Consider the following 226,180-nt stretch of genomic DNA (forward strand, 5'->3'; position numbering starts at 1 on the left):
CTCAAGAGCGCCGGACTGCCGCGCATCTTCGCCGGGAACATGAAGCGCGGCGCGCAGGAGTCCGCGGGCCGGGCCGGCCAGATGCACGCCTCCCGGGTCGGCGAGGCCAAGGCCCGCCTGGACGAGGCGGGGCGCGCGCTGCGCGAGGAGCAGCACATCACCCTGGAACTGCCCGACACCCAGGTGCCCGCGGGCCGTGACCTGTTCCTCGGCGAGGGGATGCAGATCCGGCACGACGGCCGGTACGTCTTCGCGGAGGGCGGCATCGACCTCTCCGTACGCGGACCCGAGCGCATCGCCCTGACCGGCCCCAACGGTGCGGGCAAAACCACCCTCATGCGCCTGATCACCGGCGAACTCGCCCCGGACGGCGGCCGGATCAGGCGCGGCGACGGCCGCATCGCCTATCTCTCGCAGCGGCTGGACCTGCTGGACCCGGACCGTACCGTGGCGGAGAACTTCGCCGCGTTCGCGCCGGAGCGGCCCGAGGCGGAGCGGATGAACCTGCTCGCGCGCTTCCTGTTCCGCGGTCCCCGGGCCCACCTGCCCGTCGGCGTGCTCTCCGGCGGCGAACGGCTGCGCGCCACGCTGGCCTGCGTCCTGTGCGCCGAACCGGCCCCGCAGCTGCTGCTGCTCGACGAGCCGACCAACAACCTCGACCTGGTCAGCGTGGGTCAGCTGGAGAGCGCGCTCGACTCCTACCGGGGCGCGTTCCTGGTGGTCAGCCACGACGAGCGGTTCCTCGCCGAGATCGGGGTGGACCGCTGGCTGCGACTGGCCGACGGAACGCTCGGGACGACGGGAGCCCCGGCGGTGTGAGGCGCCGGGGCGCCGCAGTGGGTTCCGGTGGAGCGCCGGAACCCGGGCGAGCCTTGCACCCCGCGTCGGTCACCTGTCAAGATGGTGATGTGAATCTTGACCATGTCTTCGTGTGCGGACACCCGGTGCTGGACTTCGCGGCCACGCTGCGCGCCCGGCGTTCGACCCGTTTCGAGATGTTCGTGACGCCGGACCGGCTCAACGCCTGGTACCTGGAGTCCGGGCTCGTGGACACGATCACGCCCGGCGGAGAGGACGACGTCCGTGCGGCGGTCACGCTGCGCGAGGCCGTCTACCAGCTCGTGACCAACCGCCGGCTCGGCGAGGACTTCGACCGGCAGGCGCTCGCGGTGCTCAACGCCGCCGCCCGCCAGGTCCCGGCGACCCCCCAGCTCACGATGGCGGGCAGGCACACCGACGCGACGCCCGCGCAGGCCCTGGCCACCGTCGCCCGGCAGACCGTCGAGCTGCTCAGTGGCCCGGACGTCCCTCTCCTCAAGGAGTGCGGCAACCCCGAGTGCACGCGCGTCTACGTCGACCGCTCCCGCGGGATGCGGCGGCAGTGGTGCGGCATGGAGTCCTGCGGCAACAAGATCAAGGCCGCGGCCTACCGCGCCCGCAAGAAGACGGCGCCGGCCGCGACCGGGAACTGATCCGGCCGACGGAACCGACGCCGTGGGACGGGACCGGAGGCGGGCCGACGGCCGCCCCTACAGTCCCAGGTCGAGGGCGAGGCAGGAGAAGAACTTCCAGGAGCCCTCGGGGTCGTACGGGGCGGCGGACCCGCCCGGCGAGCCCTGCACCCCTTCGGTCGTGTCCTCGGCGCGGATGCGCTCGGGGAGCTTGCCGTACCGTGCGTGCCGTGCCGCGGCCGCGGCGGTGTCCGCGGCGAGTTCCCTGTCCATGCCCGTACTCCCCTTCATCGGTGTTCCTCTGCCGGGTTCATCGGTGTCCCTCTGCCGGGCGGTCTCGCCACCTGTCAGGGCGGTGACGAGCGGACCACGAGCCGTCAGACGGTGACGGTCCTGCCTTCGGCGTGGGCGGAGAGGCCCGTCGCACCGCAAGGGGTTCCTCTCCTTCGGTTCGCGGACGCCCCGTCACAAGCGGTCGGCGTCGGCGACGGCCTGCGCGAAGACGGCCGGCGCCTCCTGCGGCAAGTTGTGACCGATGCCGGCGACGGTGCGGTGTTCGTAGGGGCCGGTGAAGTGGTGGCGGTAGCCCGCGCCGTCACCGGGCGGGGTGAACGGGTCGAGGGCCGGGTCGAGGGTGATGGTGGGCACCCCCACGAGCGGCTGGGCGGCGAGCCGCTCCTCGTAACGGCCGTATCGGCGGTCGCCCTCGATCAGGCCGATGCGCCAGCGGTAGTTGTAGAGGACGACGGCCGCGTAGTCGGGGTTCCTGAACGCCTCGGCGGTGCGCTGGAAGGTGGCGTCGTCGAAGTCCCAGCCGGGTGAGACGAGGGTCCACACGTAGCGGCACAGGGCGATGCGCTCGTCGACGTCCTCCATCGCCCGCTTGCCGCGCTCGGTGGCGAAGTACCACTGGTACCACCAGGTGCGCTCGACGGCCGGGGCGGCGGGCAGCTGCTGCGCCTTGCGGTCGGTGATGAGGTAACCGCCGGTCGAGACGAGCGCCTTGACCCGCTCGGGCCACAGGGCCGCGATGATGTCGGCGGTCCGCGAGCCCCAGTCGAACCCGGCGAGCACCGCCTTGTCGATCTCGAGGGCGTCCATCAGGGCGATGACGTCGAGCGCGACGGCGGACTGCTCGGCCGTGCGGGGCGTATGGCGGGACAGGAACCGCGTGCTGCCGTGGCCGCGCAGATACGGCACGATCACGCGGTACCCGAGGTCGGCGAGCAGCGGGGCGACGTCGACGTAACTGTGGATGTCGTACGGCCAGCCGTGCAGGCACAGGACGGCCGGACCGTGGGCGGGCCCGGCCTCGGCGTAACCGACGTCGAGGACGCCCGCCCTGACCTGCTTCAGCACGGGGAAGGCGGTGTGGGGGCCGGACGTGCCGCCCGCAACGGACGGTCGTTCCGCGCCGGACGCGCCACCCGTGGCCGGTGCGCCGTCCGCGGCGGACGCCGTCGGCCGCAGGCCGGCCAGCGAGACCGCGGCCGCGCCGGTGCCCAGGCCAACGGCCCTGCCGAACGTACGCCTGTTGATCATGACAAACCCCTCCGTCGCGCGCTTCCGGTGACCGGCCGGGAGCCGGCTGGTGGCACTGCGACCTTCACACGGCACGCGTCACCTGTCAAACCGGTGACACAGATTCATCACCGTCTTGACTGGTGACGAAACGGTGTGTCACTTTACGACCCGTCAGGAACGGAAACACCAGGAAGGGCTTGTCATGGCGAACAGCAACGGTGGGCGCAAGCGGCGCACGACGGGCACGGTCGCGACGGTCGCGGCGGGGCTCGCGCTCGCCGCCTTCGCACTCGCCGGCACCGCCGACGGAGCGCCTCGGCACACGGGTGGGGAGCCCCGGCACGCCGGCGGACCCGGCAAGCCGACCATCGTCCTGGAGCACGGCGCCTTCGCCGACGGCTCCAGCTGGAACGGCGTCATTGCCGAACTGCGCACCGACGGCTACCCCGTCGTCGCCGCCGCCAACCCGCTGCGCGGCCCCGCCTCCGACGCCGCCGCCCTGCGCACCGTCCTCGACCACGTCGAGGGGCCCAAGATCCTCGTCGGCCACTCCTACGGCGGCAACGTCATCAGCCAGGCCGCCACCGACGACCCGCAGGTCAAGGGCCTCGTGTACGTGGCCGCGTTCCTCCCCGCCCCTGGCGAGACCGCCCTGGAGCTCACCGGCAGGTACCCCGGCTCCACCCTGCCCGACGCCCTCGACCCGGTCACCTACCAGCAGGCGGACGGGACGACGGCCATCGACCTCTACATCCGACAGGACAGGTTCCGGCAGCAGTTCGCCGCCGACGTCCCCGCCGAGCAGGCCGCCCTGATGGCCGCGGCGCAGCGCCCGATCGCCCAGGCGGCGCTGGAGGAGCAGGCCACCGGCGCCGCCTGGAAGACCAAGCCCTCCTGGGCCGTCGTCACCACCCAGGACCGCAACATCCCGGCCGCCGTCCAGCGCTTCATGGCCAGGCGCGCCCATGCCCGCACCACCGAAGTGGCGGCCTCCCACTCCGTCGCCGTCTCCCACCCCCGCCTCGTCGCCGACGTCATCGAGCGGGCCGCCCGCGCCACCGCCGGCTGACCGGGGCCCGACCCGCACGACTTCCGCCACCGGAAGGGGGCGACGGTCGAATGACGTGACCGCGGTGACTCTCTCTCCCCCCACGGCGGCAGCCGGAAGGGGGCGGTCCGGATCACCCGGAGGTCCGGAAGGGGCGCTGATAGCCTGCGCGCATGATCGCCCAAGGCTCCGGACACCGGATATCCAACTGGCTGGCGCCTGAAGGTCCGCAGCGCGCGCTCATCCTCGCGAGCTTCGTCAGCCGGGTGGGCAACGGGCTGTTCAACACCGCCGCGGTGCTCTACTTCACGCTGGTCGTGCACCTTCCCGCCGCACAGGTCGGTGTCGGTCTGACGATCGCGGGGCTGACCGGTCTGCTGGCGGGGATTCCGGCGGGGAATCTCGCCGACCGGTACGGGCCCCGCACGGTCTGGCTGACGTCCCTGGCGATGCAGGCCGTGACGATGGCCGCTTTCGTGTTCATCCAGAGCTGGGCCACGTTCACGCTCATCGCCACCCTGGACCGGCTGGCGGCAGCGGCGAGCGGCGCCGCGGGCGGTGCGCTCGTCGCCCGCGCCGGCGGCGAACGCCCGGCCGCGTTCAGGGCGAAGCTCCGCACCTTCGTCAACCTCGGGGTGGTCCTGGGCACCGTCGGCGCCGGCTTCGCCCTCGCCGTCAACTCCCGCTCGGCGTACACCGCACTCATCCTCGCCAACGCCGCCAGCTTCGCCTGCGCCGGCCTGATCGCCCTGGTCGGCGTCCCGGACTACCGGCCCCTCCCCCGGCCCGAGGAGCACCGCGGCTGGTCCGTCCTGGCCGACCGGCCCTACGTGTCCTTCGTCGCGCTCTACGGCGCCATGGGCCTGCAGTACCAGACGGTGTCCCTGCTGCTGCCGATCTGGCTCTCCGCTCACACCGACGCGCCCCGCTGGACCGTGGCGGTGGTCTACGCGGTCAACAGCGGAGTGTGCGTGCTGCTCCAGAGCAGGATCGGCTCCCGGATCGAGACGCCGCGCCAGGGCGGACGGGCGTTCCGCATCGCCGGGCTGCTGTTCCTGGTCAGCTGCCCGTTGATGGCCCTGACCGCGGACGTTCCGGCCTGGGTCGCGCCCGGGCTCGCCATCCTCGCCGTCTGCGTGCACAGCCTCGGGGAGGTGTGGGAGTCCTCGGCCGGCTTCGCGCTCGGCTTCGGTCTCGCCCCCGACCACGCGCAGGGCCAGTACCAGGGTTTCCTCGGCATCGGCTTCGACGCCGGGCAGGCCTTGGCCCCGGTGATCCTCACCACGGCGGTCCTCGGACTCGGGCACGCCGGCTGGCTGCTGCTCGGCGTGTTCTTCGCGGCGCTGGGGGCCGCAGGACCTGTGGTGGCCGCCTGGGGCGAGCGAACCCGTCGTACGGGCCAGGACCCGTCCGGCACGTCACCTGGCCGCTCGGGTGACGCCGCGCTGCTGGACGCCGAGTAGACCGTTTCCTCCGGATCGGGCCCGGTGGAGAGACGTCCGAGGGGAGCCACGCCTCGGGCTTCCAGGCGCTGCCGCGCGGGACCGCGCCCGGCCCCGTGGGGCGCTCGGCGCGGTCGGCGGTGATCAGTGGACGGCGAGGGCGACGATCTGGGTGGCCTCCTCGTCCGAGAAGTTGTCGTCGCTGACCAGGATCAGCGACCGCTCACCGGACGGGAGTTCCGGGCCCCACGTCATGCCTTCGGTGTTCTGGATGCTGGAGAGGCCCAGGGTGTCCAGGTCCACCACGAGCTTCTTCCTCATGGGGACGACGGGCTGTCCGGCGAGGGAGTCCATCGCCCGCACGTCGGTCGCGCCGCGCGTGGTGGCGTCGTAGACGCGGATCTTGTAGCCCGCGCCGGCGACCCAGGTGCGTTCCAGGACGAGGTAGCGGTCGGGGTCGTCGGGGAACGCGAGCAGGGACGGGACTCCGGTGTCCGGGCCCCAGGGGCTGGTCGGGTCGGACTCGGCGAAGATCTTCTCGAGCGGGTACGCGAACTGTCCGAGCACCTCGCCGCCGCGGGTCTGCTTCGTGACGCGGACGAGCGCGCCGTGCTCCAGGTCGGGCACCGGCCCGTCCTGCAGCAGTGGGCCCTCGACCGCGCTGGTCAGGACCTTGCCGCGGGCGCCGAAGGTGATCGCCTCGACCGCCTGGTTCCGGCGCGGCCCGCGCTGTTCCAGGGTGACCTCGTAGTTCGACGGCAGCTTCAGCTGCCCGAGGTGGGCACCGGTGGCGGAGGCGAACTGGATGGACGGCTGGATGACCGGTGCGTTCGCCGCCGTGGGACGGTCGCCCTCCTGCGCCCACCAGTAGTGGCAGCTGCGCGGATCGACCCGGATCTCCTCCGGATCGACGGCCTTGCCGTCGCCGAGGGACGGGGACGGGTACACCGCGCCGTCCGCCTGGCGGAACGGGTGGGTGCCGGTGAAGTCGACGGAGTGCACGCCGTCGGCGTCCACGTCCAGCGCGGCGGTGTAGAAGCGGGCGGGCTGCAGGTAGGAACGGTCGTCGCTGATGAACACGTACTCGCCGGTGCACCGGTTGCGGTCGACACCGGAGAGGCCGCCGACCGTCGTTCCCTGGAAGTCGAGCTTGTGCGGAACGATCCTTTCGCCGAGCAGGCGCGCAGTCGCGGCGCGCTCCGACTGTCCGTCGGCGCCGCCTGGTGGGGCGGCCGCGGCCGCTGCGGGGGCCAGCGTCGAGGTCAGGAGCAGGGCTGCGGCGCACACGCGGCGCGTCAGAGAAGATCTCATGTAGTTGATCTTGGCCCAGCCCGGCCCGGCGCCGCAGTCGCCCATCCGGGTGTTGCTGCCGGGGGTCCGCCGACGACCGGGGCCAGGCGCGAGCGCGCCGCCATGCCCGCACCGCTTGCTCGTCCTCGCCGCACGTGACCGACGCGGCGTCACCACCGCCCCTGGGGTGGTGACGCCGTACGGTGCGCGGTGTGGCCGGATCCCCCCGGACTGCTCAGCGCAGGTCGAAGCGGTCGAGGTTCATCACCTTGTTCCACGCCGCCACGAAGTCGCGGACGAACTTCTCGTCGGCGTCGCTGGCGGCGTAGACCTCGGCGATGGCGCGCAGTTGGGAGTGCGAGCCGAAGACGAGGTCGACGGCGGTCGCCGTCCACTTCGTCTCGCCCGTCGCGCGGTCCCGTCCCTCGAAGACGTTCTCGTCCGACTCCGAGGCCTTCCACTCCGTGCCCATGTCGAGCAGGTTGACGAAGAAGTCCGTGGTCAGCGCCTCCGGACGCGGTGTGAGGACGCCGTGCGGGGAGCCCCGGAAACCGGCGTTCAGCGCCCGCATGCCGCCGACCAGGACGGTCATCTCGGGCGCGGTCAGGGTCAGCAGGTTCGCGCGGTCGAGCAGCAGTGTCTCCGGCGACAGCTTCTCGCCGGCCCGCAGGTAGTTGCGGAACCCGTCCGCCCGCGGTTCGAGCACGGCGAACGACTCCACGTCCGTCTGCTCCTGCGAGGCGTCGGTGCGCCCCGGCGCGAACGGGACCGTGACGGCGTGGCCGGCGTTCCGCGCGGCCCGCTCGACCGCGGCACAGCCTCCCAGGACGATCAGGTCGGCGAGCGAGATCTTCCTGCCGCCGTTCCCGGCGGCGTCGAAGTCGCGCCGGATCTCGTCCAGCCGCCGCACCGTCCCGGCCACCTCGGGCAGGTCGTTGACCTCCCAGTCCTTCTGCGGCGCCAGCCGGATCCGCGCCCCGTTGGCGCCACCGCGCTTGTCGGTGCCGCGGAAGGTCGCCGCCGCGGCCCAGGCCGTGGTGACCAGCTGCGGGATGGTCAGGCCGGAGTCGAGGATCCGGTCCTTGAGGGCGGCGATGTCCTCGTCCGCGACCAGTTCGTGCTCGACCGCGGGGACCGGGTCCTGCCACAGCTGCGCCTCGGGAACCCACGGTCCGAGGTAGCGCGACACCGGACCCATGTCGCGGTGGAGCAGCTTGTACCAGGCCTTGGCGAAGGCCTCGGCGAGCTGGTCCGGGTTCTCGTGGAAGCGCCGGCAGATCGGCTCGTAGACGGGGTCCTGCCGCAGTGCGAGGTCGGTCGTCAGCATCATCGGGGCGTGCCGCCTGGACGGGTCGTGCGCGTCCGGCACGGTGTCCTGCGCCGCGGGGTCGGTGGGCTTCCACTGCTGGGCCCCGGCGGGGCTGCGGGTGAGCTCCCACTCGTACCGGAACAGGTTGTCCAGGTAGCCGTTGTCCCACTTCGTCGGCTCGTTGGTCCACGCGCCTTCGAGTCCGCTGGTGAGGGTGTCGGCGCCGCTGCCGCTGCCGTGGGTGTTGCGCCAGCCCAGGCCCTGCTCCTCGAGCGGGGCGGCCTCCGGCTCCGGGCCGAGGTACGACGGGTCGACGGCGCCGTGGCACTTGCCGAAGGTGTGGCCGCCGACGATGAGGGCGACGGTCTCCTCGTCGTTCATGGCCATGCGCCCGAAGGTCTCCCGGATGTCGCGGGCCGCGGCCACCGGGTCCGGATTGCCGTTGGGGCCCTCCGGGTTCACGTAGATCAGGCCCATCTGCACGGCGCCGAACGGCTTGGCTAGTTCACGGTCGCCGCTGTAGCGCTCGTCGCCGAGCCAGGTGTCCTCGGGGCCCCAGAAGATCTCCTCGGGCTCCCAGATGTCCTCGCGTCCGAAGCCGAAGCCGAAGGTCCTGAACCCCATGGATTCCATGGCGCAGTTGCCGGCGAACACGAGCAGGTCGGCCCAGGAGATCTTGCGGCCGTACTTCTGCTTGACCGGCCACAGCAGCCGCCGCGCCTTGTCCAGACTGGCGTTGTCCGGCCAGCTGTTGAGCGGCGCGAAGCGCTGCGCCCCGCTGCCGCCGCCGCCCCGGCCGTCCTCGATCCGGTACGTGCCGGCGGCGTGCCAGCTCATCCGGATGAACAGCGGTCCGTAGTGACCGTAGTCGGCGGGCCACCAGTCCTGCGACTTCGTCATCAGCTCGATGACGTCCTGCTTCAGGGCGTCGACGTCGAGGGTGGCGAACTCCGCCGCGTAGTCGAAGTCCTCGTCCATCGGGTCGGGCCCGGCCGCGTGCTGTTCCAGCACCTGGAGGTCCAGCTGGCCGGGCCACCAGTCCCGGTTCGTTCTGGGGCGGGTCGACGTGGGGGTGGGTGAGGGAACTGCTGGGTTTTCGCTCTCGCTGCCGGACACGTCCGCCCCTTCTTCCTTGCCTGGTTCTTTTCTGGCTTTTCGCCCGTATCGTTCCGCACCGTGGACCGCACGGCGAGAAGAACACGCCGTCGGGCGAGGGGTACGGATCCACCGTTCGTGACGCGGCGGGCGGTCAGAACCGGTCGGACGCGAGGTCTCCGGCCCGGCCCAGCCGGCCCGCCCGGTCGCGGGCGGAGGCGGCCCGGGCGGCGTCGCCCAGTGCCTCCGCCAGCCGGGCCGTGCTCAGCCAGTTGTACGGGCTGTGCGGCCGCAGCGCGGTCCGCTCGCTGATCAGGACGCGCGCCACGTCGTGCCGGCCCGACCTCAGGGCCGCGTCGAGGAGGGTCTTCTGCAGTGCGTCCCGCTGGGCGTGGCTGCCTCCGAACTCGTGGAGCCGCCGACGCAGCGGCCACAGCCGTTCCACGACGGTGTCGTGGTCCGCCGCCGCGTGCGCGACCAGTGCCTCGCACACCGGCAGGCCGATCTCCGCGGTCATCGCGTGGTTGGTGACCACGTCCGCTCCGGGCTCGGCGAGCCAGCGCCGGCGGTCGGCGATCAGCCGCCGTGCCTCCGCGACCCGGCCGGCGCCCACGTAGGACATGACCGCGTGCACGTCGTTGAAGGCGTAGAAGGGAGGGTCGGCCCGGGCGGACCAGGCGTCCGCGAGCGCCTCCCAACGGCGGGTCTGGTCGGAACCCGCGAGATGGAACCTCCACAGCATGGCCGCCGCGTCGAGGAGTTCCATGGCGAGGCCCCGGGACCCATCGTTGTGCAGTGCCGCGTCGTAGACGCCGAGCGCCGTGTCGGTGCGGCCGGCCTCCAGGGCGTAGAGCGCGTAGTGCCACCAGTTGTGGACCGTGAGGAAGTTGCCCTCCGACCAGTCACCGGTACGGGCGTCGAGATAGGCGATGCCCTCGGCGAAGCGGCCCTGCATCTCGTAGGTGTGCACGACGGCGTGGATGGCCCACACGTCATGGCGGTTCCGCTCGACCGCGGCGGATCCCGTCTCCCGGGCCTGGGTGTAGTGCCCGGCCTCCTCCAGGCCGAAGGCGTACATGCCCAGGAGCGGGCCGCGATGGGGGTCGTCCTCCTCCCAGGCGGACAGTGCGCCGCCGATCCTGTCCCGCAGGCGAAGGGCGTCACCGGTGAGGAAGTCGAGCTGGTGTCCGACGAAGAGCGCGAGCGCGTCCCGCGGCCAGGCCACGGTCAGCTCCTCCAGGAGCGCGCTGCCCCGCCGCAGGTCTCCCGCGAGCAGGCTTGCGGCGGCGGCCGTGTGCAGTCGCTCCCGAGGGCCGAGCCTGCTCCTGTCGAGGCCGGAGGCGAATCCTTCGAATCGCCGCCGCGCCGCTGCGGCGTCGGCCGGTTCCGTACCCAGCACGCCCAGGTAGGCCGCGAACGCCTGCGCCACCGGTGCGGCGGGGGCGGTCTCGAGGAGGTCGTCGACCGCACCGGTGACCTCGGGGCGGAAGAACAGCAGGGCTTCCACGGCACGGTCCAGATGCGCGGCCGCCTCCGATGTGCCGTTGTACAAGTCGTGACCGTACCGGTCGGTCGCCAACGCTGATCACCTCGTCACGAGAGCCAAGCCTTCGGATGGGCGCGCCGCGATCGCGGACCCCCCTCCCATGGAGCCAGCAGCGGGCGCCGGGGCACAGTCCCTGAACAGGTGATCTCGGCGGAGGGACGGACGGTCGCCGAACCGTCACCCGGTTGACAGGCGGACGACCTGAGCCAAAGGCCTGTCCGGAAAGTATGATCAGGCGATGTCTGACATGACCGAGACCACGCCTGGCTGGCTGAGCGCCGATGAGCTGAACACCGCCAGGGGGCAGATGCCGATCCTGTACGTCGAAGCCGTGCCCGTACGGGTCGACGACAGCGGCGAAGTCACCAGCATCGGACTGCTCTTGCGGATCGGTGCTGACGGAACGATCAGCCGGACGCTGGTGTCCGGTCGCGTCATGCACCACGAGCGGGTGCGGGACGCGCTCCTGCGCCATCTGGAGAAGGACCTCGGTCCGGTCGCCCTGCCCCGCATCCCCGCCTCGCTCCAGCCCTTCACGGTCGCGGAGTACTTCCCGACGGCGGGCATCACACCTTTCCACGACCCGCGCCAGCACGCGGTGTCCCTCGCGTACATCGTGCCGGTCACGGGCGACTGCCGTCCGCGGCAGGACGCGCTGGACCTCGTGTGGGTCAGCCCTCAGGAGGCGGCTTCAGCCGCCCTGCAGAACGAGATGCCCGGCGGTCACGGCGTCCTCCTGAAGCAGGCGCTCGCGCACGTCGGTCACGTCTACTGAGGGCGTCGCCCCTCGCTGCCGTCGTGTCGATCGGGGCCGTACCGGCCACCCCGGCCTCCTGTTCCCCGCGCGTGCGGGATCCGGGCGTGAGCCGGTTCGGAGGTGGCCGGTCGTGGCCGGCGGTCAGGAGACCATACGGGCCTCCTCCACTTCGGTGAGCCTGACCGTGCACAGGCCGCCGCGCTCGGTCTTCACGTCCGTCACCTTCAGCTGGGTGCCCGGCGCGAGGATGTACTCCTCCTCCCCGGTGAAGGCGGAGAAGCTGCGGATGCCCACGGCACGTGCCGGTGTCACCTCGAAGAGGGTTCGCTTGCCGCGGCTGCCGAGGAAGGCCCGGGCCACCTCCGGCTCGGAGGTGCAGGAGGAGACGCCCCACCAGGTGACCGTGCCGCCGACCGGGTACTGGCTGCGCAGGTCCAGCGAGACGCCGCGCCACAGTGGCCGGGTGTGGGCGGGAAGGTTCGAGACCGCCGAGAAGAGCAGACGCAGGTACGGGAGGTAGGGCAACACCTTGGTCCGGTCCGGCGCGCGCAGGACGGCGTTGATGTCGCGGTAGAAGCCGGACTCGCAGGTGTAGAGGTAGAGCGCGGCGATCGCGTCCGCGGACAGACCACCCGCGGGCGTGCCGGCCGGCTCGTCGGCACGTCGCTTGGCGAACTCGCGGGACCGGTCGATGTGGCGGCCGAGGCCGGACAGCACCTTGGTGACCGGGGCGACGGCCTCCTCGAAGGGCATCAGCGGGGTGTCGAGGACCCCGGTGATGGCGGGCAGGACGAGTCCCTCGTCCTTGACGCTGGTGAGCCGCTCCAGATAGAGCTGGTGCAGTTCCATGGTGGACGTGATGAACGCGCCCATGCGGGTCGCGACCTCGCGGTCCGCGCCGCCGTCGGGCTGCTCGTTCCACCCCTTGCTCGGGAGCCAGTCGATCTCGTCGGCGCCCAGCGAGGCGAGGGCCTCGTTGACCGTGGCGAAGTGGTCTCCTTCGCAGAAGATGTCGCCCTGGGCCGCCGGGTTGGCGTGGTCGATGTGCCTGACCTCGACGTCCGGGTACTTCTGCTGGAGGCGTAGGACGATCTTCTTCAGGTTGCGCGCGTGCGCTCCCCACCAGGCGAAGACGACGCCGCGGTCCTCCTCGTCGGCGTGCTGCTTGGCCTTGAGGATCTCCTCGACGATCCGCTCGGCCACGGGCCGCCAGAACACGGTGTGCCGGTCGGTGCCCATCGCGCCGTCGGCGCTGGCGGTGAGCGAGGCGTTCAGGAGCAGGACGCCCTGCGTGAGCATCGCCTGGAACCACTCGGGCGGCTGGACCGTGTCGCGCTCCTTCAGCAGGGCGCGGACCTCGGCGACCGGCGTCTTCTTGGCTATGCCGTACTTCCACATCGCCGCCGCCTTGATGATGCAGCGGATGCTGACCACCCTGCCGAACTGGCTGTCCTTCCAGTCGCTGAAGGTGTTGTCGAACATGGCGATGCCGGTGGCGCTCTCCGGCCGCGGGTAGGGGTTCTGGCCGAAGACGACGACCTTCCACTTGTGCGGCGGGTTGGGCTTGAGCGCCTGGAAGGTCAGCTCGCGGACGGGGACGACCTGCGGGCTGCGGCTCTGGCCGATGACCTCGGCGGCGCCGGGCTGGGCCTCGATGACCGGCTTCAGGAGCGGGAGCCAGGCCTCGCCGCCGCCGGTGAAGAGCTCGCCGAGGCCCAGCGGGTCGTTCGGGTCGTTCGGTCCGGGCTGGGCCGGCGTGGTGGTGGCGTCGGTCATGGAGGAAGGGCTCCCGGTGGTCGTACCTGCGTGAGGGGGATGACCGGCGGGCAAGCCGGCCGCGTGGGCGGGGTCAGCGACGAAAGGAATGCCCTTTCGGCGGCACGATGCGCACCCGCTGCGTGGGCGGCGCGCTCTCGATGCCCGCGAGCTGCGCGGTGATCGTGGCGCGCAGCTCGTCGTCGTCCTCGAACCAGTGGTCGTGGAAGAGCGTGTAGCCGGTCCACATCAGGTTGGCGCAGACCCGCGCCGGGACCCGGCCGGTCCGGGCGCCCATGCCGACCAGCGCCACCGAGCGGATGCTGCCCGGCGCCTTGCGGTTCTGCCGGTGGACGGCCTGGAAGGCCGCGGCGCACGCCAGGGCGACGTTCAGCGTGTCGCGCACGTTCTGGGAGGACTGCTCCATCGTCGGCGTCGATATCAGGTACCGCGGAGTGGTCGCCCCGGACGGGACGCAGACCGCGCTGCCGACCGGGAGCCTCCCGGCGAACCGGTCGCGGATCGCCCGCTGCACGCGCAGCTGGATGCCCGCCCCGAGGTGCCGCTTGATGACGGCGTCGACCCCGCCGTCCATCCGGCCCAGGGAGTTGGTCGGGGTGACCCACGCGTCGACGTCCTCGTCGAGGATCGAGCCACGGCGGATCTCCATCCCCGGGGTGTCGGCGAACGCCGCCCGCCAGGCCTCCACCACGTCCTCGTTGACGTCGGTCAGCACGACCCTGAGCGTGGTCCCCATACGGCTGTCAGTCATCGTCCACCCCTCCCGGGAAACGGTCTCTCCAACACCTCCGACGCTAGTGGTGACCACTGACAACGCCGGTCGGGGAAGGGTGCGGTGAGCTGCCGTCAGGCGGGTCCGGTCCACCGGGTTCCGGCTCGACGCGGGGGTGGTGGGGCAGGAGGCGGCCCCGGGCGCGCATCGTGGATACCGAAGCGCCCGGGGCCTCCTCTCGGCCGGACGGCGCAAGGGGGAATTGCGCCGCCGGTCGTACCCACGGCTCGGGCCGGAGCGCGACATCGTGGCGATCGTCGGCACCGGCTGCAGCCCGCGGGTTCCCAGCGCGCCGCCGTTTCCCGCCCGTCGCCCCCCCGGCCGACAGGCATCGGGCCCCAGCCCTCCGGTCGGGCGCTCCATGTCCGGCAGCGTCCTCCGCCTGCGGCGGAGGTCGGACACTGAGCACCACTCTCCAGGGGTGACGGGAGGCGCGTGGTTCCTGCGCTCCGATTCTCACCGGTGTCGGGCCCGGATTCCACGTAGAGGAACTGCAGACAATTGCACGCCCCCTCCCGCGTGGGGGCCGGTCGCCCGTACCGTAGGAGCCGTACGAGTCGAGGAGGCACAGCATGAGCACGTCGCCGCCGCACGAGCCGGGCTCCGCCGGCGTCAGTCCGTACCGCGTCACGGCCGGTCAGGGCCCGCAGACGCTTGCCGAGCTGCGGGCCGAGCTCGCCGGCATCGATCCCGTCGAGCTGGCCGCCTTCGACGCCCGGCTGGGTGCCGCGCGGTTCGGGCGCGAACAGCAGGCCGTCATCACCGAGGCGCGGCACCTGGTCGCCCTGCGCACCCGGCCCGAAGTGCGGCAGGCGATCCGTGCGTCGCTCGCCGGCAAGACCGAGCTGATGACCGTCGAGGACCTCTTCGCCGAGCTCGACAAGGGCACCACCACGTGACCCGCTGGGCCGTCGAGATCCCCCGGAGGCTCTACCACGAGATCGCGCGTCTCTCCCCCGGCGGCCGTCGCGCGCTCCACGACGCCCTCGCCGCCCTCGCCGAGGACCCGCGCCCCGCCGAGTCACGGACCGAGCCGGTACGGACGGCAGAGCTCCGCCGGGTCTCGACCGCGCCGGCCTCCGACAACGGCGTCACCATCACGCTGCTGTACCGCATCCACGAACCCGCCCCGGGCAGGCCGGGGCGCGTCGAGATCATCTTCCTCGTCGCAGGGCCCTGAACGGACCCGCGACCGCCGGCCCCCGAGATTGACGGTCCGAGATCTGCGGTCTCCCGAGGAGCCGGGGACGGCGGCGAACAGCTGCGGCGACGAGCGACTTTGTCGAAGCACCTCCTGAAGGAGGAACGCGCGGTGGGGCCCCCGGAGTTCCCCGCGGTGCTGTGACATTCCTCTGTGCCTCCGCGCCTTCCCGTCACGCCCGCCATCCGCGCATACTCCAGGCCCCAACGAATGGAGCTGGTGACACAGATGACGGCGCGTACGGTCTCCGCGGCAGCCTCGGGCACCTGGCGGCTCGGTGATCTCACGGTGAACCGGATCGGGTTCGGCGCCATGCGCCTCACCGGCAGTGCCGCCTTTCACCAAGGCGTCCCCCGTGACCGCGGCCAGGCGATCGCCGTCCTGCGCCGCGCGGTCGAGCTCGGGGTGAACCATGTGGACACCGCCGCTTTCTACTTCTCTCGGCTGCGCTCCGCGAACGAGCTGATCAACGCGGCTCTGGCGCCGTACGCGGACGACCTCGTCGTCGCCACCAAGGTCGGCCCGGCCCGCGACGCCTCCGGCGAGTGGGTCCAAGGGGCGCGGCCCGACCAGTTGCGAGGCCAGGTCGAGGAGAACCTGCGCCAGCTCGGCCGTGACCACCTCGACGTGGTGAACCTGCGCATCATGGGCCAGGATTCCGTCAGCGAGCACTTCGGGGCCCTCTCCGAGCTGCGCGACGCCGGGCTGGTCCGGCACCTCGGCATCTCCAACGCCCGGCCCGAGCACCTGGCGCAGGCGCGGGCGATCGCGCCCGTGGTGTGCGTCCAGAACGCCTTCGGGATCGGCTCGCGGGGAGGGAGGGAGATGCTCGATGCCTGTGCGGAGCACGGGATCGCGTTCGTGCCCTTCTTCTCCATCGCCGGGCAGGGACGTGAGGCCGGTGCCGTCCGGGCGGAGCACGACGAGGTCCTCGCCGTCGCCCGCGCGCACGGCGCCTCGCCGGCGCAGGTACGGCTCGCGTGGTGCCTGCGGCAGGGCGCCCATGTGCTGGTCATCCCCGGCACGGGCGACCCGGACCACCTCGTCGACAACGTGGCGGCGGGCGCCATCCGGCTGACGGAGGAGGAGGTCCGGCTCCTCGATTCGACCGGCCGCACCGCTTCCTGACGCGGCGGCACGTGCGGCGCGGCTGCCGGTGCGATGTGGCGGTCAGCCCGTGTGCCAGGCGTGGGAGCGGGCGCGGGAGAGGGCCCGGCCGCCGAGGGCCGTGGCGATCAGGCCCAGGATCAGCGAGACGTAGGCGCCGCCCAGGCCGTTGCCGGTGCCGAGGCCGCCGTCGGCGGTGGCCGCGACCAGTCCGCCGAGGACGAGGCCGACGGCACCCGCCACGATGGCCGGGACCGGACCGGGGCGGCTGGACGGGCGTGCCAGGGCACGCCAGGCGATGATCACGCCGACGAGGGCGATGATCGCGCCCACGGAGGAGCCGAGGCGTCCGAGGCTGAAGGTGTAGACGCTCGCGGCGAGCAACTGGTCGGTGGCCATGGGGCGCTCCTTGTCGTACGGCTGCTGGGCGCCGGTCGCGCTCAGGTGGTGCCGATCGTGCCCGCCGGCCCCGTCGCCGGTCGTCCGGCAGCCGCAGACACTTCGCGCTGCCACGGCTGCGGCAGGTGTGGCGCGGATACCGCGGTCGCGGTAGGCCGCCGCTGCTCCGCGAGGTGGATTCGCCTCGGGCGCCGCCCGGCTATGGTGCGCGCATGAAGACGGCAGAGGTCGGTGTGCGGGCCCGGTACCGGGACGGGGTCAGGCGGGGGTTCGGCTTCGCCGACGGGGCCGGCGGCGGGGTCGGGGTCGGTGACTGGGTCATCGCGATCGGTGTGACGGCGGCGCTCCTGGTCACCGGGCTGTCCGAGCTGCGTTCCGCGGCGGGCGACGCGGTGACCTCCGGCCGTGATCTGCTCGGTCTCGGCCTGCTCGCGGCGGGCGGGCTCGCCCTGGCCGCCCGGCGGCGGGCCCCGGTGGTGGTGCTGGCCGTGACCGGTGCGTGCGCGGTGGCGTATCAGGCGGCCGGGTGGGACGTACCGGTCGTCGCGTACCTGTTCGCGGTGTACGCGGCCGTACGGGCGGGCCACCGCACGGTCACGGTGGCGGCGAGCGTGGTCATGCTCGCCGCGCTGCCGTTCGCGGCCCTGGTCTCGGGCCTGGACGACACGGGCGAGGCGTTCACCCGGGCCCGGGGCGCGCTCGAGATCGCCTGGCTGATCGCGGCCAGCGCCGCGGGAGAGGCGCTGCGGCAGGCCGAGCGGCGGGCGGAGGAGGCCGAGCGCACCCGGGAGGAGACCGCGCGGCGCCGCGCGGACGAGGAGCGGCTCCGCATCGCCAGGGAACTGCACGACTCGCTCACCCACCAGATCTCGGTGGTCAAGGTCCAGGCGGAGGTCGCCGTGCACGTGGCGCGCCGTCGGGGCGAGGAGGTGCCGGCTTCCCTGCTGGCGATCCAGGAGGCGGGGCGCGAGGCGAGCCGTGAGCTGCGCGCGACGCTGGAGGCGCTGCGCGACGACGACACGGCGCCGCCGCGCGGGCTCGACGACGTACCGGAGCTGGTCGAGCGCGCCCGGGCGTTCGGCGTGGACGCGACGCTGACGATCGAGGGCGAGCGGCATCCTGTGCCGGCCGCGGTGGACCGGACCGTGTACCGGATCGTCCAGGAGTCGCTCACCAACGTCGCCCGGCACGCGGACGCCGCCACGGCTTCGGTGCGGATCGACTGCCGGCCGGACGCCGTCGCGGTCCGTGTCGACGACGACGGCCGGGCGGTCGGGGCCGGTCAGGTGGGCGGGACCGGTCAGGCGGGCGGGGCGGCGGTCTTCACGAGCACCGGGAGCCCCGGGACCGCCGGGAGCCCCCGGACCGCCGGGACCGCGCGCGTGTCCGGCGTCCGGCCCGAAGCAGCGGCCGGCGGCGCACCCGGCTCCGGACTCGGTCGGTCCGGGCCCGGCTCCGGACTCGGACTGCTCGGCATGCGCGAGCGCGTGACCGCGCTCGGCGGCCGGCTGCGCGCCGAACCGCGCCCCGAGGGCGGCTTCACGGTCCAGGCCGAACTGCCGGTGGAGCGGGCGTCGTGATCCGGGTGCTCCTGGTCGACGACCAGCCGCTGATCCGCAGCGGGTTCCGCGCGCTGCTCGATCTCGAGGACGACATCGAGGTGGTGGCCGAGGCCGCCGACGGTGCCGAAGGGCTCGCGCTGGCGCGGGAGCACGTGCCGGACGTCGCGCTCGTCGACATTCGGATGCCGGTCGTCGACGGCATCGAGGCGACGCGGCGCATCGCCGCCGACCCGTCGCTCGCCGATGTCCACGTCGTCATCCTCACCAATTACGGCATGGACGAGTACGTCCTCGACGCGCTCCGCGCGGGTGCCGCCGGCTTCCTGGTGAAGGACGTCCTGCCGGAGGACTTCCTGCACGCCGTACGGGTCGCCGCCCGGGGCGACGCCCTGCTCGCCCCGTCGATCACCCGCAAGCTGATCAACCGTTACATCACCGTGTCCACGGGGCCCTCCGGACCGCTCCCCGCCGACGCCGTCGGGGCGGGGGCGGCGTTGGCGGCGCTCACCGGGCGGGAGCGCGAGGCGGTCGTCCTGGTCGCGCACGGCCTGTCGAACGACGAGATCGCCGAGCGCATGGTCATCACCACGCTGACGGCCAAGACCCACGTGAACCGGGCCATGACGAAGGCCGGTGCCCGCGACAGGGCCCAGCTCGTCGTCCTCGCCTACGAGTCCGGCCTCGTCCAGGCAGGCGTCTCCCGGCCGCAGGCACCGGACGGGCGCGGCTGACGAAGCCCGTGGCGGCGCAGCCGCGGGGTGGGGCGGCACGTGGCGGCGCAAACCGTGGTGGTCCCCGAGGTGCGCCGAACCCGCCGCGGGCCCGGCGCGCTACTCACCCCGTACTCGCTCCGCACTCATCCCGCACTCATCCCGCGTCTGAGTATCCGCGCCGACGCGGGCCGCGGCTCTCCGCTCGTACCGTCCTGATCATGATCTCCGTTCGGGGCGACCGCCCAACCTCCGCCCGCCTGACCCTGTGGTTCCTCTGCGGCCTGCTCGTCGTGGGCGCGGGCATCGCCGGCGAGTGGCTGTGGAACGGCACGCCGTACCCCGCGGCCGATCCCGACCGGGTCGCCGCACGGCTCAAGGCGCAGGCGCAGCGGGCGTACGCCGAGGCGGCGCTGCCCGGGGATCCCAAACCGTACTCCCGCGTGGAGACGGGCACCTGCTATTACCGCGGCCTGCGGTCCTTCGCCCACATCGACCAGGGGCGCCGCGGCGTGCGCAGCTTCCGGCTGTCCTGGCGGGTCACCGGCGTGGCGGAGGACACCGCCCGTACCGCCCAGGAGCGGACCCGGCTCCGCCTGGAGCGCGACGGCTGGAAGCTCACGAGCGAGAACGTCTCCGACCGGGGGTTCCGGTTCGAGCACCCGGAGACCGGCGACAAGGTGGACGTGGACTGGTACGAGCCCACGGGGACCTACGTCATGAGCACGTACGCCCCGTGCGGCGAACTGCCGGAGGGCTTCGACGAGTACGACTGGCCCGCGGCGGACTGGGCGCCCGGTAAGGAGCGGCGCACCGGCACCCGCCCGGGACCCGTCGGGAGCGACCCCGTCAGCTCCGGCGGCGGGCGTTGAGCCGGGCCGCCTGTCGGGTGAGGTGGTCGCGTTCGGCGAGGTTGGTGGCCTTGCCGGCGGCGTCGGCGTAGAGCCGGGCCGCCGTCGCCAGGTCGCCGTCGCGCTCGTGGAGGTACGCCGCGACCGCCGCGTACCGGGGCAGCGAGCCGTCCAGTTCCGCGAGCGCCGCGAGGCCGGCGCGCGGTCCGTCCGCTTCGCCGACGGCCACCGCACGGTTGAGGCGGACGACCGGGCTGTCGGTGAGGCGGAGGAGTTCGTCGTACCACTCGACGATCTGCACCCAGTCGGTCTCCCGGGCGGTGGGGGCGTCGGCGTGGAGTGCGGCGACGGCTGCCTGGGCCTGGAACTCGCCGAGCCGGTCACGGGCGAGGGCCGCCTGCAGGATCCCGACGCCCTCGGCGATCGACGCGTGGTCCCACCGGCTGCGGTCCTGCTCGGCGAGCGGCACGAGGCTGCCGTCGGGCGCGGTCCGGGAGGCCCGCCGGGCGTGGTGGAGCAGCATGAGGGCGAGCAGTCCGGACACTTCGGGGTGGTCGATCACGGCGGCGAGCTGCCGGGTGAGCCGGATGGCCTCGGCGGCGAGGTCGACGTCGCCGGAGTAGCCCTCGTTGAAGACCAGGTAGAGGACGCGCAGCACGGTGGCGACGTCCCCGGGCCTGTCCAGTCGTACGCCGGAGACGGTGCGCTTGGCGCGGCTGATGCGCTGGGCCATGGTCGCCTCGGGCACCAGATAGGCCTGCGCGATCTGGCGGGTGGTCAGTCCGCCGACGGCGCGCAGCGTGAGGGCGACGGCGGACGAGGGCGTCAGGGACGGGTGGGCGCAGAGGAAGTAGAGCTGGAGGGTGTCGTCGACGGCGGGCGCGGGTCCCGGTGCCGGTTCCCCGGTGAGGAGGTCCTCGCGACGGCGTCGGGCGTTCTCGGCGCGGGTCGCGTCCAGGAACCTGCGCCACGCCACGGTGACGAGCCAGCCCCTGGGGTCCCGGGGCGGCTCGGCCGGCCAGACGCGGAGGGCCTCGACGAGCGCGTCCTGGACGGCGTCCTCGGCCGCCGCGAAGTCTGCTCCGCGGCGGACGAGGATCCCGAGCACGCTCGGCGTGAGGCTCCTGAGCTGTGCCTCGTTCATCGGGGAGGTCACTCCGTGATGGTGGGCGGTGCGGAGAGGAAGGGCCGGAGCTCGAGCCACTCGTGGATCGGCCTGCCACCGGCTCCGGGTGCGGCCGACAGCTCACCGGCCAGCTCGACGGCGCGCTCGTAGCTGTCGACGTCGATCACCATCCAGCCGGCGATGAGGTCCTTGGTCTCGGCGAACGGGCCGTCGGTGACCGGCGGGCGCCCTTCGCCGTCGTAGCGCACGAAGGTGCCCTCGGGTGCGAGCGCCTGGCCGTCGACGTACTCGCCGGTCTTCTCGAGCCGGGCGGCGAAGTCGTGCATGTACTGCATGTGCGCCGAGATCTCCTCGGGCGTCCACTGGTCCATGGGCACGTCGTTGACCGGGGCCGGGGCGCCGCGGTAGTGCTTCAGGAGCAGGTACTTGGCCATGGTGTTCTCCTCGGTGCCGATGCGACCCATTGTGGTCGCGTTCACCCCGGGGACGGAGCCGGACCCGCGTTCTCGACATCGGCGCAGGATTTTCTTTCGACGATTTCCTTCGACATTGGTCGAGTGGGGCCGTCGGGCGTGACCGGATCTGCGTTTCGTCGTGCTGGAGTCGCCGCCGGACCTGCCGTACGCGTCGGGGAGGAGGTGGTGCCGTGTGTCGGTGCGGGCCCGTAGGCTTCGGCCACGAAGTCGCAGACGGGCACGGGCACGGCGCGCGGGGGGCATGGTGGTTGGGGCGGAGCAGAGGTGGGAGTCGGTTCTCGACGGGGTCGTGGTGTACGCGCAGGGCGCGTTGTGCACGCGGCTGGCGCGGGGCACCGTCCCGTCGGACGGGCGGGTGCGGGTCACGGGTCTGCCGCGGACGGTGGACGCCGGCTCCCTGCGGGCCCGGGTCCTCGGCGGTTCGGACCTGCGCGTCACCGAGGCGCGGATCGAGACGGAGGCCGAGCCGGTCGCCGAGGGTGACCGGGACGCGCTGCTGCGTGAGGTCGAGCGGCTGCGCGGCGAGTGCGCCGCGGCCCGGGGCCGCAGGCAGCGGCAGCTGGCGCTGATCGACGAGGTCGCGGCCCTGCGTCCGGTGCCGCCGCCGCGCAGGCGTGACGACCCGCCGCACCGGACCACTCCGGTCGAGGCGTGGCTGGAGCTGACCGAGTTCGTCGACGAGCGGCTCACCGGGCTGCACGCGCGGCTCGCCGAGCTCGACCGGGCGCTGCAGCAGGTCGAGCACGAGCTCTCCGTCGCCGAGGACGGATTCGGCCGGGCCTCCACCGCCCGGCCGTCCGCGCGCGTGGCCACCACCGTGTGCGCGGTCGTCACGCTCGACGGCGCGCCCGGCGAGGACGGCGGAGCCGTGGAGCTGGAGCTGGAGTACGGCGTGGCCGGAGCGGTCTGGGTGCCCACGTACCGCCTGTCGTGTCGTCAGGAGGACGGCGACGGCCGGCTGGTGCTGCGCGCCTCGGTCGCCCAGCGCACCGGTGAGGACTGGACCGGGGTGCGGGTCGCGCTGGCCACCGCCGACCTGCGCCGCCGTACCGATCTGCCGCGCCTCGGCTCGCTCCGGATCGGACGGAGCCAGCCCGCGCCCGCGCCCGCGGGCTGGCGGGAGCCCCCGTCGGGGCTCGCGGATCTCTTCACGGCGTACGACGCGCAGGCCGGGCGGCTGCGCCGGCCGCGCACGGCCGGTGGGCCCGCCGCCGCAGCGGCAGCACCGCCGGGTGCCGGGGTTTCCCCCGCTCCCGTGTCACCTCCACCTCTCCCGCCGCCACCGTCGCTGCCGGCGCCTGCGCCGGTGCCGCAGGCTCCCGGGGGTGCGTACGGCGGGTCTCCGGAGGTCGTGCGCGGCGCGCCGCGCGCCCGTGCGGCCGCTCCCGCGCCCGCGCCGATGATGCCCGCGGCGCCCGGCATGGCCGGCCCACCGCCGCCGCCTCCGCCGGGCGGGGCGGTCCCGACAGGTGCGGCGGGCGCGCCGCCCCTGCCCTCGGAGCCGGTGTCCGGTCCGCCGCGGCCGAGCGGCGACGAACTCGACTACGCCGCCCTCGTGCTGTGCGGTCCGGACGAGAAGGGCGAGCGCCGCGGCCGGCTGTTCCCGGGCGGCCCCTCCGACGGGGCGGCGGCCCAGCACCGGCGCCTGGCCGAGACGGTGGCCGCGCTGCGGCTGCCCCGGCACGCCGTACGGCCGCGGGAGTCGGCCGGTTCCTTCGACCACCGCTTCGACGCGGCCGCCCGCGCCGACATCCCGTCGGACGGCACGTGGCACACCGTCACCGTCGGCGAGGTAGCGGTCGGTCTGCGCACCGAGTACCTCACCGTGCCGTCCGTGGAGCAGACCGTCTACGCGACGCTGGTGCTGTCCAACGCGTCCGACCAGGCGCTGCTCGCGGGTCCCGTGGAAGTCACGGTCGACGACGAGTTCCTGCTGACCACCGGGCTGCCGACGCTCGCCCCCGGCGCGGTACGGCGCGTGGGCCTCGGGCCGGCCGAGGGGATCCGGGTCACCCGGCGCACGAACCTGCACGAGTCGACGGCGGGTCTGCGGGGTGGCACCACGGTGCTCGACCACCGCGTCCACGTCGAGCTGGCGAACACGCTGGCCCGGCCCGTCACCGTCGAGGTGCGCGAGCGGGTGCCAGTCACCTCCGAGGCGGACGTCAGGATCGAGGAACGGGCCGACTGGACGGCGCCCGAGGACGGTGCCGGGAGGAAGAACGGCTCCGGACCGCAGGGGTCGCGAGGTACCGGGGGACCGGAGGGGGCGGAGCACCACGCCGCCGGCACCCGCGTCTGGCGGGTCACGCTGCCCGCCGGCGGCACCGCCGCCCTCGACGGCGGCTACGAGATCCGCATCCCGGCCGGCAAGGCCCTGGTCGACGGCAACCGCAGGAGCTGACACACCCATGACCACGGCCCCGAAGAACACCGGAAACCCGGACACGGCAGCCTCCGGACCGCCGGCTGCCCCAGCGATCCCGCTGCCCGTCACCGCCGTCACCTGCCTTGAGGACCGGGCCCACGTCGAGCGCACCGCCGTGCTCGACCTGGAGGCCGGCGTGCGGCGGCTGCGGCTCGGGCCGGTCAGCGCGCTGGCCGTCGACCGCACCCTGCACGCCGAGCTGACGGCAGATCATGCCGCGAGCGTGCTCGACGTGCGGATCGTCCGCGGCTGGCAGCCGTCCGCGCCCGGTCCCTCCGCCGACGACTCCGCGCTGCGAGCGCGCCTCCACGCCCTGGAGGAGGAGCGCTCCGACGCGGAGCGGCGCCGCGACCGGCTGAAGGCCCGGCTCGATCTGCTGGGCCGGCTCGCCGCCGACCTGCTGCGGGAGATCGGCGAGGGCGCCGGGACCGGCGAGACCGATACGCGGCGCTGGACCCGCGAACTCGACCGGGTGGACGCCGAACGCGACACGTACGGCGAGGAACTCCGGGCCGTGGAGGCCCGGCTGGCGGCGCTCGCCACGGAACTCACCGAGACCGAGCAGGCCTTGCACGGGTCGGAGGAGGAGCCCGCCGAGCTGGTCGGCCACGTCGAGCTGACGGTCGAGTCCGCCGTCGCCGGGCCGGCGCGGCTGCGTCTCGGACACCTCACCCCGTGCGCGCTGTGGCGGCCCGCCTACCGTGCCGTGCTCGACGGGGACTCGCTGACGCTGGAGACCGAGGCGGTGGTGTGGCAGCGCACCGGCGAGGACTGGTCGGACGTACGGCTGACGCTGTCGACCGCCAGGTCGTCGCTGGCCACCGATCCGCCGCGGCTGGCCGAGGACCGGCTGACGCTCAAGGACCGCTCGGCGGAGGAGCGCCGGACGATCGCCGTCGAACTGCGCGAGGAGGAGACCTCCGCGCTGGGTCCGCTGCCCGTGCTCGGGCTGCCGGGCGTGGACGACGGCGGCGAGGCACGGGTGCTGACCGCCCCGGTGCCGGTGCGCGTCCCGGGCGACGGCCGCGCGCACCGGGTGCCGCTGTCGGCGTTCACCACTTCGGTGCGCAGCGAATACGCGTGCTCGCCGGAGCTGTCGCCGCTGGTCACGCAGGTGGTGCGGTTCGACAACCGGTCCGGGCACGCGCTGCTCGCCGGGCCGGTGGACCTGATCCGCGGCAGCGGGTTCAGCGGGCGGGGCACGCTGGACTTCGCGGCTCCGGGCGCTCCCGTCGAGCTCGCCTTCGGCAGCCGGGACGACCTCCGGGTGGTCCGCAGGACGGAGGAGACCCGCGACACCACCGGGCTCGCCCAGCGGACCGTGGTCACCCGCACCGTCCGGCTCCACCTGTCGCGCTTCTCCCCTCCCGGCGAACAGGGCGAACGCATGGTCGTCGTCAGGGAGCGGATACCCGTCTCGGAGGTGTCGGCGGTCCAGGTACGGCTCCACGAGGAGGCCTCCTCCCCCGCTCCCGAAAGCCTCGACGCGGACGGGATCGTCCGCTGGGACGTCGTGCTTCCTCCGGGCGGCCGGCGCACGGTCACGCTGGTCTACGAGGTCTCCGCGAAGGGTTCGGTGGTCGGCATCTGAACGCGGCGGGCGCACGCCGGCGAGCGGTCGCGCCGGCTCGCGGCCCCGTCCGCCCGGCCCGCGGAGCGTGCCGAGTACGGCGGCCGGCGGCTGAGTACGCGAACGGGGTGACCGGCACCGCCCGTCGGGTGGATCATTGCCGGGTCGGTCGACGCGGATCGGGGGGACATCGTGGCGCGTGCCGTGGTCGTGCACGGGGTGGGGCAGGAGTATCTGGGGCGGCGAAGCCTGCACGGTCCGGTCGCCGCCGCGCTCGCCGACGGGGTCGAGCTCGCCGCGGAGGCCGGCGACGTGCCCGCGAGCGCGGTGCCGGCGGTCGAGGACGTCGAGGTCGCCTTCTACGGCGACGCGTTCCGCACCGCGGGTGCCAAGAGCGGCCGGCCGGCGGTGCGTACGGTCGGCGACCTGACCGATCCGTACGAGCAGGAGCTGCTCCTGGCGATGGCGGAGTCCGCGGGCGGCGCCGGGGAGCGGCGGGGGCCGACGAAGGCGCCGACGCCGCGCGTCCTCCAGCAGGCGATGAACGCGCTGCTGCGCTCGCCGTTCCTGCCCGGGCCGGTGGCCGAGCGCTTCCTGCTGGGCGTGCTGCGGCAGGTGCGCCGGTACTTCGGCGAGGAGAAGGTGCGCGCCCGGGCCCTGGACGCGGTCGCCTCCCGGGTCGGGCCGGACACGACGGTGCTGGTCGGTCACTCGCTCGGTTCCGTCGTCGCGTACGAGGCGCTGTGCGCCCATCCGGAGTGGCCCGTGCGGCACCTGGTGACGCTGGGTTCCCCGCTCGGCATGCCCTCGCTGGTCTTCGACCGGCTGCGGCCCGCGCCCGGCGACGGGCCGGGCCGCTGGCCGGAGGGCCTCACGGACTGGACCAACCTCGCCGACCGGCACGACGTGGTGGCGTCGGTGAAGGAACTCGCCCCTCTTTTCGGCACCGTGGGCCAGGGCGTGCCGCCGCGGGTGCCGCGCGACGTCCCGGTGGACAACGGGTGGAAGGTGCACGACCTGCTGCGTCACCTGACGGCGCGGGAGACGGGTGCGGCGATCGGCGAGGGGCTGCGGGCGGGCTGATGGGCGAAGTGGAGCCGAAGCGGTACGTGCTGGCTTTCGGCGCCGCGCGGTACACGCACGAGGAACTTCCGGCGCTGCCCGGTGTCGCCGACGACCTGCCGAGCGTCCTGGGCTCGCTGGGCCGGGTCGGGTACGAGCCGGTGCCGGTCTTTCCCGACGGCAGTCTGGATCCGCCCCGCCCGGACGACGTGCTGCTGCCGCTGCTGCGGTGGCTGTCCGAGGGCTTCGAGGACGGCGACACGCTGCTCGTGTACTACAGCGGTCACGGCCAAACGGAGGGGCCCGAGCACTTCCTGATGTGCTCGGAGTCCGATCCGGGGGTGGCGGAGGTGCAGCGCACCGCCGTGAACGCCCGGGAGCTGGTGAAGCTCCCGGCGCTCAAGGGCGTCCAGCGGATCCTGCTCGTCTTCGACGCCTGTTACGCGGGCCGGGGCGCGGTCGACGCCGTCGGCTGGGCCGCCCAGGCCAAGCTCGCGGTGGCCCACGCCCCGGGCGCCGACCACCGCTTCCTGAAGTCGTTCGGTGTCCTCAGCGCCGCGCGTACGTCCGAGGAGGCGGAGGACGGCGCGTTCAGCGCGGCGCTCGCCCATGTGCTGGGGGACGAGGAGTGGCTGGGCCACCGTGCCAGTCACATCGCGCTGCCCGATCTCGTGCAGGCGCTGAACGCGGAGTTCCGGCGGCGCGGGGTGGCCCATCACGCGGACTGGGCGCAGCTGTGCGACGACACGGAACGCGGCAATCCGGCCACGGGGTTCTTCCCGAATCCGTTCCACGTGCCGGAGCTGCGGCTGGTGGACCGGGACCTGGACGTGGCCGAGCAGCGGCACTTCGTGCGGCGGCTCAGTGCGGTGTCCGGCTATGACGCCGCGGAGCGGCAGCGCCGCTACCTGGACCTGGTGGAGCACTTCTCGCTGCGGGGCACGGGCCGGCAGACGTTGCGGGAGATCGGCCACTACTTCACCGGCCGGGAGCGCGTACTGGGCCGGCTGGCGGGCTGGCTGCGCGGCGAGAACGACCGGTCCGCGCGTGTGTTCGTGGTGACGGGCCCGCCGGGCGTGGGCAAGTCGGCGGTGCTCGGCCGTCTGGTCGCGCTGTCCGACGCCGACGCGCGTGACCTGATCCCCGCGGACACCGTCGCCCCGGGGACGCAGCCGCCGGGCGGTTCCGTCACGGTCGCGGTGCACGCCAGGGCGTTGTCCCTGCCGCAGGTCGTGTCGGCGCTCGCCGCCGCCTTCCACTGTCCCGAGCCGACCGAGGCGGCCTTGCGGACGCGCCTCGGCTCTCTCGACGGCGTCGCCACCGTCGTCGTGGACGCGCTGGACGAGTCGGGCGTCGCCCACGACGAGGAGCGTCGCATCGCCGGCTTCCTCGCCGATCTGGCGGCGACGTCGCCCCGGCTGCGACTGCTCGTCGGCACGCGCCCGCACCTGGCCGATGCGGTCGCGGACCGGGCGCCGTACTGCCGGGTGGTCGATCTCTCGGCTCCGGAGTGGACCGAGGACGAGGATCTCGTGCGCTACTCCGAGCGCATCCTCAGGTCGCCGCTCGGGCCGCACAGCGGCACCGGGATGCCCGACGACCTCGTCTCCTCGGTGGCACGCGAGATCGCCGAAGCCGCCCGCCCCATCTATCTGGCGGCCCGGCTGATGGCGCGCTCCGTGGCCGGCTCGGACTTCCCGCGGGCGGGCACGGACGAACCGCTGGCGCTGCCCGCGCGCGATCCGGAGGCGGGACCGACCGCGCAGATCGGGCGGGCGTTCCGGTGGGCGCTGGCACGACGGCTGTCCCCCGCCGAGGTCGCGGAGGTCACGGCGCTGCTGCTGCCCCTCGCGTACGCCGAGGGGCACGGCATGCCGCTGTTCCCGACCTGGGCGGCGCTGGCCGCCGACCGGCCGGAGCGGATCGCGCAGACCGCCGAGCGCCTGCACCGTCTGCTGCGGGACGACGCCGTCGGGCCGTATCTCGTGGAGGCGGTCGACGAGGACGGCCGTTCCGTCTACCGGCTCTACCACCAGGCGCTCGCGGACGAGCTGCGGCGGCGCGACGCCCCGCCGCACGCGGAGACGCGGTGGTACGAGCGGCTCCGGCGTACGGTCCCCGGCGCGGGTGACGGCGCACCGCTGTGGCACGAGGCGGACCCGTACCTCCTGCGCCGTCTGCCGGCGATGGCGGCGGCGGCCGGCCGGCTCGACGAGCTCGTCACCGACGCGGAGTTCCTGGTCCACGCGCACCCGTCGGGCCTCGCCCCGTGGCTGCACGGCCTGCGCACCGAGGAGGCGCGATCGACGGCCGCCGTCTACCGCGAGCATCTGGAGCTGCACCAGGAGCTCGCGTGGGACGAGCGCCGCCACGTGCTCGCCTGTGACGCCGCCCGGCACCGGCACGCGGTGCTCCTCCGGAACCTCAACGCCGACGGCCGGGAGGGCCGTTGGCGGCCCTTGTGGTCCGCGGCGGGCAGCACCGCGGCGACGCTCTCGGTCCAGCGCCTCGCCCACAGCGTCGGGCCGGTCGACGCGACGGCCAGGGTCGTCCTCGCGGGGCGGGACGTCGTCGTCACCGTCGGCGCCGACGGCGGCCCCCCGCGGGCCTGGGAGGTGACGACGGGCCGTCCGGTGGAACTGCCGGCCGCCGTCTCCCGGGCGGACGTCACCGCCCTGGCCGCGGCCTCGCCGGCCGGCCGGGACGTCCTCGTCGCCGGCACGGCCACCGGCGGGCTCCGGATCCACGACCTCGGCAACGGCAGGACCCACGTGGGTGCTCCTGGCGACGTCCCGTCCTCGCGGCTGACCGAGATCGTCACCGTGGACCTGCCCGACGGGAGGGCTGCGGTGAGTGTCTCCGACGACGGAGAGCTGCGCGCCTGGGAACTCGGCGACGCCAAGGCGCTGCCCTGGACGGCCCGGCTGCCGGACGGCCGTCCCGGCGGTCTGGCGACGGTCACCGTGGACGCGGATCCCTACGGCCGCACCGAGGGTGCGCGGCGGGGCCGTCCCCTGGTCGTCGCCGGGGGCCGGCACGGTGTCCTGCACGTCTGGGATCCGCTGCACGACCCGGCCGGGCCGCACGGCTTGCTCACGTCGACCACGGCGGACCAGCGCCGCCCGTCCCTCGACTCGGTGGGCTGCGCCCTCGTCCACGCGGTCCCCGTCGCGGTGACGACCGATCAGCGGGCGGTACGGATCTGGTCGCTGCGCCGGCCGCGCGCGCCGCGAGAGGTGCACACGCTCACGCTGCGGTCGCCCGCCGTGGCGGTGTCGTGCACGACGCTCAGCGGCCGGCCCACGGCGGTCCTCGCCTGCGCGGACGGCACCGTGTCCCTGCTCGACCTGGAGACCCGCCGTTTCCTCGCCTCGTCGAGGGCACGGCGGGCGTCCTCGCCTCCTGGAACCGCCGACCGGCCGCCGCCGCTGCCCTTCACCACCCTTCACACCTCGGTCTCCGCCGACGGCATGGCCACCGCCGTCCTCGGCACGCCCGACGGCACGGTGTACGTGTGCGACCTGGCCGCACAGCCGGTGGCACCGACCGGCGGGCACACCGGGCCGGTCAGGGGCGTCGCGTGCCTGAACGACGGACATCGGCCGCTGCTGCTCCTGACCGCGAGCGCCGACACGACGGTGCGCGGCTGGCGGATGTCCACGGGAGCGTCGGCCACGCGCCCGCTGACCGACGGCGTCTCGGCGTTCACGGGGGTCGTCGCGGCCCGGGTGGACGGCCGGCTGCTCGCCCTCACCCGGGCCGCCAACCGGCCCGCGGAGGTCTGGGACCTGGACAGCGGCACGACCATGGAGCGGGAGCGGCCGCGCTGGCCGGTGGCGGCGGCGATCGGCGACGACGCGGGCCGTCCGGTCGCCGTCACGGCCGATCACAACCATGCCGTCGAGGTGTGGGACCTGATCAGCGGTGCCACTCTGCACCGCCTGGCGAAGTGCGCGGGTCCGGTGACCGCGCTCTCCTGCGCGCCCCCGGGCGGCGGCCTGTCCGTCGTCGCCGCCCAGGCGAACGGCGCGGTGACGCTGTGGAGCGGCGTTGCCGGCGGCAGCGAGCGGCACGAGCTCCGCGCGGCGTGGCGGGTGACCGCGGTCGTGTGCGTGCGCACGGCCGTGGGCCGTCCCGTCGCTGTCGCCGCCTGCGTCGACGGCGCGGTGCGGGCGTGGGACGGGACCGACACCGTCACGCTGGCGCGCTACCGTCCGAAGACGGACCGGGAGGACGACGCGAGCGCGTGGGAGCGCAGGGCCACCGCCGTCGCCGCGCGGATCGTGCGCGGCTCGCTGCTGCTCGCCACGGGTGACACGGCAGGACGGGTCACGATCTGGCGGGCACCCGTCGGGGCCCGCGCGCTCCCTCACTGCGGCAGCCCCGCCGACACGTTCTCCCTCGCCGGTGACGATCCGGTCAGGTCCCTGGAGTTCGCGCCGGACGGCCGCCTCGTCGTCGGCTCGGACGACGACGTGTTCGTCTTCGCCCCTAACGGCCCTGGAGCGACTTGACGTTGTCGCCGAAGGTCCAGTTCTTCGAGCCGTCCCAGTTGGCTGACCAGGTCATCAGGCCCTTGAGGGCGCCGGCGTAGTGGGTCCAGGCCTGGGCGACGGAGGACGGAGCCATGTAGCCGCCGCCCGCGCCGGGTTGCGCGGGAAGTCCGGGGACCTGCTTGTCGTAGGGGACGCGGATCGTGGTGCCCTGGACGACCAGGCCGCGGTTGAGGCAGTCGGTCTGGGCGACGAAGCCGGTGACGGTGCCGGCGGAGTAGGAGTCGCCGGAGCAGCCGTACATGCTGCCGTTGTAGTACTGCATGTTGAGCCACCACAGGCGGCCGTTGTCCGCGTACTTCTTGACGATCGGGAGGTAGGCGCCCCAGATCGATCCGTAGGCGACGCTGCCGCCGGTGACGTACGCCGTCTCCGGAGCCATCGTCAGGCCGAAGCCGGCGGGCATGCGGGCCAGGACGCCGTCGATGATGCGGACGAGGTTGGCCTGCGAGGCGGACAGGGTGCCGATGCTGCCGCTGCCGACGAGGCCGGTCTCGATGTCGATGTCGATGCCGTCGAAGTTGTACGTCTTCAGGATCGGCACGATCGTCTCGACGAAGCGGTCGGCGACGGCCCGGGAGCTGAGGTCGATCCCGGCGGCGGCGCCGCCGATGGACATGAGGACCGTGGCTCCGGCCGCCTTGGCCCGGCACATCTCGGCGGGGGTGGGGACGCGGACGGTGCTGTCCATGCCGTCCTCCCAGAGCACTGTGCCGTCGGAGCGGATCACGGGGAAGGCGGCGTTGACGACGTTGTAGCCGTGGGCGGCGAAGCGCGGGTCGTCGATGGGCGCCCAGCCGAAGGGCGGGTGGACGCCGTTGGCGGCGCCGTCCCAGTTCTCCCAGTATCCCTGGAGCACCTTTCCGGCGGGCCTGGGCTTGAGGGCGCAGGTCTCGGCCGTGGTCGCGGCGGCCCGGACCACCGTGGTCGCGGGCTTGCCGTCGGTGTCGGCCGCCGCGGCGGGGGCCGTGAGGCATGAGACGGCGGCGAGCAGGGTGGCGAGCCCCGCTCCGAGGACGTGGGCGATCCGGTGGCCTGGCATGCGTGCTCCTTGGGACGTGGGGGGAGGGTCCTGAGCATGGCGAGCGAGGGGTGCCACGTGCGGTCCCCACGACCGTAGATTGGTCCAGACCAAGCGTCAACACCCATGGACGGGCGGGCCGTTGACGACGGGAACGTAACCCCGCTCAGGAAGTCCGCCGTGTCAGTCCGTGGGGGCGAGCCGGTCGAGTTCGCGGGCGATCGCCTCGCGGAGGCCGTCGTGCAGTGGTCCGAGGCGGTAGGACCCGGCGCTCCAGTGGGCGCGGGGGTAGAGCCACACGGGCATGTTCACGATCTCGGGCGGCTCCCACGCGTAGCGCGGCCAGACGTGGGCGTGCAGGAACGGCTCCTCGTTGCCGAGGATCTCGATGTTGACGCGACGGAAGGCCGGGTCCTGCCTGGCGCACGCACGTTCGACGGCCTCGGCCATGCGGTCCAGGTCGTCGAGGTACGCGCGGCGCTTAGGCCTCGGCAGGTCCGAGAGACGCTCTACGTAGGGCTCGTCCGCGAGGAGGACGGAATAGCCGGGCAGGAACTGGACGTCGCCGATCACGGCGAAGCTCGCGTCGAGCCGTCGCATCACGGTCGGGTTCTCGCCACGGAGCGCGGCTCCGATGCGATCCGTACGCCAGTCGGCGTGTGCTGCGTCTGTCATGCCGCGAACCTATCCGTGCGGCCCACTATCGTGAGGCGTGGGGCGACGGCAGAGGAGGGCGGCGCCATGACCGGACCGAGCAAACCGGTCGGGCCGACCGGACCGGGCGGACCGAGTGGCGGGCCCGGCGGGTCCCGGTCCCATCCGGTCTTCGCGCGGTTCTACGCCAAGGTCGCCGGTCCGGCCCTCGACAGGGCCGGGGCGGCCCGGCACCGTCGACGGCTGCTGGCCGGGCTCACGGGTGACGTCGTCGAGATCGGTGCCGGGAACGGGCTGAATTTCGTCCACTACCCGCCGGACGTACGGCGAGTGGTCGCCGTCGAGCCGGAACCCCGGCTCCGCGCGCTGGCCCGCGAGGCCGCACGTACGGCACCGGTGCCGGTGGAGGTCACCGCGGGGGTCGCCGAGGACCTGGCCGCGCCGGACGCCTCGTACGACGCGGCCGTCGTCTGCCTCACGCTCTGCTCGGTGACCGATCCGGATGCCGCGCTCTCCGAGCTCCATCGCGTCCTGCGGCCGGGCGGCGAGCTCCGCTTCTTCGAGCACGTGCGCGCCGAGTCGCCCGGCATGCGCCGGGTCCAGCGCGTCCTCGACGCCACGATCTGGCCCCTGCTGGTGGGCGGCTGCCACACCGGACGCGACACGCGCGCGGCGATCACGGCCGCGGGCTTCTCCCTCACCTCGATCGACACCTTCCCGTTCCCCGAGGCCCGTGTCCCCTCGCCGGCCGCCACCCACATCCTCGGCACGGCCGTACGCCTGCCCGGCTGACCCCTGCCCCCGGATCCCGATCCGCGGTCCGATCCCGGTCCAGGATCCCGTGATCCCGAAATCCCGAAATCCTGCATCCGATCAGTTTCGGAGAAGCCTCCTCACGCGCGTACTCCCTAGGATGGAGATCAGTCAGCAGGACCCCGAACACCCCATGCACAAGGAGTAGTTCAGCCATGACGGACGCGAAGAAGACCTCCCGCAGCACCAAGCCGACCGACGCCGCGGCCGAAGGGTTCACCGACGAGGAGCGCAGCGCGATGAAGGCGCGCGCCAAGGAGGTGCGGGCGGCCTCGCGCGGCGGTTCGGCCGCGGACAAGGCGGCCGCGGCGGAGGCCGAGGTCGTCGCCAAGATCGCGGAGATGCCGGAGGAGGACCGCGCCCTGGCCGAGAAGGTGCACTCGCTGGTGAAGACCGTCACGCCGGAGCTCGCGCCGAGACTCTGGTACGGCATGCCCGCCTACGCCAAGGACGGCAAGGTGCTGTGCTTCTTCAAGCCGGCGTCGAAGTTCAAGGCCCGGTACGCCACCCTGGGGTTCAGCGACGTGGCGGGCCTGGACGACGGCGTCATGTGGCCGACCGAGTTCGCCCTCACCGGCCTCGGCCCGGCCGTCGAGGAGCGGATCGCCACGCTCCTCAAGACCGCGGCGCACTGATCACGCGACCGGCGCCGCGAAGCCCGTACCGGGGTCGTCGCCCGGCCCCGGACCGGGATCGGGGCCGGCGCCCAGCAGGGCAGCGAACAGGCCGGCCGCGTCGGTGCCCCGCGGCAGGTCGCTGACCTGGCCGTCGCCGACCTCCACCACCTGCCAGGCGCCGGTGTCGGCGAGGCGGGCCAGGTCCGTGGCGACGAAGCGGCAGCCGAGCGCCCGGACCAGCGGGCGCACGGCCGTGAGGTCGGGCGCCGGACGGACCAGCGGCGTGTCCGGATGCGGGCCGACGAGGACCGGCCGCCCGTCGAGCCACCAGACGCGGGCCTCCTCGGCGCGCCCGTGCGCGTCGCGCACGTACCGCTCGAAGCGGCGCAGCACCACTCCGCCGGCCAGGAAGTCGCCCTGCAGCTCGACGAATCGCCCGACCACCCGTCGCAGGCCGGCGGCGTCGGCGAGATCCGGCACGAAACAGGCCTGCGCCCATTCGTGCTTGCGTGACTTCACGTAGTCCTTGACCACGGCCGGGCCGTGCCCGCCGAGTCCGGCGGCCGCCGCCGCGAGCGCCGCGTCCCGCGGCATCCCCGTTCCCGGGATCCAGGTGCTCGGCGGGGTGACGCCGGAGAAGGTCGCGTACCAGCCGGGCAGCTCGTGGGCGCGGGCGTAGGCGCGCGACGAGGTGAGCAGCGTGCGGCCGCGGTCGGCGAGTGCCGCCTCCATAGCCGCGTACGCCGTCGGGGGCAGCATCCAGCCGCGGTACCAGAGCGTCCCAGGCCCGGCCGGGACCCGCCGTACCGCCTCCGGCGCGTGTCCGGCGAGCAGCGCGTCGTGGTCGACGACCGCATGGCCGGTGCCGAGTTCCCCGGCATGCCGCGCCTCCGCGGCGAAGTGCGGATCGGGGCGGTGTGGACGGAGCGGATCGGACGGCAGGACGAGCATCGTCCGCCCGTCCGGGACGGGCTGAGAGCCGGACTGTGCGAGGGGTTGCGGGCCGGGCCGGGAGCCGGGCCGTGCGAGAGGCGCTGCCATGGCCGCAGCGTAGGGCGGCGGCGTCCTGGCCGAAACGGATTTCCGCCCCACCGGACGGACTTACCCGTTCCGGTGGTTTGGCCGAACTACGCGTAGACCGGATAGATGCCTGAGGCATGTAGTGGATGCGGCAGCCGTCTCCGGAAGCCGGCGACGACCCATCGACCCATGACCGACGATCGACCACCGCCGTCTGCGAGGTCCCCCCATGACCGAAGTCGTGGCCTTCCCCCAGAACCGTACGTGCCCCTATCACCCGCCCACCGCCTACGACCCGCTCCGCGACGAACGCCCGTTGTCCCGTGTGACCCTGTGGGACGGACGGCAGGTGTGGTTCGTCTCCGGCCACCAGGCCGCCCGAGCGCTCCTCGCGGACCAGCGGCTGTCCACCGACTCGACGCACCCCGACTTCCCGATCCCGACGGAACGCGCCGCCGCCGTACGCAGGCGGCGCCGCGCCGCGCTGCTGGGCTGGGACGACCCCGAGCACAACGTCCAGCGACGGATGCTGATCCCGAGCTTCACCGTCAAGCGCATCGAGGGGCTGCGGCCCCGCATCCAGGCGACCGTGGACCGGCTGATCGACGACATGGAGGCGGCGGGGCCGACGGCCGAGCTGGTGAGCGCGTTCGCGCTGCCCGTGCCCTCGATCGTCATCTGCGACCTGCTCGGCGTGCCGTACGAGGACCACGACTTCTTCGAGGAGCAGTCCCGGCGGCTGCTGCGCGGGCCGACGGGCGAGGACACCGAGGACGCGCTGGCCCGGCTCGAGGGCTATCTCGGCGACCTGATCGACGGCAAGCGCGACGAGCGGGGCGAGGGCGTGCTCGACGACCTCGTCGCCCGGCAGCTCAGGGACGGGAAGCCCGGCCGGGAGGAGCTGGTGCAGCTGGCGAGCATCCTGCTGATCGCGGGGCACGAGACCACGGCGAACATGATCTCCCTCGGCACCTACACGCTGCTCCGTCACCCCGATCGCCTCGCGGAGCTGCGCGCCGATCCCGCGATCCTGCCGGAGGCGGTCGAGGAGCTGCTGCGTTTCCTGTCCATCGCGGACGGGATGCTGCGGGTCGCGCGGGAGGACGTCGAGGTCGGCGGGGTGGTGATCCGCGCGGGCGAGGGCGTGGTGTTCTCGACCTCGCTGATCAACCGTGACGCCGGGACCTACGCCGATCCGGACAGCCTGGACTGGGTGCGTTCGGCGCGGCACCACCTCGCCTTCGGCTACGGGATCCACCAGTGCCTGGGTCAGAACCTGGCCCGCGCGGAGCTGGAGATCGCGCTCGGCACGCTGCTGCGCAGGCTGCCGGGGCTGCGGCTGGCGGCACCGGCCGAGGAGATCCCGTTCAAGCCCGGGGACACGATCCAGGGGATGCTCGAACTCCCCGTGACATGGTGAAGGACCGCTGATGCGCATCTCCGTCGACAGGGACGTCTGCATCGGCGCCGGCCAGTGCGCCCTGGTCTCCCCCGACGTCTTCACCCAGGACGACGACGGCTTCGGCACGGTCGTGCCGGGGCGGGAGACGGGCGCGGGCGGCCCGCTGGTCCGCGAGGCCGCCCGCGCCTGTCCCGTAGGGGCCGTCACCGTGGAGGAGGTGACCGGGTAGCCGGTGCGTGATCAGGCGGCGCCGTCGCGCAGGAGCAGCCGCGCCACGGTCAGGCCGGGCTTCGCCAGCTCGGCCTCCACGGCGGCCGCCCGCTCGCGGCCGAACTCGAGACCCGGCTGCGGCCGCCCGGTCCGGGCGACGTGACGGATCCGCAGGTGCGTGGGCGGATGGGTGGCGTCGACGCAGTGACCCCGAAGCTCGCCGGCGCGCCGCAGACGCTCGTACTCGTGCGCCGGAACGCGACGGACCTCGGTCGCGACGCGCTCCCACAGACCGTCGGCCGCCTCGTCACGCCGGCCCGCCGGGGCACCGCGGCGGGCCGGGCCGGCGGTGCGCGTGCGGGCGGCGACGACCTCGCGGCCCAGCGCCGTCTCGGCGCTGCTCGCCGCGAGGAGCCGCTCCATCATCCCGACTGCGGCGTCCCGCCCCGCGATGCGGGCGGCAGTGCCGTCGGCGAGGTACTCGGAGCGCTGCGAGGCCCGCAGGGTCGCCTGGTCCAGGAGCAGGACCAGGCCGTACACGCCCCAGCGCGGGAGCGCGGTGAGCAGGTTCGAGAACCCGTCCAGCAGGGAGCGGCCCGGGCTCGGCTCGAGCATGTACAGCCAGGTGGTGAGGGAGTTCAACGCGCTGCCGACCAGAAGGGAGTGCCGCGTGTCGCCGTGCGCGTAGTGGCCGAACTCGTGCCCGAGGAGCGCGACCCGCTCCTGAGGTGTGAGGACGGCCCACAGGCCCATGCCGAGGACCAGCACACGGCGTCGGCGGAGGCCGTACGTGACGACGCCGGCGTTCACCTCGGCGTCGAGCACCACGGCGTCCACGCCCCGGGTGCCCACCGCCGCGGCGATCTCGTCGAGCAGGCCGAAGAGCCGGGGGGCGTCGGCCCGTTCGAGCAGGGGCAGCTCCGCCCGTTCGTCCAGGCGACCGAACCGCGGCCGCAGGAGGACGGCGAGGCCGAGCAGCAGCACACCGATGACCGGCTGGGCGCCTTCGCCCCAGCCCGCGATCAGGAACCACAGGCCCAGGAACGCGACGACGAGGGTGAGCCCGTGGACGGCGAGGGCCAGGACGGTCGCCAGCACGCCGGCGGCGCCCGGCCGGGGCGGCGCGCCGGAACCGGAGTCCGGCTCCCGGGCGAGGTCGGCGAAGAGCTGCTCGCCGTACCGGTGCGCCATGGCCCGCCGCAGCCGCTCGACGCGGTCGGGTTCCGGGTCGGGCCCGGTGTCGCCGTCGGCCGGGTCGACGTTCCAGTCACAGGCGGCACACCAGGTGACGAAGCGCGGATCGACGGGGACGGACTCCCCGCAGGTGGGGCAGGCCTCGGTCCCCCGCCCTCGCCCGGGTTCCGGCGCGGCCGTGTCGAGGTCGGCCGGTTCGACGTCGGACGGTTCGACGTCGGACGTGTCGACCCCGGCCGTGTCGACCCCGGCCGTGTCGACCCCGGCCGTGTCGCCGGCGACCGTGTCGACCGCCTCCGTGGCCCCCTCCGGGATCCCGCTTCTCATCCCCATCCCTCGTTTCCCGCCCCTTGTTGCTCTGCACGTGAGAGCGCGCACCCTACCGGTCCGGTCCTGCCGCGCCCCACCGGGTTTCTCCTTGTCGTGGGGTCCACGGCGAGCTATCTTGCATTACATGGTTCCTGGTGAAGCAATGAACGAGGTGGGGGGCAAGGTCCCCAGCCAGCTCCGCAAGGGCGTACTGGAGCACTGCGTTCTTGCGCTGCTCAGGAACGGGCCGAGGTACGGGGTGGAGCTGCTCGGCGAGCTGTCGGCGGTCAGCGTGATGACCACCAGCCAGGGCACGATCTATCCGCTGCTCTCGCGGCTGCGCCGCGAGGGGCTGGTCGACACCGAGCTGCGCGAGTCGCCGAGCGGTCCGCCCCGCCGCTACTACACGCTCACCGCCGTCGGGCGTGCGGCACTCGCCGAGTTCACGCGGGCCTGGCCGCTGTTCCGGGACGCCGTCGACCACTTCCTGGACGACTCCCCGAAGCCCGCCGCCCCACCGGCCACCACGGCCCCACGGACCACTACCGCTTCTCAGAACGACTCTCAGGGGGAACCCGCATGAACACGACCGACCACCCGAGCGTCGTCGCCTACCTCGACGCCGTGGCCCGCGAGACGGCCGGACTGCCCGCCGAGCGCCGCGCCGAACTACTGGCGGACCTGCGCGAGCACATCGAGGTCAGCGGCGCCGGCACCGAGGAACGGCTCCGCGAGGTCCTCGCCGAACTCGGCGAGCCGCGTACCGTCGCGGCCTCCGCGCTCGCCGAGGAGCCCTACCCGGCCATGACCGCCGCATCCGCCGCATCCGTCACCTCCGCCATGTCGGTCACGTCCGCCGAGCCCGCGCGCCCCGCCCGCTCCCGGCTGACCATCGCCCTGCTCGCCTCGGCCGGCCTGGTCTTCCTCCTCAGTCCTCTGGTGGGCGGCGTGGTCCTGATCGCCGGTCTGGTGCTGCTCTGGGGATCGCGTTCCTGGTCGGCCCGTCACAAGCTGGTGGGCACGGCCACTTCGGCGGCCGTGCCCCTCGCGGTCCTCGCCGGCTCCGTGCTGCTCGCCGGCGGCAGGCTGGGCCCGATGGAGCTCCTGCTCCTCGTGTGCGTCTCCGTGGCCCTGCCCGCCGTCGGCGCCCTGACCCTGCTGCGGGCGCTGCGCGCCTGAGGCCCTCGCGGCTCGTCACCGACCGCGTTCCGGCACGAACGAGCCCCCGGGAGGTCGCTCCCGGGGGCTCATCGGTGCTGTGGGCGAGCGGATCAGAAGGTGAGGTTCCAGGCGTCGATGCGGCCCGTGTCCTGGCTCGCGATGTCCTGGACGCGCAGCTTCCACGTCCCGTTCGCCGCCTCGGCGGAGGCGTTGACCGTGTAGGTCTTCAGCACGTCGTCCGCGCTGTCGCTGTTGCCGAAGTCCTCCAGCGGGTACACGGTGCCGTCCGGCGCGACGAGCGAGAGCACGAGGTCGCCGCGGTAGGTGTGCTTGATGTCGACGCCGACCTTGAGGGTCGCCGGGGCGTTGCCGGTGACACCGGTGACGCCGATCGCGCTCTCGACGGTCGCGTTGTCCGTGATGGCGACGTCGGCGAGGTTCTCGAAGTACCGACCGGTGGGCGGCTGGGTCGTCCCGCTGACCGCCTTCAGGGCGTCGACCTGACCCTCGCCGAAGAAGCCGTTCTTCGTCGTGGTGCCGGTGCAACGGCTGTCGGACGGGCACGCCTTGTCGGTGGCCTGGGTGGCCAGGGCGTTGCGGATGTCCGCCGGGGTGAACGTCGGGTTGGTGCTCGCGATGAGCGCGGCGACACCGGCGACGTGCGGCGAGGCCATCGACGTACCGCTCATGGAGCCGTACTTGCCGCCGGGCAGCGTCGAGTAGACACCGGTGGAACCGTCACCGCCGGGAGCGGTGACGTCGATGATGCCGTTGCCGAAGTTGGAGTACGAGGCCTTCGCCCCGCCGCTGGCCTGCGCGGAGACCGTCACGACGCCCGGGAGCTCGGTCGGGATGTCGATGCAGGCGTTGGTGATGGTGCGGGTGACCGGCGTGGAGTCGTTCGGGCTCTCGCTGTCGGTCGTCTTGTTGGCCAGGTCGTAGTTGGAGTTGCCGGCCGCGGCGACCTGGAGCGAGCCCTTGGACTCGGCGTAGGCCTGCGCACGGCGGACGCCCTCGATGATGGCGGCCTGGTCGACGTTGTCCGGGCAGTTGAACTGCCACGGGTCGGTGTAGTAGCTGTTGTTGGTGACCTTGAAGCCGTGGTCACCCGCCCACATGAAGCCGCAGATGGTGTTCTCCGCGAAGAACAGGCTGCTGGTGGGCTCGGCGACGCGCACGGAGGAGATCTTCACTCCGGGGGCCACGCCGATCACGCCCTTGCCGTTCTTGGCCGCGGCGACGGTGCCGGCGACGTGCGTGCCGTGCGTGCCGACGTCACGCCAGGCGCCGGCGCGGGTGTCCGCCTTGCCGTAGGCGCAGGAGACGGAGTCGGCGGCGTTGAAGTTGGGCGCGATGTCCTGGTGCTGGTCGTCGACGCCGGTGTCCAGGACGCCGACCTTGACGGTGGCGGAACCGGTGGTGACGGCCCAGGCCTGGTCGGCCTTGATCTGGGTCATGTCCCAGCGGTTGGACTCGGTCAGCGTCGTCGCCGACTGCGAGGGGTTGGCGGGCAGCGCCGGGTTGTACGCGTCGGCGGGCACGTCGGAGGTACGGGTCGCGCCGACCTGCTGCACGCCGGTCACGCCGCGCATCGTGGCGGCGAAGGAGGCGGAGGTGGAGTGCGCGACGACGACGCCGATGGCGTCGTAGGAGGCGAAGACGGACCCGCCGTTGGCGGCGACGGCCGAGCGTACGGCGGTGGTGTCACCGGGCGTCGTGATGACGAGGTACGCGCGGGTGCCGGCGGCCCAGGCGGCCGTGCCGGTCGCCGAGGCGGCGGAGGCGGAAGTCCCGGAGGCCTTGGCGGCCTTGGCGGCCTTCGCGCCGGTGGTGGCCCGGCCCTCGGCCTGGGCGGTGCCCTGCGGCTCGATGCCGTTCGCGGCCCGGCCGTCGGCCTGGGCGGGGGCGGCGATGGCCACGGTGGCGCCGACGACGACGGCGATCGCGACCGGGAGTCTCAGCCGACTCGATATGTGGGAAAACAATGCGTCCTCCGATGACCCGGAGGCGCGGGTGGCGCCGACCGGGTCCTGTGTTGTGTGGGGTGGACGCAAGATCCCAGGAGGCCGGGAGCGGAAGAAAGGATTCTGCCCGGCATATCCCTTTCCGTTACCCATTGTTGATCTGACGGCACGCCATGTCCGGGACCAACGAGAACGGTCGGGACATTCCGACCAGCGGGTCCGGGGAGCTGGGGAAACCCGCTCGGCCGGCGGGTCATGGCGCAGAATCGCCACCATGAGGCTGCCCACTCCCGTGCGCGTACTGAACGAGACACTCGCGTTCCTGCTGGAACTCGCGGCCCTCGCCGTGCTCGCGTGGTGGGGCTGGGAGAGCTCCGACGCCGTCGCGGTACGGCTGGTGGCCGCCGTCGCGGCCCCGACCGCGGCCGCGGTGCTGTGGGGCCTCTTCGCCGCCCCCAAGGCGCGCTTCGCGGTCGCCCTTCCCTGGGTCCTCCTGGTGAAGGCCCTGGTCTTCGGTGCGTCCGCGGCCGCCCTGTACGCCGTGGACCGGCACACGGCGGCACTCGCCTTCGCCGTGGTGGCGGTGACCAACACGGCTCTGGCGACGGCGGACCGGCGGGCGGAGACGGGGGCGGGGGCGGGGGCGGGACGGATACGGCCCTGAGGACCTGCGGCCCTGGGGCTCTGAGTCCTGCGGCTCTGGGTCCTGCGGCTCCGAGTCCTGCGGCTCTGAGGCCCTGAGGCCCCGAGGCTCAGAGCGCGCGAAGTGCCGCGCTCAGGCGGTCAGTCGGGCGGTCACGCGGCGGTCCGCCGCGCGTACACCTCGATCTCGATCTTCATGCGGAGGTCGGAGAGGCCGCACACGAGCATCGTGGCGGCCGGTCGTACGTCGCCGAAGCAGCGGCGCAGGACCGGCCAGCAGGGCTCGAAGTCCGCCCGGTCGGGAAGGAGGTAGCGCACCCGCACCACGTCGGCGAAGGTGCACTCCGCCTCGGCGAGGGCGGCCCCGATGTTGCGCAGGCACTGCTCGGCCTGCTCCACCACGTCGTCGGAGATCGTCATGGTGGTGTAGTCGAAACCGGTCGTCCCGGACACATGGACCCAGTCGCCGTCCACCACGGCACGGGCGTAGCCGATCTGTTCCTCGAAGGTCGAGCCGCTGAGGATCGCACGTCTTTCTGTCATGCGCCGAACGCTAGGTTGCCTGTGTCGATACGTCTAATACATCGAAGGGGATGACCTGATATCTCTGAGCGTATGGAGCGCCCCGACATCCCCCTGGCTCAGCTGCACGCCTTCGTCGTGCTCGCCGACGAACTGCACTTCGGCCACGCGGCCGCCCGCCTGGGCATCGCACAGCCACCGCTGAGCCAGCAGATCCGCCGCCTGGAGGACAAGGTCGGCCACCCGCTGTTCCACCGCGAACCGGGACGCGTCACGCTCACCCCGGCCGGCCGCGAACTGCTGCCGGTCGCGCGGCGGGTGCTCGGCGAGCTCTCGGACGGCCTGGCCGCGGCCCGGGCCGTGGGCAGCGGCCGGGCCGGGCGGCTGCGGATCGGCTTCTCCGCGTCCCTCGCCCTGACCGTGCTGCCCGGCCTGCTCCGCACCTTCCGGGAGCGGTTCCCCGACGCCGACCTCGACATCCGCGAGATGACCAGCGCGCCACAGATCGCCGCGCTGCACGACAGGACCATCGACATCGGTCTGCTGCGCGAACCTCCCTCCGGCGAGCAGGAGCTCGGCTTCAGGACCGTCCTCACCGAGCCCTTCGTCGCGGTGCTGCCGGCCTCCCATCCCCTGGCCTCCCAACGCACGGTTCGCGTCGCCCAGTTGGCGGACGCGCCCTTCGTGCTGCCGCCTCGCGACGTCGGACCGCAGCTGCACGACCGGATCACCGGCCTGTGCACCGCGGCGGGCTTCACGCCGCGGATCGCCCAGCGGGCGGTGGAATGGCAGACCGTGTGCGCACTCGTGGAGACCGGCCTCGGCGTCTCCCTGGCCCCGGCGAGCATCCGCCGGATCCGCCTCGGAAACGTCGCCTTCCGCCGCGTCGCCCCCGGCACCACCCGCACACGGGTCGCCGTAGCCTGGCGCAGGAACGACCCCAACCCCCTGGTCGACCATCTCCTGACGACCGTCGGCAACGCCGCACCGGACGGGTCCTAGGCCGTGTCTCATAATCGATCTTGTGGTGGGGCAAGGAGAGATCACGGATGCGGCGTGGTCGGTCGGCCGCCGGCGTTCGACAAGGTCGCCTACCGGGGGCGGAACGTCGTGGAGCGGTGCCTCGCCCGGTTGAAGCAGTTCCGCGCGGTGGCAACCCGTTTCGACGAGCTGGCAGTCCGCTACCGGGCGGGAGTGGTCATCGCGGCGCTGAGCCTCGGGCTCAGGGCTGACGGTTGATCATCGTGTTCAGTGCCTGTCTCTGATCCCTGTCGGCTGGCAACGTGCGCAGGCCACTGGAAGCAACCCGCAGACACAGGCTCCAATGCCTGCAAAGGGTGTCAAAGTGGTCTACAACTGGGGCATCGACGCGGCTGTACAGGAGACCCGGTCGATGCCAACCGGTCACTGCAGTGCCCGGTCGCTCCCGGGCGGCCGAGCATCGGAAAGGATTCACCTCATGGCCGACATCAACGTCGCGCTGCACGTACAGGTCAAGGCCCTGCCCGGCAAGGAGGAAGAGGTCGCCGCCCTTCTCCGCGAGGGCCTTGCCATCGTGCAGGAGGAGCCCGACACCGTGGCCTGGTTCGCCGTACGCCTGAGCCCGTCCACCTTCGCCATCTTCGACGCCTTCCCCGACGACGACGCACGCCAGGCCCACCTCGCCGGCCGCCTGGGCAGCGCCCTGACGGAGCGAGCCGGAGAACTGTTCGCCCAGCCCCCTTCCGTCGAGCGACTCGACGTCCTCGCCCACAAACTCCCCTGAAGAACAGGCGGCGCCCTTGACCCGCCGCCACGGCCCACGCACTCCGCAAGCGGCCGGCCCCGGCCGACAGCCTGCGAGGCGCTCGGTGAACCTCCCCACTCGCTTGAGCGACGAAGCAAGTGAGGCGACGAGCGGCCCTGGCCGGCCTCAGAGATCCCCATCAGGGCGGCGGATCTCAGAGCTGGAGCGGCTGCGTCGGCCGCCCACACACACGACCGACACGAGCAAGGCCAAGGCGCTGGAGCGGGTGGAGGAGGTCTCCGCTCACCCACGCGTTCGCCCCAGACATGCCAGGTGCCGTTCGTATCACCGTCATGGTGATACGAACGGCACCTGGCTGCGTCCTCGGCTGCACCCGTCCTGACCAGCTCCGGCAGTCCAGACACAGCCACTCAGTCCGAGTTGAACCACACCCGCACTCCGGGGCCGTCCGGCGTGATCACCGATATCCACGCCTCCGTCTCCCTGATGGTGATCCACCCGTGGCACTCGAACGGGCCACGATCCCACGGATCCAGCCCCCGCCGGTCTCCGGGATCCGTCAGGCCCTGGCCGCGCAGATCACGTCGTACGGCCTGCCGATGGCCAGGGTCAGCCGCATCGGCTCGGTGGTGCCGGAGGGGCACTGCTTCGCGTCCTTCACGAGGTCGAGCACCTTGAAGCCGCTGCCCGCCGCAGACGCGCACGCGACCTCCTGCGCCGTGTCCGTGACGCAGTCGCCCTTGACCAGCTGGCCGCCGCCCGCGCCCGCGTCACCGGGGTGGTCGCCGGAGAGGTTGCGCCCGCAGACGGTCTTGCTGGGGATGCCGCCGCCCTTGTCGCCGCCGGAACCGAAGGAGATCTTGACCTGGATGATCAGGTCGGTGCCCGCCGGGCACTGGATGGCGTCGGGCAGGATGCTCGCCTCCATCACCGCCAGCGCCTTGAAAGTGGCGCCGGAGTCGTCGCAGTCCAGGGCCCGGTAGCCGTCGGGCGCGTCCTCGGGGTCGGGGCCGCCGCAGTCCCCGACGTTCCAGGAGGAGGCCTTGTCGCCGCCGGAGCCGCCGGACGACGAAGAGGAGGACGACGACGAGGAGGAGGTCGAGCCGCTGTCGTCGAAGACCTTGGAGGCGCCGTAGGCCAGACCGAGGATCACCGCGAGGATCACCAGGGTCGGGAGGCAGCCTCCCTGGCGGCGGCCGGGTGGCGGGGTCGTGCCGTGCGTGGCCATGACGCTCCTTCCGGCCCGGGCGCCGTGCCGGGCCGAGAGATGGGTACGGGGAGCGACGGGGTCGCTCGGACACGGGGACGCGCCGTGTACATGCCATGGTTCCGCTCGGGCTCCGCCCCGGTTCCGGCGCCGGCTACGGCCCTGGCTACGGCTACAGCTACAGCTACGACCCTGGCCCTGGCCCTGGCATCGCCGTCCGCGACCTTCCCCGTCCGCCGCGTGGCGGCCTTCCCCTTCGCTTGGCCTGCCCGCCTGCCTGCCCCCGCACCGTCAGCCGACCGCGTCCGCCGCGGTCACGGCGTCGAGTTCCTTCAGGGCCGCCGTCACCGACTCCTCGGAGGCCGGGAGCAGCGGCAGCCGCACGTCAGGGGTCGGGATGCGTCCCTGGGCATGGAGGACGCCCTTGACGACGGCCGGGTTGGGCTCGGCGAAGAGCAGGGCGGACAGGCGGGCCAGCCGGTGGCCGAGGGCGCGGGCGCGGGCGATGTCGCCGTCCTGCCAGGCGTCGAAGAGCGCCGTGAAGCGGTCGGTGGCCAGGTGCGCGGAGGCGAGGATGCCGCCCGCGGCACCGAGGGCGAGGAGCGGCGAGGTGAAGACGTCGTCTCCGGCGAGGACGGCGAAGCCGTCGGGCAGGTCACCGAGGAGGGCGACGGTGTCCTGGTCCACGCCGCCGACGGCGTACTTGACTCCGACGACTCCGGGAACGGCTGCGAGCGCCCGCAGGGTGTCGGCGTCGAGCGGGCGACCGGTGCGGTACGGGATGTGATAGACGATCAGCGGTACGGCGCTCTCGGCGGCGAGGGCCGTGAAGTGGGCGACGACGCCCGCCGGCGAGGGCCGTACGAAGGCCGGGACGATCACCAGGGCGGCGCGCACCTCGGGCCATCGGGCCAGGCCCGCGAGTTCCCGGGCGGCCTGCGCGGTGGCGCCGCTGCCCGCGCCGACGACGAGCGGCGCCCCGCGCAGGCGGCAGACCCGCGCGCAGGTGTCGACCACGGCCGCGCGCTCCTCCGGATCGAGGGCGCCGACCTCTCCGGTGGTGCCGAGCGCGACGAGCCCGGCGGCGCCGCCGTCGAGCGCGGAGTGCGCGAGGGCCTCCAGGGCGTCGAGGTCGGGGCGGCCGTCGGGGCCGAACGGGGTGACGAGGGGGACGTGGATGCCGTGCGGAGTGAAGTCCTGTGCCATGCCTTCGAGACTGGCGGCAGCGAACCCACAGGTCCAGTTCGCGTTTCCGATGCGAACCGTAAGCTGTGCTGATGCTCGACGTACGACGACTGCGCCTGCTGCGCGAACTGGCCCTGCGCGGCACCATCGCCGCCGTCGCCGAGGCCCTGTCCTTCACTCCCTCGGCGGTGTCCCAGCAGCTCGCGACCCTGGAGCGGGAGGCCGGCGTGGCCCTCCTCGAACGGTCGGGGCGCGGTGTACGGCTGACTCCCGCCGGCGAGAACCTGGTGCGGCACGCGGAGGCGGTCCTCGAACGCCTGGAGCAGGCGGCGGCCGAGCTCGCCGAGGCGCGGCACGGTCCGGCGGGCCCGCTGCGCATCGGCGCCTTCCCCACGGCGAGCCGCGCGATCGTGCCGGAGGCGCTCGTACGCCTCGCGGTCCGGCATCCGGCGCTCGAGCCGATGGTGTCCGAGACCGATCCGGCCGCGGTGGCGCACGCCCTGCGCGCGGGCGACCTGGACGTGGCACTGATCCACGACTACGACCTGGTGCCCTCGCCGCTGGAGCCGGGGCTGGCTGCCGAGGAGTTGTGCGAGGAGGAGATGTATCTGGCGTCGGCCGCCCCCAGGCCCGACGGGCAGGAGCGGCAAGGCGTGCGCCCGGGCGGCCTCGACCGGCAGGGCGAGCGGCTCGACGGGAACGACCGGCAGGGCCCGCGGCTTGACGGGCTCGAGGTGCTCGCCCGCTGGCGGGACGCGCCCTGGATCATGCCGGGTCCCGACACCCTCTGCCGGGCGGTGACCGAACAGGTCTGCAGGGCCGCCGGGTTCGTGCCCCGTGTCCGGCACCAGGTGGACGAGTTCGCGACCGTCCTGGCCTTCGTCTCGGCCGGTCAAGGGGTCGCGGTGGTCCCCCAGTTGGGCGCGGCGGACCCGCCGCCCGGGGTGCGCCTCACCGCACTTCCGGTGATCCGCCGGACCCGGATCGCCTTCCGCAGCGGCGCGGGACCGCACCCGGCGGTCGCGGCCCTGACCCGCGCGTTGCGGGAGTCCGTACCGGAAGGGCTGGGCGGACGGTCCGGCTCCGGTGGAGCATGATCCCCATGCGCCTGAACCGACGCCGCCCCCAGGACACGTACCGTTGGATCAAAGGCGCCTTGGAGGGCGTCCCCGACGGCGACCGGCGGGCCTGCGCCGACTGCGGGACGTCCATCCGCGCGTACCAGTACCGGCAGCACCCGCCCGATTCCGACGCGTACGAGCGGTGCATCGGCTTCGCCTGGTGCTCCGCCTGCCGCGTCTTCGACGCGAACGTGGTGTTCGTCCCGCGCAGGCGGGTGCTCGTCGACCGCCTCGCAGGCCTCCCCGCCGAGCGGCGGGAGGCGCTGCTGCGCAAGGAGGCCGACCTGGTCGCTCATCTCGACCGGAACTGGCACCGGTAGGCCGGCGGGCCCGGCAGGTCGGCAGGTCCGTAGAGCGCGGAGGCGTAGAACCGTGGAGCGTAGAGCCGCGGACCGGCGGGTCAGGGCCCGGGGGTCACTGGCCCACGCGGCCGTCGATCCGCTCCCTCAGCAGGTCCGCGTGACCGCAGTGCCGCGCGTACTCCGCGATCTGGGCCACGACGATGTCGCGGAGCTGCACGTCCCCGGCGGGGCGGGCACCGAGATCGGCGGAACCGGCGAGGAACCGGTCGGTCACCTCGCACTCGGCGCGCCAGCGGCACCAGGCCTCCGCCACGACCTCCGGGTCGGCGACCGCGCCGTTCCAGTCGGCGTCCCGGTCCTCGGCCGTGCGGTAGATCCGGGGCAGGTCCTCGCCGGCCATACGGCGGAGGTGCCGCTCGTCCTCGGCCAGGTGCCGCAGCAGACCGAGCAGGGACATCGTGGAGGGCGGCACCGAGCGCCGGGCCATCTGCTCCGCGTCCAGGCCGGCGCACTTCATCTCGAAGGTGAGCCGGAAGTAGCGCAGACCGTCGGCCAGCGTGCCCCGTTCGCCGACGATCTCCCCGTCGGTCTCGCGCGGGTCGTCGTCCGGGTCGACCCACATGTCGGGTTCGACGGTCGACGGCGTCCAGCGGGTCACCGCTGCGTCGTCAGTGCGCTCTGCTGCGTCCGGTTCCATGCGCGCATCCTCACGGGCCCCGGCCTCGTCCGCCATCGAATATCGAAGGTCGGAGCAGGTCAGGGCACTGGCGCAAGTCGGGGCGCGTCGGAGCAGGTCAGAGCAGGTCCGGTGCGGCGAACAGCTCCTCGACCCAGTAGGCGCTCGCCTCGTGGCAGTCCGCGGCCGGAGTGCCGGGGAAGAGGCGGAACCACGAGACGGCGCGCGAGAGCGCGGCGAGCCTGACGGCGAGCGTCGCCGCGCGCCGCAGTCGCGCGAGCGGCACGCCCAGGTCCGTCCACGGCTCCAGGTACGCGTCGCGGACGGCGGTCACGGCGTCGAGGCCGTAGCGTTCGCGGACGTCCCGGGCGGGCACGAGGAGGCTGGCGAAGGGATGCGCGACGGCGGCGTCGCCCCAGTCGAAGAAGGTGAAGCGGCCGTCGCCGGGGGCGAGGACCTGTCCGTCGTGCAGGTCGCAGTGGTCGAGCGAGTCGGGGACGCCGATCGAGTCGAGTTCCGCGCACCAGTCGAGCAGGAGCGGACGCCGGCCGCGCAAGGAGTCCCGTGCCTCGGGCGCGAGGGTCGGGTTGGTCCCGACGAGGCCGTCGAAGATCTCCGGCAGGTGCCGGGTGCGGGCGCTGGGCACGCCGAGTTCCGTCATGCGGTCGGCGTACGGGGTGAGGGCGCGCTGCATCCGCGCGTACTGCCCGACCGCCGCCAGCCAGTCCCCCAGGCCCGCGTCGCCGCGGTCGAGCACGCCGCGGAAGAGCGGGCCGCCGTCGGGCAGGAGGCACCAACCGCGCTCCGGGTCGACCGCGAGCGGCGCCATGACGTGTTCGGGAACCCAGTCGGCGAGGGCGCCGCCCAGGGCGGCCTCGAAGCCGGCGGCCGGGGCGCTCGCCTTGAACCAGACGGCGTCCCTGTCAGCCGTGCCGGTGCGGAAGCGGACGAGGACCGACCAGGGCCGGACCCGCGCCTCGCGGGGCCCGGTCTCCCGCAGCCCGTGCCGGGCGAGCCCTCGCTCCGCCCAGCCCAGCGCGGCCTCGCGCCAGTCGGGACGCTCCCAGGGCGTGACCGCGTCGCCGAAACGGCCGCGGTCGACCGTCATCCCCGGCGCGGACTGGCCGCCGACCGCAGGGCCGGAATCGGTGCCGGTCCCGGTTCCGGTCCCGGTCTCAGTGCCGGTCCCGGTCCCGGTCTCAGTGCCGGTCCCGGTCCCGGAATCGGTGCCGGTCCCGTTCTCGGTGCCGATCCCGGTGTCGATTTCGGTGTCGGTGTCGGTCTCGCTCCGCATCCGGCGATTGCACCACCGGTGGCGGCGCGGGCGCACCCGAAATTCGCGCGGAGCCGGTCAGCGCCGGGAGCCGGGGCCCGTCGGCGCGGGCCCCGGTCCAGGAAGGTCCGTACCGCGTCGGATCAGTCGCGCTCGGCCGCGCGGGCCGCCTTCTCGGCGCGCATCTCCTTGATGCGGACGTTCTCCTTGCGGACGTCCGCCTGGGTGGCGCGCTCCTTCTGGAGCCACTCCGGGTTCTCGGCCTTCAGGGCCTCGATCTGCTCGGTGGTGAGGGCGTCGGTGACGCCGCCGCGGGCGAGGCCGGAGATGGAGATGCCCAGCTTGGCCGCCACGACGGGGCGCGGGTGCGGGCCGTTGGCGCGAAGCTCGCGCAGCCACTCCGGCGGGTCGGTCTGGAGGGCGTTCAGCTCGGCGCGGGAGACGGAACCCTCACGGAAGTCGGCGGGGGTGGCGTCGAGGTAGACGCCCAGCTTCTTCGCCGCGGTGGCGGGCTTCATGGTCTGGGCGTTCTGGTGCTGCGTCATGGTGACAAGAATATCGGGCAGGTACGCGGTCGCCGACCACGGCCGGTAATCTGGCCTGGTGACAGGCTCGGACGCATCCCTCTCCCCCGCTCCCGCCCCAGACCCCACCCCCGATCCCGCTCCCGACCTCGGCGTCTCGTCCGCTGCAGCGGCAGCGGCGTCGCCGTCGTTCCGGCTGGCGTACGTGCCCGGCGTGACGCCCGGCAAGTGGGTGCGGATCTGGAACGAGCGGCAGCCCGACGTGCCGCTCGTACTGACCCAGGTGTCGGCGGCGGACGCGGAGGCGGCCCTGCGGGAGCACGGCGCCGACGCCGCTCTGCTGCGCCTCCCCGTGGACCGTACGGTGTTCAGCGCCATCCCCCTGTACACCGAGACCACCGTGGTGGTGTGCCCCAAGGACCACATGGTGGCGGCCGCGGACGAGGTGACCGTCGGCGACATCGCGGACGAGGTCGTGCTGCACCCGCTCGACGACACCCTGGACTGGGAGCGTCCGCCGGGGCAGCCCGCGTTCGAGCGACCGGCGACGACGGCCGACGCGATCGAGCTGGTGGCGGCGGGGATCGGGCTGCTGATCGTGCCGCAGTCGCTCGCCCGCCTGCACCACCGCAAGGACCTGACCTACCGGACGATCACGGACACACCGCAGTCACAGGTCGCGCTGTCCTGGCCGGAGGAGGCCACCACCGACCTGGTGGAGGACTTCATCGGGATCGTGCGCGGGCGGACGGTGAACAGTTCGCGCGGGCGGAGGCCCGACGAGAAGCCGTCGAAGGACGCGAAGGCCGAGCGGGCGGCGAAGCCGAAGGGCCAGCAGCAGAAGCAGCAGCCCCGTCAGGGCCAGAAGCAGGGCCAGAAGGCCGGGCAGAAGCGGCAGGCCGCCGGCGGCGGCTCGCGCAGGGCCGGCGGCGCGCCCAAGGGCTCGCGCTCCGGTGGTACGGGAAAGCCGCGCCGCCGCGGCTGAGGGGCCTGGGACCTCCGGACGATCGCGGCGGCCTGGGTACTCGCCTCGGCGGGGCGGCCGACGGAGGGCGTCTCGTGCCGGGGCGCAAGCGCCCGTGATGAGCGCGGGCGTCGCTCCGTAGGCGAGGCCGACGCGGGTGTTGCAGACGAGGGTGGCCACGAGCGGTCCCCAGGTGCTGCCACCACCGGGACGTCGAACGGCTCGACGGGCGTCCCTGTCGCGCCCCTGAAGCCGGCCCGTCAGGCGGAGTCGCGGCGGACCAGTTCGGTCGGCAGGATCACCGTCGCCGGCTCCTCCCCCGCTATCCGGGCGAGAAGGGTGCGGACCATCTCGGCGCTGATGCGGTCCCAGGGCTGGCGGATGGTGGTGAGCGCGGGACGCGAGGAGAGGGCTGCCGGGGAGTCGTCGAAGCCGCCCACGGCGACGTCCTCGGGGACGCGGCGGCCGGCCCGGTCCAGGGTGTCGAGGACGGCCAGGGCCATCAGGTCGGAGGCGACGAAGACGGCGTCGAGGTCCGGGGCCCGGTCGAGGAGCTGCCTGGCGGCCGCCTCCCCGCCCACGCGGCTGTAGTCGCCGGTGGCGACGAGGGCCTCGTCGTAGGGAAGTCCGCACTCGGCGAGGGTCTCGCGGTAGCCGGCGAGTCGCTCGACACCGCCGGGGGTGTCGAGGGGGCCGGTGACGGTGGCGATCCTGCGCCGCCCGGTGCCGTAGAGGTGGCGCACCATGTCGCGGGCGCCGTCGCGGTCGTCGGCGGCGACGTAACCGATCTTCGCGGTCTGGCCGAGCGGTTTGCCGCAGGCGACGACGGGGACGCCGGCGGTGTTGAGGTGGTCGACGAGCGGGTCGCCGGAGTGGCTGGAGACCAGCAGGACGCCGTCGACGTGACCGGCCTCGATGTAGCGGAGGTTGCGGCGGCGTTCGTCCTCGGTGCCCGCGATCATCAGCAGCAGGGGGATGTCGCGGTCGGCGAGCGCCTGGGTGCAACCGCGCAGCAGGACGTTGAAGTTGGGGTCCTCGAAGAACCGTTCCTGGGGCTCGGTGAGCAGGAAGGCCACCGAGTCCGACTTGCCGGTGATCAGCGAGCGGGCGTGCCTGTTGACGACGTATCCGGTCTTGCGGATGGCCGCGTCGACGGCCGCCTTGGCCGCGGGGCTGACGTAGTGGCCTCCGTTGAGGACGCGGGAGACCGTGCCGCGCGAGACGCCGGCCTCGCGCGCCACGTCGTGGATGGTCGCGGGGCGCCGCCTGCTCGCTGCTGTGCTCATGGTGTGCGTTTCTCCTCGTTCCCCTGTGCTTCAGGACTTTACGGCGCCGGAGAGCAGGTCGAGGCTCCAGAAGCGCTGGATCACCAGGAAGAGCGCAATGAGCGGGAGGACCGCGAGGAGCGCTCCGGTGATCACCAGGGTGTAGAGGGCGGGTTGGCTCGCGCCCTGCATGAGCAGGGTGAACAGGCCCACGGTCATGGGGAACTTCTCGTCGTCGCCGAGCATGATGTACGGCAGCAGGAAGTTGTTCCAGACGGCCACGAACTGGAACAGGAAGATCGTGACGAGTCCCGGGGACATCATCGGTACGGCGATGCGCAGGAAGATGCGCAGTTCGCCCGCGCCGTCCATGCGGCCGGCCTCGACGAGTTCCATGGGGATGGCGGCCTCGGCGTAGATCCGGCCGAGGTAGACGCCGTACGGGGAGAGGATCAGCGGCATCAGGACGGAGAGGTACGTGTCCGTGAGGTCGGCCTCGGCCATCAGGAGGTACTGCGGGATGGCGAGGATGACGGGCGGCATCAGGACGCCCGTGAGGATCACGTTGAAGAACAGTTCGCGGCCGCGGAAGCGGTAGACGGCCAGGGCGTAGCCGGCGAGCGCCGACACGACGGTCGACAGGAGGGCGCCGAGGCCCGCGTAGAACACGGAGTTGGCCATCCAGCGCCAGTAGATGCCGTCGCGGTACGCGCCGAGTTCGCCGAGGTTGTCGGCGAGGCCGTCGCCGGGCAGGAAGGTGAAGGTGGAGAAGAGGTCGGAGCCCGACTTGGTGGCGGCGACCAGGACCCAGGCGACGGGCAGCAGGCAGTAGAGCGCGCCGAGGACGAGCGCGGCGGTCGGCAGCAGCGCGGTGCGGCGGGTGGCGGGGGTCCCGCTGCCGGAGGCGGCCGGCGGGCACTGGGAGGTGCCGGGGGTGGTGCCGGCGGCCGGGGCCTCCTTGCGCGACTGCGTGGGGGCGGCGGGCCCGCTCATCGGGGTGCTCCTTGGGTGGTGCGGCGGTTGGAGGCCCGCAGGAGGGCGAAGGACAGCAGGAACGTGGCGATGGCCAGGATCACGGCGGTGGCCGAGGCCGCGTGGATGTTCCCGCCGACGAAGGCGTCGTTGAAGACCTTCATCAGGGGGCTCCAGGTCGTGGTGATGCCGTTGGTGAGCGGCTTGAGCGTGGTGGGCTCGTTGTAGACCTGGAGGGTGGCGATCACCGAGAAGAAGAAGGTGAGGACGAGGGAGGGCGCCACCATGGGGATCTTGATGCGCAGGGCGATCTGCAGTTCGGAGCAGCCGTCCAGCTTGGCTGCCTCGAAGACCTCCGCGGGCAGGGAGCGCAGCGCCGTGTAGATGACGATCATGTTGAAGCCGGTGCCGCCCCAGACGGCGATGTTCGCCATCGACCCGTAGAGCAGGCCGCCGTCCATCAGGTCGGGCTCCGGGAGCCCGGCGGCGCGCAGGAGGTAGTGGAAGGGGCTGACGTCGGGGAGGTAGAGGAAGCCCCACAGCAGGGCCGCGATCACTCCGGGAACGGCGTACGGGAGGAAGATCGCGAGCCGGGCGAAGGAACGGGCGCGGACGCGCTCGGAGTCGAGCAGGAGCGCGAAGAACAGGGCGAGGCCGAGCATGACGGGCACGACGATGACGCCGTAGCCGAGGACGCGCAGGGCGCTGTGCAGGAGTTCGGGGTCGGTGAGGGCCGCGGTGTAGTTGTCGAGGCCGGCCCAGACCTCGTTCTTGGCGCCCTTGCCGAGACCGAGGCCCTTGACCTCGATCTTGTGGAAGCTGAGCCGGACCGCGTAGCCGATGGGCAGCGCGAAGAAGAGGAGGAAGAGGGCGGCGGCCGGGAAGAGGAAGCCGTACGGGGCCGTCCTGACCCCGTACGACCGGCGTGCGCCCTGGTGGGGCTTGCTCACCGGGCGACCTCGAAGCCCTGCTTCTTCAGGTCGGCGACCGTCAGGTCCTGCATGGCGGTGAGGGCCTCGCCGAAGCCCGACCTGGCCTTGGCCGCCTTCCCGAACTCGTCCTTGAAGGCGCTGTAGGCGACGTTGACGTTCGGTCCCCAGGCGGCGGGGGCGGTGGTCTTCGCGATCTCGGCGGCGCGGGCGAAGAAGTCGGGCTGGTTCGCGAAGAACTCCGGCGGGTTGGCGAGCGCGGGGCCGCTCTGGGCGGCGGAGGCGGCGGGGTAGATGCCGGCCTCCTTGACCAGGGCGGTCAGCGCCTCGGGGTCGGTGTTGAGCCAGGTGGCGAACCGGGCCGCGGCCGCCTTGTGCTTCGAGTCGGTGGTGACGGCGGTGGTGGAGCCGCCCCAGCTGCCGGTGCTGGGCTTGGCGGTGTCCCACTGGGGCAGCGGGGCCATGGCCCACTTGCCCTTGGTGTCGGGGGCGGCGGTGGTGAGGGTGCCGGGGGCCCAGACGGCGCTGACCCAGGCGATCTGCTCGCCGGTGTTGAGGGCCTTGTTCCAGGCGGGCGTGTACATGGGCTGGTTGTCGATGGCGCCGTCCTTGACGAGTCCGCCCCAGAATTCGGCGACCTTCTTGCCGGTGGCGTCGTCGATGCCGACCTTCCACTTCTGGCCCTCGGTGGTCCACCAGGTGGCGCCGGCCTGCTGCGCGAGGCCGGCGAAGAGACCGGCGTCGTTGGCGGAGAAGGTGGTGAGGGACTTCTCGGGGGCCTTGGCCTTGAGCGCCTTGGCGGTGGCGGCGAACTCGTCCCAGGTGGTGGGGACCTCGAGGCCGTACTTCTCGAAGAGGTCCGTCCGGTAGAAGAACATGAGCGGGCCGGAGTCCTGCGGGACCGCGTAGACGGCGTCGGAACCGAGGGTGGTCTGCTGCCAGAGGCCGGGGGCGAACTTGTCCTTGGCGCCGGAGACCTCCTTCGATATGTCGGCCAGGGCGTCGTTGCTGACGAGGGTCGGCAGGGCCTGGAACTCGGCCTGGACGAGGTCGGGGGCCTGGTGGGCCTTGGCAGCCGTGATGATCTTGGTCACCAGGTCGTCACCGGAGGCCTGCTTCTGCACCGTGACCTGGATCTCCGGGTGCTTGGCGTTCCAGATCGCGGCCACCTTCTCCATGTTGGGCGCCCAGGACCAGTAGGTGAGCGAGACGGGGCCGGACTCCGCCTCGCCCTCCCCGCCGGAGCCGGAGCCGCAGGCGGTGAGGGTGGTGGCGCCGAGGACGACGGCGGTCGTGACGGCGGTGGCGACGAGAACGCGACGGCGCAGCGCGTGGGGCATGGGGTGCTTCTCCCTGACCGAAAGGGGCCTTCCGCGGAGAGCGGGAAGGCCTGCCATGCATCTGTGAGCGTTCACAGTAGAGAAACGTTCCGGACACTTGTCAATGGTTGATCGTGTGCGCTTATGTTGCGTTGTGGCATCGAGACCTGCTGTGTGCACGTTCACAGATTGGCCCCGATCCAGCCCACTCACGCGAGGTAGATTCAGATCCCGACGTTCCAGGAGACACGCATGCCGCCGACCGCCCCCAAGGGCCTGCACCGGCTCGCTTTCGGCGGGGACTACAACCCCGAACAGTGGCCGGAAAGCGTCTGGCACGAGGACGTACGGCTGATGCGCGAGGCCGGCGTGACCATGGTCAGCGTCGGCATCTTCTCCTGGGCACTCCTCGAACCCGAGCCGGGCCGCTACGACTTCGCGTGGCTGGACCGCATCCTCGGTCTGTTGCACGACAACGGGGTCCGGGTCGACCTCGGCACGCCGACCGTGGCGCCGCCCGCATGGTTCTACCGGGCCCACCCGGAGGCCCTGCCGGTCACCCGGGAGGGCGTGCGCCACTCCTACGGATCGCGCGGGGCGATCTGCCACAGCTCCCCGGCGTACCGGGAGGCGGCCGCCCGCATCACCACCGCGCTCGCCGCCCGCTACGCCGACCACCCGGCGCTCGCCCTCTGGCACGTCCACAACGAGTACGGCGTGCCCGTCAGCGCCTGCTACTGCGAGATCTGCGCGGCCGGCTTCCGGCGCTGGCTCGCGCAGACGTACGGACCGGTCGATGCCGTCAACGAGGCGTGGGGCACCGCGTTCTGGGGCCAGGCCTACACCTCGTACGAGCAGATCGACCCGCCCCGGCTCACCCCGACCGTCGGCAACCCGGCGCAGCAGCTGGACTACCGGCGCTTCGCCGACGCCACGATCCGGGAGAACTTCCGCTCCGAGCGGAACATTCTCCACCGGCTCTCCCCCGGCGTCCCCGTCACCACCAACTTCATGACGGCGCTCAGCCAGTGCGACAGCCTCGACTACTGGGCCTGGGGCCGCGAGGTCGATCTGGTCACCAACGACCACTACCTCATCACCGACGGCCGCCGCACCCACGTCAACCTCGCCATGGCGGCCGACCTCACGCGGTCGGTCGCGGGCGGCGCGCCCTGGCTGCTGCTGGAGCACTCCACCAGTGGCGTCAACTGGCAGCCCCGCAACCCCGCCAAGCGCCCCGGCGAGATGGCCCGCAACTCCCTGGGGCACGTCGCCCGCGGCTCCGAGGGCGCGATGTTCTTCCAGTGGCGGCAGTCGCGGCGCGGCGCCGAGAAGTTCCACTCCGCGATGGTCCCGCACGGCGGAACCGACACCCGCGTCTGGCGCGAGGTGGTCCGGCTCGGCGCCGACCTGGAGTCCCTGGAGGCCGTACGCGGCACCCGCACCGTGCCGGACGTGGCCATGCTGTGGGACTGGCAGTCCTGGTGGGCGCAGTCCCTCGAGTGGCGGCCCAGCGAGGACCTCGACGCCCGGGAGCGGGCCGACAGCTACTACGAGGCGCTCTACGACCGCCACCTCACGGTCGACTTCGCCCACCCCGAGTCCGATCTGTCCGCCTACCCGCTGGTCGTCGTCCCCGCGCTCTACCTCGCGACCGAGGCCGCCGGGCAGAACCTGCGCGAGTACGTCGAGAACGGCGGCACCCTCGTCGTCTCCTGCTTCTCGGGCATCGTCGACGAGCACGACGCCGTCCACGGGGGCGGGTATCCGGGCGTCCTGCGGGACGTGCTCGGCGTGACCGTCGAGGAGTGGTCGCCGCTGCTCGCGGGCGAGCGCGTGGGGATCGCCGGGCCGGGCGGGGCGTCGCTGACGGGCGACGTGTGGACCGAGTTCGTCGAGCCGCGCGGCGCCGAGACGGTGTGGACCTACGCCGACGGCCCCGCCGCGGGCGGGCCCGCGGTGACCCGGCACCGGCTGGGCCGCGGCACCGCCTGGTACGTCTCCACCCGACTGGACGCGGCGGCGCTCGACCACATCCTGGGCGCGGCCTGCGAGGACGCGGGTGTCGCGACGCGGTCCCTGCCGCGGGACGTGGAGGTCGTCCGCCGCGCCGGCGAGGAGGGCCGCTTCCTCTTCGCGCTCAACCACTCCGCCGAGGACGCGAAGGTGCCGCTGGAAGGTCCCGGCACCGAGCTCCTGGCCGGCACGCAGGTCGCCGGTCACGTCGCCGTCCCGGCCGGCGCGGTCCGGGTCGTCCGTCTGGACGGCTAGGTCCTGTCGGGCCCTGATCCGCCAGGCGGGCCTTCATCCGCCCTGCCCTCCTCATCAGCCGGACAGGCCGGACCGCGCCCTGCTCCCGGTCCTTCGGACAGGGTCTGGCCGACCCCCCTTCCCCAGCCCTCCCGACAGGGCCTGACCGCACCCCCTTCCCCAGCCCTCCCGACAGTGTCCGACCGCACCCCCCTTCCCCAGCCCTCCCGACAGTGTCCGACCGCACCCCCTTCCCCAACCCTCCCGACAGGGCCTGACCGCGCCCTCCTCCCCGGCCCTCCGGACGGGTCGCCTGACCGCGCCCCTCCCTCCTGATCTCCCCGGCCGGCGGCCGCGCACCGCGCCGCCCCGGGGTGAGCCGTACCACCGCACGTCTTCCCCCATCCTTCAACGTCGAAGGGACTCGACGATGCACGCCGTACCACGCACGACCCTGCGGGCCGCCGCCGTGACCGCCGCGCTCGGCGCTCTGCTGCTCGCCCCGCTGCCCGCCCAGGAGGCGCGGGCCGCGAGCACGCTCACCAACGCCGGCTTCGAGGCCGACGGGACCGGCACCGCGACGCCCGCCGGCTGGTCCACGTACTCGGCCGCCGGGCAGAACTCCGCCTCGTACACCGAGGCCGGCGGCCACGGCGGGAGCCACCGGCTCGCGCACTGGTCGTCTTCCGGGTACAAGGTGGAGACCTACCAGTACCTGACCGGGCTCACCGACGGCAGCTACACGCTCAGCGCGTGGGTGCGCTCCAGCGGCGGACAGAACGCGGCGTACCTCGCGCTGCGGAACTGCGGATCCGCCGAGCAGCGGACCGAGCTGCCGCCCACGCCGAACGGGGCGTGGATACGGATCGTCACCCCGGTGGTGGTGAGCGGCGGCGCCTGCACGGTGAGCGTGAACTCCGACGCCCACGCGGGCAACTGGATCAACGTGGACGACCTGGCCCTGACCCGGGGCACGGCCGGGCTGCCGGTCAGGGGCGTCGACGTGTCCTCGCTGAAGAAGAGCGAGGACCTCGGCGGGACCTACCGCACGAGCGGCGGCACCAACGGGGACGCGCTCGCGATCCTGAAGGCCTCGGGTGCCAACTACGCGCGCCTGAAGGTGTGGGTGGACCCGGCCGACGGCTACAACGACAAGGCCCGGGTCCTCACCATGGCCAAGCGGATCAAGGCCCAGGGCATGAGGCTGCTCGTCGACTTCCACTACTCCGACATCTGGGCCGACCCGGGCGCCCAGACCAAGCCCGCCGCCTGGTCGGGGCACTCGTACGCGCAGCTCAAGACGGACGTGTACGGCCACACGTACGACGTGCTCAACGCGCTCAAGGCGCAGGGCACCACGGCCGACATGGTGCAGATCGGCAACGAGATCGACACCGGGATGCTGTGGCCCGAGGGGTCCACGTCCGACTGGTCACAGCTCGCCGGACTGCTGAAGGCCGGGGCGTCGGCCGCGAAGGCGGTGTCCTCGACGACGCAGGTGGCTCTGCACCTGGCGCACGGCGGTGACAACGCGCTCTACCGGACGTGGTTCGACAACGCCACGGCCCAGGGCGTGTCCTTCGACGTGATCGCGCTGTCGTTCTACGGCTACTGGCACGGGCCGCTGTCGGCGCTCCAGACCAATCTGGACGATGTTTCCGCTCGGTACGGAAAGAAGGTGCTCGTCGTGGAGACGGCGTACCCGTTCCGCCTGGACAGCAAGGACCCGCACGAGAACATCATCGACACCACCGGCGAGCTCGTCTCCGGCTACGCGGCGAGCAGCGCCGGGCAGTCGGCGTGGCTGCGCGACGTCATGAGCGTGGTCGAGGCCGTGCCGGCCGGGCGGGGGCTCGGGGTCGTGTACTGGGAGCCGGCGTGGACGGCCGTCTCCGGGAACGGCTGGGACCCGGCCGATCCCGCCTCGGGCAACGGCTGGGAGAACCAGGCGCTGTTCGACTACGACAACAGGCTCGTACCGGCGGCCGGTCTGCTCGGGCACCGCTGACGCTCCGGTGGCGGGGCCGTGAGCCCGGCGCTGGGATGGGGGCATGGACGATCGAGCCGCCCCCTGGTGGGCCGTGCTGCCGCCGGCCGCGGGCGCGGCGGTCATGGCGACGGGCATCCTCTCCGTCGGCCTGCATCTCGTCGGGCTCGAGGTCGTGTCGCTGGTGGCGTTCGGTCTCTCCTGGGTCCTGTGGCTGGTGCTCGCCGGTGATTTCGCTGCCCTGTTCCTGAGCGACCGGCGCAGCTGGGAGGCGCGGGCGGACACTCCGCCCGCGCTGACCGCCGTCGCGGCGACGAGCGTGCTCGGGGTGCGGTGCTCGCTCCTGGGGTGGGGGCCGGCAGGGCTCGTGCTGCTGGCGCTCTCCGCCGTCGCGTGGGTGGTGCTGCTCCCGGTGGTGCTCCGCCATCTGGGGCGTCGGATGCCGGGAGGGGCGTTCCTGATCTGTGTGGCGACCGAGGCGCTGGTGGTGCTGGCGGGCACGCTCGCGCCGCGCTACGGCCGCGGGCTCGCGTGGGCGGGTCTGCTGCTCTTCGCGCTGGGGCTGGTGCTCTACGCGGACGCGCTCGTCCGTTTCGACTTCGGGCAGGTCGTGACGGGCGCCGGTGACCAGTGGGTGGCGGGCGGGGCGCTGTCCATCTCGGCGCTCGGCGGGGCGAAACTGCTGGCGGCCGGGGTGTGGACGGACGAGCCGCTGCGGACGGTCACCGTGGTCCTGCTGGTGCTGTCGCTGCTCTGGTACGGGGTGCTGCTCGGGGCCGAGGTGGCTCGGCCCCGTCCGGGGTACGACGTGCGCCGCTGGGCGACGGTCTTCCCGATGGGGATGACGGCCGTCGCGTGCCTGTCCGTGGCGACCGCGGCGGCGACCAGGTGGCCGGCCCCGCTGGGGCGGGTGCTGCTGGGGATCGCCGCCGCGGCCTGGCTGCTCACCGCGTACGGGCTGGCGCGTCGGGCGTCGGAGGCGAGACCGGCGCGTCAGGAGTCGAGCGGGAGGCCGGTGTAGTTCTCGGCGAGTTCGGCGGCGGCGTGCGGGGAGCCGGCGATCCGGTCGAGCTGGGACTGCTGCAGTCTGGTGTCGAAGGGGGACTGGGCGGGGTCGGCGTGGAGGGTGGTGGTCATGAAGTACGAGAAGTGCTCGGCCCGCCAGACCCGGCGCAGACAGGTGTCGGAGTAGGCGTCGAGGAGCTCGGTCGAGCCGGTCTTCGCGTGGTGGGCGAAGGCCCGGGCGAGGACGATGACGTCTGCGGCGGCCAGGTTGAGGCCCTTCGCCCCGGTCGGCGGGACGATGTGCGCCGCGTCCCCGGCGAGGAAGACCCGGCCGTGGCGCATGGGCTCGGTGACGGAGCTGCGCATGGGCAGGACCGCCTTCTGGGTGACGGTGCCGCGGGTGAGGCGCCAGCCGGGGTCGCCGGTCAGCGAGAGGCGGGCGTCGAGTTCGTCCCAGACGCGCTCGTCGGGCCAGTCGGCCGGGTCGGTGCCGTTCGGGACCTGGAGGTAGAGGCGGCTGACGGACGGTGAGCGCATGCTGGCGAGGGCGAAGCCGCGCTCCGAGTGGGCGTAGATCAGCTCGTCGTACACCGGCGGGGCCTCGGCCAGGATCCCGAGCCAGGAGTAGGGGTAGGTGCGCTCGAAGGTGCGGCGCTCGGTCTCGGGGACGGCGTTGCGGGTGACGCCGTGGTAGCCGTCGCAGCCGACGACGTAGTCGCAGGTGAGTATCCGCTCGCGGCCCTCGTGGGTGTAGCGGACGAGGGGACGGTCGGTGTCGGCGCCCTCCACGGCGGTGACCTCGGCCTCGAAGTGCAGCGGGCCGCCCTCGGCGAGCTGGAGGGCGACGAGGTCCTTGACGACCTCCGTCTGGGCGTAGACCCACACGCGCCGGCCGCCGGTGAGGGCGGGGAAGTCGATGCGGGTGGCGCGTCCGTCGTGGCGCAGCTCGATGCCGTCGTGCGGGAGTCCCTCGGCGTCGAGGCGGGCGCCCGCGCCGGCGGCGCGCAGGGCGTCGACGGTGGCCTGTTCGAGGATGCCGGCCCGCTGGCGCCGTTCGACGTAGGCGCGGTCGCGGCTCTCCAGGACGACGCTGTCGATGCCCGCCTGGTGCAGGAGGCGGGCCAGGAGCAGGCCGGAGGGGCCTCCGCCGATGATGCCGACGGTGGTGTGCATGGGGTCTCCTCGTCGCGTCGAACGTCAGGAACTGCGTGCGGGTCTGCTCGCACCAGGGTGTTCGCATAGTGAAGACATCTTCACTATGCTGGGAGTCTGGTCGCGGGCGGGTTGCCCTGTCAACGGGGTGCCGCACCCTGCCCGCGCCGTGTTCACTACGGTGGACCGAAGATCCACGACGGAGAGCCGATGCCACCCACCGAAGACCTGACCGCCGAAGCGCCGCCCGAGGCGGTGACACCCCTGCTCCGCGGGGTCGGCGTGCTGCGCCGGCTCACCGACGCGGGCGGCCGGATGTCGGTCGGCGAGCTCGAGCGCGCCACCGGGCTCGCCCGTTCCACGGTGGACCGGGTCACCGGGACGCTGGCGCGGATGGGGTACGTGCGGATCGAGGGGCGCGAGGTGCTCCTCGCACCACGGCTCCTCGAGCTCGGCAACGCCTATCTGGCCTCCGTACGGCTGCCCGACCTGCTGGGCGCCCGCGCTGACGCGCTCGCCGACGAGCTGGACGAGTCCGTCTCGCTCGCCGTCCCGGACGGGGACGGGATCCGCTTCGTGCACCAGGCGACCCGGCGCCGCGCGATGTCGGTGAGCTTCCGCATCGGCGACCTGCTGCCCGCCGAACGCACCGCGCCGGGTGCTCTCTTCGCCTCCGAGTGGGACGCGGCCGCGTGGGCGGCGTGGCGCGAGCGGCGGACCGCCGATCCGCAGGGCCGGGGCTTTCCCGCCGCGCCGTCGCGCACGGCGGGCGCCGTCGACTTCGAGGAGCGGGCCGCCGGGGCGGGGGCGAGCGGGTGGGCCACGGACGACCAGCTGGTCGAGGCCGGGCTCGTGGCGCTCGCCGTGCCGGTGCGCGGCGGCGACGGTCGGATCGCGTGCGCGCTGAGCACCGTGAGCCACACCAGCCGGCACGACGCCGCCTCGCTGCGCGAGGCGCTGCTGCCCCGGCTGCGGACGGCGGCGGCCGGGATGGAACGCGCGCTGCGGGAGGCACCGGCGGCGGTTCCGGCCGCGCCCAGCGGGCTCGCCGCCTGGACCGGAGCGTCGAAGCAGGAACTCGGCCGGGAGTTCGTGGAGTCGCTGGCACGCGGGCTCACGGTGCTCACGGCGTTCGGCGAGGGCCGCGCGGCGCTGTCACTGACGGGGGTCGCCGAGGCCACGGGCCTCGCCCGGGCCACCGCGCGGCGGGCCCTGATCACCCTCGAACACCTCGGCTGTGTGTCGGTGGACGGCCGGGAGTTCCGGCTCACGCCCCGGGTCCTCTCCCTGGGCTTCGCACCGCTGTCCCGGACCACGCTCACCCGGATCGCCCAGCCGCACCTCGCGGACCTGGCCGAGCGGGTGCGCGAGTCCACCTCGCTGGCCGTGCTGGTCGGCGGCGAGGTGCAGTACACCGGCCGCGTCGAGACCAGCCGCATCATGAACGTCCACATCACCATCGGCACCCGGTTCCCCGCGTACGCGACCTCCATGGGCCGCGTCCTCCTCGCCGGTCTGCCGGCCGAGGAGCGCGCGGCCCGTCTCGACGCCTCCGCGCCACGCGCCCTCACCCCGCACACGGTGACGGACCGCGCCGAGCTCGACGCGCTCGTCGAGCAGGTGGGGCACGACGGGTACGCGCTGGTCGACGAGGAGCTGGAGGAGGGACTGCGGTCGATCGCGATGCCGGTCCGCGACCGTACGGGCCGCGTCGTCGCCGCCGTCAACGTGGCCCTCCACGCCAGCCGCCGATCCGCCGAGGAGTGCGTGCGCGAGGTCCTCCCGGAACTGGCCGCCGCGATCACCGGCATCGAGGCGGACCTGCACGTCACGGAGCGCTTCGCGCGGGTCCCGGCGCACTAGGCCCTGTCGTCAGACTCCCGCCTGCCCCGCGACGCCATGCACGCAGGGCCGCGCTCCGGGCGACGACGGGAGTTCGACGACAGGACATAGCGCCCGCCCGGCGCCTCAGGCCCGGCCGGACCCCGGGAGCTCTCCGGCCGGGCCGGCCGTCAGGCCGTCCCACCCGGACGCAAGGTCAGGGGCCCGCCCCTCCGTAAGGCGTCATGGGCCGCGAGCGCGGCGTGCAGCGTGAGCAGGTCCGCGCCCCGGGCCGCGTCCAGTCCGGTGAGGTCCGCCGCCTTGCGCAGGCGGTAGTCCACGGTGTTCCGGTGGACCTGGAGCCGGGCGGCCGCCCGCCGCCGGTCGAGGCCGCAGGCGAGGAAGGTGCGCACGGTGCCGAGCAGTTCCGGGCGGGCGCCCAGCGGGCCGAGCAGCGCGGCGAGCCTGTCCCTGGCCGGGCTCGGACGGCTCAGCTGGTATTCGAGCAGCACGTCGTCGAGCAGGTAGAGGCCGGGCGGGCGGCCCGACGCCTCGGCCACCTCCCGTATCTCACCGGCGAGTCGGGCCGCCTCCGCGACGCCCTCCGGCGTGGCGACGGCCGCCGCCACCAACAGGTCGGCGCCGCACATCCGGGCGAACTGCGAGACCAGCCAGGAGAGCCGGTCGCGGTCCGCCTCCCCGAAGTCGGCGACCGGCGTCCCGTACGGGATCAGCACCAGTCCGCCGTCGCCGGAGAGCACGGACAACGGCACGCCGCAGGTGTGGCGTTGCAGCTCGTTGCGCAGCCGCCGGAGTTTGCGGCGCACCACGACCGGCCCGTTCACGCCGGGCAGCAGCTCGTCCGGGTGGGGTCCCATGGCGAGGCTCAGCACGAGGTAGCAGGGCGGCAGTTGGATGCCGGCACGGTCGGCGGCGGCCTGCGGGCTGCCGCCTTCCAGCAGCCGGGACAGCAGGGACTGCAGGGCGACCTGCTCGTCGCCGAGGGCCGACTGCCGCTCCTGTACGTACCCCGCGGCGACCGCGCTGCTCACCTGGCGCAGGAAGTCGAGCAGGCGGCGCTGGACGAGCAGCACGTCGCCGTGGTCCACCGGCTCGGCGGTCGCGAGGACCTGGGCGGCGCACTCCTCGGCGCCGACGTGGTAGGCGCCGACGACGGACTCGATCGGCACGCCTTCGTCGGCGCGACGGGCGGCCGACTCCCGGATCGCGGCCTGCTCGTCCTCGCCCAACGGCGCGCCGGTGCGCAGCATTTCGGCGAAGGCGACGATGCCGCGCGCCACCTGCTTGACTATCTCGCCGCGCAACTGCTCCGAGGGCAGCGTCCCGTAGGCCGGCACCTGCTCGACCAGGCGGAGCAGCACCGCCGACTCCAGGGTCCCCGCCGCGGCCAGCAGCCGGCTGTGGACGGGCATGCCCCCGATCTGCGGCACCGGGCCACCGTTTCCCCCGTTGGACACGGTCACAATCCACCTCGCGAATCTCTGTCTTACACACCGGAGACGCGGTCCCACGAGCCATCCATGATGGTCTGCGAGCAACCGCTACTCGTTGGTAACACACCGAGCGAGCGCATCCATCCCCTGCCGGGAAACGAGGGAGTCATGTCCAAGCCCGTTCGTTCGATCGCCGTGGCCGTCGTCGCCGCGATGTGCCTCACCGCCGCTCCGGCAGCCGTCGCCGCCGAGGCCGGGGCCCCCGCGGCGACGGCGAGGGCATCGGCCGGTGACCCGTTCTACGCGTACGACGGCAGCACACCGCTGTCCTCCTACGCGCCGGGCAGCGTGCTGAAGACGCGGACGCTGCGGTACCACGTCGTCGGCATTCCCACGCCGGTGACGGCCGTCCAGCTGCTCTACCGCACCACCGACGCCCAGGGCCGTCCCTCCGCCAACGTGACCACCGTCGTGCGCAGCCTCGTCGGCGACGGGACGAAGGCGGTGTCGTACCAGTCGTTCTACGACTCCCTCGACCCCGAGGACGGTCCCTCCCGGGCGATCGCCGGGAACGTGACCCTGGGCGGCCTCATCCCTGACGCCGAGGCTCTCTTCATCGCCCCGCTGCTGGCGAAGGGCTACGACGTCGTCATCCCCGACACCGAGGGGCAGCGGGCCGACTTCGCCGCCGGACCCGAGTACGGAACGAACACCCTGGACTCGATCCGCGCGGCGACACGGTCCCCGCAGACCGGAATGGACTCCTCGACGCGGTTCGGCCTCATGGGCTACTCCGGCGGCGCGATCGCGACCGGCTGGGCCGCCGCGCTGGCGCCGCGGTACGCCCCCGACGTCAACAGCAGACTGGTCGGCTTCGCCGAGGGCGGCCTGCTCGTGGCGCCGGCCCACAACCTGAAGTACGTGGACGGCTCGCTCGCCTGGTCCGGCGTCATCCCCATGGCGATCATCGGCGTCGCGCGGTCCTACGACATCGACCTCAAGAAGTACATGAGCAGCTACGGCCTGGAGGTGTACGCGAAGCTGGAGCGGGGCTCCATCGTCGACGCGCTCGGCCGCTACCCGGGCCTGACCTGGAAGAAGATGGCGAAGCCTGAGTACGCCGACCCGAACTCCGTACCGGAGTTCGTCGCGGCGGTGAACAAGGTGAACCTCGGCACGGCCCCCACCCCGACCGTGCCCGGTCTCATCGCGCAGGGCAACGCCGGGTTCCTGGAAGGGACCTTCGGCAGTCCGCCGGGCATCGGTACGGGCGACGGCGTCATGGTCGCGGGAGACGTACGGGCGCTCGCCCGGCAGTACTGCGCCACCGGCAACTCCGCCATCGCGTACCACCAGTACGACCTGTTCAGCCACACCGGCGCACCCGTCGTGTGGGCGCCCGCCGCCCTCGGCTGGCTGGACGCCCGGTTCGCCGGCCGCCCGGCGCCGTCCGACTGCGGCCGCATCCCCGCGGGCAACTCGCTGGCACCGGAGCAGCCGGCGCCGCTGCGCTGACCCGCCGTCCCCGCGGGCTCCTGTCGCACCGTCGCCCCTACGGGGCGTGCGGCTTCGCCGGCCCCTGTCCGCCCGACGGGTCCGGGCCCTCCTCCCCCAGGACCCGCTGGGCCACGGCGAAGGCGGCGTTGGCCGCCGGGACACCGCAGTAGACCGCCGTCTGGAGCAGGGCCGCGGCGATCTCGTCGTCGGACAGCCCGTTGCGGCGGGCGGCCCGCAGGTGCATCGCGAGTTCGTCGTGGTGGCCGTGGGCGACGAGGGCGGTCAGGGTGATCAGGCTGCGCTCGCGCCGGGAGAGGGTGGGGTCGGTCCAGACCTCGCCCCACGCGTAGCGGGAGATGAAGTCCTGGAAGCGGGCGGTGAGCGGGGTCTGCCGGGCCTGTGCCCGGTCCACATGGGCGTCGCCGAGCACCTGGCGGCGCACGTTCGTTCCGCTCCGAGCGGAAGTACCCGTGAGGTGGGCGCGCAGGGCGGCGAGGACGGCCTCCGGCCGTTCGGCGGGGGCGAGATGGGAGGCGCCGGGGAGCTCGGTCAGGGCCGCGCCGGGGACGGCGTCGGCGATCTCCCGGAGGTGGACGGGCGGGGTCGCGGGGTCCTCGCGGCCCGCGACGAGCAGCGTGGGCGCGGTGATGTCGCCGAGCCGGTCGCGCAGGTCGAAGGCGGCCAGCGCGTCGCAGCAGGCGGCGTACGCCTCCGGGTCGGCGGCCCGGTGGTCGGCCACCAGGCGCGGCACGCTGAACCCCGGTGTGAACCAACGGGCGTCGGCCGTGTCGGCGAGCTTCGCCAGTCCTTCGCGTCGTACGGTGGCCGCCCGCTCCTCCCAGGGCGCGGAGCCGCCGAAGTGGGCGGAGGAGCAGAGGACGGCGAGGCGGTCGACCCGCTCCGGGTGGTGCGCCGCGAGATGGAGCCCGACGGCGCCGCCGAGCGAGACCCCGGCGTACGAGAAGCGGTCGAGGCCCAGGGCGTCGGCGAGGTCGACGACCAGTCGGGCCAGGTCGGCCACGGTCGCCCCCGGCCCGATGAGGTCGGCGGGCGAACCGCCGTGCCCAGGGAGGTCCCACCGGATGACCCGATGGGTGGTCGACAGCTCCGGCGCCACGGCGTCCCACAGGGCCGTCGACGTTCCGAGCGAGGCTCCGAGGACGAGGGCCGGCGCGGTGGCGGGCCCTTCGACGCGGTGGTGGGGGATGCGAGGGCTCAACGTCGCTCCAGGGCTCGGTCGGTGAGGACTCCGGCGCAGCCGGTGGCGCGGGTCGGATCGGTCAGGCCGGCGAGGTCCGTCCCGGCCACTTCCGGGTGCTCGGCGAGGAGTTCGGCGAGCGGTCGGCCGTCGCTCCGGCTGCGGGCGGCGAGTTCGGCGAGCAGCGTCCGCGCGCGGGTCCGGCCCAGCAGGGGCGTCAGCGCGACGGAGAGCCGTTCGGCGACGAGCAGTCCCCCGGTGACCTCCAGATGGGCCCGCATGGCGGTCGGATCGACGCGGAGTCCTTCGGCGAGGGCGGCCGTGTGGTGCGCCGCGCCGCCGACGAGCCGCAGCAGCTCGCGCAGCGGTTCCCACTCGGCGTGCCAGGCGCCGGCCGGCCGTTCGTCCTCCGCGGCCAGGGAGCCGTAGAGGCTCGCGGCGAGGTGCGGGGCGCGGCGCGCGGCGGAGGCGACGAGAGTGGCCCGCACCGGGTTCGCCTTGTGGGGCATGGCCGAGGACCCGCCGCCGGTCTCTTCGGCGACCTCGGCGACCTCGGTGCGGGAGAGGACGAGGACGTCCGCGGCGATCTTGCCGAGCGCTCCGGCCGTGAGCGCCAGGGTGCCCGCGAGGTCGGCGACCGGGGTGCGGAGGACGTGCCAGGGCAGGAGCGGGACGGCGAGGCCGAGTTCACGTGCGTACGCGGCGGGAAGAGCGGTCACGTCCTGGACGCGGACGCCGGTACCCGCGACCGCTCCGGCTCCGGCACCCGCGACCGCTCCGGCATCGGCACCTGGGACCGCTTCCGCACCGGAGACCGCACCGGCGTCGTGGTCGGCGAAGGCGGCCAGGGTCCCGGCGGCTCCGCCGAGTTGGGCGGGCAGCCCGTCCCGTACCGCCTCGATCCGGTCCCGCGCGTCCAGGACGAGCGAGCGCCAGCCGGCCGCCTTCAGGCCGAAGGTGGTGGGGACGGCGTGCTGGGTGAGGGTGCGGCCGGGCATCACGGTGTCCCGGTGCGCGGCCGCCAGGGCGCCGAGCGCCCGCTCCGTGCGGGCGAGGTCGTCGAGGACGAGGCCGAGGGTGCGGCCCGCGACCAGCATGGCTGCGGTGTCCAGGACGTCCTGGCTGGTGGCGCCCCGGTGCACGTACGGGCCCCACTCCCCCGCGGCCTCGGTCAGGTCCGCGACGAGCGGGATGACCGGGTTGCCCCCGGCGCGCGCCCGCAGCGCGATCGAGCGGACGTCGAACCGGTCGTGCCGTGCCGCCTCGCTGACGGCCCGGGCCGCCTCCGCCGGGGCGGTGCCGGTGGCGGCCTGGGCGCGGGTGAGCGCGGCTTCCGCGTCCAGGAGGGCCTGGAGGAAGGCCGTGTCTCCGGTGGCGGCCTCGGCGGGCGAGCCCGCCCGTACGGGATCCAGCAGCCCGGCGTCGGGTTCCAGCAGCCCGGCGTCGGGCTCCGGGAGCCGGTCGCCGGTCGGGGCGCGGTCGGTCGGAGCGGGGTCGGTCACGGAGGGGTCGGTGGCGGAGGGGTCGGTGGCGGAGGGGTCGGTCACGGGAACTCCAGGAACACCGTCTCGCCCTCGCCCTGGAGACGGACGTCGAAACGGTAGGTGCGGTACGGTTCCTCGGCCGCGACCAGGGTGGCGCGCCGGTCCGCCGGGAGCCCGTCGAGCAGCGGGTCCGGCCCGTCGGCGAGGTAGGCGCGGGTGTAGAGGTGGTGGAGCAGCCCGCGGGCGAACACGCAGACGCTGATGTGCGGTCGTCCGGGGTTGCCGGGCGGCAGGGTGTGCAGCGCGTAGTGTCCGTCGGCGTCGGTGGCCACGCGGCCGAAGCCGGTGAACCCGGTGCCGTCACGGCCGAGGTACCCGCCGGTGACGGGGTCCCTGCGCAGTGAACCGGGCGCACCGGTGAGGGAGCCGTCGGGGGCGGCCTGCCAGAACTCGAGGAGTGCGTCGGGTACGGGCTCGCCCGCGCCGTCGAGCACGTACCCGTGGAGGGTGATGCGCTCGGGGTGCGCCTCGGGCGCGATGCGCTCGCCGCCGGGGAACGGCAGCGCGTAGCCGTAGAAAGGTCCGACGGTGTGGGACGGCGTGGGCAGCAGGGGCGTGGACTCCACAGTGGTCAGCGTCCTTCCTCGATCCAGGTGGCGGCCGGCCCGTCGAGGACGATGTCCCAGGCGTAGCCGAGGGAGAACTCCGGCGCGGACAGGCCGTGTTCGTAGCGTGCGACGAGCCGGTCGCGGGCAGCCGGGTCGGTGACCGAGCGGATGATGGGGTCGTGGGCGAGGAGCGGGTCGCCGGGGAAGTACATCTGGGTGACGAGCCGCTGCGTGAACGCCGTGCCGAAGACGGAGAAGTGGATGTGGGCCGGGCGCCAGGCGTTGGTGTGGTTGCGCCAGGGGTAGGCGCCGGGCTTGATCGTGGTGAAGGCGTAGCGTCCCTGATCGTCCGTCAGAGTGCGTCCGACGCCGGTGAAGTGGGGGTCCAGGGGCGCCGGGTGCTGGTCCCGGAGGTGGGCGTAGCGCCCGGAGGCGTTGGCCTGCCAGATCTCGATCAGCTGTCCCCGTACCGGCCGGCCCGCCCGGTCGAGGAGCCGGCCGGACACGGTGATCCGCTCGCCGAGGGGTTCGCCGGCGTGCGTGCGGGTGAGGTCGTTGTCGTGCTCGGTGACGTCGGTGACGCCGAAGACGGGACCGGCGAGTTCGACGGCCTCGGGGTCGCCGCCGACGGCGACCAGCGGCCGGTGAGGGTGCCGGAGCAGGGAGCTGCGGTAGGGGGCGTAGTCGCGCCCCGGGTGGTGGCGCGGTGGGGCCCCGGCGGCGAGGGCGGTGTCGTAGGCGCCCTGGAGGACGGCTATCTCGGTGTCGATGCGGTCCTGCGTGAGGTCGTTCACGAGAGCTCCAGCGGGTCGGGCAGAGAGGGACGGGTACGGTGGCGCGCAGCTGCCGGGTCCGGCACCGGGAGGGCCCGGAGCGCGGGTCCGAGCAGGGGCGCCGCCGTCCGGGCGACGACGTCCTCCGCCGTCACGCCCGGCGCCGTCTCGACGAGGACGAGTCCGTCCTCCGTGACGTCGAGGACGGCGAGGTCGGTGATGACGCGGTCGACGCAGGCGCGGCCGGTGAGCGGCAGGTCGCACTCCTCGACGATCTTCGGGGTGCCGTCCTTCGCGGTGTGGGTCATGACGACGATGACGGTGCGGGCGCCGTGGACCAGGTCCATGGCGCCGCCGATGCCGGTGACCAGGCGGCCGGGGACGGCCCAGTTGGCGAGGTCGCCGCGGGCGGAGACCTGCATGGCTCCGAGGACGGCGACGTCGATGTGGCCGCCGCGGATCATGCCGAAGGACAGGGCGGAGTCGAAGTAGGAGGCGCCGGGGAGGACGGTGACGGTCTCCTTGCCGGCGTTGATGAGGTCGGGGTCGACCTCGTCCTCGGTCGGGTAGGGACCGGTGCCGAGGATGCCGTTCTCGGATTCGAGGACGACCTCGACGCCTTCGGGGAGGTGGTTGGGGATGAGCGTGGGCAGGCCGATGCCGAGGTTGACGTACTGCCCGTCGCGGAGTTCGAGGGCGGCGCGGGCGGCCATCTCCTCGCGGGTCCAGCTCATCGTGTGGTCCTCTTCTCTATGGCCTTGTCGGCGGTCTGCTCGGGGCTGAGGGCGAGGACGCGCTGGACGAAGACGCCGGGCAGGTGGACGTGGTCGGGGTCGATGGCCCCGGGCTCGACCAGTTCCTCGACCTCCGCGACGGTGATCCGCCCGGCCATGGCGGCCAGCGGGTTGAAGTTGCGGGCGGACGCGTGGAAGACGAGGTTGCCGTGGCGGTCGCCCCTGGCGGCGCGGACGAGGGCGTAGTCGGTGCGGATGGCGTGCTCCAGCACGTGCGGCACGCCGTCGAAGTCGCGTACTTCCTTGGGCGGGGAGGCGAGGGCGACGCCGCCCTGGCCGTCGTACCGCCAGGGAAGTCCGCCGTCGGCGACGAGGGTGCCGACGCCGGCGGGGGTGTAGAAGGCGGGGATGCCGCAGCCGCCGGCGCGCAGACGTTCGGCGAGGGTGCCCTGCGGGATCAGCTCGACCTCCAGTTCACCGGCGAGGTACTGGCGGGCGAACTCCTTGTTCGCGCCGATGTACGAGCCGGTGACGCGGGCGATGCGGCCGGCGGCGAGGAGCACGGCGAGCCCGGTGTCCATGGCACCGCAGTTGTTGGAGACGACGCGGAGGTCGCCGACACCACGCTCGTGGACGGCCCGGATGAGGGCGTTCGGCACGCCGCTGAGGCCGAAGCCACCCACCGCGAGCGACGCTCCGTCCGGGACGTCCGCCACCGCCTGCGCGGCGGTGGCGACCACCTTGTCCATGGGATAGCCCTTCGTTTCCGTGCGGGAGAAAGGATCCGGAAGCTCCGGACCGACGGGAGAGCGGCAGAGAAATTAATCAGTGCACTGACTGTTTTTGCCGACCGGGCCATGCTGGCAGGCACCTGGCCCACCGTCAACGGGTCCTGACCGGCCAATGCGACGCGGGGTATCGTTCCGTGTACCGACGAAACAGCAGGAGGAGGCGCTCATGGCCGCGGTGGATCTGGCCACGCATCCCGGGCATCTGGCCCGGCGGTTGCAGCAGGCGCACCACCTGCTGTGGACGACGATGGTCTCGGAGGAGATCACCTCCCCCCAGTTCGGCGTCCTCAACGCGTTGACGGCCGAACCCGGCCTCGACCAGCGGACGGTGGGCGAGCGGGTGGCCCTCGACCGCTCGACGATCGCCGAGGTCGTCAGCCGGCTGATCCGCAGAGGGCTGCTCGACAAGGTGCGCGACCCCGCGGACGGACGCCGCTTCCTGCTGCACCTCACCCCCGAAGGCGCGCGCGTGCACCGGAAACTGACGGTGCGTACGGCGCGCATGAACCAGATCTTCCTGGCCCCGCTCTCCGCCGAGGAGCAGACCCTCTTCCTGTCCCTGATCCGGCGGGTGTCGGACGCCGCGGAGGAGCTCCGCAATCCGACGGAACCCCTCCCCGCACCGTGAGTCACTCCCCCACGGCCGCCGCGGCCGCCGGGGGCGCGCCGACCGGCGCCGCCGGGCGGCCGATGCGCGCGGCGAGCGGGACCAGGGCCACGGCGACGGCGCCGACGATCCCGGCGACGGCGAAGGTCGTGAAGCCCCAGCTCTGGTTGCCGGCCGCGGCGAGCGCGCCCACCAGCCAGGGCCCGACGACCGCCCCGATCCGGCCGACACCGGTGACCAGGCCGAGGCCGGCGGCGCGCTCGGCGCCCCGGTAGACCCCGCCCGTCGCCGCGTACACCATCACCTGGGCACTGAACAGCCAGACCCCGGTGACCGCGACGACGACGTACGTGACGCCGAGCGGAAGATGGGCCTTGAGCAGGAGTGCGCCCACCGCGGTGAGGACGAACCAGATCGCGGCGATCCGGAGCGGGCCGTACCGGTCGGCGAGCCGTCCGGAGACCAGCAGGCCGACGATGCCGCCCGCGTTGATGACCATGAGGAAGGCGACGGAGGAGTCCAGGCCGTAGCCGGAGGCGCGCATCATCGTCGGCAGCCAGGTGGCGACGCCGTAGACGAGGAGGAGACCGCAGAAGGACGCCGCCCACAGGAGCGGGGTCACCCAGCGGGACTCGGCGCGGAAGAGCGCCCGAACGGCGGCGACGCGCCCCTGGGCGCCGGCGCTCGGCGCGACGGCCGGGGTGGGCCGGGCGAGGCCGTAGCGGTCGGCGACGGCGTGGGCCTGCTCGCGCCGGCCGCGGGCGAGCAGCACGCCGGGCGATTCGGGCAGCAGGGCGAGCAGCAGCGGCACGGCGACGACGGCCGGCAGGACGCCCGCCCAGAACACCCAGCGCCAGCCCGCCGCTGGTGCGAGGCTGAGCCCGAGGCCGGTGGCCGCCATGCCGCCCACGTGGTACGAGGTCATGAGCAGGCCGGTCATCACGGCGGCCCGCCGGGGCGGGGCGAACTCCAGGACCATGGCGAGGCACAGCGGCATGAGGCCGCCCAGCCCGAGGCCCGACACGAAGCGCCCGGCGCCGAAGAGGACGAGGTCCCCGGCGAGGGCGCAGACCGCGGAACCCGCGGAGAAGAGCACGATGCTCGCGACGAGCATCGGCCGGCGGCCGAGCCAGTCGGTGACCGTCCCGGCCGTCAGTGCACCGATCAGCATGCCGAACGTGGTCCAGCTGCCGATGGTGCCGGCGCTCGCGGGCGTGAGGCCGAGGCCGGGGTCGTCGAGCATGTGCGGCATCACGGCGCCGTAGATGGTGACGTCCATGCCGTCGAAGAAGACCGCGACCCAGCAGAGGGCCAGGACGGGCAGCACGGAGCGGAGGGTGTGGGGGCGGGGCGGAGCGAGGGGGTTCGTCATGGGGTTCCCTGGGACGCGGCTCGTTCTCGGCTCTTGCTCACCAAGATTGTTGTTCGCCTGGTGAAATCCATTTCACTGGCTAGGTGGCATGAGTGTCCGCGCGGAGCGACCGGGTGTCAACGGTCGGGACCGAAAACCGTTGGTGCACTGACGATCGCCGCGGCGTGAGCGAGGGAGGGAGAACCCGGGCGGCGGCGCCGAGCAGGGGCGAGCAGAGGCGGGGGCCAGGCGGGGGCAGGCTGAGGCGGGGGCGCCGGGCGGAGTGAGCGACGGGCGGTGGCGGGCGAAGGCGGGGGCGCCGGGCGGCGGGGGTGGCGGGCAGGGCAGGCGCGGGCGGTCAGGTGAGCAGGGGGCCGGGCGCCGGAGAGCAGGGGGCCGGGCGCGTCGGACGGCGCCGAGCATGGTCGGTCAGGTGAGCAGGGGGGGCGGGCGCGCCGAGCGGAGTGGGCCGGGCGCGCCGGACGGACGGGCGCGGGCGGTCAGGTGAGCAGGGCGGGGGTCGCGCGGTCGAGGACGTCGGCGATGCGCCGCCAGGTCTCCTCGTCCCGCTCGACGGGAGCGATTTCACGGCCCGCGCCCGCACCCCAGGCCGTGGCGAGCGCCACCGGGTCGGAACCCGTGACGGCGGCCGCGGCGAGGGCGGCGGCGCCGAGCGCGACGAGTTCGGTCGCGGCCGGGACCACGAGCGGCCGGCCGGAGAGTCGTCGCACGGTCTCGGTCCAGGTGCGGCCGCGGGCTCCGCCGCCGACGAGACGCAGCGGGCGGTTGCGCACGGCCGGGTCGGCCGGGTCGAGTCCGCAGGCGGCGAGGAGCTCGTCGAGCGCGCGGAGCACGGTGAACACGGCTCCCTCGTAGGCGGCGCCGAGCAGTGCGCCGGGCGTCGTGGTGTGCCGCAGGCCGGTGAGGAGCCCGGTGGCGAGCGGCAGGTCGGGAGTGCGTTCGCCGTCGAGGTACGGCAGGAGGACCAGGCCGTCGCCGGGTTCGGCGGCCTCACGGTCGAGCCCGAGGAGGCCGGCGATCCGGTCGACGGCGAGCGTGCAGTTGAGGGTGCAGCCGAGCGGCAGGTAGCCGCCGTCGGCAGCGGCGAAGCCGGCGATCCCGGGACTGGCGGGCCGGGTGCGGGTGGCGGCGAAGACGGTCCCCGAGGTACCGAGGCTCACGACCGGGTGGTCGAGGAGGCCGCCGCCTCCGTCGGCGCCGCCGAGCCCGAGGCCGACGGCCGCGGCCATGTTGTCGCCGGTTCCGGCGGCGACGGCGACGCCGGGCGGCAGACCGAGGGCGTCGGCGGCCGCGCGGGTGAGGGTGCCGACGCGGGTGGCGGCGGTGGGCGCGACGACCGGGAGCAGGGCGGGGTCCAGGCCGAGGAGGTCGAGGAGTCCGGGGTCGTAGGCGGCGCGCCCGGTGTCGTACCAGCAGGTGCCGGAGGCGTCGCCGGGGTCGGTCACGGCGGCGCCGCAGAGCCTTTCGGTGAGGAAGTCGTGCGGCAGCCGGACGGCGGCGGAACGGGCGACGACGGCCGGCTCGACCTCGCACAGCCACTGCCATTTGGCGGCGGTCATGGAGGCGACGGGGACGGAGCCGGTGCGGGCGAGCCAGGCGGCGGGGCCGCCGAGCTTCTCGGTGAGGGCGGCGGCCTGGGGCGCGGAGCGCGTGTCGTTCCAGAGCAGGGCGGGCCGCAGGGGACGGCCGGCGGAGTCGAGCGTGACGAGGCCGTGCTGCTGCCCGGCCACGGCGATGCCGGTGACGGCGGCGGGCGGCACGGCGGCACGGGCGAGGCCGTCGGCGACGGCCGTGGCGAGCGCGGACCACCACTGCTCGGGATCGGTCTCGCGGGCGCCGCCCTCGCCGGTGACGGCGTGGGGCGCGCGGCCGACGGCGAGCAGGGTGCCGTGCTCCGCGTCCACGACGGCGGCCTTGGTGGACTGGGTGGAGCTGTCGACGCCGATGACCACCGGGCGCTCCGGCATGGGCGGACCTCACTTTCCCTGGGCGGGCACTGGCGCCCGGACCGTCTCGAGGGTATTAGTTATCTCAGAAAACAAATCTGGCGGCCAGCCTTGCGAAGGAGCCGGACATGCCGCAGCAACTCCTCCCCACCCCCGACGACCGCTTCACCTTCGGCCTCTGGACGGTCGGCTGGCAGGGCCGTGACCCGTTCGGGGAGGCCACCCGGCCGGCGCTCGACCCGGTCGAGTCCGTCGAGCAGCTCGCCGCCCTCGGCGCGTACGGCGTGACCTTCCACGACGACGACCTGATTCCGTTCGGAGCGGAAGAAACCGAGCGCGAGACGGCGGTCAAGCGCTTCCGCGCCGCACTCGACCGCACGGGTCTGAAGGTGCCGATGGCCACCACCAACCTCTTCACCCATCCCGTCTTCAAGGACGGCGCGTTCACGGCGAACGACCGTGACGTGCGCCGCTTCGCGCTGCGCAAGACGATCCGCAACATCGACCTCGCGGTCGAGCTCGGCGCCACCGTGTACGTGGCCTGGGGCGGCCGCGAGGGCGCGGAGTCCGGCGCGGCGAAGGACGTGCGGCTCGCGCTCGACCGGATGAAGGAGGCCTTCGACCTGCTCGGCCAGTACGTCACCGAGCAGGGCTACGAGCTGCGCTTCGCGATCGAGCCGAAGCCGAACGAGCCGCGCGGCGACATCCTGCTGCCGACCATCGGGCACGCGCTCGCGTTCATCGAGCGCCTGGAGAGGCCGGAACTCGTGGGCGTCAACCCGGAGACCGGGCACGAGCAGATGGCCGGGCTCAACTTCCCGCACGGCATCGCCCAGGCCCTGTGGGCGGGCAAGCTCTTCCACATCGACCTGAACGGCCAGTCCGGGATCAAGTACGACCAGGACTTCCGGTTCGGCGCGGGCGATCTGCGCCAGGCGTTCTGGCTGGTCGACCTGCTGGAGACGGCCGGCTACACGGGACCGCGGCACTTCGACTTCAAGCCCGTGCGCACCGACGGCTTCGACGGCGTATGGGAGTCGGCGAAGAACTGCATGCGCAACTACCTGATCCTCAAGGAGCGCGCCGCGGCCTTCCGGGCCGATCCCGAGGTGAGCGCGGCCCTCGCCGCGTCCCGTCTCGACGAGCTGGCCGCGCCGACGGCACCGGAGGGGCTCGCGGGCCTGCTGGCCGACCCCGCCGCGTACGAGGACTTCGACGCGACGGCGGCGGCGGAGCGCTCGATGGCCTTCGAGCGGCTGGACCAGCTGGCCCTGGAGCACCTGCTCGGCGTACGGCGCTGACGTACCGGAGAAATTCCCTTACGCAGCGTCGCCGCTTGTGTCATCCTCCGAGGGTCACGCCTTCTTCGGCGATCGGGGATGCGACATGTGGCCTCCAACACGTCTTGCCCGCTGGGCTGTTGCTCTTCTCCTCTGCCTGCCCGCCGCCGTGGCGTGCGACCAGGTGGGCAGCGAGGAGGGCGCCGGGCCCAGCGGCGGCGCCGAGGGCGGCGGAGTGCCGGGGCCCGGGAAGGGCGGCGGTTCCGGAGGAGGCAGCGGCGGGAAGGACGGCGGGGGCAAGCCGGGACCGCTGAAGATTCCGGAGTGGGGTGCCAATGGCTTCCTGTTCGACGACAAGAGCCCTCTGGGGAAGAGCAACTGGCGGGACGTCAGAAGGAGTTTCGTCGAGGCCTGCAAGGACGGAACCCTCTGCGTGAACCTCGTGCGGGTCTACCGCACGGAGGACGGCCGGGAGTCGGAGGGCCCCTGCGGCTACGATCACATGGAGCCCGCGGGCGACACCTGGGTCGAGCGGGGCCGGACCGTGTACGTGGTGGGCGTCTGTGGCCCCGAAGGTCCGGGGGACGTCGGGGAATCCGAGCAGACCGGTGAGCCCGAGCAGACCGGCTCACCAGAAGAGACCGGCGGACCCGACACCCAGCCGACCGACGGGACCCCACCCGACGCCGAGACCGCGACCGCGACCGCTTCGTGAACGAGGGCGCCACCGGCCCCGGCCGTCTCGCCACGTTCGTGGGCGCGGTCGCCGCACCGACCGGTCTCGTCACCGGCCTGCTCTACTACTTCGGCTACTTCCACGCGTACTGGTTCTTCGCGTACTTCAGGGTGAACTCCACCGTCCTCGGCTTCAGCACGGCGGACTACCTCATGCGCAGCCTGGACGCCCTGTGGGTACCGCTGACGGTGGCCGCGACCCTCGGCGTGGCCGTCTTCTGGGGTTACGACCTGGGGCGCCGCAGGCTCGGCCCCGTCATGGGGCCGTTGGCGCGGCGCCGCGCCAACGCCGCCCTCGCCGCGATCGGGTTCCTCCTCCTGTCCGGCGGCCTCTGGTCCACGTTCCAGGTAACCTTCCTCTCCCGTGTCCTCACCCTGGCCCCGCTCAGTCTGTCCGCCGGGGTCGCCCTGCTGGCGTACACCCGGCACCTGGCGCGGCGGAACGCCGCCGAGGCGCCCGGCCCCGAGCCGCCCGCCGCTCCGGAGCCGGCACCCGTTCCGGCCGGCGCGGACGGCCGCGGGACCGACGCGGCAAGCACCACCGCGGCGGCGGGAGCCGACGCGCCTCATGCCCCCGAGAGCGTCGTCGCCGACGACGACTCCCCGACAGCACCCGCGCCCCCACCGGAACCGGAAGCGGCAGCGGCAGCGGCAGCAACGACAGCCGCAGCCACACCCGTGCCTGATCGCGGACCCGTACGCGAACCCGCGGCCCCCTCCCCCGCCCGCCCCGAGTGGGCCGTGCTCGCCGAGTGGGCCGTGGTGTTCACGCTCGTCATGCTGGGGCTCGTCTGGGCCGCCAACGACTACGCGGCCTCCGTCGGCACAGTGCGGGCCCAGCGCTTCACGGCCGGGCTGCCGCATTACCCGACGACGATCGTCTACAGCGAGCACAGTCTCAGCATCAGCGGTCTCGGTGTGACCGAGACCCGGTGCAAGGACGACCAGGACGACCAGGACGACAAGGGTGGCAAGGACGACAAGGGTGGCAAGAGCGGCAAGGGCGACGAGGCCGCCTACGGATACCGCTACGACGGCCTCACGCTGATCCTCCAGTCGGGGAACCAGTACGTCCTGGTGCCCACCCGCTGGACGCCGGCCGACGGCGTCGCCCTCGTCCTCCCCCGCAACGACTCGGTGCGGCTCGAGTTCGGCCCGCCGCCGGGTGTCGCGCCCCGCCCGGCGCTCGCACCCTCCTGCTGAGCCGGTCCCATCGGCACGGCCATGGCCTTCGCCGCCCCCGGCCCCATCCCGTCCCGCACCCCGTTCCGCGTACGCAGCCCGGAAGGCGGACGGTTCGCCGCCGGCGACGACGTTCCTGACGACCGGGTCGACGACGACCGGCGCGACGATGAACGGACCGACGCGTCAGCGGCGTTCAGCCGGCGAACGGCGTGCCCGGCAGTCCCTCCCCCGCGTCCGGCAGGACCAGCAGGGCTCCGGCGAGCGGTTCCGGGTCCGCGAGACCGGCGCGGGCGGTCGTGACGTACAGGTCACGCAGACCGGGGCCCCCGAAGGCGCAGGCGGTCGGGCGGCTCACGGGCAACGGGACCACCCGCTCCAGTGCGCCGGCCGGCGTGTATCTGTGGAGGCGGCCGCCGTCCCACAGAGCGATCCACACGCAGCCCTCAGCGTCCACGGTGAGGCCGTCGGGAACGCCCGCGCCGGGTTCGACGGTCGCGAACGGGCGGCGGTCGACGACGCGGCCGTCCTCGACCCGGAGGGCGTCGACGCGGCGGGTCGGGCTGTCGACGTAGTACGCGAGGGCGGGGTCGGCGAGGCTCCAGCCGATGCCGTTGCTGACGGTCACCCGGTCGAGGAGCGGCGTGGCGCGGCCGTCGGGGGCGATCCGGAGCAGGCTGCCGCCGCCTTCCGCCTCGTCGTAGCGCATGCTCCCGGCCCACAGGCTGCCGTCGGGGGCGACGGCGGCGTCGTTGCCGCGGCGTCCGGCCACGGGGTCGTGGTGCAGCCAGGAGAAGGTGCCGTCGGGGTCGTAGCGGCCCACGCCGTCCCTGAGGTTGACGACGAGTCCGCCGCCGGCGCGGGGTTTCGCCGCGCCGACGTGCTGCCCGACGGGGGTGACGCCGTGGGTGCCGTCGGCGGGGTCGTAGGCGTGGACGCGCGAGCCGAGGATGTCGACCCAGACGAGCCGCGAGCCGGCCGTGTCCCAGGTGGGGCCCTCGCCGAGGGTGTCGTCCGCCCGTACGGCGACCTCGGCGGTCATCGCGCTCCGTCCCGGTGGCCGAGGCGTACGGAGAGGTCGGCGGCGCCCTTGGCGGCGAGCGCGGCGAGTTCGGTCTCGCGCTCCTCGCTCCAGCGGATGACGGGCACGGAGATGGACAGGGCGGCGACGACCCGCCCGGAGCCGTCGCGTACGGGGGCGGCGACGCAGGAGACGTCGGGGTTGGACTCGCGGTGTTCGGTGGCGGTGCCGCGGGCGCGGATCGCGGCCAGTTCGGCGCGCAGGGCCTCGTGGTCGGTGATGCTGCGCGGGGTCATGGCGGCGAGTTCGCGTCCGTCGACGCGCGCGTCGAACTCGGCCTCGGGCAGGGAGGCGAGCAGCATCTTGCCGACGGACGTGCAGTGGGCGGGCAGGCGCCGGCCGGCGGCGGAGACCATGCGGACGGCGTGGGTGGAGTCGACCTTGGCGATGTAGATGACGTCCAGGTCCTCCAGGACGGCGACGTGGACGGTCTCGTCGCAGGTCTCGGCGATCTCGTGGGCGACCTGCCGGCCCTCGGCGGCGAGGTCGAGCTGTTCGGCGTAGCGGCTGCCGAGCTGATGGGTGCGGACGCCGAGGCGGTAGCGGCCCGGTTGTCCGGGGACGGGGGTGAGGTAGTGGCGGGCCGCCAGGGTGGTGAGCAGTTCGTGCGTGGTGGTGCGCGGCAGCCCGAGCCGTCGGGTGATCTCGGGCGCGGAGAGCGTGTCGTCGCTGTGCAGGAAGAGCTCGAGAATGTCGAAAGCTCTGGTCACAGCAGGTACGAGTCGTCCCATGACCGTCACCCTCCCCCTCTGTTCGTTCGATATCCCGACCGTCGGTCGGTATGACGAACTGAGGCTAGCCGGACCGGGGTTCGTCGGGCAACGGTCGCGCGGACCATTGACACCCCGGGGAGAGCTGCATACGGTCACGCCAACATTTCGAACGTGTGACGAAATCTCGAACATCACCCTGGGAGAGTAGCTGCCGTGCGCATCACCGGCATCACCACGCATGTCGTCGGAACCCCCTGGCGCAACCTCACCTACGTCCTGGTCCACACGGACGAGGGCCTGACCGGCGTCGGCGAGACCCGCATGCTCGGCCACACCGACGCCCTTCTCGGCTATCTGCGCGAGGCGGAGGCCAACCACATCGCCGGTTCCGACCCGTTCGCGGTCGAGGACCTGGTCCGGCGGATGAAGTACGGCGACTACGGCCGCGCCGGCGAGATCGTCATGTCCGGCATCGCCGTCGTGGAGATGGCCTGCTGGGACATCAAGGGCAAGGCGCTGGGCGTGCCGGTGTGGCAGCTGCTCGGCGGGAGCGTGACGGACCGCGTCAAGGCGTACGCCAACGGCTGGTACACCACGGAACGCACGCCGGAGGCCTACCACAAGGCGGCCCAGGAGGTCGTCGCGCGCGGCTACCGGGCCCTGAAGATCGACCCGTTCGGCAACGGCCACTTCGAGCTGGACGCCGAGCGCTCGCGGTACGCGGTGTCCCTGATCGAGGCGGTCCGCGACGCGATCGGTCCGGACACCGAGCTGATGCTGGAGATGCACGGGCGCTTCTCCCCCGCCACGGCGGTACGGCTCGCGCACGAGCTCGCCCCGTTCCGGCCGGCCTGGCTGGAGGAGCCGGTGCCGCCGGAGAACCTCAAGGCGCTGAAGAAGGTCGCCGACAAGGTGGACCTGCCGATCGCGACCGGCGAGCGGATCCACGACCGGATCGAGTTCCGCGAACTGTTCGAGTCCCAGGCGGTGGACGTCGTCCAGCCGGACCTCGGGCACATCGGCGGCATCCTGGAGACCCGCAAGCTCGCCGCCACCGCCGAGACCCACTACGTGATGGTCGCCCCGCACAACGTGGGCGGCTCGGTGCTGACCGCGGCCTCGCTGCAACTGGCCGCCTGCACACCGAACTTCAAGATCCTGGAGCACTTCAACGACTTCGCGGACGCCGAGATCACCGGGATCGTGCGCGGGGCTCCCCGGGTGGACCCGGAGACGGGCTGCTTCGAGATCTCGCACGCGCCCGGGCTCGGTGTCGAGCTGGACGTGGACGCCGCCGCCGAGTTCCCGCAGCAGCGGGCGCGGTTCGACCTGTGGGCCGAGGGCTGGGAGCGGAGGGCTCCCAAGTGAGCACGGCCGCAGGGGGGACGAGCCGCGCGGTGCTCGTCCCCGCGCCTGGTGAACACCGTATCGTGGAGCGGGAGTTGCCCGAGCCGGGTCCCGGCGAGGTGCGGCTGCGGGTCGCCGCCGCCGGGATCTGCCTGAGCGACCGCGAGCTCTACGACGGCCACCGCGACCGCGGCTACGTCCGCTACCCCGTGGTGCCCGGCCACGAGTGGTCGGGGACCGTCGAGGCCGTGGGCCCCGGCGGCGACCCGGCGCTGGTGGGCCGCAAGGCCGTCGCGGAGGGCTTCCGCAGCTGTGGCGGCTGTGAGCGGTGCCGGTGCGGCGAGACCAGTCTGTGCACCGGCGGCTATTCGGAGACCGGGTTCACCGAGCCCGGGGCCTTCGCCGACCATGTGGTGGTCCCCGCGCGTCTGCTCCACCTGCTGCCCGACGGGGCCGATCTGCGCGCGGCCGCGCTGCTCGAACCGGCGGCGGTGGTCGCGGCGGCGGTGCGGGCCGGGCGGCCGCGCCCCGGGATGCGGGTGGCCGTCGTCGGCGCCGGCACCCTCGGCCTGCTCGCCGTGCAGCTGCTCGCCGCGTCCTCGCCCGCCGTCCTGGCCGTGGTCGAACCCCGGGCCGCGCGCGGCGAGCAGGCGCTGCGGCACGGTGCGACCGAGCTGCTGACCCCGAAGGAGGCGGAGCACGCCGCCCACGGCCGTTTCGACCTGGTGGTGGAGACGGCCGGCGCGCCGACCACGGCCGCGTCCTCGTGCCTGCTCGCCCGCAGGGGCGGCCGGGTCGTGCTCACGGGGATGTTCACGCCCGGGGCGGCGGGCATCGACCCCGTCCACCTCTCGCTCAGCCAGCTGGAGGTGCGGAGCGTCTTCGGGGCGTCCTCGGCCGACTGGTCCGAGGCGGTGCGCGCCTTCGGCCTCGGTCTGATCGATCCGGCGCCGCTGATCAGCCACGAGTTCCCGCTGGAAGGGTTCGCGGAGGCCCTCGCCCTGGTGGGCGGGGGCGATCCGGGGACCGGCAAGGTGCTGTTGCGTCCCTGACCGCGCGACGACGCCGGCTCGGTACCGCCGACGCCGGCTCCGTAGCGCCGGAGTCGGCTCCGTACGACCGACGTCGGCTCCGTACCGCCGGAGTCGGCTCCGTACCACCGACGCCGGCTCCGTACCGCCGCACACCCTCGTTCACGAACGTCGTCCGAGATATCGGACAGAGAGACAGAGGACTTCCGTGACCGCTCTGCCCGCACCACCCCGCCTCCCCGGCGCCGCCGCGCTGGCCCGGATCGGCCATCCCGTGCCCGTCGCCGAGCCCGCCGACGCCTCCCCGCACAGCTTTCCCGACGGGGGAACCTGGCGGACGGAGATCCCGTCCGTCGAGGGTCCCGAGGCGCTCGCCGAGGTCCTGAAGGAGAGCACCCGGCTCGACGTGCCGGTGCACCGGATCAGCCAGGGCAGCGGCGTGTGGATGCTCACCGACGCCGAGATCACCGAGATGGCCGAGGCCTGCGCCGAACGCGCCGTCGAGCTCTGCCTGTTCACCGGGCCGCGCGGTTCCTGGGACATCGGCGCCGCGACCCGTACCGACTCGGGCGGGGCGGGCCTGCGGGCCCGCGGCCACGACGCGCTCGCCGGGTGCGTCGAGGACGCCTTGCGCGCCACCGAGCTCGGCGTGCGCTGTCTGCTCGTCGCCGACGAGGGCGTGCTGTGGACCCTGCACCGGCTGCGCGCGGCCGGCGGGCTGCCCGCCGACACCACGTTCAAGGTGTCCGCGCTCATCGGTCCGGTCAACCCCGCCTCGTACGCGGTCTACGAGCGGCTCGGCGCCGACTCGCTCAACGTGCCCTCCGACCTGACCCTCGCCCATCTCACGGAAATCCGCCGGGCCAGCCGCGCGCCCATGGACCTCTACGTGGAGGCGCCGGACGACCTCGGCGGCTACGTCCGCATGTACGAGACGGCGGAGCTCATCCGCCGCGGAGCGCCGCTCTACCTGAAGTTCGGCCTGAGCCGCTCGGCCGGGATCTACCCGTACGGCGCCCATCTGCGCGAGCACACCCTCGCCACGGCCCGGGAGCGGGTGCGGCGCGGGCGGCTCGTCCTCGATCTGCTGGCCCGGCACGGCGCCGGCGGCGGCATGTCCCCGCTCGGCTCCCGGCTGCCCGGCGAGCTCCGGCGTTTCCCCGCGACCGAAGGGAACTGATCCATGCGCACCCGCACCCTGCGCGCCGCCGCGGCGGCCGTACTGCTCACCACGCTCGTGGCCGGATGCGGCCAGGAGGCCCGCGGCGGCAGCCGCTACCAGCCCGACAAGGGCAAGGGCGGCACCATCGGGCTCGCCATGCCGACCAAGGCGTCCGAGCGCTGGATCGCCGACGGCGAGAACATGGCGAAGCAGTTCCAGAAGGCCGGATACGAGACCGACCTCCAGTACGGAGACGACAAGGTCGAGAACCAGATCGCCCAGATCGAGAACATGATCACCAAGGGCCGCCGGCTCCTGGTGATCGCCGCGATCGACGGCTCGGCGCTCACCGAGGTCCTCCGGCGCGCCCACGACGCGGGCATCCCCGTGATCTCGTACGACCGGCTCATCATGGGCACCGAAAACGTCGACTACTACGCCTCCTTCGACAACGAGCGGGTCGGCGAGCTCCAGGCGCAGTACATCGTCGACCGGCTCAAGCTCGGCGCGCCCGGCAAGACCGGCGGAAAGCCGTACGACATCGAGCTGTTCGCGGGTTCCCCGGACGACAACAACACCCGCTACTTCTGGGGCGGCGCCATGAAGGTGCTCCAGCCCTACCTCGACAGCGGGCAGCTCGTGGTCCGCAGCGGGCAGACCCGGATGAACCAGGCGACGACGCTGCGCTGGGACGGCGGCACCGCGCAGAAGCGGATGGACGACCTCATCAGCAAGAACTACGGCGAGGAGAGCGTCGACGCGGTCCTCTCCCCGTACGACGGGATCTCCATCGGGATCATCTCCGCGCTGCGGAGCGCCGGTTACGGCACGGCGGGCCATCCGCTGCCCGTCGTCACCGGACAGGACGCCGAGCTCGCCTCGGTGAAGTCCATCATGCGCGGGGAGCAGACCCAGACCGTCTTCAAGGACACCCGGAAGCTCGCCGCCCAGGCGGTGGCGATGGGCGACGCGGTCCTGAACGGCCGCAAGCCCGAGGTCAACAACGTCAAGGACTACGACAACGGGAAGAAGACGGTGCCGGCGTACCTCCTCGACCCGGTCAGCATCGACAAGTCCAACACGCAACTCCTCGTGAGCGAGGGGTACTTCACGGCGGGACAGCTCTCATGAGCGGGCCGACCGTGCTCGAGATGCGCGGCATCACCAAGACCTTTCCGGGGGTCACCGCGCTCAGCGACGTACGGCTGACCGTGCGGCCCGCCGAGATCCACGCGCTGTGCGGGGAGAACGGCGCGGGCAAGTCGACGCTGATGAAGGTGCTCAGCGGCGTCCACCCGCACGGCTCGTACGAGGGCGAGATCCGCTTCGAGGGACGGCCCCTCGCCCTGCGCGACATCCGGGACGGCGAGCGGCAGGGCATCGTGATCATCCATCAGGAACTCGCGCTCGTCCCGCACCTGTCGATCGCCGAGAACATCTTCCTCGGCAACGAGCGCTCGCGGCGCGGGGTCGTCGACTGGCAGGCGACCCTGCGCGAGGCGGCCCGGCTGATGAAGCGCGTCGGACTGCGCGAGCACCCGCGCACTCCCGTCTCCGAACTCGGTGTCGGCGGACAGCAGTTGGTGGAGATCGCGAAGGCGCTCGCCAAGGAGGTCAGGCTGCTGATCCTGGACGAGCCGACGGCCGCTCTCAACGACGCCGACAGCGCCGCCCTGCTCGGACTCGTCCTGGAACTGCGCGCCCAGGGCATCGCGTGCGTCCTCATCTCGCACAAGCTCGGCGAGATCCGGCGCGTCGCCGACACCGTGACCGTGCTCCGCGACGGCCGCACGGTCGAGACGCTCACCGTCCGCGCCGACCCGGACGCCGAGCCGGACGTCTCCGAGGACCGCATCATCCAGGGCATGGTGGGGCGCGCCCTCGACCGGCGCTTCCCCGAGCGGACCGCGTACGACGGCGAGGACGCCGGACGCGAGGCGCTGCGCGTGCGCGGCTGGACGGTCCGCCACCCGGCGGACCGGCGGCGCACCGTCGTCGACGACGTGTCCCTGACCGTGGGCCGGGGCGAGATCGTCGGAATCGCGGGACTGATGGGCGCGGGCCGCACCGAGCTCGCGATGTCGCTCTTCGGGCGCTCCTACGGGCACCACGTGGCCGGCTCGGCGGCCGTCGACGGACGGGAGGCGAGTCTGGCGAGCGTCCCGGAGGCGATCGCGGCGGGCCTCGCGTACGTCACCGAGGACCGCAAGCGGTACGGGCTGAACCTCGTCGACACCGTCCACCGCAACATCTCGCTGGCCTCGCTGCGCCGGATGGTGCGGCGCGGGGTGGTCGACGAGCACCAGGAGCGGCGGGTGGCCGAGGACTACCGCGGCAGCCTGAACATCAGGACGCCCACCGTCCTGGAGGAGGTCGGCCGACTGTCGGGCGGGAACCAGCAGAAGGTGGTCCTCGGCCGGTGGATCCACGCCGATCCGCGGGTGCTGATCCTCGACGAGCCGACCCGCGGCGTCGACGTCGGCGCCAAGTACGAGATCTACACGGTGATCGACCGGCTCGCGGCCGAGGGGCGGGGCGTGCTCCTGATCTCCTCGGAGCTGCCGGAGCTCCTCGGGATGTGCGACCGGATCTACACCATGGCCGAGGGACGGCTCACCGCCGAGGTCGCCCGGGCCGACGCCACCCAGGAATCCCTGATGCGCCACATGACCCCGAGCGACGCGACCGCGACCGCGGCTCCGACCCCGCCCCCGACCACGACCACGAGCGGAAGCTGAGGCTCCGACATGACCACCACGACCCCTTCCGCACCGGACACCGCGCTCGCGGGACGGCCGGACCGCTCGTCCGCGGGCGCGCTGCTGCTCGCGGGGCTGCGGGCGAACATGCGCCAGTACGGCATGCTCGTCGCGCTCGCCTTCCTCGTCGTGCTGTTCCAGATCTGGACCGACGGGACGCTGCTGCTGCCGAACAACGTCTCCAACCTGATCCAGCAGAACAGCTACATCCTCATCCTTGCCATGGGCATGATGATCGTGATCGTCGCCGGTCACATCGACCTGTCCGTCGGCTCGCTCGCCGCGTTCGTCGGCGCCCTGGCCGCGGTGATGATGGTCCGCCACGACATGCCCTGGGTCCTGGCCCTGGCGCTCTCGCTGCTCGTGGGTGCGGCTGCCGGCGCCTGGCAGGGCTACTTCGTCGCGTATCTGCGCATCCCGTCGTTCATCGTGACGCTGGCCGGGATGCTGCTCTTCCGCGGACTCACCCAGATCTTCCTGGAGGGCCGCTCGCTGGCGCCGTTCCCCGACGGCTTCCAGAACATCGCCAAGGGCTTCCTGCCCGAGATGGGCCCCTACACGCAGTACCACAACCCGACGCTGCTGCTCGGTCTCGTCGCCGTCGTGCTGCTCCTCGTGCGCGAGGTGCGCGACCGCCGGCGCCGCGCCGAGTACGACTCCGAGCCGCTGCCCACCGGACTGTGGCTGCTCAAGTGCACGGCGATGACGGCGGCCGTCGTCGCCTTCACGCTCACCCTCGCCAGCTTCCACGGCGTGCCCGTGGTCATGCTCGTCATGTGCGCGCTGCTCATCGCACTCGGGTACGTGATGCGCAACGCGGTGATCGGGCGCCACGTCTACGCCCTCGGCGGGAACAAGGCCGCGGCCACGCTCTCCGGGGTGAAGGACCGCCGGGTCACGTTCCTGGTCTTCGTGAACATGGGCGTGCTCGCCGCACTCGCGGGCTGCGTCTACGCGGCGCGGCTCAACGCGGGCACGCCGCAGGCCGGCCTCAACTTCGAACTGGAAGCGGTCGCCGCCGCGTTCATCGGCGGCGCGTCGATGAGCGGAGGCATCGGCCGCGTCACGGGCGCCGTGATCGGCGGCCTCGTCCTCGGCGTCCTCAACAACGGCATGTCCCTCGTGGGCATAGGCACCGACTACCAGCAGGTCATCAAGGGCCTGGTGCTGCTGGCGGCGGTCGGCTTCGACGTCTGGAACAAGCGGCGGGCCGGCCGCTAGTTCCCGGTCGCGGCCGGTGGTCCGGGCCGGCCGGCCGCCAGGGCCGGTCCGGAGCCGGTGGTCCGGGCGGGCCCTGTGCTCGCCCGGACCACCGGCTGCCGCCTCGCGTGCGTCCGCGCGTCAGGCGCGCCACGGGAGGGCACGGTGGGCGACGCGTTCACGGGAATCGTGACGGCGGTACGGACAGGCGGCGATGCCGAGGTGCTCCACGGACATGGTGAAGGGCCTTTCGGAAGCGTGCCCGACGCGAGGAGGGTGAGGCGCCCCGGCGCCGGGCGTGAGTGAGAGGACCGTCGGAAGACGGGTGCAGCGGTGAACGGGCGTGACGACGTCGGACATCGGACGTCGGGATCGGTGGTGCGGCTTCGGCAACGCGCGTGAACTCCGGACGCGGCCCGCGACGGGGGCACCGAGGGAGGGAAGGGCCGGTCAGACGGCCCGCTGCCGAGTCAGGCGCAACACGAGGCGGACCACACCCGACCGAAGTCGATGTGGTCGCGCGAGACCAAGCGCTGCTGGGCATCCATGCGCCTACTTGAGCAGCACCTCGTGCGTTCCGTCAACCGGCGACCGGATCACGGGACGCCACACGGCCGAACCCGCCCATGGCGGCGCATGGTTGACAGGCCCTCGTGACCCCCGCATACGATCGCCTCACCGGCCGCGTTGAGGGACGCGGCGAGCGTGACGACACCGCCACCGGCGCACCGTACCCGCGTACGAGTGCCACCGGATGGCCACCCACGCCCGCATGTCCTCACCCGGAGCGCCGCCCCATGGTCACGCCTGCTGATGCCCCGTCCGCCGCCTCTGCCCGGAATCCGCTCGGGCCGCCGGAGCCCCCGAAGACCGCCGGGCCGCCCCGCGCCGACCTGCCGCGGATCGTGCCGCGCCGCCGCGTCGGCCGCTGGGCCGCGGCCGCCGTGGCGCTGCTGCTCTTCGCCATGGTGGTCAACTCGGTCGTGCGCAACGACGCGTTCCAATGGGCTGTCGTCGGCCGCTACTTCACCACCGCCGCCGTACTCGACGGACTGCTGCTGACGCTGTGGCTGACCGCCGTGGTGATGGTGCTCGGCTTCCTCCTCGGCATCCCCCTCGCGGTGATGCGGCTGTCGGGCAACCCCGTGCTGCGCGCGCTCAGTTGGGGCTTTGTGTGGATCTTCCGGTCCACGCCGTTGCTGGTGCAGCTGCTGTTCTGGTTCAACATCGGCGCGCTCTACCCGACGCTCGGACTCGGCGTTCCCTTCGGGCCCGAGTTCGTCACCGTCAGGACGGTCAACCTGCTCGGCCCCACCTTCACCGCCGTCATCGGCCTGACCCTGCACGAGGCCGCGTACGCCGCCGAGGTGGTGCGGGGCGGCATCCTCTCCGTGGACCAGGGGCAGACCGAGGCCGCCCAGGCGCTCGGTCTGAGCAGGCCCCGCACATTGCGCCGGATCGTCATCCCGCAGGCCATGCGCTCCATCGTCCCGACCGCCGGGAACATGCTGATCGGCACGCTCAAGGGCACCAGCATCGTGAGCGTCCTGGCCGTGCACGACCTGCTGTACTCGGTCCAGCTGGTCTACAACCGGACCTACCAGGTGATCCCCCTCCTGATGGTCGCCACGCTCTGGTACGTCGCGGTGACCTCCGTGCTCGGCGTCGGCCAGTACTACGTGGAGCGGTACTACGCGCGGGGCACCGCGCACAGGCTTCCGCCCACCCCGCTGGAGCGGCTGCGCGCCGGTGCGACCGCCCGGTCCAGGCGAGCGGGCGCAGGAGCCCGGGGCGCCGACGAGCACCGCGCGGGTGCCTCCTGATGCGCATACCCCCTGGTGAGGACCGGGCGCATCATGCAAGATCATTCCCATGACCAACACCAGCAGACGCACCGTCCTCGCCTCCATGGCGGCCGTGGCCGCCGGCCTGCCCACCCTCAACGCCGTCGTGGGGAACGGCGCGACGCCCGCCGCCGCGGCGGCCGACACGTACAGCTCCAACATGGAGCTGTACACCCTCAAGGCGGACCGGGAGGGCATCGACTGGATGCGCCGCTTCCGCATCGGCGGCGGCGCGGTCACGGACAACGGCCGCCACGCCAGCGTCCCCCTCAACAGCACGGCGGTCCTCGCGCCGCACGGCGGCGGCATCGAGGCGGGCACCAGCGAGCTGTGCATGGCCGTCGCGGGCTACAAGCCCTTCGACTACGACATCGATCCGGCGACCGCGGCGGAGCCGGACGAGCCGCAGCGCGACTTCTGGATGTTCGAGGCGCTGGCGTCCTCGTCCACGCAGCACGTCACCTCCACCCACTGCAACGACCCGGCCGCCGTGGCCGTCTGCAGCAGCAACCTGTACGCCGTCTCCCTCCACGGCTTCTCCTCCGAGGAGAAGAAGATCATCATCGGTGGGCGCGACGAGCGGCTCAAGCGCAACCTGTACGAGGCCTTCACCGCTTCCGGTTTCGCTTCCGCCATGGTCGTCGACGTGGTCATCGCGGCTCCCGGCGACCCCATCAACGGCGACGACAGCCGCAACATCGTCAACCGCACCCGCACCGGCGCCGGCGCCCAGCTGGAGATATCCACCCCGCTGCGCGAGGCCATGTTCGGCGACTTCTCTACCGGCGCCTCGCGCAGGAGCACGGCCGGCCAGACGAGCGCCGCCAGCCCCAAGGCCGACATGTACTGGAACGGCTTCGTCAAGAACGTGCGCCGGGCCATCGTGAACCACGAAATGGGCAAGGACCCCTTCTACATCCAGAAGCCCGAGGACCCGGACCCCAACCTTCCTGTCTGAGGTCGTCGCGGCGGCTCTTCCCGGGGCGTGAACCCGCCCCGGGGTCCTCTCGCGGCCCGTCAGGGCCACCCTCCGGCCGGTTCGACGGCCGGCCGGCCCGCCAGAGCGCGCTGGAGTTCGGCCATCCCCTTCGAGGTCTGGCTCTTGACGGTGCCCACCGATATCCCGAGGGCGAGCGCGGTCTCCCGCTCCGAGAGGTCGAAGGCGTGGCGCAGCACCACGCAGGCGCGCTTGCGGAACGGCAGGGCGCGCAGTGCGCTGCGCACGTCGAGGACGGCCGGCACGTCCGGGTCCTCGGCCCGCTCGGAGCGCCGGTCCCAGAAGAGCGCGATCCGGCGGCGTTCGCGCACCGCGCCGCGGATGCGGCTGCGGACGAGGTGGGCGACGACGCCGCGGGCGTAGGCGAGGGGGCGGTCGGCGCCGCGTACCCGGTCCCAGCGGTGCCAGAGGGCGACCATGGCGTCGGCGGCGAGGTCGTCGGCGGCGCCCGCCTCGCCGCTCACCATGTGGGCGAAACGGGCGAGTTCGGCGTAGTGGCGCTCGAAGAAGGCCCGGAACTCCGCCGCGTCGTCGCCCCGAGCACCACCGTCTTCCGCCGTACGGTCTCGGATTTCCGCGCCCATCGCCCGTCCTCCCTGCCGCACGCCGGCCGGCGGACTAGGCCTCCGCGGGGGCGGGTCCGGTGCTGCCGCGGTCGACGAGCTCGGGGGCGATCAGGACGGTGCCGGGCGGTTCGTGGCCGTCCAGGTGGGCGAAGAGCCGTTCGACCGCCCGGCGGCCCATCTCGTGGGCGGGGACGCCGATGGAGGTGAGCGGTACGGAGGCCTGGGCGGCGGCCTGTCCGGCGCAGACGGCGAAGACGGAGACGTCCTCGGGGACGGCGCGGCCGTCCCGGCGCAGGACGGCGAGCAGCGGTTCGACGGCGGCCTCGTTCTGGACGACGAGGGCGGTGGTGCCGGGGCGCTCCTCGAAGACGCGGCCGACGGTCGCGGCGACGGCGGCGTGCCCGCCGTCGCTGGGCCGGTGCAGCAGTCCGACGGACCGCTCGTCGGCCGCGGCGCGCAGCCCGCGCAGGGTGCGCTCGGCGTAGCCGGTGCCGCGGGCGTAGACGGCGGGCGGTTCGCCGAGGACGGCGATCTGGCGGTGGCCGAGCGCGGCGAGATGGTCCACGCACTCGGCGCCGGCCGCCTCGAAGTCGAGGTCGACGCAGCTGAGTCCGGTGGTGTCGCCGGGAAGCCCGATGAGGACGGCCGGCCGGCCGGCGGCCTTGAGGTAGGGCAGGCGGGGGTCCTCGAGCTCCACGTCCATGACGATCATCGCGTCCGCGAGTCGGCTGCCCTCGACCCGACGGATGGCCTCGGGCCCTTCCTCCCCGGTGAGCAGGAGGACGTCGTAGCCGTGGGCGCGGGCCGTGGTCGTGACGGCCATCGCGATCTCCATGAGCACGGGCACGTACATGTCGGTCCGCAGCGGCATCATCAGGGCGAGGATGTCGGTCCGGCTGCTGGCCAGGGCCCGCGCCCCGGCGTGCGGGCGGTAGCCGAGCTCCTCGATGCTCCGCTGGATGCGTTCGCGGGTGACCGCGGAGATGGACCGCTTGCCGCTCAGCACGTAGCTGACGGTGCTGGCCGAGACTCCTGCGTGCCGCGCGACGTCCGCGAGGGTGACCATGCTCTTCTCCGCCCGGTTCAAGCGCTTCGACGATGCGGGGTCGACCTTACCGTCCGGGACTCCGGTTGTGACCCCGGCGGACCAGGGAAGGCGGCACCCGTGGTGCGGCCGGGCGGGCCCCCTTCCCGAGGGCCGGCCCGGCCGATCGTACGCGGAGCGGGTGCTCTTCGCGGGGCGGCGGATTATTCGAGCAGTTCCGCGTACGAGCCCATGGCCAGGGCGATGTCCGCCTGGGCCCAGAAACGGTGGTAGGTGAACACCGGCGCGGCGCCGCCCGCCAGGTAGGCCTCGATCTTCGGCCAGGCCGGGTCGTTCTCGTAGAAGGAGCGGATCGAGGTGAAGGTGGACGAGGAGTTCACGGCGTCGCCGTTCGGCATCGTGCCGGTCCAGCCGCTCGGGACGTACACCGGGTCGTCGAAGCGGTTGTAGTCGGCGCGGGTCTCCGGGACGGCGATGCCCAGCGGGTCCTGGTGGTGGGTCCACATGCCGTCGAGGAGGGCCTTGGCGACCCGCTTGGCCTCGGCGTGACCGGACCTGGCGGCGTAGTAGGTCAGCGTCTTGGCGTAGGCGGCGGCGACGCCGACGTCGTCGGTGTAGTCGGCGACCGTGACATGGAGGCCCTTGTTGGCGCCGGGGCTCGCCGCGTTCCAGGTGTCGGGGGCGCCGCTCCACTGGAGGGTGGAGGGGACGCGGTAGGTGCCGTCGGGGTTGATCGTGGTCTTGGAGAGCGCCCACGTGACCCACTTGTCGAGCACGGTCTTCGCCTGGACGTCCCCGGTCTGCTGGTAGTACTCGGCGACGCGCTCCATCGACCAGGCCTGGAAGCCGAACCACTGGTTGGACGGCGGGTCGTGGTAGACGGGCTTCTCGTCGTAGAACAGGCCGTGGAAGGTCGGGGTCCCGGCCGGCGGGGTGGCGTAGCGGCCCTGCCAGCTGTTGGTGGCGCCGCCCGCGATGGCGCCCTCGTCGGACTGGAGCCAGCGGTAGAACTCCAGCTGCCGGGTGAGGCTGGTCGCCCAGTCCGCCGCGCCCGTCGCCGACTTGGGGCGGAGCGGGGCGTAGGCGCTCAGCGCGTACGCGGCGAGCGGGTTCTGGTAGCCGCCGTGGGCGTGGCTGGAGCCGATCCGCCAGGCCCAGCCGGCGGACGTGTCGGTGGCGCCGCCCCAGGCGTAGTACCAGGACAACAGGTAGTGGGAGCTGTTCTTGCCGCTGCCCGCCGGGCAGGCGGTCGGCCCGACGCAGTCGCCGGCCTTCTTGAAGTACTTGTCGAACATCGCGTAGCGCAGGTAGTCGCCCATCTTGGCGGCCTTGCCGACGGTGGCGGCGACCTGCGCGCCCTTGCCCTGCTGCTTGGCCCACAGGTCGGCCCAGTAGACGGCCTGGACGGCGCGGGCGTCGGCGTCCGGCGCGTTGGTGAACTTCCACTGCCTGGCATAGGAGTTGTCGCCGGTGAACAGGTCGAGGTAGCCGTTCGTCCCGCCGTAGGCGAACCGGTCGCAGGTGGGGTGGGTGACGGTCTCCCAGACGGACTCCTGCGGGCCGCGCTGGAAGGTGTTGACGTACGAGGGACCGGTGGCCGTCGGGCCGGCGGAGCACTTCCCGGGCTCGTTGCCGAAGCCGTAGACGTTGTCGACGTCCTGGATCCAGTGCATGCCGTAGACGTCGTCGGTGCCGTACGCGCTCTTCAGTTCGGCGGCCAGCGGGTCCGCGCCGGCGGTGACGGCCGGGTCGAGCCGCGCCGGGTACTGGGACGGCAGGTCCCACTCGGGCGCGTAGGTGGCGGGCTTGCCCGGCGTGTAGGAGGAGTTGGTGGGCTGGTCGGCGTGGGTGGGGATCATGTACTTCTCGAGGGTGTCCCACGCGCCGTTGAACTTCGACCAGTCACCGGTGATCTTCCCGTACATCGCCTGGAGCCAGACGAGGTAGCTGTACGCCTCCGAGGTCGTCTCGTGGCCGTGGTCGGGGGCCTCGACGATCAGGGTCTCGACGGAGTGGTACGGAATGCCCTCCGGCGAGAAGTAGCCGTTGGCCGGGTTGGTGATCTTCCCGTACAGGTCGAGGAAGCGGGCCTCGTAGGTGGAGCTCGCGGCCAGCTGGGCAACGGTGACCTCGGCCTTGGTGTGGCCGGGCGCGGTGGCGGTGAACACGGCGGTGCCGGTGCCGGTCTGCGCGGCGGCGACGGTCACCTTCTGGGCGGTGTTCCAGTTCGCCGGGGTGAAGGTGAGCGTGGCCGGGCTCGCGGTGAGGCCGGTGACGCCCGAGGTGCGGGCGACGCTCACGGTGACGTTCGCGCTGGGCTGGGTGGACAGCTTCAGGTCGAAGGTGCCGGTCGCGCCCTGGCGCACGGAGAGCTGGGCGGGGGTCGCGACGAGCGCGGGTCCTGCGGCGACGGTGATCCCGACCGGGGCGGACTCGCCGGTGGCGCCGAGGGAGTCGTAGGCCTTGGCGTAGAGCGAGTGGGCGCCGGCGGGCAGGGACGTGGCGCCGAGCGTGAAGGGAGCGGTCGTGTCGGTGCCGAGCAGGGTCGTGTCGCTGTAGAACTCGACCTTGCCGATGGTGGCGCCGTCGGCGGCGGCCGCGGTGGCGGCGAGCGGCACCGGGTCGCCCTGGGTGTAGACGGCGCCGGGCGCCGGGCTGGTCAGGACGGTGACCGGGGGCTGGTGGGCGCCGGTGCAGGGCGTGCCGTTGACGCTGAAGGAGGTCGGTGCCGTGTTGGTGCCGGTGTACGCGAACTGGGCGCCGGTCGTGACGGCGGCGCCGGCGGCCACGGTGCCGTTCCAGGAGGCGTTGGTGACCGTGACGGTCTTCCCGGTCTGGGTCCAGGTGCCGTTCCAGCCGTTGCTCAGTTTCTGGTCACCGGTGTAGGCGTAGCTGAGGGTCCAGCCGTCGAGGGCGGTGGCGGCGCGGTTGGTGAGGGTGAGCTCCGCGGTGAAGCCGGAGCCCCAGTCGTTGGTCCTGTAGTCGACGCTGCACTGCACGGCGGCGGCCTGGGCGGGTGGTCCGACCGCCAGGAGTGCGGCGGGGAGGGCGAGTACGGCGGCCAGCGCGATGAGGGGCCGGACCGGACGGCGTGGTCCGTGCGGCCTGCGGGGGCGTGATGGCATGCGGGTGGTTCTCCTCGCGGCTCGGAGTCGGGTGTGGTGCGAGCGGGTGTGGTGCGAGGGCGAGTGGTCAAGCTCTGAACCAGTGGGAGCGCTCCCACTGTGCAGACCTGACGAGACGCCGTCAAGACAGCCGAAGAGTCGAAGGCACCTGATGCGGAATTTTGCTCGACTCCTCTTTTCCTTGGCGGCGGTTGCCGCTACGGTCTGCCCGACCAGTGGGAGCGAATCCATCCCGTCGGCGCACCGGGCTCGGTGTGCCCTCGCTGCGAGGACTCGCTCATGCGACATCCCCCACGTCTGACGGCGCTGCTCGCGGGAGCGGCGCTCACGGCGGCGAGCACCGCTCTCGTCGTCTCGGGTACGGCCTCGGGAGCCGCGTCCGCACCCGCCTGCACCGTGGAGTACGCGATCGTCGGCCAGTGGACCGGCGGTTTCCAGGGTGCCGTCACCCTCACCAACAACAGTGCCGCGCTGAGCGCTTGGCAGCTCGGCTTCGACTTCCCGGCCGGCCAGGTCGTGAGTCAGGGCTGGGGCGGCAAGTGGTCCCAGTCCGCCGGGGCCGTGACCGTCGTCAACGAGAGCTGGAACGGCGGGCTCGGGACGGGCGCGAAGGTGACGGCCGGCTTCATCGCCTCCTGGACGGGCACCAACCCGGCCCCGGCGGCCTTCACGCTGAACGGCGCGCCGTGCGACACGGCCGGAACCCCGACGCCCACTCCGACCCCCACCCCGACTCCGACCCCGACGGACCCGACCACCCCGCCGACGACCCCTCCCCCCACCCCTCCGACTCCGGTCACCGGCGCACCCGAGCTCGGCGTCACCGGCAACCGGCTCACCGACCAGAACGGCGCGACCCGCCGCCTGCTCGGCGTGAACCGCTCCGGAGGCGAGTTCATGTGCGTGCAGGGCCACGGCATCTGGGACGGCCCGGCCGACGACGCCGCGATCAGGGCCATCGCCGACTGGAAGGCCAACACGGTCCGCATCCCGCTCAACGAGGAGTGCTGGCTGGGCCTCGACAACATCAAGCCCGAGTACCGGGGCGAGAACTACGTGACCGCCGTGAAGGACCTGGTCGCCAGGGTCCTCGCGCACGGCATGACCCCGGTGGTCGAGCTGCACTGGACGTACGGGCAGTACACGGGCAGCTCCTCGGGCTGCGGCGACGTCCACGCGTCCTGCCAGAAGCCGATGCCGAACGCCCGGTACACCCCGGCGTTCTGGACCTCGGTCGCGAACACCTTCAAGAACGACAGGCGGGTCGTCTTCGACCTGTTCAACGAGCCCTATCCCGACCGGGCGACCTCCACCGCCGCCCAGGCCTGGTCCTGCTGGCGCGACGGCGGCAGCTGCCCCGGCATCGGCTACGAGGTCGCCGGCATGCAGGACCTGGTGGACGCGGTCCGCGCGACGGGCGCGAAGAACCTCGTCCTCGTGCCCGGCATCGCGTACTCCAACGACCTGAGCCAATGGCTCCAGCACCGCCCCACCGACCCGGCGGGCGGTCTGGCCGCCGCCTGGCACGTCTACAACTTCAACGCCTGCGCCGACGAGACGTGCTGGAACGCCACCCTCGCCCCCGTCGCCGCCCAGGTTCCCCTGGTGGCGGGCGAGATCGGCGAGAACACCTGCGCACACGCGTTCATCGACCGCGTCATGAAGTGGTTCGACGACCGCGGCCTCTCGTACCTGGGCTGGACCTGGAACACCTGGAACTGCAACTCGGGTCCCGCGCTGATCAGTTCGTACGACGGCACCCCCACCGCATTCGGCATCGGGCTGCGCGACCGCCTGCGCTCCCTGAACGGAAACTGAAAGGGACACCCACCACCATGAGCCGCACAACCACCCGTACCGCCCTGCTCGCGGCCCTCGGCCTGATCGCCGCCACCGGCGCCACGGCCACCGCGCTGAGCACCGCCACCGCCGGCGCCGCCGCCGCGGGCTGCAAGGTCGACTACCAGATCGCCAACCAGTGGAACACCGGCTTCACCGCGAACGTCACCGTCACCAACCTGGGCGATCCCGTAAGCGCCTGGAACCTGGGCTGGTCCTACGGCGGTGACCAGAAGGTCTCGCAGGGCTGGAACGCCGACATCACCCAGTCCGGCGCCGCCGTCACCGCGAAGAACCTCTCGTACAACGGGACGCTCGCCACGGGCGGTTCGACCTCCTTCGGCTTCAACGCCACCTACAGCGGCACCAACGCCGTCCCGGCGAGCTTCACGCTGAACGGCGTGACCTGCACCGGCTCGGTGCCGCCCACCACGCCTCCGACCACCCCGCCGACCACTCCCCCGACGACACCGCCGCCGGCCGGCACGAAGGCCGACAACCCGTACGTCGGGGCACGGGTGTACGTGAACCCGGAGTGGTCCGCGAACGCGGCTGCCGAGCCGGGCGGCACCCGGGTGTCGAACCAGCCCACCGGTGTGTGGGTGGACCGGATCGCCGCCATCAACGGCGCGAACGGCGCCATGGGCGTGCGGGCGCACCTCGACGAGGCGCTGCGGCAGAAGGGCGACGGCGAGATGGTCGTCCAGTTCGTCATCTACAACCTGCCCGGCCGGGACTGCGCGGCGCTCGCCTCCAACGGCGAACTCGGACCGACGGAAATCGACAAGTACAAGACCCAGTACATCGACCCGATCGCGGCGATCTTCTCCGACCCGAAGTACGCGGGCCTGCGCATCGTCACGACGCTCGAGCTCGACTCCCTGCCCAACCTCGTCACCAACGTGAGCGGCCGCCCGACGGCGACCGCGAACTGCGACGTGATGAAGGCCAACGGCAACTACGTCAAGGGCGTCGGCTACGCCCTGAACAAGCTGGGTGCGATCCCGAACGTCTACAACTACCTGGACGCCGGCCACCACGGCTGGCTGGGCTGGGACGACAACTTCGGCCCCTCCGCCGAGCTGTTCAAGACGGCGGCGACGGCCGAGGGCTCCACCGTCGCCAACGTGACCGGCTTCATCGTCAACACCGCGAACTACAGCGCCCTGAAGGAGGAGAACTTCTCCATCGACGACTCCGTCAACGGCGTCTCGGTCCGCCAGTCCAAGTGGGTCGACTGGAACCGCTACACCGACGAGTTGTCGTACGCGCAGGCGATGCGCGACAAGCTGGTCTCGATCGGCTTCGACTCCAGGATCGGCATGCTGATCGACACCTCCCGCAACGGCTGGGGCGGTACCGCCCGGCCGGCCGGGCCCGGTGCGAAGACGGACGTCAACACGTACGTCGACGGGGGACGTTACGACCGCCGCATCAACCCCGGCAACTGGTGCAACCAGGCGGGCGCGGGCCTCGGCGAGCGTCCGAAGGCGGCCCCGCAGCCGGGCATCGACGCGTACGTCTGGATGAAGCCCCCGGGTGAGTCCGACGGTGCCAGCTCGGAGATCCCGAACGACGAGGGCAAGGGCTTCGACCGCATGTGCGACCCGACGTACACGGGCAACCCCCGGAACAACAACAACATGTCGGGCGCGCTCCCGAACGCCCCGCTCTCGGGCAAGTGGTTCTCGGCCCAGTTCCGGGAGCTCATGCAGAACGCCCATCCGGCCCTGTGACGCACCCCTGACCCACCCCCCGGGCGGGCCGGAGCCCTCGGGTTCCCGGCCCGCCCACGGGCGTGGGCGGCCGCGTCGACCGCACGCTCAGGACGACTCCCGCACCACCAGCTCCGTCGGCAGCACCTGGTGCGCGCCCTCCTCTGCCGCCGTCGCCTCCCCGGCCAGCTCCCGCAGCAGCATGCGGGCCATCGTGCGGCCCATCTCCTCGATGGGCTGGCGGACGCTGGTGAGCGGCGGGTCCATCAGCCGGGCGACGGCCGAGTCGTCGACGCCGACCAGCGCCACGTCGTCCGGCACGCGGCGGCCGGCCTCGCGCAGGACGCCGCGGGCGCCGGCGGCCATGACGTCGGAGGCGGCGAACACGGCGTCCAGGTCCGGCGCCCGGTCGAGGAGCGCGCGCATGGCACGCCGGCCGCCCTCCTCGGTGAAGTCGCCGGTGGCGACGAGGAGTTCGTCGGCGTCGAGCCCGGCCGCCGCGACGCCCTCGCGGTAGCCGTCGAGGCGCGCCCGGGCCACGTACATGTCGAGGGGACCGGTGATGGTCGCGATGCGGCGGCGCCCGCGTCCGGCGAGGTGGGCGACGGCGGCGCGCCCCGCTCCCGCGTTGTCGGAGTCGACGTAGGCGGCGGGCTCGTCGGCGGTGCGCCGGCCGTTGAGGACGACGGGCAGGCCGAGTTCGCGGACCCGCTCGGGCAGCGGGTCGTCGGCGTGCACGGAGGCGAGCAGCACGCCGTCCACGCGCTGCGCGGCGAGGTACTGCTCGAAGCGCTCGCGCTCCCGCTCGCTGCGGACCAGGGTGAGCAGCAGCTGTTTGTCGGACGCGCCGAGCTCGGCGCTGATCCCGCGGATGATGTCGAGGAAGTACGGCTCGGCGAAGAGCCGCGCCTCGGTCTCGGGGATGACGAGGGCCACGGCGTCGGTGCGGCTGCCCGCGAGGGTGCGGGCGGCCTGGTTGGGCACGTACCCGAGCTCCTCGATGGCCTGTTCGACGGCCTCACGCGCCTGTTCGCTCACCCGGGGCGAGCCGTTGATGACCCGGGACACGGTGCCCCGGCCGACCCCCGCCCGGGCCGCGACCTGTTCCAGCGTGGGCCTGCCACTGTGCCGTCCGCTCACGCCCTCGTACTCCCCTCGTGCGGCGTCGCCCCGTACCGTGCGGCGATCAGGTCAAGATAGGCCACCGCTCCCGCCCCCGTCGCAAGCGGCACCGGACGGCGCCCGTCCGGCACCCCGTTCGACAACCGATGCATGGGAGCGCTCCCATGCTACGCACATCCCGGCACCGGACGAATTCGCGTTCATGTCTTGACACCTCCACCCGGAAGGCAGGAACCTTCCGGCAACAACGACGTGGGAGCGCTCCCATAACTGGCACGAGCAGGCACCACCTTTTGGACGAGGAGAGTGGCATGCGCACTACCAGCAGCAGACCGGCCCCCGGCCGCGCCCGCCGAACCGCGCTCGCGGCGGTCGCGGCCCTGACCGCCGGCACGACCCTGCTCACCGGCTGCGGCGACGGCGGGGACGGTGGGGACTCCGCCGACGGCGGCACGATCACGCTGCGGGTCGGGACCTTCGGTTCCTTCGGCTACGACAACAAGACCGGCGCCAAGCTGTACGCCGAGTACGAGAAGAGCCACCCGAACATCAAGATCGTCGAGTCGAACGTCGCCGACGGGCAGAAGTACTGGGACACCCTCAAGCTGCGCCTCTCCCGCAACAGCGGTCTCGCCGACATCCAGGCCGTCGAGGTGGGGTACATCGCCGAGGCGACCGGTCCCGCCATGGCCGACAAGTGGGTGGACCTCTCCAAGACCGGCGGCGCCGACGTCGGCGCCTTCCTCGACTGGAAGGTCAAGCAGGCCACCACCGCGGACGGCAAGGTGATCGGCCTCGGCACCGACATCGGCCCCATGGCCATCTGCTACAACAAGGAGCTCTTCGCCAAGGCCAAGCTGCCCACCGACCGCACCGAGGTCGGCCGGCTGTGGGCGGGCGACTGGGGGAAGTTCCTGGAGACCGGCAAGACCTACCAGAAGAGCGCACCCTCCGGCACCTTCTTCCACGACTCCGCGAGCGGCCTGTTCAACGCCGTCGTCAACAGCGACCCCGAGCAGTACGCGAACTCCCAGGGCGAGCTCGCCTGGGAGACCAGCCCCGGCGTGAAGAAGGCCTGGGACACCGCCGTCGAGGCGGCACAGAGCGGCATCACCGCCAAGCTGCGGCAGTTCGACGAGAAGGGCACCTGGAACGCCGCCTTCAAGAACGCGAAGTTCGCCACGGTCGCCTGCCCCAGCTGGATGACCGGCATCATCAAGGACCAGGCCGGCAGCGCCAACCAGGGCAAGTGGGACATCGCCGCGCCACCCGTCTCCGGCAACTGGGGCGGCTCCTTCCTCGCCGTGCCCAAGTCCGGCAAGCACGCCAAGGAGGCCGCGGAGCTGGCCGCCTGGCTGACCGCCCCGGCCCAGCACGCCAAGGTGTTCGCGGTCAACGGCAACATCCCGTCCACCAAGGACACCCTGTCCTCCGCCGCCGTGGTCGACGCCAGGCTGCCGTACTTCGGCGACACCCCCGTCGGCCAGATCTACGCGGCCGCGGCGGCCCAGATCAAGCCCGCGCCCATCAGCCGCTGGGACGGCCAGGTGAAGACCTTCCTCACCGACAACGGCATCCTCGACATCGAGCAGCGCGGCACCGATCCGGCGAAGGCCTGGGAGAACGTCAGGAAGCTGGTCGACGACAAGATCGACCAGTAGCGGGAGGCGGCGGGGCCCCGGCCGCGGAGCCGACCGGGCCCCCGCCCCAGCGCACCGACCGCGCCCCGCCGAACCCACCCCACGCCCCACCCGTACGCACCGACCTGGAAGGACGCCCCCGTGGCCACCTCCGTACGGGCGAGGAACGGCGGCTCCCCGCCGCCCGACGCACCGCCCGCCCGCTCCCGGCGCCCCGGCGCCCGCCGCCCGGACGACGGCACGTCCGCCCTGCGCCGCCGGCTCTACCGCTGGGACCTGAAGGCGACCCCGTACGCCTTCGTCGCCCCCTTCTTCCTCACCTTCGCCGCCTTCGGCCTCTTCCCCCTGCTCTACACGGGCTGGCTCTCGCTCAACCGGGTGGAGCTCGGCGGCGAGCCGGAGTGGCGGGGACTGGAGAACTACACCGGCCTCGCCGACAGCGAGTTCTTCTGGAACGCGCTCGCCAACACCTTCACCATCGGCGTGATCTCGACCGTGCCGCAGCTCCTCATGGCGCTCGGCCTCGCGCACCTGCTCAACTACCGGCTGCGCGGCCGGGGTTTCTTCCGGGTCGCCGTCCTCGCCCCGTACGCGACCTCCATCGCGGCGGCGACCCTGGTCTTCGCCCAGCTGTTCAACACCGACTACGGTCTCATCAACTCGGCGCTCGGTCTGGTGGGCTTCGACCCGGTCGACTGGGAGTCGTCCAAGTGGCCCGCGCAGATCGCCATCTCGGTAATCGTCACCTGGCGCTGGACCGGCTACAACGCGCTCATCTACCTTGCCGCGATGCAGGCCGTGCCGCAGGACCTGTACGAGGCGGCGGCCCTCGACGGGGCGTCGCGCTGGCGCCAGTTCCTCAGCGTGACGATCCCCTCCATCCGTCCGACGATCCTGTTCACGATCATCGTCTCGACCATCGGCGCGACCCAGCTGTTCGGCGAGCCGATGCTCTACGGCGGCAGCGTGGGCATCTCCGGCGGCAGCGGCAACCAGTTCCAGACGCTCAGCCTGCTGATGTACGAGAAGGGCTGGGTCACCGGGGCGCTCGGCCAGGCCTCCGCCATCGCCTGGGTGATGCTGCTGCTCCTGCTCCTCGTCGGCGGCGCGCAGTCGCTGATCGCCCGCGCGAACCGCAAGAAGCTGGGGGCCTGATCCCGTGCGCACTCGTTTCCGGCAGACCGCCGGCCGGCAGCACCACGCCGGGCCGCTGACCTACGTCCTGCTCGGCCTCGCCGCGCTGGTCTCGCTCTTCCCGCTGTACTGGAACCTCGTGGCGGCCTCGCACTCCGGCGAGCGGGTGGTCACGGCGCCCGCGCCGCTGCTGCCCGGGCCGCGCCTCCTCGACAACCTGTCCTTCGCCTGGAACCAGGTCGACATGGGCGAGGCGCTGGTCAACACGACCGTGGTGGCCTCCCTCGTCGCCCTGTCCACGGTGCTCTTCTCGACCCTGGCCGGATTCGCCTTCGCCAAGCTGCCGTTCAAGGGCCGCGGCGCCCTGCTGACCCTGGTCGTCGCGACGATGACCATCCCGCCGCAGCTCAGCGTGATCCCGCTGTACCGGATCGTCACCGACCTCGGCTGGGTCGACCAGCTCCAGTCCGTGGTGCTGCCGTCCCTGGTGGCCGCCTTCGGCGTGTTCTTCATGCGCCAGTTCCTCATCGAGGCGCTGCCCGTGGAGCTGGTGGAGGCGGCCCGGATGGACGGGGCCCACTCGCTGCGGATCGTCTGGCACGTGGTCTTCCCGGTCGCGCGCCCGGCGATGGCCGTCCTCGGGATGCTGGTGTTCGTCCAGGCGTGGAACGACTTCTTCTGGCCGTTCATCGCGCTCACGCCCGACGGCAACCCGACCCTCCAGGTCGCCCTCGCCGGGCTCGGCGCCGGCAACCACAGCGTCGACCAGGCCGTGGTCCTGACCGGCGCGCTGATCTCCACGGTGCCGCTGCTGCTGGTCTTCGCGCTGCTCGGCAAGCACATCGTCGGCGGGATCACCGCGGGCGCGGTCAAGAGCTGACGCCCGGCCGCCGATTCCTTCTCCGTACCGCCGCCGTGCCTCCCGGCACGCCCGTGGCACGTCCGTCACCCGTCTCTGTGTTGGGAGCGCTCCCCTATGACCGCGTCCGAAACCCGGCCGCTGACCGCCGTCCGCCGATTCCCGTCCGACTTCCTGTGGGGCGCCGCCACCGCCGCGTACCAGATCGAGGGGGCGGCGGCCGAGGACGGCCGTACCCCGTCCATCTGGGACACCTTCTCGCACACGCCGGGGAAGGTCTTCGAAGGGCACACGGGCGACGTCGCCGTCGACCACTACCACCGGTTCCGCGAGGACGTCCGGCTGATGTCGGAGCTGGGGCTCAACGCCTACCGGTTCTCGGTGTCCTGGTCGCGGGTCCAGCCGACCGGGCGGGGTCCGGCGGTGCAGAAGGGACTCGACTTCTACCGGCGGCTCGTCGACGAGCTGCTCGCGGCCGGGATCGAGCCGGCGCTCACCCTCTACCACTGGGACCTGCCGCAGGAGCTGGAGGACGCGGGAGGCTGGCCGGAGCGGGCGACGGCGGAGCGGTTCGCCGCGTACGCGGGTCTGGTCGCCGAGGCCCTGGGCGACCGGGTGAGCCGCTGGACCACGCTCAACGAGCCCTGGTGCAGCGCGTTCCTCGGTTACGGATCCGGGGTGCACGCCCCGGGCCGTACGGATCCGGTGGCCGCGCTGCGCGCCGCCCACCACCTCAACCTGGGGCACGGGCTCGCGGTACAGGCGCTGCGGTCGGCGCTGCCGGCCGGGGCGAAGCTGGCGGTCTCGCTCAACCTCCACGAGGTGCGCCCGCTGACGCCGTCGGCGGAGGACCGGGAGGCGGCGCGGCGGATCGACACCGTCGGCAACGGCGTCTGGCTGGGACCGATGCTGGACGGGCGCTACCCGGAGGAGCTGTTCGCGGACACCGCGCACCTCACGGACTGGGGGTTCGTACGGGCCGGTGACGAGGCGACGGCCGGGCAGCCGCTGGACTGGCTGGGCATCAACTACTACACGCCGACGGTGGTGTCGCGGGTCGCGGACGGCGAGGCGAAGCCGCAGGACGACGGGCACGGGAACAGTGCGTTCTCGCCGTGGCCGGGCGCGGACGACGTCGCCTTCCACCAGGCGGACGGGGCGCGGACGGCGATGGGCTGGCCGGTCGACCCGTCGGGTCTGGAGGACCTGCTGACCCGGGTGTCGGCCCGGTACCCGGGTCTTCCGCTGGTGGTGAGCGAGAACGGCGCGGCGTACGAGGACGTGGTCGGCGCGGACGGTTCGGTGCACGACCCGGAGCGGGCCGCGTACGTCCACGCGCATCTGGAGGCGCTGCACCGGGCGGTGGAGGCCGGCGCGGTGGTGCACGGCTACTTCCTGTGGTCGCTGCTCGACAACTTCGAGTGGGCGTACGGCTATGCGAAGCGGTTCGGCGCGGTCCACGTGGACTACGCGACGCTGCGGCGCACGCCCAAGTCGAGTGCCCGGTGGTACGCGCGAGTTGCCAGGTCGGGCGAGCTGCACGCGCCGGGGGCGGAAGCCTGACGGTCCGTCCGTGGAGGTACGGTTCCGGGGCGGTTCCGCGCGCCCGGGAACCGTACCGTGACGGAGGAAGTGCGAGGCAATGGCCGAGATCCACAAGACCACGATGACGCCGACCAAGCTGGAGCTCCTGGAGACCTGGCTGCCGACCCGCCCCTGGTACAGGGGCGGCGAGGGCACGCTGCCCGTCCTGGAGAAGGCGGGCGGGTTCCGGCTCGACGACCCGGAGGGCGAGGTGGGCATCGAGTTCGCGGTGGTCGCGGACACCTCCGGCGAGGAGGTCCACTCCTACCTGGTGCCGATGACCTACCGGGGAGCGCCGCTGGAGGGCGCCGAGGGTGCGCTCATCGGCACCTCGGAGCACGGCGTGCTCGGCACCCGGTGGCTCTACGACGGAGTGCACGACCCGGTCCTGCTGGCCGAGTTGACGGCGCTGCTCCAGGGCCGGGCGGTGCCGCAGGCCCAGAGCGTGTCGGACACGCCGGACCCGACCGTCGAGGCGTCCTTCGACGGGACCGGCGCGTTCGACGCGTCGGCCGCGCCGGTCGTGGAGGACGGTGCGTACGGCACGGACGTGCGGCTGGGCGCGGACGCGCCGCTCCTGCTGCGGCTGGCGCGGGTGCTCGACCCGAAGGCCACGGGCTCGCGCGGCCAGGTGACCGCCGACTGGCGGCTGCCGGACGGTGAGGAGCGGCGCGGGGCGTACGTCCTGGTGTTCGACGCGGCCTGAGGCCGCCGGACGGCCGGTCCGTCCGGCCGCCGGACGGCCGGTCCCCTCAGAAGACGGACAGGCCGGTGATGGTGGTGAACCGGTCGAGGGCGGTGACGCCCGCGACCGAGTTCCCGCGCTCGTCGAGGCCGGGGCTCCACACGCACAGCGTGCAGCGGCCCGGGACGACGGCGATGATGCCGCCGCCGACTCCGCTCTTGCCAGGCAGTCCGACGCGGTAGGCGAAATCGCCGGCGGCGTCGTACGTGCCGCAGGTGAGCATGACCGCGTTGACCTGTTTGGCCTGGCTGCGGGTGAGCAGCCGGGAGCCGTCGGCGCGGATGCCGTGGCGGGCGAGGAAGCCGGTGGCGAGGGCGAGGTCGGCGCAGGAGGCCTCGACGGAGCACTGCCGGAAGTACTCGCGCAGCAGGGTCGGCACGGGGTTGGCGATGTTGTCGTACGAGGCCATGAAGTGGGCGAGGGCGGCGTTGCGGTCGCCGTGCGCGGTCTCGGAGGCGGCGACGTCGCGGTCGAAGTCGAGGTCCTGGTTGCCGCTCTCGGCGCGCAGGAAGTCGAGCAGGACGCCGGAGGCGTCGCCGGTGATGCGGTGGAGCTGGTCGGTGACGACGAGGGCGCCGGCGTTGATGAAGGGGTTGCGGGGGATGCCGTTCTCGTACTCCAGCTGGACGAGCGAGTTGAACGGGCTGCCGGACGGCTCGCGGCCCACGTGGTCCCACAGTGGGTCGCCCTTGCGGGCCAGGGCCAGGGCGAGCGTGAACACCTTGGTGACGGACTGGGTGGAGAAGGGCCGCTGCCAGTCCCCCACGCCGTACACCGTGCCGTCGAGCTCGGCGACGGCCATGCCGAAGCTTCCGGGGTCGCCGGAGGCGAGCGCGGGGATGTAGTCGGCGGGCCGTCCTCGTTCCGTGAGGTCGGCGATCTCCTCGGCGATCCGGTCGAGGACGGGTTCGAACGTCAACAGCATGCGCACATCATGCGCCGGGCGGTCACCGGGTGCTGTCAGTGCCCCCCCTCTATGATCATTCCGGTGTCGCTCGGATCGCGGCATCCGGCCACGAGAGGGCCGCTCAGGGACGGGGCTTCGTGGTGCGACGACAGATGCGGCGCGGCCTTCGGCTCGCGCGCACGGGGGCGCTCGTCTCCACGGCCGGCACGCCCGGGGTGACGCCGCCGTGCGGTGGGTACGCGGAGATCGACCACGTCTTCGTCCGGGGGAGCGCCCTCGCCGGGCCGTACGGCGGGGACTCGCTCGCGGTCCCGACGGTGTGCACGGGCGTCGCGGCCTGCTCCGACCACCGGTTACTCGTCGGTACGGTGACGGTCGGGTAGCGGCCCGCCGGTCCCGCCGCCGCGGGGCGGCGGGTCCGGCCGGCGGCCGGACAAGTGGCGGAGCCGGTGCGTCCGGGTGAGGGTGGCCTGGGGGGCGAACGGGAGTGAGGTGAGCCGGGTGCCGTTGACCGCGGATGAGCCGGGAGCGCCCTGCTGGCTGAGTCTGGCGGCGCGCGACCTCGACGCCGCCGAGGAGTTCTACGGCGCTGTGCTCGGCTGGACCTTCCGGCGCGGGCCGCTGGGCCAGGGCTTCTCCGTCGGCGAGCGGGACGGTGTGCCGGTGGGCGGGATCGGCGAGGTCGCCGTCCGCATGGGCGTACCCGTGGCCTGGACGGCGTATTTCGCGGTCGCCGACGCGGACGCGGCGGTGGCGCGCATCCGGGAGCGCGGCGGCACGGTCGGCGTCGGCCCGGTGGCCTTCCCGCCGCGCGGCCGGGCGGCGCTCGCCACCGATCTGGAGGGCGCGGCGTTCGGGGTGTGGGAGGGCCGGATCTCCTCCCGCTGGCGGCTCGGCGAGCACCACGCTCCCGCCTGGCTGGAGCTGCACACGCGCAACGCGTTCGACGCCGCGCTCTTCTACGGCGGCGTCCTGCAGTGGGTCGACGGCAACGCGGACCGCTTCGAGGTGGCGTACGAGGACGAGCAGGTGGTGCTGCGCACCCACGGCGAGGCGGTGGCCCGGCTGAACAGCGGCCCGGTGGAGGCGGCCTCGGCGCAGCCGCAGCTGCGCCCGCGCTGGCTGGTCCACTTCCGGGTGCCCGACCTGGAGCGGGCGACCACGGCCGTGCTCGACCGCGGCGGCGCGCTGATCCCGGAGGCCGACCAGGGGTGGCCGACCGCGGGGGCCCGCTGCGTGTCGGTCCGTGACCCCCAGGGCGGGCTGTTCACGCTGGACGCGTCGCCGGAGGCGGAGGGCTGAGGGCCCGCGGTCAGCTGCCGGCGGGCCCCGGCGGTGTCAGGCCGAGCTCCTCGCCTTCGGGCAGAGGTGCGAACCAGGACTCGGTGGCGGCCTCGGTCACCTCGGGGAGGGTCGGCGGGGTCCACCGCGGGTTGCGGTCCTTGTCGACGACCTGGGCGCGGATGCCCTCGACCAGGTCGGGCGAGCGCAGGGCAGCGCGGGACAGCCGGAACTCGGTGTCGAGGGCCGCTTCGAGGGAGTCCAGCGTCCGGGCGCGGCGGACCGCGGCGAGGGTGGCCTTGAGGGCGGTGGGCGAACGGGTGAGCAGGACGGTGGCGGTCTCCTTGGCCTCCGGGATCCCGGAGTCGCCGAGCCGCCGCACGATCTCCTCGACGGTGTCGGCCCGGTAGCACTCGTCGATCCACTCGCGCTGTCCCGCGAGCTCGCCGGGCGGCGCCGTACGCGCGAAGCGGGCGACGGCCTCGGCCGCGGGGAGGCGGGTGAGCTCGGCGGCGAGCGCCGGCAGGTCCGCGGCGGGCACGAAGTGGTCGGCGAGACCGGTCAGGAGCGCGTCGGCGGCGCCGGCCTGGGTGCCGGTGAGGGCGAGGTGGGTGCCGAGTTCGCCGGGCGCGCGGCCCAGCAGCCAGGTGCCGCCGACGTCGGGCACGAAGCCGATGCCGGTCTCGGGCATGGCGACCCGGGAGCGCTCGGTGACGACGCGGACGGAGCCGTGGCCGGAGACGCCGACGCCGCCGCCCATGACGATGCCGTCCATGAACGCCACGTAGGGCTTGGCCAGGCGGGCGATCCGGGCGTTGAGCCGGTACTCGTCGCGCCAGAAGTCGAGGGTCGCGGTGCCGCCCGCGCGGGCGTCCGCGTGGATGGCCCGGATGTCGCCGCCCGCGCACAGCCCGCGCTCCCCCGCGCCCCGGAGGACCACGGTCGTCACGGCCGGGTCGTCCTCCCAGGCCGTGAGTGCCTCGTCGATGCGCCGCACCATGGCGTGGGTGAGCGCGTTGATGGCGCGCGGCCGGTTGAGGGTGAGGAAACCGGCGCGGCCCCCGGTGTGGACGAGGACCTCCGGTTCGGGGAGGCCGGCGGGTACCGACATGCTGTGTGTCCTTACGGCGGGCCGAAACGATCTTCCGTCCACCGTAACGTCCCCGGTCGCTCCCGCACAGGCCCTTCCGTCCGCTAGCGTACCCGCGGGTAACACGTGGATCGAAGGCGACCGAGGGGAGCGGACACATGACGGACGCGGTGCGACGGTGGAGTCTCGAGGAGTCGGTGCGGGTCGACGCGGACCGCTCGACCCTGTACGGCCTGGTGTCCGACCTGCGGAACATGGGCCGCTGGAGCCCGGAGTGCCGCGGGGTGTGGGTGCGTCGGCCGCCGGTGCGCACCGGCACCCGGTTCGTCGGGTTCAACCGGCGCGGACCGTTCCTGTGGTTCACCACCGGCCGGGTCACGACGGCCCGCCCGGGCGAGGAGTTCGTCTTCGACGTGGGCGTCTTCGGTCTGCCGATCGCGCGCTGGGGCTACCGCTTCGAGACCGAGGAGGGCGGCACCCGGGTCACCGAGACCTGGCAGGACCTGCGCACCGGCCGTGGCGGTGGGCTCGCGAGCCTGCTCGGGACGGTGTTCGCGGGGACGAACCCCGAGCGCCGGATCGCCGTGAACCGGCACGGCATGCGCACCACGCTCGCCCGTCTCGCAGCGCAGGCCACGGCGGTCCGAAGCGCCGGCTGACCCGGCCGGGGCCACCCCGGCCGGTGGCTCTCCGTGGCGGCGCGTCCCGCTGCTCTCCGTGACCGTTGCCCCGCCGCTGCGCCGCGCGGACACGCCCGTGGCGTCCCCCCGTTTCCCCTGGGGGCGGCGCCGGGGGCAGCATGGAAGGAGGCCCCGGCGAGCAGGGCGGGAAGGAGCGCACCGTGACGCGACGCGCGGACCGGTCCCGCGGCGAGCCGCGGGGACGGCCCACCGGGCTGCGGAGCGTAGCCGGGCAGGTCTTCACCCTGCAGGCGATCATCGCGCTGCTGCTCGTCGCCGCGGCGGCGTTCGCGATCGTCCTCCAGGACCGCCACGACAGCGAGCGCAACGCCCGGAACCGTTCCCTGGCCGTCGCCGAGACCTTCGCCCACGCGCCCGGCGTCGCCGAGGCCCTGCTGGCCGCCGATCCGACCGCAGAGCTGCAGCCGCGCGCCGAGGCGGCCCGGATCGGCTCCGGCGTCGACTTCATCGCCGTGCTCGCTCCGGACGGGGCGCGCTACACCGACTCCGACCCCTCCCTCATCGGCCAGCGGGCCAGCGGCGACATCGGCCGGGCCCGGGCCGGGGAGTCGTTCACCGAGATCTTCCGCGGCGCTCCGAACGACGCGGTCCGCGCCGTCGTCCCGGTCCGGGACGACAGCGGGACCGTGGTCGGCATGGTGACCAGCGGCATCGAGGTGGCGACGGTCGGCGAGACGGTGGAGTCCCGGCTGCCGCTGCTGTTCAGCGCCGCCGGGGTCGCCCTGGTGCTCGCGCTGGGCGGCGCGGCCCTGGTGAGCGTACGGCTGCGGCGGCAGACGCACGGTCTCGGTCCGGCCGAGATGACCCGGCTCAAGGAGCACCACGAGGCCGTGCTCCACTCCGTGAAGGAGGGCGTGGTCATCGTCGCGGGCGACGGCCGGCTGCTGCTCGCGAACGACGAGGCGCGCCGACTCCTGAAGCTGCCGGAGGACGCCGAGCGGCGCCATGTCCGCGAGCTGGGCCTGGAACCCCGTACCGCCGCGCTGCTGTTGTCCGGACGGGCCGCGACGGACGAGGTGCACCTGGCCGGGGACCGGCTGCTCGCGGTGAACGTCCGGCCGACGGCCGACGGCGTCGCCGACGGCGGCTGCGTGATGACCATGCGCGACACGACCGAACTGGCCGCGCTGACCGGCCGGGCCGAGGTGGCGCGGGGCCGGCTGCGGCTGCTGTACGAGGCGGGCACGCGGATCGGCACGACGCTGGACGTCGTACGGACGGCGGAGGAGCTGTCGGAGGTGGCGGTGCCGCGGTTCGCCGACTTCGTGACGGTGGAGCTGCTCGACCCGGTGGTGCGCGGCGAGGAGCCGTCGGGCGCGTTCACGGAGATGCGGCGGACGGCGCTGAGCGGGGTGAGCGAGGAGACTCCGCTGCAGCCGGTCGGTGACCTGATCCGGTTCGTGGTGCCGACCACGCCGATGGCGTCGGCCCTGGAGGAGGGCCGGGCGGTGATCCAGGCGGATCTGGCCGCGGCGCAGGGCTGGCGGGCGCAGGACCCGGAGGGCGCGGCGCAGGCGCTGGCGTACGGGCTGCACTCGCTGCTCACGGTGCCGCTCCTGGCCCGTGGCGTGGTGCTGGGGATGGCGAACTTCTGGCGCGGCGAGGACTCGCCGGAGCCGTTCGGCGAGGAGGACCTGTCGTTCGCGGAGGAGCTGGCGGCACGCGCGGCGCTGGCGATCGACAACGCGCGCCGGTTCACCCGCGAGCACTCGATGGCGGTGGCGCTGCAGCGGAGTCTGCTGCCGCGGGTGCTGCCGGACCAGACCGCGATGCAGGTCGCCTACCGCTATCTGCCGGCCAAGGCGGGCGTGGGCGGCGACTGGTTCGACGTGATCCCGCTGCCGGGGGCCCGGGTGGCGCTGGTGGTGGGCGACGTGGTGGGGCACGGGCTGCACGCGGCGGCGACGATGGGCCGGCTGCGGACGGCGGTGGCGAACTTCTCCACGCTCGACGTGACACCGGACGAGCTGCTGAGCCATCTGGACGAGCTGATCGACCGGCTCGGCGAGGAGATCGAGCCGGGTCTGCAGCGCGAGGGCGGGGCCGGCGAGGCGGAGAAGGGCGGCGCCGAGGGCTCGGCGGGCGCGACCTGTCTGTACGTCATCTACGACCCGACGACGGGCTCGTGCACGATGGCGAGTGCCGGGCATCCGGGGCCGGCCCTGGTCCGGCCGGACGGCACCGTGGAGTTCCCGGCGGTGCCCGCCGGGCTGCCGCTGGGTCTGGGACTGGGCGACCGGCCCTTCGCGTCGGCGCGGCTGAAGCTGGAGCCGGACAGCAAGCTGGTGCTGTTCACGGACGGGCTGCTCGAGAGCCGGGAGCGGGACTACGACTCCGGCCTCACGCTGCTGCGCCAGGCCCTCGCGCGGCCCGCGCGGTCCGCGGAGCAGACCTGCGCGGACGTGCTGGCGGCGCTGCTGTTCCCGGTGCCGGCGGACGACATCGCGCTGCTCGTGGCGAGCGCCCACCGGATCCCGGCTGACCGGATCGCGGAGTGGGAGGTGCCCTCGGACCCGTCGGCGGTGGCGCCGGTGCGGACGGCAGCGGCGGCGCGGATCGCCGAGTGGGGCCTGGAGCACGTCGGGTTCACGGCGGAGCTGGTGCTCAGCGAGCTGATCACCAACGCGATCCGCTACGGTCGGCCCCCGGTGAACGTACGGCTGGTGTACGACCGGGTGCTGATCTGCGAGGTGTCCGACGGCAGCAGCACCTCGCCGCACCTGCGGCACGCGACGGACACCGACGAGGGCGGCCGCGGGCTGTTCCTGGTGGCCCAGTTCGCCCAGCGCTGGGGCACCCGCTACGCCCGCCGCGGCAAGACCATCTGGGCCGAGCTCCCGGTCGCCCCGGACCACCCGGGCGGCAACGGCGCGGGGCCGGTTCCCGACCTGGACGCCCTGGAGGACCTCGCCTGGTGATCCTCGCCTAGGGTCGGGTCGAACCGATTCCCTCGGAGGAGAGCCGATGACGAGTCCGGCCGGCACCGGAGCTCTGCACCACGTGGAGATCTGGGTGCCCGACATAGGCCGCGCCGCGGCCTCGTTCGGGCCGCTGCTCGAAGCACTGGGCTACACGCCGTTCCAGAGCTGGGAGCGGGGACGGAGCTGGCGGCTCGGCGCCACGTACCTGGTCTTCGAGGAGTCCGCGGCGCTGACCGCCGGCACCCACGACCGGCTGCGCCCGGGCCTCAACCACCTGGCCTTCCACGTGGCGACCCGCCCCGAGCTCGACCGGCTGGTCGACGAAGCCGTCCGGGCGGGGTGGCGGCTGCTGTTCGCCGACCGCCATCCGCACGCGGGCGGCGAGCAGAGCTGCGCCGGGTATCTGGAGAACCCGGACAGGTTCGAGGTGGAGCTCGTGGCGTCGGAGTGGTGAGCACGGCGCACCGGCGGCGAAGGGCCGCACCCGCCCCCGGTCATCCACTCCACCCGTAGTACTCTCCGTGGAGTAATCGCGTACGGGCGAGAACCGGCCGCAGGACGGGAGTGATGACGGTGGCGCGCAGGAACCCGGAGCGCCGGGCGGCGCTCGTCGACGCCGCGATCGAGGTGCTGGCCCGCGAGGGCGCCCGGGGCCTCACCTTCCGGGCTGTGGACTCCGAGGCGGCCGTCCCGCCCGGCACCGCGTCGAACTACTTCGCCAACCGCGACGACCTGCTCACCCAGGCGGGCGCCCGCGTCTACGAGCGGCTCCAGCCGGACGAGGAGACGATCGCCCGCCAGCAGGCGGCGAGCCCGGACCGTGAGACCTACACGCAGCTGATGCGGGAACTCGTGGGCCGCGTCAGCTCGTTCCGTACCGGCTACCTCGCCCTCCTCGAACTCCGCCTGGAGGCCACCCGCCGCCCGGAACTCCGCGCGGTCCTCACCGCCCGGGTCCGCGCCGACGTCGACTACAACGTCACCTACCACGAGGCCTCCGGCCTCCCGGGCGACGCGACCGCCGTCAAACTCCTGATCCTGGCCTTCAACTGGCTGATCGTCGAGCAGCTCACGCTGCCCGACGTCTTCCCGGAGGAGGAGCGCGACGCGCTGATCGCGGCGGCGGTGGACCGGATCGTCGGCGGATCACCGGCCTAGGCCGCTTCTTTCGGATCAGGTCCGGACACGCCACGGCCCCGGCCGAGATCCGGAAGAGACGGCCTGGTCGACCACCGCCGCGCGGCCGGACCGCCGCGGTCACAGCCGGTCGGCGAACCAGGCCGCCGCCAGCGTGCCCACCCCGGCCAGGGCGCCGGGCTCCTCGAAGAGATGGCCCGCGCCGGGAATGGTCACGAGCTGGTGCTCGCAGCGCAGCATGCGCTCCGCGCGGTGGTTGAGGTCCAGGACCAGCGAGTCGGCGCCGCCGACGATCAGCAAGGTGGGCGCGGTGACGTCGGGCAGGCGTTCCTCCGCCAGGTCGGGGCGGCCACCGCGCGAGACGACGGCACCGACGGTGCTGCCGGGTTCGGCCGCGGCCCACAGGGCCGCCGCCGCGCCCGTGGAGGCGCCGAAGTAGCCGGGGCGCAGCTCTTCGGTGCCGGGCCGGCCGGCGAGCCAGTCGGTGGCCCGGGTCAGGCGCTCGGCGAGCAGCGGCGTGTCGAAGACGTTGGCCCGGTCGGCGGCCTCGGCCTCGGTCAGCAGGTCGAAGAGGAGCGTGCCGAGCCCGGCGCGGTTGAGGGTCTCGGCGACCGCGCGGTTGCGCGGGCTGTGCCGGCTGCTGCCGCTGCCGTGCGCGAAGAGCACCACGCCCGAGGCGCCGTCGGGCACGGTGAGCCGCCCGCCCGCCTCGGGCCCGCCGAGCGGGACGCGGACCTCGGTGTCCACGCCGGCCTCCCCGCGCCGCAGCCGCAGCGTGGCGACGACCTCCTCGTCCGGGGTCTGCGCGAAGTCCTGGTAGAACTGCCCGATCGCGTAGAAGTCGACGGGCTCGCGCACGCAGTACGTCTGCTCGGCCGCGTCGCCGACCCGGGTCCTCCAGCCGCGCGGCGCGACCGGCACCGCGAGCACGATGCGGCCGGCGCCGCGGGCCCGAACCACCTGGCACGCGGCCAGCGCGGTCGCCCCGGTCGCGAAGCCGTCGTCGACGACCACCGCGGTGCGGCCGGCGATGTCGGCCGGTTCGCGGGCACCCCGGTAGCGGCGGGCCCGCTCCTCCAGGACGGCCCGCTCGCGCCGTTCGACGTCGGCGAGGTCCTGCTGCGAGACCCCGCCCCGGGCGATGACCTCCTCGTTGAGGACCCGCACGCCGTCCTCTCCGATCGCGCCCATGGCGAGCTCGGGCTGGTACGGCACGCCCAGCTTCCGGACCAGGCAGATGTCGAGGGGCGCGCCGAGCGCGTCGGCGACCTCGGCGGCGACGGGCACCCCGCCGCGCGGCAGTCCCAGGACCACCGGGTCCTGTCCTTCGAGGTCCACCAGAAGCGCGGCGAGCTGCCTGCCCGCGTCGGTGCGGTCGGTGAAGTACATGTCCGCTCGCCTTCCTGCCCGCCCGTGCGGGCCGGCCACGCCGGGCCGGTCACACGGGCGTGGCCGTCAGGGCCGGTCCGCCGGGCTCCCCGGCGGGAGCGGGGTCGATCCGCATCCCGTACGGGCGGCTGATCCGGCCGAGCGCGTCGTGGAGCCATCGCACGTCCTGCTCCGGGGCCCGCTCCAGGCGCAGCCGGCGGCTGCGCAGCGGCACGAGCCGCACCCGCACCAGGCTGCCGTCCGTGTCGTGGACGGAGACGAGGTGGAGGAGCCGCAGGTCGTCGCGGTAGCGCTCCTGTCCTGTGATGCCCTCGTAGTCGTTGACGAGATCGCCGCAGCCGTGCAGGACGAGCCTGCCCCGGTACGTCTCGAGCGGCCGCGGGTGGTGCGAGGAGTGCCCGTGGACGATGTCGGCGCCCGCGTCGACGAGGGCGTGGCCGAAGGAGACCTCGGCGCGGGCGGGGGCGTAGCCCCAGTTGGATCCCCAGTGGACGGACACCACCACGAGGTCGCCGGGGCGCCGGGACGCGCGCAGCCGGGCGAGGAGCCGGGCAGCGGCCGGGTCGTCGGGTCCGGTCGCCTGGTGGACGCCGCCACGCCGGGCGGTGGCGGCCCAGTCGCGGGGCACGCCGCTGGAAGAGAGTCCCAGCGCGTGGACGACGAGCCGACGGCCGTCGGGCAGCGGGACTTCGGCCGGCCGCCGCGCCTCCTCGGCGTCGCGGCCCGCGCCGGCGGTGCGCAGCCCGGCGTCGGCGAGGGCGTCCAGGGTGTCGTCGAGTCCGCGCCTCCCGTAGTCGAGGACGTGGTTGTTGGCGAGGACGACGACATCGGGGCGGACGGCGGTGAGCGCGGGGAGGTTGGCCGGATCCATACGGTAGTGGACGGCCTTGCCGGGTGTGGGCGCGTCGTTCCGGGTGACCGCGGTCTCCAGGTTGACGACGCGGGCGGCCGGCCCGGCGGCGTCGAGCAGCGCGAGCGCCTCGCCCCAGGGGTAGTCGGGCGCGGCCTGCCGGGGCACGGGCCCGGAGACGGCCTCCGCGAGCGTCACGTAGTCCCGCGCGTCGCGCACGTACCGCTCGGGCAGCGCCGGGTCCAGCGGATGGGGAAGGATCTGGTCGACTCCCCGGCCGAGCATCACGTCGCCGCAGAGGAACAGTCCGGTCAGACCGCCGCCCATACACCCAGGGTAGTCCTCCGGACCTCACGGGTTCCGGCCGTCGCGCGCCTGCGCCTCCTCGGTCCTGTCGCCAGACTCCCGCGTGCACGGCGTCGCGGGGCAGGCATGAGTTCGACGACAGGGCCTAGCGGCCGGCCCGGGCCGCGCGGAGGATCGTGGCGTCCACCAGGGCGAGCGCGTCGTCGGCGGTGCGGCCGGGGGCGCGGTTCCAGGGACCGATGAGGGCGTGCCAGCCGCGGGAGCGGAGCTCCTCCAGCATCCAGGCACCGGCCTCGTTCATGGTGGCGGCACTGCCGTAGCCGAGCCGGTGCGCGGCGAGCATCGCGCCGCAGACACAGCGGGCGCCGCGGGCGTCGCGGAGCTTGTACGGGGTGTTCTGCCAGCCCCACTCGGTGAGGACGCGCCGTGCGTGCGCCAGGTGGACGGAGGGGCGGACGTCGGGGCAGCCGACGCGGCGCCAGACGTGCAGGCGGTCGGGCAGCATCGCGCCGAGCCGTCCGGGCAGCGGCCGCTCGCCGGGCCCGGCGGCCGCCCGGTCGACGGCGTCGAGGGCGTCCGCGACCAGCCGCTCCACGGGGACGGACAGCAGCAGCCGCCAGTCGGCCGCCTCCTCCCGCACCGGTGGCGCCTCGCTCCAGCGGGCCACGATCTCCTGCCAGGCGGCGGTGTCGAGAAGCGCGGCGGCCTCACGGTCGAGGGCGTCGGGGGTGGTGGCTGCGGTGGTCATACGGGCGACTCCACGACTGACTTGTTACCACTTTGGTAGGAATGTCGGCTTTGTCGTGTTCAAACTTGAGCCGTCTCCGCCAGGCATACCGTCGTCGGGACGAACTCCGCGCGGGGCCACGAAGGAGCACACATGAGGATCGCCGTACTGGGCACCGGTGAGGCCGGCCGACGGCTCGCGACCAAGCTGGTGTCGCTCGGCCACGAGGTGACCATCGGTTCCCGGTCCGCGGAGAACCCCCGGGCCAGGGAGTGGGCCGCGGAGCACCGGGCCGCCCACGGCACCTTCGCCGCCGCCGCGGCCGGGGCGGAGCTGGTGGTGAACGCGACCGGCGGCCTGGTGTCGCTGGCCGCGCTGAAGGCGGCGGGCGCGGAGAACCTGGAGGGCAAGGTCCTCGTCGACGTGGCGAACCCGCTGGACTTCTCGCAGGGCATGCCGCCGAAGGTGCTCACGCCGGACGGGGGCAGCCTGGCGGAGCAGATCCAGCGGACGTTCCCCGGGGCGCGGGTGGTGAAGACGCTCAACACCATGACCAACACGATCATGGTGGACCCGGACCGGATCCCCGGCGACCACGTCGTCTTCGTGTGCGGCGACGACGCGGAGGCCAAGGACGTGGTCACCGGGCTGCTGCGGTCCTTCGGCTGGCCGGACGACCGCATCCTCGACCTGGGCGACCTGTCCGGGGCGCGCGCGACCGAGCTGGTGCTGCCGATCTGGCTTCGGCTGTACGGGACCTTCGGCACCGCGGAGTTCAACTTCGCGGTGCCGAGGGCCTGATCAGACGTTCAGCGGACCGACCGCCGCGCCCGTGAGGCGGGCGGGAGTGAGCAGCTCGGCGAGCTGGTCCGGCGGGAGGAGGCCCTTCTCCAGGGTGAGCTCGGCGACCGAGCGGCCGGTGGCGAGCGCCTCCTGCGCGATGGCGGTGGCGGCCGTGTAGCCGAGGTGCGGGTTGAGGGCGGTCGCGAGGCCGATGGAGTTCTCGACGCTCGCGCGCAGGGTCTCGGTGTTGGCGGTGATCCCGGTGACGCAGCGCTCGGCGAGGGTGACACAGGCCGCCCGGAGCGAGTTGATGCTCTTCGACAGGGCGTGGAAGATGACCGGCTCGAAGGCGTTGAGCTGGAGCTGGCCGCCCTCGGCCGCCATGGTGATGGTCATGTCGTTGCCGATGACCTCGAAGGCCACCTGGTTGACGACCTCGGGAATGACCGGGTTGACCTTGCCGGGCATGATGCTCGAACCGGCCTGCACGGGCGGCAGGTTGATCTCGCCGAAGCCGGCGCGCGGACCGGAGGACAGCAGCCGCAGGTCGTTGCAGGTCTTGGAGAGCTTCACCGCGATCCGCTTGAGGACGCCGGACAGCTGGACGAACGCGCCGCAGTCCTGGGTGGCCTCGACCAGGTTGGCGGAGGTGACCAGGGGCAGGCCGGTGATGGCGGCGAGGTGACGACGCGCGGTCTCGGCGTAGCCGGGGGCGGCGTTCAGACCGGTGCCGATGGCCGTGGCGCCGAGGTTGATCTCGTGGATCAGCTCGATCGCCTCGGCAAGGCGACCGCGGTCCTCCTCCAGCATCACGGCGTACGTGGAGAACTCCTGGCCCAGCGTCATGGGCACGGCGTCCTGGAGCTGGGTGCGGCCCATCTTGACGACACCGCCGAACTCGACGGCCTTCTCCGCGAAGGCGTCCTGCAGCACGGCCATGGCGCGCAGCAGCTCGCGGGCCGCGCCGATGGCGGCGATGCGGATGGCGGTCGGGTAGACGTCGTTGGTCGACTGCCCGAGGTTGACGTCCTCGTTGGGGTGCAGGAGGTGGTACTCGCCCTTGCCGTGGCCGAGGAGTTCGAGGGCGCGGTTGGCGACGACCTCGTTGGCGTTCATGTTGGTGGAGGTGCCGGCGCCGCCCTGGACGACGTCCACGACGAACTCGCCGTGCAGCGCGCCGCCGCGTATCTCGCGACAGGCGGCGACGATCGCCCCGGCCTTGTCGGCGGGGAGCAGGCCGAGCTCCTCGTTGGCGAGAGCGGCGGCCTCCTTGACGGCGGCGAGCGCCTCGACGAGCTGCGGGTAGACGGAGATCGGGGTGCCGGTGATGGCGAAGTTCTCCGTGGCGCGCAGGGTGTGGACACCCCAGTACGCCTCGGCGGGGACGTCGCGGTCGCCGAGCAGGTCGTGCTCGCGGCGGACGTTCTTCTGCTGTGCGGGGATCACGGTGACGGATGCCTTACGCGTGGGGAGGGAGGGCGGAGGACACGAGAGGAAAGAGGGATCCGGCCGGCGACGGCGGGTAGGGGTCCGGGGCCGGAGCGGGGGGGTGCCGGGCCGTGGCGGCCTTCTCCACGAGTGCGGCGAAGTGGAGGTGACGGTCCGGACGACGCCTGCCCCCGCGGAGGTTACGTACCCCGGCGGGCCCGCGCGGGCGGAGCAGCAGCGCGCGGGTCCCGCGAGATCAGTGCGCGACGGCGAGCGCGGGCTCGGCGCGGACCGGTCCTTCGAGGAGGGTGCGCAGGAGGTGGTTGCGCCGCTCCGGCGAGGTGCTGTCGGCGAGCAGCCCGGCCAGCAGCGCCATCCGGGCCTGACCGGGGCGCAGGGTGCCGGCCAGCACGGCGCCGGCGGCGGCGAGGTCGACGGCGCCGCCGCCGGTGTAGACCTCGGCGACGGGACCGGAGGCCACGCGGGTGGAGAGGACGACGTGGACGCCGTCCTCGACGGCGCGGGCGACGGCCTCGGCTATCTCGGGGGTGGCGTTGCCCGCGCCGGTGCCGACGAGGACGATGCCACGGGCGCCGGCCGCGACGGCCGCCTCGAAGAGGACCGGGTCGTTGTCGGAGTGGTGCACGACGATGTCGACGCGCGGCACGGGCCGCCCCCCGGCCTCGGTCGCGGCCTCGGGCAGCGGCAGCGGCGCGGGGCGCACGGGCTCGCGCTCGATGTCGACCTGGCCGAAGCCGAGGCGGCCGACGCGCCGGCCGGAGGGGTCGGCGAAGGGGTCGGCGTCGAGCGTCTTGGTCTTGACGGTGCCGCGGGCGGCGTGGACGAGGCCGTCGAAGACGACGAGGACGCCGAGCCCGCGGACGGTGGCGGCGACCTGGAGCGCGTCGTAGAGGTTGCCGGGCCCGTCGCCGTCCCCCGTGCCGAAGGGCCGCTGGGCGCCGGTGAAGACCACCGGGCGGGGGTCGGAGTGGTGCAGGTCCAGGAAGAAGGCCGACTCCTCGAGGGTGTCGGTGCCGTGGGTGACGACGATGCCGTCGACGCCCGGGTCGGCGAGGGTCTCGTGGACGGCGCGCAGCAGGGCGAGCTGGCGGTCGGTGGTCATCCGGGAGCTGTTGACGTTGAAGAGGTCGAGGACCTCGACGTCGACGTTGTCCGGTACCGCGGCGGTGGCCACGACGTCGTCGCCCGAGGCGTCGGCGGCGTATCCGCTGCCGGTCCAGCGGCTGGCGATGGTGCCGCCGGTGCTGATGACCACGATGCGGCGCGGCCGGGCGTCGCGCGTCCACTTCATGATGGCGCTGTCCTTCCCTGGGGTGCGCGGCAACGATAGGCCAATCGTCACGCAATGCGATTGCCAATCCAGCCCGCACCCGTCGGCAGATGTGGTGGATAATTGCGCCATGGACCGAATCGACCTCCATATCTTGCGCGAGCTCCAGGCGGACGGCCGGCTGAGCAACCAGGAGCTCGCCCAGCGGGTGGGCCTGAGCCCGTCCCCCTGCCTGCGGCGGGTCCGGCAGCTGGAACAGGACGGGGTGATCCAGGGCTACCGCGCGGTCATCGACCCGGAGGCGGTGGGCCGTGGCTTCGAGGTGCTGGTGTCGGTCGAGGTGAAGCGGGACCGCGAGACGGTCGAGGCCTTCGAGGAGGCCCTCCAGGACATCCCGGACGTGATCGAGGCGTACCGGCTCTTCGGCAGCCCCGGCTGCCTGCTGCGCATCGCGGTCGCCGACCTGTCGGCGTACGAGCGGCTGTGGATCGAGCGGCTGACGACCCTGACCGGCGTCACGGAGGTCAACTCGCAGATCATCATGAAGCGCGTGAAGGAGCCGCGCGGCCTGCCGGTCGACCGCTGAGCGGCCATGGCTCGACCGTCGGCCGAGCAGCGCTCCACCGCCACCCGACCACCGCTCGACCACCGGCCGACCACCGCTCCACCGCCACCCGACCATGACTCGACCGCCGGCCGAGCGCTCCACCACCACCCGACCACGGCTCGACCGCCGCCCGACCGCCGCTCTATCGCCACCCGGCCACCGCTGGACCGCCGCCCGACCCACCGTGCGACGGCCCCCGGACCACCACTCGACGGCCCGTCGACCGCCACCACCCGAAGGCCCGTCGACCGCCACCACCCGAAGGCCGACCGGCCACCAACCGGTCCCGGTCGACAAACCGGCCACTCCCGGGTCGGCAGGCAGCGAACGCCAGTCGGCCACCAGCGACCCGCGGCCGGGCACCAGCCGGCCCCGCCGGTCCGGCTCTGAACCTCCGTCATTCGAGGGCATCCGCACGGAGGAAGGCGTTCCATCGACGCTATTTGGTCATGTACGGTTCAACCGCACGTGTGTAGGGCGACCGAATCCCGACGTTCTACGCGCGCAGAGTTGGCACCCGCACCGCCTTTCCCCCTCATCCCCTCACGGAGGTCCGACGGATGCCCGGACTCACGAAGTCCCGCCGCCGCTTCGCCGCCCTGACCACCCTCGGTGCCCTCGTCGCCGCCGCCGCGCCCGCGCTCGTCACTCCCGCGGCCGCCGCACCGGCCGCGGAGACGGCGCGGACCGCGTCGGCCGCGCAGACCGCGGAGGCCGCGCCGCTGCGCGTGCTCTTCGACAACTCCAAGGCGGAGACCGCCGGGAACGCCGACTGGATCATCGGAACCGGCCAGCCGGATCCGCTCACCCAGGACGCCACCCCCACGGTCGAGACCGACTGGACCGGAGCCATCTCGGCCTGGGGCGTCGCCCTGCAGAAGACCGGCCGGTACTCGCTCAAGACCCTGCCCTCCGGCGGCACGATCACGTACGGCACCACCGCCGCCACCGATCTGCGGAACTTCGACACCTTCGTGCTGCCCGAGCCCAACGTCCGGCTCGGCGCGAGCGAGAAGACCGCGGTCATGCGCTTCGTCCAGAACGGCGGCGGCCTCTTCCTCGTCTCCGACCACACCGGAGCCGACCGCAACAACGACGGCTGGGACGCGGTCGAGGTCATCAACGACCTGATGTCCGACAACGGCGTCGACAACACCGACCCCTTCGGCTTCACCGTCGACACCGGCACCGTCCAGACCGACAACCCGCGCGCGATCACCGACGCCGCCGACCCGGTCCTCAACGGCTCCTTCGGCAAGGTGACCGGCAGCATCATCCGCAGCGGCACCACCGTGACCCTGAAGCCCGCCGACAACCCGGCCGTCAAGGGCCTGGTCTACCGCACCGGCTACTCCGGCACGACCGGCGCCTTCTTCGCCACGAGCACCTTCGGCAGCGGCCGCGTCGCCGTGTGGGGCGACAGCTCCCCGGTCGACGACGGCACCGGTCAGTCCGGCAACACGCTGTACGACGGCTGGAACGATTCCGCGGGCACCAACGCGGCGCTCGCCCTCAACGCCACCGACTGGCTCTCCGGTGCGACGACCGGCGGCGGAGGAGGTGGCGGCACCTGCACCGCGGGCCAGCTGCTGGCCAACCCCGGCTTCGAGTCGGGGAACACCTCCTGGACCGCCACGTCGGGCGTCATCACCGACGACAGCGGGCGCCCGGCCCGCACCGGCTCGTACAAGGCCTGGCTGAACGGATACGGCTCCGCCCACACGGACACGCTCGCCCAGACGGTGACGATCCCGGCGGGCTGCACGACCGCCTCCCTCGTCTTCCACACCCGCATCGACACCGCCGAGACCACCTCGACCACCGCGTACGACACGCTCAGGGTCCAGGTCCTCGGCAGCGGCGGCAGCGTGCTGTCGACGCTCGCGACCTACTCGAACCTCAACGCGTCGAGCGGCTACGTCCAGCGGAGCTTCAGCCTCGCCGCCTACGCGGGCCAGACCGTGACGCTGAAGTTCACCGGCACCGAGGGCTCCCAGCTCCAGACCTCCTTCGTGATCGACGACACCTCGCTCACCGTGGGCTGACGCCCCGCTCCCTCCCCCACACGCCCCCGCGCCGCACCGCCCGTCGAGTGCGGCGCGGGTCAGTCCGCCACGTCAGAAAGGGCCCCCATGTCCATCGCGAAGAGAACCGGCTGGAAGACCTGGGCGGCGATATCCGCCGTCGTCGCCGGCCTCGCCCTTCCCACGGTCACCGCGACCCCGGCCGGTGCCACGACCACCGCGTACGACAGCACGTACTACAAGAACGCGGTCGGCAAGACCGGCGCGAGCCTCAAGTCCTCGCTGCACACCATCATCAGCAGCCAGAGCAAGATCTCGTACGACGCCGTCTGGAACGCGCTGAAGGTCACCGACCAGGACCCGAACAACAGCGCCAACGTGCTCCTGCTCTACAGCGGCGTCTCCCGCAGCAAGAACCTCAGCGGCGGCGACGTCGGCGACTGGAACCGCGAGCACGTCTGGGCCCAGTCGCACGGCAGCTTCGGCACCTCGGCCGGCCCCGGCACCGACCTGCACCACCTGCGTGCCTGCGACGTCCAGGTCAACAGCACCCGGGGCAACAAGGACTGGGACTTCGGCGGCAGCGCGGTCAGCGGCGCCACCGGCAGCTACACGGACAGCAACTCCTTCGAGCCGCGCGACGCGGACAAGGGCGACGTGGCCCGCATGATCCTCTACATGGCCGTGCGGTACGAGGGCGACGACGCCTTCGCCGACCTGGAGCCCAACGAGTCGTCGACCAACGGCAGCGTGCCCTACCACGGCCGGCTCTCCGTCCTGAAGCAGTGGAACGAGCAGGACCCGCCGAGCGCCTTCGAGGAGCGGCGCAACGACATCATCTTCAACTCGTACCAGGGCAACCGCAATCCGTTCATCGACCACCCGGAGTGGGTCGAGGCAATCTGGTGACCCGAGCGTGAGGCGCGCCGGGCTCCCGACGGGGAGCCCGGCCGCACGATACGGACGGGGGGGCGGGCATGGACGACGGATCGGCGTGCCGGGAGGCGGCACGGGAGGCCGCGCGCGAGGCCGTACGGGAGCGGCGCGGCAGGCTGTGCACGCGGATCGCGGCGGGCGGGATCACCGTGAACGACATCCTGTGCGCAGAGGACAGCACCGGCTTCGTCGGGCCCGGGAACGCCGACGCGTACACCGTGGTCCTGACCCGCTCGGGCGGCTATCTGCGCCGCATCGCGGGCGAGGAGTTCTTCGCCGACGCCGCCGGCGGCTATCTCACCCGGCCCGGCGACGAGCACCAGGTGGCGCACCCCGCGGGTCCCGGCGACCGGTCGTCGGAGATCCGCGTCGGCCCCGAGCTGTTCGCGGACCGCTTCGACGGACGGCCGGTCTCCCGTCGCTTCACGGTCACCGGCGCCACCGACGTCCGCCACCGCGCGCTCCTGGCCGCGGCCCGGCGCGGCACCGACGGCTTCGAACTGGCGGACCGGCTGCACCAGTTACTGGACGGCGTCGCCGCCTCCGCCGGCCACTGGCGGACCGACACCGGATCCCGGCCCGCGACCGCCCGCGCCCACGCCCGGCTCGTCCGGGACACCTGCGCGCTCCTCGCCGGCGGCGCCCCCGCGCTGCGGCTTCCGCTGGACGAGCTGGCCCGCGGCGTGGGCAGCTCCCCTCACCACCTGAGCCGGGTGTTCCGCGCCGTCACCGGCACCAGCCTCACCCACTACCGCAACGAGCTGCGGATCCGTGCCGTGCTGCACGCCCTGGAGGAGGGCGAGGACAGCCTGCGCGTCCTCGCCCACGCCCACGGCTTCGCCGACCAGGCCCATCTGACCCGGCTCTGCCGCGGCCACACGGGTCAGCTCCCCAGCGCCCTGCGGGTGCTTCTCTCCGATCGCGCATGAATGTCCAACGCCCGGCACGCGAACGGGCCGCAGGATGGCACCGGCCGGAGCCCCGGCCGGTGCCGCGGCGTCGACGGGACGCCACCGGCGGCATCCCGTCTTCCGAGCGGGGGAACGCGACGATGACCCTTCTGACCAGAGCCGGCACGGCGCTCGCGGCCGTCCTGGCGGCCGCGGCGTGCGCCACCTCGGCGCCCGGAGCCGCCGGCGCGCCCGCCACGCCCACCGCCCGCGCCGACGGGGCACCCGGTCTCACCGGCCACCGCCCGTGCCCCGGGCAGCCGGACGTGACCTGCGCCGATCTGACCGTGCCGCTCGACCGCAGCGGCGCGGTGCCCGGCACCCTGAAGCTCCGGGCCGCCGTCTTCGGCGCGGCCGACGCGCCCCGCGGCACGCTGCTCTTCCTCACCGGCGGACCGGGACAGCCGGGCGTGCCGTACGTGGCGCGGATCCGCTCCCGGCTGCCCAGTGCGCTCGGCGAGTACCGGCTCGTGATGATCGACCAGCGCGGTACCGGTGGCACCGCCGTCGACTGCCCGGCGCTGCAGAAGGAGGTGGGCAGCAGTGACACCGTCGCCCCCACCCCGGCAGCCGTGACGGCCTGCGCCGAGGGCCTCGGCGCGCGCCGGAACTTCTACACCACCTCCGACACGGTGGCCGACCTGGAGGACCTGCGGCGCGCCCTGGGAGTGCGCTCGTGGACCGTCGACGGGGTGTCGTACGGCACGTTCACCGCGGGCCAGTACGCCCTCGCTCATCCGCAGCGGGTGCGCCGGCTCGTGCTCGACTCGGTCGTGCCGCTCGACGGCGCGGGCGTGCTCTACGAAGCCGCGCTCGGCCACTCCGGAGAGGTGCTGCGCACGGCGTGCCGGGAGCAGCGGTGCGGCTTCGACCCGGCCGCCGACCTCGCGAAGGTGGTCCGGCGCGACGGCAACGGGGTCGGCGTGTTCAACCTCCTCGTCATCGCGAGCATCATCGACCCGAAGCTGAACGACCCACGGTTCGGCATCCTGAACGCCCTGCACGCGTCGGCGGGCGGTGACCGTGCCCGCCTGGACGGTCTGGTCGCCGGCTTCTCCGGCCCGTCCGACGAGTCTCCGGCCGACTTCAGCTCCGGACTGCACGCCGCGACGCTCTGCGCGGACTCCCGCTGGCCGTGGGGCGACGCCTCGGCGCCGACGGAGGGACGGGAGCGGGCGCTGCGACAGGCCGTCCGGCGGATCAGACCGGCCGAGGTGTGGCCGTTCCAGCGGGAGACGGCGGGCGAGCAGGGCATTCCGCAGACCTGTCTGCCCTGGCCCGCCTCGCGCCCGAACCGGCCGGCCGCGGGACGCACCCTGACCATGCCGGTGCTGCTGCTCGCCGGTGACCGGGACCTGTCGACGCCCGTGCGGTGGGCCCGCGAGGTGGCCGCCGCCACCCCGAAGGCCGAACTCGTCGTGATCGAGGGCGCGGGACACTCCACCCAGAGCCGCAGCGACGGCGGCGCCCGCGCGGCCGAGGCGTTCCTGCTGCGCTAACGGAACCCCGTCGCGGGACCCCGTCGGCAGTACCCCGTCGCGGGATCCCGTCGGTGGGATCCCGTCGGTGAGGTCCTAGGATGCGTCCGGGTCCGTGCCGGCGGGGCTCGGGCGGGCGGGGGACGCGGGGTGGGCGCAGTGCGGGAGCGCCGGGTGGTCCCTCGTGCGGACGGCCGGCAGCCACGCCGTGGCCGCCGGGTCCGCTCGCGGCAGGCGGATGCGCAGCCACGTGGAGGAGCGGACGTCGTCCTCGTCGATGATGGTCTGCCCTTCGGGCAGCCGGCAGTCGGCGTCGAGCAGGTCGCCGTGCCACACCCGGGTCGCCACGACGTTCTCGGCGGTATACGGGCGCAGTGGGTCGACCGCGAGGCCGAGGCTGCACTCGGGGGCGCGGTCGGTGCGGTCCTGGCAGCCGCGCTCGGCGTTGAACACCCGGATCCGGGCGGGGCCTTCGCCGGCCCCGCCCGGTCCCGCGTACGACCAGAGGGCGGCGCCGGCCGCCGCGCACACGGCGAGCGCGACGAGCAGGGAGCGCCGGACGGTCCTCCGGGCCGGCGGCCGTCCGGGAGCCCGGGCCGCGATCCGTGCGAGCAGGCGCTCGGCGGTGTGCGGGGCGCGGGCGGCGTGCGTGGGCGCGAGGCAGTCGGCGGCGAAGGCGCGCCAGAACTCCGGGACGGCCGGGTCGAGCCGCAGGGCCGCCCGGCCCTCGGCGTACTCCTGCACCGCGGCTCCGCGCGCCGCCGGCGTGGCGCCGGGGAAGGGCGGCGCGCCGGCGGCGAACACCTCGTGCACGACGATCCCGAGCGCCCAGATGTCGGCGGTGGGCCGCACCCTGACGCCCTGCTCGCCGAGCCGTTCCTTCCAGCGCTCGGGCGGCAGGTAGTCGAGGGTGCCCATCGGGGCCGAGTAGCCGTGGGTGCCGGTGAGTTCGATGGCGAAGCCGAAGTCGGAGAGGCGGACCTCGCCGTCCTCGCCGATCAGGATGTTCTCGGGTTTGAGGTCGGTGTGCACCCAGCCGGAGCGGTGGAGATGGGCGAGTCCTTCGCAGATCCCGGTGATCAGCCCGGCTCCCTCGGCCTCGTCCAGCGGGGAGTGCAGCAGCTCGCGCAGGGTGCCGCGGGCGCGTTCCATGACGAGCACGATCGCGCCGTCCAGGGACGGCCGGTCCGGGGCGGTGAGGACGAGTGAGTCGAGGAGCCGGACGAGCCTCGGGTGGCGTGCCGTGCGGCCGAGTTCGACCTCGCGGCGGGCGGACTCGGCCACGTTGCGGGCCTGTCGGGGCGCGAGCCCGGCGGTCGGCATGACCTTGAGGGCGACGGGCGGTCCGCCGTGCCGGTCGGCGTCGGCGGGGTGGGCCGCGTAGACGGTGGCCCATCCGCCGGCGCCGATCGGTTCGTCGACGATCCATGCGCCCACCCGGTGGCCGGGGGGCAGGAGCTCCGGACCGTCGCTGTCCCAGGAGCCGGCCAGGTCGCGTGACACCCGCATCACGCCGTCCTCACCCCCTGGCGTCCGGCTCGGCCGGTTCGGAGCGCGGCGGGAGGAGCACGAGGTGCTCCTCCCGGACGATCCCGAACTTGAGGGCGAGCCCGACGACGGCCTCGCGCTTGCCGTTCCTGCGGTCGGCCCGGCCCGCGGCGTCGGGGGCCGGGGCGCCGATGCGCAGTTTCTCGTCGGCGAGGTAGTCGATGTGGGCGCTGACGGCACGGGCGGTGAGCCGGGCGCAGGCGGTGTGCCCGCGCAGCCGTTCGACGACCTGGGGCGTGGTGGGCACGGCGACGGGCGACCGGTCGCGCAGCCACGGTTCGCAGAGCGCGACGAGCACCAGGAAGTAGGTGGCGGTCTCGTCGAGCGAGTACGCGGTGAGGGTACGGCTCTCCCAGGAGCCGCCGGCGGCGTGCGGGTCCAGGTAGACGTGGTCGGGGGCGAACACCTGGAAGAAGACCGGCGTGTCGCGGCGCGAGGGCAGCACCACGCGGGAGAACTCGAAGGGGATGGGCGCCCCGAGGCGCCGCGGCGGGATGCGCAGGTACTCGCCGGCGCCCTCGGGGTTCTCCACCAGGTAGCCGTGGCCGGTGCTGAGGTTGCTCAGCTGCCAGTGGTCATCGGTGGCGCGGATCTCCCCGGCGAGGCGTGAGACCGCCTCGTCGGCGATGCGGAGTTCCACCGGGGTGGCGGACGAGCCGCGGCCGAACCGCACCCGCTCCCCCGGCCCGAGCCGCAGGGTCACGGCGTCGCCGCCGCTCCCCTCCGGTAAGTGGACGACAATCCCGCTCACCGCTCCCCCGTCCCACGTGCCCCGACCGTTGTCCGACACAGCGAACGTTACCGCCTGCGCACGGGGATTCACCGCGTGGCATCGGCCACTTCGGGCCGGCGCGGAACGCGGGAAATAGGGGGTGGAGGTGTGAGGAAGCGGGCGGAGGGGCGGCGGGGTGTCAGGGAGCGGGGCTCCCCGATCCCGGGGCGGCGACCGCCCGGTCGCCGAAGGCGGTCCAGGGCAGCCAGCCTCCGCTGGGCCGTTCCTGGACGCGGGTGCGGATCCGCCCGTCCCTCCCGACCGCGAAGACGTGGATCCGGCCGGTGGCGTCGGCCGCGGCCGACGGTGTCGCGGCGAGTTCGGCCCCGCCTTCGCCGAAGTCCTCGCCGAACACGTCGGCGGGCGCCCAGCCGCCGCCGGGTGCGGTCTGCCAGCGGTGGGCGAGCCGTTCACCGCCCGGAGCGAGGGTGAACGCCTCGAGCCGCCCGTCCTCACCGGGTACGAGCAGCGGCGCGGCGGTCGACCAGCCGAGCAGCGGCTGCCAGTCGTCCCAGCCGCCGCTCGGCACCGACTGGCGGCGCTGGAAGGCCGCCACGCCGGACGGGGCGATCGCGCTGACGGTGAGCCGGCCACCGCCGTCGCGGCCGACGCGCGGCGCCGCGCCGGCGGCGGTGCCGAAGCGGTTCCACGACGACCAGGCTCCTCCCGGCGTGGTCTGCCAGCGGTGCAGGATCGCCGTGCCGCCGGGCGCCAGCACGAACACTTCGAGGCGACCGTCCGCGTTGGCGGCGACGACCGGCGGCGCTCCCGCCGCCCCGCCGAAGCCGGGGTCCCACGGATCCCAGGCCAGGGCCCCGGGGGACGACTGGCGGCGCCGGGCGACGACCGTGCCGCCGGGGCTGAGCGCGAACGCCTCCAGCCGGCCGAGGGCGTCGCGGGCGACGGCGGGCGCGGCGCCCGCGGGGCCGCCGAACTCCTCCCAGTCGTACCAGCCGCCGTCGGGCCGCTGGACCCGGTGGTGCAGGTTGGCGCCGCCGGGAGCGAGCGAGAACACCTCCAGGCGGCCGTCGGTGTCGCGGCCGAGCGTGGGCACCGCTCCGGCCGGGCCGCCGAACCGCTCCCACTCCGACCAGGTGTCGGTGCCGGCGCCGAGCCGGACGCGTCGCAGCACGGACAGGTCGCCCGCGTCGAGGGCGAACAGGGTCAGCCGGCCCTGGACGTCCAGGGCCGCGGCCGGGTTGTCCGGGCTCTGCCACGTCGGAGGCGTGTCCTGCCACGTCAAGGGGGCGACGTACAGGCCGTGCCGGAACCAGCCGGCGGCGCTCGCGTACCACTGCTGCCCGTCGGTGAAGGGCTCGACGGCGTGTCCGGGCACATGTCCCGCGTAGCCGTCGAGGCCGAAGCGGAAGGGGTCGCGCGAGGCGAGGACGTCGGTGCCGTCGTAACCGCCGCGGGGCCCGATGAACAGGTAGTACCAGCCGTCCCGTTCGACCACGAACGGCGACTCGGTGACCGACACCCCGGAGGAGGCGGTGGACTCGTCGGCGAAGGCGGTGCCGGGTGCGCTCCAGTGCCGCAGGTCGGTGGAGCGGCGGTACGCGACGAGGTGCCGGCCGTCGGCGGCGGACAGCTCGGTGTAGTACATGACCCATTCGCCGTCGATCCGCACGACCATCGGGTCGCGTGCGGCGATGCCGCGGAACAGCGGGCCGGACGGTACGCGGGTCCAGGTGAACAGGTCCGTGGAGGTGGCCAGGTTGACCGCGGCGCCGGTGCGGCCGCCGGCGGCGTAGAACATCCAGTAGGTGCCGCCCGCCTCGATGACGTGCGGTGCCCACAGGTGTTCCTCGCCGTGGTACGAGGGGTCGACGGTCAGGGCGTCGGGGTGGCTGGTCCACGGGCCGTACGGGCTCGGGGCGGAGGCGTGGGCGAAGGCGACCTCGGCGGAGCTGTCGGGGGCCTGCCCGGGCGGGGCGCTGTCGCCGACGATGCCGAACAGGTGCCAGCGGTCGCCGGCCCGGACGAGGGTGTGGTCGTTGAGGTAGCGGCGGCGGCCGGGGAGCGAGAGGTCGTGGACGTGGGTGAAGGGGCCTGCGGTGAGCCACCGGTGGGGCGGGTCGGCCGCGTACGAGGGAAAGGCGGGTGCGGCGGATGCGGTACGGGCCGGGAGCGGGAGCACGAGGGCTCCCGCTCCGGCCGCACGCAGCAGGTTCCGCCTGCTGAGCGGTCGCATGCGGTTCTCCAGGGGGACCCGGGGGTCAGTCGACGGCGGGGCCGGAGGTGGTGTTGAGCCAGGACCATTCGGACCAGCTGGAGAATCCGGTCTGCCACTTGTGGAAGACGCCCGCCCGGCTGGTCCCGAGGACCTCGATGCGGCCGTCGGCGTTGGTGGCGGCGGTGACCTCCGTGCCGCCGGTGCCGAAGGTCTCCCACTGGCCGTAGGGCGCGTTGACGCCGGTCTGCCAGAGGTGCTGGGCGACGCTGCCGTTGACGGCGAAGACCTCGACGCGTCCGTCGGGAGAGCGCTCGCTGGTGAGCTGCGAGTCGGCGGGACCGCCGGTCGGTTCCCACTCGGACCAACTGGCCGGGCCGGTCTGGTACTTGTGGAAGACGCCGACCGGGCCCGAGGCGAAGACCTCCAGACGCCCGTCCTGGTTGTGGTCGACGGTGAGGTCGCGTCCGCCACCGCCGAAGTTCTCCCACGCCGACCAGCCACCGTTGACGGCCGTCTGGTAGAGGTGCTGGAACACGTCCCCGTTCAGCGCGAAGACCTCCAGACGGCCGTCCGGGGCCTTCTCCATCTCGATCCGGCCGTTCACCGGACCCCCGCCCGCCGACTCCCACTCCGACCAACCGCCGTTGGGCGCCGTCTGCCACTTGTGGAAGACACCCACCGGCCCGGAGGCGAACACCTCCAGACGCCCGTCGCCGTTCGCACCGACCGCGATGTCCTTGCCGCCACCACCGAACGACTCCCAGCCCGACCAGCCGCCCGAAGGCTGGAGCTGGTACCGGTGCTGGAACACGCTCCCGTTGATCGCGAACAGTTCCAGCCGGCCGTCCGCGTTCGGACCGACGGCGAGTTCGGCTCCGCCCGGCCCGCCCAGGAACTCCCACTCCGACCAGGCACCGTTCACGGCCGTCTGCCAGGCGTGGTGGATACCGTCGGCCCCGGCCGCGAACACCTCCAGCCGCCCGTCCGCCGACTTCGCCGACACCACACGGCCCGACTCCACCGGGTACACCAGCGGCGCGGGTCCGGGCTCGTGGTGGCCGAGGCGGTCGACGGCGGCCCGGGCCTCGTCCATGTGCCGCCAGTGGTGGCCCGCGTTGTAGGTGGACCAGGGCTGCCAGTTCGTGCCGCCGTTGGAGATCTCGTAGGCGGCGCTCGCGTTGCACTGGGCGTCGTAGGCGCAGGCGTCGTCGACTTCGGGGTGCCAGTAGTCGTTGATCTGCCACAGGCCCCGGTCGCGGGACGGCGGCGTGTTGTTGTACGTGTTGGTCGCCGACGGGTCACAGCTGGACTCGGCGAGGGCGACGGCGACGGCGGTCACCAGGGCGTCGCCCCGGAAGCCCGCGTTGTGGCCGACCTGGGCGCACAGGTCGCTCGGGGCGGCGTACGCGGGCGAGGCGCCGGCGAGGACGCCCGCGGCGAGGAGCAACGAGACGAGCGTCGACAGGACGACGCGACGGGGCGCTCTCCGAGCGCGCTGCGTGGTTTCCACCGGATGTCTCCTCAGTTGACGGCGGGGCCGGAGGTGGTGTTGAGCCAGGACCATTCGGACCAGCTGGCGAATCCGGTCTGCCACTTGTGGAAGACGCCCGCGTGACTCGTCCCGAACACCTCGATGCGGCCGTCGTCGTTCGCCGTGGCGGTGACCTCGGTACCGCCGGTGCCGAAGGACTCCCACTGGCCGTACGGCGCGTTCACCGCGGTCTGCCAGACGTGCTGGGCGACGCTGCCGTTGACGGCGAACACCTCGACCCGGCCGTCGGCGGTCCGCTGGCTGGTCAGCTGGGAGTCGGCCGGGCCGCCCGTGCCCTCCCACTCGGACCAGCTCGTGGGACCCGTCTGGTACTTGTGGAAGACGCCGACCGGACCGGAGGCGAAGACCTCCAGACGCCCGTCCTGGTTGTGGTCGACGGTGAGGTCGCGTCCACCGCCCCCGAAGTTCTCCCACGCCGACCAGCCGCCGTTGACGGCCGTCTGGTAGAGGTGCTGGAACACGTCCCCGTTCAGCGCGAAGACCTCCAGACGGCCGTCCGGGGCCTTCTCCATCTCGATCCGGCCGTTCACCGGACCCCCGCCCGCCGACTCCCACTCCGACCAACCGCCGTTGGGCGCCGTCTGCCACTTGTGGAAGACACCCACCGGCCCGGAGGCGAACACCTCCAGACGCCCGTCGCCGTTCGCACCGACCGCGATGTCCTTGCCGCCACCACCGAACGACTCCCAGCCCGACCAGCCGCCCGAAGGCTGGAGCTGGTACCGGTGCTGGAACACGCTCCCATTGATCGCGAACAGTTCCAGCCGACCGTCCGCGTTCGGACCGACAGCCAGCTCCGCACCGGCCGGCCCGCCCAGGAACTCCCACTCCGACCACGCGCCGTTCTTGCTCGTCTGCCAGGCGTGGTGGATACCGTCGGCCCCGGCCGCGAACACCTCCAGGCGCCCGTCCGCCGACTTCGCCGACACCACGCGGCCCGACTCCACCGGGTACACCAGCGGCGCGGGACGGGGGCCGCTGCCGGGCACGCAGGGCAGCTCCACGCCGCCCTCGGCGAGGTACGGCTCGGGGTCGATGCCGTACGTGGCGGACGGGTCGCCCCAGATCCGCAGGTGGAGGTGGGGGCCCGACGAGTTGCCCTCGGAGCCGATCAGGGCGATCTGCTGGCCGGCCACGACGTGGTCGCCCACGAACACGTCGCGCTGGAACATGTGCCCGTACTCGGAGATCTTTCCGTCGGGGTGCTGGATGCGGATCCACTGGCCGTAACCGGGCTCGTATCCCGAGATGGTGACCTCGCCGTCGCCCACGGCGTAGATCGGCGCCCCGTAGGCGCCGCCGATGTCCACGCCGTTGTGGCCGCTGTGGTAGTGCTGGGTGACGGGGCCGGCGGCAGGGCAGGCGACGGCGGAGCCGAGGACCTGCGCGGGAGCCCGCACCGGTGTCCGCGCGGGTGCCTGTGCGTCGGCCGGGGACACCAGCACGAGTCCCGGCGCGAGGGCCGCCGTCGCGGCGAGCAGGACGCGCAGCGCGCGTCGGGGAAGACCGGACAACACGTGACGTCCTCCCGTCACGCCTTGCGCAGGCGGTCGATGACACCGTTGATGTCGCGCTCCAGCATGTCCCGGCGCACGTAGTGGCCGCCCGGCAGCTCGTACGACTCGTGCGGGATGCCCACGCGGTCGAGGTTCCACTTGAACTCGCGCTGCGTGTCGAGGACCACGGTCTCGTTGGCGTAGCCCTGGATGTCCTCGGGGCTGGTGCCGGCGACCAGGAAGACCCGCTTGTGCCGGTAGCTCTCGATGCGCTGGACCGGATTGTCGGCGCTGACCCTGGCCTCGTCCCAGAACGGCATGCCGTAGACGCTGCCGCCGTTGAGTTCCACCGCGGCCGAGGACAGGTTGGCCCAGTGGGTGACGGCGCCGTTGCTGCCGCGCAGGCTGGCCGGGCCGGAGTGGGCGCTGACGGAGGCGAAGTGGCCGTAGTACTTGGCCGTGTACTTCAGCGCGCCGAAGCCGCCCATGGAGAACCCGGAGACGGCGCGTCCGTCGTACTCGGCGTACGTGCGGAAGTTGGCCTCGACCCACGGCAGCAGCTGTGCCATGTGGAAGTGCTCCCAGTTGCGCGGACCCGCGGCCGAGCTGACGGGGTTGGAGTACCAGCCGGCGCGTCCGCCGTCGGGCATCACGACGATGAGTCCCTTGCCGGCGGTCAGGCCCCGGATGTCGTGGTGGGCGTCGAAGGTGATGAAGTCCTCGAGCCCGCCGTGCAGCAGGTAGAGGACGGGGTAGGTGCGTCCGCTCCAGTGGTAGTCGTCCGGCAGCAGGACGTTGACACCGGGGTTCCAGCCAATGGCGTCGGTCTGGAAGCGGTAGTACCACATCCGGGGGTCGCTCTCGTTGCGGTCGACGATGCGCAGGCCGAAGCCGTCACCGGCCGCCGCGGCCGTCGGGGCCGCCGCGAGCACGCCGCCGGCGCCCAGGGCCAGGGCGGCGGTGAGCCCGCCGGCGGACTTGAGGATGTTCCTGCGGGTGGGGTGGTGCGCGGTCAACGTGTCCTCCAGGGAAAGGAGCGTGGCGAAGGCCGATCCGCCGCCGTGGGACGGCGGTTGGAAGGTAGCGACGCGTCCCCCCGGCGGGGAACCCGGAACCTTACGGACTGACAGCGGCGGCCCGCGTCGGCTAGCGCGTGCAGAACGGCCCGCACGGCGGCCGGCGGGTCCGGCTACCGTCGTGATCATGAAATGGACGCGATCACGATCACGAAGACGGCCCGTCGCCCTCCTCACCGCACTCGCCTCCTGCGCCTCGCTGCTCGGCCTCGCCGCCGCGCGGCCGGCGGCGGCGAGCGGCACCGAACTCTCCGGCGCGGCGAGCCTCGGAGTCCAGCAGCAGGTCCTCTTCCGATCCGGAACCGCCGGCTACGGCTGCTTCCGCATACCCACCCTGACGACGACGAAGAACGGCACCCTCCTCGCCTTCGCCGAGGCAAGGACCTCCCCGTCGTGCGCCGACCGCGGCCCCATCGACATCGTGGTGCGCCGCTCCACCAACGAGGGCCGCACCTGGTCCCCGATCCGGGTCGTCTCCTCCGGCCGGGCGGGCACCGCCGGGCCCGCGCAGGTGCGCGGCAACCCCTCGCCCGTCGCCGACGTGATGGAGGACAAGAAGGGGGCCGTGTTCCTCTTCTCCAACTCCGAGCCGGCGTTCCCCGGCGGCACCCGCATGTCCTGGGTGCAGCGCAGCGACGACGACGGTCTCACCTTCCAGGCGCCCACGGCCGTCCCGCGCCTGACGACCGGTAAGGGATGGTTCGGCACCGGGCCCTCCCACGGCATACAGATCCTGAAGAAGGACCATCCGCACGAGGGACGGCTGGTCGTCGGGGCGTACGAGACCGTGAACGGGGACGACCAGCGCGTCGGGGTCCTCTACAGCGACGACCGGGGCGCGAGCTGGAAGAGCAGCCTCACCGAGGACTCGTTCCTGCGGGCCAAGGAGGTCCCCGGCATCTCGACGGCGCCTGATCCCGACCGGGAGGGCTGGGGCCCGGAGTCTCCCGTCGCCAGACCCGGAGAGCCGGTCGTCGCCGAACTCGCCGGCGGCAGCGTCTACGTCAGTGCCCGCAGCCCGTACGACGTGCGCGTCAACACGACGCTGCCGGCGGCGTACGAGGACCGGCACCGCATGCACGTCACCGCCACCGAAGCGGTCGACCCCGTGGACGGGCAGCCGAAGGTCAAGGTGCCCGCGCTCGGGTTCACCAAGGGCTGGGTGGGCCCCGACGTCCAGGTGTCGGTCCTCGCCCCGCGCAAGACCTATGAGACCGTCCCGGGCGACCTGCTCCTGATGTCGAGCCCCTCGCACCCCGACCTGCGACAGGAGATGCGGATCCGCTACTCGCTCGACGACGGGGCGACCTGGAAGGACGCGCCGGGCGGGCAGGTCAGCAAGGTCCTCGGTGACCGGGCGGGCTACTCCGACATGGCCGAGCTGTCGGCCGGTGACATCGGCATGGTGTACGAGGGCGGTACGTCCTTCTCCGCCCAGCACGTCTACTTCAACCGCTTCACGGTGGACCAGCTCAGGCTTCCCGAAGCGGGCACGTTCGCGGCCAGGGGATCCACCCTGCCGCAGCAGGCGCCGGCCGCCGCGCGGACCACGCCCGACACGACCGTCGAGGCGAACGACGCCTACCTCGGCAACGGCACCTCCTCCGGCACGGGCGCCGGGTTCGGGACCGTGACGTTCGGTCAGGGCCTGAAGCTCAACGGCGGCGCGGGCGGCACCAAGGGCTCCGCCGACCTGCCGTGGACCGCGTCCCTGAACGGCGGCTCGGGCGACATGACGTACTCCCTGTTCTTCGCGTACGACTCGACGTCCGCCTCCCCGCAGCAGGCCCTCATGTGGGCGTACGGCGTCGGCGATCCGAAGCAGCAGGTCTGGGCCCGGGTGCAGCCGGAGCACAACCAGGTCATGGCGCGGGTGGAGGGTGAGAAGGGCGCGGTGACGCTGACCGTCGCGGCACCGCTCGACAAGAAGGCCACCCCGGCCTTCGGTGACGGTGCCTGGCACCACCTGGTGCTCACCCGCAAGGGCGCCGAGATCAAACTCGCCGTCGACGGACTTCCCCCGGCCGTGAAGTCCTTCGATGTCGGCCGGCTCGCCCCCTGGCGCAAGGACGACGTCCAGGGCATCCGCCTCGGCGACAAGCTCGACACCGGCAACGCCGCGGTCGACGCCAACGACGGGTTCACGGGCACCCTCGACGAGTTCCGCGTCTACCGCGAGGCGGTCGGCCAGACGCTGTGGCCGCAGCTGCGCGGCGCCGAGCCGGAGAAGGTCGCCCCGGCCTCGCTGAAGGCCCACCTGCCCTTCGAGGTCGTCGACACCGCCGGGTCCGCGGCGCTGACGAACGTCCGCATCCAGGACGACGTCTCCGGCCGGTGTGCCGACGGCACCCTGCTCGGCACCCTGAACCCGGAGGGCGCGCAGGTCTCGGGGCGCGTCGGCGGCGGCGCCCTCGCCGTCTCCCCAGCCCTCCCGGGCGTGGAGACGCCATACGTCCCCGCCGTGGACAACGGCGCCGGGGACTTCACGTTCGCCCTCTGGTTCCAGTACGACTCCGGGGCGAACCCTCTGGGCGCCGCGCTGCTCTCGGCGTACGGGTCCACCGACGGCGAGCCGTCGCTGTCGGTCGGCGTGGAGCCGTCGACGAACCGCCTGAGCGCCCGCGCGGTCACCACGTCCGCCTCCGTCACGGTCGAGCTCGAGGACACGAAGGCCGGCAAGGCGTTCGGCGACAAGGCGTGGCACCTGCTGACCCTGATCCGTGACAACGGCGCCCTGACGGTGCGCGTCGACGGCGAGCCCGCGGCCACCGCGACGGGAGTCACCGGCTCCTTCACGGACGGCGTCTCCGCCCCCGAGGGCGTCAGGATCGGCTCGAAGCGCGACGCCACCGGCGCGAAGCCCGAGGGCGTCGAGATCCTCACCGGAGCGCTCGACGACTTCCGCTTCTACCCGCGGGCGTTGAGCGACGCGGAGCGGGCCGACGTCCTCGACACGGGAACGGGCGGCTGGAGCCCGCCGCTGAGCCCCGCTCCCACCCTGTGGTGGACCATGGAGCCCGGTAACACGGAGCAGCACCTCGTGATGAGGTCCGCCGTCGATTCCGCCGCGCGCAGCACCTTCGACGCCTCGTCGCAGTGCAACAACGCCGTCGTGCGCGGTGGCGCCACCGTCACGGAAGCGGACGGCAGGTTCGGCCGCGGCATCGGCTTCGACGGGGTGGACGACTCCGTGGAGCTCCCCTACGGGGAGGCGGAGGCCCTCGGCGACGGTGACTTCACCCTGGCGGCCTGGGTCCGCTACCAGGCGGCCGAGAACGGCGAACCGGTGCTGGTCAGGGCGTACGGGGTCGGAACCACCGAACGCCAGCTGTGGATCCGTGCCCGGTCCGGCACGAACGACGTCGTCGCCCATGTCCAGACGGACCGGGGGACCACCAGCCTGGTGGCCAAGGCGCCGCAGAACACCGTGTTCGGCGACGGCACCTGGCGGCACGTGGTCCTGCGCCGCGAGGCCGGGACGCTGACGCTGTCGATCGGTGACGGGACCGAGCTGCTGTCGACCGCGTCGGGCGCCGTGGCCGGCTCGCTGACCTACCAGGACGGCTTCGACGTCCAGGGCGTCCTGCTCGGAACCCGCCCGGACGCACAGCCCAAGGACTGGTTCCGGGGCTCGATGGACGAGTTCCTGCTGACCCGCAGGTTCCTGTCGGACGACGAGATCAAGGCGGTGGGCGCGCCGCTTCCCGCGGACGGCTCCACGGTGGTCCGCCTGCCGTTCGACACCATCACTTCGAACGGGACGCACGTCCGTCTGTGACGGGCACACGGCGTACGCCACGACGTGACGCGTACGCCCGGACGTGACGCGTGGGTCCTTCGCGGACCCTGAGGGGCCGTGTCCCCGTCGAGGCGGGGGCCGGTGCCGGGAACATGCCCGGCCCGCCCCCGCCTCCTCCGTCGGGCTACGGAACCCGTGCGGGCTCCGGCGGGCTCGCGGGCGCCGTCCCGTGACTGTCGGGCTCCGCCCCCGCGCTCCCCGGCTCCGACCCATGGCTCTCCGGCGCGCCGAACCACGCCACCGCGACCGCGCCCGCGACGGCGAGCACGAAGCCGAGGACGGCCAGCCAGGCGAAGCCCGGGCGGGAGGCGTCACCCAGCCACCACACGCCGATCATCCCGGGCAGCACGGTCTCGCCCACCACGAGCGCCGCCGTCGCCCCGTTCACCGAGCCGATCTGCAGCGCGACCGTGTGCAGGTACATGCCGCCGACGCCGGCCACGAGGATCGCGTACAGCGCCGGGTCGGTCAGGAGCGCGCCCGGGTCGTAGGGGTCGATGCCGTTCAGGATCCGCACTCCGACCCCGAGCGCGCCGAAGCCGAGACCCGACAGGAGGCCGGCGAGGATCGCCGCCCGGGCGCCGAGCACCCGTACGAGGACCGTGCCGCCGGCCATCAGCAGCAGCGAGACGGCGAGCAGCCACCAGTGCGTCGCGATCGGGGTGCGCCCGCTGCCCTCCGGGCCCGCCGCGCTCGCCAGCAGCACCAGGGCCGAGCAGACCACGCCGATCGAGGTCCACTCCGCGCGGGTCAGCCGGATGCCGAGCAGGCGCACGCTGAGGACGGCCGTGATGACCAGGTTGGCGCTGATCACGGTCTGGGAGAGGAACAGGGGAAGCATGCGGGCGGCGAGCGCGCCGAGGCCGAAGCCGACGAAGTCCAGAATGGTGCCGACGACGAACTCCCAGGTCATCGCTGCTTTCGCGGTCGACGACAGGCTCGGCCCGCCGTGCTGGGTGATCTGTCCCGCCGCGGCCGCCTCGCGCCGGGCGGACTTGCGGGAGCCGACGGCCTGCAGGACGGATCCCGTGCCGTAACAGACCGAGGCGGCGACGGCGGTCAGCAGTCCTATGAGCACAAGCAGGTCCCTTCACACGCTGGGGGTCGGTCCGCCCAGTTCGTTCTCCGCTTGGCAGACGTCGGATCGGGCGCCCGCGTTGCCTCCGGCCCACGAGCAGTCCCCGGCCGCCCGGGCGGCCCTGCCCTCAGGGGGCGACGGCCGCGGACGTCCTGGTGCTGTGCGGCCCCGTCCGAGTCGGGGATACCTGTCGTCGGTGCCGCCACGCGGGTGATCGGGGGGCGACTTCGCTGCCGTTGGCGCGGCGTCCGGCCATTCCGCTCCGCGGGGCGGGACAGTGGACGGGATTCCCGGCCGGACCAACCCGGGGCCCATCGACGTCGGCGGCCGGGCGTGGTCGGTCGTCCTACGCCTACTCGTTCGCAAGGGGATGCATCGATGACCGACGCCGGCTCGTCCTACCGTGATCTCCGGGCGCTGGTGATCAACTGCACCCTCAAGCGGTCGCCGGAGCGCAGCCACACTCAGGGGCTGATCGACATCAGCACCGGGATCATGGAGCGCCAGGGCGTCCAGGTCGAGGTGCTGCGAGCGGTGGATCTCGACCTCGCGACCGGTGTGTGGCCCGACATGACGGAGCACGGCTGGGAGACCGACGAGTGGCCCGTCGTCTACTCGCAGGTGATGGCCGCGGACATCCTCACCCTGGCTGGACCCGTATGGCTGGGAGACAACTCCTCGGTCATGAAGAAGGTGATCGAGCGCCTGTACGCCTGCTCGTCGATCCTGAACGAGGACGGCCAGTACGCGTACTACGGCCGGGTCGGCGGCTGTCTGATCACCGGCAACGAGGACGGCGCCAAGCACTGCGCGATGAACGTCATCTACAGCCTGCAGCACCTGGGGTACGTCATCCCGCCGCAGGCCGACGCGGGCTGGGTCGGCCCGGCCGGCCCGGGACCCTCCTACCTCGACCCCGGCTCGGGCGGGCCGGACAACGACTTCACCAACCGCAACACCACCTTCATGACCTGGAACCAGCTCCACCTGGCCCGCATGCTCAAGGACGCGGGCGGGATCCCCGCCCACGGAAACCAGCGCTCCGAGTGGGACGCCGGCTGCCGCTTCGACTTCGAGAACCCGGAGCACCGCTGAGCTCCGGCCGGGCGCTCCGGCGGCCCCGGTTTCAGTCCTCGAAGAGCAGCCGGAGCGCCACCTCGCGGTAGTGGCCGACGTGGTGCAGGGCCAGGCTCTGGGCGGCGTCCGCGTCGCCCGCGCCGATCGCCTCGTAGAGCAGCCGGTGCTCCTCCCACAGCGGCCCGGGCTCGTCGACCTGCTGGAAGAGCCAGCGGAGCCGGCCTTCGAGGGATTCGAGGGTGGTGACGAGGAGTTCGTTGCGCGACATGCGCACGATCTGGGCGTGGAAGGCGGTGTTGGCGCGGGAGAGCCGTTCGGGACCGCCGTCCTCGGTGGCGGCCCGGGCCTCCGCGAGGAGCCGGGCGAGGGTGTCGAGTCCGGCGTCGGTGCGCCGCTCGGCGGCACGGCGCACGGCGAGAACCTCCAGGGCCTCGCGCATGTCGAAGAGGTTCTCGACGTCCTGCCGGGTCATCCGGCGGACGACGATCCGGCGCTGGGAGACGGCCTGGAGGAAGCCTTCGCCGATGAGGATGCGGATGGCCTCGCGGACGGGCACGCGGGAGACACCGAACTCCTCGGCGACGTCGCGTTCGACCAGCCGGTCGCCCGGCTTGAGTCGCCCGGTGATGATGCGGTCGCGCAGCCCCTCGCAGACCTGGTCGCGGAGCCAGCCGCCCGCGCGGGCGGGCGCGGTGGGGTCGGCCTGCCGTGTCCCGGTCATCTGTCCCTCCCGGTGTCGATCACCTCACGGTATGCCACCCGGGCGGCGGCTCCGGTTCCGGGTGGGTGGTGGGACGCCCGGTCCTGACCCCCGGTCAGCACCCTTTTCCCGTAGGGCTTCCGCCCGGCGCACGACCGGTTCGGGTTCTGCCCCCACCTGGTTTTGGTTCTTCGGACGATCATCCCTACGATCCTCCGATGATCACGAGAAAACGGCTGGCGACCGGGGCCTGCGCACTGCTCGCCGCCCTGGCCGTCGGGTTCCTCCCGGCCACCACCGCCACCGCCGACACCGGCCCGGTCGCCGCGGACTCCGCCAAGGAGCCGCCCAAGGTCGAGCTGGTGCTCGACGTCAGCGGCTCGATGCGGGCCCGCGACATCGACGGCCAGTCCCGCATGTCCGCCGCCAAGCAGGCCTTCAACGAGGTCCTGGACGCCGTCCCGCAGGAGGTGCGGCTCGGCATCCGCACCCTCGGCGCCGACTACCCCGGCCAGGACCGCCAGCGGGGCTGCAAGGACACCCGGCAGCTCTACCCGGTCGGCCCGCTCGACCGGACCGAGGCCAAGACCGCCGTGGCCACCCTCGCCCCCACCGGGTGGACGCCGATCGGCCCGGCGCTGCTCGGCGCGGCCGAGGACCTCAAGGGCGGCGACGCCACCAAGCGGATCGTGCTCATCACGGACGGCGAGGACACCTGCGCCCCGCTCGACCCCTGCGAGGTGGCCCGTGACATCGCGGCCAAGGGCATCCACCTGGTCATCGACACCCTCGGACTCGTCCCCGACGCCAAGACCCGTCGCCAGCTGATGTGCATCGCCGAGGCGACCGGCGGCACCTACACCTCCGTGCACCGCACCGAGGAGCTCTCCGGGCGCGTGCGGCAGCTCGTCGACCGCGCCGCCGACCCGGTCGTCACGCCCGTCGCCACCGACGGCGCCGGGCGCTGCGCCGACGCGCCGACCCTCAAGCCCGGCCTGTACACCGACCGCCAGGTCATCGGCACCCACCGCTGGTACCGGGTCGACGTGCTGCCCGGCCAGGAGCTGCGCGCCTCGGTCAGCATCTCCGCCGACCGCGCCGTCCACGACGACTACGGCGTGCTCCTGCGCGCCGTGACCCTGCACGGGCGCGAGATCGTCCGCGGCTCCGAGGCCGGCGACGGGCGCACCGACGTCATCTCCACCGGACTGCGCTACCCGAAGAAGGAGGACGAGGAGGCGATGGACGACGACACGAAGCCCGCCGCCGAGACCGTCTGCCTCCAGGTCAGCAACTCCTTCTCCGCTCCCCCGTCGGTGAAGACGACGCCCGGCATGCCCGTCGAGCTCGCGATCGACGTCGTCGACGGCCCCGGCTCCGCCTCCGACGCCGCCTCCTTCGGCCTCGGCCGCGGCTGGTGGCTGCTCGGCGCCCTGGCGCTCGCCGGGTTCCTCGGCGGCCTCGTCTGGGGCTGGCTGTCCCGCTGGCGCATCGCTGTCTGGAGGACCCACTGATGCGTACCGTACGCAGACTGTTCACGGCCGTCGCGCTCGCCGGCGCCGCGCTGCTCGGCCCGGCCGCCGCGGCCGGACTCGCCGACACGGCGACCCCCACCCCGAGCGGCAGCGCGAGCGGCGACGCCGCGGCGCAGGCCGGGCCGACCGAGGCCGGCACCTCCTTCCGCACCGCCGCCTTCTTCCGGCAGGAGCAGCAGGCCACCGCGCAGGCGTCCACGGGTGACTACCTGTACTGGGTCTTCCCCGCCGACACCGGTCAGCGGCCGACCGTCACCGCCACCGTCACGCTCCCCGAGACCGCGCTGCGGCACGGCTCGTCGACCTGGCGGATCGACGTGTACGACGGACTGCGCAGGCGTCAGCCGTGCATGTACGGCATGCAGTCCCGGGTCGCGGCGAAGGAAGCCGCGACGGTGGAGCTCGCCTGCACGCTGCGGCCGGTACGGGCGGCGGCGGACACCTGGTCCCAGGACCCGCTGCCGGGCAGCTACTTCGTCCGGCTGACCGCGACCGCCCTGCCCGAGGAGGACTCGGGCCAGCCGTTCTCGGCACGGATCGGGGCCACCTCCCGCGACATGGGCGGTGCGTACGCGACGGACGGCGCCCTGGCCGTGCCGCTGGTGCCCGGGGCCACGACGCCGGAGACGGTGGAGGCCCGGGCGCCCGAGGACGGCTGGTCCTCGGGCTGGTGGTCCGACCGCTGGCTGTGGACCGCCGCGGGCGGGGTGCTGGCCGCGCTCGCGGGCATCGGCGGCTACGTCCTGACGCGCGGCTCGGGCCGCCCGTCCGGCGTCCCGCCCACCGCGTGACCGGCTGACCGGCTGACCGGCTGACCGCCAGGAACGAAAGGACCGGCCCCCTGTCGCTGCGGCGGCAGGGGGCCGGTCCTTTCCTCGTGGCCGTCAGCGTCCGCCGGGGCGGACCAGACCCGTCTCGTACGCGTGGACCGCGGCCTGCGTGCGGTCCCGCAGCGACAGCTTCGTGAGGATCCGGCTCACATAGGTCTTCACGGTCTGCTCGCCGACGACCAGCCGGGCGGCGATCTCCGCGTTGGACAGGCCGTGCGCGATGAGCGTCAGGACCTCGGTCTCCCGTTCGGTCAGCGAGCCGACGCGGTCCATCAGCGGGACACGCGGGGCGTCGCTCAGCCGGGAGAACTCGGCGATCAGCCGTTTGGTGAGGTTGGGCGCGAGCATCCCGTCGCCACGGGCCACCACCCGTACCGCCTGGGCGAGTTCCTCGGCGGACGCGTCCTTCAGGAGGAACCCGGAAGCGCCGGCGCGCAGCGCCTCGTACACGTACTCGTCCAGGTCGATAGTGGTGAGGACGAGGACCTTGACGGTGGCGTCGGCGGGCGCGGTGAGGACGCGGGTGGCCTCGATGCCGCCGGTGCCGGGCATGCGGATGTCCATGAGGACGACGTCGGGGGCGAGTTCGGCGGCCTTGGCGACGGCGTCGGCCCCGTCGACGGCCTGGCCGACGACCCGGATGCCGGGCTCGGCGTTCAGCAGGACCGTGAAGCCCTGCCGGACCATGACCTGGTCGTCGGCGATGAGCACCCTGATGTCGCCGGTGCCGTCGTGGGTCATGGACCGTCCTTGGGGTCGAGGGGTGCGGGCAGGGTGGCGGTGACCTCCCAGCCGCCGTCGGGCGTGGGTCCCGCGGCGAGTTCTCCGCCGAGCATGGCGGTGCGTTCGCGCATGCCGAGCAGTCCGTGGCCGGGTTCCCCGCCGCGGCCGGCCTCCGGTCCGGGCGGGCGGGCCGGGGCGGTGTTGGTGATCCGTACGGTCAGTCCGCCCCGGTGGTAGTGGGTCCGCACCGAGGCACGCGCGCCGGGTGCGTGGCGGACGGCGTTGCTCAGGGCCTCCTGCACGATGCGGTACGCGGAGAGTTCGGTGCCCGGGGAGAGCGGCCGGGGCTCGCCGCGCGTCTCGGCGGTCACGTCGAGGCCGGCGGCTCGGACGTTCGCGAGGAGTTCGCCGAGCCGCTCCAGGGTGGGCTGCGGGGCGTGCCGTACCCCCGCGGCGGCGTCGCCGGCCGCGCCGTCGCCGCGCAGCACGCCGAGGACGCGGCGGAGTTCGGTGAGCGCGTCGACGGCGTTCTGCCGGATGCCCCGCGCCCGCCGTTCCGCCCGTCGAACGCGAGGAAGCTGCGGCCGGGCCCGGCCATCGCCCGCAGCGAGGCCGCGCGGCCGTGCGCTCCATGGGTCTCGGGGTCCGCGCGGCGGCACGCAGGGCCGTCCGCTGGTCCGCGTACCGCGCGTCGAGCTGTGTGGCCAGCGCCGACGGTTCGGTGGCGGTCAACGGGGCGGCGGCGCGGGGTGCGGGGGCCGGCACCTCCCCTGGCCTCGCCGCCCCCGCGACCGGCACCGCGACGGCGGCGGTGACGAGCGCGGCGAGCAGCGCACGACGGAGGCGGGCCGCCCGGGGGCGCGGGTTGTCCGTGGGGGGCGAGCGAGGGACGCCATGGGGCGATTCCTTCCGTACCGGGGTTCGTTCCGCTACGGACGTTAGGAAGCGCCCTCTGTCGTCGGCGTCCCGCCGGGGCGCCAACCCGACAGGTGGCTCTCGGGTATGACGGTTCATCAATGCCGCCCTGCGCCGTTCGGTTGCTTGGACTCCCCGCGGAGGGACCGGAGCGGACCGACGGAGTGACGGGCGACGGGACGGCCCGCGGGGCCGATGGTCAGCCGAGGAAGAGCGGGAGCCGTGCCGTCGTCGCGGCCAGGGCGGTCCGCTCCGTGGGGGCGGGTGGGCGGCGGCCGGTGGCCACGAGCAGGGTGTCCGTGTCGGACAGCGCGGCGGGGAACGGCGCGCCGGCGATGCGTTCGAGGAGTTCGCGGGCGCGGCTCAGGCTCGCTGCCGGCGGTCGGGGTGCGTGCGGGAGGTGGGCCACGAGGTCGAGGTGGTGCAGCGTCCACTCCAGGACGTAGGCGGAGAGGTAGTCGGCGACGGTGAGCACCTCGCCGCGCGTGCCGACCGTGAGGTCCGGGTCCGCGAGGACGGCGGCACGGCCGGCGGCGGAACCGACGTCGTCGAGGTGGAACTTCAGGAGTTCGGGGTCCTGGTAGGCGGCGGCGAGCCGTACGGTCAGCGCGTCGAGCGGGTCGTCGCCGGACGGCGGCGCGTCGGAGACCTCCCAGTAGCTCGCGGCGTCGCGGGTGGGTGGGGCGTCGGCGGGCGTCGCGAGCGTGATGAGGACGTCCTGGGCGTCGATGACGAGGTGGCACACCAGGTCGCGGACGAGCCATCCGGTGCAGCCGGAGGGCCGGGCGAAGTCCTCTCCGGCGAGTCCGGCGACCGCCGCGCGCAGGGCGTTCCAGGCCTGTGAGAAGTGATCCACCTCCGCAAAATATCAGCGCCGCCACCGCTCACACGCGATTTCCGGCCATGGAAAATCAGCCGCAACATTACAGTTCGCGCAACGAACTACTAATATGCGCGGCACGAACCAGGTGGCTCTTTGTCTGGTGCCGCTTCAGGTTCTCGAACGACCGGTCACCGCCCAGCTTCGCGTCCAGCTCCGCGATCAGCGCGATCGGCGCCATCGGGGCGCCGGCGGGATCAGGCACCCGGTTCGGCGAAGACGACCGGCACCTCGTTGTCCAGGACGACCCGGCCGAGGAGCTCCGCGAGCCGCTCGCGCTCGCCCGGCTCGAGCCCCGAGGGCAGCAGGTCGATCCGCCGGCAGGCCTCCCGGCAGAAGGCGTCGGCGAGCCGCCCGCCCTCCTCGGTGAGCACGATCCGCACCGCCCGGCCGTCCTCCGGATCGGGCTCGCGCCGCACCAGCCCGCGCTGCGCGGTCCGGTCGACGAGCCCGGTGAGGCTGGACTTCGCCAGGCCCAGGACCGCGCCGAGTTCGCCCATCCCGTACGGCCTGGGCATCAGCACGCACAGCAGCTGTCCCTGCTGCGGCGTGATCCCGTACTCCCTGCTCGACTCCGCGTACACCGCGTTCACCAGGAACGAGGAGCGCACCAGTGCGGCGACGACTCCCATTTTCCCATCCGTGGACTTCCCCATCGGCCCAGAATAGGCCACCGGAAAGCCCCCATAACCTCACCCGAGCAGGAAATTCGCCCCACGAACTAGGGCTTTCTCGACTACGCTCACCATGGTCACGACCACGATCGGAGGGGGTACGCGCATGCCGTACGAGACCGGCGCGAAGGTGAGACTGACCAGGGACGTACAGGTCACCGGGAACACAGCGGCGGCCGGGGCCGGCGGCCCCGGCCCGCTGTTCCTGGCCGAGGGCCTGGAGGGAGTCGTCACGGGCTCGGCGAGAGGAGCCGGCGGCCCGGCCCAGGAGGCGCTCGCGAGCTTCGACCAGCAGCTCGGCGCCAACCGGTTCGACAGCTTCACGACCGCCCTGCTCGACGACCTCCGTCAACGGCTCATCCAGCAGGGAGCGTTCGACTCCGTCGTCGGCGATCGGGGCGGATACCGGGTGCGCTTCGAGAACGGGTTCGTCCTCGACGGTCTTCAGGAAGACTGGCTGACCGGGGCCTGAGCACCTGCCGGCGCGCCGGCGGCCGACGGGCCTCGTCAGCCCGGGTGGACGATCGAGCCCAGCGGCGGGCAGGGCATGAGCACGGTGCCGGCGCCGGGACGCTCGACGAAGGTCCGGGCCTGCGCGGCCCGCAGGCGCTGGGACTCCAGGTCGTCGGCGTGGCGGGCATCGCGCCTGGCGCGGTCCTCGTCCCATGAGTCGTCGATGAGACCGAGGCTGGTGTTGCCGGCGCTCCGCTGGAACTCCGCCTTCACGGCGGCCTGCCGGACTGCCGTCTGCACCGCGGCGAGTTCCATGCGGGCGGCCAGGACACCGGGGGTGTTCGGTGCGCGGGTCGGCAGGGGGGCCAGCGGGAGCAGCGACACCCCGGTGTCGAGGCGGCCGATGTCGTCGAGGCTCGCCGCCTGGGCTTCCTGCACGGTGATCTGCATCTCCTGGTGCAGCCAGAAGAACTCGTCGAGGTCGGCCTGGGTGATGCGCATCCGCTGGTACAGGGACCGGAAGCGGGGATCGTCGTGCAGCGGGCGTATGAGGGCGGCGTGGAGCGCCACGCAGTCGTTGTAGCCGGCTGCCACGGCGGCGTCGAAGTGGAGGACGGCCTGGTCCTTCTGTCCGTACACACAGGCCAGACCGCCCAGGCTCGCGTGGCCCGCGGCGACGAGCCAGGTGCCGTCGGGTCCGAGCGCCGAGGCGCGCGCGACGACGTCGTGGAGGCCCGTGGTGGCCGCCGCGCCGGCACCGTCGGTCAGGAACGTCACCAGCACCTCGTGAAGACGGTCGGACAGTGAGTGGACGGTGTCGGCCATGTCTCTCCTCGTACCTCGGTGATGAAGAACGCAAGGGGTGTCGCGTCCGTGGTCACCCCCGTGGGATGACGGACGGACGGGGTGCGTGGTTCCTGCCCGCGCCGGACCGTGATCACGAAGGGCACGGGCTCCGGGCCCGACTCCCGGCCGGCCTGGGTCCTGTCGTCGAACTCCCGCCTGCCCCGCGACGCCATGCACGCACCTGACGCCGCAGGGCCGCCCTCGGGCGACGACGGGGGTTTGACGACAGGACCTAGCCCTGCTCGCGCTCGCGCTCGTACCTCAGCAGCACCACGCCGTTGCCGAAGGTCCGGGTCCGCTCCAGGCGCAGGGAGGCGCCCGTGTCCGCGGGCGGGAAGAGCGGGGTGCCGCGGCCGACGAGGACGGGATCGACGTAGAGCTGGTAGGCGTCGATCAGGTCCAGGTCGCGGAAGGCGGCGGAGAGCTCCGCGCCGCTGAGGGCGAGGTCGCCGTCGGCGGCGGCCGCGAGGGCGCGGACCTCGTCGGCGTCCACACGGGGCACCACGGTGGTGTTCCAGTCGGCCCGTTCCAGCGTCGTGGAGTAGACGACCTTCGGGGTCGAGCGCCAGATCCCGGCGAACTCCCGCATCGCGGGGCCGCACTCCGGGTCGGCGTCGGCGGTGGGCCAGAACCCGGCCATCAGCATGTGCGTCCGCCGGCCGCTGAGGAACCCGCCCATGGCGGCGAGTTCCTCGTTGAGGTGCAGGTGGAGCGCCTCGTCGACCCGGTGCCAGCTGATGTCGTGGCCCTCCCCCTCGATGTAGCCGTCGAGGGAGATGGTGGTGAACTGGACGATCTTTCCCGGCACGGCCGACACTCCCTGGGTTCACGGAGGCCGCCCTGCCACCGGTCTCAGGCCATGCGGCGGGCGCCCTCCTTGATGGCCTCACGGATACGGTTATAGGTGCCGCAACGGCAGATGTTGCGGATCTGGTCGAGATCGGCGTCGTCGATCTCCCGGCCGGCCTCGTGGGCGCGCCGGACGGCCGCCACGGCGGTCATGATCTGGCCGGGCTGGCAGTAGCCGCACTGGGCGACGTCGATGTCGAGCCAGGCCTCCTGCATCGGGTGCAGGTCCTTGCCGACGGTGCCTGGCAGGCCCTCGATGGTGGTGACCTCGTCGCCGTCCGCGAGCTCCTTCACGGGGACGGAGCAGGGGGTGAAGGCCTTGCCGTTGAGGTGGCTCGTACAGGCCTTGCAGACGCCGACGCCGCATCCGTACTTGGGTCCGGTGACGCCGAGGACGTCACGGAGCACCCAGAGCAGCCGGACGTCGTCCTCGACCTCCGCGGTGACGGCCTTGCCGTTGAGGATGAAGGTGTGCTGGGGCACGGTGGCTCCTGTTCTGCGGTGCGCTCGGGCGCGGCGGCTCAGAGGGCGCGGTCGCGGCCGTCGGTGGGGGCGGCGGGGATCGGGGGCACGGTGGGCAGCGGGGTGAAGGGCAGCGGCGCCGTGTGATTGACGGGGAACGTCGTCGGCATCGTGCCGGTGGCCCGGCCGTAGGCGCAGGCGACGGCGGCCGCTGAGGCGGCGACTGCCAGCTCGCCGGCGCCGCCGGGCTTGTCGCCGGTCGACGGCATGACGACGATCTCCAGCTCCGGCGGCGTGTTCCACTGCCGGGTGTAGAAGTAGTTGTCCCAGCTGCTCTCCAGGAAATGGCCGTCCTTGAGGTGGAGGCCGGAGGTGAGCGTGAGGGCGATGCCGTCGTTGATGCCGCCCATCATCTGGGCTTCCAGGCCGCGCGGGTTGACGGCGAGGCCGACGTCGACGGCGCAGACGACCTTGGTGACCCGCGGACCGGTGTACGCGTCGGGCACCTTCCGTCCGGTGGTCGCGGGACGGCAGTCGATCTCGGCGAGGACGGCGACGACGGAGTGGTACTCGGGGTGGATCGCGATGCCCTGCGCGGTCCCTGGCTCCATCTGCCGTCCCCAGCGCCCGAGTTCGGCGACCTTGTCGAGCACGGCGCGGGTCCGCTCGTCCTTGAGGAAGCGGCGGCGGAAGGCGAGCGGGTCCAGTCCCATGCGCGCGGCGAGGGCGTCGACGACGAGTTCCTGGGCGGTGCGCACGTTGGGTGAGTAGATGCCGCGCATGGAGCCGGTGTTGAAGCCGTGGTCGACCTCGTTGAGCAGCTGCGTGGTCACCCCGAAGTGGTAGGGGCTCGACTGGGTGAGCTGGAACATCGTCTCGGAGAACGTGAGGTCCCCGACCGGGAGCTTCGCCGCCTCGGAGGTGATGATCTCGCCGACGCCGTGACCGAAGTCGGTGGCGACGGAGGTGTGCCGCTGCTCGTACGTGAGGACCTCGCCGAGCGCGTACGTGGCGCGCACCCGGGAGGTCGACATCGGGTGCGTACGGCCCTGCCGGAAGTCGTCGGTGCGGTGCCACATCAGCCGGACGGGCTTGCCCATGGCCCGGGAGATCTCGGCGGCCTCGCCGGCGGCGTCGTGGAAGAGCTTGCGGCCGAAGGAGCCGCCGCCCTCGGTGACATGGACCTTCACGGCGCTCACCGGCAGGCCGAGCTGGAGCGCGATCTTCTCCTGGGCGACGACCGGCGACTTGAGGCCGGCCCAGATCTCGGCGGAGCCGGGGCGCACGTCGGCGACCGCGCAGTTGGTCTCCAGGGCGCCGTTGCTGGCGAAGTGGAAGGTGAAACGCACGTCGACGGACTTGGTGAGCAGGTCGAGCGGCGGTACGACGAGGGGCAGTTCGGCCCGGCGCAGCTTCTCCAGGACGGTCGCGTCGGAGGCCCCCTCTGCCGTGCCCGGGCCCCAGCTGACCTCGAGGGCGCGAACCGCGTCGATGCACTGGCCGAAGGTGCGGCCGCGGACGGCGACTCCGGTCGAGACGGTGACGACGTCGGTGATGCCGGGCATGGCCGCGACCTCGGCCAGGTTGTCGACGGAGCGCACGGTGCCGTTGATCGTGGGCGGGCGGCAGACCATCGTCGGCAGCGCGTCGGGGACCTGGACGTCCATGGCGAAGGTCTTGCGGCCGGTCACGGCGGCGAGTGCGTCCAGGCGCCGCTGGGCGGTGCCGATCACGGTGAAGTCGTCCGGGTCCTTGAGGGTGACCGCGACCTGGGTGTCCGTCAGGGCGGCTGCCCTGACGGCGAGTTCACCGTAGCTCAGGCGGACCCCGGCGGCGGAGGTGATGGTCCCGGCCTTGGCGGTGAGGGTGGAGACGGCCTCGCCGAGTTCGAGTGCGGCGGCGCGCAGCAGCCGGTCGCGGGCGACGGCGGCGGCGACGCGGATCGGGGTGAAGGTGGAGATGGTGGTGTTGGAGCCGCCGGTGAGCTGGTTGAAGAGCAGCTCGGGGCGGGCGTCGGCGAGGGTGACCCTGACCCGGTCGAGGGGCAGGTCGAGCTCCTCGGCCACGATCATCGCGGTGGAGGTCGTGATGCCCTGGCCGACCTCGGCGCGGGGCAGCGCGAAGTGGGCGGTGCCGTCCGGGTCGAGGCGGATGGTGATGAGGTTCGCCGTGGGCAGCGCGGCGGCGGTGAGCAGGTCGTTGAGGTCGAGGATCTCGGCGGGCCCCGGGAGCGACGGCACGACGGCGGGAGCCGCGGCGGGGACGGCGGCGGCCGCGGGCGTGGGCGCGAGGGCCTCGGTGCCGATCCGGGCGGCGACGGTGAGGGTCGGCGCCGCGAGTACGTACCCGAGGAACCGGCGGCGGCCCAGGGCTCGTCCGCCGCGTGGCGGTTCGGCTTCCTGTCCGGGTTGGGGTGCGCGGTCCTGCGCTGCCATGAGGAGTGGCCCTTTCGACGTCGGCGGGGGGCATGGATGTGCCGAGGTGATCATCACCCGTTCGGACCCGCCGCGGAGCCGGAACCGCGCAGCCTTCACGCCTGACCCGTCAGGCCCTCACGTGACGAGGACGGGCGGACCGGGCTCCCAGGGGCGGGAAGAGTCACCGGGCCCGGGAGCGGGAGGAGGGCGGCGGCAGCTGCGCGCGCACCCACTCGACGTCGGGATTGGTGTGCGGCCGGCCCGCCACGAAGACCGTCGGAACGGTCTCGTTCCCGTCGTTGGCCGCCCTCACCTCCGCCGCGCCCTCCGGGTCCCGCCAGATGTCGACCCAGTGCACGCGGCGTGCGTCCCGGCCGAGCCGCACGCGAAGGCTCATGCAGAACGGGCAGCCCGCGCGCCAGTAGACGACCGGACGCCCGTCCTCCGCGCTGCGTCGCTTCGCCTCCGACGCGCCGACCGACCGCGGGAACAGCAGCGGCGAGTTCGCACCCGCGAGCACCAGGAAGCCCACCAGGAGCACCACGGCGGGGCCGGTGTCGCCCCTGACGAACATCCCGACGGCGAGCAGTGCGCCGCAGAGCCCCAACAGAATCGGCAGAAGCCAAGCACGCGTCATGAACATGCAGGCTATCGCTCGCGCAGCGCGGAATTGGCCAGGACCCCGCGGGCCGTCGCGACGGCCCGGCCGCGGGAGGCCCGCAGCTGTGCGCGCGAGAGCCGGGCCCGCTGGCCGCCGCCGGCGATCAGCGCGTTGACGGAGACCATCGGATCCCCGCCCGCCGTACGGGCGAGCAGCGCACCGACCACGATGGGCAGCAGCGCCACGGCGAGCGCCGAGCCGGTGGCGGTGGCCGTGGCGGTGACGTTGCGGAGTGGGCGGATGCGCGGGGCGTCGTCGGTCATGACGACAGTCCACCAGCCGGCCGCGGCCGGGGGCATCGGGCGCCGTACTCAACTGCCGGGGCAGCGGGCGGCGACCCACGCGGCCGGGTACTCAGACCGCAGGGCGTCCGTACTCAGCCGGGAGGCTGGCGACGGCGCTCGGCCACGGCACTGAACGACGGTGCGCGGGACCGGCACTCGGCCGCGGCACTCGGCACCATCACGCCGGACCGGCACACGGGACCATCACTCCAGCCCCGCACTCGGCCTCGACACTCGGGACCGGCAATCGAGTCCATCACTCAGGACCGGCGACCGGGACCGGACTCAGCGGCTGTACCCGCCCTTTGCGCCCCTCTCGGAGCGACGTGCCCGCTCCGCGACCCGACGGCGTCGGCTCCCGGCAGCGGTCAGCCGGCCCGCTCCGAGGCAAGTCCGCGAAACCGGCCGCGCCGGAACGATTCCTCAGCAACCCTGGTGTCCTCATCACGGGCATGGACGACCGGCGACGGACGGTCGGGCCCCCGGGACCACGGAAGCGCGAAGACTGTGACCGACACTTCCACGGACACCGGCCGCTCTGGCAGCCCCGTCCGCCCCGGCCACCTCGTCCTGGTGGTGCAGCACGAGGACGGTGCCGGGCCCGGGCTCGTCGGCGAGCGGCTGCGCGCGGCCGGGCTCGACCTGCGGGTCGTCCACCCCTGGCGGGGCGAGGCGCTGCCCGCGTCCCTGGACGGCTGGGCCGGGCTGCTCGTCCTCGGCGGTTCGGCCAACTGCGAGGACGACGCCGCAGCGCCCTGGCTGCCGCGGGTCAGGGCACTGGTCCGGGAGGCGGTCGAGGGTGAGGGGCGGGTTCCGGTGCTCGGCATCTGCCTGGGCGGTCAGATCATGGCCCACGCACTCGGCGGCCGGGTCGTCCGCCGGTCCCGTGGCCCGGAGCTCGGCACCGTACCGCTGCGCCGGCTGCCCGCCGCCGAGGACGACCCGGTCCTCGGCGCGGTGCCGGAGGGCGCGCCCGCCGCTCAGTGGCACTGGGACGAGATCGGCGAACTTCCGCCCGGGGCCGTGCCGTTGCTGGCCGGTGACGACTGCGCGCACCAGGCATTCCGGGTCGGGCCGCGCGCGTGGGGCGTGCAGTTCCACCCGGAGGTGCTCGCCGACACGGTCGCGTTCTGGGCCTCGGTCGACGAACCCCAGGTGCGCGGCGCGGGGATCGACCCGGACGTGGTCGTCGGCTCGGTACGGGACGCGGAGCAGCGGCTGCGCCGGGTGTGGGGCGCGGTGGCGGCGGCGTGGGGCGCGGTGGTGCGGGACGCGCGCGTGCCCGTGTCGGCTCCGCCCGGCGAGGAGTGATGGGATGGACCGGCGTCACCGATGTCCCGATTCCGTGTCCCGCACCACCGAGGAGAGCCCGCCGCCATGGCCGACGAGTACCGCATCGAGACCGTCCGCACCGGTTACCGCACCTGGACCGCCCGAAACGACCGGGGCGCCGAGGTACGGATCGCCGCCGCCGACGACGCGGACGCGCAGCCGTCGTTCACGCCCGTCGAACTGCTGCTGGCGGCGATGGGCGGCTGCGGCGGCCTGGTGATCGACCGCACGGCGCGGGCCGTCGACCACGACGACCTGAGGATCGTGGTGGAGGGCGTGGCCGGTCCCGAGGACGACGGCAGGATCGGGCGGATCCGGGTGAGCTACGAGTTCGAGCTGCCGGACAACAACCCGCGGGCGGCTGACGTGTTCGCCCGGGGCGTGCGGCTCACGCACGAGAAGTACTGCACGGTCAGCCGGACCGTCGAGCACGGCGCCGAGGTCGAGGCGGTCCTCCCGGACGGGACGACGGGCTTCCGGGCCGGCTGAGCCGTACGGGCGCGCACGCGGCCCGCGCCCGGAATCACTCCTCGATGGCTCCGCCGATCCGCCGCAGGTGCTGCCGGAAGCTGTACGAGGGGTCCTGCTCGCGCCGCTCCAGGTACTCGGCGAAGCGGGTCTGGTCGCGGAGGGTCTCCCCCGCCCTGATCCGCCGGGCCTGGTTCCGCTCGGTGCGGAAAATACCCTCGGCGGCGTCGAGCACGGCGCCGACCCGGTCGGCCGCCACGAACAGGACGCCGTCGTCGTCGGCGAACACCACGTCGGCGGCGCCCACCGTGTGCTCCCCGAAGCGGGCGCTCCGCAGGGCCTCCGGGCCGCGCGGGTCGAGCCGTACCGGCCCGGGGGCGTGGGCGCCGTACGAGAAGACGGGCAGCCCGATCTCCAGCAGGTCGGGCGTGTCGCGGTGCAGCCCCCAGACGACGACCCCGGCGACACCTGCCGCCTCCGCCTCCAGGACGGCGAGATCGCCGATGCAGGCCTCGTCGGTGCGACCCTCGTTGTCGATGACCAGCACGTCGCCGGGGACCGCGTAAGCGGTGAAGGCCTCGAGGAACACGTCGACGCTGCCGTAGTGCCGTACGGGCAGCGCCCGGCCGGCGAGCCGCCGTCGGGGCAGCACCGGCACGATCCCCGCGGGCGCGGCCCGCAGCGGCACCCCGAGCCGCACGCAGGCGTCGGCGACCAGCGGAGTGGACAGCTCGGCGAAGCGCTTGAGCATGGCTTTCCCATCGTCGGCGTCGGGCGGCCGTCCGGATGCTATCCGTCTCACGGCCCCGGAAAAGGGCCGATGGACGGCAGTTGGCCCGGCTGCGTGCCGTCGTGGTGGAATCCCGGGGTGGTGACGGAAGAGACCCTGTGCCGTGTCCGGCGGCGGACCGACGAAGACATCGAGGCGTGCGTGCGTGCCCTCGCGGACGTCCACCGCCACGACGGCTACCCGCTGGACTGGCCGGCCCGTCCCGCCGACTGGCTGCGCGGCGACTCCGTGCTCGGCGCATGGGTGGGCGAACTGGACGGCCGTCCCGTAGCCCACGTCACCCTGTCGACCGCCGCCGAGGACGATCTCGCACCGGCCGCCTGGAGCGAGCGGACGGGCGCGGCCCGCGACGCGACGGCAGTCCTCGGCAGACTCTTCGTCGCCCCACGGGCACGGAGCCACCGCCTCGGCGCCCGCCTGATCGCCGAGGCCACGGCCGAGGCCCGCCGCCGCGCCCTGCACCCGGTCCTCGACGTCGTCGCCTCGGACACGTCCGCGGTCGCCCTGTACGAACGCCTGGGCTGGCACCGCCTGACCACGGTCCGGCAGCAGTGGGGCCGGGGCCGGACGGTCACCCTGCACTGCTACGCGGCGCCCGCGTGACGCGCGGAGCGAGTGGACTCACGGGAGTGGTGGCGTGAGCCGCGTGAGCCGCGCGAGCGCGACCATGCGTGCCGCATGAGTCGCATGAGTCGCTTGAGTCGCCCGAACCGGGTGAGTCGATCGCGTGGCCGCGCGGGTCAGACGAGCCAGATCTCGCGGACCGCGCGCAGCGGGTCCTTCTCCGTGCGCGGGGTGGCGTCCCAGATCTTCGTCGCGCGGGTGGTCGCGGTGTACGCGGGCCAGTCCGGGCCCGGGTTCTGGTCGGTCACGAAGGCGACCCAGGCCCGGTGCACGGCGTCGGCCAGGGAGCGGGGCGGAGTCGGGCCGGCGGCGGCCCCGACGCCGTCGGCTTCGAGCAGGTCGAAGGCGAAGGGCAGGTCCAGGCAGTGGCAGGCCTGGCCGTTGACGGGTGACGGCCACTCGAACTGGTAGAGCCAGGTGGGCCGTTCACGCTCCGCGCGGGCGTCGGCGACCGCGAGGGACGGGGCACGGAAGGTGACGTCGGTCAGGGCCTGGCCGAAGTGACCGGCGGGATCGGTCTCCGCGTACGTCTCCGCGAACGCGGCGGCCCGCTCGCCGGTGAGGCCGAGGCCGCCGAGCAGCACGGGCAGCGGCGGGCCGTCCTGGCCGGGCCCGGGGACCATGTTGAACTCGTGCGCCGTGAAGCCCAGCATCAGCGGCACTCCGGCGCCCGCGTCGCCCGTCGTGAGCGCGTCCAGGACCGGCTCGGGGATGAGCTCGCCGTCGGCGAAGGGCGCGAGGGAGAGCATCGGCGGCAGTCCCTCCCTGTCGGGGCCGGGCTCCCCGAGCCGGTCCTGGAGGTCGAGCAGCTCGTCGTCGCTCAGCTCCCGGAGCGCGGCGGCCGTGGCGGGCCGGCCCGTACGGGAGGTGAAGAGGCGCGAGACGGCTCGGGCCACCTCCGGTCCGTCGGGCCGCATCACGGCCCCGGAGACCGAGAGCGCCCCACGGAACAGCCCCTGGGCCGACGGCACGGCGAGCAGGGTCTGGACGGCGCCGCCGCCCGCCGACTGGCCGGCGACGGTCACCTTGGCGGGGTCCCCGCCGAAACGGGCGATGTTGTCCCGCACCCACTCCAGGGCCGCGATCCAGTCCCGTACACCGCGGTTGTCCGGCGCGTCGTCCAGGTGCAGGAAGCCCTCGATGCCGAGCCGGTAGCCGAGCGAGACGAGCACGACACCGTCGCGGTTGAACGCGGCGCCGTCGTACCAGGGGCTCGCGGCCGAGCCCGCGACGTAACCGCCGCCGTGGATCCAGACGAGCACGGGGAGTCCGGGCCCGGCCTCCGGGCCGGCTGCGGGGGTGAAGACGTTCAGGTTGAGGACGCCCTCGCCGGGGATCGACGGCTCGGGGATGGTGGTCACGTCGGCGAACGGCCTGCGCTGCGCCGTCGGCCCGTACGCGGTGGCGTCCAGCGGCTCGGTCCACGGCTCCGGCGGCTCGGGCGCGGCGAACCGCAGCGCGCCGACGGGCGGCTTGGCGTACGGGATGCCGAGGAAGCGGCAGCTTCCGTCCGGCCGCCGCTCGCCGCGGACGGGACCGCGGGTCGTCGTGACGAGGGGGGCGTCCAAGGGGGTCTCCAGGGACATGTTGCGCCTTCCTGGCCTGGCGTGCGGCGGCCGCGTTCTCGGTGCTGTGAAACAAGGGTGACATGAGGAACTTACACGTGTCACTAGCATGGCCCAAGGTCCTCCGCCGCGTCGCTGCGTTCACCTCGGGACCGCGCCGGGTCGGCCCGCCCGGTCGGCCGTCGTTGCGGCATACCGTTTCGTCGTACCGGTTCGGCGCCCGCCGCCACGGGAAGGGAGGCGGTGTGAATGTGACTCCCCATGGCGCCGTCGGCGCCCTGATCCTCATCACGGGCGCCGCCCTCATCGCGGCCGGCGCGCTCTGGAAGGGGCGTGCGGTGCGCCCGCTGGCGCCCCGGCGTGCGCGGGCCGTCGCCTGGCGGGCGTACGCGCGGGCGCTCACGCGCTCCGCCGAGCTGGCGATCGCCTCCGCACGCGACGCGGCGGGTCGGGGAGAGCCGGCGATCGTGACGGTCGAGGACGTCATCCGGCTCGCGGACGAGCGTTTCGGCTACGAGAAGATCGCCCACGAGGACGCCGCCGCGGCCCTCCGGCAGGCGTACGAGCGCGCCGACTGCGCGGCGGACTGCGTCACGGACGCCTACAGCTCGATCCAGTAGCGGCGCTTCAGGCCGCTCCCGACTCACGGACGTCCTAGAGGACTCCTTCGTTGCGCTCGATGGTGCGGGCGGAGGCGATGTCGCCGTCGCCGCAGGTGACCAGCGCCCGGGTCAGACCGAGCGCGCGGGCCTCCGGCAGCACCGCGCCCAGTGCCCACGTGGCGCGGCCGCCGCGGCGGCGGGCGGACGTCGTAGCCGGTGCTTCCGCCCGCGCGCAGCAGGAAGTCGTCGAGCTCGGGTCGCACGTCGATCGCGCCGAGGTACGTGCCGCCTTCGGCGATCCACCAGTGGGTGGCGTGGCCCCGGCCCTCGGGCCGGCGCGGCTCGCTGCTCGCTACTCGCCCGTCGTGCCGTCGATGCGCTCGCGCAGCATGTCGGCATGGCCGTTGTGGCGGGCATACTCCTCGATCATGTGGGCGAGCACGTAGCGGAGCGAGTACGTCTCGTCGCCGCGGCTTCCGGTGACGTCGAGGGACGGGGCCTCGGCCACGATCACGCGGGCGCGGGCGCACTCCTCTCGCCAGACGGCGAAGGCCTCGTCGACGTCGGCGTCGTCCACGTCGAAGTCGGCCCGGTCGGTGGAGCCGGGCGGGGTCCACCGGCTGCGGCTGTGCTCGCCGTTGATCACGTTGCGGAACCAGCCGCGCTCAACCTCCGCCGCATGCCGGACCAGGCCGAGGAGGGAGAGGGCGGAGGGGGCTATCGCCCGCGTTCGCAGCTGGTCGGCCGTGAGGCCCGCGCACTTCATCGCCAGGGTGTCGCGCTGGAACTGCAGCATGGCGGTGAGGGTGGCCCGTTCGTCGGCGTTGCGGGGCGTCGGGCTCCGGTGATCTTGGGTCATGACCGGCATCCTGCCAGTGGGCGAGGGCGGAGGGCCGGGCATTTTGCGAGCCAACGGCCCGACGGCGACCGGTCCGACGGCGTGAGGCCCGTCGGCTACCTGCCCGACGCGACCGGACCGACGGCCTCCGTTCGAGGGGGTCCAGCCGTCCGGCTCGACAGGGTCCATCCCAGCGGCGTCCAGGCCAGCGACGTCCGGCCCAGCGGCGTCCAGGCCAGCGGCGTCCAGGCCAGCGACGTCCGGCTCAGCGGCGCTCCGGCCCGGCAGCGACCGGCCCGACGGCGACCGGTCCGACGGCGTGAGGCCCGACGGGTGCCCCTGTTCCTGCGTCCCACCGGCGCCGTGGCTGCGCCTACCGCAGGTCCGCGATCTCCTCCAGGCTCTGGAGCGGGTTCCGGAAGAGCGGGTTCAGCAGGACCGTGCCCGCCGCGACGGGCATGGTGGCCGGGCCGGCGTGGGGGCTGACGATGCGTTCCGGGTCGTCGCACACGTGGGAGAGGTCGACGGCCGTGCCCTGGATCTCCTCCAGGTAGCGGGGGTCGAGGAGGCTCGCCAGCTCGGTAACCACGACCAGGTCCGGGTTGAGCACGTCGAGCAGCAGGGCGACCGCGCGGCCCACCGCGCGCGCCCGTTCGCGCAGGAGCCGGTCCGCGCGCCGGTCCCCGGTCGCCGCCGCGTCCACCACCAGGAACGCGTCGGGGTCCGGCACGATGCCCCGGCGGTACGCGGTCTCGCCGAGCGCCCGGTTGGACGCGGTCGCCGCGAGACAGCCCGAACGGCCGCAGGCGCAGGGGGCGGTGGAGTCGGGGACGGGCAGGTGCGCCACCTCGCCGGCGGCCGAACCGGGGCCTTGGTGGACGACTCCGGCGATGCCGAGGGCCGCGTCGACGACGTTGCCGACGAAGAGGTGGACGAGGCTGCGGCGCGCCTCGGGGCGGCCGAACAGGATCTCGGACTGGGCGACGGCCCGGGCGTGGTTGTCGACGCGTACGGTGGATCCGCCGAGGCCGCGGGCGAGTTCGGCGGCGAGCGGCCGGTGGTACCAGCCGAGCGCGTCGTGCCGGACGACCCGCCCGTGGTCGGGGTCGACCCAGCCGCCGAGGGCGGCGCCGATGCCGAGGAGCGGGCGGGCGCCGAGGTGTTCGTCGAGGAAGGCGCGCAGTTCGCGCGCGACGGTCGCGGGCAGGACGCGCGGGTCGGCGCCGGCGTGCTGGACGGAGTGGCGTGCGACGACCCCGCCGCGCAGGTCCACGAGGCCGAGGGTGGACGCGTGGACGCCGAGGTGGACGCCGCCCGCGACCGGACCGCCGGTGGTGCCGAGGTGCAGGTCGACCGGGATCTGCGGGCGTCCCGGTCCGCCGGTCTCGGCGCGGTCGGGGAGTTCCCGCAGGAGTCCGTGCCGGAGCAGGTCGGTGGCCTGCCGGGAGACGGCGGCGGGGCTGAGGCCGGAGAGCCGGGCGATGGCGCTGCGGGCGAGCGGTCCGTGTTCGCGCACCGTCCGAAGAACGGTGGCCGCGTTGACTTCGCGCCGTCCGTCCCCGGCCGGCCGGGAGCCGAGCGCGGGAGCGGAGGGGGACACGGGAGCGGACGGGGAGGCGCGGGCAGACGGGGGTACGCGGGCAGACGTGGGTCCGGTCCCGGGCGCAGGGCGGGACGTGGGGCTGGGGCTCATCCGTGCCTCGTCTCGGAAGGGTGGCACTTGTTTACCGCAACCCACCGACAGCGGGAGCGGCGTCCGGGACGGGCGACCACCTCGGAACCCGCAGGCCTCTCCTAGTCGCCAGAGCCGGCGGTCGACGGTGGGACCTCGACGGCGAAGAACAGGAAGCAGGGTCTGGTCGAGAGGTCGTGGAAGGCGTCGGGGAACAGTTCGCGGGCGGCGGGGGCGGGCTGCGGCTCGGTGATGCCGGAGAGGCGGAAGCCGGCGGTGGTGAACGCTTCGGTCATCGCGTGCAGCGACTTGCGCCAGAACGTCATCGGGGCCGTACGGCCGTTGAGCGTCCACTCGAAGGAGTAGTCGGTGGTCGCGAAGTAGTCGGGTCGGGGGTCCTGGAACGTGTAGGCCACGAAGGGGTGGTCCACCGACGCGATCAGCCGGCCGCCGGGCCTGAGCACGCGCCGCAACTCGGCCAGCGTCGGACCCCAGTCCTCCAGGTAGTGCAGCACCAACGAGGCGACCACGTCGTCGAACGCACCGTCGGCGAAGGGCAGGGGCTCGCTCAGGTCGGCCAGGTGCAGGGGGACCTCGTCGCCGAGCCGCCGCCTCGCCAGTGCCAGCATTCCGGCGCTGACGTCGATGCCGGTGACGACGGCCCCGCGGTCACGCAGGGCGGCGGAGAGAGGACCCGCACCGCAGCCGGCGTCCAGGATCCGTCGGCCGGTCACGTCTCCGGCGAGGGCCAGCATCGCGGGACGCTCGTAGTACGCGTTCACGGGGCTGTTCTCGTTCTCCGCCGCGTACGCCTCGGCGAAGCCGTCGTAGTCGTTGGTCGTGCCGCCCGGTGCATCGGTCAAGTTGCCCATCGCAGCAGCCTAGTTGTCACGGGTGCCGCTCGGCGTGGCCCCCTGGCGCGGGGATTACTTCCTCTGCGAAATTAATTGCCGGACGCGGAGCATCCGCTCCCCGTCCGTCTCCCCGGCCCGAAGGGATCCGCATGCCGCCGACGAACCGCCCCAGCGTGATCGTGGTCCTCACCGACCAGCAGCGGTGGGACACCACGGGTGCGCACGGCAATCCCGCCGGGGTGACGCCCGAGTTCGACCGGCTGGCCAGGGAGGGGACCCTCGTCGAGCAGGCGATCACCCCGAACCCCGTGTGCGCGCCGGCCCGCGCGGCGCTGCAGACCGGGCGCTTCCCGACGGGAGCCGGAGTGTTCCGCAACGGACTTCCGCTCGGAGCGGAAGTACCCACGCTCGCCGATGCGTTCTCCGCCGCCGGATACGTCACGGGCTACATCGGCAAGTGGCATCTGGCGGGCGACGAGCATCCCGACGGCCCGGTGCCGCCCGAGCGGCGTGGTGGCTACGCGCGCTGGCTCGCCTCGGACCGGCTCGAGTTCACCTCGGACGCCTACCGGACGGTGCTGTACGACGAGGAGGGCGAGCCGGTACGGCTGCCCGGCTACCGGTCGGACGCGCTGGTCGACGCGGCGATCCGCTTCGTCGCCGATCACCACGAGCACCCTTTCCTGCTGTTCCTGTCCCTCCTCGAGCCGCACCACCAGAACGCCACCGACGACCACCCTGCCCCGACCGGCTACCGCGAGCGCTTCGAGGGCCGGTGGCTGCCACCCGACCTCGCCGCACTCAGCCCGGGCGCGGCACAGGGCGGCGCGCACCGCCATCTCGGCGGGTACCTGGGGCAGATCAAGCGGGTCGACGAGGGCGTGGGCCGGCTTCGCGACGGTCTTCGCAGCCTGGGCATCGAGGACGGCACCGTGTTCGCGTGGACCGCCGACCACGGCGCGCACTTCCGCACCCGCAACGGCGAGTACAAGCGCTCGGCCCACGAGGCCTCGGTCCGCGTGCCGTTCGTGCTGACCGGGCCGGGCTTCCTCGGCGGCGGGCGCATCAGGCAGCCGGTGTCCACGGTGGACCTGATGCCGACGCTGCTCGACGCCGCGGGGATCGAGGTGCCGGCGGGCGTGCACGGGCGCTCGCTGCGCCCGTTGACCGGCGGTGGCAGCGAACCCGACCGCCCCTTCTCGGTGTTCGTACAGGTCAGCGAGGACGTGATCGCCCGCGCGGTGCGCACGGACCGGTGGAAGTACGTGGTGACCGCGCCTGACGGTGCGGACGCCTGGTGCGAGTCCGCCGCGGACCGCTACCGGGAGACCGAGCTGTACGACCTGGCCGCCGATCCGTACGAGTTGGAGAACCTGGTCGGCCTCACCTCGCACCGGCAGGTGGCGGACGGTCTGCGGGACGCGCTCGGCGCCTGGCTGAAGGAGGTGGAGGGCGTGTCCCCGGTCATCGAGGCCGCCGCGCCGCGCACGCTCGACCAGCGCTCGCCGTACTCGTTCCCGAAGGACCGGGTGCCGTGGGAGGGCGTGCGCTTCGGTCACGACTGACCGGCCGAACGACCGTCCGCCGGACCGCGGCGCCCGCCGTCACGCGCAGGCCGCCGTCACGCGCAGGCCGCCGTCACGCGCAGGCCGTCGTCACTTGCGGGTGTCGTCTCGCGCGAGTCTCGTCACGCGCAGGCCGTCGTCAGGCGTCCGGCGACTTCGCGTAGTCGACGAAGCCCACCCAGTCCAGGGCCACGCAGCGTTCGTCGCCGACCACCCAGGCGTTGTGCCCGGGCTGGATCTCGTAGAACTCGCCGGGCGCCAGCTCCGCGGACTCGCCGTCGTTCATGACGACCTGCATGCGGCCGCTCACCATGTAACCGACGTGGTGGGCCTGGCAGCTGTCGGTGCCCGCGATCGGCTTGACGTGCTCGGACCACTTCCAGCCCGGCTCGAACACGGCCCGGCCGACTGCCCCGGTCTCGACGTTGAGCAGGTCCATCCTGCCCTTGCCGCCCTCGAAGGGGCGGGTCTCGTCTGCGGAGTCGAAGCTCCTGGAAACGATTCCGGTCATCGTCGTCCGCCTTCCGGCGATGGAAACGCACGGATCCCCGAGGCCTCTTCCAGGCTACGCCGCGAGGCACGGACGCACCTGGCCGTAAACCGCGTTGCCGGAGATGATCAGGCCGGGTTAGGTTGCCCGTATGACTGCCGGGTCGGCCATGGGCCGTGATCGAGAGAGGCGCCCGGCCGTGGCGTGAGCGCCGCCGGGAAGCGGGCGCGGGGTCCGCCGTGGCCGTCCGCCCCGTGGCACGCGCAGGTCGCGTGCACGGGGACCGGAGGGAACACACCAGCGCGCACTCTGCGAAAGGACCACCCGTGGCCGTAGAGCTCAACCACACCGTCATCTTCTCCCGCGACAAGCGGGCATCCGCCGAGTTCCTGGCCGAGGTGCTCGGCCTGGAGGTCGGCGCTCCCTTCGGGCCTTTCGTGCCCGTGGACACCGGCAACGGCGTCACCCTCGACTACTACGACGCCGGGGACACCGCCTTCACGCCCGGTCACTACGCGTTCCTCGTGCCCGACGAGGAGTTCGACACCATGATCGGGCGTCTGGAGCGGATGAAGGTCACGTACTACGCGGACCCGAGCCACAGCGAGCCCGGCCGGACCAACCGCCTCTTCGGCGGTCGGGGCGCCTATTTCGACGACCCCGACGGCCACAACATGGAGATCATCACGCGGCCGTACGCCCGCCCCTGACCGGGCCCGGCACCCCTGACCGTCCACGCCTTGTTGAATTCGCGGCGGACACCCTGCGGAATTGGAAGTTCCGCTCATATCCCGGGACGGTTTTCTGTACGGATCCCTTATCGGGCAGATCTACACATAAAGACCAGATAAGCGCACAATGAAACCGCGGCACCGATGCCGCAAGCGCGGTCAGACGTGCAGAACGCCAGAAGGAGGCGAGTCGTATGGCCGACGTCTCTCACCGTCCCGGCGATATCAGGGGACACCCGGACGCCTCGGAAATGCGGGACCGTTACTCCCGTATGCTCCAGACCCGGGGTGTGGCAGCGGTCGAGGAGCTGGTGATCCTCGCCGGCATCTACGCCGCGGTCTCCGCGTGGACGGTCCACTTCTCCGCCACGAAGCCGGAGCTCGCCATCAGCAACCTGGTCGTCGGCATCGCCCTCGCGGCCCTCGGCCTCTGCATGTCGATGGCCCCGGAGCGGTCCCAGGACCTCAACTTCGTGGTCCTGCTGCTCGGTGTGTGGCTGATCGTCTCCCCCTGGGTGGTCTCCAGGGACGCCGGTACCGGCGCGATCCTCAGCAATGTCATCACCGGTGCCTGCGTCTGCCTCTTCGCCCTCGTCGCGGGCGGACTGCTCATGAGCAAGAGAAGGACGTAACGATCCACCTGATCCTCTCCCAGCAGAGGTCACTCGCCGGGGTCCCCGGAAGGTCCGCCTTCCGGGGACTTCCCGATGCCAGGGGGTTCCGGCCCGCCCCGGGCCGGCGCGCGTACAGAGCCGGTCCGGCGCAATTGCGGCCGGCCGCTTGTGCACGGTGGCGCAGGACCCGCCCCGGCCGCCCCGCCTAGCCTCGCCGACACGAGGCGCGACGGCACCAACGAGGGGCGGTACCACCGGTGAACTGGCTCATCCACGACTACCGCGAGAGCGATCTCGCGGCGGTCGTCCATCTCATCGACACCACGGCCGAACTGGGCCAGGAGTCGGTCTTCTCGCTCGCCGAGTGCATCGGCGCCCTGACCTCCCGCCAGCCGGCCGTCGTCGCGGTCCACCAGGGCGCGCCCATCGGGGCCGCGCTGGCCTGCGTGGCCGGCGAGCGCGCCTGGGTGATGCGCGTGGCGATCTCCTCGGCCTGGCGCGGCCGGGGCCTGGCCAGCGCGCTGCTGGTGGAACTGGAGCGGCGCCTGGTGGCCGCGCGGGTCGCCCGTATCGCGTACGTCCTGCCCGAGGAGGAGCTGCTCGGCGAGGGGCTGCTGAACGCCGGGTACACGCGGCAGCCGGCCGTCGCCTACTTCGAGAAGGTCGAACCGCTGCACGGCCCCGCCGCCAACCTCCTCGACGACCTCGGCGGCCGGCTGCTCCCCGCCGACCTCTGGGCGAAGGTCGCCGGCATGGAACGGGAGAAGGACCTGATCGAACGGCGCGTCGTGCTGCCGCTGGCCGAGCCCGAGCGCGCCGCCCGGCACGGGGTGCGGCCGCCGCGCGCGATCGGCCTGTTCGGGCCGCCCGGCACCGGCAAGACGACCTTCGCGCGCGCCATCGCCTCCCGGCTCGGCTGGCCGTTCGTGGAGATCCTGCCCTCCCGGCTCGCCGACGAGGGGAACCTGGCGGCGGCGCTGCGCTCCGCCTTCGCCCGGATCGCCGAGCTGGAGCGGGTGCTGGTCTTCATCGACGAGGTCGAGGAGATCGCGCCCGTACGCGCCGAGCCGGTGCAGCCGGGCGGCATGCACGGGGTGACGAACGAACTCCTCAAGCTCATCCCGGGGTTCAGGGAGCGCGACGAGCGGCTCCTGGTCTGCGCCACCAACTCCATCCGGTCACTCGACCCGGCCTTCCTGCGTCCCGGCCGCTTCGACTACCTCATCCCCATCGGTACGCCGGACAAGGCCGCCCGGGCCGCGATCTGGTCGCGCTACACCGACGCGCGCCCCGAGGTCGACGTGGACGCGCTGGTCGTCGCGAGCGAGCTGTTCACGCCCGCCGACATCGAGCACGCGGCGCGGATCGCCGCGCAGAACTCCTTCGAACGCGACCTGGTGGCGGTCGGTGCCCGCACCGGTGAGGCGGTGGCGCCCGGCGCTACCACGGCCGACTACCTGGACGCGATCGGGCAGTGCCGGCCGACCGTGACGCCGGAGTTGATCGAGCAGTTCGAGTCCGACATCACCACCCACGCTCGGTTCTGACGCCGCATCAGGCCCCGCGGTCCGGCCGGGTCCGGGACGGTCCGGGACGGTCCGGCCGGCACGCGGACCGCTCCTTGTGCCTATCGTGGGGGCCCGAGGAGTGAGGAGCAGCAGGTGGAGACGGTCGAAGGACTCGCGGTCATGGCTTTCGCCGACGGCGAGGAGCTGGACGCGTGGCTGGCCGAGCACCACGGTGACACGCCGGGCGGCATCTGGCTGCTGCTCGGCCGCGCCGGCTCCGGCCTCCCCTCCCCCACCGCCGAGGAGATCCTGGACTCCACGCTCGCGTACGGGTGGATCACCGGCAAGCGCAAGTCACGCGACGAACGCGGCTACCTCCAGAAGATCACTCCGCGCCGGCCCCGGAGCCTCTGGTCGCAGGTGAACGTGCGCCAGGTGGAGGTCCTGCTCGCGGCCGGCCGGATGCGGGAGCCGGGGCTCGCGGAGGTGCGGGCCGCGCAGGCCGACGGGCGCTGGGCGGCCGCGTACCCCTCCCAGAAGGACGCGACCGTGCCGGACGACCTGGCGGGGGCCCTCGCCGCGGAGCCCCGGGCCGCCGCCGCCTTCGAGGCGCTGGGCAGGACCGACCGGTACCTGATCATCCTGAGCCTGTGGCAGGCGCGGACGCCGAAGACCCGCTCCGCCCGGATCGAGCGGGCGGTGGCACGGCTCGCGGCGGGCGGGACGGGGACCGCCGGCTGACCGGCCGGCGACGCTGGGCCCTGTCGTCACACTCCCGCCTGCCCCGCGACGCCGTGCACGCGCTCTCGCCGCACCGGGCACAAGCCCGAGTACGTCCCGTACGAGGCCTTGCGCCCGGCACGCCGAGGACACGCACCTGACGCCGCAGGGCCGCCCTCCGGGCGACGCCGGGAGATCGACGACAGGACCTAGCGGCTGCGCCGGTAGAGGACCTGGCGGGCGTCCCACTCCACGAACGACTCGGCGTGCGTCATGCCGACGGCCTCCAGGAGCCGGCGGGAGGGGGCGTTGGCCTCCTGGGTGACCGCGACGACCGTCGCCGCCTCCGTCAGGGCCCGCTCGACGGCCGCGGCGACGGCCTCGCGGGCGTACCCCCGGCCCCAGTGTTCGGGCAGGAACTGGTACGAGACCTCCGTCTCCCCGTTCCGGCCCGCCCGCTCCACCGTGACCAGGCCGAGCACCGTGCCGTCGGCCGCCCGCTCTACCGCGTGGAAACCGGGCGCGCCGACGATCCGCCGCTGCCGGATGCGGATCACGGAGTCCACCACCGGACCGCCCAGGTGCCGCCGTACCTCCGGGTCGGTCCACAGCCGCGTCACCGCCGGCAGGTCCCCGGTGCGCACGGGGCGCAGCACCAGCCGGTCCGTCACGATCGGCGCGGGGCCGAGGCCGGGGACCGGGTCGCCGGCGGGTGCGGTGCCGGAGGCGGGCGGGGAGGAGGAGGCCATACTTCGATGATGTCAGGCCCCGGGACGTACGACCCTCGGGGTAGTGATCACCGGTCTCCCGGCCGAGGCGGCGGCGGGCCGTCCGCCCATAGCGTCGCGGTCATGAGAATCGGAATCCTCGGAACGGGAAACGTCGGCCGCACGCTCGCCGACGCGTGGAACGCGGCGGGTCACGAGGTCGTCCTCGGCTCGCGCAAGCCTGAGGAGGCGGAGCCCGGGAGCGGGCGGGTGCCGATCGTGTCGACCGAGTCGGCGGTCGCGGGCGCCGACGTCGTCGTCAACGCGACGCCCGGAACGGCCTCGCTGGCGCTGCTCACCTCCGTCGGCGCGCCCGCCCTCGCGGGCAAGGTGCTCCTCGACGTCGCCGTCGGCTTCACGGCCGACGGTGACCTCTCCCATCTCGGCGAGAGCCTGGGTGAGGAGCTCCAGCGCTCCTTCCCCGACACCCCGGTGGTCAAGACCCTGTGCACCATCGACCGTCTCGTCATGGTCGACCCCGGCTCCCTGGAGGGCCCGGGCACCGTCTTCCTCTCCGGTGACGACCCGGCGGCCAAGGCCACCGTCCGCGGCCTCCTCCACGACCTGGGCTGGACGGACGACACGCTCCTCGACCTCGGCGGCATCGCCACGGCGCGCGGCCAGGAGCACTTCAGCCTGCTCTTCATCGGCATCGCCGAGGGCACCGGCACCTACCGCTTCGGACTGCGCGTGGTGATGCCGACGGAGGAGGCCGCGGCGGAAGCGCACTGACACGGCACCGGCGCCCGCACACCTGACGCCGGGCTCAGCTCAGCAGGGCCTTCAGGTCCGCCCACTGCAGTTCCATGGGCGGGTGGGTGTCGCGGGCGGTGGCCGTGTCCTTGTAGCCGCTCGAGGTGACCACGCAGACGACGGGGCCGTCCTCCTCGTCCTCTGCCGGTCCGTGGGACCGCAGGCCCGCCAGGCCGGCCGTGGAGGACAGCTCGCACCAGAGCCCCTGTGCGGCCAACTCGGCCTGTGCCTGCGTCATCTGGTGGTCCGTCACCGTACGGGCGGCGCCGCCGGTCTGGCGGAGGGCGACGACGGCGCGGTAGCCGCTGATCTCGCAGTCGATGGCGTAGGCGCCGGTCGGGCCGACCGGGACGCGCGCCGTGTCGGCGCCGGTGCGCATGGCCTCGGTGAGCGCGCCGGCGGCGGCCGGCTCGGTCGCGTACAGGCGCGGGACGGAGTCCGTGACGCCCAGCCGGGCGAGTTCCAGGAAGCCCTTCGCCACGCCGAACAGCAACTCTCCGTAGCCGGTGGGCACATGAACGGCGGCCGGGGCCCGGCCGAGATCGAGGGCGATCTCGTACGCGATGGTCTTGTAGCCCTCGGGCCCGAAGGGGTGACCGGTGTGCGCGGTGTCGGTCACGCTGCTGACCGACTGGTACCCCAGCTCGTCCACGAGGCGGCGCATGAACGGCCGTACGGAGGCGGGCGGGACGGTCAGCACGGTCGCGCCGTAGGCGCGCAGGTGGGACGCGACGGCGGGCGGCGCGAGCGGCGACGCGAAGACGACGCAGGGCAGCCCGGCACGGGCCGCGTAGGCGGCGGCCGAGGCGCCGTGGTTGCCCGAGGACGACACGACGATCCCGCGCGCGCCGGACCGCACGGCGGCGCTCACCGTGACCCGGTTGAGCCGGTCCTTGTGGCTCCAGGTCGGGTTGCGCGACTCGTCCTTGACCCACACGCCGTCGGCGAGCCGCACCAACGGCGTGTCGCCCTCGCCGAGCCCGGGCGCGTCGAGCGGCGGGAGGAGCGGAGCCCAGCGTTCCAGGCCGTGGGCGGCGGCGCGGGTGAACAGGTCGTCCGGGACGCGGTCGTAGTCGTAGTCGACGTCCAGCGGATAGGCGACGTCGTCGGTCGACGTGACCGGGTCGCCGGCCGTGAGGGGCGGCCACAGCGGATGACGGACGGCGGGGTCGCGCAGCGAACGCTGGGCGGTGGCGAGGGAGTTCATCCGCCCATCCTCCGCTGCAGCGCGGCGAGCGCTCCGGCGTGCCGGCCGGGCACGGCGCGGCGCAGCTCGACGAGCGCGGGGCCCAGGGCGCGGGCCCGCGCCGGGTCCGTGATCTGCTCCCACTGGTGGTGCGCCCGGTCCACCGCGCCCTCGACGTCCGGTTCGTCCGGACCCTGCCGCAGCCCGAGACGGGCCTGCGCGGCGGCGATCCACAGCTCGCAGCTGCGCGCCGGCTCCCCCGCGAGCCGCGCCAGGTCCGCCCGCACCTCCACCCAGTGCAGCGCCTCCCCGGACCGCGGCCCGTACCGCCGCAGCGCGTCGCTCTCCCACGCGGAGGCCATCGCGGCGGCCTCCGCGTGCCGCCCGGCCATCGCCGCGGCGAGGATCGCGGGATGCGGATCCGCTCCGCTCCCGGGCCGCGGCGGCCCTCCGGCGCCCACCCCGGGCGCCTCCACCGGCCGCGGCGGCGTCACGGCACTCTCCGCCCGCACCGCCGCCGCCTTGACGTCGGCGCGCCGCGCAGCGAGGCCGCCCTTCCGCGACGGCGCGGACGGCGCGGCTGCCGGCCGGCGGCCGGGCGCCCCGTTCGGCGGCTCCGGCGCACGTGGGGTGGCGGTCACCGCCTCGGCCTCCACCGAAGCCGGCGCGGGCACTGGCACCGGCACCGGCACCGGCACCGGCATGGGTGCGGGCGGCACCGCAGTCGCCACCGCCGGCGATTCTTCGTCAAGTCCGCTCTGCGGAGGGCCAGGCGGGGCCTGCCCTGGCCCGGGGCGCGCCTGCGCCGAGCGCGGCAGCAGGCGCCGGGTCCGCGGAGAGTCGACGACGTCGGCGCGGGCGGCGGCCGGCGGCTTCGCGACCGCGTCCGGCCCGGCCTTGACGGGCGGAGCCGGGATGGGCGTCACGGCCGCTGCCGGCGCGGCCTGGACCGGCTGGGCCGGTGCGGTTGTCACGGCCGCTGCCGGCGCGGCCTGGACCGGCGGGGTCGCCGCGGCCTGGACCGGCAGGGCCGGGGGTGTCAGGAACAGGGACTCGGGGTGGTCCGTGGACGCGGCGGCGGAGGCCTCCGCGTGGAGGACCGGGAGCGGTGGGCGTGCGCCGGAGCGCCAGAGGGTGGCGAAGTGGCGGAGGTAGTCGGGCGTCAGAAGGGGTCCGCGGCGCGGGAAGGGCGTCACGCGCGCGTAGAGCGGGACGCCCGGGCCGAGGGCCAGCGCGCCCGGCTCCGACGCGAGGCGCTGCCAGAGCTCCGGGTCGGCGGCGAGGTCGGCGACGACGTGGGTCGTGCCGGGACGGCGCGGCGCGAGCTCCGTGGTGAGCCAGTGCCAGGGAAGTCCCGTGTAGCGGAGGGTCGTCGGGGTGCTGCGGGCGAGCGCGAGGTGCGGCAGCCGCTGGCGGCGGTCGAGCTGGACCTGGCCCGCGAGGTAGAGGGCGAGCGGCCCGGGCGTGGCGGCGGCGGCGCGGAGCCGGGTGAGGACGGTCTGCGGGTCGAGCGGGTCAGCCAGTTCGACGATCGTCGCCATGTCCGCACCGGCGAGCACCCCGGCCGGTACCGCCGCGAGCGCGGGCAGCACGGACGCCGCGTCCATGGCCCGTCCCCGTCCCGCCGGTGCCGCGGCCAGCAGCACCGCCGTACCCATTGTGTTCTCCGAGTCGTTCACCACAGCAGCACCGTAACCCGTGGCCACGTGGCCGAATGTCTACTGGCTCTCTTGTGGGCCTCAGGCATATGTCAGAAGCACCACCGTATCGAGTGTTGCCAAATGGCTTACGAGGTGTCCCGGCCTGTGCGAAAGTCGTACCCGGGCTTCACTTCCCAGACTTGGCCGCGCCACGTCGCCTGCATCGGAGTACGACATGCCGTCCCATCTGTTCGCGGACCGTCCCGCCCAGCCGCCCGAGCCGGGCGCGGTGGACGCGCTGATCTCGCAGACGCGTCGGCTGCGCGGCGACGTGGACGCGGTGCGCCGGGACGCCGTGGTGGACGAGGACGACCCGCAGAACCGGTGGCAGCGCGCGCTGTGCGACCTGGCCGTGCACCAACTGGACGACCTGGGCGCGCACTTGGGGCAGCTGAAGGCGGGTCTCCCGCTGCCCGCCCCGGCGCCCTCGGACGCGTCGGCCGCCTATGCCGAGCCCCTGCTCGGCGCCATCCCCTCGCCGCGGCTGACCGGTTCGCTGCTCTCCCGGGTCGGCAGCGCCGAGTGGGACCTGCTCACCGACGACGTGCACTGGTCCGACGAGCTCTACCAGATCTTCGGGCGCGCGCGGGAGAGCGGCCCGATGTCGCTCGACGAGCTGCCGTCGATGGTGTTCGCGGAGGACCAGCCGGTGCTCCAGGCGATGGTGACCGACTGTCTGATCGACGGGAAGCCGATCGACGGCGAGTTCAGGATCGTCCGCACCGACGGCCGGGTCCGCACCGTGCACATGACGGGCGAGCCGGTGCTCGACTCCGACGGCTGCACCGCGTCCATGTGGGCCGTCTTACGGGACGTCAGCGAGCTGCGCCGCAGTGAGCGCGCGGTCCGCGAGACCCGGGACAGCCTCCAGCGCCACCAGCACATCGAGCACACCGAGCGCCGGGTGGCCGTGGAGCTCCAGGAGGCCGTGCTGCCGCCCTGGCGCGGCTCTCTGCGCTTCGCCCACGACGGCCCGGCGCCGCTCGACGTGGCCGGGCACTACCTGCCGGCCGCCACGACCGGCCTGATCGGCGGTGACTGGTACGACGCGCTGGCGCTCCCGGACGGGGACGCGCTGCTCACGGTCGGCGACCTGACCGGACACGGCGTGGCCGCGACCTCGTCGATGGCGATGCTGCTGGGCGCGCTGCGCGGCATGGCGGTGGCCGGGATCCGGCCCGGGGCCCTGATGGGGCACCTCAACCAGCTCCTGGAGACCTCCGTCCAGCCCGCCCTGGGCAGCGCGATGTGCTGCCGTTACGACCCGGCCGCCCAGGTCCTCACCTGGTCGCAGGCCGGCCACCCCGCCCCGCTGCTGTTCCGCGACGGGACGGGGCGCGCCCTGGCCAGACCCGAGGGGGTGCTGCTCGGGGCGACGACCGGCGCCGCGTACGAGGAGGCCGAGACGCGACTGCTCCCCGGCGACGTGCTGCTGCTGCACACCGACGGCCTGACCCGTGCGGCGGGCTGCCTGGACGACGACCCGGGCACGGACCGGCTGCTCGCCCTCGCTCCGCGGCTGGCCACGGCGCGGGACGCGCAGGACTGCGTCCGGTCGGTGGTGGAGGAGTTCGGCGAGGGGCCGCGCGAGGACGACGCCTGCGTGATGGTGGTCCGGGTCGGCCACTGACACGGCCTGGCGCCCGTACGGGTACGGCCCGTACGGGCGGATCACGCCGTACGGCCTCCGGCCACCGGTGTCCTTCCGGGGTGACGCGTGCGTGATGACGTGCCCCGGGTCACGGGGGCGGGCCGGCCACGGCCCTCGCCGTCCGGCCCTTCCCTTCCGTCGTTCCTCGGGCCCCGTCGCGCCCGCTCCTCACACCTCACCGGTTCTGGGGCGGTTCGCCGGCGCCTTCGGGAGGGCGGTCGCGATCTCCTCCCTCAGGTGGTCGATCTTGGTGTATCCCGCGTACTGCCCGGTCAGCCGGTACATCTCGCGGAGCCGGTCCCAGGTGCGGTGCGAGGAGGTGTCGCCCATGGAGACCAGGGCGAGGCGCGCGTAGCGGTCCGCCTGCTCGGGGTCGTCGGCGATGAAACAGGCCGAGGCGAGCGAGATGTGGTCGAAGAGCTTCGAGCGGTCGTGCCCGTTCCGGCGCAGTTCGAGGGCGAGCTTGGCGTGGCGCTGGGCCGGGACCGCGGCACCGGGGTCGTGCTCGGCCAGGGTGCGGTACGCGAGCGCCTGCATGCCGTGGAGGTCGGCCTCGTCGAAGTTCTGCATCCAGCTGGGCTTGTTCTCGCCCTTGTCGGAGACGAACAGGTCCTCGGCCTCGCCGAGGGTGCGGCGCATGGCCTGCCCGCGGCCCATCGACGCCTGTGCCCAGGCCTCGATGGTGTGGAACATGGCCCTGGTGCGCGGCAGCAGCCGTTCGCCCGAGCCCGAGGTGGCGAGCTTCATCAGGTCGAGCGCCTCGTCGGGCCGGCCGAGGTGCACCATCTGGCGGGCGGCGCGGGACAGCGCCTCGCCGGCGCGCGGCCGGTCGCCGCCCTCGCGAGCCGCGTGCGCGGCGATCACGAAGTACTTCTGGGCGGTGGGTTCGAGGCCCACGTCGTGGGACATCCAGCCGGCGAGCACGGCCAGGTTGGCGGCCACGCCCCACAGCCTGCGCTGGAGGTGTTCGGGGTGGTGGTAGGCGAGCATGCCGCCCACCTCGTTGAGCTGGCCCACGACCGCCTTGCGCTGGAGGCCGCCGCCCCGGGAGGCGTCCCAGGCGCGGAAGACCTCCACGGAGCGTTCCAGGGCCTCGATCTCCTCCGACCCGATGGGGGCGGCCTCGTAGCGGTCGTACCCAGCGGGGTCGGCGTGGAGGGGATCGATGGCGCGGGGGGCGGCGCCGGCGTGTGCGGGGTCGGTGTGGAGCCAGTCGTGCATGGCGTTGGTGAGTACGGAGCCGGCGGCAAGCGCGGCGCCCGCGCCCACCAGGCCGCGTCGGTTGAGCATGAGGTCCATTCCCGTGAATTCGGTGAGGACCGCTGCCGTACGCTCGGGCGCCCAGGGCAGCCCGTCAGGGTTGTCGTTGTTCCTGACGTCCCGCCGCTTGCCGGCGCGCCCGCGTCGTACGAACCCGAGGTCCTCGATGGTCACGACACGGCCGAGTCGCTCAGTGAACAGCGCTGCCAGCACCCGCGGCACGGGATCACGCGGGGTCTCCCCCATGTCGATCCAGCGCCGTACCCGCGAAGTGTCGGTCGCCAGCTGGGGATGGCCCATGGCCGCCGCCTGCCGGTTCACCATTCTCGCGAGTTCGCCCTTGGACCAGCCGGCCAGGCCGAAGAGGTCTGCCAGGCGGGTGTTGGTCTGTCCTGTCACGTCTAAGCCCCCAGGTTCTCGGCTGAGTTGACAGTAGCCCCCTGTCATAGGGCTGGCGACTATTCGCCATGGTTCGCCAGGGTGCGCCCGATGTTCCGCCACCCGCGCCGGGGTGTCAGGTAGGAACGCGCCACCCCGCCCCATCGACCGGCCCTCATTTTCCCCAGGGTGCGGACCGTTCGGGCGGGCGGGGCGACGCACGCAACTCGTCGGCGCACGAAGGGATCTGTCTCCTCCATGTACACAGCATCGTCCTCCGTGTCCGCCCCGCCCCGGCCGCTCCACCGCACCCTGCCGGCCGGCTCCGGACCGTACCTCGCGCCCGCTCCGGCACAGGGAGCGGTGCGGCCGAGGCGCTGGGTCGGGAGCACCGTCCAGCCGCCCAGCGGGCGAATCGACCTGTCCGGTCCCCAGGGCGCGCAGCTGCGCAAGGCCATCGCGTCCGTCCACCGGATCTGCCCCGAGTTCAACCCGGTGCAGGTGCTGCGCCGCAGCAGTCGTTCCGTCCTCATCGTCGGGACCACAGGCCGGACGACGGCGGTGGCGAAGTGTTTACTGGACCACTCCTCCGCGTGGGTCGAGCGGTTCAGGCACGAAATAGCTTCATACCGTGCGTTCGTCCGGCACCGTCCCCCGGTGCGCGCGCCGCGGCTGATCGCCGCGGACCCGGAGAACTGCACACTGGTCATCGAGCGGATGCCGGGGCGGGCGGCGGCGCTGACGCGCCACCCCGTCGAGGCCCCGCCCCGCGCGGACGTGCGGGCCGCGCTCGGCGCGATCGCCCGGCTCAACGCCTGGCGGCCGCCGGCCGGGACGTTCGACGCGCCGCTCGACTACGGGGCGCGGATCGCCCGCTATCACGAGCTCGGGCTGTTCACCGACCGGGACCGGGACGACCTGCAGAAGCTGCTGCGCGGGCTGGCGCACTCAGGTGGCAGGCAGGGCATGGGGCAGTTCTGTCACGGTGACGCCCTGCTCTCCAACATGCTGCTGTCGCCCGCGGGACCGGTGCTCGTCGACTGGGAGCACGCGGGCTGGTACCTGCCCGGGTACGACCTGGCGACGCTGTGGGCGGTGCTCGGTGACGCCCCGCTGGCGCGGCGGCAGATCAGCCAGCTGGCGCAGCAGGCGGGCCCGGCCTCCCGGGACGCGTTCCTGGTGAACCTGATGATCGTGCTGACCCGGGAGATCCGTACGTACGAGACGGCCGTACAGCGCACGATCAAGGAGGCCCCGCCGGCCGGTTCGGTGCCGATGCCCGCCGGTTCGGTGTCGCCGGGCGAGGAACAGCGGCTGCTGCTACGGCGGTTGCACGACGACTGCGCGATGGCACGGCGGGCCGTGCGCGCAGCGGTCGGGACCCGCTGAGGGACCCGACACCATGAGGGGGGTGGCGCGCCGCGCGCCCGGTGCCGACACACCGGGGCGCGGCGCTTCGTCGTGCCGTACCGGGCCTCTCATTGGTCCATGCCACTGACGCGCCGCAGGCGGGCGCACCGCCCGCGCGAAACTCTTCTCCAGCCGCTCTGACGTGGGAAATCTCCTGTGTCGACGGGTGATTGACGGATGGTCCGGAAGCCGCTACCCCTGTACGGGTTCGGTTCCGCACGCCCCTGTTCCCGGTCCTCACCCGTTCCTGGAGGCTGCCTTGCTCCGTTCCACGTTTCTCAGACGTGCCGCGCCCGCCGTCCTGCTGCTGCCGCTGCTGACCGGGGTGCCGTCGGCCACCGCCGGAGAACCCGAACCCGGCTCGCTCCAGGAGCAGTTCGCGGTGGCGGCCGAGCGGCACCGGGTTCCGCGGAGCGTGCTGCTCGCCGTGTCGTACCTGCAGTCGCGCTGGGACGCGCACGGCGGCGCGCCGAGCGTGACCGGCGGCTACGGTCCGATGCATCTGACGGACGCGGTGACGGCGCTGGCCGACGCACCGCACCACTCGGACGGTACGGAGGACGCGCGCGGTGACGGGGCGCGGGCGCCGCGGCTCGCCGCCGGGGTCCCGGCGCCGACGGCGGAGGCGCTGCCGGCGCGGCTGCGGACGCTGGAGCGGGCGGCCGGGCTGACCGGGCGGTCCGCCGAGGAGCTGCGGACGGACACCGCGGCGAACATCGACGGGGGCGCGGCGCTGCTCGCCGAGGCCCAGCGTGCGGCGGGGCTGCCGGCGAGCGCGGACCCGGCCGACTGGTACGGGGCGGTGGCGCGCTACTCGGGCGCGGACGACTCGGCGACGGCGGCGGCGTACGCGGACGACGTCTTCGACGTGATCCGTACCGGCGGCTCCCGGACCACGGACTCCGGGCAGCTGGTGACCCTGCCGGCCGATCCGGCGGTCGCCCCGGCCACCGGTCAGGTCGCCGCGCTCGGGCTGCGGGCGTTGGAGAAGGGTCCGGTGGAGTGCCCGGAGTCGGTGGCGTGCGAGTGGGTCCCGGCGCCGTACGAGGAGTTCGGGGACGGCGACTACGGCAACCACGACAAGGCGGACCGGCCCGTGTCGCAGTCGGTCGACTACATCGTGATCCATGACACCGAGGCGGACTGGAAGACCACCCTGAGGCTGGTCACGGATCCGACGTACGTGTCGTGGCAGTACTCGCTGCGTTCCTCGGACGGGCACGTCGCGCAGCACCTGGCGCTGAAGGACGTGGGCTGGCACGCGGGCAACTGGTTCGTGAACGCCAAGTCGGTGGGTCTGGAGCACGAGGGCTTCCTGACCTCGCCGGACTCCTGGTACACGGAGGCGATGTACCGCTCGTCGGCGCGCCTGGTGCGCTACCTGGCGAAGCGGTTCGACGTCCCGCTGGACCGGCAGCACGTGCTCGGCCACGACAACGTGCCGGGCACGACCGCGTCGACGATCAAGGGCATGCACACGGACCCGGGTCCGTACTGGGACTGGGCGCACTACTTCCGGCTGCTCGGCCGTCCGCTCACGCCGAGCGCGGGCCCGGACGCCGGGGTGGTGACGATCCGCCCGGACTACGCGTCGCACCGGCCGGTGTACACGGGGTGCGTGAAGGCCGGGGAGGCGTGCGCGCCGCACGGGAGCGGTGCGGTGCGCCTGCACACCGCGCCGAGCGCCGACGCGCCGCTGGTGAAGGACATCGGACTGCGGCCGGGCGGGCAGGACTCGACGACCGGGGTGAACGACACGGGGGCGCGGGCCTCCACCGGCCAGAGCTTCGCGGTGGCGGAGCGGCGGGGCGACTGGACGGCGATCTGGTACCTCGGGCAGAAGGCGTGGTTCCACAACCCGAAGGAGGAGCCGACGGCGGTGAACGCGCGGGGCCTGCTGCTCACGCCGAAGGAGGGCGTGGCGTCGGTGCCGGTGTACGGGCGGGCCTATCCGGAGGCGTCGGCGTATCCGGCGGGGGTTCCGGTGCAGTCGGTGTCGCCGCTGCCGTACCGGCTGCTCGCGGGGCAGCGGTACGTGGTGGGCGACCGTACTCCGGGCGAGTACCTCTTCGCACCGACGTTCGACACTTCGGTTCACCGGGTCGTACGCGGCCAGGAGGAGTACTACGAGATCCAGTTCGGCCATCGAGTGGCCTTCGTGAAGGCCGCTGACGTGCAGGTTTCCCAGGGCTGACGGAAGGGCGGCGGAAACCTTTCGGTCGCCGGCGGTCCGTGGCGCGAGCCGCGGTACGTCGGCGGCTCGTCGTGCTCGTATGACTATTCCGGTGTTCGCGTGGGGCCAGGGTGCCACGGGTAATGCTCGGCCGGACGAACGCCCGACGCTCACCGAGAGGCCTCCCTGGCATGGCTCAGCCCTTCGTTCTGCCGGATTTCTACGTCCCGTATCCGGCGCGGCTCAATCCCGGTCTGGAGGCGGCCCGCGCGCACACGTGCGCGTGGGCGCGGGAGATGGGGATGCTGGAGGGCTCCGGCGTCTGGGAGGAGGCGGACCTCCGGTCCCACGACTACGCGCTGCTCTGCTCGTACACCCACCCGGACTGCGATGAGGAGGCGCTGTCCCTCGTCACCGACTGGTACACCTGGGTCTTCTTCTTCGACGACCACTTCCTGGAGGTCTTCAAGCGCACCCCGAACCGGCCGGCGAGCAAGGCCTACCTGGACCGGCTTCCGCTGTTCATGCCGGCCGACCCGACGGCCGGCATGCCCGAACCGACCAATCCGGTCGAGGCCGGTCTCGCCGACCTGTGGCGGCGGACGGTCCCGTCGATGTCGGAGGCCTGGCGCATGCGGTTCGCCGAGGCGACCGAGCATCTGCTGTACGAGTCCCTGTGGGAGCTCGACAACATCAACGACGGGCGGATCGCCAACCCGCTCGAGTACGTCGAGATGCGCCGCAAGGTGGGCGGCGCGCCCTGGTCGGCGGGCCTCGTGGAGTACGCGGCGGGCGCCGAGGTGCCCGAAAAGGTGGCGCACTCCCGGCCGTTGCGGGTTCTGCGGGACGCGTTCTCGGACGCGGTGCACCTGCGCAACGACCTCTTCTCGTACCAGCGTGAGGTCGAGGACGAGGGCGAGAACAGCAACGGGGTGCTCGTCCTGGAGAAGTTCCTCGGCTGTTCGACGCAGGAGGCGGCGGACGCGGTCAACGACCTGCTGACCTCGCGGCTCCAGCAGTTCGAGAACACGGCGCTCACCGAGGTCCCGGCGCTCTGCGCGGAGCACGGCCTCGGCCCGGCGGAGGCCGCCGCCCTCGCCGCGTACGTCAAGGGGCTCCAGGACTGGCAGTCCGGCGGGCACGAGTGGCACATGCGCTCCAGCCGCTACATGAACGAGGGCCTGGTGACCGGGACTCCGGCCGCCGGTCCGGGGCTCGGGACGGCGGTCCTCGACATCCGCAGCCTGTTCGGTCGGCGCCAGGCGGAGAGCCGGTCGCGCACCCTCACCCATGTGCCCCACCAGAAGGTGGGCCCCTCGCTGCTGCCCGACTTCGACCTGCCGTATCCGCTGTCGCTGAGCCCCCACTACAAGGAGGCCGGGCGCCGGTCGGTGGACTGGGCCGAGCGCATGGGGCTCCTCGAGGGGGTCTGGGACCGCCCGATGCTGGAGGGCTTCGACTTCGCGCTGTGCGCGGCCGGACTGGATCCGGACGCCACCCCGGAGGAGCTGGGGCTCAGCACCGAGTGGCTGACCTGGGGCACGTACGCGGACGACTACTACCCGCTCGTCTTCGCACGCTCACGGAACCTGGCCGGCGCGAAGGAGCAGAACGACAGGCTCACGGCCTGCGTCCCGCTGGACGATCCGGCCGCCGGGGCGGCGGCCGCGGTGAGTCCCCTCGAGCGGTCGCTGGCCGACCTGTGGGCGCGTACCGCCGGTCCGATGACGGCGGAGGCCCGGGCCCAGCTCCGTACCGCGCTCCTCCTCATGCTCGACAGCTGGCTCTGGGAGCTCCACAACCTGTCCCAGCACCGGGTGCCCGACCCGGTGGACTACGTCGAGATGCGCCGCACCACCTTCGGTTCGGAGCTGACGATGCTGCTCTGCCGGCTGCGGCACGCCGAGGTGCTGCCACCGGAGATCTACCGCTCGGGCACCGTGCGCGCCCTGGAGAACTCCGTCTCCGACTACGCCACGCTCCTCAACGACCTCTTCTCGTACCAGAAGGAGATCGAGGTCGAGGGAGACGTGCACAACGGCGCGCTGGTCCTGCAGAAGTTCTTCGACTGCGACTACCCGACGTCGGTGGCGATGGTGGACGACCTGATGCGGGGCCGGCTGCGTCAGTACGAACACCTGAAGCGCCACGAAGTGCCCTTGCTCTGCGCGGACTTCGGACTGGACACGAAGGGCCGGGCGGCCTTCGATTCGTATCTGCGGGAGTTGGAGGACTGGCTCGCGGGAATCCTCAACTGGCACCGCAGCGTCCGTCGTTACCACGCGGACAGTGTCCGTTCGGGGTCCGGAACGCCCTTGCGGTGGCAGGTTCCGCAGGGCCTCGGGACGTCGGCGGCGCGGCTCGCCCCGGCACACCGCCCGCTCGTGCCGTGAGGTCGCCGGAGCCCGCCCCGGGGTCCCGGGGCGGGCTCCGGCGACGACATCAGGGGCGCAGGCCGCGCAGCTGGTCGAGTTCGCGGCGGTCCCGCTTGGTGGGACGGCCGGCGCCGCGGTCGCGGACGGCGATGACCACGGCCTCCTCGCGGGGCGGCGGGGGCGGGCTGTTGTCCACGTACGCCTCGGCGGCCGCGGGCGGTCCGACGCGCTTGGTGAGCAGTTGCTTCACCTCGACGATCCGCTGCCGGCCGCCGTGGAAGAGCCGCACCTCGTCACCCGGCTTCACGGGCTGGGCGGGCTTGGCCCGCTCGCCGTTGACCTTGACGTGTCCGGCGCGGCATGCCGCGGCGGCCTGGGAGCGGGTCTTGGTGAGCCGTACGGCCCAGATCCAGCTGTCGACGCGCACGCTGCTCATCGGCCCCCGCCTCCGGTCAGCCCTGCTGGAACAGTTCGGCGGGCAGCGGCTTCAGCAGCGCGTACAGGTCGTCGGTGATGGGCCGGTCCCAACTGGCGATGGTCACCAGGACGTTGTCGCTGCGGTCGAACTGCACGCAGGAGATCCGGCTCTCGGAGAGCTTGAGGCGGCGCACGATCAGCAGGTTGTCGCCCTGCATCACCGGCACGTCCTCGCGGCCCTGCACCTCGACCGGCTCGTCGTTCTCCAGGGCGGCGAGCAGCTGGGCCACCTCGAACGGGACCTGCCCGTCGGCCAGCTCCCGTGCCGGGGAGCCCTCCGGGAGGTTGCCGATGATCATCGCGGGTCCCCGGCCGCCGAACAGGTCGTAGCGGAGGAACACGCCCTGGCAGCTGCCGTCGGGGGCCGGGAGCAGACCGGCGCCGAGATTGCCGGGCCAGTCCCCGGGGTCCATGGCCAGGACGTCGAAGTCCGGGCCCGCGGGTGTGGCGGCGCTGCGGCGGCGGAGGAAGGACATACCGCCATGGTACGTGCCCCGGTGCGCGATGCGGCGCGCCGGGGCCCGGGTCACGGGGCCGCGCCCGCCGGTCCGCTCAGGGCGCCGCCCAGACCCGCGCGGTCGGTGCCGAGCTTGCGGTAGACGGCGGAGAGCAGGCGGGTGGCGGTGGCCTGGTCGACGCCGAGGACGAGGGCCGGGTCCTGGCCGCGGGCGGCCGCCTCGGCGGCGGCCCGCTCACGTGCGGTGAGCGAGTCGGTGCCGGCCGTCCGGAGCTCGCGGGGGCGCAGCCCGGCGGCGGCGAGCTCGGCCCGCGCGTCCTCGACCAGGCCGTCCGCGCCGCAGCTCTGGGCGGTCTCCAGGCCGCGGTAGAGGTGCTCGGCGGCCTCCTGCGTGCGGCCGGTGCGGCGCAGGGCGGTGCCGAGGGCGACGAGGGAGCGGGCCAGCTCGTAGGCGGCGGGCGAGCGGTCGAGCCAGTCGACGGACTCCTCCAGGAGCTTCACCCGGTCGGCGTCGGTCTCGCCGGAGACCTCGGCGGTGACGCGGAGCGCCTGCCCGATGACGGAGGGCGCGCCGTACTGGCGGGCCCGTTCGACGGCGGCGAGCGCGGTGGCGCGGGCCCGCTCGGGCGTCTCGCTCGCCTCGGCGAGGGCCAGGTGGAGCTGCCAGGGGCACCAGGCGGGGTTGCGCATCCCGCGCGGGTCGAGGCGGCGGCCGACGGCCGCGAGCTCGGCGGCCGCGGCCTCGGTGCGGCCGGTGGCGAGGAGCAGTTCGGCGTGGACGGTCTGGGAGTCGGGGAAGGTGACGGCGGCCGGGAAGGGCTCCCCGAAGTCATGGGTACGGGCGACCCGCTCGGCCTCCTCGGTGCGGCCCCGGGCGAGCAGCACCTCGATCATGACGCCCGCGGCGTACCACTGGGCGGGTGTGCGGGGGCCGACGCGCTCGGCGAGCCGCAGGCCCGCGCGGACGAAGTCCTCGGCCTCGACGAGGCGGCCGCGGCGGTAGCGGATGTAGCCGAGCAGGGTGTAGGCGAAGGAGAGGTGGGCGCCGCGCCAGCCCTGGCGCTCGAACTCGGCGGTGCCGGCGGCGAACAGCTCTTCGGCGCGGCCGGGCCGGTCGGCGTAGAGGAAGGTGAGGGCCACCAGGACGGGGACCTCGAAGCCGCGGCTCTCGTCGGCCCAGCTGAGGCCGCCGGCCAGGGCGCGCTCGGCGTGGGCGACGGCGACGGCGGAGGGCTCGGCGCGCACGGTGGCGTCCCAGGCGCGCAGGCCGATGATGTAGCGCTCGGTGAGGTCGCGGCCGGTGAGCCGGTCGGCGAGCCGGGCCAGCCGCCGGGAGCGGGCGGGCGACTCGGGTTCGTCGGCGCGGAAGGCGTCCCACATGAACTTCTCGGCCTGCATGCGCAGCCGGCTGCGGGCGTCGGTGGTGAGCCGGGACTCCCGGCCGAGGAGCTCGGAGGCCTCGACGAGCCGGTCGCTGTGGGCGAGGACCTGGGAGAGCCGGTAGACGATGCCGTGGCGCAGGGCGGGGTCGGCGACCGGTTCCTCCAGGGCGGCCCGGAGGTGGTTGACGGTGGTGGCGGGCTCGGTGAGGAGCGAGGCGCAGCCGAGCTCGAAGAGGACGGCGGCGCGCTCGTCGTGGTCGGGGGGTTCGCGCAGGGCGCGGGCGAGATAGCGGCGGGCGGTGTCGGGCGCGCCGGCCCGCAGGGTCTCCTGGGCGGCGGCGCGCAGGTGCCTGACGACCCACGGGTCGCCCTCGGGGTGGGTCTCGACGAGGTGGCGGGCGGCGGCGGTGGGGCCGAGCCCGGCGTCGACGACGCACCAGGCGGCCTGGCCGTGCAGGGCGACGCGGGTGGCGGCGGGGATGGCGTCGTAGACGGCGGTGGCGATGAGCGGGTGGACGAACTCGAGGGTGTCGGTCGCGTCCCCGGTCCCGTCGTCGATCCCGTCCTCCGTGGCGTGCTCCGTCGTGTCGTGCCGGGCCTCGGCGAGGACGCGGGCGCGGCGCAGCAGGTCGGCGCCGCGGGCGACGTCCTCGGCTCCGAGTCCGGCGACGGCGCCGGCCAGCTGCGGGGAGATCTCGGTGCCGAGGACGGCGCAGGCCCAGGCGAGGCGGACGGTGGCGGTGCCGAGCCGTTCGATCTGGGCGATCAGTCCGCTGCCCTTGACGGCTGCGGCGAGGTCCCGCAGGGCGGGCGCGCGGTCGGCGGTGGGTTCGAGGCCCCGGTCGCGGATCCTGGCGGCGAGTTCGACGGCCTCGAAGGGGTTGCCGGAGGTGACGGCCCAGCACTCGCGGCAGAAGGTGTCGTCGGCGTGGGCGCCGACGCGGTCGCGGACGAGCCGGGCGATGGCCTCGGAGGTGAGGGGTTCCAGGCCGAGGGGGCGCTGGCCGGACCGGCGGCCGGTGAACTCGTCTCCGTCGTCGGGCAGTTCGTCGGGGCGGTAGGCGACGACGAGCAGCATGGGCAGCTCTTCGGCGCGCGGCGAGAAGGCGGAGAGCCAGCCGAGGGACTCCGGGTCTGCCCAGTGGGCGTCGTCGAGGACGACGACGAGCGGGGCGCGGCGTACGGCGAGGTGGGTGAGGACCCAGTCGAGTCCGTCGCGCAGGCCCTGCGGGTCGGGCGGCGAGCCCTCGGCGGCGGTGCACAGGCCGAGTGCGGGGCCGACGATGTCGTACCAGCCGCCGAGCCGTTCGCGCAGTTCGCCGCGGGAGGCTGCGGCGAACTGGGGCTGGAGGAGCTGGCGGGCGACGTGGAAGGCGACCCGCTGTTCCTGGTCGCCGCCGCGTGCGGACAGCACGGTGCAGCCCTTGGCGGCGGCGCGCCGACGGATCTCCGCGAGCAGGGTGGTCTTCCCGAGGCCGGCGGGCGCGGCGTAGGCGAGGACGCCGCCGCGGCGCACGGTGCGCCCGTTCGCTGCGCCGGGAGCGGCTCCGGCCGTGCTCTTCACGAGCCGCAGGGCCGGGGCCCCGGCGACGGTCCGTGGCGGTGCGAGCCGGTCGGAACGCCCGGACGGGCCGGGCCCTCCGACGGGCAGGACCGTCTTGCGTGCCTCGGCGGCCTCCGCCCGGCGCTCGGCTTCCGCCCGGCGTTCGGCCGCCGCATCGGCGCCGTGCGCGCCGATGCCGACGCCGATCCCGACGAGGAGGTTCAACGCCTCCTCGGCGGCCGCGAGTTCGGCGTCGCGTTCGAAGAGCCCGAAGCCCCGCCCCACGCGACCGCCGTCGTGCACTGCCATGGTCAACCCCCACCCCGGGGGCGCACGCCCGGCGCACAGGGGGGTGCGTCGGGGCGAATGCCCCACGAAAACCCCAGCGTACGCCGGGATGCGCCGCCCAGGAGGCCGATCGTGACGGTTGTGTGAAAGGGAACCGAAAGCGGCCGACTCCTGCCCCGTGAGGACGCGTTCGAGCCTCAGGTCAGGTCGAACTCGCCCTCGCGCGCGTTCACCACGAACGCCCTCCACTCGGCCGGGGTGAACACGATCGACGGGCCTTCGGGGCGACGGCCGTTGCGCATGGCGATGAAGCCCTCGACGAACGCGATCTGGACGTCTCCCACCCCCTGGCTCCCGGAGCGCCAGTCGGCTCCCGCCAGGTCGAGGTCCGGCATGTCCTGCCCGGCGAGGCCGTGCTGGCCCACGGTGCCGGTGATCGTGCTGGTCATCGTCCTGTCCGCCACGTCCGTGCTCCTCTCGCGTTCCCCGCGTCACGCTGTGCGTCTGGTCCGGGCCTCAGCGTAGCGACCGGCCCGGAGCCCCGACACCCCTCAGACGGTCGGTGGCCGGTCACCGACGAGCCACATGGAGAAGAACTGCGCGCCCCCGCCGTACGCGTGCCCGAGCGCCGTTCGCGCCCCCTCGACCTGGTGCTCGCCGGCCTGCCCGCGCACCTGGAGCGCCGCCTCCGCGAAGCGGATCATGCCGGAGGCGCCGATCGGGTTGGTGGACAGCACACCCCCGGAGGGGTTCACGGGCAGGTCGCCCCCGATCTCGGTGACGCCGGCCTCGGTGAGCTTCCAGCCCTCGCCCTCCTCGGCGAACCCCAGGTTCTCCAGCCACATCGGCTCGTACCAGGAGAACGGCACGTACATCTCGACCGCGTCGATCTGACGGCGCGGGTCGGTGATGCCGGCCTGCCGGTAGACGTCGGCGGCGCAGTCCCGGCCCGCCCGCGGCGAGACGAAGTCCTTGCCGGCGAAGAGCGTCGGCTCGCTGCGCATCGCGCCGCCGAGCATCCAGGCGGGCGGGCGGGGCGAACGGGCCGCGCCCGCACGGTCGGTGAGGACCATCGCGCACGCGCCGTCGGAGGACGGGCACGTCTCGGAGTAGCGGATCGGATCCCACAGCATCGGCGAGGACCGCACCTTCTCCAGCGTGATGTCGTGCTCGTGGAGGTGGGCGTACGGGTTCTTCAGGGCGTTGCGGCGGTCTTTGTACGCGACGAGGGAGCCGATCGCGTCCGGTGCGCCGGTGCGGCGCATGTAGGCGCGCACGTGCGGGGCGAAGAAGCCGCCGGCTCCGGCGAGCAGCGGCTGCTGGAAGGGGACGGGCAGCGACAGGCCCCACATGGCGTTGGACTCGGACTGCTTCTCGAACGCGAGCGTGAGCACCGTGCGGTGGACCCGGGCGGCCACCAGGTTGGCGGCGACGAGGGCGGTGGAGCCGCCGACCGAGCCGGCGGTGTGGACGCGGAGCATCGGCTTGCCGACCGCGCCGAGCGCGTCGGCGAGGTACAGCTCCGGCATCATCACGCCCTCGAAGAAGTCCGGGGCCTTGCCGATGACGACGGCGTCGATGTCCGCCCAGGTCAACTCGGCGTCGTCGAGGGCCCGTCGGGCGGCCTCGCGGACGAGTCCGGCGATCGAGACGTCCCTGCGGGCGGCGACGTGCTTGGTCTGGCCGATGCCGACGACGGCGACGCACTCCTTCGCCGTCCCGGCCGTGCTCACTGCGCTCATCGGGGGTCTCCTTCCAGGACGGCGACCAGGTTCTGCTGGAGGCAGGGCCCGGAGGTGGCGTGGGCGAGGGCGCGGTCGGAGGCGCCGCGGTGGATGCGGGCGGCGGCCTCGCCGAGCCGGATCAGTCCCGCGGCCATCATGGGATTGGCGGCGAGCGCGCCGCCGGACGGGTTGACGCGGACCTCGTCGCCGAGGCGGAGCGCCTTGCGGAGCACGACCTCCTGGGAGGTGAAGGGGGCGTGCAGTTCGGCGGTGTCGACGGGCCGGTCCGCGGTCGTGTCGAAGGCGCCGGCGCGTTCCGCGGCGAGGCGCGTGGACGGCGAGACGGTGAGGTCGCGCACGCCGAGGGAGTGGGCCTCGATGCGGTGGTCCATGCCGGTGATCCAGGCGGGCCTGGCGCACAGTTCGCGGGCCCGGTCGCCCGCGGCGAGGATCACGGCCGCGGCGCCGTCGCCGATGGGCGGGCAGTCTCCGGTGCGCAGCGGCGCGACGAGGTGGTCGCCCTGCGGGCGTGCTCCGGGCAGTTGGGCGTGCGGGTTGGCGGCGGCGTCCTGGCGGCTGCGGGCGGCGATCGCGGCGAGTGCGGTCTCGTCGGTGTCGCCCGCGTCGATCAGCGCCTGCGCCTGGAGCGCGGCCAGGGCGACGGAGTCGGGCCACAGCGGGGCCACGTAGTACGGGTCGAGCTGCCGGGTGAGCACGTCGCGCAGGGAGCCGGGCGAGGACTTGCCGTACGCGTAGACGAGGGCCGTGTCGGCCTCGCCGGTGAGCAGCTTCACCCACGCCTCGTACAGCGCCCAGGCGCCGTCCGTCTCGACGTGGGACTCCGAGATGGGCGGCCAGGCGCCGACGCCGTCGAGCGCCATGGTGAAGGAGAAGGCGCGTCCGGCGAGGTAGTCGGAGGAGCCGGAGCAGGTGAAGCCGATGTCGGAGGTCCTGAGGCCGGTCTGCCGCAGCACCTCGTGGAGGACCGGCATCAGCATCTCGACCTCGGAGAGTTCGTCGGTTCGCCGGGCGTGGTCGGTCTGGGCGAAGGCGACGATGGCGACGTCCCGGCGTGCTGCTGTCACAGGAGCTCCTTGTACGTGTCGTAGTCGGCGTCCGGTTCGCCGCTGGGACGGTAGTGGTCGGGGTAGCGGCCGCCCTCGGTCCACACGGGTTCGACGCGCAGCCCCATCCGGACCTGGTCGTACGGGATGCCGCCGATCCGGCCGTGCAGGGCGAGCCCGGCGCCGTCGAGGGCGATGTGGGCGTAGACGTACGGCACTTCGATGTCGAGATTCGCCGTATGCGCAGCCTTGATGTTGACGATGCAGAAGGTGGTGACCGTGCCGCGGGGTCCGACCTCGACCCGCTCGGTCGTCGCGACGCCGCAGGTGGGGCAGGCGCCGCGGGGCGGTACGTAGACCTTGGCGCAGGACGGGCAGCGTTCGCCGACGGTGCGGCGCTCGGCCAGGTCGTGCAGCCAGGCGGTCTGGGCGCGGCCGGGCGTGTAGGTGTAGTCGAGGCGGGCGGGCGCGACGATGCCGGCGACGGGCTCGTCGAACACGCCGTCGTGCGGCCGGGCGGCGGGATCACGGCCGCCGTCGCCGTCGTCGTCGCTGTCGTACGGCTCGAAGCAGGCGATGTCCGTGATGGCGCCGTGCCGTTCGGCGGCCCAGCGGATCCGGACGCGCATTCCGGTGCGTACGGCCTCGGGGCCGGGGACGTCGAGGGCGTGCAGCAGCGCGGTGTCGGCTCCGTCGGGCCGGACCAGGACCCAGGCGAAGGGAGTGCCGAGCGGCTGGCCGTGCCGCGGCTCAGGGTTCCAGGCCCAGGTGGTGACGGTGCCGGTGGGTGCGAGCTCGACGAGTTCGCGCAGTTCGGCCGCGGTCTCCGGGTCGTACTCGACGGGCGGCACGAGCACCCGTCCGGCCTCGGTGCGCACCCCGAGCAGGACCCGCTCGCGCAGGCCGGTGAGGAAGGCGGACTGGACGGGTCCGAGGGAGCGGGTGAAGGGGAACTCGACGACGAGGGGGGCGCGGAGCGTTTCCGGGGCGGCGGTCATGAAGGCGGCTCCTTGGTCGGTGGTCGGCGGGTGTGCGTTCCCCGCCCGTCCGGCGTTCGAGGACGCGGCCGCAGGCCGTTCGGGGCCTGGCGGCCTGCCCCCGGGCCGGGAAGGGGCGGGGGGGAAGGGTCACTCCCGGCGGTACACGGGCGTGCGCTTCTCCGCGAAGGCCCGGGCGCCCTCCTTCGCGTCCGCCGTGGCGAAGATCGGCCAGCCCCGCTTCAGTTCCGCCGCCAGGCCCTCCTGCTCCGTCAGCTCGGCGGTCTCGTAGACCGACGCCTTGACGGCCTCGACGGCGAGCGGCCCGCAGGCGTTGATCCGCTCGGCGGTCTCCAGGGCCGCGTCCAGGGCCGTGCCGTCGGGGACGACACGGCCGACGAGGCCGATGCGCGCGGCCTCGTCGGCGGTGTACGGGCGGCCGGTGAGGAGCATTTCGAGGGCGTGGGTGCGAGGGATCTGGCGGGGCAGCCGGACCGTGGAGCCGCCGATCGGGAAGAGGCCGCGGCGGACCTCGAAGAGGCCGAAGGTGGCGGAGGCTCCTGCGACCCGGATGTCGGTGCCCTGGAGGATCTCGGTGCCGCCGGCGACACAGTGGCCCTCGACGGCGGCGACGACCGGCTTGCGCGGGCGGTGGTGCCGCAGCATGGCCTTCCAGTGGAGGTCGGGGTCGGCGGTCATGCGGTCCCGGTAGGCCTCGCCCTCCATGCCTTTCCCGGCCAGCGCCTTGAGGTCCATGCCGGCGCAGAAGGAGCCGCCGGCACCGGTGAGCACGACGGAGCGGATCGAGTCGTCGGCGTCGGCTTCCAGCCAGCCGTCGTACAGGCCGACGAGCATCGGCAGCGAGAGCGCGTTCTTGGCCTCGGGCCGGTTCAAGGTGAGGACGAGCGTGGCGCCTTCGCGCCGCACGTCGAGGTGTTCGGTGCCACCCATGGGGGTCTCCCGTCTCCATTTCTGGAACAGGTTGCAGGAGTGGCGGGCCCAGTTCAATAGTTTTCTGACACTCAGTCAGATTGTTCTGCGCGAACCCTTCCCACCTCCGCCCGTCGGCGCTCTAATGACCGCCCAGTGACCGACGGGAGTCGGCCCGGGCCAGGATCAGGAGGAACGGTGGAGTACAACCTTGCCGACCTGTTCGAATCGGTCGTCGACGTGGTCCCGGACCGCGAGGCGCTGGTCTACGTCGACCACCCCGGCACCGGCGCCGAGCGCCGGCTGACCTACGCCGGGCTCGACGCCGCCGCGAACCGCATCGCCCACCATCTGATCGACGCGGGCCTGCGGCCCGGCGAGCACCTCGGCCTCCACCTGTACAACGGGATCGAGTACCTGCAGACGGTGCTCGCCTGCCTCAAGGCCCGGATCGTGCCGGTCAACGTCAACTACCGTTACGTGGAGGAGGAGCTGGTCTACCTCTACCGCGACGCGGACCTGGCCGCGCTCGTCTTCGACGCCGAGTTCACCGAGCGCGTCGCGGGCGCCCTGCCGCAGACGGAGAAGCTGCGGCACCTCGTGCGGGTGGGGACCCCGCCCGACCGGCGCCCGTCCGCCACCGCTCAGGGTGCCGCTTGGCAGCGCGGGGCCGGATCCGAGGGCGCGCCGGCCCTCGACTGCGTGGAGTTCACGGCCGCCGAGGCGGCCGGATCACCGGAGCGCGGCTTCGCGCCGCGCTCACCCGACGACCTCTTCATCATCTACACCGGCGGCACCACCGGGATGCCGAAGGGCGTGATGTGGCGCCAGGAGGACCTGTTCTTCGCCGGCCTCTTCGGCGGCGACCCGAGCGGCGAACCCGTGAAGCGCCCCGAGGAGCTGGCCGAGCGGGTCGCGGCGGGCGGTGCGGGCCTCACCTTCTTCCCCACGCCCCCGCTGATGCACGGCACGTCCACGCTCACCTCGTTCATCGCCTTCAACTACGGGCAGCGGGTGGTGATCCACCGCAAGTACGTGCCCGAGGAGGTGCTGCGCACCATCGAGAAGGAGCGGGTGTCCAGCGTGTCACTGGTCGGCGACGCCATGCTGCGGCCCTTGGTCGACGCCCTCCACGGACCGCTGAAGGGCACCGACCTGTCCTCTCTGTTCAGCCTCTCCTCGTCCGGCGCGATCATGTCGGACACGGTGCGCGACCAGTTCCGGGCCCTGGCCCCGAACGTCCTGCTGCTCAACAACTTCGGCTCGTCGGAGTCCGGTTCCAACGGACGCGCCACCGACGACTCCGGCCCCGCCAAGGGCTTCCGGCTGCACGTCAACGAGCGCACCCAGGTCGTCGACCCGGCCACCCACGAGCCGGTTTCCGTCGGCGAGGTCGGCCGCCTCGCCCAGCGCGGCCACGTCCCGCTGGGCTACTACAACGACCCGGCGAAGACCGCCGAGACCTTCTTCCGGAAGGGCGACGAGCGCTGGGTTCTGCTCGGCGACATGGCCACCGTCGACGCCGAGGGCATCGTCACCGTCCTCGGGCGCGGCTCGCAGTGCATCAACACGGGCGGCGAGAAGGTCTACCCGGAGGAGGTCGAACAGGCGCTCAAGTCCCACCCCGACGTGTACGACGCGCTGGTCGCCGGCGTGCCCGACGCGAAGTGGGGCAACCACGTGGCGGCCGTCGTCCAACTGCGCGAAGGGGCGGCGCCGTTGGACCTGGCGGCGGTCCAGTCCCACTGCCGCGCCCGGCTGGCCGGCTACAAGGTGCCGCGCCAGCTCGTCCTGACCGACACGATCCAGCGCTCCCCCAGCGGCAAGGCGGACTACCGCTGGGCCCGCTCGGTGGCGACGGAGGCGGACGCGGGGACCGCGGGGTCCATGGGGGCCTGAACCGCAGCCGCACCCACCTTAATGGGAATGATTTTCATTCTGCTAAGGTCGGGGCGTCCCCGCACGTCACGCCCCTGAGGACCCCTCGTGTCTCCCCTGCCCGAAAACGCCCCCACCTCCCGCCGCGGCCTGTTCGCCGCCGTCTCCGCCGTCACCGCGTCCGCCCTCCTCGCGGGGTGCTTCGCCGGAAGCGGCGGCCGGGCCGCCGAAGGGGGCGGCGGGGACGGCGGGCGGATACGGGTCGCGATGATGCAGCCGCCCCGGTCCGGCCTCTCCCCGCTCTCCGACGACGCCTTCAAGCTGTCCCGCTGGTCCACCGCCGAGACCCTCGTCCGGCTCGACCCCGACGGCAACGCCGTCCCCGCGCTCGCCACCGCCTGGCGGCAGCAGGGCCGGACCTGGACCCTCACCCTCCGCGAGGGCGTCACCTTCCACGACGGCAGCCCGCTCACCCCCGCCGACGTGGTCCGCTCCCTCACCGCCGCGGCGACCGCCTCCCCCAGGCCGCGGATCCTCGACGGCGTCGGTCTCACCGCGCGCGCCACCGGCCCCCGTACGGTCGACGTGACCACCAGCGCCGTCGACCCGCTCGTACCGCAGCGGCTCAGCTCGCCGCAGCTGTCGGTCCTCGCCGCCAAGGCGTACCGCGGCAGGACCGTCGACCCGGTCGGTGCCGGCACCGGACCCTTCGTGCTCGTCCGCGCCGACGGCACCGCGACCGCGACCCTCGACCGCTACGACCTCTACTGGGGCGGACGCGCCAAGGCCGCCGGCATCGACGTGCGGTACGTGCCCGACGGCACCGCCCGGGCCGCCGCGCTGCGCAGCGGCGAGGCCGACATCGTGGAGGCGGTGCCGGTGTCCCAGGCCCGGCTGCTCGACCAGGACCTGATCACCGAGGTCCCGATGCCGCGCACCAACACCCTGTACCTGAACACCGGGCGCGGCGCGTTCCGCGACCCGGCCCTGCGCGCCGCCGCCCGCGCGGCCGTGGACGCGCGCAGCCTGGTCAGCGGCGTCTACGAAGGCCGGGCGGACGTCGCCGGCGGGCTGCTCGGACCGGCCCTGCCATGGGCGGCGAAGCTGCGCACGCCGGTGCGGCACACCGCCGCGGGCGACCCGAAGGGCGCCACGATCACCATCGGCACCTTCACGGACCGGGCCGAACTGCCCGAGGTCGCCCAGCTGCTCCAGCAGCAGCTGCGGAAGGCCGGGTTCACGGTCCGGCTCGACGTGCGGGAGTACGCCGCCATCGAGGCGGACGCCCTGGCGGGGAAGTTCGACGCCTTCGTGCTGTCGCGGGCGACCGTCCTCGACTCCGGTGACCCCGCCGCGTACCTCTACAGCGACTTCGCGGGCGACGGCTCCTTCAACATCTCCCAGCTCGCCGACCCGGCCGTCGACTCCGCGCTCGCGACGGCGTCCGCGACGGCTTCCGGCGACGCCCGCCGGCGGGCCGTCGTGGCCGCCGAGGCCGCCGTGCTCGCCACCGACGCGGCGGTGCCGATGCTCCACGAGCGGGTGATCCAGGGCGACGCCGCGAACGTCGTCGGCGCCGCGCACGACCCCCGCGAGCGCGAGCTCGTCACCGTCGGCACGTACGTACGGTGACCCGTCCCCACGTCACGGCCCCGGCCCTGCGCGCCGGGGCCGCCCGGGCGGTGGCGCTGGCCGCCGTCGTGGCCCTGGTCGGCCTGTTGCCCTGGCTGTCCGGCCGGGATCCGGCGCTCGCCCTGCTGCGGGCCCGGTACGCCGAGCAGGAGCCGACTCCCGAGGCGCTCGCCGCCATCCGCGCCGATCTCGGCCTGGACGCGGGCCCGTCGGGGCTCCTCGGCGACTGGTTCGGCCGGCTGCTCCACGGCGACCTGGGAGTCTCCTGGGTGTCGGGCGCCGACGTGCTGCCGTCGGTCACGGCCGGCCTCGGCGTGTCCCTGTCCCTGATGGGGGCGGCGCTGGCGGTCGCCCTGCTGGTCGGCGCGCTGCTCGCCGTACCGGTGCTGGTGCGGGGCCGGACCACGGGCGGCACGGTGGCCGCGATGCTCGCCTCGGTGCCCGAGTTCCTGCTCTCGCTCACCCTGCTCGTCACCGTCGGGGTGTGGCTGGGGTGGCTGCCCACGTCCGGCTGGGCGGGCCCGGCCCATCTGGTGCTGCCCGCGCTCGCGCTCGGCGTGCCCGCGGGCGCGCTGCTCGGCCGGCTCGTCGCCGACGCGCTTCCCGCCGTCCTCGACGAGCGGTGGGCTGAGCTGTGGCGCGGCGCGGGCACCGGCCGGGGCCGGATCACCGCCGCGGCCCTGCGGCGGGTGCTGCCCGCGCTCGCCGGCCAGTTCGGGATGGTGGCCGTCGGCCTGACGGGCGGCGCGGTCGCCGTCGAGACGGTCTTCGCCGTTCCCGGCATCGGGCGTACGGCGCTGGGCGCCGCCAGGTCGCAGGACCTTCCGCTGCTCCAGGGGTGCGTCCTCGCCCTCCTCGGACTCGGCCTGCTCGCGGGCGCGGCGGCAGCGCTGGTGCGGCGCCGGTTGCTCGGGCCCGCGCTGCGGGAGGCCGGGCTCGGTCCGCCGGCGCCACGCGGGGTCCGGATCCCTCCGGTCGTTCCGACGGTCCTCGGCGCCGTCCTCGTCGTGGTGCTCGGCTGGGGGCTGCTGCGCGACCCGTACGCCGTGGACGTCACGGCGCGACTGGCCGCGCCCTCGGCCGCGCATCCGCTCGGCGCGGACGCGCTCGGCCGGGACGTGCTCGCGCGGCTCGGGCACGGGGCGGCGTCGACGGTCGGCACGGCCGTCGCCGTGACGCTCCTCAGCCTGCTCGTCGGGCTCGCGCTGGGAGTGCTGCCAGGCGTCGCGGCCGGGTTCGCGGACGTGGCCAACGCACTGCCGCCCGTGCTCACCGGTCTGCTCGTCGCGGCCGCGACCGGGCCCGGGACCGGGGCGGCGGCGCTCGCCGTGACGCTGGTGTCCTGGCCGCCGCTCGCCGCGCACGCGGCGGCGCTCGTGCAGGAGGCGCGGGCCTCGCGCTTCCTGGTGGCGCAGCGGGCGATCGGCGCGGGGCCGCTGTGGGTGTGGACCCGGCACGTGCTGCCGTCGGTGGCCGGGCCGGTCGCCCGGCACGCGGTGCTGCGGCTGCCGGGCGTGGTGCTCGCGCTCGCGTCGCTGGGGTTCCTGGGGCTCGGCGCGCAGCCGCCGTCGCCGGAGTGGGGGCTGCTGCTCGACGAGTCGGCCGACTACGTCGAGCGGGCGCCGGTCGCCGCGCTCGCCCCGGCCGTGGCGCTCGCGCTGCTCGCGGCGCTGGCGGTCTGCCTCTCCGCGCGGGGCGCGCCGCCACGCCGCGGCTCCCGCCCGCTGCTTCCGGCTCTCCCTCTGCCTCTGGCTCGTCCGATGTCCCTGGTTCGTCTGCTGTCCCTGGTTCGTCCGCTGTCCGTACGAAGGAAGGTCCGGCCCGTTGCCGCCCGAACCGACTGAACTCCCCCTGCCGCTGCTCCAGGTGGACGGCCTGCGGGTCGGCTTCGCCGGTGCCGAGGCCGTGCGCGGGATCTCCTTCACGCTGCGCGCCGGCGAGGTGCTCGCCCTGGTAGGCGAGTCCGGCGCGGGCAAGTCCCTCACCGCGCGGGCGCTGCTCGGCATGGCGCCGCGCGGGGCCGTCGTCTCCGGCACGGTGCTGCTGCGCGGTGCGCCGGCCACGCCCGCCGACCTCGGCCGACGGCTCGCGTGGATCCCGCAGGACGCGATGTCGGCGCTGTCGCCCGTGCACCGGGTCGAGGACCAACTGGCCTTCGCCGTGCGGTCGGTGGCGCGGGCGGGGAGGCGCGAGGCGCGGGCGGTGGCCCGGCACGCACTCGCCGGCGTGGGTCTCGGGCGGGAGGCCGCCGCGGCGTTTCCGCACGCGTTGTCGGGCGGAATGCGGCAGCGCGCGGTGATCGCGACGGCACTGGTCAACGGGCCCGACGTCCTGGTGGCCGACGAGCCGACCACGGCCCTCGACCCCGAGCGGCAGGAGCAGGTCCTCACGCTGCTGCGGGAGCGGTGCGCGGCGGCCGGGGCGGCGCTGCTGCTCGTCAGCCACGACCTGGAGGCGGTACGGCGGCACGCGGACCGGGTGGCCGTGATGTACGCGGGGCGGCTGGTCGAAGTGGGCACGGCAGAGGACGTGCTGGGGCGGCCCGTAGCCCCGTACACCCGGGGCCTGCTGGCCTCCTTGCCCACGGCCGGCATGCCCCGCCGCTCGCGCCTTCCCGTGCTCGACGGGGCGCCGCCCGGCACGGCGGCGCCGGGCGCGGGCTGTGCCTTCGCTCCCCGCTGCCCGCAGGTCGACGACGTGTGCCGGAACGGCGAGCCCGGGACGCGGACGGTCGACGGCCGTCTCGTCGCCTGCCACCATCCGTTCGGGGAGGCGGCATGAGCGCTCTCCTGGAAGTGCGGGACCTGGTCGTCCGGTACGGGACGCGCCCGGCCGTCGACGGGGTGTCCTTCGACGTGGCGGCCGGGGAGTCGGTCGGGCTCGTCGGGCCGTCGGGCTGCGGCAAGTCCACGACCGCGTCGGCCGTGCTGCGGCTGGTGCGGCCCGACGCGGGCTCTGTGCGGTTCGCCGGCGTCGAGCTGACGGCGCTGCGGGAGCGCGAGCTGCGGTCGCTGCGGCCCCGGTTCCAGCCGGTGTTCCAGGATCCGTACGGTTCGCTGAGCCCGCGCCGCCGGGTGCGCGAGCAGATCGCGGAGCCGCTGCGGGTGCACGGCCTCTGGTCGGCCACGGAGGGCCCTGCCCGGGTCGACGAGCTCCTGGGGCTCGTCGACCTGGACGCCGGGCTCGGCGACCGGTTCCCGCACGAGCTGTCCGGCGGGCAGTGCCAGCGCGTCGGCATCGCCCGGGCACTGGCGACCGCCCCGGACCTGCTGGTCCTCGACGAGCCGACCTCGGCGCTCGACCCGTCACTGCGCGCGGGCGTCCTGAACCTCCTGATGGGCCTTCAGGATGCCCTGGGCGTAGCCTCCTTGTTCATCTCCCACGACCACGCGGCGGTGCGGCACGTCTGCGACCGGGTCCTGACCATGCGCGACGGGAAGCTGCGCCCGTGACCTCCCGGGACCGGCGCGAGGGAACGGAGGAGCCCTTCACACCCCGAACTCCCGCAGCGCGGCGAGGAATTCACGCGGGCGCGACTCGTGGATCAGATGGCCGGTGTCGATGGTGACGTGCCGGGCGTCCGGGAGCTGCTCCGTCATCCAGGCCAGCTGCTCCTGCGGCAGATGGCTGCTTTCGCCGCCGCCCAGGACCAGGGTGGGCACGGTGATCGCGGACAGCTCGGTGCGCCAGGCCGGGTCGGGGTCGTCGAGCTCCGCGTTCGTCGCGTTCAGGACCGCCCAGTCGAAGGAGGCGGGCTCCTCGGGAGGCCCTGCGGGCCCGCGCGGCGGGTCGAGCGGGAAGAAGACCGGCGCGTCCTCCAGGACCAGTCGTCCGATGAGGCCCGGCTCCCGCTGGGCGAGCAGATACGCCGCGGCGCCGCCCATCGAGTGGGCGACGACGGTGGCTCCGGTCAGGCCGAGGGCCTTGAGGAAGCCGCCCAGTTCGTCGCGGAAGACACCGAAGCCGTAGTGCCCGGGCCGGTCGCTCAGGCCGTGGCCGCGCAGGTCGACCGCGTAGACCCGGCGGTCGGCGGACAGCTCCGCCGCGATCCCGGCCCAGTCGGTGCCGTTGCCGCCGCGCCCGTGCACCAGGACGACCGGCGGCGCCTCCTCGGGGCCGCTCACCCGGTAGGCGAGCCGTACGCCGTCCACGGTCACCGTACGGACCTCGGGGTCGAGGAAGGCGAGGACCGGGCGGACGAAGTCCCCGGCGTCGTCGACCCAGGGGAAGTGGCCGGCCCGCGGCTGCACGACGAGTTCGGCGTGCGGGAAACAGGCGGCCAGCTCGGCGGCCCGCAGCGGGCTCGGCCCGGCGTCGTACTCGCCCGCGAGGACGAGCACGGGGGCGGTCAGTCCGCGCAGGGCGTTGCGGGTGGCCTCGGGCTCGAAGGCTCCGGGCGCGTAGAAGGCGCGGGCCGCCGCCCAGTTCATCTCCGTGGCGGCGGCCGCCGCGTGCGCCCGGGCGGCCGCGTCCCAGCGGCCGTACGCGAACGGCATCACGATCTCCGACTGCTCCTCGAGGGAGGTGTCGGGACCGATGCCCTCCAGGGCGGCCCGTGCCTCCGGGTACCAGGGTTCGCCCGCGAAGACCTCGACGGCGGAGTCCCACTCCTCGTCGGAGATCTCGATGCCCACCGCGCGCGTCCCCGGGGTGACGAGAACGAGGGAGCGCAGCCGCCCGGGATGCGCGGCGGCGTACAGGACGGCCAGGTTGCCGCCGGCGGAGTGTCCGAGCAGGTCGATCCGCTCAAGGCCGAGGTGGGCGCGCAGCGCCTCCACGTCCGCCACCTGCCGGTCGCAGCGGTAGCTCGCCGGATCGGCGGGCGTCGCGCTGCCGCCGACGCCGCGCTGGTCGGGCACGATCAGGGTGCGGTGGGCGGACAGTCCCCCGAGGTCGCCGAGGTAGTCCGCGTCACGCATGGGCCCGCCGGGCAGGACGACGAGGGGCTCCCCCGTGCCGTGGGTCCGGTAGGAGAGGCGGGTTCCGTCGTACGTCGTGAAGTCGGCCGTGGTGGACCGGGACGTCGTGAACTGAGGCATGCCGCCGATCATGATCGTCCGGCGACGGGTCCGGCAACCGGGTTCGCCGACAGCGCGATACGGTGGGATGTCCGCCACCACCAGCGAAGGAACCCGTTTCACCGTGTCCGAGACCCGTCAGACCGCCCAGCACCACGACGAGCCCCGGCACGGCGAGCTCCGCGGCGACTGCGCGAACTGTTTCGGGCTGTGCTGCGTGGCCCTCCCCTTCGCCAGGTCGAACGACTTCGCCGTGAACAAGTCGGCGGGCGACCCCTGCCGCAACCTCCGGGACGACTTCCGCTGCGGCATCCACACCCGGCTGCGGGACTCCGGCTTCCCCGGCTGCACCGTCTACGACTGCTTCGGCGCCGGCCAGCACGTCTCCCAGGTCACCTTCGGCGGTGTCTCCTGGCGCGAGGCCCCGGAGACCGCCCGGCAGATGTACGAGGTGTTCCCGGTGGTGCGCCAGCTGTACGAGCTCCTGCGCTACCTCACCGAGGCCCGCTCGCTCGCCGCGACCCGTCCGCTCCACCGGGACCTCGACCGGGCGCTCGCCCGGGTGACCGCGCTGACCGGGGGCGACGCGGAGGGCCTGGAGAAGCTGGACGTCGCGCCCGTGCGGGCCGAGGTCAACCCGCTCCTCCTGAAGAGCTCCGCCCTGGTCCGCGCGGCGGCCGGCGGCAAGCCGAAGAACAAGCGGGGCGCCGACCTGATCGGGGCCCGGCTCCGCGGGGCGAAGCTGCGCGGCGCCGACCTGCGCGGGGCGCTGCTGATCGCGGCGGATCTGGGCGGCGCGGACCTCTCGCTGGCCGATCTGATCGGCGCCGACCTGCGGGACGCCGACCTGTCGGGCGCGGACCTGACCGGCGCCCTGTTCCTCACCCAGCCCCAGCTGAACTCGGCCCGCGGCGACGCCGCCACCCGCCTCCCCGAGGGCTTCGAACGCCCCGGCCACTGGACGCGCTAGGTCCTGTCGTCGAACTCCCGTCGTCGCCCAGAGGGCGGCCCTGCGGCGTCAGGTGCGTGCTCTCGGCGTGCCGGGCGCAAGGCCTCGTACGGGACGTACTCGGGCTCGCGCCCGGTGCGGCGAGAGCGCGTGCACGGCGTCGCGGGGCAGGCGGGAGTGTGACGACAGGGCCTGGACGCCGCACGGTTACCCCGTACGGGTAAGGCGTCAGATCTCGTACAGGTACGGCGTCGTCGTGGTCAGCTCCGCGAAGCCCAGGCGCGCGAGGATCGGGCGGCTGGTGTCGGCGGCGTCGACCTGGACGTAGCGGTAGCCGTGCTCGGCGGCGAGCCGGGCGCGGTGGGCGACCAGGGCGCGGTACAGGCCCTTGCCCCGCCAGGCCTCGACGGTGCCGCCGCCGTACAGGCCCGCGAAGTCGCTGCCCTGCGGCAGGTCGAGGCGGGCGGCACTGACGGGCTCGCCGTGGGCCAGGGCGACGACGGCGGCTGCCGTGCCGGGCGCCTCGGCCAGCTGGTCGAGCAGGCGGTGTCCGATGTGCGAGCTGTCCCCGCCGAAGGCCAGGTCGTGCACCTCGACCACCAGCCGTACCCCGGCCTCGTCGGTGACGGGTCGCAGCTCCACGCCGTCGGGCAGGTCCACCGGGGCGGACACGGCGCTCGCCTCGGCGACCATCACGGTTTCCCGCTCGTCGGCGGTGAAGCCCGCGGCGGCGAGCCGCCGCGCGAGGTCGACGGGGCCGTCGTGACCGTACAGCTTCCATTCGAAGGAGCGGCCGGCGGCCCGGAAGTGGGCGATCTGCGCGGCGATGGCCGCTTCGGCGTCGTGGTCGCCGAGACCCGACCACAGCACCCCGTTCCAGCCGTGGGCGGGGCCGGTCTGGCGGACGACGAGTCCGTCCCGTTCGACGCGGGCACCCGGCCCGTCGGGGCGGGAGCCGAGTCGGAGCTGTCGGTCGTGGAGGGTGCGCAGAGCGATGAGGTCCATGGGCCTCACCCCAGCATCCGCACCGGCGTCGCTGCCACCGAATTACCAGGTGACGGGCAGGGTCTCCGGTCCGCGGTTCACCGTGCCCGCGCGCCAGGCGATCTCCTCGGGCGCGACCGCGAGCGCGAGCCGGGGGAAGCGGTCGAGGAGGGTGGCGAGCATGACCTCGGCTTCCATGCGGGCGAGCTGGGCGCCCGCGCAGTAGTGGGCGCCGTGGCCGAAAGCGAGGTGCGGGGCCTCGTCGCGGGAGAGGTCGAGGCGGTCGGGGTCGGTGTAGACGGCGGGGTCGCGGTTGGCGGCCGGGTAGAAGACGTGCACGGTCTCGCCCTCGCGGACGGTGACGCCGCCGACCTCGATGTCGGCGGTGGCGATCCTCGGCATGCCGACGCCGTTGCGCTGCGGGATGTAGCGGAGCAGTTCGTCGACGGCCCGGGGCAGCCCGCCGGGGTCGGTGCGGAGCTTCGCCGTCTGGTCGGGGTGGACGAGGAGCACGTACACCATGGTGGAGACGATGTTGCGGACGGCGTCGAGCCCGTTGAGGGTGAGCATCACGGCCATGGAGACGAGCTCGGGTGTGCTGATCCCGCCGGCCGCGCGGGCGGCGGCGAGTTCGCTGACGAGGTCGTCGGCGGGCTGCCCGGCGCGGTGCCGGGCGAGGTCGGCGAAGTAGCCGGCGATCTCCTTCTTCACGGACTCGCCGGCGGCGGCGGTGGTGTCGTGGGAGAGCAGTCCGGCGCGCCACGCCTGGACCCGGGCGAGGTCGGCGGCGGGTACGCCGAGGAGCTCGGCGACGACGGTGGCCGAGAGCGGTCCGACGAAGCTCTCCGCGAGATCGGCGGGCGGGCCCGCGTCGAGGGTGCGCAGGGCGAGGGCGGCGGCCGTGCGCTCGGTGTGGCCGCGCAGGGCGGTCATCCGGCGGCGGCCGAAGGTGGGCGCGATGAGCCTGCGCAGCCGGGTGTGGTCGGGCGGGTCGGCGCGGCCGACGCCGCCGGCCGGGGCCAGGGTGTGCGGGGTCATGCTGGGGAGGGGCCGGCCGACGGTGAGCGCGCGGCTCATCCGGGGGTCGGCGGTGACCAGCCTGACGTCCTCGTAGCGGGTGACGAGCCAGGCGTGGCCCTCTCCGTGGGGGAGGCGGACGCGCGCGACCGGTTCCTCGTGGAGGAGCCGGTGCGGCACCGGGTCGAACGCGGTGCCGGGCAGGGGGACCACGGCCCAGTCGTGGACGACGGGGCCGTGGCGGGGTGGTGGCGTCATGGCGTGGGCGTGGTCTCCTGCCGTACTCCGGCGTCGTGCCGGAGCGGGGTGATCTGTTCGATGTCGTAGCGGACGCGGAGCCGTTCGATGGCCTCGTGGTCCACCGGGTCACCCGCGCCGAGGATCTCCATCAGCTCCTCGAAGTACGTCTCGTGGTACGTGGGCGGCGAGACCTGGAAGAGCATGCGGACGGGAGTGTCGCCGAGGTTGGCGAAGGCGTGCGGGCAGCCGGGCGGGACGAGCATGAGCGTGCCGGGAACGGCCCGGACGGCCCGCCGGCCGTCGGCGGTGCGCCAGCCGCGCCAGCTGTCGGCGGTGCGTACCTCGGGCTCGAAGGCGAGCACCTCGAGCTCGCCTTCCAGGAGGTAGAACAGCTCCTCGGCGCGGCCGTGGGTGTGGGCGCCGACGTCGAATCCCGGCGGGACGACCACCTCGAAGGTGGACGCGGTGGTGGTGTGCTCGCCGGTGACCTTGAAGGTGACGTGCTGGGCCGGGGTGGAGAGGATCCTGCCCTCGCCCGGGGGCACGATGAGGCCGCTGAGGGTCATCGTCGTGTCGGTCCTCTCACCAGGTGACGGGCAGGGTCTCGGGGCCGCGGATGAGGGCGCCGCGCTGCCAGCGGATCTCCTCCTCGGGTACGGCGAGACGGAGGTCGGGGAAGCGGGTCCACAGCGTGTCGAGCAGGATCTCGGACTCGATGCGGGCGAGCGCGGATCCGGGGCAGTAGTGCGGGCCGTGGCCGAAGGCGACGTGCGGGTTGTGGCCGCGGTCGAAGTCGAGCCGCTCGGGCTCGGCGAAGACGGCGGGGTCGCGGTTGGCGGTGAGGTAGGAGACGTAGACGGGGTCGCCCCGGGGGATGGTGACGCCCCCGACCTCGACGTCCTCCAGGGCGATCCGGGAGAGGCCGACGGCGTTGCGGTGCGGGATGTAGCGCAGCAGTTCGTCGACGGCCCGCGGCAGGAGTCCGGGTTCGGCGCGCAGGCGGGCCAGGTGCCCGGGGTGGGTGAGGAGCGCGTAGACCATGTTGGCGCTGTTGTTGCGGACGGCGTGGGCGCCGCCGATCTGGATGAGGACGGCGAGGCCGACGGCCTCCTGCTCGTCGAGGGTGCCGTCGTCGATGGCGTCGGCGAGGACGGCGGCGAGGAACTCCTCGCCGGTGCCGTGGCTGCGGCCGATGAGTTCGGTGAAGTAGCGGGCCATGTCGGCCTTGGCCTGCTCGCTGGCCTCGCGGCCGGCTCCGGCGGAGATGATGGTGTCGGACCACTGGGCCATGAGCGGCTGGTCGCCCTCCGGGACGCCCATGAGTTCGCTGACCATCGCGAGCGGGAAGGGCCGGTTGACCAGTTCCATCAGGTCGGCGGGCGGCCCGTGCTCCTCGAGCCGGTCGAGCAGCCGGTCCATGACGGCCTGGGCGTGGTCGCGCAGGGAACGCAGGGCCCGGGCGCTGAAGGCGCGGGCGACGACCCGGCGCATACGGGTGTGGTCCGGCGGGTCGGCGAAGCCGACGGCGCCCTCCATGGGGATGAAGTGGGGCGCGAGCCGGGTGATGGAGCGTCCGTAGACGGCCTGGCGGCTGAACCGCGGGTCGACGGAGACGAATTTGACGTCTTCGTAGCGGGTGACGAGCCAGGCGTGGCCGTCGCCGTGCGGGAGGCGGACGCGGGTGACGGGATCCTCGTGGAGGAGCCTGGCGAGGAGCGGGTCGAAGTCGAGTCCGGTGAGGTCGGGGACGGCCCAGAAGTGGACGTGGGGCTCGTCGCTGGTGTGGGGGGTCGTGGTCGTCGTCATGGGGCCACCGCCGCTGTCGTGGGGAGAGGGGTGTCGAGGGGCGTGTCGGAGGGGGTGTCGAAGGTGGGGGCGGGAGAGCCGCCGGCGGGTGCGAGCGCGTCGGGGGACTCCGGGTCGTCGAGGTCGCCGGGAGCCGCGAGACGTCCGGGACCTCCGAGACCGCCGGGCCTTCCGGGACCGTGGGGGACGGTGGCGTGGCGGGCGGCGTCGCGGGGGCCCGCCTGCGCGCCGATCGACACGGTCTCGCGCCGCGCCGGGCCCGCGGAGCCAGGGCCGGTCCAGCTGCCGAGGGAGATCTCGGCGGTGATGCCGGGGCCGAAGCCGGCGAGGATGCCGGTGGCGCCGGGTGCCGGGCCGCCCTCGTCGAAGAGCCGGCGCAGCGCGTCGAGCACGACGACGCTGGCGATGTTGCCGTACTCGGTGAGGGTGGCCCGGCTGAAGCGGAACATGTCGTCGGGCACGTCCAGGTGCTTGCCGAGGTCGTCGAGGATCCGGGGACCGCCCGCGTGGATGAGGTAGAAGTCCTGGCGGCCGGCGTCCCGGCCGTGCCGCGAGGCGAGTCGGACGAGGGCGGGCGCGAGCTGCTCCATGGTGCCGGGCACCCGCTTGTCGAGCATGAAGTGGAAGCCGGTCTCGCGGACCTTGTAGGCGATCCAGTCCTCGCTGTCGGGCACGAGGTAGGAGCCGTTGCGCTCCAGCCTGATGCCGGTGCCGCCGGAGCCTCGGACGACGGCGGCGGCGACGGCGTCGCCGAACAGGCCGTTCGACAGCAGGTTGCCCACGGTGAGGTCGGCGGGCTGGTAGCAGAGGGAGCAGAACTCGCAGGCGACGATGAGCGCGTTGGCGCCGGGGTAGGCGGCGCAGAAGTCGTGCGCGCGGTTGATCGCCGCGCCGCCGGCGGCGCAGCCGAGCTGGGCGATGGGCATCTGGCGGGTGTCGCTGCGGAAGCCCAGGGTGTTGATCATCCAGGCAGTGAGCGAGGGCATCATGAAGCCCGTGCAGGAGACGTAGACGATCAGGTCGATGTCGCGCGGTTCGAGGCCGGAGTGGTCGAGGGCCTCGGCGACGACGGCGGGGACCCGCGCCTTGGCCTCGGTCTCGTAGACGGCGTTGCGGGCCTCGAAGCCCGGGTGGGCGAGCGTGCGCTCGAGGGGCTGCACCAGATGCCGTCGGGCGACGCCCGTGTTGCCGATCAGGCGGAGGACGAGGGGCAGTGACTCGTGGTCCGCGTGCAGGGTGCGGGCCAGGTCGAGGGTCTGCTGCCGCGTGATCGTGTGTTCGGGCACGGCGACGGCGGGACGGCACAGGACGGGCATGGTGGTCGTGGATCCATTTCGTCCGGGGATGGGGAGGGGAGCCGGACGGCATCATCATCCGTTCCCCCTTCCCTCTCCCGGCCCGGATCCCGCTCCTGCCGGGACAATCGCACCCGATTGTGTGATCGCGCCGCCAGAGCCGGTCAACAGTGATCATCGGCGAAGAAAACCCGTCCCGGCCTCTTGCCAAGCCCGGGGTACGGCCGGATTTACTTGCCTCGCAAGGATCAACCGAATGATCGGTCGCCCGTTTTACGACGGTGGCGCGGCCGTTCCGGGCCCGACGGTGTGCGGTCGAAGGAGTGGCGCATGAGTGGTCAGCTGGACGCGGGCGAGCGGCTCGGGCGCGACGAGCTGGAGGCCCTCCAGCTGGAGCGGCTGCGCGCGACCCTGCGCCACGCCTACGACAACGTGCCGTTCTACCGGCAGTCCTTCGACGGGGCCGGCGTACGGCCCGATGACTGCGGCTCGCTGGCCGACCTGGCCCGCTTCCCCTTCACCGCCAAGACCGACCTGCGCGAGCAGTACCCCTTCGGCATGTTCGCCGTCGACCAGTCCGAGATCCGCCGCATCCACGCCTCCAGCGGCACGACCGGCCGCCCCACCGTCGTCGGCTACACCGAGCGGGACCTCGACACCTGGGCGGACGTGGTGGCCCGCTCCATCCGCGCGGCCGGCGGCCGGCCCGGCCACAAGGTCCACGTGGCGTACGGGTACGGGCTGTTCACCGGCGGTCTCGGCGCGCACTACGGCGCGGAGCGGCTCGGCTGCACGGTGATCCCCGCCTCGGGCGGCATGACGGCCCGCCAGGTCCAGCTGATCCAGGACTTCAGGCCCGACATCATCATGGTGACGCCCTCGTACATGCTCACCCTGCTCGACGAGTTCGAGCGGCAGGGCGTCGACCCGCGCGGCACCTCCCTCAAGGTCGGCATCTTCGGTGCCGAGCCGTGGACCGAGGAGATGCGCCGGGAGATCGAGGAGCGCTTCGCGATCGACGCCGTCGACATATACGGGCTCTCCGAGGTCATGGGCCCGGGCGTCGCCCAGGAATGCGTGGAGACCAAGGACGGGCTGCACATCTGGGAGGACCACTTCCTCCCGGAGATCGTCGACCCGATCACCGGCGAGGTGCTGCCGGACGGGGAGGAGGGCGAGCTGGTCTTCACGTCCCTGACCAAGGAGGCCATGCCGGTGGTGCGCTACCGCACCCGCGACCTGACCCGGCTGCTGCCCGGCACGGCACGGGTCTTCCGGCGCATGGAGAAGGTCACCGGCCGCAGCGACGACATGGTCATCCTGCGGGGCGTGAACCTCTTCCCCACCCAGATCGAGGAGATCGTCCTGCGCACGCCCGCCGTGGCGCCGCACTTCCAGCTCCGTCTGACGAAGGAGGGCCGGCTCGACGCGCTCACCGTACGGGCGGAGGCCCGCCCGGACGCCACGCTCGAGCAGCGCTCGGAGGCGGCCCGCGCGATCGCGACGGCCGTCAAGGACGGCATCGGCGTCTCGGTCGCGGTGGAGGTGGTCGACCCGGAGACGCTGGAACGCTCGGTGGGCAAGATCAGGCGGATCGTCGACCTGCGGGACCACGCGTAGCCTGGAGGGAGGAGGTGGTAGCGATGCTGGCGGACTCCCCCATAGCCGCGATCATTCCGGTGAACGATCTGGCCCGAGCCAAGCGCTTCTACACCGAGACCCTCGGCCTTCCGCTCACGAAGGAGTCACCCGAGGACACCAGGTTCGAGACCGGTGGCACGACCATCGGTCTGTACGAGACGCCCTACGGCGGCCAGGCCCAGCACACCCTCGCCAGCTGGAAGGTCGCCGACCTCGACGCCGAGATGAAGGAGCTGCGCTCCAAGGGCGTCACGTTCGAGGACTACGACATGCCCGGCCTCAAGACGGTGGACGGCGTGGCCGAGACGGACACGATGCGGGGCGCCTGGTTCAAGGACAGCGAGGGGAACATCCTCTGTGTGATGGAGGAGCGCGAAGGCTGACGCTCCCCGGCCGCCGGCCGGTCACGAGGCGCCGAAGCGGTCCCGCAGTTCGCGCTTGAGGATCTTGCCGCTGGCGTTGCGGGGCAGCTCGTCGACCAGGAACACCCGCTTCGGGGCCTTGAAGTGGGCGAGCTTCTCGCGTGCGTGGGCGAGGAGTTCGTCCTCGGTGACGTCTGCGCGCGGGACGACGAAGGCGGTGACCGCCTCGATCCAGCGGTCGTCGGGGAGGCCGACGACCGCCGTCTCGGCGACCGCCGGATGGGTGTAAAGGGCGTCCTCGACCTGGCGCGAGGCGACCAGGACGCCCCCGGAGTTGATGACGTCCTTGACCCGGTCGACGACCGTGAAGTAGCCCTCGGCGTCGCGGACGGCGAGGTCGCCGGAGCGGAACCAGCCGTCGCGGAAGGCCTCCGCCGTCTCCTCCGGCTTGTCCCAGTAGCCGGTGCACAACTGCGGGGAGCGGTAGACGACTTCACCGGGCGTGCCGTCGGGCACGTCCTTGCCGTCCTCGTCCACGACCCTCGCCTCGACGTGGCGCACCGGGCGGCCGCAGGAGTCCATCCGGCCCTCGTGCTCGTCGGGGCCGAGGACGGTGGCGAGGGGCCCGATCTCGGACTGGCCGAAGCAGTTGTAGAAGCGCAGGGCGGGCAGCCGGGTGCGCAGGCCTTCCAGGACCGGTACGGGCATGATCGAGGCGCCGTAGTAGGCCTTGCGGAGGGCGGACAGGTCGCGGGTGGCGAACTCGGGGTGGTTGGCGAGCCCGATCCAGACGGTCGGGGGCGCGAACAGGCTGTCGCAGCGACCGTTCTCGGTCAGTTCGAAGAGGAGCGCGGGGTCGGGTCCGTCGACGATGGTGTTCTCGGCGCCCACCGCGAGGTACGGCAGCAGGAAGACGTGCATCTGCGCCGAGTGGTACAGCGGGAGCGAGTGCACCGGCCGGTCGTCCTCGTGCAGGTCGAGGGCGTCGATCGCGCTCGCGTACTCGTGCACCAGGGCGCGGTGGGTCATCATCGCGCCCTTGGGCAGGGCCGTGGTGCCCGAGGTGTAGAGCAGCTGGACGAGATCGCGGGCGTCGTGGTCCGTGTCGTACGGCTCGGCCGCGGCGAGCGCCGCGAGGAACGAGTCGTCGGTGTCGCGCAGGGCCCGTACGCGGAAGCCGTCGGGCACCCGGCCGGCGAGGGCCGGATCGGCGAGGACCAGCGAACTGCCGGACTGGCGCAGGACATAGTCGAGGTCGTCACCCGTGAGGTGGTGGTTGACCGGCACGTGGACGAGACCGGCGCGCGAGCAGGCGAGGAACGCGACGAGGTAGGCGTCGGAGTTGTGGGCGTAGGTCGCCACGCGGTCGTGTTCCCGCAGGCCCCATAGCTGCCGCAGGACGGCCGCGGCGGTCGAGACGGCGGCGTCCAGCTCGGCGTACGTCCAGGCGCGCTCGCCGTAGCGCACGGCGGTACGGTCCGGGACGCGCCGGGCGCTCTCGCGCAGCACGCCGTCGACGGTACGGGAGAGCAGTCGTCGTTCGTCCATGGCTGGGATCCTCGGCGGGGCCGGGCGGCCGGTCAAGTACCCGTCGCCCTTCGCGTCCCCGCGCACCTCGGATACCGAACGGGATGTTGACAGAGCAAGCGCTTGACTGCCTGGATGGCCCAACCCGCATTCCACGCATGCTCGTTGGGAGGCACGTTGCATTTCCGCACCCTGTTCCCGGCCCGGCTGAAACACCTCGCGCTGCTCGGCGCGGCCCTCGCCACCGTCACCGCCTCGCTGCCCGCGGCGGCCGTCGCCGACGCGGGCGACCGGAGCCACCACTCCTCCGACCGCGGCCTGTCGGCCGTGATCCGGTACACCGAGTACGGCATTCCGCACATCGTCGCCAAGGACTACGCGGACCTGGGCTTCGGCACCGGCTGGGCGCAGGCCGCCGACCAGGTCTGCGTCCTCGCCGACGGGTTCGTGACGGTCGGCGGCGAGCGCTCCCGCTGGTTCGGCGCGGACGGCGCGCCCGACGGCTCCCTGTCGTCGGCGACGAAGAACCTCTCCAGCGACCTGTTCTTCCGCGGGGCCAAGGACGCGGGCACGGTCGAGGCACTGCTGGCCACGCCCGCCCCGGCCGGTCCGAGCCGGCAGCTGAAGGAGCTGATGCGGGGCTGGGCGGCCGGCTACAACGCCTGGCTGCGGAAGAACCGGATCACCGATCCGGCCTGCGCGGGTGCCGCGTGGGTCCGGCCGGTCACCGAGCTCGACGTGGCGCGGCGCGGCTGGGCGGTGTCCGTCCTCGGCGGCCAGGGCCGGGGCGTGGAGGGCATCACGGCGGCCCGGCCCCCGGCCGCCACCGCCACAGGCACCACCGCCGGCGCCGGCACCGGCACCGAGGTCCCCGATCCCGCCCGCACGGCCGAGGCCGCCCGCGCGCTCCTCGCCGCCGAGAACGCGACGATGGGCTCCAACGCGGTCGCGTTCCAGGGGAGCACGACCGCGAACGGGCGGGGTCTGCTGCTCGGCAACCCGCACTACCCGTGGCAGGGCGGCCGCCGCTTCTGGCAGTCGCAGCAGACCATCCCGGGCGAGCTGAACGTCTCCGGCGCCTCCCTGCTCGGCACCGCCGTCGTCAACATCGGCTTCAACGACAAGGTCGCCTGGAGCCACACCGTCGCCACCGGAGTCCCGTTCAGCCTGCACCAGCTGACGCTCGACCCGGCCGACCCCACGGCGTACCTGGTCGACGGCAGGCCCGAGCGGATGAACCCGCGCACGGTCACCGTCGCCGTCAAGGACGGCGCCCCGGTCACCCGTACCCAGTGGTGGACGCGGTACGGGCCGGTCGTCACCGGCCTCGGCGCGGGCCTGCCGCTGCCGTGGACGGCGACGACGGCCTTCGCGCTCAACGACCCCAACGCCGCCAACCTCAGGGCCTCGGACACCGCCCTCGGCTTCGCGAAGTCCCGCTCCACGGCGGACATGGCGGAGGCGCTGCGGCGCACCCAGGGCCTGCCGTGGGTGAACACCGTCGCCGCCGACGCCGCCGGGCACACCCTGTTCACCCAGGCGCAGGTGCTGCCGCGGGTCACCGACGAGCTCGCACAGCGCTGCGCCACGCCGCTCGGCCGGGCCACGTATCCGGCGTCCGGCGTCGCCGTCCTCGACGGCGCGCGCGGCGACTGCGCGCTCGGCTCGGACCCGGACGCGGTGCAGCCGGGCGTCTTCGGACCGGCCCGGATGCCGGTCCTGGCGGACGCTCCGTACGTGGAGAACTCCAACGACAGCGCCTGGCTGGCCAACGCCGACCGGCCGGTGACCGGTTACGAGCGGATCTTCGGCACCGTCGGGACCCCGCGTTCGCTGCGCACGCGCGGCGCCGTGGAGGACGTGGCGGCGATGGCCGGCCGCGGCGGGCTGACGGTGGCGGATCTGCAGCGCCAGCAGTTCGCGAACCGGGCACCGGCCGGTGACCTGGCTGCGGCCGACGCGGCGAAGGCCTGCGCTGCCGTGCTCGCCGACGATCCCGAGGCGTGCCGGGTGATCGGCGCCTGGGACCGGACGGTGGACGCCGGCAGCCGGGGCGCGCTGCTCTTCGACCGGTTCTGGCGGAGGTTCACGGGGACGGTGAAGCCGGCCGACCTGTGGAAGGTGCCGTTCTCGGCGGCCGACCCGGTACGCACCCCGCACACCCTCGACACCGGTTCCCCCGCCTTCGCGCAGGCTCTGAGGGACGCGGTGGCGGAGCTGCGGGCGGCGGGGATCGCCCTCGACGCACCGCTCGGCCGGCACCAGTTCGTGGTGCGGAACGGGGCGCGCATCCCGGTGGGCGGCGGCACGGAGTCGCTGGGCATCTGGAACAAGACGGAGCCGGTGTGGAACCCGGCGGGCGGCGGCTACACGGAGGTCGCGCACGGCACGAGCCATGTGCAGGCGGTGGGCTGGGACGGCGGGCGCTGCCCGGTGGCGCGGACCCTGCTGACGTACTCCCAGTCCTCCGACCCGAACTCGCCGCACTACAGCGACCAGACGCGGTTGTACGCGGGTGAGCGCTGGGTGACCGCGCGCTTCTGCGAGAAGGACATCCTGCGCTCGCCGGCGCTGCGCGTGGTGGTGGTCAGGGACTGAACGACAGGAAGACGAAGGCGGCGAAGATCGAGAGGTGGACGCCGCCCTGGAGGAGCGTGGCCCGTCCGGGCACCACGGTCAGGGCGCTCACCACGGCGGTGAGCACGAGCAGCACCATGTGGAGGGGGCCCAGGCCGAGGACGAGGGGCCCCTCCAGCCAGATCGAGGCGAGGGCGATCGACGGGATCGTGAGGCCGATGCTGGCGATCGCGGAGCCGTAGGCCAGGTTCATGCTGGTCTGCATCCGGTCCCGGCGGGCCGCGCGCACGGCCGCGAGGGTCTCGGGCAGCAGCACCATCAGGGCGATGACGACGCCGACCACGGCCTTCGGCAGGCCGGCGGACTCGACGCCGTCCTCGATGGTGGGCGAGACCAGCTTGGCGTTGCCGACGACGGCGACGAGGGCGACCACGAGCAGTCCGAGGCTGAACCAGGTCTCGCGGGCGGTCGGCGGCGCGGCGTGGTCGTCCTCCGACTCCCGGCCCTCCTGGCCCGGTCGCGGTACGGGGAGGAAGTAGTCGCGGTGCCGGACGGTCTGCACGGCGACGAACACGCCGTAGAGGCAGAGCGAGGCGACGGCGGCGAAGGCCAGCTGGGCGGTGGAGAACTCGGGCCCGGGGTGGCTCGTGGTGAACGTCGGCAGGACAAGGGTCATCGTCGCGAGCGTGCAGACGGTCGCGAGGGCGCCGCCGGAGCCCTCGGCGTTGAAGACGGCGACGCGGTTGCGCAGCGCGGCGACGAGCAGGGAGAGACCGACGATGCCGTTGCAGGTGATCATGACGGCGGCGAAGACGGTGTCGCGGGCGTAGGTGGCGGTCTTCTCGCCGCCGCCGGCCATCAGCGTGACGATGAGTCCGACCTCGATGACGGTGACGGCGACCGCGAGCACGAGGGAGCCGTACGGTTCGCCGACGCGGTGGGCGACGACCTCCGCGTGGTGGACGGCGGCCAGGACGGCGGCGAAGAGGAGGACCGCGACGAGGCCCACCGCGAAGCCGGGCAGATCGCGGCCCCAGCCGGCGGCGAGGCCGGCGGCCGCGACCACCGGTCCCCAGGTGGTCCACTGTCGTGTCAGTCCTGCCGTCGTCGAACTCATGCCCTGAATCCTGCCATAACGGCATGAAGGGATCGGGTGCACCGCGTAGGGTGCGGGCATGACGGAAACTCAAGTACCCATACCCGCAAGGGGAGACGTCGGCCCACCGCACGGTGGGGCGGACGAGCGTTCGACGCTCGTCGCCTTCCTCGGGTACCTTCGGGAGGCGGTGGCCGCCAAGGCCGAGGGCATCGACTTCGACCGGGCTCGGACGCCCGGGGTGGCCTCGGGCACCAATCTGCTCGGTCTGGTGAAGCACCTGACGGCGGCGGAGACCTTCTGGTTCGTGTACGCGTTCGAGGGTGCGGACGAGCCGATCCCGGACTTCGGCATGGAGGTGACCGAGGCGGACGACCCGGAGGGGCTGCTCGCCGCCTACCGGGAGGCCGGCCGGCGCTCCGACGCGATCGTCGCGGCCTGCCCGGACCTGGAGAGCCTCGCCGCCCGCACGACGCATCCCTCCGGGATCCACCGTTCGCTGCGCTGGATCCTCGTCCACATGATCGAGGAGACGGCCCGCCACGCGGGCCACGCCGACATCCTGCGGGAGCAGGCGGACGGCGCGGTCGGACGCTGACCGGACACCGGAAGGCCGCCCGGCGTGTGCCGGGCGGCCTTCGTGCGCGTACGCGGTCTGACCGGTCAGACCGGTCAGGTCAGGTCAGGTCAGGTCAGGTCAGGTCAGGTCAGGCGAGCGGTACGGCGTCGATCACCCGTTGCGGAACCGTCCACACCCCGGTGGTCACGTCCGTCGGGGTCCGGCGTCCCCCGGTGATCAGCCAGACGGCGGGCGAATCGGGTGACTTCAGCCGGGTGCCGTCGCCGAACTGCGTGGGCAGCGCCTTCCAGACGCGGTTCGGCACCACCTGCATGGGAACGTCCGCGTACCCGCTCGCCGTCAGCTCCGCCATGCTGGAGAACGGGACCTTCGCCCCGCCCACGACCGCTCCCTGGCTCGGCGAGCCGGCGTCCTTGAGCCGGGTCCCGTCGGCGATCCTGGTCGTCATCGCGTCCCACACGCGGACGGGCACGACCTGCCGGGGCCTGCTGCCGTAACCGGCGTCGTTACGTTCGGCCTCCGTGTGGAAGTCGACCCTGGCACCGCCGACCACCGCGGCCTCCGAGGACCACCCGCTCTTCGCGATGCGGGTGCCGTCCGCGATCCTCGTGGTCATCGCGTCCCACACGCGGGTGGGGACGACCTGGAGCGTCACAGCGCCGTAGCCGGCGTCGTTGCGTTCGGCCTCCGTGTGGAAGTCGACCCTGGCACCGCCGACCACCGCGGCCTCCGAAGGAGACCCGCTCTTCTTGATGCGCGTGCCGTCCCCGATCTTCGTCGTGAGCGCGTCCCACACCCGGTCAGGCACGGTCCACATCCGCTTGCCCCCGAATCCGCAGGCGATCAGCTCGTCCATCGACGCGAAGGGCACCTTCGCCCCACCGACGATGCCCGCCTGCGAGGTGGCACCGGCCTTCTTCACCCGTGTGCCGTCCCCGATCCGGTCGGGGATCAGACTGAACGCCCGGCCGGGCAGTGCACGGACCTTCGACGCCCAGTCGGCACCGAAGCCGGAGTCGACGACCTCCTGCGGCGAGGCGAAGTTGACCCGGGCGCCGCCGATGATCGCGGCGACGGGCGAACTCCCGCCGGTGCCCTGGACCAGCGTGCCGTCGTCGGGCACGTCGGCCCGGATCATGTTGAACGCGCGCACCGGCACCGTCCGCACCTTGCTCTGCCAGTCGGTGCCGAAGCCGGAGTCGATGACCTCCTGCGGGCTGGCGAAGTTGATGCGCGCGCCGCCGAGCATCATCGCCACGGGGGTCGGCACGCCGTTGGCGATGCCCTGGACGAGCGAGCCGTCCGGCGGGATGTCGGCAGGGAACTCGTTGAAGACACGGCTCGGGATCGCGCGCACCTTCTCGCGCCAGTTGGTCCCGTATCCGGTCTCGACCACTTCCTCGGGCGAGGCGAAGTTGATGCGCGACCCTGCCACGAACATGGCCACCGGAGTCGACGCGCCGCCGCCGGTGCCCTGGACGAGCGTGCCGTCCGCGGGGATCGTTCCGAGGTTGTTGAACGAGTAGTCCGACACGATGACGACCTTGGAGGGCCAGTCGGTGCCGAACCCGGTGTCGATCACCTCCTGCGGCGAGGCGAAGTTGAGGCGCGCGCCGCCGACGGTCTGGGCGACGGGCGTGGCGTTGCCGGCGTTCCAGCCCTGGACCAGACTGCCGTCGGCCGGGGCCCGGTTCATGTGGTCGCGGGCGTCGATCGACCAGTCGGAGATCTTCGGCGGACGGCCGCAGTTGACCGGGGAGTTGCAGTGCGACTGGTGCAGGGGCGCACCGCCGACGAAGATGTACACGCGGCCGCGCTGGTCGATGGCCGACGAGCCGTTGCGCGGTGCCTTGGGACCCGCGTCGATGACCGACTGGGAGGTGGGGCGCGGCTGGGAGTCGCAGATGCCGCCGTCACAGGTGGCCTGCCAGACGGGTGCGCCGCCGACCATCTTGTAGATGCGCCTGGTGTCCGTGGTGTGCAGGAGCGTGCCGTCGCCCAGACCGTGGACCGACGTCACCGGCTGCGGCTGCGGGGGCATGGGCGGGTTGGTCGTACCGGGCGTCCCCTGGCCACCGCGCCCCGTGGACTGCGTGACCTTCTTGAAGCCCTCGCTCTTCGGGAGCTGCACCCACATCGCGCTCTTGAAGCTGTCGAGGGTGTACGGCCAGCCCACGTTGCACCCGGCCGGGTACCAGTTGCGCATCAGGAAGACGCGTTCGGTGAAGACGCCGTAGGAGACGTAGGTGATCTCGTGGGCGGGGGACGTGGTGTTGGTCTTCAGGCCCACCGAACTCGTCCACGAGACCTTCGTGCTGAGGCTGAGCTCGGCGTTGGCCTTGGCCACGACCCATTCGGCCGAGACTCCGGCGGTGAGCTGGGCACCGACCTCGATGGTGCGGGACTTGGTGACGGTCACCTCGAGGTTGTCTCCGGGCGCCACCCGCCAGGGGCCGTCGGCCGGTGCGAACTCCTCGTAGTGCTTGCTCACGTACCAGGGGCCCGGCTCGCAGGAGGGGACGGGCAGGGGGAGGGGTGGTTCGTCGGCCTGGGCGGGCCGTGGCGTGGTCGCCACGAGCCCGCCGGCCATGAGAACGACGGCCAGCGCGGTGAGCGCCGACCTGAATCTCTGTCCGAGCATCGTGCCTTCCTTCTCTGAGGAGGTCTGTCCTTGGTCATGGACACCTCGGGTGGACCGAGAAGGAAGAGTGCCGGGTGAGGTGACGGGTTCCGCGTCGGGCGTCAGGGCTTCGGCAGGGCGCAGCCCGCGCGGTTCAGGTCGATCACGTTGCCGGGGCCGACACACGGGACGATCGTGTAGGTCTGCTGGGCGTAGTTGATGCCCTGACGGACCGTCACGGTGCCGTTCTGGTCGATCTCGCAGGGGTTGTTCACGGTGCAGCTCTGGCCGTCCTCGTTGCCCGTGTTGTTCACGGCGACGACCTTGCCGGTGGTCGTGTCGATCACGGGCGAGCCCGAGGTGCCGCCGATGGTGTTGCAGGAGGAGGTGTAGCGGACCGAGTCCTTCCAGGTCCAGTCGCCCTCCTTGAGGCGGTAGACGAACCCGTCGATGTTGCAGCTGTAGGTCCGCTTCCAGTATCCGGAGACCACCGTGATGGGCGTGCCCTGGGTCGGGTGGGCGGCGTCGAGGGTCAGGGCGCCGATGCCGTACTGGCTCTGGATCTGCGCGTACGTCTTGGTCAGCCGGTAGATCGACACGTCCGTGTCGGTCATGGTGGCGTACGCGATCCGGTCTGCGCGCAGCGTGGCGACCTTCGTGCCGGACCCGTTCAGGAGCGAGAAGGAGCGGCTGGAGCGCTGGTTCACGACGACCTCGCCGGCCGCGGGGAAACCGGTCTCCAGGCAGTGTCCGTTGGAGAGGACGAGCGCGGGGTCGCCTGGCTGGGAGCCGGGCATGCGGACCAGGGATCCGGAGCAGTTGCTGAGCGCGACCGTGCCGGCGAAGTCCACTGCGGAGGCCCCGGCCGTGGGCCGGGTCGCCGTCTGCCCGCTCCGCTCCGCGGGGGCCGGAGCCTGCGCGACCGCGTCCCGGGGTGCGGACGCCATGGCCGGGGCCGCCGCCGCTCCCGTGAGGAGCAGGGCGAGCAGGGCACCGACGAGAGGCTTGTTCATGTGGGGGTCCCCTCTGATGACGATGCAACCGAAGATCCTTCGGTTGTCATGAGCATTCTCGAAAGGGGTTGCCCCGACTGACAAGTACGCGTGCCCTGTTGGCTGGAAGCGATCGACCGCCGCCGTCACAGCGGCCGGTCGTGCCCCTCCCAGTACGGGTCCCTCAGACGGCGCTTGTAGAGCTTGCCGTTGGGATCGCGCGGCATGTGCCCGATGAAGTCGACGGACCTGGGACGCTTGTACCCGGCGAGGAGGCGCTCGCAGTGGGCGAGGATCGCGGCGGCGAGCGCGGGACCGGGCTCGTGACCGTCGGCCGGCTCGACGACGGCCTTGACCTCCTCGCCCCAGTCGGCGTGCGGGATGCCGAAGGCGGCGGCGTCGGCGACGGCGGGGTGGGCGAGCAGCACGGCCTCGACCTCGGCGGGGTAGATGTTGACTCCACCGGAGATGATCATGTCGATCTTGCGGTCGCGGAGGAAGAGATAGCCGTCCTCGTCGAGCACGCCGAGGTCGCCGACGGTGAAGAAGTCGCCGATGCGACCGGCCGCGGTCTTGGCGTCGTCCTTGTGGTAGCGGAAGCCGCCGGTGCTCATCTTCATGTAGACGGTGCCGAGCCGCCCGGGCGGCAGGCGTTCGCCGTCGTCGTCGAAGACCGCGAGCTCGCTGATGGGCCACGCGCGGCCGACGGTGCCGGGCTTCTTCAGCCAGTCCTCGGCGGTGGCGAAGGCGCCGCCGCCCTCACTGGCCGCGTAGTACTCCTCCACGCAGTGCCCCCACCAGTCGATCATCGCGCGCTTGACGTGGTCGGGGCAGGGCGCGGCGCCGTGGATGGCATGGCGCATGGAGGAGACGTCGTAGCGGCCGCGCACGTCCTCGGGGAGGGCGAGCAGGCGGTGGAACTGGGTGGGCACCATGTGGGTGTGGGTGCAGTGGTGGCCGTCGATGAGCCGCAGCATCTCCTCGGGCGTCCACTTGTCCATGAGGACCAGGGGGTGGCCAATGTGCAGGGCGGCGCCCGCGAACTGCAGCACGGCCGTGTGGTAGAGCGGCGAGCAGACCAGATGGACGTTGCCGTCGAAGGGCTTGATGCCGAAGATGCCGAGGAAACCGCCGAGGTACGTCTCCTCAGGGGTCTTTCCGGACAGCGGGCGGCGGATCCCGCGGGGCCTTCCGGTGGTGCCCGAGGTGTAGTTCATCACCCAGCCGAGGGTGCGGTCGGCGGGCGCGGTCCCGGGCTGCCCGTCGAGGAGTTCGGCGTACGGGCGGAAGCCGGCGATCTCGCCGACGGCGTAGCGATGGCCCGGCGGGAGGCCCGCCTCCTCCGCGGCGGCGGTGGCGGCCCCGGCGAAGCGCTCGTGGGCGACGAGGACCTTCGCGCCGGAGTCGGCGACGATCCAGGCGATCTCGGGGCCGACGAGGTGGTGGTTGACGGGCACGAGGTAGAACCCGGCCTGGGTGGCGGCCAGATAGGCGGTGAAGAACTCGACCCCGTTGGGGAGGACGACGGCGAAGGCGTCGCCGCGCTCCAGGCCGGCCGCGCGCAGACCGTGGACGAGCTGGTTGACCGCCGTGTGGAGACGGCCGGCGGACCACTGCTCTCCGTCCGGAGCAGTGATCACGATCCGCTCCGGCTCGGCGGTGGCCTGTGCCCAGAAGCCGTTGGGACCCTGGCTCATCCTTCGCCCCTTCCCGCGATGCGGTTGATCCGGTCGACGGCCTCCTCGAAGCCGCGGGTCAGCTCGTCGAAGACCTGCCGGACGCTGCGCTCGGTGTTCATGCGGCCCACGATCTGGCCGACCGGCGTGCCGAGCAGCGGCGTGACCTCGTACTTCTGGATCCGGGAGACCGCTTCGGCCACGAGGAGGCCCTGCAGCGGCATCGGCAGCGGGCCGGGCCCGGCGGGATCGTCCCAGGCGTCGGTCCACTCGGTGCGCAGCTGCCGGGCGGGTTTGCCGGTGAGGGCGCGGGAGCGGACGGTGTCGCCGGAGCCGGCCGCGAGCAGCTTCTCGGTGAGCGCGCGGGAGTGGAGTTCGGCCTCGGTCGTGGTGAGCCAGAGCGAGCCGAGCCAGACGCCCTGGGCGCCGAGCGCGAGTCCGGCGGCGATCTGCTCGCCGCTGCCGATGCCGCCGGCGGCGAGCACGGGCAGCGGCGCGACGGCGTCGACGACCTCGGGCGTCAGGACCATGGAGGCGATCTCGCCGGTGTGGCCACCGGCCTCGTAGCCCTGGGCGACCACGATGTCGATGCCGGCGTCGGCGTGGTGGCGGGCGTGCCGGGCGCTGCCCGCGAGGGCGGCGACGAGGACGCCGTGGCCGTGGGCGCGGGCGACGACGTCGGCTGGCGGTGAACCGAGGGCGTTGGCGAGCAGCTTGATGGGGTAGTCGAAGGCGACGTCGAGCTGGCTGCGGGCGACCTGTTCCATCCAGCCGGTGATCCGCCAGCCGGACGCCTCGCCCTCGGCGAGTTCCGGGACGCCGTGCTTGGCCAGGGTGGCGCGGACGAACTCGCGGTGCTCCGCCGGGATCATCGCCTCGACGTCGGCCTCGCTCACGCCTTCGACCTTCTTCGCGGGCATGACGACGTCGAGACCGTAGGGCAGGCCGTCGGTGTGGTCCTGCATCCAGTCGAGGTCGCGCGCGAGGTCGTCCGGGGCGGTGTAACGGACCGCGCCGAGGACGCCGAACCCGCCGGCTCTGGTGATGGCCGCGGCCACCGCGGGGAAGGGCGTGAAGCCGAAGATGGCGTGCTCGATCCCCAGTGTGCGACTCAGCTCCGTCTTCATGGGCGGCATGGTGCCGCAGCCGGTGTGCCGAGGGAAGAGATTTCCTGATGCAGTGTCAGATTCTTTGCCGTACCGCGCGCTTCCCCGATCCCACCCCGCTCCGGTAGGAAAGTTTCAGATCTTGCCGGAGTGGCCGAAGTTTTCTTTCAGGAGCGATGGGAGAGGGTGGGCATGACGGACGGGTCGACGATGGGGAACCGGGGATCGAGCCGCCGCGCGTTCGGCGGCGGCGTCCTCGCCCTGGGAGGTGCGCTGATGATCGGTACGGTGCCGGGGGCCGCGGCCGCGCCCGAACCGGGCTCCGGCGGCGCCGGCGGTGCGGGCGAGGCCGGGCCGGGCTTCGGTGCGGCACGCCGGACGACCCTGCGACGCGGCTCCGCCGAGCGGGCGGGGCTGCTGCCCGGACACCTGGACCGTCTGGTCGCGGACGCCGAGTCGTATCTGCGCCCCTCCCCCACGCACCCGTGGTACGCGGGCGCGGTGCTGCTCGCGGGGCGCGGCGGGACCGTGGCACTGCACCGGCCGATCGGCACGGCCGTGCGCTACGCGGCGTACGACGAGAAGTCCGACACGGGCGTCGAGCTGCCGGCCCACGAACAGATCCCGATGCGCGAGGACACCGTCTTCGACCTGGCGTCCGTCTCCAAGCTGTTCACCTCGATCCTGGCGGTGCAGCAGATCGAGCGCGGGGCACTGGCCCTGGAGGAGAAGGTCACGGCGTACCTGCCGGAGTTCGGCGGCGGCGGGAAGCAGGACGTCACGGTCCGTCAGCTGCTCACCCACACCTCGGGATTCCGGGCCTGGATCCCGCTCTACAAGGAGCCCACGAGGGAAGGGCGGCTGCGGCTGCTGTGGAACGAGGTGCCGGCGAACCCGCCCGGCACCGTCTACCTCTACTCCGACCTGAACCTGATCACGCTTCAGCTGATCCTGGAGGAGATCACCGGTCACCCTCTGGATCACCTGCTCCGAACCGAGATCACCGCTCCGCTCGGGATGCACCGCACGCGTTTCAATCCCCCGCTCTCGTGGCGCAGGGGCATCGCCGCCACGGAGGACGCCCGCAAGCCCTGGTCCGGGCTCGACCGCGGCATGGTGTGGGGCGAGGTGCACGACGAGAACGCGTACGGCATGGGCGGCGTCGCCGGCCACGCCGGCGTCTTCGCCGACGCCTGGGACCTCGCCGTCCTCGCCCGCACGCTGCTCAACGGCGGTGCGTACGGCGACGCCCGCATCCTCTCCCCCGCCTCCGTGGAGCTGATGTTCACCGACTTCAACACCGCCTTCCCGGGCGACGAGCACGGCCTCGGCTTCGAGCTCTACCAGCACTGGTACATGGGCGCGATGGCCACGCCGCGCACGGCGGGCCACACCGGCTTCACCGGCACCAGCCTGGTGCTCGACCCGACCACCGACGCCTTCCTCATCGTGCTCGGGAACTCCGTCCACCCGGTACGGAGCTGGCGCTCCGGCTCCGCGCCCCGGGTCGCGGCCGCCGACGCCCTGGCCCGCGCCGTGCCGGTCCGCCCGGCCCGGGGCCGCAGCGCATGGTTCTCCGGCATGGCGAACGCCGCCACCGCGACGCTCACCCTTCCGGAGGTGCCCGGCGCCGCCCGCCTGGACTGCGCGCTGTGGTGGGACACCGAGCCCGGCACGGACAGCGCCGTCCTGGAGGCCTCGACCGACGGCGGCGCCCACTGGACGCCGGTGCCCTTCACCACGACCGCCCGTCGGGACGGCCGGCCGCACGCCGAGGAACATCCGAGCGGCGCGGTCAGCGGCTGGTCGGGCCGCGAGTGGCACGACCTCACCGCCGACCTGTCCGCCTGGACCGCGCCGGTACGGCTCCGCTGGCGGTACACCACCGACCGCCGCTACGTCGGCCGCGGCGTCTACGTCTGCGGCCTGCGCCTCCTGGCTCCCTCGGGCCGCCCGCTCTTCGATGAGGCCCGCCCGGCGGACCGCTCCCGCGTCGAACCGGTGGGCTGGGCGGCCTCGGCGGACTAGGCCGTCTCTTCCGGATCTCGCCCGGGACCGCGGTGCCCGGCCGAGATCCGGAAGAGACGGCCTGGATCGTCCAGGTCACGCCGTGCCGAACCACGCCTCCGCGAGGGAGTGCAGCGTTCCTCCGGAGGGCGCGCCCAGTTCCCGCATGTACCAGGGGAGGTTGCTGTACACGTGCAGCAGGGTGTACGCGAGCAGCTCGGGCGGTGCGAAGGTGTGGCCGTACGCCGTGGCGAGGCGGGCCAGCAGGGCCGGATCGCCGCCCGTGACGAACACGCCGACGCCCACGAAGTCGTACGCGCGGTCGCCGATCATGGCCGGTTCGAAGTCGAACAGTCCGGTCAGCCGCCACCCGTCGGGCTCGACCAGGAAGTGCTGCCGCATGACCTCGGTGTGCAGCAGGGAGCGCTGCGGGTCGCGCGGGAGGGGGACCGAGGCCAGGAAGTCCGGGATCTGTTCCAGCCAGGATTCCGGCAATCCGCGGTCGCGCTGCCGGTCCACGGTACCGGCGCGCCGGTGGTCGAGGAACGCGCCCCAGTCCCCGGGGCCGAGGACGTCCGCGAGGGGCTCGGGGTCGAGGGAGTGGAGCACGGCCAGGCACTCACCGATCTCGCCGACGAGCCGTTCGCGGTGACCGGGCGGCACGCGGTCCCAGGAAGCGGCCAGGTTCTCGCCGCGGAGCCGGGACATGAGGACGTACCGCCAGCCGTTCTCGTACGGGCCGAAGTCCCGTACCTGCGGCGTGCGCACCGGCAGCCGCCCCTGGACGTGGGAGAGGACGCGGCCTTCCGCGACGCCGTCCTGCGCGGCGGCCCCCGGGAACAGCTTGAGGACGAGGTCGTCGCCCACCGCGTAGACCGGCTGCGACCCGTCCGCGAAGCGGGTCAGCGGACGGCCGGCGAGACCGAGGCGCGCACAGAGGTCCTCCGCGCCGGGGCGCATCACCGTCTCGTCGCGGACGACGGCGTCCCACTCTTCGTCCGTTTCCACCGATGGCAGCATGATCGGGAAGGTAGGTCACCGGCCGCCGGGGAGGCAACGGGGATTCGGGGGCCGTGCGGGCGACGGCGGGCCGTGGGCCGCCCCGGGCGTCAGTCGGATGCCGCGTGGTGCGCCAGGTGCGATTCGAGGCTGTCGAGGATGAGGTCGAGGCCGTAACCGAACTCGTCGGCATGGGAGTAGTCCCGCTGCATGACCTGCTCGGTGATGAGCTCGACCAGGTGGGGGTAGGCGTCGGGGGAAAGCTGCTCCTGGATCTCGCGGACGAACTCCTCGGCCCCGGCGTCGGCGCCGGCGTCGAAGGGCAGGTTGAGCTCGATCTGCACGAAGCCGTAGACGTAGGCGTCGATCGCGGAGAAGGCGTGTGCCGCCAGCGCCACCGGGAAGCCGTCGCGGCGCAGGCAGCCGAGCACGGAGTCGTGGTGCCGGAGCAGGGCCGGACCGGGTGAGCGGCGCGACCCGATGAGGCCGAGGGCCCACGGGTGTGCCGCCAGGGTGGCGCGCGCCGACGCCGCCCGGTCGGCCATCGCCTGCCGCCACGGCCGCCCGGGCTCGGGCAGCTCGATCCGCGTGAAGATCCAGTTCGCCAGGGCGTCGAGCAACGCGTCCTTGCCCGCGAGGTGGTGGTAGAGCGACATCGCCTCCACGCCGAGTTCCCTGCCGACGTTGCGCATGCTCACCTGGGCGAGGCCGCCGCGGTCGGCGACCCGTACCGCGGCGTCGATGATGCGGTCGGGGCTGAGCGCTGGACGCCGGGGCATGGGGAACCTCTCGCATCGGGCTTGCTGCCTTACGTGCGTAAGGCTACCGTGAGGCGCAGACTTACACACGTAAGGAGGGGGCGTATGCAGGCAGCAGTCGTCAACCGGTACGGCGCGCCCGACGTCGTCGGCATCCGCGAGGTTCCACGGCCCGCGCCCCGGAGGGACGAGGTGCTGGTGCGCGTCAGGGCCGCGGCGGTCACCTCGGCCGACTCGCGCATCCGCGGGGCCCGGTTTCCCGCGGGGTTCGGACCGTTCGCCAGGCTGGCGTTCGGCGTCTTCCGCCCTCGGCGGACGGTGCTGGGCAGTGCCTTCTCCGGGGAGGTCGTGGCCGTCGGCGCGCAGGTCCGTGACCTCGCGCCGGGCGACGAGGTGTGCGGCATGACCGGAATGCGACTGGGCGCCCATGCCGAGTACGTCACGGTGCCGGCGAGGAAGCTCGCGCGGAAACCGTCCGCGGTGAGCCACGAGGACGCCGCGGGGCTGCTGTTCGGGGGCTCGACGGCGCTGTTCTTCCTGCGGGACAAGGCCTCGGTGGGGCCCGGCATGTCGGTGTGCGTCAACGGGGCGTCAGGCGCGGTCGGCACCAACGCCGTCCAGCTGGCGAAGCACTTCGGCGCGACCGTCACCGGAGTGACCGGCACGACGAACGCCGGCCTGGTGGCCGGCCTGGGAGCCACGCGGGTCATCGACCACACGCGCGACGAACTGGCCGGGGTCACCGAGCGGTTCGACGTGGTGCTCGACGCCGTCGGCAACCTTTCGATCGCCTCGGGCCGGCGGCTGCTGAACCCCGGCGGGGTGCTGCTGCTGGCCGTCGCGGACCTGGGCGACACCATCCGCGCCCGCGGCAACGTCGTCGCCGGCCCCGCACCCGAACGGGTCGCGAACTTCGAGTTCCTGCTGGGGCTGGCCGCCGAGGGCGCGCTCCGCGTCGTGATCGACCGGATCTACGAGCTGAGCGACATCGCCGAAGCGCATCGGCGGGTCGACACCGGCCGCAAGGTCGGGAACGTCGTCGTGCGTCCGTAGTCGACGACGGCACGGCGACGTGAGCTCCTCGAAGGCGAGGACCTGGTCGTCGGCCTCGTCGAACAGGGCGGAGGCGGCGTCGACGTCCCCCACGCCCCACGCGGGGATCCGGCGGACCCGGCGCGGACCCGACCGCACGTCTCCCGGCGGACGGCCCGCTACGGAATCCGCTCGGCGTCCGGCCGGGCCGCCTCGCCCAGGGCGTCCAGGACCGGCCGGATCAGCGGGTGGTCCTCGGCACCGCGCCGTACCGCGGCGAAGACGCGGCGGGTGGGGGCGACGCCGTCGACCGGGCGGACCACCACGCCGGTGAGGTCGGTGCCGCGCAGGGCGGAGCGGGGTACCAGGGCCACGCCCGCGCCGGCGCCGGCGAGGGCGACGACGGCCCGGAAGTCGTCGGACACGTGCTCCATGCGGGGCGCGAAGCCCGCGTACTCG

The 226,180-nt window shown here is 73.3% G+C and carries 191 protein-coding genes and 3 pseudogenes (2 of these 194 cut by a window edge); 95 read left to right on the forward strand and 99 right to left on the reverse strand.

The features are described 5' to 3' along the window. Together ACFY8W_RS24650 and ACFY8W_RS24655 are read left to right on the forward strand one after the other, a co-directional pair. Positions 1-819: the 3' portion of an ATP-binding cassette domain-containing protein gene (locus ACFY8W_RS24650; protein WP_391109010.1), read on the forward strand. 816 nt of this gene lie to the left of the window's left edge; the window shows 819 of its 1,635 coding nt (coding positions 817-1,635); the start codon falls outside the window, past its left edge; the stop codon is at positions 817-819. Between the two features lie 89 nt (positions 820-908). Continuing rightward, complete coding sequence (locus ACFY8W_RS24655) at positions 909-1,472, forward strand: ABATE domain-containing protein (RefSeq protein WP_391109013.1); 564 nt, start codon at positions 909-911, stop codon at positions 1,470-1,472. Positions 1,473-1,529: 57 nt separating this feature from the next. Here the strand turns inward: ACFY8W_RS24655 and ACFY8W_RS24660 are convergent, their stop codons facing one another. Continuing rightward, positions 1,530-1,724 (reverse strand): hypothetical protein, encoded by a 195-nt coding sequence (locus tag ACFY8W_RS24660; protein ID WP_391109663.1) that lies wholly within the window; start codon positions 1,722-1,724, stop codon positions 1,530-1,532. Between the two features lie 192 nt (positions 1,725-1,916). Beyond that, the gene (locus ACFY8W_RS24665; protein WP_391109016.1) at positions 1,917-2,993 is read right to left on the reverse strand and encodes an alpha/beta fold hydrolase; all 1,077 of its coding nucleotides are present in this window, start codon (positions 2,991-2,993) and stop codon (positions 1,917-1,919) included. Positions 2,994-3,177: 184 nt separating this feature from the next. Between ACFY8W_RS24665 and ACFY8W_RS24670 the strand changes: the two genes are divergently transcribed. Together ACFY8W_RS24670 and ACFY8W_RS24675 are read left to right on the forward strand one after the other, a co-directional pair. Continuing rightward, a complete protein-coding gene (locus ACFY8W_RS24670; RefSeq protein ID WP_391109019.1) occupies positions 3,178-4,044 on the forward strand; it encodes an alpha/beta fold hydrolase in 867 nt (288 codons plus the stop codon). A gap of 152 nt (positions 4,045-4,196) precedes the next feature. Next, positions 4,197-5,486 (forward strand): MFS transporter, encoded by a 1,290-nt coding sequence (locus tag ACFY8W_RS24675; RefSeq protein WP_391109022.1) that lies wholly within the window; start codon positions 4,197-4,199, stop codon positions 5,484-5,486. Positions 5,487-5,609: 123 nt separating this feature from the next. Here ACFY8W_RS24675 and ACFY8W_RS24680 read toward each other — a convergent pair whose 3' ends face one another. The 3 genes from ACFY8W_RS24680 to ACFY8W_RS24690 all read right to left on the reverse strand — a co-directional run bounded on the left by ACFY8W_RS24680 (position 5,610) and on the right by ACFY8W_RS24690 (position 10,738). Further along, a complete protein-coding gene (locus tag ACFY8W_RS24680) occupies positions 5,610-6,776 on the reverse strand; it encodes an esterase-like activity of phytase family protein (protein WP_391109025.1) in 1,167 nt (388 codons plus the stop codon). 214 nt (positions 6,777-6,990) lie between these two features. After that, positions 6,991-9,180, reverse strand: a complete 2,190-nt coding sequence (katG, locus tag ACFY8W_RS24685; protein ID WP_391109028.1) for a catalase/peroxidase HPI — start codon at positions 9,178-9,180, stop codon at positions 6,991-6,993. A 133-nt stretch (positions 9,181-9,313) separates the two neighbouring features. Beyond that, entirely contained in the window at positions 9,314-10,738 is a 1,425-nt protein-coding gene (locus tag ACFY8W_RS24690) for a tetratricopeptide repeat protein (RefSeq protein ID WP_391109031.1), read from the reverse strand. 214 nt (positions 10,739-10,952) lie between these two features. Here ACFY8W_RS24690 and ACFY8W_RS24695 point away from each other — a divergent pair, with 214 nt between their 5' ends. After that, a complete protein-coding gene (locus ACFY8W_RS24695) occupies positions 10,953-11,480 on the forward strand; it encodes a DUF4916 domain-containing protein (RefSeq protein ID WP_391109666.1) in 528 nt (175 codons plus the stop codon). A gap of 123 nt (positions 11,481-11,603) precedes the next feature. On the opposite strand, the gene ACFY8W_RS24700 is transcribed toward ACFY8W_RS24695, so the two are convergent. Both ACFY8W_RS24700 and ACFY8W_RS24705 read right to left on the reverse strand, forming a co-directional pair. Then, positions 11,604-13,238 carry an ADP-ribosyltransferase domain-containing protein gene (locus ACFY8W_RS24700; RefSeq protein WP_391109033.1) on the reverse strand — a complete coding sequence of 545 codons (1,635 nt, stop codon included), beginning with the start codon at positions 13,236-13,238 and terminating at the stop codon, positions 11,604-11,606. Between the two features lie 73 nt (positions 13,239-13,311). Then, complete coding sequence (locus ACFY8W_RS24705; protein ID WP_391109036.1) at positions 13,312-13,989, reverse strand: macro domain-containing protein; 678 nt, start codon at positions 13,987-13,989, stop codon at positions 13,312-13,314. A gap of 593 nt (positions 13,990-14,582) precedes the next feature. Here ACFY8W_RS24705 and ACFY8W_RS24710 point away from each other — a divergent pair. The 3 genes from ACFY8W_RS24710 to ACFY8W_RS24720 all read left to right on the forward strand — a co-directional run bounded on the left by ACFY8W_RS24710 (position 14,583) and on the right by ACFY8W_RS24720 (position 16,339). After that, positions 14,583-14,909, forward strand: a complete 327-nt coding sequence (locus tag ACFY8W_RS24710) for a hypothetical protein (RefSeq protein WP_391109039.1) — start codon at positions 14,583-14,585, stop codon at positions 14,907-14,909. Next, on the forward strand, positions 14,906-15,190 hold the full coding sequence (locus ACFY8W_RS24715) for a hypothetical protein (protein ID WP_391109041.1): 285 nt from the start codon (positions 14,906-14,908) through the stop codon (positions 15,188-15,190). Before ACFY8W_RS24710 ends, ACFY8W_RS24715 begins: the two co-directional genes overlap by 4 nt. A 249-nt stretch (positions 15,191-15,439) precedes the next feature. After that, on the forward strand, positions 15,440-16,339 hold the full coding sequence (locus tag ACFY8W_RS24720; protein WP_391109044.1) for an oxidoreductase: 900 nt from the start codon (positions 15,440-15,442) through the stop codon (positions 16,337-16,339). Between the two features lie 42 nt (positions 16,340-16,381). Here the strand turns inward: ACFY8W_RS24720 and ACFY8W_RS24725 are convergent, their stop codons facing one another. Next, entirely contained in the window at positions 16,382-16,831 is a 450-nt protein-coding gene (locus ACFY8W_RS24725) for a DUF6223 family protein (RefSeq protein WP_391109046.1), read from the reverse strand. 98 nt (positions 16,832-16,929) lie between these two features. Here ACFY8W_RS24725 and ACFY8W_RS24730 point away from each other — a divergent pair, with 98 nt between their 5' ends. The 3 genes from ACFY8W_RS24730 (at position 16,930) to ACFY8W_RS24740 (ending at position 19,861) form a co-directional block, all read left to right on the forward strand. Further along, positions 16,930-18,297, forward strand: a complete 1,368-nt coding sequence (locus ACFY8W_RS24730; protein WP_391109049.1) for a histidine kinase — start codon at positions 16,930-16,932, stop codon at positions 18,295-18,297. After that, positions 18,294-19,010, forward strand: coding sequence for a response regulator (locus ACFY8W_RS24735; protein ID WP_391109052.1), 717 nt, complete (start codon positions 18,294-18,296; stop codon positions 19,008-19,010). The genes ACFY8W_RS24730 and ACFY8W_RS24735 overlap by 4 nt, the downstream gene beginning before the upstream one ends. Before the next feature lie 200 nt (positions 19,011-19,210). After that, the gene (locus ACFY8W_RS24740) at positions 19,211-19,861 is read left to right on the forward strand and encodes a hypothetical protein (RefSeq protein WP_391109055.1); all 651 of its coding nucleotides are present in this window, start codon (positions 19,211-19,213) and stop codon (positions 19,859-19,861) included. On the opposite strand, the gene ACFY8W_RS24745 is transcribed toward ACFY8W_RS24740, so the two are convergent. Continuing rightward, positions 19,839-20,984 carry a DUF6596 domain-containing protein gene (locus ACFY8W_RS24745; RefSeq protein WP_391109058.1) on the reverse strand — a complete coding sequence of 382 codons (1,146 nt, stop codon included), beginning with the start codon at positions 20,982-20,984 and terminating at the stop codon, positions 19,839-19,841. The two genes, ACFY8W_RS24740 and ACFY8W_RS24745, sit on opposite strands and share 23 nt — an antisense overlap. A gap of 8 nt (positions 20,985-20,992) precedes the next feature. Continuing rightward, positions 20,993-21,400, reverse strand: a complete 408-nt coding sequence (locus ACFY8W_RS24750) for a YciI family protein (protein WP_385693327.1) — start codon at positions 21,398-21,400, stop codon at positions 20,993-20,995. Between the two features lie 283 nt (positions 21,401-21,683). Here ACFY8W_RS24750 and ACFY8W_RS24755 point away from each other — a divergent pair, with 283 nt between their 5' ends. The 4 genes from ACFY8W_RS24755 to ACFY8W_RS24770 all read left to right on the forward strand — a co-directional run bounded on the left by ACFY8W_RS24755 (position 21,684) and on the right by ACFY8W_RS24770 (position 31,016). Continuing rightward, positions 21,684-23,846 (forward strand): DUF4139 domain-containing protein, encoded by a 2,163-nt coding sequence (locus tag ACFY8W_RS24755; protein WP_391109060.1) that lies wholly within the window; start codon positions 21,684-21,686, stop codon positions 23,844-23,846. 7 nt (positions 23,847-23,853) lie between these two features. Continuing rightward, complete coding sequence (locus tag ACFY8W_RS24760; RefSeq protein WP_391109063.1) at positions 23,854-25,461, forward strand: mucoidy inhibitor MuiA family protein; 1,608 nt, start codon at positions 23,854-23,856, stop codon at positions 25,459-25,461. Positions 25,462-25,632: 171 nt separating this feature from the next. Next, complete coding sequence (locus ACFY8W_RS24765; protein WP_391109066.1) at positions 25,633-26,523, forward strand: alpha/beta fold hydrolase; 891 nt, start codon at positions 25,633-25,635, stop codon at positions 26,521-26,523. Further along, positions 26,523-31,016: a caspase family protein gene (locus ACFY8W_RS24770; RefSeq protein WP_391109069.1), complete on the forward strand. Its 4,494-nt coding sequence runs from the start codon at positions 26,523-26,525 to the stop codon at positions 31,014-31,016. The genes ACFY8W_RS24765 and ACFY8W_RS24770 overlap by 1 nt, the downstream gene beginning before the upstream one ends. Here ACFY8W_RS24770 and ACFY8W_RS24775 read toward each other — a convergent pair. Continuing rightward, a complete protein-coding gene (locus tag ACFY8W_RS24775) occupies positions 30,994-32,097 on the reverse strand; it encodes a glycosyl hydrolase family 18 protein (RefSeq protein ID WP_391109072.1) in 1,104 nt (367 codons plus the stop codon). The two genes, ACFY8W_RS24770 and ACFY8W_RS24775, sit on opposite strands and share 23 nt — an antisense overlap. A gap of 162 nt (positions 32,098-32,259) precedes the next feature. Continuing rightward, on the reverse strand, positions 32,260-32,751 hold the full coding sequence (locus ACFY8W_RS24780) for a diadenosine tetraphosphate hydrolase (protein ID WP_391109075.1): 492 nt from the start codon (positions 32,749-32,751) through the stop codon (positions 32,260-32,262). A 66-nt stretch (positions 32,752-32,817) separates the two neighbouring features. Here ACFY8W_RS24780 and ACFY8W_RS24785 point away from each other — a divergent pair, with 66 nt between their 5' ends. Together ACFY8W_RS24785 and ACFY8W_RS24790 are read left to right on the forward strand one after the other, a co-directional pair. Then, positions 32,818-33,522: a methyltransferase domain-containing protein gene (locus ACFY8W_RS24785; RefSeq protein ID WP_391109078.1), complete on the forward strand. Its 705-nt coding sequence runs from the start codon at positions 32,818-32,820 to the stop codon at positions 33,520-33,522. 176 nt (positions 33,523-33,698) lie between these two features. Beyond that, positions 33,699-34,178, forward strand: a complete 480-nt coding sequence (locus ACFY8W_RS24790; RefSeq protein WP_391109081.1) for an iron chaperone — start codon at positions 33,699-33,701, stop codon at positions 34,176-34,178. On the opposite strand, the gene ACFY8W_RS24795 is transcribed toward ACFY8W_RS24790, so the two are convergent. After that, positions 34,179-35,111, reverse strand: coding sequence for an ATP-grasp domain-containing protein (locus ACFY8W_RS24795; protein WP_391109669.1), 933 nt, complete (start codon positions 35,109-35,111; stop codon positions 34,179-34,181). It abuts the gene before it with no gap. A 298-nt stretch (positions 35,112-35,409) separates the two neighbouring features. Here ACFY8W_RS24795 and ACFY8W_RS24800 point away from each other — a divergent pair, with 298 nt between their 5' ends. Both ACFY8W_RS24800 and ACFY8W_RS24805 read left to right on the forward strand, forming a co-directional pair. Continuing rightward, a complete protein-coding gene (locus ACFY8W_RS24800) occupies positions 35,410-36,600 on the forward strand; it encodes a cytochrome P450 (RefSeq protein ID WP_391109083.1) in 1,191 nt (396 codons plus the stop codon). Between the two features lie 10 nt (positions 36,601-36,610). Beyond that, entirely contained in the window at positions 36,611-36,811 is a 201-nt protein-coding gene (locus ACFY8W_RS24805) for a ferredoxin (protein ID WP_391109086.1), read from the forward strand. Between the two features lie 11 nt (positions 36,812-36,822). Here the strand turns inward: ACFY8W_RS24805 and ACFY8W_RS24810 are convergent, their stop codons facing one another. After that, the gene (locus ACFY8W_RS24810; protein WP_391109089.1) at positions 36,823-38,313 is read right to left on the reverse strand and encodes a M48 family metalloprotease; all 1,491 of its coding nucleotides are present in this window, start codon (positions 38,311-38,313) and stop codon (positions 36,823-36,825) included. A 127-nt stretch (positions 38,314-38,440) separates the two neighbouring features. Here ACFY8W_RS24810 and ACFY8W_RS24815 point away from each other — a divergent pair, with 127 nt between their 5' ends. Then, positions 38,441-38,878, forward strand: coding sequence for a helix-turn-helix transcriptional regulator (locus ACFY8W_RS24815; RefSeq protein ID WP_391109091.1), 438 nt, complete (start codon positions 38,441-38,443; stop codon positions 38,876-38,878). Then, positions 38,875-39,474, forward strand: coding sequence for an HAAS signaling domain-containing protein (locus ACFY8W_RS24820; RefSeq protein ID WP_391109093.1), 600 nt, complete (start codon positions 38,875-38,877; stop codon positions 39,472-39,474). The genes ACFY8W_RS24815 and ACFY8W_RS24820 overlap by 4 nt, the downstream gene beginning before the upstream one ends. Before the next feature lie 92 nt (positions 39,475-39,566). Here ACFY8W_RS24820 and ACFY8W_RS24825 read toward each other — a convergent pair whose 3' ends face one another. Next, positions 39,567-41,327: a S8 family serine peptidase gene (locus ACFY8W_RS24825; protein ID WP_391109671.1), complete on the reverse strand. Its 1,761-nt coding sequence runs from the start codon at positions 41,325-41,327 to the stop codon at positions 39,567-39,569. A 367-nt stretch (positions 41,328-41,694) separates the two neighbouring features. Here ACFY8W_RS24825 and ACFY8W_RS24830 point away from each other — a divergent pair, with 367 nt between their 5' ends. Continuing rightward, positions 41,695-42,084: a DUF2568 domain-containing protein gene (locus ACFY8W_RS24830; RefSeq protein ID WP_391109096.1), complete on the forward strand. Its 390-nt coding sequence runs from the start codon at positions 41,695-41,697 to the stop codon at positions 42,082-42,084. A 131-nt stretch (positions 42,085-42,215) separates the two neighbouring features. On the opposite strand, the gene ACFY8W_RS24835 is transcribed toward ACFY8W_RS24830, so the two are convergent. Continuing rightward, on the reverse strand, positions 42,216-42,605 hold the full coding sequence (locus tag ACFY8W_RS24835) for a Rid family hydrolase (protein WP_391109099.1): 390 nt from the start codon (positions 42,603-42,605) through the stop codon (positions 42,216-42,218). A 72-nt stretch (positions 42,606-42,677) separates the two neighbouring features. Between ACFY8W_RS24835 and ACFY8W_RS24840 the strand changes: the two genes are divergently transcribed. The 3 genes and pseudogenes from ACFY8W_RS24840 (at position 42,678) to ACFY8W_RS24850 (ending at position 44,349) form a co-directional block, all read left to right on the forward strand. Continuing rightward, complete coding sequence (locus ACFY8W_RS24840) at positions 42,678-43,586, forward strand: LysR substrate-binding domain-containing protein (RefSeq protein ID WP_391109101.1); 909 nt, start codon at positions 42,678-42,680, stop codon at positions 43,584-43,586. A gap of 60 nt (positions 43,587-43,646) precedes the next feature. After that, a pseudogene (locus ACFY8W_RS24845) lies at positions 43,647-43,823 on the forward strand (IS5/IS1182 family transposase); the annotation flags it as partial. Positions 43,824-44,043: 220 nt separating this feature from the next. Next, entirely contained in the window at positions 44,044-44,349 is a 306-nt protein-coding gene (locus ACFY8W_RS24850; protein WP_391109104.1) for a putative quinol monooxygenase, read from the forward strand. A 541-nt stretch (positions 44,350-44,890) separates the two neighbouring features. Here the strand turns inward: ACFY8W_RS24850 and ACFY8W_RS24855 are convergent. Together ACFY8W_RS24855 and ACFY8W_RS24860 are read right to left on the reverse strand one after the other, a co-directional pair. Then, positions 44,891-45,559, reverse strand: coding sequence for a hypothetical protein (locus ACFY8W_RS24855; RefSeq protein ID WP_391109107.1), 669 nt, complete (start codon positions 45,557-45,559; stop codon positions 44,891-44,893). Between the two features lie 270 nt (positions 45,560-45,829). Continuing rightward, the gene (locus ACFY8W_RS24860) at positions 45,830-46,744 is read right to left on the reverse strand and encodes a dihydrodipicolinate synthase family protein (RefSeq protein ID WP_391109110.1); all 915 of its coding nucleotides are present in this window, start codon (positions 46,742-46,744) and stop codon (positions 45,830-45,832) included. A gap of 71 nt (positions 46,745-46,815) precedes the next feature. Here ACFY8W_RS24860 and ACFY8W_RS24865 point away from each other — a divergent pair, with 71 nt between their 5' ends. Together ACFY8W_RS24865 and ACFY8W_RS24870 are read left to right on the forward strand one after the other, a co-directional pair. Next, positions 46,816-47,820, forward strand: coding sequence for a LysR substrate-binding domain-containing protein (locus ACFY8W_RS24865; protein WP_391109112.1), 1,005 nt, complete (start codon positions 46,816-46,818; stop codon positions 47,818-47,820). 5 nt (positions 47,821-47,825) lie between these two features. Continuing rightward, positions 47,826-48,164 carry a hypothetical protein gene (locus ACFY8W_RS24870; protein WP_391109115.1) on the forward strand — a complete coding sequence of 113 codons (339 nt, stop codon included), beginning with the start codon at positions 47,826-47,828 and terminating at the stop codon, positions 48,162-48,164. Positions 48,165-48,258: 94 nt separating this feature from the next. On the opposite strand, the gene ACFY8W_RS24875 is transcribed toward ACFY8W_RS24870, so the two are convergent. From ACFY8W_RS24875 to ACFY8W_RS24885, 3 genes are all read right to left on the reverse strand, one after another. Further along, on the reverse strand, positions 48,259-48,843 hold the full coding sequence (locus tag ACFY8W_RS24875) for a DUF664 domain-containing protein (protein ID WP_391109118.1): 585 nt from the start codon (positions 48,841-48,843) through the stop codon (positions 48,259-48,261). Positions 48,844-48,940: 97 nt separating this feature from the next. Continuing rightward, complete coding sequence (locus tag ACFY8W_RS24880; protein ID WP_391109121.1) at positions 48,941-50,116, reverse strand: aminoglycoside phosphotransferase family protein; 1,176 nt, start codon at positions 50,114-50,116, stop codon at positions 48,941-48,943. Positions 50,117-50,238: 122 nt separating this feature from the next. Further along, a complete protein-coding gene (locus tag ACFY8W_RS24885; protein WP_391109124.1) occupies positions 50,239-50,640 on the reverse strand; it encodes a DUF5997 family protein in 402 nt (133 codons plus the stop codon). A gap of 175 nt (positions 50,641-50,815) precedes the next feature. On the opposite strand from ACFY8W_RS24885, the gene ACFY8W_RS24890 reads away from it, so the two are divergent. Beyond that, positions 50,816-51,604: a LysR substrate-binding domain-containing protein gene (locus ACFY8W_RS24890; RefSeq protein ID WP_391109674.1), complete on the forward strand. Its 789-nt coding sequence runs from the start codon at positions 50,816-50,818 to the stop codon at positions 51,602-51,604. A 239-nt stretch (positions 51,605-51,843) separates the two neighbouring features. On the opposite strand, the gene ACFY8W_RS24895 is transcribed toward ACFY8W_RS24890, so the two are convergent. The 4 genes from ACFY8W_RS24895 to ACFY8W_RS24910 are packed head-to-tail and all read right to left on the reverse strand — an operon-like array spanning position 51,844 to position 56,089. Beyond that, positions 51,844-52,869 carry a substrate-binding domain-containing protein gene (locus ACFY8W_RS24895; RefSeq protein ID WP_391109127.1) on the reverse strand — a complete coding sequence of 342 codons (1,026 nt, stop codon included), beginning with the start codon at positions 52,867-52,869 and terminating at the stop codon, positions 51,844-51,846. 30 nt (positions 52,870-52,899) lie between these two features. Next, a complete protein-coding gene (locus ACFY8W_RS24900) occupies positions 52,900-53,841 on the reverse strand; it encodes an ABC transporter permease subunit (protein WP_391109130.1) in 942 nt (313 codons plus the stop codon). Then, a complete protein-coding gene (locus tag ACFY8W_RS24905; protein ID WP_391109133.1) occupies positions 53,838-54,770 on the reverse strand; it encodes an ABC transporter permease subunit in 933 nt (310 codons plus the stop codon). Before ACFY8W_RS24905 ends, ACFY8W_RS24900 begins: the two co-directional genes overlap by 4 nt. Further along, positions 54,767-56,089, reverse strand: coding sequence for an extracellular solute-binding protein (locus ACFY8W_RS24910; RefSeq protein WP_391109136.1), 1,323 nt, complete (start codon positions 56,087-56,089; stop codon positions 54,767-54,769). Before ACFY8W_RS24910 ends, ACFY8W_RS24905 begins: the two co-directional genes overlap by 4 nt. A gap of 231 nt (positions 56,090-56,320) precedes the next feature. Here ACFY8W_RS24910 and ACFY8W_RS24915 point away from each other — a divergent pair, with 231 nt between their 5' ends. The 3 genes from ACFY8W_RS24915 to ACFY8W_RS24925 all read left to right on the forward strand — a co-directional run bounded on the left by ACFY8W_RS24915 (position 56,321) and on the right by ACFY8W_RS24925 (position 61,326). Continuing rightward, positions 56,321-58,339 (forward strand): beta-galactosidase, encoded by a 2,019-nt coding sequence (locus ACFY8W_RS24915; RefSeq protein ID WP_391109138.1) that lies wholly within the window; start codon positions 56,321-56,323, stop codon positions 58,337-58,339. A gap of 409 nt (positions 58,340-58,748) precedes the next feature. Next, positions 58,749-60,326 carry a glycosyl hydrolase 53 family protein gene (locus ACFY8W_RS24920; RefSeq protein ID WP_391109141.1) on the forward strand — a complete coding sequence of 526 codons (1,578 nt, stop codon included), beginning with the start codon at positions 58,749-58,751 and terminating at the stop codon, positions 60,324-60,326. A 43-nt stretch (positions 60,327-60,369) separates the two neighbouring features. Beyond that, positions 60,370-61,326 carry a tellurite resistance/C4-dicarboxylate transporter family protein gene (locus ACFY8W_RS24925; RefSeq protein WP_391109143.1) on the forward strand — a complete coding sequence of 319 codons (957 nt, stop codon included), beginning with the start codon at positions 60,370-60,372 and terminating at the stop codon, positions 61,324-61,326. Here the strand turns inward: ACFY8W_RS24925 and ACFY8W_RS24930 are convergent. Then, positions 61,299-62,483, reverse strand: coding sequence for a 4-hydroxybenzoate 3-monooxygenase (locus ACFY8W_RS24930; protein ID WP_391109146.1), 1,185 nt, complete (start codon positions 62,481-62,483; stop codon positions 61,299-61,301). The genes ACFY8W_RS24925 and ACFY8W_RS24930 overlap by 28 nt on opposite strands. Positions 62,484-62,672: 189 nt before the next feature. Between ACFY8W_RS24930 and ACFY8W_RS24935 the strand changes: the two genes are divergently transcribed. Then, positions 62,673-64,325 (forward strand): IclR family transcriptional regulator C-terminal domain-containing protein, encoded by a 1,653-nt coding sequence (locus tag ACFY8W_RS24935; protein WP_391109149.1) that lies wholly within the window; start codon positions 62,673-62,675, stop codon positions 64,323-64,325. A gap of 149 nt (positions 64,326-64,474) precedes the next feature. On the opposite strand, the gene ACFY8W_RS24940 is transcribed toward ACFY8W_RS24935, so the two are convergent. After that, positions 64,475-65,761: a helix-turn-helix domain-containing protein gene (locus ACFY8W_RS24940; protein WP_391109152.1), complete on the reverse strand. Its 1,287-nt coding sequence runs from the start codon at positions 65,759-65,761 to the stop codon at positions 64,475-64,477. Between the two features lie 144 nt (positions 65,762-65,905). Here ACFY8W_RS24940 and ACFY8W_RS24945 point away from each other — a divergent pair, with 144 nt between their 5' ends. Then, a complete protein-coding gene (locus tag ACFY8W_RS24945) occupies positions 65,906-67,252 on the forward strand; it encodes a lipase family protein (protein ID WP_391109155.1) in 1,347 nt (448 codons plus the stop codon). A gap of 37 nt (positions 67,253-67,289) precedes the next feature. Here the strand turns inward: ACFY8W_RS24945 and pcaD are convergent, their stop codons facing one another. From pcaD to ACFY8W_RS24975, 6 genes are all read right to left on the reverse strand, one after another. Next, complete coding sequence (gene pcaD / locus ACFY8W_RS24950) at positions 67,290-68,453, reverse strand: 3-oxoadipate enol-lactonase (RefSeq protein WP_391109158.1); 1,164 nt, start codon at positions 68,451-68,453, stop codon at positions 67,290-67,292. Next, positions 68,450-69,868: a 3-carboxy-cis,cis-muconate cycloisomerase gene (gene pcaB, locus ACFY8W_RS24955; protein ID WP_391109676.1), complete on the reverse strand. Its 1,419-nt coding sequence runs from the start codon at positions 69,866-69,868 to the stop codon at positions 68,450-68,452. Before pcaB ends, pcaD begins: the two co-directional genes overlap by 4 nt. Positions 69,869-69,975: 107 nt before the next feature. After that, positions 69,976-70,542, reverse strand: a complete 567-nt coding sequence (pcaG, locus tag ACFY8W_RS24960) for a protocatechuate 3,4-dioxygenase subunit alpha (RefSeq protein ID WP_391109161.1) — start codon at positions 70,540-70,542, stop codon at positions 69,976-69,978. Positions 70,543-70,547: 5 nt separating this feature from the next. Beyond that, positions 70,548-71,318 carry a protocatechuate 3,4-dioxygenase subunit beta gene (gene pcaH / locus ACFY8W_RS24965; RefSeq protein WP_391109164.1) on the reverse strand — a complete coding sequence of 257 codons (771 nt, stop codon included), beginning with the start codon at positions 71,316-71,318 and terminating at the stop codon, positions 70,548-70,550. Next, a complete protein-coding gene (locus ACFY8W_RS24970) occupies positions 71,315-72,031 on the reverse strand; it encodes a 3-oxoacid CoA-transferase subunit B (RefSeq protein WP_391109166.1) in 717 nt (238 codons plus the stop codon). The genes pcaH and ACFY8W_RS24970 overlap by 4 nt, the downstream gene beginning before the upstream one ends. Beyond that, complete coding sequence (locus ACFY8W_RS24975) at positions 72,028-72,780, reverse strand: 3-oxoacid CoA-transferase subunit A (RefSeq protein ID WP_391109169.1); 753 nt, start codon at positions 72,778-72,780, stop codon at positions 72,028-72,030. Before ACFY8W_RS24975 ends, ACFY8W_RS24970 begins: the two co-directional genes overlap by 4 nt. Positions 72,781-72,988: 208 nt before the next feature. Between ACFY8W_RS24975 and ACFY8W_RS24980 the strand changes: the two genes are divergently transcribed. Beyond that, positions 72,989-73,450 (forward strand): MarR family transcriptional regulator, encoded by a 462-nt coding sequence (locus ACFY8W_RS24980; protein ID WP_391109172.1) that lies wholly within the window; start codon positions 72,989-72,991, stop codon positions 73,448-73,450. 1 nt (position 73,451) lies between these two features. Here ACFY8W_RS24980 and ACFY8W_RS24985 read toward each other — a convergent pair whose 3' ends face one another. Both ACFY8W_RS24985 and xylB read right to left on the reverse strand, forming a co-directional pair. Beyond that, positions 73,452-74,801 (reverse strand): MFS transporter, encoded by a 1,350-nt coding sequence (locus ACFY8W_RS24985; protein WP_391109174.1) that lies wholly within the window; start codon positions 74,799-74,801, stop codon positions 73,452-73,454. 479 nt (positions 74,802-75,280) lie between these two features. Next, positions 75,281-76,768, reverse strand: coding sequence for a xylulokinase (xylB, locus tag ACFY8W_RS24990; protein WP_391109176.1), 1,488 nt, complete (start codon positions 76,766-76,768; stop codon positions 75,281-75,283). 107 nt (positions 76,769-76,875) lie between these two features. On the opposite strand from xylB, the gene xylA reads away from it, so the two are divergent. The 3 genes from xylA (at position 76,876) to ACFY8W_RS25005 (ending at position 79,965) form a co-directional block, all read left to right on the forward strand. Continuing rightward, positions 76,876-78,048, forward strand: a complete 1,173-nt coding sequence (xylA, locus tag ACFY8W_RS24995; RefSeq protein ID WP_391109178.1) for a xylose isomerase — start codon at positions 76,876-76,878, stop codon at positions 78,046-78,048. Between the two features lie 85 nt (positions 78,049-78,133). Beyond that, positions 78,134-78,742 (forward strand): hypothetical protein, encoded by a 609-nt coding sequence (locus ACFY8W_RS25000; protein WP_391109180.1) that lies wholly within the window; start codon positions 78,134-78,136, stop codon positions 78,740-78,742. Then, a complete protein-coding gene (locus ACFY8W_RS25005; protein ID WP_391109182.1) occupies positions 78,739-79,965 on the forward strand; it encodes a hypothetical protein in 1,227 nt (408 codons plus the stop codon). Before ACFY8W_RS25000 ends, ACFY8W_RS25005 begins: the two co-directional genes overlap by 4 nt. 175 nt (positions 79,966-80,140) lie before the next feature. Here the strand turns inward: ACFY8W_RS25005 and ACFY8W_RS25010 are convergent, their stop codons facing one another. Next, positions 80,141-80,986 carry an SMP-30/gluconolactonase/LRE family protein gene (locus ACFY8W_RS25010; protein WP_391109185.1) on the reverse strand — a complete coding sequence of 282 codons (846 nt, stop codon included), beginning with the start codon at positions 80,984-80,986 and terminating at the stop codon, positions 80,141-80,143. Next, positions 80,983-81,756, reverse strand: coding sequence for an IclR family transcriptional regulator C-terminal domain-containing protein (locus tag ACFY8W_RS25015; RefSeq protein ID WP_391109188.1), 774 nt, complete (start codon positions 81,754-81,756; stop codon positions 80,983-80,985). The genes ACFY8W_RS25010 and ACFY8W_RS25015 overlap by 4 nt, the downstream gene beginning before the upstream one ends. Before the next feature lie 195 nt (positions 81,757-81,951). Between ACFY8W_RS25015 and ACFY8W_RS25020 the strand changes: the two genes are divergently transcribed. From ACFY8W_RS25020 to ACFY8W_RS25055, 8 genes are all read left to right on the forward strand, one after another. Beyond that, a complete protein-coding gene (locus ACFY8W_RS25020) occupies positions 81,952-83,106 on the forward strand; it encodes an enolase C-terminal domain-like protein (RefSeq protein ID WP_391109191.1) in 1,155 nt (384 codons plus the stop codon). Then, entirely contained in the window at positions 83,103-84,137 is a 1,035-nt protein-coding gene (locus tag ACFY8W_RS25025) for an alcohol dehydrogenase catalytic domain-containing protein (protein ID WP_391109194.1), read from the forward strand. The genes ACFY8W_RS25020 and ACFY8W_RS25025 overlap by 4 nt, the downstream gene beginning before the upstream one ends. Positions 84,138-84,324: 187 nt before the next feature. Further along, positions 84,325-85,296: a hypothetical protein gene (locus ACFY8W_RS25030; protein WP_391109196.1), complete on the forward strand. Its 972-nt coding sequence runs from the start codon at positions 84,325-84,327 to the stop codon at positions 85,294-85,296. 3 nt (positions 85,297-85,299) lie between these two features. Next, complete coding sequence (chvE, locus tag ACFY8W_RS25035) at positions 85,300-86,409, forward strand: multiple monosaccharide ABC transporter substrate-binding protein (protein ID WP_391109199.1); 1,110 nt, start codon at positions 85,300-85,302, stop codon at positions 86,407-86,409. After that, positions 86,406-88,016: a multiple monosaccharide ABC transporter ATP-binding protein gene (gene mmsA / locus ACFY8W_RS25040; RefSeq protein WP_391109202.1), complete on the forward strand. Its 1,611-nt coding sequence runs from the start codon at positions 86,406-86,408 to the stop codon at positions 88,014-88,016. Before chvE ends, mmsA begins: the two co-directional genes overlap by 4 nt. Positions 88,017-88,025: 9 nt before the next feature. Then, positions 88,026-89,258, forward strand: a complete 1,233-nt coding sequence (gene mmsB / locus ACFY8W_RS25045) for a multiple monosaccharide ABC transporter permease (protein WP_391109205.1) — start codon at positions 88,026-88,028, stop codon at positions 89,256-89,258. Positions 89,259-90,034: 776 nt separating this feature from the next. Beyond that, on the forward strand, positions 90,035-91,060 hold the full coding sequence (locus ACFY8W_RS25050; RefSeq protein WP_391109207.1) for an ABC transporter permease subunit: 1,026 nt from the start codon (positions 90,035-90,037) through the stop codon (positions 91,058-91,060). Between the two features lie 49 nt (positions 91,061-91,109). Beyond that, the gene (locus ACFY8W_RS25055; protein WP_391109210.1) at positions 91,110-92,039 is read left to right on the forward strand and encodes a poly-gamma-glutamate hydrolase family protein; all 930 of its coding nucleotides are present in this window, start codon (positions 91,110-91,112) and stop codon (positions 92,037-92,039) included. Positions 92,040-92,098: 59 nt separating this feature from the next. Here the strand turns inward: ACFY8W_RS25055 and ACFY8W_RS25060 are convergent, their stop codons facing one another. The 3 genes from ACFY8W_RS25060 to ACFY8W_RS25070 all read right to left on the reverse strand — a co-directional run bounded on the left by ACFY8W_RS25060 (position 92,099) and on the right by ACFY8W_RS25070 (position 96,814). Next, positions 92,099-92,662: a SigE family RNA polymerase sigma factor gene (locus tag ACFY8W_RS25060; RefSeq protein ID WP_391109213.1), complete on the reverse strand. Its 564-nt coding sequence runs from the start codon at positions 92,660-92,662 to the stop codon at positions 92,099-92,101. 34 nt (positions 92,663-92,696) lie between these two features. After that, positions 92,697-93,710: a substrate-binding domain-containing protein gene (locus ACFY8W_RS25065; protein WP_391109216.1), complete on the reverse strand. Its 1,014-nt coding sequence runs from the start codon at positions 93,708-93,710 to the stop codon at positions 92,697-92,699. Positions 93,711-93,892: 182 nt separating this feature from the next. Further along, positions 93,893-96,814 (reverse strand): glycoside hydrolase family 48 protein, encoded by a 2,922-nt coding sequence (locus tag ACFY8W_RS25070; protein WP_391109218.1) that lies wholly within the window; start codon positions 96,812-96,814, stop codon positions 93,893-93,895. Between the two features lie 279 nt (positions 96,815-97,093). Here ACFY8W_RS25070 and ACFY8W_RS25075 point away from each other — a divergent pair, with 279 nt between their 5' ends. Together ACFY8W_RS25075 and ACFY8W_RS25080 are read left to right on the forward strand one after the other, a co-directional pair. Next, entirely contained in the window at positions 97,094-98,632 is a 1,539-nt protein-coding gene (locus tag ACFY8W_RS25075; protein ID WP_391109220.1) for a cellulase family glycosylhydrolase, read from the forward strand. Between the two features lie 17 nt (positions 98,633-98,649). Further along, a complete protein-coding gene (locus ACFY8W_RS25080) occupies positions 98,650-100,389 on the forward strand; it encodes a glycoside hydrolase family 6 protein (RefSeq protein WP_391109222.1) in 1,740 nt (579 codons plus the stop codon). 87 nt (positions 100,390-100,476) lie between these two features. Here the strand turns inward: ACFY8W_RS25080 and ACFY8W_RS25085 are convergent, their stop codons facing one another. After that, positions 100,477-101,508, reverse strand: coding sequence for a substrate-binding domain-containing protein (locus ACFY8W_RS25085; RefSeq protein WP_391109224.1), 1,032 nt, complete (start codon positions 101,506-101,508; stop codon positions 100,477-100,479). 293 nt (positions 101,509-101,801) lie between these two features. On the opposite strand from ACFY8W_RS25085, the gene ACFY8W_RS25090 reads away from it, so the two are divergent. The 5 genes from ACFY8W_RS25090 (at position 101,802) to ACFY8W_RS25110 (ending at position 107,413) form a co-directional block, all read left to right on the forward strand. Next, a complete protein-coding gene (locus ACFY8W_RS25090; protein ID WP_391109227.1) occupies positions 101,802-103,151 on the forward strand; it encodes an extracellular solute-binding protein in 1,350 nt (449 codons plus the stop codon). Between the two features lie 120 nt (positions 103,152-103,271). Next, positions 103,272-104,285 (forward strand): ABC transporter permease subunit, encoded by a 1,014-nt coding sequence (locus tag ACFY8W_RS25095; RefSeq protein WP_391109230.1) that lies wholly within the window; start codon positions 103,272-103,274, stop codon positions 104,283-104,285. A gap of 4 nt (positions 104,286-104,289) precedes the next feature. After that, a complete protein-coding gene (locus ACFY8W_RS25100; protein WP_391109233.1) occupies positions 104,290-105,144 on the forward strand; it encodes an ABC transporter permease subunit in 855 nt (284 codons plus the stop codon). Positions 105,145-105,240: 96 nt separating this feature from the next. Then, positions 105,241-106,686, forward strand: a complete 1,446-nt coding sequence (locus tag ACFY8W_RS25105; RefSeq protein ID WP_391109236.1) for a GH1 family beta-glucosidase — start codon at positions 105,241-105,243, stop codon at positions 106,684-106,686. Between the two features lie 79 nt (positions 106,687-106,765). Continuing rightward, positions 106,766-107,413: a 1,4-alpha-glucan branching protein gene (locus tag ACFY8W_RS25110; RefSeq protein ID WP_391109239.1), complete on the forward strand. Its 648-nt coding sequence runs from the start codon at positions 106,766-106,768 to the stop codon at positions 107,411-107,413. A 46-nt stretch (positions 107,414-107,459) separates the two neighbouring features. On the opposite strand, the gene ACFY8W_RS25115 is transcribed toward ACFY8W_RS25110, so the two are convergent. Beyond that, positions 107,460-108,377, reverse strand: coding sequence for a glutaminase (locus tag ACFY8W_RS25115; protein ID WP_391109241.1), 918 nt, complete (start codon positions 108,375-108,377; stop codon positions 107,460-107,462). A 119-nt stretch (positions 108,378-108,496) separates the two neighbouring features. Here ACFY8W_RS25115 and ACFY8W_RS25120 point away from each other — a divergent pair, with 119 nt between their 5' ends. Together ACFY8W_RS25120 and ACFY8W_RS25125 are read left to right on the forward strand one after the other, a co-directional pair. After that, complete coding sequence (locus ACFY8W_RS25120; RefSeq protein WP_391109243.1) at positions 108,497-108,742, forward strand: hypothetical protein; 246 nt, start codon at positions 108,497-108,499, stop codon at positions 108,740-108,742. 118 nt (positions 108,743-108,860) lie between these two features. After that, positions 108,861-109,661, forward strand: coding sequence for a VOC family protein (locus tag ACFY8W_RS25125; protein ID WP_391109246.1), 801 nt, complete (start codon positions 108,861-108,863; stop codon positions 109,659-109,661). Between the two features lie 10 nt (positions 109,662-109,671). On the opposite strand, the gene ACFY8W_RS25130 is transcribed toward ACFY8W_RS25125, so the two are convergent. Further along, entirely contained in the window at positions 109,672-110,751 is a 1,080-nt protein-coding gene (locus ACFY8W_RS25130) for a 3-hydroxyisobutyryl-CoA hydrolase (RefSeq protein ID WP_391109248.1), read from the reverse strand. Between the two features lie 137 nt (positions 110,752-110,888). Between ACFY8W_RS25130 and ACFY8W_RS25135 the strand changes: the two genes are divergently transcribed. From ACFY8W_RS25135 to ACFY8W_RS25150, 4 genes are all read left to right on the forward strand, one after another. Then, on the forward strand, positions 110,889-111,389 hold the full coding sequence (locus ACFY8W_RS25135; RefSeq protein ID WP_391109251.1) for an SRPBCC family protein: 501 nt from the start codon (positions 110,889-110,891) through the stop codon (positions 111,387-111,389). A 140-nt stretch (positions 111,390-111,529) separates the two neighbouring features. Next, a complete protein-coding gene (locus ACFY8W_RS25140; RefSeq protein ID WP_391109254.1) occupies positions 111,530-114,349 on the forward strand; it encodes a SpoIIE family protein phosphatase in 2,820 nt (939 codons plus the stop codon). A 46-nt stretch (positions 114,350-114,395) separates the two neighbouring features. Beyond that, on the forward strand, positions 114,396-114,806 hold the full coding sequence (locus ACFY8W_RS25145; RefSeq protein WP_391109257.1) for a VOC family protein: 411 nt from the start codon (positions 114,396-114,398) through the stop codon (positions 114,804-114,806). Between the two features lie 119 nt (positions 114,807-114,925). Beyond that, positions 114,926-115,510 carry a TetR family transcriptional regulator gene (locus ACFY8W_RS25150; RefSeq protein WP_391109678.1) on the forward strand — a complete coding sequence of 195 codons (585 nt, stop codon included), beginning with the start codon at positions 114,926-114,928 and terminating at the stop codon, positions 115,508-115,510. A 99-nt stretch (positions 115,511-115,609) separates the two neighbouring features. On the opposite strand, the gene ACFY8W_RS25155 is transcribed toward ACFY8W_RS25150, so the two are convergent. The 3 genes from ACFY8W_RS25155 to ACFY8W_RS25165 all read right to left on the reverse strand — a co-directional run bounded on the left by ACFY8W_RS25155 (position 115,610) and on the right by ACFY8W_RS25165 (position 118,782). Next, positions 115,610-116,878 carry a phosphoribosyltransferase family protein gene (locus ACFY8W_RS25155; protein ID WP_391109260.1) on the reverse strand — a complete coding sequence of 423 codons (1,269 nt, stop codon included), beginning with the start codon at positions 116,876-116,878 and terminating at the stop codon, positions 115,610-115,612. A gap of 49 nt (positions 116,879-116,927) precedes the next feature. Further along, positions 116,928-118,055, reverse strand: a complete 1,128-nt coding sequence (locus ACFY8W_RS25160; RefSeq protein WP_391109262.1) for a CapA family protein — start codon at positions 118,053-118,055, stop codon at positions 116,928-116,930. Between the two features lie 124 nt (positions 118,056-118,179). Beyond that, positions 118,180-118,782, reverse strand: coding sequence for a hypothetical protein (locus tag ACFY8W_RS25165; RefSeq protein WP_391109265.1), 603 nt, complete (start codon positions 118,780-118,782; stop codon positions 118,180-118,182). Positions 118,783-118,914: 132 nt separating this feature from the next. Between ACFY8W_RS25165 and ACFY8W_RS25170 the strand changes: the two genes are divergently transcribed. Continuing rightward, positions 118,915-119,562, forward strand: coding sequence for an NAD(P)-binding domain-containing protein (locus ACFY8W_RS25170; protein WP_391109268.1), 648 nt, complete (start codon positions 118,915-118,917; stop codon positions 119,560-119,562). Here the strand turns inward: ACFY8W_RS25170 and ACFY8W_RS25175 are convergent, their stop codons facing one another. Both ACFY8W_RS25175 and ACFY8W_RS25180 read right to left on the reverse strand, forming a co-directional pair. Next, positions 119,563-120,990, reverse strand: a complete 1,428-nt coding sequence (locus ACFY8W_RS25175; protein WP_391109271.1) for an aspartate ammonia-lyase — start codon at positions 120,988-120,990, stop codon at positions 119,563-119,565. A 238-nt stretch (positions 120,991-121,228) separates the two neighbouring features. Next, the gene (locus ACFY8W_RS25180; protein ID WP_391109273.1) at positions 121,229-122,284 is read right to left on the reverse strand and encodes an asparaginase domain-containing protein; all 1,056 of its coding nucleotides are present in this window, start codon (positions 122,282-122,284) and stop codon (positions 121,229-121,231) included. A 109-nt stretch (positions 122,285-122,393) separates the two neighbouring features. On the opposite strand from ACFY8W_RS25180, the gene ACFY8W_RS25185 reads away from it, so the two are divergent. The 5 genes from ACFY8W_RS25185 (at position 122,394) to ACFY8W_RS25205 (ending at position 128,279) form a co-directional block, all read left to right on the forward strand. Further along, complete coding sequence (locus ACFY8W_RS25185) at positions 122,394-122,849, forward strand: Lrp/AsnC family transcriptional regulator (RefSeq protein WP_384422205.1); 456 nt, start codon at positions 122,394-122,396, stop codon at positions 122,847-122,849. A gap of 581 nt (positions 122,850-123,430) precedes the next feature. Next, on the forward strand, positions 123,431-124,915 hold the full coding sequence (locus tag ACFY8W_RS25190) for a hydrolase (protein WP_391109276.1): 1,485 nt from the start codon (positions 123,431-123,433) through the stop codon (positions 124,913-124,915). Positions 124,916-125,002: 87 nt separating this feature from the next. Then, positions 125,003-125,803: an endonuclease gene (locus ACFY8W_RS25195; RefSeq protein WP_391109278.1), complete on the forward strand. Its 801-nt coding sequence runs from the start codon at positions 125,003-125,005 to the stop codon at positions 125,801-125,803. 68 nt (positions 125,804-125,871) lie between these two features. Beyond that, positions 125,872-126,759 carry a helix-turn-helix domain-containing protein gene (locus ACFY8W_RS25200; RefSeq protein WP_391109279.1) on the forward strand — a complete coding sequence of 296 codons (888 nt, stop codon included), beginning with the start codon at positions 125,872-125,874 and terminating at the stop codon, positions 126,757-126,759. 122 nt (positions 126,760-126,881) lie between these two features. Further along, on the forward strand, positions 126,882-128,279 hold the full coding sequence (locus ACFY8W_RS25205) for an alpha/beta fold hydrolase (protein WP_391109282.1): 1,398 nt from the start codon (positions 126,882-126,884) through the stop codon (positions 128,277-128,279). 75 nt (positions 128,280-128,354) lie between these two features. Here the strand turns inward: ACFY8W_RS25205 and ACFY8W_RS25210 are convergent, their stop codons facing one another. From ACFY8W_RS25210 to ACFY8W_RS25235, 6 genes are all read right to left on the reverse strand, one after another. Continuing rightward, positions 128,355-129,767, reverse strand: a complete 1,413-nt coding sequence (locus tag ACFY8W_RS25210) for a protein kinase (RefSeq protein WP_391109285.1) — start codon at positions 129,765-129,767, stop codon at positions 128,355-128,357. 10 nt (positions 129,768-129,777) lie between these two features. After that, a complete protein-coding gene (locus tag ACFY8W_RS25215) occupies positions 129,778-130,557 on the reverse strand; it encodes a serine/threonine protein kinase (protein WP_391109287.1) in 780 nt (259 codons plus the stop codon). Between the two features lie 160 nt (positions 130,558-130,717). Further along, positions 130,718-132,772 carry a family 43 glycosylhydrolase gene (locus ACFY8W_RS25220; RefSeq protein ID WP_391109290.1) on the reverse strand — a complete coding sequence of 685 codons (2,055 nt, stop codon included), beginning with the start codon at positions 132,770-132,772 and terminating at the stop codon, positions 130,718-130,720. A gap of 25 nt (positions 132,773-132,797) precedes the next feature. Next, positions 132,798-134,264: a hypothetical protein gene (locus ACFY8W_RS25225; RefSeq protein WP_391109293.1), complete on the reverse strand. Its 1,467-nt coding sequence runs from the start codon at positions 134,262-134,264 to the stop codon at positions 132,798-132,800. A gap of 11 nt (positions 134,265-134,275) precedes the next feature. Beyond that, positions 134,276-135,823, reverse strand: coding sequence for a peptidoglycan DD-metalloendopeptidase family protein (locus ACFY8W_RS25230; RefSeq protein WP_391109296.1), 1,548 nt, complete (start codon positions 135,821-135,823; stop codon positions 134,276-134,278). 14 nt (positions 135,824-135,837) lie between these two features. After that, positions 135,838-136,818, reverse strand: a complete 981-nt coding sequence (locus tag ACFY8W_RS25235) for an alpha/beta hydrolase-fold protein (RefSeq protein ID WP_391109299.1) — start codon at positions 136,816-136,818, stop codon at positions 135,838-135,840. 187 nt (positions 136,819-137,005) lie between these two features. Between ACFY8W_RS25235 and ACFY8W_RS25240 the strand changes: the two genes are divergently transcribed. After that, a complete protein-coding gene (locus ACFY8W_RS25240) occupies positions 137,006-140,656 on the forward strand; it encodes a LamG-like jellyroll fold domain-containing protein (RefSeq protein ID WP_391109302.1) in 3,651 nt (1,216 codons plus the stop codon). A gap of 145 nt (positions 140,657-140,801) precedes the next feature. Here the strand turns inward: ACFY8W_RS25240 and ACFY8W_RS25245 are convergent, their stop codons facing one another. After that, positions 140,802-141,755 (reverse strand): hypothetical protein, encoded by a 954-nt coding sequence (locus tag ACFY8W_RS25245; RefSeq protein ID WP_391109304.1) that lies wholly within the window; start codon positions 141,753-141,755, stop codon positions 140,802-140,804. A gap of 378 nt (positions 141,756-142,133) precedes the next feature. On the opposite strand from ACFY8W_RS25245, the gene ACFY8W_RS25250 reads away from it, so the two are divergent. Beyond that, complete coding sequence (locus tag ACFY8W_RS25250) at positions 142,134-142,850, forward strand: NAD(P)H-dependent oxidoreductase (protein ID WP_391109307.1); 717 nt, start codon at positions 142,134-142,136, stop codon at positions 142,848-142,850. A gap of 31 nt (positions 142,851-142,881) precedes the next feature. On the opposite strand, the gene ACFY8W_RS25255 is transcribed toward ACFY8W_RS25250, so the two are convergent. After that, positions 142,882-143,553, reverse strand: coding sequence for an FCD domain-containing protein (locus ACFY8W_RS25255; RefSeq protein WP_391109310.1), 672 nt, complete (start codon positions 143,551-143,553; stop codon positions 142,882-142,884). A 197-nt stretch (positions 143,554-143,750) separates the two neighbouring features. Between ACFY8W_RS25255 and ACFY8W_RS25260 the strand changes: the two genes are divergently transcribed. Both ACFY8W_RS25260 and ACFY8W_RS25265 read left to right on the forward strand, forming a co-directional pair. After that, positions 143,751-145,046, forward strand: coding sequence for a VWA domain-containing protein (locus ACFY8W_RS25260; RefSeq protein WP_391109314.1), 1,296 nt, complete (start codon positions 143,751-143,753; stop codon positions 145,044-145,046). Further along, complete coding sequence (locus tag ACFY8W_RS25265) at positions 145,046-145,858, forward strand: hypothetical protein (RefSeq protein ID WP_391109315.1); 813 nt, start codon at positions 145,046-145,048, stop codon at positions 145,856-145,858. Before ACFY8W_RS25260 ends, ACFY8W_RS25265 begins: the two co-directional genes overlap by 1 nt. A 93-nt stretch (positions 145,859-145,951) precedes the next feature. Here the strand turns inward: ACFY8W_RS25265 and ACFY8W_RS25270 are convergent, their stop codons facing one another. From ACFY8W_RS25270 to ACFY8W_RS25285, 4 genes and pseudogenes are all read right to left on the reverse strand, one after another. Then, positions 145,952-146,638, reverse strand: coding sequence for a response regulator (locus ACFY8W_RS25270; RefSeq protein ID WP_391109317.1), 687 nt, complete (start codon positions 146,636-146,638; stop codon positions 145,952-145,954). Further along, positions 146,635-147,162 (reverse strand): annotated as a pseudogene (locus ACFY8W_RS25275) (sensor histidine kinase); the annotation flags it as partial. The gene ACFY8W_RS25270 and the pseudogene ACFY8W_RS25275, both read right to left, overlap by 4 nt. A gap of 572 nt (positions 147,163-147,734) precedes the next feature. Continuing rightward, entirely contained in the window at positions 147,735-148,391 is a 657-nt protein-coding gene (locus ACFY8W_RS25280; RefSeq protein WP_391109320.1) for a maleylpyruvate isomerase N-terminal domain-containing protein, read from the reverse strand. A gap of 221 nt (positions 148,392-148,612) precedes the next feature. Then, positions 148,613-149,047 carry a MarR family transcriptional regulator gene (locus ACFY8W_RS25285; protein WP_391109681.1) on the reverse strand — a complete coding sequence of 145 codons (435 nt, stop codon included), beginning with the start codon at positions 149,045-149,047 and terminating at the stop codon, positions 148,613-148,615. A gap of 115 nt (positions 149,048-149,162) precedes the next feature. On the opposite strand from ACFY8W_RS25285, the gene ACFY8W_RS25290 reads away from it, so the two are divergent. Further along, complete coding sequence (locus ACFY8W_RS25290) at positions 149,163-149,561, forward strand: hypothetical protein (protein WP_391109323.1); 399 nt, start codon at positions 149,163-149,165, stop codon at positions 149,559-149,561. Between the two features lie 35 nt (positions 149,562-149,596). Here the strand turns inward: ACFY8W_RS25290 and ACFY8W_RS25295 are convergent, their stop codons facing one another. The 6 genes from ACFY8W_RS25295 to ACFY8W_RS25320 all read right to left on the reverse strand — a co-directional run bounded on the left by ACFY8W_RS25295 (position 149,597) and on the right by ACFY8W_RS25320 (position 155,040). Beyond that, positions 149,597-150,367, reverse strand: coding sequence for a hypothetical protein (locus ACFY8W_RS25295; RefSeq protein WP_391109326.1), 771 nt, complete (start codon positions 150,365-150,367; stop codon positions 149,597-149,599). Positions 150,368-150,620: 253 nt separating this feature from the next. After that, on the reverse strand, positions 150,621-151,196 hold the full coding sequence (locus ACFY8W_RS25300) for a dihydrofolate reductase family protein (protein ID WP_391109329.1): 576 nt from the start codon (positions 151,194-151,196) through the stop codon (positions 150,621-150,623). A 44-nt stretch (positions 151,197-151,240) separates the two neighbouring features. Then, positions 151,241-151,720, reverse strand: coding sequence for a 2Fe-2S iron-sulfur cluster-binding protein (locus ACFY8W_RS25305; protein ID WP_391109331.1), 480 nt, complete (start codon positions 151,718-151,720; stop codon positions 151,241-151,243). A 38-nt stretch (positions 151,721-151,758) separates the two neighbouring features. Then, positions 151,759-154,134, reverse strand: a complete 2,376-nt coding sequence (locus ACFY8W_RS25310; RefSeq protein WP_391109333.1) for a molybdopterin cofactor-binding domain-containing protein — start codon at positions 154,132-154,134, stop codon at positions 151,759-151,761. Positions 154,135-154,297: 163 nt separating this feature from the next. Then, the gene (locus ACFY8W_RS25315) at positions 154,298-154,753 is read right to left on the reverse strand and encodes a glutaredoxin domain-containing protein (protein ID WP_391109336.1); all 456 of its coding nucleotides are present in this window, start codon (positions 154,751-154,753) and stop codon (positions 154,298-154,300) included. A gap of 11 nt (positions 154,754-154,764) precedes the next feature. Next, entirely contained in the window at positions 154,765-155,040 is a 276-nt protein-coding gene (locus tag ACFY8W_RS25320) for a hypothetical protein (RefSeq protein ID WP_391109339.1), read from the reverse strand. Positions 155,041-155,568: 528 nt separating this feature from the next. Here ACFY8W_RS25320 and ACFY8W_RS25325 point away from each other — a divergent pair. Further along, complete coding sequence (locus ACFY8W_RS25325) at positions 155,569-156,372, forward strand: gamma-glutamyl-gamma-aminobutyrate hydrolase family protein (RefSeq protein WP_391109342.1); 804 nt, start codon at positions 155,569-155,571, stop codon at positions 156,370-156,372. A 66-nt stretch (positions 156,373-156,438) separates the two neighbouring features. Further along, a complete protein-coding gene (locus ACFY8W_RS25330; protein WP_391109345.1) occupies positions 156,439-156,882 on the forward strand; it encodes an OsmC family protein in 444 nt (147 codons plus the stop codon). A gap of 34 nt (positions 156,883-156,916) precedes the next feature. Here ACFY8W_RS25330 and ACFY8W_RS25335 read toward each other — a convergent pair whose 3' ends face one another. Continuing rightward, positions 156,917-157,612, reverse strand: a complete 696-nt coding sequence (locus ACFY8W_RS25335) for an RraA family protein (RefSeq protein WP_391109348.1) — start codon at positions 157,610-157,612, stop codon at positions 156,917-156,919. 117 nt (positions 157,613-157,729) lie between these two features. Between ACFY8W_RS25335 and ACFY8W_RS25340 the strand changes: the two genes are divergently transcribed. Next, complete coding sequence (locus tag ACFY8W_RS25340; RefSeq protein WP_391109351.1) at positions 157,730-158,254, forward strand: GNAT family N-acetyltransferase; 525 nt, start codon at positions 157,730-157,732, stop codon at positions 158,252-158,254. 137 nt (positions 158,255-158,391) lie between these two features. On the opposite strand, the gene ACFY8W_RS25345 is transcribed toward ACFY8W_RS25340, so the two are convergent. Then, positions 158,392-159,861, reverse strand: a complete 1,470-nt coding sequence (locus tag ACFY8W_RS25345; protein ID WP_391109354.1) for a carboxylesterase family protein — start codon at positions 159,859-159,861, stop codon at positions 158,392-158,394. 230 nt (positions 159,862-160,091) lie between these two features. Between ACFY8W_RS25345 and ACFY8W_RS25350 the strand changes: the two genes are divergently transcribed. Further along, entirely contained in the window at positions 160,092-160,460 is a 369-nt protein-coding gene (locus ACFY8W_RS25350; protein ID WP_391109357.1) for a hypothetical protein, read from the forward strand. A 334-nt stretch (positions 160,461-160,794) separates the two neighbouring features. On the opposite strand, the gene ACFY8W_RS25355 is transcribed toward ACFY8W_RS25350, so the two are convergent. The 3 genes from ACFY8W_RS25355 to ACFY8W_RS25365 all read right to left on the reverse strand — a co-directional run bounded on the left by ACFY8W_RS25355 (position 160,795) and on the right by ACFY8W_RS25365 (position 163,824). Then, on the reverse strand, positions 160,795-161,301 hold the full coding sequence (locus ACFY8W_RS25355; protein ID WP_391109360.1) for a DinB family protein: 507 nt from the start codon (positions 161,299-161,301) through the stop codon (positions 160,795-160,797). A gap of 352 nt (positions 161,302-161,653) precedes the next feature. Continuing rightward, positions 161,654-162,973, reverse strand: coding sequence for an ROK family protein (locus ACFY8W_RS25360; protein WP_391109363.1), 1,320 nt, complete (start codon positions 162,971-162,973; stop codon positions 161,654-161,656). A gap of 101 nt (positions 162,974-163,074) precedes the next feature. Further along, complete coding sequence (locus tag ACFY8W_RS25365; RefSeq protein ID WP_391109366.1) at positions 163,075-163,824, reverse strand: methyltransferase domain-containing protein; 750 nt, start codon at positions 163,822-163,824, stop codon at positions 163,075-163,077. A 131-nt stretch (positions 163,825-163,955) separates the two neighbouring features. Between ACFY8W_RS25365 and ACFY8W_RS25370 the strand changes: the two genes are divergently transcribed. After that, a complete protein-coding gene (locus ACFY8W_RS25370; RefSeq protein WP_391109368.1) occupies positions 163,956-165,371 on the forward strand; it encodes a sulfatase-like hydrolase/transferase in 1,416 nt (471 codons plus the stop codon). 139 nt (positions 165,372-165,510) lie between these two features. On the opposite strand, the gene ACFY8W_RS25375 is transcribed toward ACFY8W_RS25370, so the two are convergent. Then, a complete protein-coding gene (locus ACFY8W_RS25375) occupies positions 165,511-165,882 on the reverse strand; it encodes a cupin domain-containing protein (RefSeq protein ID WP_391109371.1) in 372 nt (123 codons plus the stop codon). A 305-nt stretch (positions 165,883-166,187) separates the two neighbouring features. Here ACFY8W_RS25375 and ACFY8W_RS25380 point away from each other — a divergent pair, with 305 nt between their 5' ends. From ACFY8W_RS25380 to ACFY8W_RS25395, 4 genes are all read left to right on the forward strand, one after another. Next, complete coding sequence (locus ACFY8W_RS25380; RefSeq protein ID WP_391109374.1) at positions 166,188-166,571, forward strand: VOC family protein; 384 nt, start codon at positions 166,188-166,190, stop codon at positions 166,569-166,571. A 311-nt stretch (positions 166,572-166,882) separates the two neighbouring features. Continuing rightward, positions 166,883-167,224 (forward strand): SPW repeat protein, encoded by a 342-nt coding sequence (locus tag ACFY8W_RS25385; RefSeq protein ID WP_391109377.1) that lies wholly within the window; start codon positions 166,883-166,885, stop codon positions 167,222-167,224. Between the two features lie 239 nt (positions 167,225-167,463). Beyond that, positions 167,464-168,753 (forward strand): GNAT family N-acetyltransferase, encoded by a 1,290-nt coding sequence (locus tag ACFY8W_RS25390; protein WP_391109379.1) that lies wholly within the window; start codon positions 167,464-167,466, stop codon positions 168,751-168,753. A gap of 141 nt (positions 168,754-168,894) precedes the next feature. After that, complete coding sequence (locus tag ACFY8W_RS25395; protein ID WP_391109683.1) at positions 168,895-169,455, forward strand: YdeI/OmpD-associated family protein; 561 nt, start codon at positions 168,895-168,897, stop codon at positions 169,453-169,455. A 188-nt stretch (positions 169,456-169,643) separates the two neighbouring features. Here ACFY8W_RS25395 and ACFY8W_RS25400 read toward each other — a convergent pair whose 3' ends face one another. Then, positions 169,644-170,183 carry a GNAT family N-acetyltransferase gene (locus ACFY8W_RS25400; protein WP_391109382.1) on the reverse strand — a complete coding sequence of 180 codons (540 nt, stop codon included), beginning with the start codon at positions 170,181-170,183 and terminating at the stop codon, positions 169,644-169,646. 102 nt (positions 170,184-170,285) lie between these two features. Between ACFY8W_RS25400 and ACFY8W_RS25405 the strand changes: the two genes are divergently transcribed. After that, a complete protein-coding gene (locus tag ACFY8W_RS25405; RefSeq protein ID WP_391109385.1) occupies positions 170,286-170,933 on the forward strand; it encodes an NAD(P)-binding domain-containing protein in 648 nt (215 codons plus the stop codon). Positions 170,934-170,967: 34 nt separating this feature from the next. Here ACFY8W_RS25405 and ACFY8W_RS25410 read toward each other — a convergent pair whose 3' ends face one another. Together ACFY8W_RS25410 and ACFY8W_RS25415 are read right to left on the reverse strand one after the other, a co-directional pair. Beyond that, positions 170,968-172,161, reverse strand: a complete 1,194-nt coding sequence (locus ACFY8W_RS25410; protein WP_391109387.1) for a pyridoxal-phosphate dependent enzyme — start codon at positions 172,159-172,161, stop codon at positions 170,968-170,970. Next, positions 172,158-173,822 carry a hypothetical protein gene (locus ACFY8W_RS25415; protein ID WP_391109390.1) on the reverse strand — a complete coding sequence of 555 codons (1,665 nt, stop codon included), beginning with the start codon at positions 173,820-173,822 and terminating at the stop codon, positions 172,158-172,160. The genes ACFY8W_RS25410 and ACFY8W_RS25415 overlap by 4 nt, the downstream gene beginning before the upstream one ends. Positions 173,823-174,015: 193 nt before the next feature. On the opposite strand from ACFY8W_RS25415, the gene ACFY8W_RS25420 reads away from it, so the two are divergent. Continuing rightward, a complete protein-coding gene (locus ACFY8W_RS25420; protein ID WP_391109393.1) occupies positions 174,016-175,470 on the forward strand; it encodes a SpoIIE family protein phosphatase in 1,455 nt (484 codons plus the stop codon). A 189-nt stretch (positions 175,471-175,659) separates the two neighbouring features. On the opposite strand, the gene ACFY8W_RS25425 is transcribed toward ACFY8W_RS25420, so the two are convergent. Next, complete coding sequence (locus ACFY8W_RS25425; RefSeq protein ID WP_391109396.1) at positions 175,660-177,150, reverse strand: hypothetical protein; 1,491 nt, start codon at positions 177,148-177,150, stop codon at positions 175,660-175,662. 237 nt (positions 177,151-177,387) lie between these two features. Between ACFY8W_RS25425 and ACFY8W_RS25430 the strand changes: the two genes are divergently transcribed. The 3 genes from ACFY8W_RS25430 (at position 177,388) to ACFY8W_RS25440 (ending at position 183,105) form a co-directional block, all read left to right on the forward strand. Next, a complete protein-coding gene (locus ACFY8W_RS25430) occupies positions 177,388-178,518 on the forward strand; it encodes a phosphotransferase (RefSeq protein WP_391109398.1) in 1,131 nt (376 codons plus the stop codon). 280 nt (positions 178,519-178,798) lie between these two features. After that, positions 178,799-180,733: an N-acetylmuramoyl-L-alanine amidase gene (locus ACFY8W_RS25435; RefSeq protein WP_391109400.1), complete on the forward strand. Its 1,935-nt coding sequence runs from the start codon at positions 178,799-178,801 to the stop codon at positions 180,731-180,733. A gap of 170 nt (positions 180,734-180,903) precedes the next feature. After that, positions 180,904-183,105 (forward strand): germacradienol/geosmin synthase, encoded by a 2,202-nt coding sequence (locus ACFY8W_RS25440; protein WP_391109403.1) that lies wholly within the window; start codon positions 180,904-180,906, stop codon positions 183,103-183,105. A gap of 49 nt (positions 183,106-183,154) precedes the next feature. On the opposite strand, the gene ACFY8W_RS25445 is transcribed toward ACFY8W_RS25440, so the two are convergent. The 8 genes from ACFY8W_RS25445 to ACFY8W_RS25480 form a co-directional block, all read right to left on the reverse strand. Beyond that, complete coding sequence (locus ACFY8W_RS25445; protein WP_391109406.1) at positions 183,155-183,523, reverse strand: S4 domain-containing protein; 369 nt, start codon at positions 183,521-183,523, stop codon at positions 183,155-183,157. A 16-nt stretch (positions 183,524-183,539) separates the two neighbouring features. Continuing rightward, on the reverse strand, positions 183,540-184,040 hold the full coding sequence (locus tag ACFY8W_RS25450; RefSeq protein ID WP_386863038.1) for a hypothetical protein: 501 nt from the start codon (positions 184,038-184,040) through the stop codon (positions 183,540-183,542). A 50-nt stretch (positions 184,041-184,090) separates the two neighbouring features. Beyond that, complete coding sequence (locus ACFY8W_RS25455) at positions 184,091-187,255, reverse strand: AAA family ATPase (protein ID WP_391109410.1); 3,165 nt, start codon at positions 187,253-187,255, stop codon at positions 184,091-184,093. 176 nt (positions 187,256-187,431) lie between these two features. Beyond that, positions 187,432-187,683: a DUF397 domain-containing protein gene (locus ACFY8W_RS25460; protein ID WP_391109686.1), complete on the reverse strand. Its 252-nt coding sequence runs from the start codon at positions 187,681-187,683 to the stop codon at positions 187,432-187,434. A 102-nt stretch (positions 187,684-187,785) separates the two neighbouring features. Continuing rightward, positions 187,786-188,976, reverse strand: a complete 1,191-nt coding sequence (locus ACFY8W_RS25465) for a thiolase domain-containing protein (RefSeq protein WP_391109412.1) — start codon at positions 188,974-188,976, stop codon at positions 187,786-187,788. Continuing rightward, positions 188,973-190,043: a thiolase domain-containing protein gene (locus ACFY8W_RS25470; RefSeq protein WP_391109415.1), complete on the reverse strand. Its 1,071-nt coding sequence runs from the start codon at positions 190,041-190,043 to the stop codon at positions 188,973-188,975. Before ACFY8W_RS25470 ends, ACFY8W_RS25465 begins: the two co-directional genes overlap by 4 nt. Further along, positions 190,040-191,020, reverse strand: coding sequence for an OB-fold domain-containing protein (locus tag ACFY8W_RS25475; RefSeq protein ID WP_391109417.1), 981 nt, complete (start codon positions 191,018-191,020; stop codon positions 190,040-190,042). Before ACFY8W_RS25475 ends, ACFY8W_RS25470 begins: the two co-directional genes overlap by 4 nt. Positions 191,021-191,149: 129 nt before the next feature. Then, positions 191,150-191,950, reverse strand: a complete 801-nt coding sequence (locus ACFY8W_RS25480; RefSeq protein ID WP_391109420.1) for a crotonase/enoyl-CoA hydratase family protein — start codon at positions 191,948-191,950, stop codon at positions 191,150-191,152. Between the two features lie 177 nt (positions 191,951-192,127). On the opposite strand from ACFY8W_RS25480, the gene ACFY8W_RS25485 reads away from it, so the two are divergent. The 5 genes from ACFY8W_RS25485 to ACFY8W_RS25505 all read left to right on the forward strand — a co-directional run bounded on the left by ACFY8W_RS25485 (position 192,128) and on the right by ACFY8W_RS25505 (position 198,891). Then, positions 192,128-193,828, forward strand: coding sequence for an AMP-binding protein (locus ACFY8W_RS25485; protein WP_391109423.1), 1,701 nt, complete (start codon positions 192,128-192,130; stop codon positions 193,826-193,828). Between the two features lie 96 nt (positions 193,829-193,924). Further along, positions 193,925-195,439, forward strand: coding sequence for an ABC transporter substrate-binding protein (locus ACFY8W_RS25490; RefSeq protein ID WP_391109688.1), 1,515 nt, complete (start codon positions 193,925-193,927; stop codon positions 195,437-195,439). Positions 195,440-195,465: 26 nt separating this feature from the next. After that, complete coding sequence (locus ACFY8W_RS25495; protein ID WP_391109691.1) at positions 195,466-197,283, forward strand: ABC transporter permease subunit; 1,818 nt, start codon at positions 195,466-195,468, stop codon at positions 197,281-197,283. Further along, the gene (locus ACFY8W_RS25500) at positions 197,264-198,220 is read left to right on the forward strand and encodes an oligopeptide/dipeptide ABC transporter ATP-binding protein (RefSeq protein ID WP_391109426.1); all 957 of its coding nucleotides are present in this window, start codon (positions 197,264-197,266) and stop codon (positions 198,218-198,220) included. The genes ACFY8W_RS25495 and ACFY8W_RS25500 overlap by 20 nt, the downstream gene beginning before the upstream one ends. Then, the gene (locus ACFY8W_RS25505) at positions 198,217-198,891 is read left to right on the forward strand and encodes an ATP-binding cassette domain-containing protein (protein ID WP_391109429.1); all 675 of its coding nucleotides are present in this window, start codon (positions 198,217-198,219) and stop codon (positions 198,889-198,891) included. Before ACFY8W_RS25500 ends, ACFY8W_RS25505 begins: the two co-directional genes overlap by 4 nt. A gap of 36 nt (positions 198,892-198,927) precedes the next feature. Here the strand turns inward: ACFY8W_RS25505 and ACFY8W_RS25510 are convergent, their stop codons facing one another. Next, the gene (locus ACFY8W_RS25510; RefSeq protein WP_391109431.1) at positions 198,928-200,478 is read right to left on the reverse strand and encodes an alpha/beta fold hydrolase; all 1,551 of its coding nucleotides are present in this window, start codon (positions 200,476-200,478) and stop codon (positions 198,928-198,930) included. A gap of 103 nt (positions 200,479-200,581) precedes the next feature. Between ACFY8W_RS25510 and ACFY8W_RS25515 the strand changes: the two genes are divergently transcribed. Further along, positions 200,582-201,427 carry a pentapeptide repeat-containing protein gene (locus tag ACFY8W_RS25515; RefSeq protein ID WP_391109434.1) on the forward strand — a complete coding sequence of 282 codons (846 nt, stop codon included), beginning with the start codon at positions 200,582-200,584 and terminating at the stop codon, positions 201,425-201,427. Between the two features lie 207 nt (positions 201,428-201,634). On the opposite strand, the gene ACFY8W_RS25520 is transcribed toward ACFY8W_RS25515, so the two are convergent. The 5 genes and pseudogenes from ACFY8W_RS25520 to ACFY8W_RS25540 all read right to left on the reverse strand — a co-directional run. Continuing rightward, positions 201,635-202,411, reverse strand: a complete 777-nt coding sequence (locus ACFY8W_RS25520; protein ID WP_391109437.1) for a GNAT family N-acetyltransferase — start codon at positions 202,409-202,411, stop codon at positions 201,635-201,637. Positions 202,412-202,453: 42 nt separating this feature from the next. Then, a complete protein-coding gene (locus ACFY8W_RS25525) occupies positions 202,454-203,665 on the reverse strand; it encodes a cytochrome P450 (RefSeq protein ID WP_391109440.1) in 1,212 nt (403 codons plus the stop codon). Continuing rightward, the gene (locus tag ACFY8W_RS25530) at positions 203,662-204,213 is read right to left on the reverse strand and encodes a cupin domain-containing protein (RefSeq protein ID WP_391109442.1); all 552 of its coding nucleotides are present in this window, start codon (positions 204,211-204,213) and stop codon (positions 203,662-203,664) included. The genes ACFY8W_RS25525 and ACFY8W_RS25530 overlap by 4 nt, the downstream gene beginning before the upstream one ends. Before the next feature lie 16 nt (positions 204,214-204,229). Beyond that, complete coding sequence (locus ACFY8W_RS25535; RefSeq protein WP_391109445.1) at positions 204,230-205,453, reverse strand: cytochrome P450; 1,224 nt, start codon at positions 205,451-205,453, stop codon at positions 204,230-204,232. A gap of 274 nt (positions 205,454-205,727) precedes the next feature. Further along, positions 205,728-206,769: pseudogene (locus ACFY8W_RS25540) on the reverse strand (type III polyketide synthase); the annotation flags it as partial. 309 nt (positions 206,770-207,078) lie between these two features. On the opposite strand from ACFY8W_RS25540, the gene paaK reads away from it, so the two are divergent. Then, a complete protein-coding gene (gene paaK, locus ACFY8W_RS25545; protein WP_391109448.1) occupies positions 207,079-208,368 on the forward strand; it encodes a phenylacetate--CoA ligase PaaK in 1,290 nt (429 codons plus the stop codon). Between the two features lie 23 nt (positions 208,369-208,391). Next, the gene (locus ACFY8W_RS25550; protein ID WP_391109451.1) at positions 208,392-208,772 is read left to right on the forward strand and encodes a VOC family protein; all 381 of its coding nucleotides are present in this window, start codon (positions 208,392-208,394) and stop codon (positions 208,770-208,772) included. Positions 208,773-208,793: 21 nt separating this feature from the next. Here the strand turns inward: ACFY8W_RS25550 and ACFY8W_RS25555 are convergent, their stop codons facing one another. Continuing rightward, positions 208,794-210,299, reverse strand: a complete 1,506-nt coding sequence (locus tag ACFY8W_RS25555) for a fatty acyl-CoA synthetase (protein WP_391109454.1) — start codon at positions 210,297-210,299, stop codon at positions 208,794-208,796. Positions 210,300-210,455: 156 nt separating this feature from the next. Here ACFY8W_RS25555 and ACFY8W_RS25560 point away from each other — a divergent pair, with 156 nt between their 5' ends. Then, entirely contained in the window at positions 210,456-212,876 is a 2,421-nt protein-coding gene (locus ACFY8W_RS25560; RefSeq protein ID WP_391109457.1) for a penicillin acylase family protein, read from the forward strand. On the opposite strand, the gene ACFY8W_RS25565 is transcribed toward ACFY8W_RS25560, so the two are convergent. Continuing rightward, positions 212,866-213,972, reverse strand: coding sequence for a calcium:proton antiporter (locus ACFY8W_RS25565; RefSeq protein ID WP_391109460.1), 1,107 nt, complete (start codon positions 213,970-213,972; stop codon positions 212,866-212,868). The two genes, ACFY8W_RS25560 and ACFY8W_RS25565, sit on opposite strands and share 11 nt — an antisense overlap. Before the next feature lie 58 nt (positions 213,973-214,030). Here ACFY8W_RS25565 and ACFY8W_RS25570 point away from each other — a divergent pair, with 58 nt between their 5' ends. After that, complete coding sequence (locus ACFY8W_RS25570) at positions 214,031-214,549, forward strand: DUF664 domain-containing protein (RefSeq protein ID WP_391109462.1); 519 nt, start codon at positions 214,031-214,033, stop codon at positions 214,547-214,549. A gap of 109 nt (positions 214,550-214,658) precedes the next feature. Here ACFY8W_RS25570 and ACFY8W_RS25575 read toward each other — a convergent pair whose 3' ends face one another. The 4 genes from ACFY8W_RS25575 to ACFY8W_RS25590 form a co-directional block, all read right to left on the reverse strand. After that, complete coding sequence (locus ACFY8W_RS25575) at positions 214,659-217,172, reverse strand: hypothetical protein (protein ID WP_391109464.1); 2,514 nt, start codon at positions 217,170-217,172, stop codon at positions 214,659-214,661. Between the two features lie 101 nt (positions 217,173-217,273). Further along, entirely contained in the window at positions 217,274-218,164 is an 891-nt protein-coding gene (locus ACFY8W_RS25580) for a trypsin-like peptidase domain-containing protein (protein WP_391109466.1), read from the reverse strand. A gap of 125 nt (positions 218,165-218,289) precedes the next feature. After that, on the reverse strand, positions 218,290-219,840 hold the full coding sequence (locus tag ACFY8W_RS25585; protein WP_391109469.1) for an AMP-binding protein: 1,551 nt from the start codon (positions 219,838-219,840) through the stop codon (positions 218,290-218,292). Beyond that, positions 219,837-220,946 carry a nitronate monooxygenase gene (locus ACFY8W_RS25590; protein ID WP_391109471.1) on the reverse strand — a complete coding sequence of 370 codons (1,110 nt, stop codon included), beginning with the start codon at positions 220,944-220,946 and terminating at the stop codon, positions 219,837-219,839. Before ACFY8W_RS25590 ends, ACFY8W_RS25585 begins: the two co-directional genes overlap by 4 nt. Positions 220,947-221,117: 171 nt before the next feature. Between ACFY8W_RS25590 and ACFY8W_RS25595 the strand changes: the two genes are divergently transcribed. Then, a complete protein-coding gene (locus tag ACFY8W_RS25595) occupies positions 221,118-222,953 on the forward strand; it encodes a serine hydrolase (RefSeq protein ID WP_391109473.1) in 1,836 nt (611 codons plus the stop codon). Between the two features lie 75 nt (positions 222,954-223,028). Here the strand turns inward: ACFY8W_RS25595 and ACFY8W_RS25600 are convergent, their stop codons facing one another. Both ACFY8W_RS25600 and ACFY8W_RS25605 read right to left on the reverse strand, forming a co-directional pair. Continuing rightward, the gene (locus ACFY8W_RS25600; protein WP_391109476.1) at positions 223,029-223,952 is read right to left on the reverse strand and encodes a phosphotransferase; all 924 of its coding nucleotides are present in this window, start codon (positions 223,950-223,952) and stop codon (positions 223,029-223,031) included. Between the two features lie 89 nt (positions 223,953-224,041). After that, positions 224,042-224,710: a TetR/AcrR family transcriptional regulator C-terminal domain-containing protein gene (locus ACFY8W_RS25605; protein WP_391109479.1), complete on the reverse strand. Its 669-nt coding sequence runs from the start codon at positions 224,708-224,710 to the stop codon at positions 224,042-224,044. An 84-nt stretch (positions 224,711-224,794) separates the two neighbouring features. On the opposite strand from ACFY8W_RS25605, the gene ACFY8W_RS25610 reads away from it, so the two are divergent. After that, entirely contained in the window at positions 224,795-225,742 is a 948-nt protein-coding gene (locus ACFY8W_RS25610; protein ID WP_391109481.1) for a zinc-binding dehydrogenase, read from the forward strand. Between the two features lie 158 nt (positions 225,743-225,900). Here the strand turns inward: ACFY8W_RS25610 and ACFY8W_RS25615 are convergent, their stop codons facing one another. Then, positions 225,901-226,180, reverse strand: the end of a protein-coding gene (locus ACFY8W_RS25615; RefSeq protein WP_391109484.1) for a LysR substrate-binding domain-containing protein. 641 nt of this gene lie beyond the right edge of the window; 280 of the gene's 921 nt are visible here — the last part of the coding sequence; its start codon lies off the right edge, out of view — the gene reads right to left on this strand; it ends in the stop codon at positions 225,901-225,903.

The organism is Streptomyces sp. NPDC012637 (assembly GCF_042954805.1).
In the GTDB taxonomy this organism is placed as follows: domain Bacteria; phylum Actinomycetota; class Actinomycetes; order Streptomycetales; family Streptomycetaceae; genus Streptomyces.

Bases quoted from the DNA above. Each gene is read 5' to 3' on its own strand.
- ACFY8W_RS24660 (WP_391109663.1), bottom strand. From the start codon at position 1,724: ATGGACAGGGAACTCGCCGCGGACACCGCCGCGGCCGCGGCACGGCAC.
- ACFY8W_RS24665 (WP_391109016.1), bottom strand. From the start codon at position 2,993: ATGATCAACAGGCGTACGTTCGGCAGGGCCGTTGGCCTGGGCACCGGC.
- ACFY8W_RS24670 (WP_391109019.1), top strand. From the start codon at position 3,178: ATGGCGAACAGCAACGGTGGGCGCAAGCGGCGCACGACGGGCACGGTC.
- ACFY8W_RS24675 (WP_391109022.1), top strand. From the start codon at position 4,197: ATGATCGCCCAAGGCTCCGGACACCGGATATCCAACTGGCTGGCGCCT.
- ACFY8W_RS24680 (WP_391109025.1), bottom strand. From the start codon at position 6,776: ATGAGATCTTCTCTGACGCGCCGCGTGTGCGCCGCAGCCCTGCTCCTG.
- ACFY8W_RS24695 (WP_391109666.1), top strand. From the start codon at position 10,953: ATGACCGAGACCACGCCTGGCTGGCTGAGCGCCGATGAGCTGAACACC.
- ACFY8W_RS24700 (WP_391109033.1), bottom strand. From the start codon at position 13,238: ATGACCGACGCCACCACCACGCCGGCCCAGCCCGGACCGAACGACCCG.
- ACFY8W_RS24705 (WP_391109036.1), bottom strand. From the start codon at position 13,989: ATGACTGACAGCCGTATGGGGACCACGCTCAGGGTCGTGCTGACCGAC.
- ACFY8W_RS24710 (WP_391109039.1), top strand. From the start codon at position 14,583: ATGAGCACGTCGCCGCCGCACGAGCCGGGCTCCGCCGGCGTCAGTCCG.
- ACFY8W_RS24720 (WP_391109044.1), top strand. From the start codon at position 15,440: ATGACGGCGCGTACGGTCTCCGCGGCAGCCTCGGGCACCTGGCGGCTC.
- ACFY8W_RS24730 (WP_391109049.1), top strand. From the start codon at position 16,930: ATGAAGACGGCAGAGGTCGGTGTGCGGGCCCGGTACCGGGACGGGGTC.
- ACFY8W_RS24740 (WP_391109055.1), top strand. From the start codon at position 19,211: ATGATCTCCGTTCGGGGCGACCGCCCAACCTCCGCCCGCCTGACCCTG.
- ACFY8W_RS24745 (WP_391109058.1), bottom strand. From the start codon at position 20,984: ATGAACGAGGCACAGCTCAGGAGCCTCACGCCGAGCGTGCTCGGGATC.
- ACFY8W_RS24750 (WP_385693327.1), bottom strand. From the start codon at position 21,400: ATGGCCAAGTACCTGCTCCTGAAGCACTACCGCGGCGCCCCGGCCCCG.
- ACFY8W_RS24755 (WP_391109060.1), top strand. From the start codon at position 21,684: ATGGTGGTTGGGGCGGAGCAGAGGTGGGAGTCGGTTCTCGACGGGGTC.
- ACFY8W_RS24760 (WP_391109063.1), top strand. From the start codon at position 23,854: ATGACCACGGCCCCGAAGAACACCGGAAACCCGGACACGGCAGCCTCC.
- ACFY8W_RS24770 (WP_391109069.1), top strand. From the start codon at position 26,523: ATGGGCGAAGTGGAGCCGAAGCGGTACGTGCTGGCTTTCGGCGCCGCG.
- ACFY8W_RS24775 (WP_391109072.1), bottom strand. From the start codon at position 32,097: ATGCCAGGCCACCGGATCGCCCACGTCCTCGGAGCGGGGCTCGCCACC.
- ACFY8W_RS24780 (WP_391109075.1), bottom strand. From the start codon at position 32,751: ATGACAGACGCAGCACACGCCGACTGGCGTACGGATCGCATCGGAGCC.
- ACFY8W_RS24785 (WP_391109078.1), top strand. From the start codon at position 32,818: ATGACCGGACCGAGCAAACCGGTCGGGCCGACCGGACCGGGCGGACCG.
- ACFY8W_RS24790 (WP_391109081.1), top strand. From the start codon at position 33,699: ATGACGGACGCGAAGAAGACCTCCCGCAGCACCAAGCCGACCGACGCC.
- ACFY8W_RS24795 (WP_391109669.1), bottom strand. From the start codon at position 35,111: ATGCTCGTCCTGCCGTCCGATCCGCTCCGTCCACACCGCCCCGATCCG.
- ACFY8W_RS24800 (WP_391109083.1), top strand. From the start codon at position 35,410: ATGACCGAAGTCGTGGCCTTCCCCCAGAACCGTACGTGCCCCTATCAC.
- ACFY8W_RS24805 (WP_391109086.1), top strand. From the start codon at position 36,611: ATGCGCATCTCCGTCGACAGGGACGTCTGCATCGGCGCCGGCCAGTGC.
- ACFY8W_RS24810 (WP_391109089.1), bottom strand. From the start codon at position 38,313: ATGAGAAGCGGGATCCCGGAGGGGGCCACGGAGGCGGTCGACACGGTC.
- ACFY8W_RS24815 (WP_391109091.1), top strand. From the start codon at position 38,441: ATGGTTCCTGGTGAAGCAATGAACGAGGTGGGGGGCAAGGTCCCCAGC.
- ACFY8W_RS24820 (WP_391109093.1), top strand. From the start codon at position 38,875: ATGAACACGACCGACCACCCGAGCGTCGTCGCCTACCTCGACGCCGTG.
- ACFY8W_RS24830 (WP_391109096.1), top strand. From the start codon at position 41,695: ATGAGGCTGCCCACTCCCGTGCGCGTACTGAACGAGACACTCGCGTTC.
- ACFY8W_RS24835 (WP_391109099.1), bottom strand. From the start codon at position 42,605: ATGACAGAAAGACGTGCGATCCTCAGCGGCTCGACCTTCGAGGAACAG.
- ACFY8W_RS24840 (WP_391109101.1), top strand. From the start codon at position 42,678: ATGGAGCGCCCCGACATCCCCCTGGCTCAGCTGCACGCCTTCGTCGTG.
- ACFY8W_RS24850 (WP_391109104.1), top strand. From the start codon at position 44,044: ATGGCCGACATCAACGTCGCGCTGCACGTACAGGTCAAGGCCCTGCCC.
- ACFY8W_RS24855 (WP_391109107.1), bottom strand. From the start codon at position 45,559: ATGGCCACGCACGGCACGACCCCGCCACCCGGCCGCCGCCAGGGAGGC.
- ACFY8W_RS24860 (WP_391109110.1), bottom strand. From the start codon at position 46,744: ATGGCACAGGACTTCACTCCGCACGGCATCCACGTCCCCCTCGTCACC.
- ACFY8W_RS24865 (WP_391109112.1), top strand. From the start codon at position 46,816: ATGCTCGACGTACGACGACTGCGCCTGCTGCGCGAACTGGCCCTGCGC.
- ACFY8W_RS24870 (WP_391109115.1), top strand. From the start codon at position 47,826: ATGCGCCTGAACCGACGCCGCCCCCAGGACACGTACCGTTGGATCAAA.
- ACFY8W_RS24875 (WP_391109118.1), bottom strand. From the start codon at position 48,843: ATGGAACCGGACGCAGCAGAGCGCACTGACGACGCAGCGGTGACCCGC.
- ACFY8W_RS24880 (WP_391109121.1), bottom strand. From the start codon at position 50,116: ATGCGGAGCGAGACCGACACCGACACCGAAATCGACACCGGGATCGGC.
- ACFY8W_RS24885 (WP_391109124.1), bottom strand. From the start codon at position 50,640: ATGACGCAGCACCAGAACGCCCAGACCATGAAGCCCGCCACCGCGGCG.
- ACFY8W_RS24895 (WP_391109127.1), bottom strand. From the start codon at position 52,869: ATGAGCACAGCAGCGAGCAGGCGGCGCCCCGCGACCATCCACGACGTG.
- ACFY8W_RS24900 (WP_391109130.1), bottom strand. From the start codon at position 53,841: ATGAGCGGGCCCGCCGCCCCCACGCAGTCGCGCAAGGAGGCCCCGGCC.
- ACFY8W_RS24910 (WP_391109136.1), bottom strand. From the start codon at position 56,089: ATGCCCCACGCGCTGCGCCGTCGCGTTCTCGTCGCCACCGCCGTCACG.
- ACFY8W_RS24915 (WP_391109138.1), top strand. From the start codon at position 56,321: ATGCCGCCGACCGCCCCCAAGGGCCTGCACCGGCTCGCTTTCGGCGGG.
- ACFY8W_RS24920 (WP_391109141.1), top strand. From the start codon at position 58,749: ATGCACGCCGTACCACGCACGACCCTGCGGGCCGCCGCCGTGACCGCC.
- ACFY8W_RS24925 (WP_391109143.1), top strand. From the start codon at position 60,370: ATGGACGATCGAGCCGCCCCCTGGTGGGCCGTGCTGCCGCCGGCCGCG.
- ACFY8W_RS24930 (WP_391109146.1), bottom strand. From the start codon at position 62,483: ATGCACACCACCGTCGGCATCATCGGCGGAGGCCCCTCCGGCCTGCTC.
- ACFY8W_RS24935 (WP_391109149.1), top strand. From the start codon at position 62,673: ATGCCACCCACCGAAGACCTGACCGCCGAAGCGCCGCCCGAGGCGGTG.
- ACFY8W_RS24945 (WP_391109155.1), top strand. From the start codon at position 65,906: ATGTCCAAGCCCGTTCGTTCGATCGCCGTGGCCGTCGTCGCCGCGATG.
- ACFY8W_RS24970 (WP_391109166.1), bottom strand. From the start codon at position 72,031: ATGAGCTGGACCCGCGAGGAGATGGCCGCCCGCGCCGCCCTCGAACTC.
- ACFY8W_RS24975 (WP_391109169.1), bottom strand. From the start codon at position 72,780: ATGGACAAGGTGGTCGCCACCGCCGCGCAGGCGGTGGCGGACGTCCCG.
- ACFY8W_RS24980 (WP_391109172.1), top strand. From the start codon at position 72,989: ATGGCCGCGGTGGATCTGGCCACGCATCCCGGGCATCTGGCCCGGCGG.
- ACFY8W_RS24985 (WP_391109174.1), bottom strand. From the start codon at position 74,801: ATGACGAACCCCCTCGCTCCGCCCCGCCCCCACACCCTCCGCTCCGTG.
- xylB (WP_391109176.1), bottom strand. From the start codon at position 76,768: ATGCCGGAGCGCCCGGTGGTCATCGGCGTCGACAGCTCCACCCAGTCC.
- xylA (WP_391109178.1), top strand. From the start codon at position 76,876: ATGCCGCAGCAACTCCTCCCCACCCCCGACGACCGCTTCACCTTCGGC.
- ACFY8W_RS25000 (WP_391109180.1), top strand. From the start codon at position 78,134: ATGTGGCCTCCAACACGTCTTGCCCGCTGGGCTGTTGCTCTTCTCCTC.
- ACFY8W_RS25010 (WP_391109185.1), bottom strand. From the start codon at position 80,986: ATGACCGCCGAGGTCGCCGTACGGGCGGACGACACCCTCGGCGAGGGC.
- ACFY8W_RS25015 (WP_391109188.1), bottom strand. From the start codon at position 81,756: ATGGGACGACTCGTACCTGCTGTGACCAGAGCTTTCGACATTCTCGAG.
- chvE (WP_391109199.1), top strand. From the start codon at position 85,300: ATGCGCACCCGCACCCTGCGCGCCGCCGCGGCGGCCGTACTGCTCACC.
- mmsA (WP_391109202.1), top strand. From the start codon at position 86,406: ATGAGCGGGCCGACCGTGCTCGAGATGCGCGGCATCACCAAGACCTTT.
- mmsB (WP_391109205.1), top strand. From the start codon at position 88,026: ATGACCACCACGACCCCTTCCGCACCGGACACCGCGCTCGCGGGACGG.
- ACFY8W_RS25050 (WP_391109207.1), top strand. From the start codon at position 90,035: ATGGTCACGCCTGCTGATGCCCCGTCCGCCGCCTCTGCCCGGAATCCG.
- ACFY8W_RS25055 (WP_391109210.1), top strand. From the start codon at position 91,110: ATGACCAACACCAGCAGACGCACCGTCCTCGCCTCCATGGCGGCCGTG.
- ACFY8W_RS25060 (WP_391109213.1), bottom strand. From the start codon at position 92,662: ATGGGCGCGGAAATCCGAGACCGTACGGCGGAAGACGGTGGTGCTCGG.
- ACFY8W_RS25065 (WP_391109216.1), bottom strand. From the start codon at position 93,710: ATGGTCACCCTCGCGGACGTCGCGCGGCACGCAGGAGTCTCGGCCAGC.
- ACFY8W_RS25070 (WP_391109218.1), bottom strand. From the start codon at position 96,814: ATGCCATCACGCCCCCGCAGGCCGCACGGACCACGCCGTCCGGTCCGG.
- ACFY8W_RS25075 (WP_391109220.1), top strand. From the start codon at position 97,094: ATGCGACATCCCCCACGTCTGACGGCGCTGCTCGCGGGAGCGGCGCTC.
- ACFY8W_RS25080 (WP_391109222.1), top strand. From the start codon at position 98,650: ATGAGCCGCACAACCACCCGTACCGCCCTGCTCGCGGCCCTCGGCCTG.
- ACFY8W_RS25090 (WP_391109227.1), top strand. From the start codon at position 101,802: ATGCGCACTACCAGCAGCAGACCGGCCCCCGGCCGCGCCCGCCGAACC.
- ACFY8W_RS25105 (WP_391109236.1), top strand. From the start codon at position 105,241: ATGACCGCGTCCGAAACCCGGCCGCTGACCGCCGTCCGCCGATTCCCG.
- ACFY8W_RS25110 (WP_391109239.1), top strand. From the start codon at position 106,766: ATGGCCGAGATCCACAAGACCACGATGACGCCGACCAAGCTGGAGCTC.
- ACFY8W_RS25115 (WP_391109241.1), bottom strand. From the start codon at position 108,377: ATGCTGTTGACGTTCGAACCCGTCCTCGACCGGATCGCCGAGGAGATC.
- ACFY8W_RS25130 (WP_391109248.1), bottom strand. From the start codon at position 110,751: ATGTCGGTACCCGCCGGCCTCCCCGAACCGGAGGTCCTCGTCCACACC.
- ACFY8W_RS25135 (WP_391109251.1), top strand. From the start codon at position 110,889: ATGACGGACGCGGTGCGACGGTGGAGTCTCGAGGAGTCGGTGCGGGTC.
- ACFY8W_RS25140 (WP_391109254.1), top strand. From the start codon at position 111,530: ATGGAAGGAGGCCCCGGCGAGCAGGGCGGGAAGGAGCGCACCGTGACG.
- ACFY8W_RS25145 (WP_391109257.1), top strand. From the start codon at position 114,396: ATGACGAGTCCGGCCGGCACCGGAGCTCTGCACCACGTGGAGATCTGG.
- ACFY8W_RS25155 (WP_391109260.1), bottom strand. From the start codon at position 116,878: ATGTACTTCACCGACCGCACCGACGCGGGCAGGCAGCTCGCCGCGCTT.
- ACFY8W_RS25160 (WP_391109262.1), bottom strand. From the start codon at position 118,055: ATGGGCGGCGGTCTGACCGGACTGTTCCTCTGCGGCGACGTGATGCTC.
- ACFY8W_RS25165 (WP_391109265.1), bottom strand. From the start codon at position 118,782: ATGACCACCGCAGCCACCACCCCCGACGCCCTCGACCGTGAGGCCGCC.
- ACFY8W_RS25170 (WP_391109268.1), top strand. From the start codon at position 118,915: ATGAGGATCGCCGTACTGGGCACCGGTGAGGCCGGCCGACGGCTCGCG.
- ACFY8W_RS25180 (WP_391109273.1), bottom strand. From the start codon at position 122,284: ATGAAGTGGACGCGCGACGCCCGGCCGCGCCGCATCGTGGTCATCAGC.
- ACFY8W_RS25185 (WP_384422205.1), top strand. From the start codon at position 122,394: ATGGACCGAATCGACCTCCATATCTTGCGCGAGCTCCAGGCGGACGGC.
- ACFY8W_RS25190 (WP_391109276.1), top strand. From the start codon at position 123,431: ATGCCCGGACTCACGAAGTCCCGCCGCCGCTTCGCCGCCCTGACCACC.
- ACFY8W_RS25195 (WP_391109278.1), top strand. From the start codon at position 125,003: ATGTCCATCGCGAAGAGAACCGGCTGGAAGACCTGGGCGGCGATATCC.
- ACFY8W_RS25200 (WP_391109279.1), top strand. From the start codon at position 125,872: ATGGACGACGGATCGGCGTGCCGGGAGGCGGCACGGGAGGCCGCGCGC.
- ACFY8W_RS25205 (WP_391109282.1), top strand. From the start codon at position 126,882: ATGACCCTTCTGACCAGAGCCGGCACGGCGCTCGCGGCCGTCCTGGCG.
- ACFY8W_RS25210 (WP_391109285.1), bottom strand. From the start codon at position 129,767: ATGCGGGTGTCACGCGACCTGGCCGGCTCCTGGGACAGCGACGGTCCG.
- ACFY8W_RS25220 (WP_391109290.1), bottom strand. From the start codon at position 132,772: ATGCGACCGCTCAGCAGGCGGAACCTGCTGCGTGCGGCCGGAGCGGGA.
- ACFY8W_RS25240 (WP_391109302.1), top strand. From the start codon at position 137,006: ATGAAATGGACGCGATCACGATCACGAAGACGGCCCGTCGCCCTCCTC.
- ACFY8W_RS25250 (WP_391109307.1), top strand. From the start codon at position 142,134: ATGACCGACGCCGGCTCGTCCTACCGTGATCTCCGGGCGCTGGTGATC.
- ACFY8W_RS25255 (WP_391109310.1), bottom strand. From the start codon at position 143,553: ATGACCGGGACACGGCAGGCCGACCCCACCGCGCCCGCCCGCGCGGGC.
- ACFY8W_RS25260 (WP_391109314.1), top strand. From the start codon at position 143,751: ATGATCACGAGAAAACGGCTGGCGACCGGGGCCTGCGCACTGCTCGCC.
- ACFY8W_RS25265 (WP_391109315.1), top strand. From the start codon at position 145,046: ATGCGTACCGTACGCAGACTGTTCACGGCCGTCGCGCTCGCCGGCGCC.
- ACFY8W_RS25270 (WP_391109317.1), bottom strand. From the start codon at position 146,638: ATGACCCACGACGGCACCGGCGACATCAGGGTGCTCATCGCCGACGAC.
- ACFY8W_RS25285 (WP_391109681.1), bottom strand. From the start codon at position 149,047: ATGGGAGTCGTCGCCGCACTGGTGCGCTCCTCGTTCCTGGTGAACGCG.
- ACFY8W_RS25290 (WP_391109323.1), top strand. From the start codon at position 149,163: ATGGTCACGACCACGATCGGAGGGGGTACGCGCATGCCGTACGAGACC.
- ACFY8W_RS25295 (WP_391109326.1), bottom strand. From the start codon at position 150,367: ATGGCCGACACCGTCCACTCACTGTCCGACCGTCTTCACGAGGTGCTG.
- ACFY8W_RS25310 (WP_391109333.1), bottom strand. From the start codon at position 154,134: ATGGCAGCGCAGGACCGCGCACCCCAACCCGGACAGGAAGCCGAACCG.
- ACFY8W_RS25315 (WP_391109336.1), bottom strand. From the start codon at position 154,753: ATGACGCGTGCTTGGCTTCTGCCGATTCTGTTGGGGCTCTGCGGCGCA.
- ACFY8W_RS25320 (WP_391109339.1), bottom strand. From the start codon at position 155,040: ATGACCGACGACGCCCCGCGCATCCGCCCACTCCGCAACGTCACCGCC.
- ACFY8W_RS25330 (WP_391109345.1), top strand. From the start codon at position 156,439: ATGGCCGACGAGTACCGCATCGAGACCGTCCGCACCGGTTACCGCACC.
- ACFY8W_RS25335 (WP_391109348.1), bottom strand. From the start codon at position 157,612: ATGCTCAAGCGCTTCGCCGAGCTGTCCACTCCGCTGGTCGCCGACGCC.
- ACFY8W_RS25345 (WP_391109354.1), bottom strand. From the start codon at position 159,861: ATGTCCCTGGAGACCCCCTTGGACGCCCCCCTCGTCACGACGACCCGC.
- ACFY8W_RS25355 (WP_391109360.1), bottom strand. From the start codon at position 161,301: ATGACCCAAGATCACCGGAGCCCGACGCCCCGCAACGCCGACGAACGG.
- ACFY8W_RS25360 (WP_391109363.1), bottom strand. From the start codon at position 162,973: ATGAGCCCCAGCCCCACGTCCCGCCCTGCGCCCGGGACCGGACCCACG.
- ACFY8W_RS25365 (WP_391109366.1), bottom strand. From the start codon at position 163,824: ATGGGCAACTTGACCGATGCACCGGGCGGCACGACCAACGACTACGAC.
- ACFY8W_RS25370 (WP_391109368.1), top strand. From the start codon at position 163,956: ATGCCGCCGACGAACCGCCCCAGCGTGATCGTGGTCCTCACCGACCAG.
- ACFY8W_RS25375 (WP_391109371.1), bottom strand. From the start codon at position 165,882: ATGACCGGAATCGTTTCCAGGAGCTTCGACTCCGCAGACGAGACCCGC.
- ACFY8W_RS25395 (WP_391109683.1), top strand. From the start codon at position 168,895: ATGGCTTTCGCCGACGGCGAGGAGCTGGACGCGTGGCTGGCCGAGCAC.
- ACFY8W_RS25400 (WP_391109382.1), bottom strand. From the start codon at position 170,183: ATGGCCTCCTCCTCCCCGCCCGCCTCCGGCACCGCACCCGCCGGCGAC.
- ACFY8W_RS25405 (WP_391109385.1), top strand. From the start codon at position 170,286: ATGAGAATCGGAATCCTCGGAACGGGAAACGTCGGCCGCACGCTCGCC.
- ACFY8W_RS25410 (WP_391109387.1), bottom strand. From the start codon at position 172,161: ATGAACTCCCTCGCCACCGCCCAGCGTTCGCTGCGCGACCCCGCCGTC.
- ACFY8W_RS25420 (WP_391109393.1), top strand. From the start codon at position 174,016: ATGCCGTCCCATCTGTTCGCGGACCGTCCCGCCCAGCCGCCCGAGCCG.
- ACFY8W_RS25430 (WP_391109398.1), top strand. From the start codon at position 177,388: ATGTACACAGCATCGTCCTCCGTGTCCGCCCCGCCCCGGCCGCTCCAC.
- ACFY8W_RS25440 (WP_391109403.1), top strand. From the start codon at position 180,904: ATGGCTCAGCCCTTCGTTCTGCCGGATTTCTACGTCCCGTATCCGGCG.
- ACFY8W_RS25445 (WP_391109406.1), bottom strand. From the start codon at position 183,523: ATGAGCAGCGTGCGCGTCGACAGCTGGATCTGGGCCGTACGGCTCACC.
- ACFY8W_RS25450 (WP_386863038.1), bottom strand. From the start codon at position 184,040: ATGTCCTTCCTCCGCCGCCGCAGCGCCGCCACACCCGCGGGCCCGGAC.
- ACFY8W_RS25455 (WP_391109410.1), bottom strand. From the start codon at position 187,255: ATGGCAGTGCACGACGGCGGTCGCGTGGGGCGGGGCTTCGGGCTCTTC.
- ACFY8W_RS25460 (WP_391109686.1), bottom strand. From the start codon at position 187,683: ATGACCAGCACGATCACCGGCACCGTGGGCCAGCACGGCCTCGCCGGG.
- ACFY8W_RS25465 (WP_391109412.1), bottom strand. From the start codon at position 188,976: ATGAGCGCAGTGAGCACGGCCGGGACGGCGAAGGAGTGCGTCGCCGTC.
- ACFY8W_RS25475 (WP_391109417.1), bottom strand. From the start codon at position 191,020: ATGACCGCCGCCCCGGAAACGCTCCGCGCCCCCCTCGTCGTCGAGTTC.
- ACFY8W_RS25480 (WP_391109420.1), bottom strand. From the start codon at position 191,950: ATGGGTGGCACCGAACACCTCGACGTGCGGCGCGAAGGCGCCACGCTC.
- ACFY8W_RS25505 (WP_391109429.1), top strand. From the start codon at position 198,217: ATGAGCGCTCTCCTGGAAGTGCGGGACCTGGTCGTCCGGTACGGGACG.
- ACFY8W_RS25510 (WP_391109431.1), bottom strand. From the start codon at position 200,478: ATGCCTCAGTTCACGACGTCCCGGTCCACCACGGCCGACTTCACGACG.
- ACFY8W_RS25520 (WP_391109437.1), bottom strand. From the start codon at position 202,411: ATGGACCTCATCGCTCTGCGCACCCTCCACGACCGACAGCTCCGACTC.
- ACFY8W_RS25525 (WP_391109440.1), bottom strand. From the start codon at position 203,665: ATGACGCCACCACCCCGCCACGGCCCCGTCGTCCACGACTGGGCCGTG.
- ACFY8W_RS25530 (WP_391109442.1), bottom strand. From the start codon at position 204,213: ATGACCCTCAGCGGCCTCATCGTGCCCCCGGGCGAGGGCAGGATCCTC.
- ACFY8W_RS25535 (WP_391109445.1), bottom strand. From the start codon at position 205,453: ATGACGACGACCACGACCCCCCACACCAGCGACGAGCCCCACGTCCAC.
- paaK (WP_391109448.1), top strand. From the start codon at position 207,079: ATGAGTGGTCAGCTGGACGCGGGCGAGCGGCTCGGGCGCGACGAGCTG.
- ACFY8W_RS25550 (WP_391109451.1), top strand. From the start codon at position 208,392: ATGCTGGCGGACTCCCCCATAGCCGCGATCATTCCGGTGAACGATCTG.
- ACFY8W_RS25555 (WP_391109454.1), bottom strand. From the start codon at position 210,299: ATGGACGAACGACGACTGCTCTCCCGTACCGTCGACGGCGTGCTGCGC.
- ACFY8W_RS25565 (WP_391109460.1), bottom strand. From the start codon at position 213,972: ATGAGTTCGACGACGGCAGGACTGACACGACAGTGGACCACCTGGGGA.
- ACFY8W_RS25570 (WP_391109462.1), top strand. From the start codon at position 214,031: ATGACGGAAACTCAAGTACCCATACCCGCAAGGGGAGACGTCGGCCCA.
- ACFY8W_RS25575 (WP_391109464.1), bottom strand. From the start codon at position 217,172: ATGCTCGGACAGAGATTCAGGTCGGCGCTCACCGCGCTGGCCGTCGTT.
- ACFY8W_RS25580 (WP_391109466.1), bottom strand. From the start codon at position 218,164: ATGAACAAGCCTCTCGTCGGTGCCCTGCTCGCCCTGCTCCTCACGGGA.
- ACFY8W_RS25585 (WP_391109469.1), bottom strand. From the start codon at position 219,840: ATGAGCCAGGGTCCCAACGGCTTCTGGGCACAGGCCACCGCCGAGCCG.
- ACFY8W_RS25590 (WP_391109471.1), bottom strand. From the start codon at position 220,946: ATGAAGACGGAGCTGAGTCGCACACTGGGGATCGAGCACGCCATCTTC.
- ACFY8W_RS25595 (WP_391109473.1), top strand. From the start codon at position 221,118: ATGACGGACGGGTCGACGATGGGGAACCGGGGATCGAGCCGCCGCGCG.
- ACFY8W_RS25600 (WP_391109476.1), bottom strand. From the start codon at position 223,952: ATGCTGCCATCGGTGGAAACGGACGAAGAGTGGGACGCCGTCGTCCGC.
- ACFY8W_RS25605 (WP_391109479.1), bottom strand. From the start codon at position 224,710: ATGCCCCGGCGTCCAGCGCTCAGCCCCGACCGCATCATCGACGCCGCG.
- ACFY8W_RS25610 (WP_391109481.1), top strand. From the start codon at position 224,795: ATGCAGGCAGCAGTCGTCAACCGGTACGGCGCGCCCGACGTCGTCGGC.